This is a genomic window from Butyricimonas paravirosa (genome assembly GCF_032878955.1).
Classification (GTDB): domain Bacteria; phylum Bacteroidota; class Bacteroidia; order Bacteroidales; family Marinifilaceae; genus Butyricimonas; species Butyricimonas paravirosa.
The window spans coordinates 1,038,088-1,268,773 of the sequence record NZ_CP043839.1 but is presented as its reverse complement, the minus strand read 5'-3'; the positions used below and the strand labels follow the sequence as shown (position 1 = coordinate 1,268,773).

At 45.3% G+C, this 230,686-nt stretch carries 179 protein-coding genes, 2 tRNA genes, 3 rRNA genes, 2 pseudogenes and 1 riboswitch (2 of these 187 running past the window's edge); of the genes and pseudogenes, 95 read left to right on the top strand and 91 right to left on the bottom strand.

Going from position 1 to position 230,686, the window contains the following annotated elements; translation table 11 throughout:
• Positions 1-725: the 5' portion of a helix-turn-helix domain-containing protein gene (locus tag F1644_RS05400; protein ID WP_087422232.1), read on the bottom strand. Its footprint begins 169 nt before the window's first position; 725 of the gene's 894 nt are visible here — the first part of the coding sequence; the start codon lies at positions 723-725; the stop codon falls past the left edge of the window.
• Positions 726-977: 252 nt separating this feature from the next.
• Here F1644_RS05400 and lpxB point away from each other — a divergent pair, with 252 nt between their 5' ends.
• Positions 978-2,114 carry a lipid-A-disaccharide synthase gene (gene lpxB / locus F1644_RS05395; protein ID WP_118305481.1) on the top strand — a complete coding sequence of 379 codons (1,137 nt, stop codon included), beginning with the start codon at positions 978-980 and terminating at the stop codon, positions 2,112-2,114.
• Between the two features lie 7 nt (positions 2,115-2,121).
• On the opposite strand, the gene F1644_RS05390 is transcribed toward lpxB, so the two are convergent.
• The gene (locus F1644_RS05390) at positions 2,122-2,772 is read right to left on the bottom strand and encodes an AlbA family DNA-binding domain-containing protein (protein ID WP_087422014.1); all 651 of its coding nucleotides are present in this window, start codon (positions 2,770-2,772) and stop codon (positions 2,122-2,124) included.
• A gap of 100 nt (positions 2,773-2,872) precedes the next feature.
• Between F1644_RS05390 and F1644_RS05385 the strand changes: the two genes are divergently transcribed.
• The 8 genes from F1644_RS05385 (at position 2,873) to F1644_RS05350 (ending at position 15,018) form a co-directional block, all read left to right on the top strand.
• Positions 2,873-3,436 carry a sigma-70 family RNA polymerase sigma factor gene (locus tag F1644_RS05385; protein WP_087422015.1) on the top strand — a complete coding sequence of 188 codons (564 nt, stop codon included), beginning with the start codon at positions 2,873-2,875 and terminating at the stop codon, positions 3,434-3,436.
• Positions 3,437-3,590: 154 nt separating this feature from the next.
• On the top strand, positions 3,591-4,766 hold the full coding sequence (locus tag F1644_RS05380) for a FecR family protein (RefSeq protein WP_158572043.1): 1,176 nt from the start codon (positions 3,591-3,593) through the stop codon (positions 4,764-4,766).
• A 14-nt stretch (positions 4,767-4,780) separates the two neighbouring features.
• Positions 4,781-8,095, top strand: coding sequence for a SusC/RagA family TonB-linked outer membrane protein (locus tag F1644_RS05375; protein ID WP_168044561.1), 3,315 nt, complete (start codon positions 4,781-4,783; stop codon positions 8,093-8,095).
• A gap of 10 nt (positions 8,096-8,105) precedes the next feature.
• On the top strand, positions 8,106-9,485 hold the full coding sequence (locus F1644_RS05370; RefSeq protein WP_118305479.1) for a RagB/SusD family nutrient uptake outer membrane protein: 1,380 nt from the start codon (positions 8,106-8,108) through the stop codon (positions 9,483-9,485).
• A gap of 30 nt (positions 9,486-9,515) precedes the next feature.
• Positions 9,516-10,739, top strand: coding sequence for a DUF4929 family protein (locus tag F1644_RS05365; protein WP_118305478.1), 1,224 nt, complete (start codon positions 9,516-9,518; stop codon positions 10,737-10,739).
• A 4-nt stretch (positions 10,740-10,743) separates the two neighbouring features.
• Positions 10,744-13,575 (top strand): M16 family metallopeptidase, encoded by a 2,832-nt coding sequence (locus F1644_RS05360; RefSeq protein WP_118305477.1) that lies wholly within the window; start codon positions 10,744-10,746, stop codon positions 13,573-13,575.
• Between the two features lie 36 nt (positions 13,576-13,611).
• The gene (locus tag F1644_RS05355) at positions 13,612-14,484 is read left to right on the top strand and encodes a ChaN family lipoprotein (protein ID WP_118305476.1); all 873 of its coding nucleotides are present in this window, start codon (positions 13,612-13,614) and stop codon (positions 14,482-14,484) included.
• 129 nt (positions 14,485-14,613) lie between these two features.
• Positions 14,614-15,018 carry a hypothetical protein gene (locus F1644_RS05350; protein ID WP_087422022.1) on the top strand — a complete coding sequence of 135 codons (405 nt, stop codon included), beginning with the start codon at positions 14,614-14,616 and terminating at the stop codon, positions 15,016-15,018.
• A gap of 182 nt (positions 15,019-15,200) precedes the next feature.
• Here the strand turns inward: F1644_RS05350 and hcp are convergent, their stop codons facing one another.
• Positions 15,201-16,844, bottom strand: a complete 1,644-nt coding sequence (gene hcp, locus F1644_RS05345) for a hydroxylamine reductase (RefSeq protein WP_087422233.1) — start codon at positions 16,842-16,844, stop codon at positions 15,201-15,203.
• Between the two features lie 212 nt (positions 16,845-17,056).
• On the opposite strand from hcp, the gene F1644_RS05340 reads away from it, so the two are divergent.
• The 3 genes from F1644_RS05340 to F1644_RS05330 all read left to right on the top strand — a co-directional run bounded on the left by F1644_RS05340 (position 17,057) and on the right by F1644_RS05330 (position 20,367).
• Positions 17,057-17,725 carry a Crp/Fnr family transcriptional regulator gene (locus F1644_RS05340; protein WP_118305475.1) on the top strand — a complete coding sequence of 223 codons (669 nt, stop codon included), beginning with the start codon at positions 17,057-17,059 and terminating at the stop codon, positions 17,723-17,725.
• 168 nt (positions 17,726-17,893) lie between these two features.
• Positions 17,894-18,931 (top strand): AI-2E family transporter, encoded by a 1,038-nt coding sequence (locus F1644_RS05335; protein ID WP_118305474.1) that lies wholly within the window; start codon positions 17,894-17,896, stop codon positions 18,929-18,931.
• Positions 18,932-19,305: 374 nt separating this feature from the next.
• Complete coding sequence (locus tag F1644_RS05330) at positions 19,306-20,367, top strand: MBL fold metallo-hydrolase (protein ID WP_118305473.1); 1,062 nt, start codon at positions 19,306-19,308, stop codon at positions 20,365-20,367.
• A gap of 4 nt (positions 20,368-20,371) precedes the next feature.
• Here F1644_RS05330 and F1644_RS05325 read toward each other — a convergent pair whose 3' ends face one another.
• Together F1644_RS05325 and F1644_RS05320 are read right to left on the bottom strand one after the other, a co-directional pair.
• Entirely contained in the window at positions 20,372-20,653 is a 282-nt protein-coding gene (locus F1644_RS05325) for a winged helix-turn-helix domain-containing protein (RefSeq protein ID WP_087422026.1), read from the bottom strand.
• Positions 20,650-21,264, bottom strand: a complete 615-nt coding sequence (locus tag F1644_RS05320) for a hypothetical protein (RefSeq protein ID WP_087422027.1) — start codon at positions 21,262-21,264, stop codon at positions 20,650-20,652. Before F1644_RS05320 ends, F1644_RS05325 begins: the two co-directional genes overlap by 4 nt.
• Before the next feature lie 191 nt (positions 21,265-21,455).
• On the opposite strand from F1644_RS05320, the gene F1644_RS05315 reads away from it, so the two are divergent.
• The 8 genes and pseudogenes from F1644_RS05315 (at position 21,456) to F1644_RS05295 (ending at position 24,766) form a co-directional block, all read left to right on the top strand.
• A complete protein-coding gene (locus F1644_RS05315; protein ID WP_118305494.1) occupies positions 21,456-21,848 on the top strand; it encodes a hypothetical protein in 393 nt (130 codons plus the stop codon).
• 120 nt (positions 21,849-21,968) lie between these two features.
• Complete coding sequence (locus F1644_RS05310; RefSeq protein WP_118305472.1) at positions 21,969-22,478, top strand: methylated-DNA--[protein]-cysteine S-methyltransferase; 510 nt, start codon at positions 21,969-21,971, stop codon at positions 22,476-22,478.
• Positions 22,479-22,934: 456 nt separating this feature from the next.
• Positions 22,935-23,108, top strand: coding sequence for a SufE family protein (locus F1644_RS22725; protein WP_118305471.1), 174 nt, complete (start codon positions 22,935-22,937; stop codon positions 23,106-23,108).
• Complete coding sequence (locus F1644_RS22720; protein WP_368660531.1) at positions 23,084-23,287, top strand: SufE family protein; 204 nt, start codon at positions 23,084-23,086, stop codon at positions 23,285-23,287. Before F1644_RS22725 ends, F1644_RS22720 begins: the two co-directional genes overlap by 25 nt.
• Before the next feature lie 71 nt (positions 23,288-23,358).
• On the top strand, positions 23,359-23,529 hold the full coding sequence (locus F1644_RS05305; RefSeq protein ID WP_117722722.1) for a diguanylate cyclase: 171 nt from the start codon (positions 23,359-23,361) through the stop codon (positions 23,527-23,529).
• Between the two features lie 59 nt (positions 23,530-23,588).
• Positions 23,589-24,026 (top strand): DUF5053 domain-containing protein, encoded by a 438-nt coding sequence (locus F1644_RS05300; RefSeq protein WP_027200946.1) that lies wholly within the window; start codon positions 23,589-23,591, stop codon positions 24,024-24,026.
• Positions 24,027-24,230: 204 nt separating this feature from the next.
• Positions 24,231-24,329: pseudogene (locus F1644_RS22715) on the top strand (type II toxin-antitoxin system HicA family toxin); the annotation flags it as partial.
• A 29-nt stretch (positions 24,330-24,358) separates the two neighbouring features.
• The gene (locus tag F1644_RS05295) at positions 24,359-24,766 is read left to right on the top strand and encodes a helix-turn-helix domain-containing protein (RefSeq protein ID WP_117722721.1); all 408 of its coding nucleotides are present in this window, start codon (positions 24,359-24,361) and stop codon (positions 24,764-24,766) included.
• Positions 24,767-24,858: 92 nt separating this feature from the next.
• Here F1644_RS05295 and F1644_RS05290 read toward each other — a convergent pair whose 3' ends face one another.
• Together F1644_RS05290 and F1644_RS05285 are read right to left on the bottom strand one after the other, a co-directional pair.
• Entirely contained in the window at positions 24,859-26,037 is a 1,179-nt protein-coding gene (locus tag F1644_RS05290; RefSeq protein WP_027200948.1) for a tyrosine-type recombinase/integrase, read from the bottom strand.
• A 135-nt stretch (positions 26,038-26,172) separates the two neighbouring features.
• A tRNA-Pro gene (locus tag F1644_RS05285) sits at positions 26,173-26,246 on the bottom strand.
• A 225-nt stretch (positions 26,247-26,471) separates the two neighbouring features.
• On the opposite strand from F1644_RS05285, the gene trxB reads away from it, so the two are divergent.
• Together trxB and F1644_RS05275 are read left to right on the top strand one after the other, a co-directional pair.
• The gene (gene trxB / locus F1644_RS05280) at positions 26,472-27,431 is read left to right on the top strand and encodes a thioredoxin-disulfide reductase (RefSeq protein ID WP_087422032.1); all 960 of its coding nucleotides are present in this window, start codon (positions 26,472-26,474) and stop codon (positions 27,429-27,431) included.
• A 91-nt stretch (positions 27,432-27,522) separates the two neighbouring features.
• A complete protein-coding gene (locus F1644_RS05275; RefSeq protein WP_118305470.1) occupies positions 27,523-28,134 on the top strand; it encodes a hypothetical protein in 612 nt (203 codons plus the stop codon).
• On the opposite strand, the gene F1644_RS05270 is transcribed toward F1644_RS05275, so the two are convergent.
• On the bottom strand, positions 28,135-29,136 hold the full coding sequence (locus F1644_RS05270; protein ID WP_118305493.1) for a DUF2027 domain-containing protein: 1,002 nt from the start codon (positions 29,134-29,136) through the stop codon (positions 28,135-28,137).
• Between the two features lie 189 nt (positions 29,137-29,325).
• Between F1644_RS05270 and F1644_RS05265 the strand changes: the two genes are divergently transcribed.
• Positions 29,326-31,335 carry a urocanate hydratase gene (locus F1644_RS05265; protein ID WP_118305469.1) on the top strand — a complete coding sequence of 670 codons (2,010 nt, stop codon included), beginning with the start codon at positions 29,326-29,328 and terminating at the stop codon, positions 31,333-31,335.
• Between the two features lie 242 nt (positions 31,336-31,577).
• Here F1644_RS05265 and F1644_RS05260 read toward each other — a convergent pair whose 3' ends face one another.
• On the bottom strand, positions 31,578-32,477 hold the full coding sequence (locus F1644_RS05260) for an RluA family pseudouridine synthase (RefSeq protein ID WP_118305468.1): 900 nt from the start codon (positions 32,475-32,477) through the stop codon (positions 31,578-31,580).
• Between the two features lie 195 nt (positions 32,478-32,672).
• Here F1644_RS05260 and F1644_RS05255 point away from each other — a divergent pair, with 195 nt between their 5' ends.
• Together F1644_RS05255 and F1644_RS05250 are read left to right on the top strand one after the other, a co-directional pair.
• Entirely contained in the window at positions 32,673-33,626 is a 954-nt protein-coding gene (locus tag F1644_RS05255) for a DUF4925 domain-containing protein (protein WP_118305467.1), read from the top strand.
• A gap of 134 nt (positions 33,627-33,760) precedes the next feature.
• Positions 33,761-34,837, top strand: coding sequence for a DUF4925 domain-containing protein (locus F1644_RS05250; protein ID WP_118305466.1), 1,077 nt, complete (start codon positions 33,761-33,763; stop codon positions 34,835-34,837).
• A gap of 81 nt (positions 34,838-34,918) precedes the next feature.
• Here the strand turns inward: F1644_RS05250 and F1644_RS05245 are convergent, their stop codons facing one another.
• A complete protein-coding gene (locus F1644_RS05245) occupies positions 34,919-36,814 on the bottom strand; it encodes a PCMD domain-containing protein (RefSeq protein ID WP_118305465.1) in 1,896 nt (631 codons plus the stop codon).
• Between the two features lie 344 nt (positions 36,815-37,158).
• Between F1644_RS05245 and F1644_RS05240 the strand changes: the two genes are divergently transcribed.
• From F1644_RS05240 to hisIE, 9 genes are all read left to right on the top strand, one after another.
• The gene (locus F1644_RS05240; protein WP_118305464.1) at positions 37,159-38,307 is read left to right on the top strand and encodes a DUF4925 domain-containing protein; all 1,149 of its coding nucleotides are present in this window, start codon (positions 37,159-37,161) and stop codon (positions 38,305-38,307) included.
• A gap of 838 nt (positions 38,308-39,145) precedes the next feature.
• Positions 39,146-40,003, top strand: coding sequence for an ATP phosphoribosyltransferase (gene hisG / locus F1644_RS05235; RefSeq protein ID WP_118305462.1), 858 nt, complete (start codon positions 39,146-39,148; stop codon positions 40,001-40,003).
• A gap of 70 nt (positions 40,004-40,073) precedes the next feature.
• On the top strand, positions 40,074-41,360 hold the full coding sequence (gene hisD, locus F1644_RS05230; RefSeq protein ID WP_168044559.1) for a histidinol dehydrogenase: 1,287 nt from the start codon (positions 40,074-40,076) through the stop codon (positions 41,358-41,360).
• A gap of 8 nt (positions 41,361-41,368) precedes the next feature.
• The gene (hisC, locus tag F1644_RS05225) at positions 41,369-42,409 is read left to right on the top strand and encodes a histidinol-phosphate transaminase (protein WP_118305461.1); all 1,041 of its coding nucleotides are present in this window, start codon (positions 41,369-41,371) and stop codon (positions 42,407-42,409) included.
• The gene (gene hisB, locus F1644_RS05220; RefSeq protein ID WP_118305460.1) at positions 42,406-43,506 is read left to right on the top strand and encodes a bifunctional histidinol-phosphatase/imidazoleglycerol-phosphate dehydratase HisB; all 1,101 of its coding nucleotides are present in this window, start codon (positions 42,406-42,408) and stop codon (positions 43,504-43,506) included. Before hisC ends, hisB begins: the two co-directional genes overlap by 4 nt.
• Positions 43,507-43,753: 247 nt before the next feature.
• A complete protein-coding gene (hisH, locus tag F1644_RS05215) occupies positions 43,754-44,338 on the top strand; it encodes an imidazole glycerol phosphate synthase subunit HisH (RefSeq protein WP_087422043.1) in 585 nt (194 codons plus the stop codon).
• A 5-nt stretch (positions 44,339-44,343) separates the two neighbouring features.
• A complete protein-coding gene (hisA, locus tag F1644_RS05210) occupies positions 44,344-45,039 on the top strand; it encodes a 1-(5-phosphoribosyl)-5-[(5-phosphoribosylamino)methylideneamino]imidazole-4-carboxamide isomerase (protein ID WP_118305459.1) in 696 nt (231 codons plus the stop codon).
• 104 nt (positions 45,040-45,143) lie between these two features.
• Entirely contained in the window at positions 45,144-45,899 is a 756-nt protein-coding gene (gene hisF / locus F1644_RS05205; protein WP_118305458.1) for an imidazole glycerol phosphate synthase subunit HisF, read from the top strand.
• A 13-nt stretch (positions 45,900-45,912) separates the two neighbouring features.
• Positions 45,913-46,524 carry a bifunctional phosphoribosyl-AMP cyclohydrolase/phosphoribosyl-ATP diphosphatase HisIE gene (gene hisIE, locus F1644_RS05200; protein WP_118305457.1) on the top strand — a complete coding sequence of 204 codons (612 nt, stop codon included), beginning with the start codon at positions 45,913-45,915 and terminating at the stop codon, positions 46,522-46,524.
• A 147-nt stretch (positions 46,525-46,671) separates the two neighbouring features.
• Here hisIE and F1644_RS05195 read toward each other — a convergent pair whose 3' ends face one another.
• From F1644_RS05195 to F1644_RS05175, 5 genes are all read right to left on the bottom strand, one after another.
• On the bottom strand, positions 46,672-48,732 hold the full coding sequence (locus F1644_RS05195; RefSeq protein ID WP_118305456.1) for a helix-hairpin-helix domain-containing protein: 2,061 nt from the start codon (positions 48,730-48,732) through the stop codon (positions 46,672-46,674).
• Between the two features lie 108 nt (positions 48,733-48,840).
• Positions 48,841-50,049, bottom strand: coding sequence for an ATP-binding protein (locus tag F1644_RS05190; protein ID WP_118305455.1), 1,209 nt, complete (start codon positions 50,047-50,049; stop codon positions 48,841-48,843).
• 257 nt (positions 50,050-50,306) lie between these two features.
• Positions 50,307-51,956 (bottom strand): AMP-binding protein, encoded by a 1,650-nt coding sequence (locus tag F1644_RS05185; protein WP_118305454.1) that lies wholly within the window; start codon positions 51,954-51,956, stop codon positions 50,307-50,309.
• A gap of 267 nt (positions 51,957-52,223) precedes the next feature.
• The gene (locus tag F1644_RS05180) at positions 52,224-52,805 is read right to left on the bottom strand and encodes a DUF4251 domain-containing protein (RefSeq protein WP_118305453.1); all 582 of its coding nucleotides are present in this window, start codon (positions 52,803-52,805) and stop codon (positions 52,224-52,226) included.
• Positions 52,806-52,935: 130 nt separating this feature from the next.
• Positions 52,936-54,582 (bottom strand): AMP-binding protein, encoded by a 1,647-nt coding sequence (locus F1644_RS05175; RefSeq protein WP_118305452.1) that lies wholly within the window; start codon positions 54,580-54,582, stop codon positions 52,936-52,938.
• Positions 54,583-54,708: 126 nt separating this feature from the next.
• Here F1644_RS05175 and F1644_RS05170 point away from each other — a divergent pair, with 126 nt between their 5' ends.
• The 4 genes from F1644_RS05170 (at position 54,709) to F1644_RS05155 (ending at position 58,072) form a co-directional block, all read left to right on the top strand.
• Positions 54,709-55,368, top strand: a complete 660-nt coding sequence (locus tag F1644_RS05170; protein WP_118305451.1) for a pentapeptide repeat-containing protein — start codon at positions 54,709-54,711, stop codon at positions 55,366-55,368.
• Positions 55,369-55,505: 137 nt separating this feature from the next.
• Positions 55,506-56,903, top strand: coding sequence for a glutamate decarboxylase (locus tag F1644_RS05165; protein WP_118305450.1), 1,398 nt, complete (start codon positions 55,506-55,508; stop codon positions 56,901-56,903).
• A gap of 496 nt (positions 56,904-57,399) precedes the next feature.
• Positions 57,400-57,855: a cold-shock protein gene (locus F1644_RS05160; protein ID WP_087422054.1), complete on the top strand. Its 456-nt coding sequence runs from the start codon at positions 57,400-57,402 to the stop codon at positions 57,853-57,855.
• Between the two features lie 10 nt (positions 57,856-57,865).
• Positions 57,866-58,072, top strand: coding sequence for a hypothetical protein (locus F1644_RS05155; RefSeq protein ID WP_087422055.1), 207 nt, complete (start codon positions 57,866-57,868; stop codon positions 58,070-58,072).
• Here the strand turns inward: F1644_RS05155 and F1644_RS05150 are convergent.
• The 6 genes from F1644_RS05150 to F1644_RS05125 all read right to left on the bottom strand — a co-directional run bounded on the left by F1644_RS05150 (position 58,069) and on the right by F1644_RS05125 (position 67,176).
• Positions 58,069-58,764: an ion transporter gene (locus F1644_RS05150; RefSeq protein WP_087422056.1), complete on the bottom strand. Its 696-nt coding sequence runs from the start codon at positions 58,762-58,764 to the stop codon at positions 58,069-58,071. The two genes, F1644_RS05155 and F1644_RS05150, sit on opposite strands and share 4 nt — an antisense overlap.
• A gap of 166 nt (positions 58,765-58,930) precedes the next feature.
• A complete protein-coding gene (gene glsA, locus F1644_RS05145; protein WP_118305449.1) occupies positions 58,931-59,896 on the bottom strand; it encodes a glutaminase A in 966 nt (321 codons plus the stop codon).
• A gap of 326 nt (positions 59,897-60,222) precedes the next feature.
• On the bottom strand, positions 60,223-61,752 hold the full coding sequence (gene gadC, locus F1644_RS05140) for a putative glutamine/gamma-aminobutyrate antiporter GadC (protein WP_118305448.1): 1,530 nt from the start codon (positions 61,750-61,752) through the stop codon (positions 60,223-60,225).
• Positions 61,753-61,868: 116 nt separating this feature from the next.
• Positions 61,869-63,068 carry an MFS transporter gene (locus tag F1644_RS05135; protein ID WP_118305447.1) on the bottom strand — a complete coding sequence of 400 codons (1,200 nt, stop codon included), beginning with the start codon at positions 63,066-63,068 and terminating at the stop codon, positions 61,869-61,871.
• A 62-nt stretch (positions 63,069-63,130) separates the two neighbouring features.
• Positions 63,131-64,306, bottom strand: coding sequence for a THUMP-like domain-containing protein (locus F1644_RS05130; protein ID WP_118305446.1), 1,176 nt, complete (start codon positions 64,304-64,306; stop codon positions 63,131-63,133).
• 23 nt (positions 64,307-64,329) lie between these two features.
• Positions 64,330-67,176 (bottom strand): sensor histidine kinase, encoded by a 2,847-nt coding sequence (locus F1644_RS05125; RefSeq protein ID WP_118305445.1) that lies wholly within the window; start codon positions 67,174-67,176, stop codon positions 64,330-64,332.
• 218 nt (positions 67,177-67,394) lie between these two features.
• On the opposite strand from F1644_RS05125, the gene F1644_RS05120 reads away from it, so the two are divergent.
• The 3 genes from F1644_RS05120 (at position 67,395) to F1644_RS05110 (ending at position 69,160) form a co-directional block, all read left to right on the top strand.
• Positions 67,395-68,294 carry a transporter gene (locus tag F1644_RS05120; RefSeq protein WP_118305491.1) on the top strand — a complete coding sequence of 300 codons (900 nt, stop codon included), beginning with the start codon at positions 67,395-67,397 and terminating at the stop codon, positions 68,292-68,294.
• Positions 68,295-68,435: 141 nt separating this feature from the next.
• Positions 68,436-68,888, top strand: a complete 453-nt coding sequence (locus F1644_RS05115) for a putative signal transducing protein (RefSeq protein WP_118305444.1) — start codon at positions 68,436-68,438, stop codon at positions 68,886-68,888.
• Complete coding sequence (locus F1644_RS05110; protein WP_087422062.1) at positions 68,885-69,160, top strand: hypothetical protein; 276 nt, start codon at positions 68,885-68,887, stop codon at positions 69,158-69,160. The genes F1644_RS05115 and F1644_RS05110 overlap by 4 nt, the downstream gene beginning before the upstream one ends.
• Before the next feature lie 7 nt (positions 69,161-69,167).
• Here the strand turns inward: F1644_RS05110 and F1644_RS05105 are convergent, their stop codons facing one another.
• The 3 genes from F1644_RS05105 to F1644_RS05095 form a co-directional block, all read right to left on the bottom strand.
• Positions 69,168-70,103, bottom strand: a complete 936-nt coding sequence (locus tag F1644_RS05105) for a DMT family transporter (RefSeq protein ID WP_118305443.1) — start codon at positions 70,101-70,103, stop codon at positions 69,168-69,170.
• A gap of 107 nt (positions 70,104-70,210) precedes the next feature.
• Entirely contained in the window at positions 70,211-71,473 is a 1,263-nt protein-coding gene (locus tag F1644_RS05100) for a sensor histidine kinase (RefSeq protein WP_118305442.1), read from the bottom strand.
• A gap of 175 nt (positions 71,474-71,648) precedes the next feature.
• Positions 71,649-71,915: a GNAT family N-acetyltransferase gene (locus F1644_RS05095; protein ID WP_118305441.1), complete on the bottom strand. Its 267-nt coding sequence runs from the start codon at positions 71,913-71,915 to the stop codon at positions 71,649-71,651.
• 333 nt (positions 71,916-72,248) lie between these two features.
• Between F1644_RS05095 and F1644_RS05090 the strand changes: the two genes are divergently transcribed.
• The 4 genes from F1644_RS05090 (at position 72,249) to F1644_RS05075 (ending at position 76,266) form a co-directional block, all read left to right on the top strand.
• Positions 72,249-73,613: a type III secretion system chaperone family protein gene (locus tag F1644_RS05090; RefSeq protein WP_118305440.1), complete on the top strand. Its 1,365-nt coding sequence runs from the start codon at positions 72,249-72,251 to the stop codon at positions 73,611-73,613.
• Between the two features lie 15 nt (positions 73,614-73,628).
• Complete coding sequence (locus F1644_RS05085) at positions 73,629-74,708, top strand: trypsin-like peptidase domain-containing protein (protein ID WP_087422067.1); 1,080 nt, start codon at positions 73,629-73,631, stop codon at positions 74,706-74,708.
• 199 nt (positions 74,709-74,907) lie between these two features.
• Complete coding sequence (locus tag F1644_RS05080) at positions 74,908-75,468, top strand: sugar O-acetyltransferase (RefSeq protein ID WP_118305490.1); 561 nt, start codon at positions 74,908-74,910, stop codon at positions 75,466-75,468.
• Between the two features lie 48 nt (positions 75,469-75,516).
• A complete protein-coding gene (locus F1644_RS05075; RefSeq protein ID WP_118305439.1) occupies positions 75,517-76,266 on the top strand; it encodes a GNAT family N-acetyltransferase in 750 nt (249 codons plus the stop codon).
• Between the two features lie 24 nt (positions 76,267-76,290).
• Here F1644_RS05075 and F1644_RS05070 read toward each other — a convergent pair whose 3' ends face one another.
• Positions 76,291-77,154 (bottom strand): nitroreductase family protein, encoded by an 864-nt coding sequence (locus F1644_RS05070; protein WP_118305438.1) that lies wholly within the window; start codon positions 77,152-77,154, stop codon positions 76,291-76,293.
• Between the two features lie 104 nt (positions 77,155-77,258).
• Here F1644_RS05070 and F1644_RS05065 point away from each other — a divergent pair, with 104 nt between their 5' ends.
• On the top strand, positions 77,259-77,756 hold the full coding sequence (locus F1644_RS05065; RefSeq protein WP_118305437.1) for a YdcF family protein: 498 nt from the start codon (positions 77,259-77,261) through the stop codon (positions 77,754-77,756).
• A 79-nt stretch (positions 77,757-77,835) separates the two neighbouring features.
• A tRNA-Ser gene (locus F1644_RS05060) sits at positions 77,836-77,920 on the top strand.
• A 366-nt stretch (positions 77,921-78,286) separates the two neighbouring features.
• Here the strand turns inward: F1644_RS05060 and F1644_RS05055 are convergent.
• Genes F1644_RS05055 through F1644_RS05030 form a run of 6 tightly spaced genes read right to left on the bottom strand, consistent with a single transcriptional unit; the run spans position 78,287 to position 84,279 of the window.
• Positions 78,287-80,260 (bottom strand): carbohydrate-binding domain-containing protein, encoded by a 1,974-nt coding sequence (locus F1644_RS05055; RefSeq protein ID WP_118305821.1) that lies wholly within the window; start codon positions 80,258-80,260, stop codon positions 78,287-78,289.
• Positions 80,261-80,266: 6 nt separating this feature from the next.
• Positions 80,267-80,995: a LytR/AlgR family response regulator transcription factor gene (locus F1644_RS05050; protein WP_118305822.1), complete on the bottom strand. Its 729-nt coding sequence runs from the start codon at positions 80,993-80,995 to the stop codon at positions 80,267-80,269.
• A complete protein-coding gene (locus F1644_RS05045; RefSeq protein WP_118305823.1) occupies positions 80,992-82,164 on the bottom strand; it encodes a sensor histidine kinase in 1,173 nt (390 codons plus the stop codon). The genes F1644_RS05050 and F1644_RS05045 overlap by 4 nt, the downstream gene beginning before the upstream one ends.
• A 4-nt stretch (positions 82,165-82,168) precedes the next feature.
• Positions 82,169-82,834, bottom strand: a complete 666-nt coding sequence (locus F1644_RS05040; RefSeq protein ID WP_118305824.1) for a DUF2490 domain-containing protein — start codon at positions 82,832-82,834, stop codon at positions 82,169-82,171.
• 4 nt (positions 82,835-82,838) lie between these two features.
• Positions 82,839-83,519: a DUF4956 domain-containing protein gene (locus F1644_RS05035; protein WP_118305825.1), complete on the bottom strand. Its 681-nt coding sequence runs from the start codon at positions 83,517-83,519 to the stop codon at positions 82,839-82,841.
• Positions 83,503-84,279, bottom strand: coding sequence for a polyphosphate polymerase domain-containing protein (locus F1644_RS05030; RefSeq protein WP_118305826.1), 777 nt, complete (start codon positions 84,277-84,279; stop codon positions 83,503-83,505). Before F1644_RS05030 ends, F1644_RS05035 begins: the two co-directional genes overlap by 17 nt.
• 195 nt (positions 84,280-84,474) lie before the next feature.
• Here F1644_RS05030 and F1644_RS05025 point away from each other — a divergent pair, with 195 nt between their 5' ends.
• From F1644_RS05025 to F1644_RS05005, 5 genes are all read left to right on the top strand, one after another.
• Complete coding sequence (locus F1644_RS05025; RefSeq protein ID WP_118305827.1) at positions 84,475-85,827, top strand: sigma-54-dependent transcriptional regulator; 1,353 nt, start codon at positions 84,475-84,477, stop codon at positions 85,825-85,827.
• A 402-nt stretch (positions 85,828-86,229) separates the two neighbouring features.
• On the top strand, positions 86,230-87,927 hold the full coding sequence (kdpA, locus tag F1644_RS05020; protein WP_118305828.1) for a potassium-transporting ATPase subunit KdpA: 1,698 nt from the start codon (positions 86,230-86,232) through the stop codon (positions 87,925-87,927).
• Positions 87,928-87,954: 27 nt separating this feature from the next.
• On the top strand, positions 87,955-89,994 hold the full coding sequence (gene kdpB, locus F1644_RS05015) for a potassium-transporting ATPase subunit KdpB (protein WP_087422240.1): 2,040 nt from the start codon (positions 87,955-87,957) through the stop codon (positions 89,992-89,994).
• A 27-nt stretch (positions 89,995-90,021) separates the two neighbouring features.
• Complete coding sequence (locus tag F1644_RS05010; RefSeq protein ID WP_118305831.1) at positions 90,022-90,597, top strand: K(+)-transporting ATPase subunit C; 576 nt, start codon at positions 90,022-90,024, stop codon at positions 90,595-90,597.
• Between the two features lie 335 nt (positions 90,598-90,932).
• Positions 90,933-91,727, top strand: coding sequence for a hypothetical protein (locus tag F1644_RS05005; RefSeq protein ID WP_229782482.1), 795 nt, complete (start codon positions 90,933-90,935; stop codon positions 91,725-91,727).
• 364 nt (positions 91,728-92,091) lie between these two features.
• Here the strand turns inward: F1644_RS05005 and F1644_RS05000 are convergent, their stop codons facing one another.
• The 6 genes from F1644_RS05000 to F1644_RS04975 all read right to left on the bottom strand — a co-directional run bounded on the left by F1644_RS05000 (position 92,092) and on the right by F1644_RS04975 (position 101,541).
• Positions 92,092-93,450 carry an efflux transporter outer membrane subunit gene (locus F1644_RS05000; RefSeq protein ID WP_118305829.1) on the bottom strand — a complete coding sequence of 453 codons (1,359 nt, stop codon included), beginning with the start codon at positions 93,448-93,450 and terminating at the stop codon, positions 92,092-92,094.
• 175 nt (positions 93,451-93,625) lie between these two features.
• Positions 93,626-96,724 (bottom strand): efflux RND transporter permease subunit, encoded by a 3,099-nt coding sequence (locus tag F1644_RS04995; protein WP_118305830.1) that lies wholly within the window; start codon positions 96,722-96,724, stop codon positions 93,626-93,628.
• Entirely contained in the window at positions 96,721-97,860 is a 1,140-nt protein-coding gene (locus F1644_RS04990) for an efflux RND transporter periplasmic adaptor subunit (protein ID WP_034502406.1), read from the bottom strand. The genes F1644_RS04995 and F1644_RS04990 overlap by 4 nt, the downstream gene beginning before the upstream one ends.
• Before the next feature lie 235 nt (positions 97,861-98,095).
• Positions 98,096-98,473 (bottom strand): fluoride efflux transporter CrcB, encoded by a 378-nt coding sequence (gene crcB, locus F1644_RS04985; protein ID WP_087422084.1) that lies wholly within the window; start codon positions 98,471-98,473, stop codon positions 98,096-98,098.
• A gap of 29 nt (positions 98,474-98,502) precedes the next feature.
• Positions 98,503-98,565, bottom strand: a riboswitch (Fluoride riboswitch).
• 158 nt (positions 98,566-98,723) lie between these two features.
• The gene (locus F1644_RS04980; RefSeq protein WP_229128392.1) at positions 98,724-100,814 is read right to left on the bottom strand and encodes a M3 family metallopeptidase; all 2,091 of its coding nucleotides are present in this window, start codon (positions 100,812-100,814) and stop codon (positions 98,724-98,726) included.
• Between the two features lie 217 nt (positions 100,815-101,031).
• Positions 101,032-101,541, bottom strand: a complete 510-nt coding sequence (locus tag F1644_RS04975; RefSeq protein ID WP_087422085.1) for a calycin-like domain-containing protein — start codon at positions 101,539-101,541, stop codon at positions 101,032-101,034.
• A gap of 71 nt (positions 101,542-101,612) precedes the next feature.
• Here F1644_RS04975 and F1644_RS04970 point away from each other — a divergent pair, with 71 nt between their 5' ends.
• The gene (locus F1644_RS04970; protein ID WP_087422086.1) at positions 101,613-102,071 is read left to right on the top strand and encodes a hypothetical protein; all 459 of its coding nucleotides are present in this window, start codon (positions 101,613-101,615) and stop codon (positions 102,069-102,071) included.
• A gap of 242 nt (positions 102,072-102,313) precedes the next feature.
• Here F1644_RS04970 and F1644_RS04965 read toward each other — a convergent pair whose 3' ends face one another.
• Positions 102,314-102,949: a LolA family protein gene (locus tag F1644_RS04965; protein ID WP_087422087.1), complete on the bottom strand. Its 636-nt coding sequence runs from the start codon at positions 102,947-102,949 to the stop codon at positions 102,314-102,316.
• A gap of 120 nt (positions 102,950-103,069) precedes the next feature.
• Here F1644_RS04965 and F1644_RS04960 point away from each other — a divergent pair, with 120 nt between their 5' ends.
• The 7 genes from F1644_RS04960 to F1644_RS04930 all read left to right on the top strand — a co-directional run bounded on the left by F1644_RS04960 (position 103,070) and on the right by F1644_RS04930 (position 112,178).
• Positions 103,070-103,936, top strand: coding sequence for a DMT family transporter (locus tag F1644_RS04960; protein ID WP_087422088.1), 867 nt, complete (start codon positions 103,070-103,072; stop codon positions 103,934-103,936).
• 82 nt (positions 103,937-104,018) lie between these two features.
• On the top strand, positions 104,019-104,807 hold the full coding sequence (gene cdaA, locus F1644_RS04955; protein ID WP_027201344.1) for a diadenylate cyclase CdaA: 789 nt from the start codon (positions 104,019-104,021) through the stop codon (positions 104,805-104,807).
• Positions 104,808-105,632: 825 nt separating this feature from the next.
• A 16S ribosomal RNA gene (locus F1644_RS04950) occupies positions 105,633-107,157 on the top strand.
• A gap of 264 nt (positions 107,158-107,421) precedes the next feature.
• A 23S ribosomal RNA gene (locus tag F1644_RS04945) occupies positions 107,422-110,308 on the top strand.
• Positions 110,309-110,449: 141 nt separating this feature from the next.
• Positions 110,450-110,560, top strand: a 5S ribosomal RNA gene (gene rrf / locus F1644_RS04940).
• The 16S, 23S and 5S rRNA genes sit together here, the layout of an rRNA operon.
• Positions 110,561-110,680: 120 nt before the next feature.
• A complete protein-coding gene (gene ftsY / locus F1644_RS04935) occupies positions 110,681-111,631 on the top strand; it encodes a signal recognition particle-docking protein FtsY (protein ID WP_027203074.1) in 951 nt (316 codons plus the stop codon).
• A gap of 70 nt (positions 111,632-111,701) precedes the next feature.
• On the top strand, positions 111,702-112,178 hold the full coding sequence (locus F1644_RS04930; RefSeq protein ID WP_118301908.1) for a low molecular weight protein-tyrosine-phosphatase: 477 nt from the start codon (positions 111,702-111,704) through the stop codon (positions 112,176-112,178).
• A 48-nt stretch (positions 112,179-112,226) separates the two neighbouring features.
• Here the strand turns inward: F1644_RS04930 and F1644_RS04925 are convergent, their stop codons facing one another.
• Complete coding sequence (locus F1644_RS04925; RefSeq protein WP_118301909.1) at positions 112,227-113,174, bottom strand: phosphoribosylaminoimidazolesuccinocarboxamide synthase; 948 nt, start codon at positions 113,172-113,174, stop codon at positions 112,227-112,229.
• Positions 113,175-113,195: 21 nt separating this feature from the next.
• The gene (locus tag F1644_RS04920) at positions 113,196-114,143 is read right to left on the bottom strand and encodes a PhoH family protein (protein ID WP_118261013.1); all 948 of its coding nucleotides are present in this window, start codon (positions 114,141-114,143) and stop codon (positions 113,196-113,198) included.
• Between the two features lie 103 nt (positions 114,144-114,246).
• Here F1644_RS04920 and mazG point away from each other — a divergent pair, with 103 nt between their 5' ends.
• The 5 genes from mazG to menA all read left to right on the top strand — a co-directional run bounded on the left by mazG (position 114,247) and on the right by menA (position 120,887).
• Positions 114,247-115,038 (top strand): nucleoside triphosphate pyrophosphohydrolase, encoded by a 792-nt coding sequence (mazG, locus tag F1644_RS04915; RefSeq protein ID WP_118301910.1) that lies wholly within the window; start codon positions 114,247-114,249, stop codon positions 115,036-115,038.
• 99 nt (positions 115,039-115,137) lie between these two features.
• Positions 115,138-115,488, top strand: coding sequence for a hypothetical protein (locus tag F1644_RS04910; RefSeq protein WP_027203069.1), 351 nt, complete (start codon positions 115,138-115,140; stop codon positions 115,486-115,488).
• A 110-nt stretch (positions 115,489-115,598) separates the two neighbouring features.
• Positions 115,599-118,829 (top strand): FAD-dependent oxidoreductase, encoded by a 3,231-nt coding sequence (locus F1644_RS04905; protein WP_118301911.1) that lies wholly within the window; start codon positions 115,599-115,601, stop codon positions 118,827-118,829.
• 135 nt (positions 118,830-118,964) lie between these two features.
• Positions 118,965-119,810, top strand: coding sequence for a CvfB family protein (locus F1644_RS04900; RefSeq protein ID WP_118301912.1), 846 nt, complete (start codon positions 118,965-118,967; stop codon positions 119,808-119,810).
• Positions 119,811-119,981: 171 nt separating this feature from the next.
• A complete protein-coding gene (gene menA, locus F1644_RS04895) occupies positions 119,982-120,887 on the top strand; it encodes a 1,4-dihydroxy-2-naphthoate octaprenyltransferase (protein WP_118301913.1) in 906 nt (301 codons plus the stop codon).
• Between the two features lie 61 nt (positions 120,888-120,948).
• Here the strand turns inward: menA and F1644_RS04890 are convergent, their stop codons facing one another.
• The 5 genes from F1644_RS04890 to F1644_RS04870 all read right to left on the bottom strand — a co-directional run bounded on the left by F1644_RS04890 (position 120,949) and on the right by F1644_RS04870 (position 124,079).
• A complete protein-coding gene (locus F1644_RS04890) occupies positions 120,949-121,326 on the bottom strand; it encodes a DUF3127 domain-containing protein (protein ID WP_087422097.1) in 378 nt (125 codons plus the stop codon).
• Between the two features lie 69 nt (positions 121,327-121,395).
• Positions 121,396-122,100: an FKBP-type peptidyl-prolyl cis-trans isomerase gene (locus F1644_RS04885; RefSeq protein ID WP_087422098.1), complete on the bottom strand. Its 705-nt coding sequence runs from the start codon at positions 122,098-122,100 to the stop codon at positions 121,396-121,398.
• Between the two features lie 18 nt (positions 122,101-122,118).
• Positions 122,119-122,721, bottom strand: a complete 603-nt coding sequence (locus tag F1644_RS04880) for an FKBP-type peptidyl-prolyl cis-trans isomerase (RefSeq protein WP_087422099.1) — start codon at positions 122,719-122,721, stop codon at positions 122,119-122,121.
• Between the two features lie 127 nt (positions 122,722-122,848).
• Positions 122,849-123,505, bottom strand: coding sequence for an ABC transporter ATP-binding protein (locus F1644_RS04875; RefSeq protein WP_118261008.1), 657 nt, complete (start codon positions 123,503-123,505; stop codon positions 122,849-122,851).
• A 232-nt stretch (positions 123,506-123,737) separates the two neighbouring features.
• Positions 123,738-124,079, bottom strand: coding sequence for a DUF3795 domain-containing protein (locus F1644_RS04870; RefSeq protein ID WP_118301915.1), 342 nt, complete (start codon positions 124,077-124,079; stop codon positions 123,738-123,740).
• A 153-nt stretch (positions 124,080-124,232) separates the two neighbouring features.
• Here F1644_RS04870 and F1644_RS04865 point away from each other — a divergent pair, with 153 nt between their 5' ends.
• Together F1644_RS04865 and F1644_RS04860 are read left to right on the top strand one after the other, a co-directional pair.
• Entirely contained in the window at positions 124,233-126,365 is a 2,133-nt protein-coding gene (locus F1644_RS04865; RefSeq protein WP_189021506.1) for a Tex family protein, read from the top strand.
• A 132-nt stretch (positions 126,366-126,497) separates the two neighbouring features.
• Complete coding sequence (locus F1644_RS04860) at positions 126,498-126,731, top strand: hypothetical protein (protein WP_118301916.1); 234 nt, start codon at positions 126,498-126,500, stop codon at positions 126,729-126,731.
• Between the two features lie 7 nt (positions 126,732-126,738).
• Here the strand turns inward: F1644_RS04860 and F1644_RS04855 are convergent, their stop codons facing one another.
• From F1644_RS04855 to F1644_RS04825, 7 genes are all read right to left on the bottom strand, one after another.
• Positions 126,739-129,069 (bottom strand): ABC transporter permease, encoded by a 2,331-nt coding sequence (locus F1644_RS04855; protein ID WP_118301917.1) that lies wholly within the window; start codon positions 129,067-129,069, stop codon positions 126,739-126,741.
• 2 nt (positions 129,070-129,071) lie between these two features.
• On the bottom strand, positions 129,072-131,450 hold the full coding sequence (locus tag F1644_RS04850) for an FtsX-like permease family protein (protein WP_118301918.1): 2,379 nt from the start codon (positions 131,448-131,450) through the stop codon (positions 129,072-129,074).
• Between the two features lie 2 nt (positions 131,451-131,452).
• Positions 131,453-133,861 (bottom strand): ABC transporter permease, encoded by a 2,409-nt coding sequence (locus tag F1644_RS04845; protein WP_118301919.1) that lies wholly within the window; start codon positions 133,859-133,861, stop codon positions 131,453-131,455.
• Between the two features lie 2 nt (positions 133,862-133,863).
• Positions 133,864-136,206, bottom strand: a complete 2,343-nt coding sequence (locus F1644_RS04840; RefSeq protein WP_158571868.1) for an FtsX-like permease family protein — start codon at positions 136,204-136,206, stop codon at positions 133,864-133,866.
• 2 nt (positions 136,207-136,208) lie between these two features.
• The gene (locus F1644_RS04835) at positions 136,209-138,596 is read right to left on the bottom strand and encodes an ABC transporter permease (protein ID WP_118301921.1); all 2,388 of its coding nucleotides are present in this window, start codon (positions 138,594-138,596) and stop codon (positions 136,209-136,211) included.
• Between the two features lie 38 nt (positions 138,597-138,634).
• Complete coding sequence (locus tag F1644_RS04830) at positions 138,635-139,885, bottom strand: efflux RND transporter periplasmic adaptor subunit (protein ID WP_118301922.1); 1,251 nt, start codon at positions 139,883-139,885, stop codon at positions 138,635-138,637.
• A 190-nt stretch (positions 139,886-140,075) separates the two neighbouring features.
• Complete coding sequence (locus tag F1644_RS04825) at positions 140,076-141,425, bottom strand: TolC family protein (RefSeq protein WP_158571867.1); 1,350 nt, start codon at positions 141,423-141,425, stop codon at positions 140,076-140,078.
• Positions 141,426-141,670: 245 nt separating this feature from the next.
• Between F1644_RS04825 and F1644_RS04820 the strand changes: the two genes are divergently transcribed.
• The 4 genes from F1644_RS04820 to F1644_RS04805 all read left to right on the top strand — a co-directional run bounded on the left by F1644_RS04820 (position 141,671) and on the right by F1644_RS04805 (position 146,816).
• A complete protein-coding gene (locus F1644_RS04820; protein WP_087422109.1) occupies positions 141,671-142,357 on the top strand; it encodes an ABC transporter ATP-binding protein in 687 nt (228 codons plus the stop codon).
• 75 nt (positions 142,358-142,432) lie between these two features.
• A complete protein-coding gene (locus F1644_RS04815) occupies positions 142,433-144,103 on the top strand; it encodes a TlpA disulfide reductase family protein (protein WP_118301924.1) in 1,671 nt (556 codons plus the stop codon).
• Between the two features lie 13 nt (positions 144,104-144,116).
• Complete coding sequence (locus F1644_RS04810) at positions 144,117-145,478, top strand: sigma-54-dependent transcriptional regulator (protein WP_118301925.1); 1,362 nt, start codon at positions 144,117-144,119, stop codon at positions 145,476-145,478.
• Positions 145,479-145,487: 9 nt separating this feature from the next.
• On the top strand, positions 145,488-146,816 hold the full coding sequence (locus F1644_RS04805) for a sensor histidine kinase (RefSeq protein WP_118301926.1): 1,329 nt from the start codon (positions 145,488-145,490) through the stop codon (positions 146,814-146,816).
• A 631-nt stretch (positions 146,817-147,447) separates the two neighbouring features.
• Here F1644_RS04805 and F1644_RS04800 read toward each other — a convergent pair.
• Together F1644_RS04800 and F1644_RS04795 are read right to left on the bottom strand one after the other, a co-directional pair.
• A complete protein-coding gene (locus tag F1644_RS04800; protein WP_118301927.1) occupies positions 147,448-148,860 on the bottom strand; it encodes an alpha/beta hydrolase family protein in 1,413 nt (470 codons plus the stop codon).
• A 93-nt stretch (positions 148,861-148,953) separates the two neighbouring features.
• A complete protein-coding gene (locus F1644_RS04795) occupies positions 148,954-150,132 on the bottom strand; it encodes a metallophosphoesterase (protein ID WP_118301928.1) in 1,179 nt (392 codons plus the stop codon).
• 463 nt (positions 150,133-150,595) lie between these two features.
• Here F1644_RS04795 and F1644_RS04790 point away from each other — a divergent pair, with 463 nt between their 5' ends.
• The 9 genes from F1644_RS04790 (at position 150,596) to F1644_RS04750 (ending at position 166,816) form a co-directional block, all read left to right on the top strand.
• Positions 150,596-151,165, top strand: coding sequence for an RNA polymerase sigma-70 factor (locus F1644_RS04790; protein WP_087422115.1), 570 nt, complete (start codon positions 150,596-150,598; stop codon positions 151,163-151,165).
• 66 nt (positions 151,166-151,231) lie between these two features.
• Complete coding sequence (locus F1644_RS04785; protein WP_087422116.1) at positions 151,232-152,371, top strand: FecR family protein; 1,140 nt, start codon at positions 151,232-151,234, stop codon at positions 152,369-152,371.
• 142 nt (positions 152,372-152,513) lie between these two features.
• Positions 152,514-156,071: a SusC/RagA family TonB-linked outer membrane protein gene (locus F1644_RS04780; protein ID WP_229782462.1), complete on the top strand. Its 3,558-nt coding sequence runs from the start codon at positions 152,514-152,516 to the stop codon at positions 156,069-156,071.
• A gap of 11 nt (positions 156,072-156,082) precedes the next feature.
• The gene (locus F1644_RS04775) at positions 156,083-157,651 is read left to right on the top strand and encodes a RagB/SusD family nutrient uptake outer membrane protein (protein WP_158571866.1); all 1,569 of its coding nucleotides are present in this window, start codon (positions 156,083-156,085) and stop codon (positions 157,649-157,651) included.
• Between the two features lie 11 nt (positions 157,652-157,662).
• Positions 157,663-158,574, top strand: coding sequence for a hypothetical protein (locus tag F1644_RS04770; protein WP_087422119.1), 912 nt, complete (start codon positions 157,663-157,665; stop codon positions 158,572-158,574).
• Positions 158,575-158,591: 17 nt separating this feature from the next.
• A complete protein-coding gene (locus F1644_RS04765) occupies positions 158,592-159,272 on the top strand; it encodes an FISUMP domain-containing protein (RefSeq protein ID WP_087422120.1) in 681 nt (226 codons plus the stop codon).
• Between the two features lie 730 nt (positions 159,273-160,002).
• Positions 160,003-161,706, top strand: a complete 1,704-nt coding sequence (locus F1644_RS04760; protein WP_118301930.1) for a TldD/PmbA family protein — start codon at positions 160,003-160,005, stop codon at positions 161,704-161,706.
• 27 nt (positions 161,707-161,733) lie between these two features.
• Positions 161,734-163,380 (top strand): metallopeptidase TldD-related protein, encoded by a 1,647-nt coding sequence (locus F1644_RS04755; RefSeq protein WP_209279551.1) that lies wholly within the window; start codon positions 161,734-161,736, stop codon positions 163,378-163,380.
• Between the two features lie 139 nt (positions 163,381-163,519).
• The gene (locus tag F1644_RS04750; protein WP_118301931.1) at positions 163,520-166,816 is read left to right on the top strand and encodes a golvesin C-terminal-like domain-containing protein; all 3,297 of its coding nucleotides are present in this window, start codon (positions 163,520-163,522) and stop codon (positions 166,814-166,816) included.
• Here F1644_RS04750 and F1644_RS04745 read toward each other — a convergent pair.
• A complete protein-coding gene (locus F1644_RS04745) occupies positions 166,806-167,201 on the bottom strand; it encodes a response regulator (protein WP_118301932.1) in 396 nt (131 codons plus the stop codon). The genes F1644_RS04750 and F1644_RS04745 overlap by 11 nt on opposite strands.
• 274 nt (positions 167,202-167,475) lie before the next feature.
• Between F1644_RS04745 and ybaK the strand changes: the two genes are divergently transcribed.
• Positions 167,476-167,949, top strand: a complete 474-nt coding sequence (gene ybaK, locus F1644_RS04740; protein WP_027199809.1) for a Cys-tRNA(Pro) deacylase — start codon at positions 167,476-167,478, stop codon at positions 167,947-167,949.
• Between the two features lie 72 nt (positions 167,950-168,021).
• Here the strand turns inward: ybaK and F1644_RS04735 are convergent, their stop codons facing one another.
• Complete coding sequence (locus F1644_RS04735; protein WP_118301933.1) at positions 168,022-169,737, bottom strand: sensor histidine kinase; 1,716 nt, start codon at positions 169,735-169,737, stop codon at positions 168,022-168,024.
• Between the two features lie 50 nt (positions 169,738-169,787).
• Positions 169,788-170,912, bottom strand: coding sequence for a histidine kinase (locus F1644_RS04730; protein WP_087422125.1), 1,125 nt, complete (start codon positions 170,910-170,912; stop codon positions 169,788-169,790).
• 225 nt (positions 170,913-171,137) lie between these two features.
• Here F1644_RS04730 and F1644_RS04725 point away from each other — a divergent pair, with 225 nt between their 5' ends.
• The 4 genes from F1644_RS04725 (at position 171,138) to F1644_RS04710 (ending at position 176,583) form a co-directional block, all read left to right on the top strand.
• The gene (locus F1644_RS04725; RefSeq protein ID WP_087422126.1) at positions 171,138-171,932 is read left to right on the top strand and encodes a metallophosphoesterase family protein; all 795 of its coding nucleotides are present in this window, start codon (positions 171,138-171,140) and stop codon (positions 171,930-171,932) included.
• On the top strand, positions 171,913-172,572 hold the full coding sequence (locus tag F1644_RS04720; protein ID WP_118301934.1) for a hypothetical protein: 660 nt from the start codon (positions 171,913-171,915) through the stop codon (positions 172,570-172,572). Before F1644_RS04725 ends, F1644_RS04720 begins: the two co-directional genes overlap by 20 nt.
• A gap of 43 nt (positions 172,573-172,615) precedes the next feature.
• The gene (locus F1644_RS04715) at positions 172,616-173,995 is read left to right on the top strand and encodes an alpha/beta hydrolase family protein (RefSeq protein ID WP_118301935.1); all 1,380 of its coding nucleotides are present in this window, start codon (positions 172,616-172,618) and stop codon (positions 173,993-173,995) included.
• 362 nt (positions 173,996-174,357) lie between these two features.
• Complete coding sequence (locus tag F1644_RS04710; protein ID WP_229782463.1) at positions 174,358-176,583, top strand: patatin-like phospholipase family protein; 2,226 nt, start codon at positions 174,358-174,360, stop codon at positions 176,581-176,583.
• 249 nt (positions 176,584-176,832) lie between these two features.
• Here the strand turns inward: F1644_RS04710 and F1644_RS04705 are convergent, their stop codons facing one another.
• Positions 176,833-177,624: a hypothetical protein gene (locus F1644_RS04705; RefSeq protein WP_147344464.1), complete on the bottom strand. Its 792-nt coding sequence runs from the start codon at positions 177,622-177,624 to the stop codon at positions 176,833-176,835.
• Between the two features lie 385 nt (positions 177,625-178,009).
• Between F1644_RS04705 and F1644_RS04700 the strand changes: the two genes are divergently transcribed.
• Complete coding sequence (locus tag F1644_RS04700; RefSeq protein ID WP_118301937.1) at positions 178,010-178,741, top strand: hypothetical protein; 732 nt, start codon at positions 178,010-178,012, stop codon at positions 178,739-178,741.
• A 212-nt stretch (positions 178,742-178,953) separates the two neighbouring features.
• Here the strand turns inward: F1644_RS04700 and F1644_RS04695 are convergent, their stop codons facing one another.
• From F1644_RS04695 to F1644_RS04645, 11 genes and pseudogenes are all read right to left on the bottom strand, one after another.
• Positions 178,954-180,375 carry an NADH-quinone oxidoreductase subunit N gene (locus F1644_RS04695; protein WP_087422133.1) on the bottom strand — a complete coding sequence of 474 codons (1,422 nt, stop codon included), beginning with the start codon at positions 180,373-180,375 and terminating at the stop codon, positions 178,954-178,956.
• 257 nt (positions 180,376-180,632) lie between these two features.
• Positions 180,633-182,123: a complex I subunit 4 family protein gene (locus F1644_RS04690; RefSeq protein WP_118301938.1), complete on the bottom strand. Its 1,491-nt coding sequence runs from the start codon at positions 182,121-182,123 to the stop codon at positions 180,633-180,635.
• A 178-nt stretch (positions 182,124-182,301) separates the two neighbouring features.
• Positions 182,302-184,206, bottom strand: coding sequence for an NADH-quinone oxidoreductase subunit L (gene nuoL / locus F1644_RS04685; protein WP_118301939.1), 1,905 nt, complete (start codon positions 184,204-184,206; stop codon positions 182,302-182,304).
• Positions 184,207-184,472: 266 nt separating this feature from the next.
• On the bottom strand, positions 184,473-184,808 hold the full coding sequence (gene nuoK, locus F1644_RS04680) for an NADH-quinone oxidoreductase subunit NuoK (protein ID WP_118301940.1): 336 nt from the start codon (positions 184,806-184,808) through the stop codon (positions 184,473-184,475).
• Between the two features lie 147 nt (positions 184,809-184,955).
• Positions 184,956-185,468 carry an NADH-quinone oxidoreductase subunit J family protein gene (locus F1644_RS04675; RefSeq protein ID WP_027199796.1) on the bottom strand — a complete coding sequence of 171 codons (513 nt, stop codon included), beginning with the start codon at positions 185,466-185,468 and terminating at the stop codon, positions 184,956-184,958.
• A gap of 161 nt (positions 185,469-185,629) precedes the next feature.
• Positions 185,630-186,096, bottom strand: a pseudogene (locus tag F1644_RS04670) (4Fe-4S dicluster domain-containing protein).
• Between the two features lie 10 nt (positions 186,097-186,106).
• The gene (gene nuoH / locus F1644_RS04665) at positions 186,107-187,183 is read right to left on the bottom strand and encodes an NADH-quinone oxidoreductase subunit NuoH (RefSeq protein ID WP_118301942.1); all 1,077 of its coding nucleotides are present in this window, start codon (positions 187,181-187,183) and stop codon (positions 186,107-186,109) included.
• A 116-nt stretch (positions 187,184-187,299) separates the two neighbouring features.
• Positions 187,300-188,925, bottom strand: coding sequence for an NADH-quinone oxidoreductase subunit D-related protein (locus tag F1644_RS04660; protein ID WP_118301943.1), 1,626 nt, complete (start codon positions 188,923-188,925; stop codon positions 187,300-187,302).
• A gap of 129 nt (positions 188,926-189,054) precedes the next feature.
• Positions 189,055-189,618, bottom strand: a complete 564-nt coding sequence (locus tag F1644_RS04655) for an NADH-quinone oxidoreductase subunit B (protein ID WP_027199792.1) — start codon at positions 189,616-189,618, stop codon at positions 189,055-189,057.
• Complete coding sequence (locus tag F1644_RS04650; protein ID WP_087422139.1) at positions 189,609-189,959, bottom strand: NADH-quinone oxidoreductase subunit A; 351 nt, start codon at positions 189,957-189,959, stop codon at positions 189,609-189,611. Before F1644_RS04650 ends, F1644_RS04655 begins: the two co-directional genes overlap by 10 nt.
• A 133-nt stretch (positions 189,960-190,092) precedes the next feature.
• Positions 190,093-190,467 (bottom strand): hypothetical protein, encoded by a 375-nt coding sequence (locus tag F1644_RS04645; RefSeq protein WP_118301944.1) that lies wholly within the window; start codon positions 190,465-190,467, stop codon positions 190,093-190,095.
• A gap of 192 nt (positions 190,468-190,659) precedes the next feature.
• On the opposite strand from F1644_RS04645, the gene F1644_RS04640 reads away from it, so the two are divergent.
• The gene (locus F1644_RS04640) at positions 190,660-192,546 is read left to right on the top strand and encodes an amidophosphoribosyltransferase (protein ID WP_118302788.1); all 1,887 of its coding nucleotides are present in this window, start codon (positions 190,660-190,662) and stop codon (positions 192,544-192,546) included.
• A gap of 324 nt (positions 192,547-192,870) precedes the next feature.
• Entirely contained in the window at positions 192,871-195,642 is a 2,772-nt protein-coding gene (locus F1644_RS04635) for a leucine-rich repeat domain-containing protein (RefSeq protein WP_118301945.1), read from the top strand.
• Between the two features lie 165 nt (positions 195,643-195,807).
• Here F1644_RS04635 and F1644_RS04630 read toward each other — a convergent pair whose 3' ends face one another.
• Genes F1644_RS04630 through F1644_RS04615 form a run of 4 tightly spaced genes read right to left on the bottom strand, consistent with a single transcriptional unit; the run spans position 195,808 to position 198,080 of the window.
• Positions 195,808-196,752 (bottom strand): zinc-dependent metalloproteinase lipoprotein, encoded by a 945-nt coding sequence (locus F1644_RS04630; protein ID WP_118301946.1) that lies wholly within the window; start codon positions 196,750-196,752, stop codon positions 195,808-195,810.
• Positions 196,753-196,791: 39 nt separating this feature from the next.
• Positions 196,792-197,028 carry a hypothetical protein gene (locus F1644_RS04625; protein WP_118301947.1) on the bottom strand — a complete coding sequence of 79 codons (237 nt, stop codon included), beginning with the start codon at positions 197,026-197,028 and terminating at the stop codon, positions 196,792-196,794.
• An 11-nt stretch (positions 197,029-197,039) separates the two neighbouring features.
• The gene (gene smpB, locus F1644_RS04620) at positions 197,040-197,489 is read right to left on the bottom strand and encodes an SsrA-binding protein SmpB (protein ID WP_027199788.1); all 450 of its coding nucleotides are present in this window, start codon (positions 197,487-197,489) and stop codon (positions 197,040-197,042) included.
• A 12-nt stretch (positions 197,490-197,501) separates the two neighbouring features.
• Positions 197,502-198,080 (bottom strand): hypothetical protein, encoded by a 579-nt coding sequence (locus tag F1644_RS04615; RefSeq protein WP_118301948.1) that lies wholly within the window; start codon positions 198,078-198,080, stop codon positions 197,502-197,504.
• A 228-nt stretch (positions 198,081-198,308) separates the two neighbouring features.
• Here F1644_RS04615 and F1644_RS04610 point away from each other — a divergent pair, with 228 nt between their 5' ends.
• The 4 genes from F1644_RS04610 (at position 198,309) to F1644_RS04595 (ending at position 202,766) form a co-directional block, all read left to right on the top strand.
• Positions 198,309-199,808 carry an L-lactate permease gene (locus tag F1644_RS04610; protein ID WP_118301949.1) on the top strand — a complete coding sequence of 500 codons (1,500 nt, stop codon included), beginning with the start codon at positions 198,309-198,311 and terminating at the stop codon, positions 199,806-199,808.
• Between the two features lie 78 nt (positions 199,809-199,886).
• Positions 199,887-200,624 carry a (Fe-S)-binding protein gene (locus F1644_RS04605; RefSeq protein WP_118301950.1) on the top strand — a complete coding sequence of 246 codons (738 nt, stop codon included), beginning with the start codon at positions 199,887-199,889 and terminating at the stop codon, positions 200,622-200,624.
• Positions 200,625-200,666: 42 nt separating this feature from the next.
• Positions 200,667-202,034 (top strand): lactate utilization protein B, encoded by a 1,368-nt coding sequence (locus tag F1644_RS04600; protein WP_118301951.1) that lies wholly within the window; start codon positions 200,667-200,669, stop codon positions 202,032-202,034.
• Positions 202,035-202,187: 153 nt separating this feature from the next.
• Positions 202,188-202,766: a LutC/YkgG family protein gene (locus F1644_RS04595; protein WP_087422147.1), complete on the top strand. Its 579-nt coding sequence runs from the start codon at positions 202,188-202,190 to the stop codon at positions 202,764-202,766.
• A gap of 30 nt (positions 202,767-202,796) precedes the next feature.
• On the opposite strand, the gene F1644_RS04590 is transcribed toward F1644_RS04595, so the two are convergent.
• The 18 genes from F1644_RS04590 to F1644_RS04505 form a co-directional block, all read right to left on the bottom strand.
• A complete protein-coding gene (locus F1644_RS04590) occupies positions 202,797-203,039 on the bottom strand; it encodes a hypothetical protein (protein WP_118301952.1) in 243 nt (80 codons plus the stop codon).
• Between the two features lie 106 nt (positions 203,040-203,145).
• Complete coding sequence (locus F1644_RS04585) at positions 203,146-204,417, bottom strand: sugar MFS transporter (protein ID WP_229128289.1); 1,272 nt, start codon at positions 204,415-204,417, stop codon at positions 203,146-203,148.
• Between the two features lie 235 nt (positions 204,418-204,652).
• Positions 204,653-205,900, bottom strand: a complete 1,248-nt coding sequence (locus F1644_RS04580) for a thioredoxin family protein (protein WP_118301953.1) — start codon at positions 205,898-205,900, stop codon at positions 204,653-204,655.
• 13 nt (positions 205,901-205,913) lie between these two features.
• Positions 205,914-207,086: a TlpA disulfide reductase family protein gene (locus tag F1644_RS04575; protein ID WP_118301954.1), complete on the bottom strand. Its 1,173-nt coding sequence runs from the start codon at positions 207,084-207,086 to the stop codon at positions 205,914-205,916.
• A gap of 80 nt (positions 207,087-207,166) precedes the next feature.
• The gene (locus F1644_RS04570; RefSeq protein WP_087422153.1) at positions 207,167-207,892 is read right to left on the bottom strand and encodes a fibrobacter succinogenes major paralogous domain-containing protein; all 726 of its coding nucleotides are present in this window, start codon (positions 207,890-207,892) and stop codon (positions 207,167-207,169) included.
• Between the two features lie 6 nt (positions 207,893-207,898).
• Positions 207,899-208,825, bottom strand: coding sequence for a hypothetical protein (locus tag F1644_RS04565; RefSeq protein WP_087422154.1), 927 nt, complete (start codon positions 208,823-208,825; stop codon positions 207,899-207,901).
• A 31-nt stretch (positions 208,826-208,856) separates the two neighbouring features.
• The gene (locus F1644_RS04560) at positions 208,857-210,473 is read right to left on the bottom strand and encodes a RagB/SusD family nutrient uptake outer membrane protein (protein WP_118301955.1); all 1,617 of its coding nucleotides are present in this window, start codon (positions 210,471-210,473) and stop codon (positions 208,857-208,859) included.
• Between the two features lie 12 nt (positions 210,474-210,485).
• Positions 210,486-214,166 (bottom strand): SusC/RagA family TonB-linked outer membrane protein, encoded by a 3,681-nt coding sequence (locus tag F1644_RS04555; RefSeq protein WP_229782464.1) that lies wholly within the window; start codon positions 214,164-214,166, stop codon positions 210,486-210,488.
• Positions 214,167-214,262: 96 nt separating this feature from the next.
• The gene (locus tag F1644_RS04550) at positions 214,263-215,333 is read right to left on the bottom strand and encodes a FecR family protein (RefSeq protein WP_118301956.1); all 1,071 of its coding nucleotides are present in this window, start codon (positions 215,331-215,333) and stop codon (positions 214,263-214,265) included.
• 70 nt (positions 215,334-215,403) lie between these two features.
• On the bottom strand, positions 215,404-215,991 hold the full coding sequence (locus F1644_RS04545; RefSeq protein WP_118301957.1) for an RNA polymerase sigma-70 factor: 588 nt from the start codon (positions 215,989-215,991) through the stop codon (positions 215,404-215,406).
• A gap of 246 nt (positions 215,992-216,237) precedes the next feature.
• Positions 216,238-217,401: a TlpA disulfide reductase family protein gene (locus F1644_RS04540; protein WP_118301958.1), complete on the bottom strand. Its 1,164-nt coding sequence runs from the start codon at positions 217,399-217,401 to the stop codon at positions 216,238-216,240.
• 40 nt (positions 217,402-217,441) lie between these two features.
• Complete coding sequence (locus tag F1644_RS04535) at positions 217,442-218,677, bottom strand: thioredoxin domain-containing protein (RefSeq protein ID WP_118301959.1); 1,236 nt, start codon at positions 218,675-218,677, stop codon at positions 217,442-217,444.
• A gap of 45 nt (positions 218,678-218,722) precedes the next feature.
• Entirely contained in the window at positions 218,723-219,928 is a 1,206-nt protein-coding gene (locus F1644_RS04530; RefSeq protein ID WP_118301960.1) for a TlpA disulfide reductase family protein, read from the bottom strand.
• Between the two features lie 68 nt (positions 219,929-219,996).
• On the bottom strand, positions 219,997-220,731 hold the full coding sequence (locus F1644_RS04525) for a fibrobacter succinogenes major paralogous domain-containing protein (RefSeq protein ID WP_118301961.1): 735 nt from the start codon (positions 220,729-220,731) through the stop codon (positions 219,997-219,999).
• 12 nt (positions 220,732-220,743) lie between these two features.
• The gene (locus F1644_RS04520; RefSeq protein ID WP_140402617.1) at positions 220,744-221,616 is read right to left on the bottom strand and encodes a hypothetical protein; all 873 of its coding nucleotides are present in this window, start codon (positions 221,614-221,616) and stop codon (positions 220,744-220,746) included.
• An 11-nt stretch (positions 221,617-221,627) separates the two neighbouring features.
• On the bottom strand, positions 221,628-223,190 hold the full coding sequence (locus tag F1644_RS04515) for a RagB/SusD family nutrient uptake outer membrane protein (RefSeq protein WP_118301962.1): 1,563 nt from the start codon (positions 223,188-223,190) through the stop codon (positions 221,628-221,630).
• A 12-nt stretch (positions 223,191-223,202) separates the two neighbouring features.
• Positions 223,203-226,736 carry a SusC/RagA family TonB-linked outer membrane protein gene (locus tag F1644_RS04510; RefSeq protein ID WP_087422164.1) on the bottom strand — a complete coding sequence of 1,178 codons (3,534 nt, stop codon included), beginning with the start codon at positions 226,734-226,736 and terminating at the stop codon, positions 223,203-223,205.
• A 170-nt stretch (positions 226,737-226,906) separates the two neighbouring features.
• Positions 226,907-228,064, bottom strand: a complete 1,158-nt coding sequence (locus F1644_RS04505; RefSeq protein ID WP_118301963.1) for a FecR family protein — start codon at positions 228,062-228,064, stop codon at positions 226,907-226,909.
• A gap of 628 nt (positions 228,065-228,692) precedes the next feature.
• Here F1644_RS04505 and F1644_RS04500 point away from each other — a divergent pair.
• From F1644_RS04500 to F1644_RS04490, 3 genes are all read left to right on the top strand, one after another.
• Entirely contained in the window at positions 228,693-229,253 is a 561-nt protein-coding gene (locus F1644_RS04500; RefSeq protein WP_118301964.1) for an RNA polymerase sigma factor, read from the top strand.
• Positions 229,254-229,363: 110 nt separating this feature from the next.
• Positions 229,364-230,581, top strand: a complete 1,218-nt coding sequence (locus tag F1644_RS04495; protein WP_147344463.1) for a FecR family protein — start codon at positions 229,364-229,366, stop codon at positions 230,579-230,581.
• A gap of 56 nt (positions 230,582-230,637) precedes the next feature.
• Positions 230,638-230,686, top strand: the beginning of a protein-coding gene (locus F1644_RS04490; protein ID WP_229782465.1) for a SusC/RagA family TonB-linked outer membrane protein. The gene runs 3,428 nt beyond the window's last position; 49 of the gene's 3,477 nt are visible here — the first part of the coding sequence; the start codon lies at positions 230,638-230,640; the stop codon falls past the right edge of the window.

Below are 230,686 nucleotides of genomic sequence, written 5' to 3'. Positions count from 1 at the left end.
TCTTTTGCCGATTTTCCCGTTTCTTTTTTTACCAGATCACCGAAATAATTGGGAGACAGGCAAATCTTGTCGGCGAAATATTGTACGGAGGGAACACCGTTTTTTTCCACAAGATCAGAATCGAGGTAGTCATCAATCAATCTTTCGAATCGGCTTAGTACATCCAGATTCATGTTTTGCCGGGTGATGAACTGCCGTTCGTAAAAACGCATACAATAGTCCAAAAGTAGCTCGATGTTCGTGCAGATCAGTCCTTTCGTGTGTTTATCGATGGCGTGTTGTAATTCCGAACGTACGATAGACAGGCAATTGGTTACGACCAAGCGCTCCTCTACTGAAAGGTGGAGAGCCTCGTTTGCCTCGTAAGAAAAAAACGTGTATTTCTTGATTTTTTGCCCTAATGACGTACCACGTATGAAATCCGGGTGGAACAGCAAACCGATGGATTTAGGAGGAACTCCTTCAATCCGGGTAAAACCTACTGTCTGTCCGGGGGCAAAACTGACGACAGTTTCGTCGTCGTAATCGTAGTTGCTTTTCCCGTAGTTGATCACGCAGCCCTTGGTTTCTTTTAGGAAAATACCATAGAAACCGATGGTCATCCGGTAGTTTTCTTGGCGTTCGGGAGCGTCGAAGTCAACCAAACTCACTAGTGGGTGTAGTGTTTGAAAACCAAACAAGTTATTATATTGTTCGATCGTGTCTATTTTCAGTATTTCGTCCATGTTTTTCATTTGATTGATTCTACAACAAAAATACATCTTTTTTCGTGATCCCGTGTACTTCCCGTGAGTGAAACCGTGATCGGGGTAAGTATTCGGGTAAATTCAGTGATTCAGGTAATATCGTTGCTTGTCAATGAGGTAAGTGATATTCGTGGGCGATCTGAATTTCCCCTCGATTTCAGTACATGCCGGTTGGGAGGTATAAAATGAAAAATCTTTTTCTATCTTTGCCCAAAGAATAGAAAAAAGCCAATGAAATACTACGTTATTGCGGGAGAGGCATCGGGCGATTTGCACGCCTCTAATCTGATTAAGGGATTGAGAAAGTTTGACCTGGATGCAAAGGTCCGCGGGTGGGGAGGTGATTTGATGCGGGAGGCCGGATGTGAGATTGTTCGTCATTACAAGGACACGGCCATCATGGGTTTCCTGACAGTCTTGAAAAATCTGGACAAGATTAAGGCAAATATCGACGCTTGTCACCAGGATATTCTGGTATGGCAGCCGGATGTCGTGATTCTTGTGGATTACGGTGGTTTTAATCTCCGGGTGGCTAAATTTATCAAGGATGCGAATATTCCCGTGTTCTATTATATTTCCCCGAAAATCTGGGCTTGGAACACGGGACGGGTGAAGAAGATCAAGCGGTTGGTGGATCGTATGTTCGTGATTTTCCCGTTTGAAGTAGATTTTTATGCCCGGTATGATTATCCCGTGCAGTATGCCGGAAATCCGTTGGTGGATGCTATTCACGACCGTCCTTTCAAGAACGAAACATTTAATGAGTTCGTGCAGGTAAATGGCTTGTCCGGTAAACCGATCATCGCTTTGGTGGCAGGCAGTCGTTCGCAGGAATTGAAACACGTGTTGCCGAAGATGCTGACTATGGTAAAACATTTTCCCGATCATGAGTTCGTGATAGCGGGAGCCCCGTCAATGAGTGACGAGGATTATGCACCTTATTTGCAAGACGTGAAGGTTCGGATAATTTACGGGCAGACCTACCGGTTGGTACGACAGGCTCGTGCAGCTTTGGTCACGTCAGGAACGGCCACGCTGGAAACTGCGATCTTGCGGACACCTCAAGTGGTTTGTTACAGCGGGGAAGGGGGGGCGTTGAGTTATTTCCTGTTTAAGACCTTTGTTAAAGTGAAATATATTTCGTTGGTCAACCTGATTGCCGGGCGAGAAGTGGTGACCGAATTATTGATGCAGAAATTGAACGAGAAGAACCTGTTGCGGGAACTCTCGGCAATCCTTCCGGAAGGAGGGAAACGACATCAGATGTTGGACGGGTATGATGAGGTGAACGAGAAATTGGGTGATGCCGGGGCATCCGAACGATTTGCCCGAATGATGATTGACGAGTTATCCCAGTTCCGTGAGTGAGTTGAAATCATGAACTCTTTTCGTTTTGTCTGAAAAGGAAACGCTGCCCGTCAAAATACGGTTCGACGAGTTCAAACCGGATGAATTTGGCTAGCGTGTTTTCTGCCTTGGGACGGGATATTTTTGCCATACGGCAGTACTGGTTCAGGGTGATTGAGTCGTGTGAAGAAAGGTAATCCAGTAACATTTGTTCTGTTTCCGTGTAATGTACGAATACTCCTTTCGGGGTTCCGGCTTGTTGCCATACTTTGATATGTACGGGGGTGGCAAGTATGTTTTCATCCCGAACCCGGATGTAGGCCCACCAGCGGTTATCGTGATCCTTGGCACAATAGGGTTTCTGTTCTCCCGGTGGAACAATGACTTCGAGAACAGTACGTCCTTCCACGGTGTGGACGTGCATTTCACAATCTATTTGCGGTTTGCAGTAAAGTTTTGCGGCAGCCTCGATCATGTAAATCTCCTCTTCCGAGCGAACCCCGGCAATCTTGCCGTTATCCTTTACTCCTACGAGTAATCGTCCCCCGTCGGTGTTGGAGAATGCGGAAAGGGATTTAGCGATCTTGCGGGCATCGGAAATCTCGAATTTGAAATCCTGTTGCTGGTGTTCTCCCTCTGCAATTCGGGCGTGTATGTAGTCGGCTTTTGTTTGAATCATAGTCTGGTTGTTTTTCTCCGATTGCAAAGATATTGCAATCGGATTGTATGTTCTTTGTTTAAAGAAATTTTAAGTTATCTTTGTCAAATAATTTTAAGTTATGGATCAGCGTGACCTGTTATTGGATTATTTGCACCAAGGGAAAGAGAAGGCGTACGAGTTACTCTATCACTATTATTATGTTCCATTGGTTTTGTTTGCGGGGAAGTATGTGGGGAATGAAGAGGTTGCAAAAGATATTGTGCAGGAGTTCTTTATATCGCTGCTTGATAAAGAGATGGCGTTTGATAATCGGATTGCGCTGAAAGTATATTTATATACGGGAGTGAGAAACAAATCCTTGAATTATTTACGTCATTTAAAGATCAGAAGACAATATGAAATGAAAATGTTGGAAGAGGGGGAGAATCAAGAGGTGTTTTTAGAGCGAATGATGGAAGAGGATGTGTTTGCACGAATTTTAACTACCATAGAACAGTTGCCACCGCAATGCGGAAAAGTTATGTCGTTGACGTTAAAAGGGTATAAAATCTCAGAAGTGGCGGAGTTAATGGGAATTTCTCTGGAAACGGCAAAAGAGTATAAAAAGGACGGTAAAAAGAGATTGTATAATAAATTAAAAGGTGGCATATACTCAATATTTATAGGTATTCTTTTCTCGTAAATACCCGGTTTAAGGTATTTCTGCGACCAAACATTTGTAATACGTTTGTGATCGAATTTTAATTTTTTTTAATTCTTATCCCCCCGTTTTGTTTTCTGAAGTGTTTCTGGGCAAATGAATGTTAGAAACGGAAGAAAAGAAAATTTATTTGTTTATGGATAAGGAAGAAAATGCACTTAGAATATCAGAGTTTATTTCCAAGTCTTTAGGTGATTGTTTGGAAGAAGGGGAATTGCAGGAGTTGGAAAAATGGTTGACGGAGGACGAGCGCCATCGGGAGTTGTTTGCTCTGTGGAGTTCGACCGAGCTGATGGAGCGTAAGGCGGAAGTATACGAGCGTTTGGATTATATGAGGGCATGGGAAAAATTTAGAAAAGTGAGACAGGATAAACTATCTGCAAGGCGTAGAAGGATAAAGATTACATGGATGAAGTACGCGGCTATGTTTATCGTTCCATTGGGAATTGCGGTTGCGTTACTTTCCAAGGAGGACATAAAAGAAGAGAAGACGGAGGAACCGATAACGGTGAAAGCTGGGAAATCTCAAGCCGTATTAGTCTTGTCGTCGGGAGAAAGGCAGGTCCTGGATTGGGGAGAAAGAAGTATAGAGGACGGGGGAATGAAGATTAGTGCGGATTCCGGGCGGATCAGTTATGATGGCAAATCGCTGTCGGGTGCGGGCGTGCAAGATGCATTTCATATGTTGGAGGTTCCGCGGGGAGGAGAGTATTTTATGACTTTAGAGGATGGGACCAAAGTGTGGTTGAATGCAGCGACACGATTGAAATATCCGGTGGTATTTGCAAGCGGGATTCGTAAGGTGATTTTGGAAGGAGAGGCTTATTTCGAGGTCGCTCGTGATATAAGTCGTCCTTTTGTGGTAGAAACCGTGCAGGCTAAAGTGAGCGTGTTGGGAACTTCTTTTGATGTGTGTGCTTACGCGGAAGAGGGCAAAACGTGGACAACTTTGGAGGAAGGTGTGGTAGAGGTAGAATCTATGGATAAAGGAGAAAAGGTGAGAATGGTGCCGGGCGAACAGGTTTGTTTGACCGGGGGGAAAGGAATGGAAAAATACAAGGTGGAGACAGCATTGTTTACTGCTTGGAGATCGGGACGTTTGGTCTTTAAAGATATGCGTCTGGAGGATCTGATGCGTAATCTGGCACGGTGGTATGATGTGAAAGTCGAATTCTACCGAGAAGAGGCGAAAGATATTGTATTTACCGGTGATGTAAAGAAATATGAAGATTTGAACGAGGTGTTGGAGATCATCGAGCTTACGAGTGACGTGCATTTCACGATAGAAGGACAAAGTATTATTGTACATTGAAAAAATTAGGAACTATGAAAGGTAAGTATGTTTTCAGGCGTATTTTATGGGGCTTGTTGTTCGTGTTTATGTTTTGGGGGAGTGTGTTTGCCCAACAGAAAAAACTAACAATTAATTTGAAGAATGGTTCATTTGCCCAGTTGACAGACCAAATCAAGAAACAGTCAGATTACACCTTTTTCTTTAACAATGCAATGGTTATGAACTTGAAGAAAATGACTATTCAGGTGAAAGAAGTTACGTTGGATTCTGTGTTGAATATTGCCTTGAAGGGTTCAGATCTTACCTATAAAATAAAGGACAAGACAGTTATATTATATGCAAAAGGAACTCCGGAGGCGGCTTCCAAAACGGTCAAGATCCAAGGACAGGTGAATGATGAAGAGGGGGCAGCATTACCGGGAGTAAATGTTTTTATCAAAGGAACAACGGTGGGTACCGTGACAGGAATAGACGGGAATTATTCATTGGTCGTACCTGACGTGATGGGTATGGAGGTCGTGTTTACCTTTATCGGTAAAAAGACAAAAGAGATTAAATATACGGGCGATCGTTTTATGAATGTCGTGTTGAAGGATAGTTATAACGAGATGGACGAAGTACAGGTAAGGGCCCGGGCAAATATTAACGAGATTGATGTGCGGGCTAAAACGGGGGTGGTGAATGAAGTGGATGTCCGGCGCATGAACAATAAACCCGTGTTGGATATAGCGCTTGCCCTACAAGGTATGGCTCCGGGATTAATTGTGACCAACAAAGGAGATTTGGGTAGTAAACCGGAAATTCGTATTCGCGGAACGTCTTCTTTGCGGGCGGGAGATGCGGCAAACGAACCTTTGTATGTTCTGGATGGTCAAGTGATTTCATCAGATGCTTTTTTAACTTTGAATCCCAATGATATAAAGGAGATTAAAGTGTTGAAAGATGCTGCGGCTTGTGCGCTGTATGGAATCAAGGCGGCAAACGGGGTGCTGGAAATCACCTCCCAACGAGGTACGGCCGGGAAAATGGTATATAATTATAGTTTCAGTGGGGGTGTGACTTTTCGGGGACGTCGGGGGGTAGATATGATGGATTCGAGAGAAAAGCTGGAATTAGAACGTCGACTGGAAAATACAGCAACTCCGGGGTATCGATACAGTGAAGATTACTATCGGAAATATCATGCGAATGATCCGAATTTGCAGAGTTTAATTGCCAGAGGGCAGCAAATACTGGATTCCTTGTCACGTATTAATACGGACTGGTTCAAAGAGTTATTGCGTAATAATTTCTATCAGGAACATAATTTGAGTGCGAGAGGGGGAACGGAACAAACCAGTTTTTATGCCTCTTTGAATTATTCGCAACAGGGAGGGCGTATTCCCGGAAACGATATTAAGCGGGTAACGGCACGGTTGAGCGTGGATCAGGAGATAACCCCAAAGTTGTATGCATCTTTGAGTGTCAATGGCGGGTATTCCCTCACGAACACGCCGAATGGTACGAGTTATTCTCCGACGGATTTAGTGTATCAGTTGAATCCTTATGAAACGAAAGATGTGAACTCGGAGTTGGTTTCCTTTCCGGGAAGAACGTACGCAGATTTGTTCAACCAATATAGTGAAGAATCATCAGATAAACGGGCCGGTGTTTCAGGAAGTATAAACTTTCGGGGAATCGAAGGGTTGGAGATTGCTGCCGTCGCAGGTATTGATTACGTGTTGTCGGAGAAACTGGGAATTACGCCTCCGACTGCGTATTCTGAAATTACAAGCGGTATTCCGGAGCGGGAACGGGGAAAATTGACAAAAGATAAAAATACTACTATGAATCTGTCTTCGAATGTACGTGTGACTTATAATCGGGCATTTGGAAAACATGATTTGACTTTGGGAGCGAATTTTGACTTTTATTCCGATCGCTATGATAATTTGGGAATTACAGGTTATGGATTGACTAAGAAGATGCAGTCCGCATCAGGTGTAAATCAATCAATAGAGGGTAACCGGAAACCATCATTCACTTCAAAGAATGAGAAGACGGCTCAGCTCGGTATAGGAGTTTTAGCCGGATATTCCTGGAATAATATCTATGATTTGTTCGGAACATATAAGAGTGATGCATCTTCCATATTACCTAGTGATAAACGTTGGAATTCCGCTTGGGCAGTCGGAGCCGGATGGTCGTTGAAGAATTATCCTTTTTTGCAGGATAATGGGGTATTGACTGAGTTGAAATTAAGAGCATCCTACGGTTGCACGGCAAGTTTACAGGGCGTCTCTCCTTCGTCGGCAGTGGCTACGTTTCAATATTCCGAGGATTCGTATGGGGACGATCAGTTGTTGTCATTGATGGGGTTGTATAATGCCGATTTAAAACCGGAACAGACCATTGATATTGATGCGGGAATTTCCCTGGGATTATGGAATCGGGTGACGCTGAATGCCGGATGGTATCGCCGTCGTACAAAAGATGCTTTGCTGGATGTACCTATCCCGGCCTCGAACGGGTTTACTACGTTGAAACGGAATATCGGTATTCTGGAAAATAGCGGTGTCGAGGGTGAATTGTATGTAAAAGTAGTGGACCGGAACAACTGGCGGATGTCCGGGCGTTTGAATCTTGCCTACAATCAGAATAAGGTCGTGGATTTGTATCACACGGACTGCCTGTACACGTCAGAGTATGATATGGTTCCTAGTTTTGAGGTTGGAAAATCGTATGATATGATATATGGTCCCGTGTCATTAGGGATTAATCCGATGACGGGGCTTCCGGTATTTCGGGGAGCTGATGGACAAGAGATTGCCGCGACGGAAAAACTGACACGAGAGGATATGGTTGCCTTGGGACATTCCACCCCGCCTTATTCCGGTAGCTTTTTTTACTCGGTGTCCTATGGTAACTTTGATCTGGATGTGGATTTTTACTTCGTGTTCGGAGGCAAGAAGGCGTACAGTTTTTCATACGTGCGAGAGGTAAGCGATGCTAATTATAATGCGATCAAAGGGCAGGTAGAGAATATGTGGTTTCAAGAAGGAGATGAAAATAAGATTTACCATCGTCCCTATTATTCCTCGGCAGCCGTGGATAATCTGAAATTGTATGCTAACAGCCGTACCGTGGGAAGTAGTGATTATTTGCGAATGTCTTCCTTGTCATTGAGATATAGATTGCCTTATTGGTTGATCGAGAAGACAAAGAATGTGATTCAATACGCGTCGGTTGCTTTTCAGGCATCCAATCTATTTACCTTGACCCGTTACAAGGAGTCAGACCCAGAATCCGGTTCGTTAGTGGGGACGCAACAACCGGTATTTACGTTGAATTTGAGTGTAAGTTTTTAATATATAAGATATGAATTGGAGGATAATAATTTGTGTGGTTGGCTTCCTGATGGGAGGTTGCTCACTTAATATACCGTTGGAAGATCAGTTTTCCGATCCGGATGCAATAACGGATGTTTTGTCGGCTCGTTCGTTGCTGGCATCTGCTTACGAGGGATTGCCTCAACACTTGTTCGAGTACTCGGTTCTATCGGATGATTTTTGTCCCACCCAACATTTAGACCGGGATGCCACGTTGAAAAATCTGTATGACTGGAGGGAGGTTGAAATGACGGATTTGGCGGGAACGTTATGGACCGAATATTACATGGTGGTGGCTGAGGTGAATGCTTTGTTGGCCCGGATGGATGGGGTGATCACGTTGAATGATACCGAAGTGGAGGAAAAGGAGAGGATTATTTGTGAGGCCAAGGGGTTGAAGGCATGGTGTTACTTTGATTTGTTACGCCTGTTTGCTCCTCGTTATGAGGGGAATGAGTCGAAGGACGGGATTATTTTGAAAGACCGGGTGGAGCTTGACTTTTTGCCTCGTTCATCCATGAAAGCTTGCGTGGAGGAAATTCGGAAATTACTTAAAGAGGCTAAAAGTGAGAAAAATACAATGAAGAATGTACATTGGCTATCCGATAAGAGTATTGCTTATTTACAGGTCGAATTAGAGTTGTATGCGGGTAATTATTCCGCCGTATTGGAACAGACGGAAGATTTGGAAACCGTGTATCCGGAAACGATGTTAGGAGCCGGAGCGTACGAGGCACTTTGGAGTGGCAATGGCTCGGTGGCTCGGATTTTCGCAAAATATCAATTGTCCCAGATTTATGAAGAGATTCGTTTTGAAACCTTCGACAAGGGGGATTATTTGGTACTGACGGATGAGGTACTATTTGAGGATGGGGACATTCGGAAAGAATGGTCGGAGGTGGAGTTTGTGATGCCGGATGCTCGTGAAGTTCGTTTACTGGGGAAATATAATAAAATGAACCGGGACGAGATTGCGAGTAAATACGTGAACATGGCACGGGTTGCCGGAATGTGGCTGATGCGTGCGGAGGCTTTAGCTCGTTCAGACCGAAGTGGTGATGCCGTGAGTCTGATGAACCGGATGATGGAACAACGGGGTGCTACTGCGTGGAATACGGAATTATCGGGTAATGAGTTAATAAATAAAATTCTGGAGGAACGTAAAAAAGAATTTGTGGGTGAAGGAGTCCGTTTTTTTGATATGAAACGGTGTGCTATTCCGGCCAAACGCTACGGTGTGTATGGTAAACAAGTGTCGGCTACGATTAAGTCAGACGACTATCGTTGGACCTTACCGATTCCGGCAAGTGAATATAGGTATAACACGTTGGTCAAACAGAATGAAGGATGGCCGGTTTTGGCTGTGTGAAGTATAGGTATAAATTATAAAAGTTTAGTTATGAGTACCATGGGAAAATTGCAAATCATGCTTTTATTGTTGATCGCCGCTTTTTCCGGTTGTTCGGAATCGGACGAGAGAGAATATATGGGGAAGAATTCGATATATATCAGAACAGAGGGAGATCCGGTAATATTGGCAATGGACAATGAGCCTTTGAAGGCGACGTTAATGTTGATACGTGCCTATGATAAAGACGTGTCTCTGGAAATTGACGTGAAATACCTAACGGAAGGGGTGGAAAACTTGGTGACCGTGAATCCTGCCGTTGTGACCATTCCGGCGGGAGAAAAGAGTGTGGATTTTGAAATTATCTCAAATGATAAGGAGGGTGTGGAGGATAAGGTATATTTGGAAATAGGAGTAAAATATCCATTGCCGGAAGCGGATATGGGGAAAGTGGAGGAGGTGTTGCGTGTTGTCGTGAAACCTTATATGGAGGCCGAGGATTTAACCGAAGAACAACAGGCATTGCTGGAAGGGTACAAGGCGAAAGGGTTGGATTTGAGTAAGTGGATAGGAGTGATCCCGGTAAGGGTGAGCGTGGAGGTACCACCTACGGATGGCTTGGAATCTTTAATTAACGGGATGAAGAAGGTGTATACCGGAAAGACCGTGATTACGTTGAGTGAAGACGCAACGGCTGAACAACCGATACTTAAAATGACGAATAATCCGATGGGTTTGACCGAGTTTATGTATGATATGTTGCGTAAGGAGACGGTTGAAAATGATATGTTTTGGTATTATGATCCTGGAGAGGGGATGGTAAATCCTTATATGGCAATGATGGAATTAATCGGGCTTTCTAAAACAACTTTGGAAACTTTTGAGATGACGTTGGATAATATCCGTGTTGATTTTCCCCAAAGTGGTGTATCAAATGTGGCGTTTCTGGGGGAAAGACCTGATATATGGGATGAAACAGAATTGATAACCATTGTTCCTTTTGCTTATGATTATTCTGCATGGAATCGTTTGAAAGAGATTCTGGATGCTGGAGATAATGAACTTGCACAAGAATATGTGGAGTATGGAGCCACTCTCGATCCTACCCAATATCTGTTCTATTCGGGAATAGATGAAGATTACTGGGAAGATGGTAATTGGATCGAACCCCAGGGAATATTGACAGGTAATAAGTTGACGTTCCAGTTTAATTTTGATCATTATAATGCCGGAGGATACAGCATTATTAGAGTAGAATACACTTTATCTGAGTAGTCGTATGAATATATTGAAATGCCTATTTACCGTATGTTTGCTAGGAATGTTTTTTTCGATAGTGGAAGGACAGAAACGTGTTCCTGCAAATGAATTGATTGCGTTACCGGAAGGTACCGTGTACAAACAGTTACCGAATGGATTGCATTATGTTATTAAACAAAATGATATGCCGGGGCATAAGGTTGAATTCCGTTTGATCCTGCGTGCCGGCTCGATCTTGCAGACCGAGAAGGAAGGTGGTGTGGCACACTTCCTTGAGCACATGGCTTTCAACGGGACTGAACATTTCCCGAATAAGGGAATCGTTGAATTTCTTGAGTCGTTGGGAGTGAAGTATGGATTTGGGATTAATGCTTTTACCGGATTTGACCGTACAATTTATATGTTTTCCATTCCGACAGACCGACCGGAAGATCTGGATCGGGGATTGTTGATATTGAAAGATTGGTTGACGGGCATTCAAATACGTCCGGAACAAGTTGAAAGGGAAAAAGGGGTGATATTGGAAGAGGCCCGCGGGTATGATACGGGTGATCCTTTTTACGATGTGAAAGTCGGGGGAACCCGTTATAGTGAACGAATGCCTTTGGGAACCCCGGAAGAGATAAAGAGTATGACCGCGGAGAAGCTGGAAAACTTCTATCGGAAATGGTATGTGCCCGAGCTGGCCACGATTGTCGTGGTTGGAGATTTGAATGTCGGGGAGATGGAGGAAAAGATCAAAGAATTGTTTGAAGGGATTCCTGCGGTAAAAACAACCGGGTACAAGGAATATCCTTTGGGGTACAAAGAGAAGGTGGCTTACCAGGAAATGCAGGATACGTTGATTAGTCGTTCGACATTAGAGTTAATATTACCAAAAGTTACTACCGTGCAATCAACTTACGGTGACCGTCTGAAAAAGATAAAAGAGAGTGTGTTGGTGTCGGCTGTCAATGCCCGCTTTAAGGCACAAGATTTACGGGTTTCGTTGTCCGACAACTGGTATCTGAGTGACAAAGACCATCTGGTGTTTTCCATCGACGGGGAGCATGGAACCGAGATAAAGGAAAAAATCGTGGAGGTCGTGAGTACCTTGAAACAAATTCGCGAACAAGGATTTTGTGAACCGGAATTGGCTCGGTTAAAAGAAAATGCCATAAAGCAATTAGGAAAGCTCTATACCGTTAAGAGTTCCGAACAATGGTGTGAGGATTTTGCAGACTTGGCAATTTCGGGCGAGCGTTACGTGACGGATACCTTACATAATGGTTGGCTCGCCACTCAAATACGCGCAATTGAAAGTAAGGAATTACAGACCTTGGCGGGTAAGTGGTTTGGGTGTTTATCTCACGTGCGTGCAGCCTATCATTATAACCCGTTGAAAGGAGAAAAGTTGACGGAAAAAGAAATTCAGGACTCTTGGGAGGAGGGAGAAAAAGTCTCTCGTGGCGTGTACGAGTATGTGGTGGTGGAAGAGGAAGAACAGGAGGAAGTGGATGTGCCTGAATTTTTAGTACGTAAGTTTACGCCTTCCCGGCAGTTGATTGTTTCGGAACGCATGATTGATGGGCTGGACGTGAAAGAAATTTGTCTGATGAATGGCGCACGGATTATTTTGAAACGGACGAAAGATGAGGATCGACAAATCACGTTAACCGCTTTTGCTAGGGGAGGAGCCTCGATACTGACTCCCGAGAATTACCCCTTGTTGGAAGGCGTGGCAGGTTATATGGAGATGGGGGGAATCGAGAAGATGGATTATGACTCGTATTGTGAAATGTTGGCACAGGAGGAAATGGCTTTTTCCGTAACGTTCGAACCTTATTGGCATGGGTGGATTGCCATGGCTCCGGCAGACAAGGTTACTGAATTATGCCATCTGGTGTATGAAAAGTGTTTTTATCCGGAAAAGCGGTATGAAGATTTTGAAGATGCCAAACAAGATATGTTGGCAAATGTGGGACAGGAAACGATGTTGTCGAAGATGTTGAAAAGTGCGCCGGACAGACAGATGGCGGCACGAATAGATCAGTTAATGGGTAATTCCTTGGCAACTGGAAAAATGGCCGAGAGTCGGGAAGAAATAGAGGCGCTGAATCTGGACGACATTGCTGACTTTTACAGGCAGTTGTACACAAATCCCAATGGATTAGTGTGTGTCGTTTGCGGGAATTTTGATATGAACGAGGTGGAACGTGATTTGGTCGCTGTTCTCGGTATGTTTCCTGCGCAAGAAAAAGTTAATAACTGGGTATTGCCGGAGTTTGATTACCCGAAAGGAGGTTTCCGGGAGATATTCCCGAATGAGAATGAAGGACAGACTATTTTTGATTATCTCTATTATGGGAACTACGAGGCAGGATTACGCAATTCTTTGATGCTGAAATTAGTGAGGGATGTTGTTCGCAATCGCTTGCTGAGCGTGTTACGGGAACAAGAGTCTTTGCTGTATTCTCCATATATGCTTTTATATTACAAAGGATTACCGCAGGCCGGATATTATTTTGATATTAATGCCTCGGTGGATACTAAAAATATGGAGAAGGTGGATCAGCTGTTGAAGGAAATTATCCGGGATGTACAGGAGAATGAAGTGGAAGAGAGTGAATTAGCTGCATTGCAACGCTCCTTTGTCGTGACTCGGCGTGAGGTGGTAAATGATTACGCTACCGCAGAGTGGAAGAAGTATTTGATGGGTGCTTTGCGGGATGGAGAGACGTTGGACGATCTGGCACGTTACGAGGAGATTCTGTATTCGATCACCCCGGCAGATCTGAAAGATGCCTGTCGGAAGTATCTGAATATGGAGAGATGTGGTGTTTTGTTAATGCAGGGCAAAGAATCGAAATAAAATATTTTCAAGTAGTAACGGAATAAATGATATAATATGAGGAGTTGTTTGACTATTTTACTAGTAATGTTGTTGGGTTTAACCAACTATGGTAAAGGACAGGAAAAGAAAGCTTACCGTTTGTTTGATGCGAAGGGAAAGGAAATCGAATATAAAGAGATGATGAAAGTGCTGAAGGCGCAGGATGTCGTGTTTATCGGTGAGGTTCATAATTGTGCCATAGCCCACTGGTTGGAATACGAGATGGTGAAGGACTTGCACGCTGCCCATAAAGACAAATTGACAATCGGGTTGGAAATGCTGGAGGCGGATAACCAGTTGATTGTAGATGAATATATTGAACGGTTGATTTCTTCCGATCGTTTTGAAGAGGAGGCCCGGTTGTGGCCCAATTATCTGACAGATTATGCACCTGTTGTCGGGTTAGGACGTGAACACGGGTTACGGGTGGTTGCGACGAACGTACCCCGGCGATATGCTAATATGGTGAAAAACGGGGGATTTGAGGCTTTGGAGAAATTATCGGGAGAGGCTAAAAAATATATCGCACCCCTGCCGATTGATTACGAGCCAGATGAAGAGGCCGCCGGGATGTTTGGTTTGATGATGATGACTTCGGGAAAACATACCGATCCGGAGAATGTAGCTAAAGCTCAAGCATTGAAAGATGCCACGATGGGATGGTTTATTGCCCAGAATTTGAAGTCCAAATTTGTACATCTGAATGGGAACTATCATTCGGATTTTAAGAAAGGCATCATCACCTATCTGAATAAATATCGTCCCGGTTTGAAGATTGCAACCGTATGCTCTGTGCGGCAGGATGATATAAAAAAATTAGGGGAAGAAAATGAAGGACGTGCGGATTTTTATATCTGTGTTCCAACTGATATGACCATGACATATTAGGATATTTCGAAAATTCTTCCTATCTTTGTACTAGAAAGTGAGACATGAATCCATATACATCCGGGAGGGATGCTGGTTTGTGTCTCTTTTTTTATGGGTGTGAGAGTGTCTAATCAAAGTAATTGGTGCATGGGAAGAATAAAAGAAAAAAGGCGAGTGGCGGCGGCGAGTCGGGGGCAGGTTCATCTGAATCCCTTGGGTATTGATGCGGCAATCAAGGCTTACAAGACGGCGGTTCTTGATAGCGAACGGATGCAGGAAAAGATCCGGGAATTGATCCGTATGGGTGATTTTTGCCGGGAGGTTTGCCGGGACGAGGAGGCTCTTGATGCTTACGAGCGTGCCCTCACGTGTTGTCGGGAGAACGAGAATAAGCGCTCCCCCCGTTTCTGGGAGGTGGCTTGTTATTGCGCATCCCGTGTGGATGAGTTATCGGCTCATCAGCGAAAAGATTGTTCGACAATGGTCAGTCTGGTTGACTTTTATGCAGATAATTTTGAGGGCGTGTCAAAAGCCTTTTGGCACACCCTCTAGTTTATAAAGTTTGTAAAGTTGAACCTTTGGTTCTGAAAGTTCATAAAGTCCGTTGAGCCTAGCGGGCATTTTCTCTACGGTAGCTTTGCTACCGATGAACCCGATCCGAAGGACTTCCGTTACCTTATGAACTTTATAAACCTTATAAACTTTTGATACTTCTTTAAATCAGGTCGTGTGGATTAATTTTCCAAAAAGAATTTCAAATCATCATCTGCGGTTGTGATCCCGGCAATACCGAATTTTTCCACGAGTACTTTCGCCACGTTTGGAGAAAGGAATCCGGGTAAGGTCGGTCCGAGGTGAATGTTCTTCACTCCGAGATAGAGCAAGGCTAACAACACGATGACAGCTTTCTGCTCGTACCAAGCGATGTTGTAAACGATAGGTAATTCATTAATGTCTTTTACCCCGAAAATTTCCTTCAGTTTCAAGGCAATAACTGCCAGCGAGTAGCTATCGTTACATTGTCCGGCGTCCAGTACTCTCGGAATACCGTTAATATCCCCAAGGGGTAGTTTGTTGTAACGGTACTTGGCACATCCCGCGGTAAGGATCACCGTGTCTTTCGGGAGTTTCTGGGCGAACTCGGTGTAATATTCCCGACCTTTCATCCGGCCGTCGCATCCTGCCATAACGAAGAATTTGCGGATAGCCCCGGACTTCACGGCTTCCACGACTTTGTCTGCCAGTGCGAACACTTGGTTGTGGGCGAATCCTCCAATGATACTTCCGGTTTCGATGGCCTCCGGTGCCGGGCATCTTTTAGCGTGTTCGATGATTTCACTGAAATCTTTCGGTTGTCCGGGCTTGCGCTCGATATGCTTGAACCCGGGGAAACCTGCCGATCCGGTCGTGTACACCCGGTCCTTGTAATTTGCGTCCGGATGCGGGGGAACGATGCAGTTCGTGGTAAATAGCATCGGGCCGTTGAAATGTTGGAATTCATACACTTGTCTCCACCACGAGTTACCGTAGTTTCCGGCGAAGTGTTTGTATTTCTTGAATGCCGGGTAGTAGTGTGCGGGTAGCATCTCGCTGTGGGTGTAGACGTCCACACCCGTACCTTCCGTCTGTTCCAAAAGTTCGTACAGGTCTCGCAGGTCGTGACCGCTGATTAGGATACCGGGATTTTTCCGCACGCCGATGTCCACTTTCGTGATTTCCGGGTTACCGTAAGTGTCCGTGTTGGCTTTATCAAGCAAGGCCATGGCATCAACGCCATTTTTACCACATTCAAGAACCATCTGCACGAGTTGGTCGGCAGAGAGAGGGAGCGTGGTGGCTACTAGTCCCCGGTCAATGAATTCGTAGATGGACGGGTTCTCGTGTCCGAGATTATAGGCGTGTTCCGTGTAAGCAGCCATTCCCTTCATCCCGTAGGTGAGCATCTCTCTCAAAGAACGGATGTCCTCGTTTTCGGTGGAGAGAACTCCCACGAATCCGGCTTTCGATTCCATTTCTTCCAACGTGTTGGCTGTCCAGAAGGCTCCCTCGAACGTGATCTTTTCGGGTTTCCCGCCTTTGTCGAGAAAGGCCTGTTTCAGTTGTTCCCGTAATTTGATAGCCTCTTTGATTTTTTCCACGAAACGTTGCTTGTCGAAGTTTGCGTTCGTGATGGTCATGAACAAGCCATCGAGAATAAAGCGATCTGCCGAGTGGTCAACGGCATCGAGGGCTCGGAGTTGTACCCGGTAGTGTGCGATTCCCTTTAGGATAAATAGTAGTAAGTCCTGTAAATTGGCTACATCCGATGTCTTTCCGCATACGCCGCGGACCGTGCATCCGGTTCCTTTTGCTGTTTCTTGGCATTGATAACAAAACATTTTTTCCATGGTCTAGTGTGTTTGATAAATAATTTCTTTAATTGTTTGTCGCGAATGTACGGGTGCGATAAAACAATAGTTGTAATATAAATTACAAACGTGAATTTAATTTTCAATAATTTATACGAGAGTGAATGAAAAAGGTTAAAAGTAAGATAAGGTGTTAAAGAAGAAAGTGATACATTTGTGTATCATTTAAAAGATAACAGAGCATGGATATAGCACGACTTTTCGATTGCCCTTTATGCACGGGAATTCCCGAACGGGAGAGGGAGCAGTTTATAGAAGGATTTGATTATAGCGTGAAGAGCTATATGAAAGGGGAAGTGGTTTTCTGGCAGGGAGACGTGTGCCGGTTCCTTTATATCTTGCTGGAGGGGGAAGTCGAGGCGGAAATGACGGATGATTCGGGGGCCATGTTGCGAATCGAGACGATCCGGGCGCCGAGAGCGCTTGCCCCGGCGTTCCTTTTTGCCGAGGACAATCATTTCCCGGTGACGGCCACCGTTTCGGAGAAGGCCGACGTGTTTATCGCCACGAAAGAATCCGTGTTCCGTCAGATGGGACGTTATGAAAGTTTCCTGCGTAATTTTCTGTCCGTGAATGCGAACCGGACAACTTTCCTTACCGGGCGTTTGCAGTTCCTGTCATTCAAGACGATCCGGGGAAAATTGATTCATTATATTCTGGAACTGGCCTTCCCCGATAAGAAAAAGGTGTTGTTGGGAAAGTCTCAGCAGGAATTGGCCGAATATTTCGGGGTGACCCGTCCGGCATTGGCCAAGGTGTTGTACGAGCTGGCTGACGAGGGGATGATTTCCGTGAATCGCCGGGAGATTATCATTTTGGATCGGGAGAAGATGCGGAGGGCCTTGAATTAGCCTGTCGTGCCGTCTTACCGGGGATGAAGGGGGAAGAGTTTGTCGGTTATTGTAAAAGGGTAATGTAAAATTAAACATTTTTTCGTCGTTTTCGTTAACACGATAACCGGGAGGATGATCATTCGGACATCTGTCTGGGGACATATCGTGAACTTAAATTGTGATAAAATGAGTCTTAAAGAACAATACTGGAGATATTCCCTCGTGGCAATTATTCTGTTGCTGGGAATTCTTATATTTTTTCAAATTCTGCCGTTTTTCAGTGGGATTCTGGGTGCCATGACGATTTATATTCTTTTGCGTAACCAGATGTTGTATTTGACGGAAAAGAAACGGATGAAACGTAGTATCATGGCTATTCTTCTGTTATGCGAGACGATTCTTTGTTTTCTTATCCCCCTGTCGATTGTCGTGTGGGTATTCGTGAACAAGTTACAGGCCATAAACCTGGACCCGCATAGCTTGATTGCCCCGGTGGAACATGTGGCAGAGCTGATCCGGGAAAAAGTAGGGTATGATCTTTTGAGCAAAGGGAATATAGATACGATATTGGCTGCCTTGCCAAAAATCGGTCAGTTTTTGATGGGAAGCATCAGTAGTTTTACCATTAACGTGGTGGTGCTGCTTTTCGTACTTTATTTCATGCTGATTGGTGGGCGGGATATGGAGGAGTACGTGAGCGAGATCCTTCCGTTTAATCAGCGGAATAAAAAGAATATATTACATGAGTTCAACATGATCGTGAAGTCGAATGCGATCGGGATTCCCCTGCTTGCCGTGATTCAAGGGGCTGTTGCCATGCTGGGATATTTTGTATTCGGGGCTCCGAGTCCCGTGTTGTGGGGATTCTTGTCCTGTTTTGCCACGATTATCCCAATTGTCGGGACTGCATTGATCTGGGCCCCGTTGGCGTTGTATATGGGAATGACGGGGCATTGGGGAATGGCGATCGGGTTGGCGGTCTACGCACTAGTCGTGATCTCGAATGTCGATAATCTGGTTCGGTTCATGTTGCAGAAGAAGATGGCGGACACTCACCCGTTGATTACGATTTTCGGGGTGGTCATCGGACTTTCCTTGTTTGGTTTCATGGGGGTGATCTTCGGACCTTTGCTCCTGTCGATATTTGTCTTTTGCGTGAACATTTTTAAAGTGGAATACTTGGAAGGGGAGGGACGGACGAGACCCAAGATATACAAGCCTTGATTCGTTTTGTTTACAGATGGTAATGAATGGAGTGTGCTATCCTTTTTTCGAGGTATTACAATCACAATCTCGTTTCTACTCTCGGCCAATAGCGTTACCCTGTTATCTCGTGGTGGGGGAATTGTGGGTGTGAAAGGGGGATATCTTCGATAACAATGGGTGTTGGGTGTTCTCCGTTTACTTCCGGAATGTCATTTCGTGATTGCGGGAGGATGTTTAGGGAAAGTTCGGGAATCACGGGGAAGCGTAAACCGTAATTTAGGTATGAATACCAGTAATTCGTGTACACGCAGGTTGGGAGTATTTGCTTATTTTTGCGATAGATTTAATTTTGAGTTGTATTTATGAGATTAATAAAAAGTTCAAGAAAGCGTATGGTACTATGGATTGTTCTGTCGATCGTGGTGGTTATGGCCATTGTCGGGATTGTTTTCGTGAATCAGCCAAGTTTCGGGAGAATTCCCCGGGGAGAACGGCTGGCAAGGATTGAACGTTCTCCGAATTACCGGGACGGGGCTTTCCGCAATATACATGAAACTCCTTTAATGACCTCGGACAAGGGGCGTTTACAGGGATTACTGGATTTCGTTTTTAAGGATAAGACCGGACTGCAACCGGACACGGCGTTGACTGTGGTGAAAACGGATTTACGGCAGATCAACCCGGAAGAGGACGTGCTGGTGTGGTTCGGACATTCATCTTATCTGGTTCAAGTGGATGGGAAACGGGTACTCGTGGACCCAGTGTTCTGCATGGCTTCCCCGGTTTCTTTTATTAACAAGCCGTTCAAGGGAACGGACGTTTATCATCCGGAGGATATGCCGGATATTGATTACCTTGTTATTTCCCATGATCATTGGGATCACCTGGATTATCATACCGTGCGGGCGTTGAAAGACCGGGTCGGGAAGGTGATTTGCGGTTTGGGTGTCGGCGAGCATTTCGAGTACTGGGGATTCGATAAGGAGCGTATTATCGAGTTGGACTGGGAGGATGAGGTTCGTTTAGATTCCGGCTTTGTCATGCATTGTCTGCCTGCCCGGCATTTTTCGGGGCGGGGACTTTCCGCCAATAAAACGCTGTGGGCCTCGTTCTTGCTTGAAACTCCTTCCCGGAAGATATATTTGGCAGGTGACGGCGGTTACGACACGCATTTTGCCCGGATCGGGGATTGCTTTCCGGGTATAGATTTGGCTATTCTTGAAAACGGACAGTATAACGAGGGGTGGAAGTATATCCACTTGATGCCTGATTACTTGACCCGGGCAGCCCTGGACCTGAAAGCGAAGAAGGTGATGACCGTGCATCATTCCAAGTACGCATTGGCCTATCATCGTTGGGACGAGCCGTTACGTAACGAGATGAACATGGCAAAGAACGACTCGTTACACGTGTTGATTCCTGTCATTGGCGAGGTCGTGAGGTGGGGGGAATAGTTCTTTACAAGTTAAGGTATTCTCTAAGAGCGTCTATATAGTCTTCCAAAGCCTTCCTGCCCGTGTCGGTCAGTTGGCATGAAGTGCGGGTCTTTTTCCCGACGAACTCTTTTTTCACTTGGATATACCCGGCAGTTTCGAGTTTTTCTAGTTGCACGCTTAGGTTCCCGGCAGTCGCATTCGTTTTCTCTTTCAAGTACACGAAATCCGCTGTCTCTACCGACAAGAGCAGGGAGACTATTGCCAGACGTAATTGAGAATGTAATAGCGGATCTAATTCTCTCATAGTTTTTCGGATTTATTGTTCAGAATATGTCCCGGTATGATCATCATGACAACAAATGACAGGCCAAAGTAGAGATTCCAGAGTATGGTGGCACTGTTATTTATCGTGTAACTCATCAGCATATATATGGCGAACACGAAACCCACAAACGGGAGGTAGAGCAAGCACTTCTCCCTGATGACCAATCCCGTGATTGCAGTCCCGATGCTTGCGTACAGGAGGCATAACGGGAGCATGAGCGTGAAATCACATCTTCCGACAATGAATGATAGAGCCAGCATGACCAGCACGGTTAACGAGAACAAGGTGCCTACTACTTGCCAGACTTTATTGACCATGCTGTCTGTGTAAGTGACGACGGTCGGGGTGTTCCTTTTTTCCTTGAACGCAAGGATAATTACCGGCAGGAACATGAGGAACCAGCCTGCCCACCACCAAGGGGCGTGGGTCATGCAGAGTGACGTGTAGATAATGATCGACAAGATGGCTGCCGTGTAGCCGTAGATGATGAAGTAATTTCCTTGATCTTTTGCGAGGTTCTTTCTGGTTGCTTGTATCATTTGAGAAATAAGTTCTAAACTTTCTTTCTCTGTAAACTTTTTTTCTTCCATGTTTGTTGCGTTTGGCGTTTGTAAAGTGGTTTGTTTTATAAACTATATTCTCAAAAAAGATAGCACTATTCTTTTTGTTGATGCAAATATAAATCAGTTTATTTTATAAACCAAATGATTTAGTGAATTTTATTCCTTCACGTGGATATTATTTTTTATTTTTGCTTGTAAATATATTGGAGGACGGTATTATGGTAAAACAGGATTATCTCGTGCGCATGATTCAAGAAATTATTTCTGCAATCGCTAGGGCTATATTGAATAAGAAGAAGATTCGCCAGCAGGATCGGGACGAGTATGACTTGTTGACGCAGCAAATGTTGGGATTTCCCGTGAAGGAGCTGACCACGATGGATGTACAGGAACTGATTGACCGATATGCCAACGAGGAAGACAGGATTGGTAAGATTGAACTTGCGTCCGTGTACCTGTTGAGATTTTCGGAGGAAGTGGAGGATGATATTTTGTTGAAGTCGAAACTGCGTCAGGATGGGATTCGTTTGCTTAAATATGTTCAGCAGGAAGATACAAACTTTTCAATACAACGGGATTGTCTGATCCGGATGTTGGAAACGAATCAGTAAAATTTGGGGTGTCGTTTGGGAATATCGGGATAATGTTCTACTTTTATAACTTGTCATTTGGATTGATTGTATAGAAAAGGTCGTGGTTGAAGGAAAGTACAAAAATAAAAAGTAGAAGAAATGATACAAATTCAACATTATGAATCTCCTTGTGGAGAGCTGATTCTTGGCTCTTTCGAAGGTAAGCTTTGTTTGTGTGACTGGATGTTTGAAAAACGCAGGGCATCTATTGATAAACGGATTCAGAAAGCGCTAGGGGCCGATTACGAAGAGGGTGTTTCTGACGTGATCCGGGAAACAATCATCCAGCTTGACGAATATTTTGCTCGTCAGAGGAAAACGTTTGATATTCCGCTCGTCTTTACGGGAACGGAGTTCCAGAATTCGGTGTGGCAGGAGTTGCTGGATATACCATACGGCAAAACGGTGTCTTATGGCGAGTTGGCTAAAAAGTTGGGAAACCCGAAAGCTGTTCGTGCCGTGGCTGCAGCTAATGGTGCGAATCCTATTTCGATTTTTGTTCCTTGTCATCGGGTGATTGGGGGTAACCATAAATTGGTCGGTTACGGGGGAGGCTTGGAGGCTAAAAAGGGATTGCTGGATTTGGAGATGGGGTGCAAAGTTTGTTGAATGGTATGCGGTAAAATCGTGCATAATAGCTATATTTGTGAAAATAAAGCTAGGGCATGGTGAAACAAAATGCAATTAAATTTTAATATCAGGAATAGAATATTTAGCGGTGATTCTTCGGAGTTACCGTTATTTTTATGTTCAGATGTTTATAGGTAATTAATTACCTATATTTGTAATATGATCAATATATGAGTTGAACGAGGCAAACAACGATATGTTGAATGAGGCGATGAAAATGCAACGGTGACTCGAATTAATGCAGTTGATCCTGACGGATATGCGGGAAGAGAGTAAAAATTGTGGGGTGTTGGAGTTTGTCACGTCACCAGTACAAGTAATGCCATTGGAGCCGTCATTGTTTTTGGTCATGGCGGTTGGGCGGCTTCATTTGTTCGTAAACAGGCTGTAATATGAAAGAGAAAATTGATGCGTTGAAAGAGACTTTTTTTATTACTGCCGAAATGGGCGGATCGCTATAATTATTTTGTTGAGCTGGGGGAATCTTTACCTGCAATGCCCGTGGCATTTCAAGTACCGGAGAACCGGATTGCTTGCAATTCGATGTTGTATTTCTACGTGTGCCATACTAAGACCTTTGCTATATATTTGTTTCTGCCAATGCCGTGATACTTGCTGGGTTGGCCGCTATGCTTTTTAACCTCTGCAACGGGGTATCACGGAAGGACATCCGGGATAATATGCCGTATCTACTTGCTACCTTAAAAGAATTGGGGTTGATTGATAATCTCACGCTGTCGAGGCGTGTGGCACTATTGACAATGGTTGAGAAAATAACGAATTCATAAAAAATGATTCAACGAATATTTTGTAATAAACAAATGTTTATCTATATTTGTAGTGTAAAAGTTTCTTTGAAATGTTTTCCTATGAAGAGCTAAAGGCTCGGATAGAACATGAGAAAAATAGTCTTAGGTTCTATGTTCTTTACTGGCATATTTTGAAAAAAGATATGTCGGAAGAGGAACTGGAGAGAATGATTGACTTTCATTTAGATCGTTTGATCGAACTACTCCGGTTGAAAGGTTAACAGGAAGCTCTCGAAAGAGGGCTTCCCAAAGAAACTTTACAATTTTAAATATTTTAGATATGGCAAGTTACAAAGAATTAAACGAGGAATTGGAACAAATGAAAGCGGAATTCTTGACTCTTCATTCCGAGGAAGAAGAGCGGGAATTTGGTGAGAAAATGGAACGATTTGTAGCTTCCAAAAGCCCGGAAGATCGTAAAATTCTCGCTCAAGCGTTTGTGAATGGTGCGAAGGAATCTTGTGAACGTGCGGAGAAATTATACGATGAAACGTTACGTGTTTATCTGGAAGGGATATATGAATCAATTTCGTGGTCTTATGTTGCTCGACACTATTTTGGAAAGAGTCGATCATGGTTGTGCCAGCGTATAAATGGGTTGAAGATTAGAAATAAAGAAGTACAATTTACCGAGAATGAAAAGAAGATATTATTAGATGCGTTACTTGATTTAAGTAATAACATTAAACGTACAGCTCTTGTTATAGGGCATCTCTGAAACTTTTACAACTTTAGAGGAAACCCGCCATTCTCGTGGCGGGTTTTTTAATAGTAAAGTTGCTACGATTTGTTTTGTAGATAATAGTAATTTTACTATCTTGGTATTGTTGGATAAATAAAACAGAGTTCTGTGAAAGTATTAGAGATATTGAGGAAACTCTATGAGGACGGTTGGCGGCTTGTACACTAGAGAGGCAGTCACCGACAATACAAGCACCCGACCAAACCGGGGAAGGTCACGGTAAACGGTAGATCGTCAGATGATATTACTGGAACGTTATTGAAAAGCAATCCGGGTTAGTTTTCTAACCCGAGTAAAAGAGAAAAGTTATGGAGAAAGTGAGAGTACAAGTAGCAAAAACACCGGAAGGTTATTGTGCGACGGTCGATATTCTTCCAGGTTTTATTGTTGCCGTCACGGGTGACTTTAGTGAACTAAAAAAAGAGTTATTTGAAAGTGTTGATTTTTACGTGGAATGTGCCAAAGCTGATGGAGATGTATATCCGGAAGTCTTGAATCAAGAATACGAATTTGAATACAAATTTGACGTGGAGAGTCTTTTGTTCTTCTACGAGAAAATATTGAGTAAGGCGGCATTGGAACGTTTAACCGGAATAAATCAAAAGCAACTTAGTCATTACGCTTGTGGACGTTCTAAGCCACGGCCGGCTCAAGCTCAAAAAATAGTGAATGCCCTGCATACATTGGGGCGGGATTTATTAGCTATCTCTGTCTAAGTTATCCAACTGAAGTGCATCCCAAAAGTTTTATGTCTAACTTTTGGGGTGCACTTCACTTTTTGGACAGCCCTTTGGTTGTAGGTTGTAAGCTAAAATACATCTTCGTGTGTTTCAATTAATGCATTTGCTTCTTGGATGTCATGAGGAGTGTAGATATCTGTTATGAGAATATTAGAATGACGTGCTTGGTCTCGCACGCTTAATTTATCAATATTTCTATCGCGTAATAAACTTGTTATTCCAGAATCTTTCAAACTGTAAAATTTGTATGAGTCTGGAAAATGAAGTTTTTTCCTGATTTCCCGGATCCAGTAGTCTCTAAATTTTTTTTCATTCACATATTCGAATCCGGGCATAAAATCAGTTGAAAATAGATAGGAGTCACTTGGGTTATTAAAAATATTTAGATCAACCATTAGAAGTAAAACCTTCTTGGGGAGGGTTACGACTCCAGCCTCCCTGTTTTTGGCAATGTCTGCTGGAACAAAAATGGTCCGATTCTTTATAGAAATGTGTTCTAATTTTATTTTTGCCATTTCTTTAGGTCGAATAAAGCAATAATACAATATATAACAAGCTAGTAGATAATATTTATTTTGTGTTTTAAGATAATCACTTAGGCGGATTAGATCATTTTTCTCGATTATAGTACGCTTTTTCTTGTGTGCTTTTTTACCTAGTACCGGGATTCCTTCTGTCGGTTTGACATTAACATACTGTTGTTGTAGCAAGAAGGTTGAGAACTGTCGTAACCATGATAAATAATTATCACGAGTTTGGGCTGTATTCTCTCTGTCGATATAAATATGATCTAAAAAAGCAACAACATAAGCAGAATTCAACTGATAAATATATGTGATAGGTATATCTCGTTGCTCGTTATATTGGCGTAGATTTCGTAAAAATGAAGAGTAGGCAACAAATGTCTCTTCTCTGAACACATCATCTTTATATAATTTGGTGATGTATCGTTTGTAGTGTTCGCATACCTCTTCAAATTTGTTATAAGATTTGCCGTACTCGGCTTCAATCCAAGGATTCCAGCCTTGAGATAATTGTTCGTTTAGTCTCTTAAGAAGATCTTGAGCGTATTTTCGTTTTGCGCATACCCCTCCATGCACGTGATTAATTTTTATCCGTTTCCGGTGAAGTTTCCCTAGTGCTGGATCAAAAGCCATGAACCCGATATACCATTCTTTTCCCGTGTAAAGTTGTGGGGGTGTGTAGGAAACGATCTCGTCAATTCGTGTTTTTTCGTGATTTGTCATTTTTTTTTGCTTACTCACATCTGTTGTGACTATGCAAAGATATATATGTATCAATACTTGTCCCGTTTTTGTCCCGGTATAAAAATGGGGAAGCGGTCTAATAAATTGTTATTCAATTTACTAAACCGCTTTCTGTCGGGATGACAGGATTTGAACCTGCGACAACACGCCCCCCAGACGTGGACTCTACCGGGCTGAGCTACATCCCGAAATGCGGATGCAAATGTAGTAAAAAATTTTGGAATGAAACAAGGAGTTGAAAGAAAAATCTGATGATTGTTTGTGCTTTTTGACTTAGATTGCAGGTTTTCATGGGTTTGGGGAATGAGAATACGGGGATATGGAGTAAAAAAAATTGGATAAACCATTTTTTTAGGTAACTTTGCAATCCATTACGTGAAATTGTATTGTAAATTAAAAGAAAGGAATTGTCTATGTCAACAGAAAATGCTATAGAAAGAGTTAAATGCTTGATTATAGGGTCAGGGCCTGCTGGGTATACGGCAGCGATATACGCATCGAGAGCTAATTTGAATCCGGTGTTGTACACGGGAATGCAAATGGGTGGTCAGTTGACCACGACCACGGAAGTGGAAAACTTCCCGGGATACCCGGAAGGCGTGACCGGTCCGGTGATGATGGAAGATATGAGAAAACAAGCGGAACGTTTCGGAACGGATATTCGTTTCGGGATCGCGACGGATGTTGACTTTTCCGGTCATCCTCACAAGGTTACGATCGACGGGGAGAAGGTGATCGAGGCGGATGCCGTGATTATTGCAACGGGTGCAACTGCCAAGTACTTGGGTCTGCCTTCAGAAGAGGCATTCCGCGGGGCTGGTGTTAGTGCTTGTGCAACTTGCGACGGATTCTTCTATCGCGGAAAAGACGTGGCTGTTGTAGGTGGTGGAGATACCGCTTGCGAGGAGGCTACTTATTTGGCCGGGTTGTGTCGTAAAGTATATTTGATTGTTCGTAAGAACTATTTGAGAGCATCGAAGGCTATGCAGGAACGTGTGTTCAGAACGGAAAACATTGAAGTATTGTTCGAGCATAACACGTTGGAATTGTTTGGGTCAGACATGGGAGTTGAGGGCGCTCGTTTGGTGTACAAGAAGGGAACCCCGGAAGAGGCAACCAAGGAGATTAAGATTGACGGGTTCTTCCTGGCTATCGGGCATACTCCGAATACAGAAGTGTTCAAAAAATATATCGAAGTCGACGAGCAAGGGTATATCATTACCGAAGGTAAGTCTTGCAAGACGAATGTACCGGGTGTGTTTGCCGCAGGAGACGTGATGGACCCGACTTATCGTCAGGGAATTGCTGCTGCCGGAACCGGTTGCCGTGCTGCTATTGATGCGGAACGTTACATCGGAGAATTACACGCGTAAGTGATTTTCTCTCGAAGAAAACTTTTTTGAAATAAAATAAAAGCTGTTTGAAGGTGTCTTTGAACAGCTTTTTCCATTAAAATGATGAATGATGATGAGATACTGCTTTGTTTGTTTGCTGTTGGTAATCGTTTCTTTCGGGCGAGTGAATGCACAGGAAAATCGTAATGGTTTTCGATTGGACACGATCTATAAATCCGGGGCAAAACGCCAAGTGGTGAGAGCTCCCGTGAAAAAGAGTGTCCCCTTGAAATCGTCCGTGTCCCGGAAAGCGGGAAAATGGACATTAAGCGGCTCTTGTGGGATGTCCTTCGGGGATTATACCAGTATTGATGTTTCTCCCCAGATCGGGTATCGCTGGAACGAGTTCTTCTCGGCGGGAGGAGGGGTAAGTTACAATTATCACCATTCTTCCAATCGTTATGATATGAATTATCTCGGGATAAACGTGTTCGGGCGGGTGAACCCGGTGCGGTATATTGCTCTCCAAATCCAGCCGGAACTGAAGGGAAGTTGGGGAAAATCGTATGAGAAGAAGATTGACTTCCGTTATGTCCCCACGATGCTAGTGGGGGGAGGTGGAGTTATTCCCACCGGAACAGGCTCTATTTCCGTGATGTTTTATTATGACGTGATACAGGATAAGTATTCACCTTACGGGAAAAATTGGGTCTGTTCCGTGGGGTATTCCTTTAATCTTTGATTATTTTATCGTGACCATCGTGGCCCCGTAACCATATTGCTTGAAAGAGGCGTCCTGATGGTTGAAACGTTTGTATTTGGTTTGAAGTTCCCAAAGGATACGTTGCCTTAATACTCCGTCTCCTTTGCCGTGTATGAACACGATCTTTTGGCCCCGGCGGAGTTTGTATTGTTCCAGTGTTTTGTGGAACACGTCCATCTGGTAGTCCAGCATATCCTTGTTTTCCATGCCTGTCGTGTCGTCGAGTAGCTTGTCAATGTGCAAGTCGATCTCGATGATGTTGCTACTGGATTGTTTGGGAGTTTCCTTGTGGGGCGTGTCTTCCGTTTTATGAGGTGTTTTTTGTAAAAATTGTTCCGGAATGGTTTCCAAGCCTTCTTCTTTGACGATGGATTCTTTGTCCAGCGGTCGGAGTAGTGAGGTGGAATTAAACCAGCGGGTATGTTTGTAAGCTCCCGCTTTACACAAGTTTACCGGGGTGACCTTGATTTGCGTGTCGATGGCGTTTTTCAGTACGTGAACGCCTTTCTGGTAGAACACTGATTGCACGTGTATCGATTTAATCGTGTCGATTTCTTTGAGCGAGTAATTGCCGATCAGGTATGTCGTATTCGGGTTGCAGTTACCTGCCGTAATCCCGGTGTACTTTTCCCCGTCATGAAACGAGATGGAATAAAGACTGGTTTGAGTGGTATCGTTCACGAAATAAATATCGAACCGACTTTCTGTCAGGTTGTTGAAATTTTCGGGGACGAACGCGATGTAAAGGGTATCGGCCGATTCCATGACCACGTTTTTCTGTCCGGATGCGGACGTGGCGGAAACCATTTTTGTCGTGTTGCTGTCGGAATGAATGACCACCAGGTTATTCACGGATGCAGGAATTTCGAACCCGTATTCGTCACAATACACGTTCACGGTGTTGTTGTCAATGATGCCGGTAACTTTACCCTCTAGCTTGTCTGATATAAATCGTACAATGTCGCCTATTCTTATATTCATGTCGTCTTCTGTTTTATTGTTAGGCAAAAATAGTGTTTTTTTCATTTGAAAATATTAATTTAGCCAGCCGATTGGTGAGCTAAAAACTAAAAGTTAAAAACTAAAAGAGGAGAAAGTAGAGACTAAATTGATGATTATTAGTTGATTCGTGGGGAATGGCAATAATAAAATGAAGTAAAAGATAATATAATGACATTACAAGAATTTCAACAATCAATTAGGGAAGGGATTCCGGCAGAATTGCCGGCTCCGAAGGCTTACGAGCCGGAGATTAACCATGCCCCTAAAAGGAAAGACATCCTGACGAAAGAAGAAAAGAAACTGGCGATACGTAACGCTTTACGTTATTTTGACCCGAAACACCATGCCGTGTTGGCCCCGGAGTTTGCCGAGGAGTTGGAGAAATACGGGCGTATTTACATGTATCGTTTCCGTCCGGATTACAAGATGTATGCTCATAATATCAATGATTATCCTCACAAGAGCCTGCAAGCGGCGGGTATCATGCTGATGATGAATAATAATCTGGATTATGCCGTGGCTCAACATCCTCACGAGTTGATTACTTACGGGGGCAACGGGGCGGTGTTCCAGAACTGGGCTCAGTATCGTCTGGCAATGAAGTATTTGTCGGAAATGACCGACGAGCAGACGTTGGTATTATATTCCGGTCACCCGATGGGATTGTTCCCGTCGCATAAGGATGCTCCGCGTGTAGTGGTTACGAACGGTATGGTAATCCCGAATTATTCCAAACCGGATGATTGGGAACGTTTTAACGCTTTGGGTGTTTCCCAGTACGGGCAGATGACTGCAGGCTCGTTCATGTATATCGGTCCGCAGGGAATTGTTCACGGAACCACGATTACCGTGTTGAATGCCGGGCGTAAGATTTCCAAACATGGAGAAGGATTAGCCGGAAAATTGTTTATCACCGCGGGATTAGGTGGTATGTCGGGTGCGCAGCCGAAAGCCGGGAATATTGCCGGATGTATCAGTATTACAGCCGAGATTAACCCGAAAGCCACGCATACCCGTCACTCTCAAGGATGGGTGGATGAGGTGATTGATGATTTGGATAAACTGGTGGAACGGGTGAAAGTGGCTCGTGAGAAGAAAGAGACTGTTTCCATTGCTTACCAGGGGAACGTGGTGGACGTGTGGGAACGTTTCGCGGAGGGTGATGTGCCTGTTGAACTGGGATCAGACCAGACTTCATTGCATAACCCGTGGGCCGGTGGTTACTATCCCGTGGGCGTGAGTTTCGAGGAGTCCAAGCGGATGATGGCCGAAGAACCGGAGTTATTCAAGCAAAAGGTACAAGAATCTTTGCGTCGTCACGTGGCTGCTATTAACAAGTGCGTGGCACGTTTCAATACTTATTTCTTTGATTACGGTAACGCATTCCTGTTGGAGTCTTCCCGTGCGGGTGCTGACATCATGAAACCGAACGGTGATTTCAAATACCCGTCATACGTGCAGGACATTATGGGACCGATGTGTTTTGACTACGGTTTTGGTCCGTTCCGTTGGGTATGTTCCAGTGGTGACCCGAAGGATTTGGCGAAGACGGATGAGATTGCAGCTCGTGTGTTAGAGGAAATCAAGACACATTCTCCGAAAGAGATTCAACAACAGATGGATGATAATATCCGTTGGATCAAGGCTGCTATGGAGAATCATTTGGTCGTTGGGTCGCAAGCCCGGATCTTGTATGCCGATGCTGAAGGTCGTGTTAAGATTGCCGAGGCGTTTAACAAGGCTATCGCTGCCGGGGAAATTTCTGCTCCCGTGATTTTAGGACGTGATCATCATGACGTTTCCGGTACGGATTCTCCTTATCGAGAGACTTCAAATATATATGACGGATCTCGTTTCACGGCCGACATGGCTATCCAGAACGTGATCGGGGATTCTTTCCGCGGTGCGACTTGGGTATCTATCCACAATGGTGGTGGCGTAGGTTGGGGAGAAGTTATTAACGGTGGTTTCGGAATGATGCTTGACGGTTCTGCCGATAGCGACAGACGTTTGAAGAATATGTTATTCTGGGACGTGAATAATGGAATCTCCCGTCGTAGCTGGGCTCGTAACGAGGGGGCTGTTTTTGCCATTAAACGTGCCATGGAAGCAAACCCGAATTTGAAGGTGACGTTACCGAATTTTGCCGATGACCAGTTGATCGAGTCATTGTTTTAAATAAAATATTTTTGATGTGCGGGGAGTGCTTTTAGGAGTGTTCCCCGTTTTTTATTCCTCTTCTTCTAGGGTAAAGAGTATTACTTGCATTGTAGTTGTGCCGTGGTCTCGTTAGTAAGTCAACGGTAAGTCAACGGAAAGTTGACGTGCCGGAGGTGTGAATATGTACTTGATTTTATTTTGAAATAGAATCAATATATTAACGAGACACGCTTACGATTCCGGTGAGTGTACGGAGCGAGTTACTTGAACAGGGTCGTGAATTTCGTGGGAACGGGGGTCTCGAATTTCATTTCTTTTCCCGTGACGGGATGGATAAAAGTGAGCTTGAAAGCGTGTAAGGCCAAGCGGTGCAAGGGGTTTTTCGTGGCCCCGTATTTGGGGTCTCCGGTAACGGGGTGTCCGATTTCCTGCATATGTACCCTAATTTGGTTTTTGCGTCCGGTTTCCAATTCAAGTTCCACGAGTGAGAATTGCCGGTTCGATTTTAAGGTCGTGTAGTTCGTGATGGCCAATTTCCCGTCTTGTGAAGAAGTGGAGTGGACGATCAGAGCTTTGTTCTCGCTGATGTAGGATTTCACCTGTCCTTGTTTCGGTTGCGGGCATCCCTCGATGACGGCGACATATTTCCGTTCCCGGATCATTTCGTTCCAGTTTTTTTGTAGGATTTCTTGAACTTTTTTGTTTTTGGCAAACATCATGACACCAGAGGTTTCTTTGTCTAGGCGATGCAGGATAAAGATATGGTTCCGGGGATCTTTATTTTTCACGTAGTTGTTCAGGATGTAATAGGCTGTTTTGGTTTTATCCCGCTCTGTTCCCATGGAGAGTAACCCGCTTGCCTTTTCCACGACAATCAGGTGTTCGTCCTCATGCAGGATGTTGAGCATGGGGTGATGGAAAGGAGCCGCATTTTTGTTCATCCCGACGGTTACCGTGTCCCCGGGTTTGAGTGGCGTGTCGAATTGTGTGGTGACACGGTTGTTCACCTGCACGAGTTTGTGGGCGAGGAATGATTTCACGGCTGTCCTGCTTTGGTCATGTAAAGCTTGTAACAGGAAAGGCATTAACGTGTTTTCTTCTTGTACTTCGAAACTACGGCTACGCGGGGCTTTGGCACGGGGTGAATTCTGGGGTCTCATGGGTTTATTTGTTTAATTGGGGACAAAGGTAATAAAAGTAAGGACGTAATTCGCGGGTTTATGCGAAAATAGACACTTGTTATTGGGGTGTGTTGCGGAATTAGAGGCGATTTATTGGAACTTGGGCTTACACTTTGCTGTAAATTAATATTTAGGAATTTATTCCAAATATTATTAACCAACAAATGATCGATTATGAGTAACAAATTATTATTACTGTTGATTTTAGGAGTCGTGTTTTTTTCCGCTTGCAGCGATGATGACAAGGACCCGAATTATGACGGGACATATAAAGATTCTGGATTGGAGTTGTCAAGGGACGGGATGGCATTGAGTGGAAAGAGTGTCGCTTTATCAGGTAACACGCTAACCTTGGGTAACGTGATTCCGGGAGAACCGGCATTGGCGATTCCCGTGACGATCACGGGAAATGTAGTGGAAGGTACGAGCAGTAATGATTTCCGGGAAGTGAAGGTTTCCGGGAAAATTGAAGGAGGAAAAATGAACCTGACTCTTGCGGTAAAGAATAAGGCCACGGATATTGAGGGAACTTGGGCGGTAGGAAATCTGGATGCAGGCATTATGGCCACACATTTTACTTTCACGACAGATAAGGAAAAGGTGAAATACGGTGAGACCGAGGTCGCTCCGGAGAACGTGATAGGGTTTGTGAATGGTATATTTGGATGGATGTTACCCACTTTTCTAAGGGATATAACATTCACGAGTGATGGCAATATCACGGCTTCTTACAATAGTGATATGAATAATCCGCAATATGCAACGTCTCCTAAAGGTATGGCCTTTTATAATTTGGTGGGAGGAAAGTTGTATATCTCTGCAAATATTGCAGGTATCGTGGAGGATATCGGGCGTAGTACTTCTGACCCGTTGACAGAGATCATGGTCGTGCTGGAACAGGGCCTTCCTTTTGAGATCACGAAAGATACGGAAAAAGAGACAATGGATGTCTATATGACCCGGGAGACGTTATTACCATTTATGTCTTTGCTTCCTATGTTGGGAGAGGTTATGCCTGAAGAATTCCAGAGTTACGCTGGATTTATCACGGATTTGGGACCGATTATCCAAGAAGGGAAAACGGCGGAACTGGGATTGGTGTTGACGCAAAAGAAAACCGCTGAATAGTAATATTGTACAAGACGATTTAGAGAGTTATGTTGCATATGGTGATGTGACTCTCTTTTTGTGGAAAATGATTTATATGGAATATTCTTTATATAGGTAGAGTGGAGTTATTATAAATAGTTAAATGAAATGTTATGAAGAACAAGTTTTTATTATTAATGGTTTTAGGAATTGTATTTTTTGCTAGTTGTAGCGATAGTGACAATAAAGACACGCCGAAAGATTTTAACGGGATTTATTCTACAACGAGTACGGATCGGGTGTTAGATTTGAAGTATAGTAACGCTGTATTTATCGGGAAATCTGTTGATTTTAATTCTGCGGATGGAAAGAGTGCAACCTTGAAGTTGCAAGGGGTTGTCCCGGGAGAGAGTGAAACAGTATTCTCTAGTGTTCCATTGGAGTCCGGCAGTTCGGTTTATACGTTCTCTGCCGAGAATAAAAATGATTCCCGAACAGTGACTTTGGAAGGTTCTATCGTGAAAGGGAAGTTGACGGTGAACGTGAACGTGAAGTTTGCCCAAAATGAGTTGATGAAGACATGGGATTTTTCATCAGTAAAAATGGCATGGACTCCTCACGATTATCCTTTGACAGAGGTCGATTTGGGATTTACTAAAATGAAGATCACTACAGGATTGCTGGCGACTATGGCTCCCACGATGTTGGCAAAAGAGCTAAAGAATTATTTACAAAACGTGACTTTCAGGGAAGATGGAAATATCGTGGCGACTTATAATACAGCTACTGTAACAGAAGAAAATCCGGAACCGGAGGCTGATTGGCAGAGTTCACCGTTGAATCTGGCACAGTATTGCGTGAAAGATGGTGTTTGTTACGTGTTTTTGAGCTTGGATATGATTATGCGACAGGTTGATATGGATCAAGAGGGACGTTCAACGGGAACGGATCCGATTCTTGGTGCTGTTGAGCAATTGTTGGCTAATGGGATTCCTGTGCATTTTGAAAAGACTGTGGGAGCGGATGGTAAAGATGCGTTGTACGTTTATTTGGATGAGGTGCTGCTGAAACAATTGGGCCCTCTGTTACCGATGGTTGAGAGTTTGATCCCGGAGGATATGGCATTCGAGGCTAGTATTCTCGGGAAAACTATATCTGTTCCTATTGGACCGATTCTGGAAAATCTGCCGGGTGCGTTGGAAGTAACGACTGCTATGCAGGTGGGATTGCAATTCAAAGGAGCCGAGTAGTGTTAGGAAAAGAAATTTCTAGATATGTGAAGCATTTAAAAATTGTCCGGGTATATTTAATATGTACCCGGACAATGTGTATTAATAGGTTATTTCCAAAGATTTTACCCATAACGTGCTGTTAGGAGCTCCTTTGTAGGAATCTCCTTCTTTACTTGGGGTGCAGACAATGGCAAGCTTGTACTTTTTGTTGGCAGGGTCAAATGAACCATTTCCCGTGGGTTCGAAATTGACCGTTTTTTCTATAAAGTTGTCTTGAGATCCGCCACTGAAAGCAGCTTTTAGGATTACTTTCTTGGATTCGTTGATATTTGTTCCGTCTAGGTGGTCATTGTAAGAATCGACTTCGTATAAGTAGGCGATTAAAGAACACTCGTCTATTTTGTCCGGAATTTCTTCTGCGGTAACTGTCGTGGTGGAACCCTCTGTTTTAACTACCGTGTTGAAGTACGTTGTTCCAGGCGTGTATTTGTATGTGAATTTGAAGGCTACGGGAGCTGCTGTTCCCCGGTAAGCTTCCCCGAAGTGGGTACTTTTCAAGGGTGCGGTGGCATCTAAATCGAATGTTCCGTTGAATAATGTTCCGGCAGTAACTTTAGGTAGCACGACAGCCATGAATGCGATATAACCACCGTACGTGTCTCTTGTTATGATTTTCGCTGCATCTCCGTCTTGTGTAACGGGATAGGGTGTTGCTGTTAATTCGGGGTGACCGATCATCATTCCTGATAAAGGAAAGAAATCTGCAGCCATATTGGAACTGGCCATGTTCACCGGTTCTTGATACTCTTTCCCTTCTGGAGTAATCCAGCTATTCATTTGGTAGATGGATTTGAATTCCGGCATTTTCTCTAAGCGGAGAGTTTTGGTGCTGGGATAGCGTACGTCTTCGGGTGTAATGTGATATTTTACGTCGTATTTTTCTCCTTCAATTTTGGAGAAATCAATGGATTCACCTTCTTTGAGTATGGATTTCGTCCCGTCTGAATATCGAACGACAATGGAATCCAATGTGGCGCCTTTCGGGAGTTCAATCTTAGGTGTTAGCTTTAGTTGGCTGGCAGTAGCTGTTTCCCAGATTTTGAAAATGTAAATAGAGGATGTTTTTGAATTATCCGGTTGTGTGGCTACGGCATCCCCTTCAATTATTAAGTTGATTTTAGTGTCAGCGCTTTCCGTGATTGTGTCTCCCGTAAAAGTAACATTAACAGTCAAGGGGGAGGCATCCACCACGAGATTCAGTTTCATGATGTGATCTTCGACGATGGCTCCGCGAGCAGTTAGTTTTACCCCTGTTACACCGGGAATTTCCAAGTCTGTAAGTTCCCGGTCTTTTGCCGTGAATCCGTATACTTCTCCTCTTTTTACGAAAGAGACGGTGTCTAGTTGTATAGTCCCTAGATTGATGCCTTGGAATGAGAAGTTCTCGATTCTCAAGCGGAGTTTGTTCGGGTCTTTATCTGATGGCTTGTTCACGTACACGCGTTGAGTCATGGTTATGGGGGCTAGTCCCAGATCGATGGCCATTTCTCCTTTAAACGTTTTGTTGTAGAAACTTTCCGCACTTGCTGGTTCTCCTTCAATTTCCGTGATCGAGATGTTAATTTCCATGATCTCGTCCTCAATATTAGCGTTGGCCTGAACGGTATATCCACTGACATTGTCGGTTATGGAGCCTTTTAATTGACTGTAATAAGTGCGACTGAGAGCTTCGAACGTGACATTGGGAATTTCGAATTCGGGATAGCCGGGAACTATGTTGATTAACTTGAAAGAAGTCGTGTTGTCATCTTTTTGAATAATTTGTACAGAAGTTCCTTCCGGTGCAGAGATTCCGTCAATAGTGGCTTTTAAATTTTCTCCGGAATACTGCCCGACAATTTTGTCTATCGTGGGTGGTTCTGGATCATCATCATCTTTACAACCTGTAAAAAATGCAATACTTAAAGCTAATAACAATAGTAATTTGTTTTTCATACTTCATTGAATATTAATTAGACATCTTTTTATAATCAAGTTAGACTATCAATAAACCTTCGTTTTTTGATAGCAGGCATAAAATCGTTTTCAGGATCAATTTGAAGGAATGGAATATAGCTAGATCGCTATAAAGTAGAAAAATGTATGATCAATAAATATCAGATAATTAAATAGATATGACAGTATAAATGTTAAAATTGAATTCCTGTTGTAATATTTGATTAAATTTGCACGTTTTTTGCTAATGATAAGGCTGCATGGCTCAAAAAACGAAGGTTTATTGTGTGTGTATTTTAAGGAGAGGACGGACATATCAATGTTTAATTAATATTTAATGAAGTATGAAAAACAAGTTTTTATTGTTATTAATTTTAGGTGTCGCATTTTTTGCGAGTTGTAGTGATGATGATAAGGATCCCTTTAAAAATTATTCGGCAGATTATAGTGGAGATAAATTAGCATTAAAATTGAATGGAAAAGAATTTTCCGGAACATCGGTTTCTTTTAATTCGGAAAATAAGAAAAATGCAACACTTACATTGAATAAACTGATTCCCGGAGAGCCTGCTTTAGAAGTGAAAAATTTAATTGTTGAAGAGTTGGCAGGTGATGACTACACCTTTGCAGGAGAAAATAAGAATGATGATCGGATTGTATTGGTGGAAGGGGCTGTAAAATCAGGGGTGTTGAGTCTGAATACTAGTTTTAAGGTGATTTCTAAGGTTGTTGGAGAATGGATGTTGGCAAAACCTGAGATGGATGATAGCTATAATATGGTTTCTAGTTGTATCCATTTGGAAATTGTAACAGATGTTGATTCTATTGCTTTCCCTATATGGGGAAAATTGCCTATTAATCCAAATCCAGAAATAGAAGGAGATTTGGGATTGACAACATTGTTACAAACCTTAGGTGGTGGTATATTGCCTGGACTTTTGAAAAAAATGAATTTGAAAGAAGATGGAAATCTAATAGCTTCCTATCATCAAATAACGGGTATTCAAGATTTATTTCAGCCAGATGCAACTCCATTGGTTGATTCTGAAGAGGGGTTGGTAAGATATAATGTGAAGGATGGACAAATATATATATTGGTGGATATTGAATCTTTGTTAGGGCGGAGTACTGAAAACAATCCAACATCAATGCTTATGACAATGCTTGAAACGGGTATTCCGTTGAAGGTACAGTTGGATGGAGAGAAGATGAGAGCTTATGTTGATCGGGAAATGATGCTTCCTTTTATGAGTGTCTTAGAACTTTTGTTACCTATGATAGATGATTTGGAGTTGGATCCAACTTTTGCGGCAATGGGAATTACAAATGAAAGTTTGAAACAATTAGTGAATGATATTATAAATCTGGTAACAAAAAGTAGTAAAGTTGAGTTAGGGTTGAATTTAACTTCTTTCGTTGAAGATGAGGAAACTCAGGCATCGTTAGCCCTCCCTAAAGTTATAGAGGAAACAGTTTTTCAATTGGCAAAATAATTATATTGTTATTCTGTAATTTGAAATAGAAAATATCAACGAGCTTGCCTAGATTCTGGCGGGCTCGTTTTGTTTTGGATACGCTTTCTTTGAAATTATCTATTCTTTCCTTGTAAAAAGGAAAGTTTTTCGTGAATTTGTCCTTATGAAAAGGAAAGACGTGATAAATTAAGGTGAGTTCGATATAATAAAGCATATTTGCCCCATCCGTTAGGAAAAAGATCGTGTAAAAATGGGAATATATCGGTGTTTTTTAGTTTCTTGCACGAGATGATGTGATTATTTCGAAGAGATGGATTCCGCCGTCTTGGAAGTGCCGGAATAGGTGATGTGTCATCTTTTAACTTTGGGTTTTTATCTTTCCTGCTACCCCCTCTAACTCCCCCTTGCACGGGGGGAGGACACGCTACATTGAAACATTGGAGTGCGTTCTCGCAACGGTTTCTTCTTTCGTGTAATGTTATGTTTCTATTATTCAGAGATATAAATTTGTTTTTATATCGAACTCACGTTAAATTAGCTAAGTTGCAGTAATATTAAGTAAGTGCAAATTTTGTACTTACTGGTTGACTTTGTATTAGTAAAAATTGTACAAAGTATTTGGATAATCAAATTCCTTTTATACATTTGCAGAACGAAAAAGACAAAATATGAATAGTACATTACATCATATGCATCATCATTGCCATCACTGTATTCAGGTGAGATGATGCTGTTGTGCTGTAATTTGAAATAAAAAGTATAAACGAGCTCGCCTGGATTCAGGCGGGCTCGTTTTGTTTTTTTCGATACCATAGATGCCTTCCCGGATTCAGAGCGACGATAAAATCAGATAGAAATGGTGAAATTAAAAGTCGCGATTCAAAAATCAGGTCGATTGAACGAGGACACGCTCGAATTGTTGAAAGAGTGTGGGATTTGTATTAATAACGGGAAAGATCAGTTAATGGCACAAGCCTCTAATTTTCCGTTGGAGGTGTTGTATTTACGAAATTCGGATATTCCTCATTACGTGGAGGATGGAATTGTTGACGTGGCGATTATCGGGGAGAATACGGTGATCGAGAAAAGGGCAAATGTATTGAATTTGTTGGATTTAGGTTTTTCGGGTTGCCGGGTTTCTATTGCTATTCCTAAATCGGAGGAATTTACCGGGTTAGATTGGTTGCAGGGAAAACGGATTGCTACTTCCTATCCCAACACGTTGAATGATTTTTTAGTACAAAATAAGATTCAGGCAGAGACGCACGTGATCACGGGGTCGGTGGAGATCGCTCCCGGTATCGGATTAGCTGATGCGATTTGTGACATCGTGAGTTCCGGGAGTACACTTTTTAAGAACGGGTTGACGGAGGTCTACACGTTGTTTAAGTCTACGGCTGTTTTAGTGGCTAACCCAAAGTTGGATGAAGAGAAACTACAGTTGGTGAAACAATTGATATTCAGAATGAAGGCGGTATTGGCAGCCAAGTGTAACAAGTATATCCTGTTGAATGCTCCCGAAGAGAAATTGCAAGAGATTTGCGATATACTTCCGGGAGTGAAAAGCCCGACAATTATGCCGTTGGAAATGAAAGGATGGTTTTCTCTACATTCGGTGGTGAACGAGAATAAGTTTTGGGAGTCTATCGGGGCGTTGAAAGCGGCGGGTGCGGAAGGGATTTTGGTGGTACCCATTGAAAAGATGATAGAGTGATTTCCTGCGGCAAGTTGCAAGTTACAGGTTGACAGGTTACAGGTTTTATGAATAGATTAAATTTATGATTATGAATAAGATATTATATCCTGGAAAGGAAAAATGGATGAAAATATTGAAGCGTCCGGAGAATCGTGGAGAAGATTTGGACAAAGTGTGTAAAGCGGTGTTTGATGAAGTGAAGAGGGATGGAGACGAGGCATTGAAGAAGTACACGTGGTATTTTGATCGGGTAAAGCTAGAATGTTTCGAGGTGACGGAGAATGAGTTTCAAGAGGCAGAGAGGGAAGTGGATGCGGAGTTGAAGGAGGCAATACAAGTTGCAAAAGGGAATATCGAGGAGTTTCACAAGGTACAGATTCCCGGAAAGTGTGAATACGTGAATGAACGGGGATTCCGATGCTGGCAGGAAGGTCGGGCGATAGATCGGGTGGGATTGTATGTTCCGGGTGGGAGCGCTCCCCTGTTTTCAACCGTATTGATGTTGGCGGTTCCAGCGAAGTTGGCCGGGTGCCGGGAGGTGGTGATCTGTACACCACCGGGAAGGGATGGACGGGTGAATCCGGCTATTTTGTGGACGGCCCGGTTATGTGGAGTAACCCGTGTTTTTAAAGTGGGAGGGATTCAAGCGATTGCTGCATTGGCGTTAGGGACGAAGAGCGTGGGGCGGGTGGATAAGATTTTTGGACCGGGAAATCGTTTCGTGACGGCGGCAAAACAATGGGTCGGGCGTTATGGTGTGGCAATAGATATGCCTGCGGGACCTTCGGAGTTGATGGTGGTGGCAGATGAATCGGCACGGGCGACATTCGTGGCGGCAGATTTGTTGTCGCAAGCGGAACACGGGCCGGATAGTCAGGTGTTTCTGGTGACTTGCGATGAATCATTGATTGATCGTGTAGAAGAAGAGTTGAACAAACAATTGAATCGGATTCCTCGGAAGGCAATTGCAGAGGTGGCACTGAGAAATTCTAAATATATTGTTTTGCGTTCCCGGGAAGAGTGCGTGGAGCTGGTGAATTGCTATGCCCCGGAGCATTTGATGTTGTGCGTGAAGGATTATCTGGATTGGGTGCCGGAAATTCGGAATGCGGGTTCTGTCTTCTTGGGACACTATTCCCCGGAAAGTGCGGGAGATTATGCGTCGGGGACGAATCACACCTTACCCACGAACGGGTATGCCCGTGCGTATAGCGGGGTGAACATGGATGCCTTTATGAAAAAGATAACTTTCCAAGAGATCATGCCGGAAGGTTTGGCCTATTTGGGAAAAACGATCGAGATAATGGCGGATAACGAGAAGTTGGAGGCACACGGGAATGCGGTAAGGGTTAGGAATGTAGAATCTAAAATTTAGAATTTAGGATGAAGGAATTTGGAGATATAGTAAGGGAGAATGTAAAGGGGTTACAGGCGTATTCCTGCGCTCGTGCGGAATTCGAGGGGACGAATGTGACATTGCTGGATGCGAACGAGAACCCGTTCGCGTCGGAATATAATCGTTATCCAGATCCGTTTCAGAGGGAATTGAAGCGAGAGATCGGTAGATTGAAGGGGGTGGAGGTTTCCCGGTTGGTACTGGGAAATGGGAGTGACGAGTTGATCGATATGTTGATCCGGACGGTTTGTACGCCCCGACGGGATAATATGCTCGTTTTTTCACCGGGCTATTCGATGTACGAGGTAAGTGGACGAGTGAATGACGTGGAGGTGAGGTGTTTGGAGTTGGATGGGGAGTTCCAGCCGGAGTGGAACACGTTGTTTGATAGTGTGGATCGGTTTACGAAAATGATTTTCTTTTGTACGCCGAATAATCCGGTGGGGAACGTAATTCCTTTAGAACGTATTCGGGAAGTGGCGTCTCGTTTTGATGGAATTGTCGTGGTAGATGAGGCGTATATCGATTTTACCGATATGCCGTCGGCTGTTGTTTTGCAGGAGGATTGCCGGAATGTTGTCGTGTTGCAAACTCTGTCCAAGGCTTGGGGGCTTGCCGGGTTACGGGTAGGAATTTGTATGGCGGACCCGGAACTGGTGATTTATTTAAACAAAGTGAAACCGCCTTATAATATCGGTTCATTGACTCAACGGCGAGCTTTGGATGCTTTGCGGAATGAGGCTGATTTTTTGGAGAAGGTGGAGGCGATCAAGCGGGAAAGAAAAAGGGTTATCGGTTTCTTGCGGAATTTATCTTGGTTGGAGATTGTCTGTGATTCGGAGGCCAACTTCGTGTTGATTCGTTGTGAGCGTTTTCGGGAGTTGTATGAATATTTGGTGGAAGGTGGCGTTATTGTTCGGGTGCGGCATATTCCGCCCCGGTTGAGTTGCGGGTTACGGATAACCATCGGGACACGGGAAGAGAATGATTTGTTGATCGAGCGATTAAAGAAATTCGGTGATTTATGAAGAAGATATTATTTATAGATCGTGACGGTACGATTATACAGGAACCACAGGTTGATTACCAAGTGGATAGTATGGAGAAACTGGCCTTTGTTCCGGGGGTTATTGGAGCCTTACGGGAGATTGTTCGGGAGACGGATTATCGGTTGGTTATGGTGAGTAATCAGGATGGTTTGGGGACTGAACGGTTTCCGATGGATACTTTTTTGCCGCCACATGAATTTATGTTGAAGACGTTGGCAGGCGAGGGAATTGTTTTTGACGAGATACTGATTGATGGGAGTATGCCGGGGGATGGTTCTCCCCGGAGGAAACCGGGGATCGGTATGGTCGAAAAGTATTTGAATGAATTGTTGGATCGGGAGAACTCTTACGTGATTGGCGATCGGTTGACGGATATGCAGTTGGCGGCTAATATGGGGATTCGGGGGATATTGTTGGGAAAAGAGGAGATGGAGTGTTTACCTATTGTTTTAACCACGGATTCTTGGAGAAAGGTCGTGCGTTTTCTGAAACAGGGAAGTCGACAGGCGATGCAAGTGAGGAAAACGGCAGAAACGGCGGTTCGGATTGCGTTAGATTTGAATGGAACGGGGCAGGGCGAGGTGAAGACGGGAATTGCTTTTTTTGATCACATGCTGGAACAGATTGTCCGGCACGGGGAAATGGATTTGGTGGTTTCCGTGGAGGGGGATTTACAGGTGGATGAACATCACACGATCGAAGACACGGCTATCGTATTGGGACAATGTTTCTCGGAGGCATTAGGAGGTAAGAAAGGGATCGGACGATATGGTTTTGCTTTGCCGATGGATGAGGCGAGGGCAGAGGTGTTGCTGGATTTGGGAGGGCGGAGTTGGTTGGAGTGGAATGTCGTGTTTAACCGGGAGTACGTGGGAGATTTTCCCACGGAGATGACCAAGCATTTTTTTGCCTCGTTTTGTCAAGGGGCTAAATGTAATTTGCACGTGGCTGCGAAAGGTGAGAACACGCATCACGTGATAGAAGCTATTTTTAAAGCGTTTGCCCGTAGTTTGAGGATGGCCGTCCGACAAGAGGCCGGAGGAAGGATCCCATCGACGAAGGGGAGAATGGATTAATTTTAGATTTGGTGATTTTAGATTGAAGGGGGTGTCCCAAAAGTCATTTTATTAGAATAAACTCCTCCGTCACTTCGTGCCACCTCCTCTATAAACAGAGGAGGTGCTGGTGACTCTTCCCGAAGACAGGGAGTATTTCAACTCTCCCTCTGTTTATAGAGGGAGTACCCCGAAGGGGGGAGGGAGTTTGAAAAATGACTTTGGGAATAGCCCCGGAAGAATTGGATTATGATATTTTTTTATTGAAATGAGTAAAATAGTAATTATAGAATACGGGGCGGGAAATTTGTTTTCGGTGAGGGTTGCGATAGAGAGGTTGGGGTATGAGGTGGTTTGTAGTGCTGATCCACGGGTGGTACGGGAGGCTGATAAGGTGATTTTTCCGGGAGTAGGGCAAGCTGCCGCGGCCATGAGACAATTGAAAGAAAGCGGGATGGATCGGGTGATTCCGGAATTGAAGGTTCCCGTGTTGGGGATATGTTTGGGGATGCAGTTGATGTGCGCCTATTCGGAAGAGGGGGGGACGGAGGGTTTGGGAATATTCCCGATGCGGGTGGAAGAATTCGGGAGATGTGGTAAGGTTCCTCATATGGGATGGAATGAGATTCGGGGGCTGAAATCCGGGTTGTTCGATGGGGTTGTCGAGGGGGAGATGGTGTATTTCGTACATTCGTATTGCGTGCCTGTTGGAGAGTATTCCATTGCCACGTGTGATTATCAGATAGCTTTTTCCGCGGCGATTCGGAAAGGAAATTTCTGGGGATGTCAGTTCCACCCGGAGAAGTCGGCCGGGGTTGGGGAAAAGATAATTGAAAACTTTTTAAAAATGTAAGAGAAATGAAGATAACGGTTATTCCGGCAATAGATGTTATAGGAGGAAAATGCGTGAGACTTACCCGGGGCAATTACGATGAGTGTAAAACGTATTATAATGATCCGGTGGAGGCTGCCCGATATTTCGAGGATATGGGAATGAGGCGTTTACACCTTGTCGATTTGGATGGGGCTAGGGAGTCCCGGGTAATTAATTGGCGGGTTCTGGAACGAATTTGTGAGGCGACTCGTTTGGAGGTTGATTTTAGCGGGGGTATCAAGAGTGACGAGGATATTTGTCGGGTGTTTGATGCGGGGGCCTCGTTTGTCTGTATCGGGAGTATGGCCCAGCAAAATAGAGAAAAGACACGGGAGTGGCTGGAAAGATATGGGGCTGAACGGATCATTATCGGGGCAGATGTAAGAGGCGGGCATGTGTGTATTCAGGGGTGGAAGGTGGAGACGAAGACAACGATACACGAGTTAATAGAAACTTATTTACCCGGGGTGAAGAATGTGATGTGTACGGATATTGCCCGGGATGGGATGTTGGGAGGAGTTTCTTTAGAGCTGTATCGGGAGCTGGTAGCTCGTTATCCGGATATTACGCTTATCGCATCCGGGGGAGTAGGTTCGTTGGTGGATATTCAGGCGCTGGAAGAGATGGGTGTTTCTGCCGTGATCGTGGGGAAGGCTTTTTATGAAAAGTTTAAAATGTAGAGTTTAGAATGCAAAAGATTCCGTGATTGCCGATTCGATGATTAAAATCACTTAATCGAAAATCATTAAAATCACTTAATCGATAGGATCTAAAATTAATAAGTATGTTTTTAGCAAAAAGAATTATTCCATGTTTGGATGTAAAGGCGGGGAGGACGGTGAAGGGGGTGAATTTTGAGAATTTGAGGGATGCAGGGGATATTGTGGAGTTGGCTGGTCGATATTCAGATGAGGGGGCGGATGAGTTGGTGTTTTTGGACATCACGGCAAGCTCTGATCACCGGGGTACACGGTTGGAGTGGGTGGAACGGGTGGCCCGACAAGTGCGAATACCTTTTACCGTGGGTGGGGGAATTTCATCGGAGCGGGATGTTGAGGCTCTTTTGAAAAAGGGGGCAGATAAGGTGTCTGTAAATTCCAGTGTTTTGAAAGACCCGGGTTTGATAGATCGGTTGGCGGCGGCATTTGGAAAACAGTGTATTGTTGTGGCGGTGGATGCTTGTCGGGATGGTGAGAAGTGGAGAGTATACAGTCATGGGGGACGGGTGGCTACCGATCGGGAGCTTTTTTCGTGGGTAAAGGAGGCGGAAGGACGGGGAGCCGGGGAGATTTTGTTTACCTCGATGGATCATGACGGGACACATCAAGGATTTGCCTGTGAGGTAACGGGACGAGTGGCGGATTTGGTTAATATCCCGGTTATTGCATCTGGAGGGGCGGGTTGTCCGGAAGATTTTCATGAGGCTTTGACTCGGGGAAAAGCGGATGCCGTACTAGCGGCCGGAGTTTTTCATTTCGGGCAGGTCCGGATTCCGGAGTTGAAATGTTTTTTGAAAGAAAAAGGTATTGTTGTTCGATAAAATATTTAATGAAATGGTAAACGTTACAGAATTAAAATTTGATGTGGCCGGGTTAATTCCGGCAATCGTGCAGGATGCAGATACGCGGGTGGTGTTGATGCAAGGGTATATGAACCGGGAGTCTCTTGCCGAGACGGAGCGTTCCGGTAAGGTGTGTTTTTTTAGTCGCTCCCGGCAGCGTTTGTGGACAAAAGGAGAGGAAAGCGGACACTTTTTACTGGTGAAGGAGATTTTGGCTGATTGTGATCGGGATTCATTATTGGTGAAGGTGAACCCCGTGGGACCGACTTGCCACACGGGACAAGATACGTGCTGGGGAGAAGAGAACGTGGATCAGGATTTTTTGTTTTACTTGCAACGGTATTTGGAAAAACGAAAAGATGAGTCTCCGGAAATATCCTATACGGCTCGCCTGATCGAGAAGGGAATCAATAAGGTGGCTCAGAAGGTGGGAGAAGAGGCCGTGGAGTTGGTTATCGAGGCGAAGGATGATAACGAGGATTTATTTTTGAACGAGGCTGCCGATCTGATGTATCACTATATCGTATTGTTGATAGCGAAGGGGTACGGGTTGGAGGATGTGGTGAGGGTGCTGGAGGGAAGACATGGGAAAGATAAAAGATAAAAACTAAAAGATAAAAGTTAAAAGATAAAAGATAAAAGGAGGCTGTGATTGCTGATTTAATGATTAAGTGATTAATGAAGAGAGTATAGTTGTGGGGGTGGAATCACTTAATCGGCAATCGTAAATCACAAAATTAATTGGGTCATGCTAGAGTTTTATACGAATTTGGAAGGAAAGGTCGAATAGTTTGTTGTCGTTGACTTGGGTTAGGGAGGAGCTGATGGTTGATTTGTCGGGATAGTAGGTGAGGCCGGCTTTTAGGTAGAGGGTGATGAGAGTGAAGGGTTTCCAGTTAAGATTGAGGTAGGAACGAAAACCCCGGTCGTACAGGGCGGGAAAGGAGTAACCGTAGAGAACGTTGTTTTCGTAGGCGTATATTCTGGTGTTGTAGCTGTCCGTGTCAAAGTAAGCGAAACGGAATTGGGCTTTTAGGTTGTTTTGGAGGGAGGAATACATAAGGTCTTGATAGAACAGGTAACCACCTTCGTGTTTTTCTTTTTTCACGTAACGTGTATAACTGGTACGGGTTCGGGATTTTAATTGCTCGCAGATAGAATAGGTAAATTGGAACCTGTATTCTTGTTTTACACGGGAGACGGATTGGAGGTTTTCTCCGGTTTTATCGTCTTCCGGTTTCTCCTCGTGTTTGAAACGGAATGAACAATCCCAGCGAGAGCGGTTGAACGTGACATCTCCCACGATTTCTTGGCCATTACCGGGGATGGTTGCCTGATAACGGGGAGAGAAAAAGCGGAACCTATCATAATAGGCATTGATTTTCAGACTGCGAAAAGGGGTACTTTCGAGACCTAGGTATAGTCCTTCCTCGTTTGTTGTGTTGGAGTATTCTGCAAAACCGCTGTTGTAGTGAGAGTGATAGCCTTTGTCATAGTGGCGGTAAAGGGCGCATAAGGCGAATCGGGGAATCCCACTGTAACGTAGCCCGTTGACGGTTGCCCATGTTCCGTTGTCACTACGTGCTGTTTCCCCGAATAGGTAGAAATGGTAACCTCCGGTTTTGTAGTCTACACTTACGAGTGTACGTTGGTGGCCCGTTTCATTGTTTTGTTGGTAGGCGGCTTTGCCGATGGTAAGGGCGGGTGAAAAGTTGTAGTGTAATAATTGGACGCCGATGCGGAAATACCGATGATTGAGGTGGGTGGATAAGCCGGTTGTGAATTCTTTTAGGATGTGTTTCTTTTTACATTCTGAAAAGTTCCGGTGATAACCTGTTTCGTAAAGGGTGGCCGTTTGTACAGTTTTGGGGGAGAGGGTGTCGAGATCAGCGAGATTACCGTCTGTTTTTTTATAAGATACGAAGATTTCGGTGGTAATCGTGCGTGTCGGGTGCAGGCTGACGGCCATACCTCGCAAGTATCGATTTTCATCGGTAGAAGTGTAGGGAGCAATACCATTGCCGGATTTCTCGTTACTAAGGGTAGATGTCGATTTCCCGGAAGAGTAACCGCTCCATGCCAGTAGTCCCTGTCCCCATTGTAATTTATAGTCCCCAACAATGACTCGGTGGATGATTTTTTCCGGGGTGTAGCATGCGTGGACGGAAAGAAAGTCAAATCCTGTTTTTTGGTTTTTCGAGAAATAATTTTCTCCCGGGTCGTTTTCTAACGTGAGGCCCCCTTGCCAGTGTTGCTGGTTTGATATTTTGTATTTTAGTAATGTACCTACGGGTGGTCCTTGAAAGCGGCTTTGCTTTTTGGCGAGATAGTCCTTTTCATACAAAAAGGCTTTCCGGCTGTACTTTTTGTAACCGGCTTGTTTTGGGCGGGTCATTTTTAAGCGGGCGAGAATTTCTTGCGATAGGTGATAACGGGATTGCTTTTCGGGGGTGTACGTTCCGATGCGTATAAATGGTTTGATGTTGGATAAATCCTGTTGACTGATTCCGGTGACGAGTAGAAGTTCGTTCGGGTGAGTAAACGGCCCGTGTTTTTTACGGAAGTCCAGTAAATTGTCTATCTGCGCATCGGAAAGGAAAAATAACATTTTCAAGCTATCGAATCCGGCTGAATTGAGGTTTATCGGTTGTGCGGAGAGGCGGATCAGGGAATTGATCATGTCTTCATAATAATCTTCCGATGACTCGATGTCGTTTGTTTCCAAGAGTTTTTCAATATCCGGAATGCTCTGTGAGTACACGGAGTAGGGAATAATGAAAAGTAAGATAACGACATATGTAATTTGTCGCATGGTATAAATATTCAGATTAAAATTCGTGTTGACGGGAATTTAATCATATGAGTGAACACACCTAAATAGCCGATGTTTCAAAGGTATAAAATGTTTTGGATAATCTTTCTAAAAATCTTGTTTTTTTAGAAAGTCTGCCAAGTGTAGATGTTGAATGCCTTCAATGTTACTTCCTGTGTTTAAGGGATTAAGGCTGACCACGTATTTGGGGTAATTATCGGGGATTGCTAATAGATTGCCAAATTCCCGTTCTTTTGTTTTCTCGTCAACAATGAGATAAGTCGCTTGTACGTAGATTTTCTTACCTTGTTTTAAAGCTACGAAATCAATTTCAAGACCATCCTGTTGACCCACGTAGATTTCATATTGTAGGATTGAGAGATGTAAATATATGGCATTTTCGATAAGTTTATGAATATCACGTTGTAGGTCAAAGCCTATTTGACTGTTACGTAACCCGATGTCTTCGAAATAATACTTTTCTCCAATTTCAAATTTTTTCAAGCCATTAATCTCTATTCGTCCCACTTTATGAATTAAGAAGGCGTTACTTAAAGCCTTCAGGTAATTGATAACTTGAAGTGTTGAAATATCTACTCGTTGCGATTTCAGGTATTTGCTAATATTGTTTGCGGAAAAAAGATTCCCGATATTGTCGGCCGTGTATATGGCTAATGTTTCGAGAAAATCGATGTTACGAATACCTTCTCGCTTAACAACGTCTTTTAATAAAATGGTTGAATACACGTTACGCAAATATTCAAATGCCATTTCATCATTCAGTTCCAAGCGTGAAAGATAAGGCAATCCTCCGTAAGTAAGGTATTTCGTCAAACTTTGCTGGTCGTCTGGGAGCTGGTGAAAAAGTAAAAATTCCGGGTAGCTTAGACTATGGATGTGAAATTCTATATATCGGCCGGATAAATAGGTGGCTAGTTCTCCCGATAACATTTTGGCATTGCTACCCGTGCAGAAAATATCACAGGAGTCTTTGGCTTGAAGGTCACGAAGGGTATGTTCGAAATGATCAATATCCTGAATCTCGTCAATGAATAAATAGTTGTCCTTTGCCGGGTTGATTTGTGTCTTCAAATATTGGGAAAGATCTTGATCGTTATGAATCATTCGAAATTCTTCATATTCCATATTTATATATATGACATTAGCATCCGGGTGTTCGGTTTTGATTTCTTCCATGAGTTGTAGCATGATGTAACTCTTGCCAACACGCCTTTGACCGGTAAGTACTTTTATGATACCTTTTCCGATAAAAGGTTTTATCCTTTTGCTGTATAATGGACGATCAATAATCTTCATTTTATATGGTATGATTTATATGTACGGCAAATATAGGAAATTTATAAGTTATAACTTATAAAAATGGGGGATTTGTTTTGTTTGTAAGTTATGATTTATAGTTTTTGATCGTGAGGTTAGGGATTGCTTTTGCACAATAAATAGAAATGGGGCTGTCCAAAAAGTCCTGTTCATAGAGGAGGTGGCACGAAGTGACGGAGGAGTTTTTTGAGGATAAAATACCTTTTGACACAGCCTCATTTTCGCTTCCAGCGAAACTATTGATACAAAAAGCGCTTAATACTCTTCTTTGGTGTTTTTTCAAACTCTTCATTGTATATCGTGACTTTTGCGATCTGGCTGTATGCCGGGAGAGTTTCGTTAATTTGTTTCCGGTTTTCCTCCATGATGGCAGCGATAGCCTCGTCCGAGTTCTTGTTGTCGGCATTGATAGCCTCGAAGTCGGGATAGATGAGGGCGGTGAGTTTGCCTTCTTTCTCGACCACGATAGATTCGCTCACGTAAGGAAGGTTATTCAGATGATCTTCAATTTCTTCCGGGTAGATATTTTGACCACTGGGGCCGAGAATCATGTTTTTACTACGCCCCTTGATGAAAAGGTTGCCTTCTTCGTCAATCAGTCCAAGGTCTCCTGTGCGGAGCCAGCCGTCGGGTGTGAAAGCGGCATGTGTGGCCGCCTCGTTCTTGTAGTACCCGATCATGAGATTATCACCTTTGGCAAGGATTTCCCCGACGATATGTGCCGGATCGGGCGAGTCTATTTTCAGTTGCATACGGGGTGCAGCTCTTCCGCAGGAGCCTTTTTTGAAAGTTTCCCATCCGGCATACGAGAGGATCGGTCCGCATTCCGTCATACCATAACCAACGGTATAGGGAAAGTTTATCGAGTGTAAAAATTCTTCTACCTCTTTATTCAGAGCGGCCCCACCGACAATGAGTTCTTTGAAATTCCCGCCGAAGGCATCAATGACTTTCTGACGGATGGAGTTCTTCACCTTCTTGTCGAGTAACGGCAGGTTAAGCATGAGTTTAATCAATGGTTTTTCCAGTGCCGGGAATACTTTTTTCCGGATGATCTTTTCGATAATCAAGGGTACGGAAATAATCAAGTTGGGTCTTACCGTGGAGAATGCGTCCGCGATGATCTTCGGGGACGGGGTTCTCGTTAGGAAAAATACATGAGCCCCGCTGGCAAACTCGTAGATGAACTCGAAAGCCAACCCGTACATGTGTGCCATGGGGAGCATGGATATAACCTGTTCTCCGGGTAATTTCCCGAATACCCCGAAGGCAAACGTGAGGTTCGACCAGAGGCTGCGATAGGGGAGCATAACCCCTTTCGAGAAACTAGTGGTTCCCGACGTGTAGTTAATAATGGCGAGTTCTTCCGGCTTGTCATACGTGTAACTCACGTTTTCCGGGCGGAAACGGTCGGGATATTTCTTCCCGAACAGTTCGTTCAGTCGCTCCCGTGCGTGTGATAGTGTTTGACTACGCGACACGAGTATTGAATTATCTTCCAAGCTTAAAATACCTTCCAGAGCTTCCATCGAGGCCTCGTTCAATCCTTCCCACACGACGCTACCCACGAAAAGTAGGCGAGACTCGGAATGATTCACGATATTGTGTATGTTATCCGGTTTAAATTCGTTTAGGATGGGGACTACGACAGCCCCGTAGGTTAGTGTGGCGAGAAATGCAATTCCCCAATTTGTGGAATTTCTCCCGCATAATGCGATTTTATCTCCTTTTTTAATGCCTGCGTGTTCGAAAAGAATATGTAATTTTTCTATTTTTCGGGCCACGTCCTTGTAGTTACAATTTATTCCGTGATAGTCGGTCAGTGCCGGACGATCCCAGTTTTCCTTGATACTACTCTCTATATAATATATAAAACTTTCTTCCATCTGTAAGTATACTGTCAAACAAATGTCAAAGTTACGAATATTTTTCGAGATTTCGAGGGGAGGGTGAAAAGTCGTAAGGGGGCTGTTCCCCAAAAGTCAATTTTAAACAACTACCCCCACTAACTCCCCCTTGCACAGGGGGAGAAACCGCTTGGTAATCAACTCTCCCCCTGTGTAAGGGGGAGTTGGAGGGGGTAGTTGGCAAATATAGGCAAGGCTTTCTGGACGGCCTCTTTCAGAACCGAAGGTTTGGTTTTATAAACTTATTTATATTCCCAGAGCTTTTCTTTTATCATCCGGAATAGGAGTAAGATCACCGCTGTATGAGATACTTGCCCGGTTGTTGCTGGTCACGTTGACACTGCATTTCCCGTTACCGTAAACTTCCACGTAGAAGTTAAAGACATCGTTGCGATTTCTCACGTTGAATTTGTATTCGATGTAATGTTTTTTGCGTTTGTTAATCACCTTGAATGATTCGTTTTCAATCTTTGCTTTCTCGAATTCAATCCCGCCGCCTTGTCCGTATTCCGTGGAGTAGGCCCGTCCGAAGAATGGCAGGCGTCCCGTGGCTATGGTGTCGAGCATAAAGAGTTGTCCCTCGTTGGTCGCCAGCGAAACGTAGCCTTCGCCACCAATGCGTTTCTGTCCGTATTTGGAGTCGATGGTGATGCTGCTGTTACCTGTCGGGAAAGCTTGATCTACCTCGATGTAGAATTCACGGCTTTTCATGAGTTGTTCGATCTTGGCGATACCCGCGGTGTCGCTTTTCTGTTTCTTTTCACCCATCGCGAAGAGGCAGGTAAAAAGGAGTATTCCTATTGGAATGATTGTTTTCAGTGTTTTCATGTTCTTGTTGTTTTTTCGTGAATATAAATGTCATTTTAATATATAGCAAATCATGTACCACGAGCCATAATTCGCTGAATGGATTCACAATATAGTAAAAATAAGGGATATTTGCAAATTTACACCCTCACTACTGGTACAAGAACCGCTTTATACTTCGTTTCGGGGTCTTCTCGAATTCCTCGTCGTGAATCTCTATCCGGGCAATCTGGCTGTATGCTGGGATCTGCTGGTTGATCTGTTTGCGGGTCTCGTGAATGATTTTGAGAAGTGCCTCGCGGGATATTTTGTTTTGTTTCATGGCCTCGGCATCTGGATAGACAAGGGCCACGAGTTTACCTTCCCGTTCAATCACTAGCGATTCCGCGATATAAGGTTGGGCGTTGAGTAGGTCCTCGATCTCTTCGGGGTAAATGTTCTGCCCGCTGGGGCCGAGAATGAGACTTTTGCTACGACCTTTGATGTAGAGATACCCGTCCGGATCCAGCACGCCGAGATCCCCCGTGTGGAGCCATCCGTCGGGGGAAAGCACGGTGTTGGATGCTTCCGGGTTGTTGTAGTACCCGTCCATGACATTCATGCCTTTGGTGAGAATTTCTCCAACTTGTTTGAACGGATCGGGCGAGTCGATGCGGATTTCCATGCGGTCCACGGCTCTCCCGCAGGAGGTGGGACGGAACGTTTGCCAGTGGTCGAATGCAATGGCAGGTCCGCACTCGGTCATGCCGTAGCCCACGGTGTAGGGGAATTTCACGGAATGGAGGAATGCCTCGACTTCTTTATTGAGGGCGGCTCCCCCGACTGCGAGTAGCTTGAATCGTCCCCCGAAAGCATCAAGAATCTGCCGCTTGATCTTGTGGCGGATTTTTCCCCCGATGACGGGCATTTTTAGCATCAGCTTGATATGAAACTTTTCCAGTTGCGGGAGTACTCGACTTTTGATGATCTTCTCGATAATTAAAGGCACGGCGACGATCAGGTGCGGGCGGATGTCGGCAAAGACTTCCCCCAGTATCTTGGGCGAGGGCATTTTTTGTAGGAAGTAGATATGTATTCCGCTGGCGAAGGGGTAAATGAACTCGAAGGCCAGCCCGTACATGTGGGCCATGGTAAGGATGGATACAAGTTTTTCGCCCGGCGTGTAACCCATCTGGTCAAGGGCGTAGCGGAGGTTGGACCACATACTGCGGTAAGGGAGCATCACGCCTTTGGGCGAGCTGGTGGTGCCGGACGTGTAGTTGATCATGGCCAGTTCCTCCGGTTTCTCCGTGCGGTAGTGTATATCCTCGATTCGTAGTTCCCCGGGGTGCCGGGCGGAAAACAGGGTCTCCAGCCGGGTGGCGGTTTCCGAGAGAACCGGGTTGCGGGAGGAGATCACGGAATAATCAGCCATGGCGATGATCCCGTCCAGCGCGGGCATACTCTCGTGGTCTATGTTATCCCACACGGATTTTCCCACGAACAGGAGCCGGGCCCCGGAGTGGTTGATAATGTGGTGAATCGTGTCGGGTTTAAACTCGTTAAGGATGGGAACGGCCACCGCCCCGTAAGTGAGCGTGGCGAGAAAGGCTATTCCCCAGTTGGACGTGTTGCGGCTGCATAGCGCCACTTTATCTCCCGGTCGGATACCGCCTTCCTCGAAAAGGATATGTAATTTTTCAATCCACCGTGCCACGTCTTTATAGTTATGTTCCGCACCCTCGTAGTCCGTCAGGGAGGGAAGGTGCCAGTGTTCTTTTATGCTGTGTTCTATAAGTTTCAAGAAACTCGTTTCCATGATGTTATATAATTAATATTCTCTTCTTATACTGAAAATTAACTTGAAATGTTTTTCTTGCGGGTTTATTTTTATCCGGGGAGAGGTTTGTGTATATTTGCGTGAAACAAGAAAAAATCAGGTCACGTGAAAAGAAATAATAACGAGGTAAAGGTGGTTCCACCCGTGTTGCAGGGGGTAGAGACTGGGAACGAGTTGTTCAGCGAGTTGTTGGTGAACGATGACGAGGTGGATCGTCGCTCGTTCAGTCGGGAGGTGGTTGACGGGGTGGATTTGTCGGAGGTGAACGTGTCGTCCTGCGTGTTTGATCATGTCTCGTTTCCCGGTTGCCGTTTCCGGGAGTCCCGGCTCACGGACGTGTTGTTCGAGAATTGTGACCTGTCGAACGTGGACTTGTCGGGGAGCGTGTTGTTCCGGGTGGAATTCCGTTCGTGCAAGTTGATGGGGACGAACCTATCGGACGGTGTGTTGAATAACGTGTTGTTCCGGCATTGTAACGCCCGTTACATGAATCTCTCGATGGGGCGTTTGAAACAAGTACTTTTCGCCCACGGTGATATGCAGGGAAGTGCCTTGGAGAGTTGCCGGCTGGAGGCGGTGGCGTTCGACACGTGTAGCCTCGTGGAGGCTGAGTTTTCTCGTACTTCATTGAAGGGGATAGACTTGACATCCTCACGGTTGGAAGGCCTGCGGCTGGGTGTGGGGGATTTACGTGGCGTGATCGTGTCGCCCGTGCAGGCGTTGGATTTAACCCGCTATCTAGGACTGGTTGTCAAGGATGTGTAAGTGATGTCAGCAAAGTACAAGGGTTGTTAAATGTGGCGGGAGGTTGAAACTTTCGTCCCGCGGCATCGTAATTATTCACGAGTGTCTTGACAGACACGCCCTTTAAAAATTTTCTAAATAAACTAAACTAATTAATTATGAAGACAGAAAATCCTATCACACCGGTTTTTGGGACGGATGAAGAGGCCCGGGTGGCACCGAAATACGAGATGCCAGAGGGTATGATGCCGGGCGAAGTTGCCTATCAAATCGTGCATGACGAGGCCATGTTGGATGGTAATTCACGTTTGAATCTGGCGACTTTCGTGACTACATGGATGGATGATTACGCTAGAAAAGTGATGACCGAGAACATGGATAAGAACATGATCGACAAGACGGAGTACCCGCAAACGGCGGAGATCGAGCGTCGATGCGTGAATATCCTTGCCAAGTTGTGGAATTCACCGGAGAAACCGTATTGCACGGGTACGAGTACCGTGGGTTCTTCCGAGGCTTGTATGCTGGGTGGTATTGCCGCCTTGAAACGCTGGCAGAAGAGACGTAAGGCAAAAGGTCTTCCTATCGATAAACCGAATTTCATCATCTCGACCTGTATGCAGGTGGTTTGGGAGAAATTCGCTATCTACTGGGATGTCGAGATGCGTATGATTCCCGTGACGGCGGAGAAGATCACGCTTGACCCGCAGGACGTGATTAAGGCTTGCGACGAGAACACCATTTGCGTGGTGCCGATTCAAGGAGTGACGATTACCGGGTTGAATGATAACGTGAAGGAGATTAACGACGCGCTCGACAAGTTGAACACCGAGAAAGGCTGGGAGATTTGTATCCACGTGGACGCCGCTACCGGTGGGTTTATCCACCCGTTCATCGATCCTGAAACGATCTGGGATTTCCGTTTGAAATGGGTACTTTCCATCAGTACTTCAGGTCACAAGTTCGGTCTGGTATATCCCGGTGTGGGCTGGGTGGTTTGGAAAGACAAGCAATATTTGCCCGAGGAAATGAACTTTGCCGTGAATTATCTGGGAGCTAATATCCCGAGTATTTCCATCAACTTCTCTCGTCCGGGTAACCAGGTATTGGCCCAGTATTACCAATTCATGCGCTTGGGTAAGGAAGGGTACAAGAAAGTACAGCAAAATTGCCTGAACGTTTGTCTCTACCTGAAAGAGCAATTGAAAAAGATGGGTATTTTCGAGTTCTTCAGTAATGATATGCCGAACCCGTTGTTCATCTGGAAATTGAAAGATGATCCAAACCGGAAATGGACTTTGTACGACTTGTCGGATGCGCTGCACGTGGAAGGATGGCAAGTGCCTGCTTACACGATGCCGAAAGCGATGGAGGGCGTGATAATCATGCGTGTTGTTGTTCGACAGGGCACCGGGTTTGATTTGGCCGATCTGTTGATGGAGGACATCAAACGTTGCGTGAACCAGTTGGATGCTCTGAAAGAGCCGACAAATAGCGCTCTGATGTGGGCGAAGAAAGAACCACAGAAACCGAGAGGTTTTAATCATTCCAGATAAACATACTGTTTGTCAACTATTTACTATATAGAGGATCGCCTTGGCGGTCCTCTTTTTCTGTTGCTTGATGATTCTTTTATGTTAACAGTTTTAAAGGTGTTAACAGGCTGTCTCTCAACACGTGTACACAGGTGAAGAAGTGGTGGAGAAGGAAAACTGTTAAGGAGACGGTTTGCGGGGGAAGGGCAACACGGGGCTGTTTGCTCGATGTCTAAAGTGATGGCAGGGCGATAATCGGGAAATAAAGCTTGTTTTTCCGGTAAATTGTGTTATCTTTGTTTCAATTAGAATTTCGAATATTATTGATCGGAACGTTTTTACAAGTTAATCAGGTTTCTCCTTTAATTCTCCCTATCTCTAATTTGTCATTTTAAAACGAATGAATTGAATTTCTGTGTCCCGTTTTTTTAATCATGGCCGGAAGTTTGACTATTTATACCCATCCTATCTGTAAGGACACTAGAAGTAAATGATATTATTAATTAAAATAAATTGCATGGCAAAACCTACTACATTTGGTAAAAAAGAAAACGAGAAGAAAAAACAAGCCCGAAGACAGGCAAAACAAAACCGGAAGGAAGAGAGAAAACAATCCGGTAAAGCGACCAGTTTCGATGACATGATCGCTTATGTTGATGAACATGGCATGATTACCTCGACACCGCCCGAAGAGCGGCATGATGAGGAAAAAATCGTGCAAGAGGATATACAAATTTCAATCCCCAGGCAGGAAGCTCCCGCCATTTTGAAAGGTCGGGTGGAGTATTTTGACACGCAGAAAGGGTATGGCTTTATCAAGAATCTGGTAGGGACGGATAAATACTTTTTTCATGTCAATAATGTCCTTGTTGATATCGTGGAGAATGATATAGTGACGTTTGATTTGGAACGAGGGAAACGGGGAATGAATGCCGTAAATATTTGTACAATAAATAATCAATTGGCAGTATAAATCAATTCACATGAAAAAGAACACGAACCATTTTGAAAGATTATCGCAGGCTCAACAGGCGGAGAACGCGTTGAAAGAACATAGAAAAAGAGTTGGTGAGGTTGAGTATGTCACTATTAGCGGGCGCACGACTTTCGAATTCCCGGTCAGTTTATCTGAAGAAGAAAGAGAGATCCGCATCGAAAATTATAAAAAACGGCACAAGCCGTTAGTCTAAAGAGCCGTTTGTTCATCGGCCGTGCCGTTCGTTTCTTTTCTTTTTCGCTGGAATATTGTCGTGACGTAAGCGGTGAATATCGGGAAGAAAATCATACCCGCGGCGGCGAGAATGACGGCAAGGATTTGCCCGATCTTCGTGACCCCGAAAATATTCGACCCGACCGTGGTGACGTTCATTAGCGCCCAGTCGAAAGCGTCCCAGTATGTTTTCACGGGAGGGTTAACACCGTGTTCCATGTAGTAGAAAATGATGCTGCAAAAATAGATCGTCGTGAAAAGAATCGTCAGGTACGTGGCAAACAAATTGGTGATCCGGCTGCGTGTCATCCAACTCACGATGAGTGATACCCCGTAAATGCCTCGTGCCAGCGGGATTAACCGCAGGATTAGCCACGTGGAATGGGATATGGTGGTTGATAAACCGTACACGATATTAAGGTAAGGAATCGAGACCAGCAGGAAAAACAAGTTATGGTTGAAAAAACGCCCGGTCCATCCATCCGTGTACCACCGAACGAAAAAGTCTGCCAGAAAAAGCCCGCACACCCAGAGATGGAATTTCAATATGAAAGCCTCGCTGAGAGCGTTATTCCCGTCCAGTAACTCGATAGAGGCAACAATAATAATTGCCAAACTACCCAACAATACAAGCCCGTTGAGTATTTGCTCGAAAACTTTACTTCTTTTCATAGAAAATGGGTTTATAAGTTTATAAAGTTCATAAGGTTTATAAGGTTCATAAAGTGACGGGTGTCCTTCGGACCGTGTTTTAACGGCAGCACAAGCTGCCGTTGACAAAACGCCCCGCAGGGATCCACTACTTTATAAACTTTATGAACCTTATAAACTTTATAAACTAATTGATTACTTCCACGTGATCTCCCCCGAAGACATTCACGTTTAATTTCTGTGCGATATACTTGATGGCAGCCTGTGCTTTCACCGAGTTTCCGGCCTCGTCCAGTGGGGGGGCGAAAGCGGCGATACCGAACAGTCCGGGAACAACCCCGAGTACACCGCCACCAACTCCCGATTTAGCGGGAACGCCACTGGTGTACAACCAGTCTCCCGTGTGTTCGTAGAATCCCACGGTTGCGATCAGGGAGGTGATTTTAGGAGATAACGACGGGTCGAATACCTGTTGTTTTGTCACGGGATTCAAACCGTTATTGGCAATCGTGCAGGCGGCGATGGATAATTGTTTTGCCGTTACACCCATCGAGCATTGCCGGGTGTATAGGTCCAGCGACATATCCGGGTCATCGTAAATCCGGTTGAAATTTTTCAATAACCACGCGATAGAACGGTTATTGAAGTTCGTTTCGGATTCCGATTTATAGAGTTCATCCAGTAACTTCAGATCGCTACCGCTTAATTCCCGCATGTTGTCGGTGATTGCCTTCCATTTGGCCTCACTGTTACCCACGGGTTTCACCATACTGTCGGCACTGATGGCCCCGGCGTTCACGAGCGGAGTACTCGGGTGATCATTTTCCAGTAGAATTGCCATGATCGAGTTAAACGGCAATCCCGTGGCATCCGCCCCGATTTTGTCCAATACGGCTTGCGCCCCGTACTGGCGTAAGACTAGAATTGCGGTGTACACTTTGGAGACGGATTCGATACCGAAAACGTAATTCGTGTCTCCGGCCTCGATAACTTCTCCCGACGGGAGACAAACGGATATACCGAATAAATTAGAATCAATTTTGTCCAGGAATGGAATATAATTTGCGTTTTTCCCACCCTTCAAATCCTTCACTTGTGCATGAGCCTCGTTCACTAAATTCTTGAGGTCATTGCTTGTAATTGTTTTTTTCATACCTGTGATTATAGTTTGGAATTTAAAATTTAGAGTTTAGAATGGAAGGGGCTGTTCAAAAAGTCATTTCTCAAACTCCCTCCCCCCTTCGGGGTATTGAGCCTGCAAGCAGTCTCGAATCGGCTCTCGCTCGACAGACAACGAGTAAACTCTCTGTCTGTTCTCGCTTACTCGCCGATTTCCCTCTATAAACAGAGGGAGAGTTGAAATACTCCCTGTCTTCGGGAAGAGTCACCAGCTCCTCCTCTGTTTATAGAGGAGGTGGCACGAAGTGACGGAGGAGTTTTTTGAAATAAAATGACTTTTTGGACACCCTCTTTACGTATTTATTTTTTAGCATCCGGAGTGGCCGGGCTAGTTGAAGTCGTAGAAGTAGCCGGGGCAACCGGTTGTTCTTCCCAGTGGAACGGGGCGATTTCAGCTTTCGGGTCTTTCCATGACGGTTTACGCAAGGAGTAGATGATGAACGGAGTGGCAACAACCACGACGCACCCGATAATCAGCACGGCAAACCAGACGGTATTACTACCCACGTTGATCTGTGAAGGCGGGATGAAACTCAACACGAAAGCCAGCAAGGCTCCGCAGAATCCCAGTCCGGCGATGATCCATATCCCGATGTTACTTTTTCGGCCGATAGCGAACGGTCGATTTGCTTTCTTCATCTTGTAGCGCAACACGATAGCACCGGAGAACATCAACAGGTACATAATCAAGTACAACAAGACGGTCAACTGCGACAAGATCTGGTAGAACGACTGCACGGAAGGCATAACCACGAACAATAATGCCAGGATCGTAACAACTCCTCCTTGTACGAACAGGATGTTCTTTTGAACACCGATCTTGTTTGTTTTCTGGAAGAATGGGGGCAAGTAACCGGCTTTACCCACGGTGAAAATACCTTTTGACGGACCCGCAACCCAAGTAAGCACTCCGGCAAGCACACCGAACATCAAGGCGATGGCTATTACCGGGGAGGCCCAGCTGATATGCAGGTATTTGAGATACCCGTCGAACCCGACAAGCAAACTTTGTGTCAGGTTAATGTCTTTTGCAGGAATAATCAAACCCAGTGCGAACGTACCCAGCACGAAGATAACCACGGTAATCCCGGCACCGATAAAGATCGCTTTCGGGTAGTTCTTCGATGCAGGTTCCTTCACGTCCATCACGTGAATACCCATCATCTCCATTCCGGCGTAGAAAAGGAAGATCCCCGAGGCTAGCACGAGGTTGTCAAACTTGGTCAAGTCGGGGAAGAAACCTTGGCTCATGTCCATGTTATTATGCCCGCCCGTGGAAATGTAAATAATACCGAAAACGATCAGAAGCCCGGCGGGAATAATCGTCCCGACCATGGCCCCGATCTTGGAAACTTTACCTACCCATCCCAGTCCTTTCAGCGAGATAAAGGTTGCTACCCAGTAAATAGCCAGTACGGTAACCAGCGTGAAGATTTTGTTGGATGCCAGCAGGGCATCTTCGGAGGTGTTCAAGCCGATGTACGCGATGGATACGGCCCCGAATGTCAGAACCGTCGGGTACCAGATCGTACTCTCGATCCATTGCAGGAATATTGCTAGGAAACCGAAACGTTTTCCGTACGCCTCACCTACCCAACGGAAAACTCCACCCTCTTTCTGGGCGAACATGGCGGCTAATTCGGCTGCCACGAGAGCCGTGGGAACCAGGAATACAATGGCCGCGAATAAATAGTAGAATGCAGAACTCAACCCATAAACGGCTTCTGCCGGTAGGCCACGAAGACTCACAACCGCCGCGACATTCATAATCGCGAGGGTTATCACGCCGAGTTTCATCGCGGTCCCTTTTGTGTTTGAATTTGTTGTCATCTTGAATTAATTTAGTTTAGAATTTATAATCTAGAAATTTTGGTTAGTTATATCTGTCTTGTTTGCATGGGGTAAATACGGGAGAAAAGGCGAGAAGGTTCTTTCTCGCGCCATATTTAACGTTGAATTTGTATTCCCAAAGTACTCGTATTTCGTTTAAAATAGGTGAACACGGCAAATATCCCGGCCAGTATCGTGCTGAGTAAAAACGGGAAATAGGAGGCATCCGTGGAGAATATTCCCTGTAAAATTTCGAGAATAAAAGGGTAGGTGATAATTGCCATATAATTCATGGCCATTACCAGTGCCAGTGCGAATGTCGCGTGTGATTCGGCCGTACTCGTGGATGTTTTGTCGTATATGATGGGTTGCATACACCCGTACCCCAACCCGATAAGGATGACACCGATGGTTAGCAGTACCGGCCCGCCTTTCACGAGGAAAAGCACGAAACCGAGGGCGATGGCCGCGGAGGAGCACACGTTCGTGTAACCGCGCAACCATCCGATGATGTTGTTGATAAAAAGTCCGGGAATTGTCATGGCGAGGAAAAAGACGGAAATATACGAGCCGGAAATGTCTGGGTCCTTGAATTTCAACGTTTCCATGTAGATCGACAGGTTAAAGGGGACTGTCAGCACGATAAACGTGATAAAGTAATAGAGAAACATGAGCGCTACCGGCCAGTTGTGGCTTGCCGATACGGGAGTATCATTTGTAGGTTGGGCTTTTTGCGGTGTTGCCGGAGGGGCAGAGTTCAGTTTAAAAGCGAACAACAGCGAGATCCCCGACAGGCAGTACACGAGGAATGCGTAATGCCAGTTGATGTCGGCGAGAACGCCAGCAAGAAAGGTGGCGAGAACCAGCGTGATGTTGGTGATCGACGAGGCGATACCTAATTGGCGGGTCCTGTAACGTTTCGTGAAGTTGTCAGCGATAAGTCCCGTGGAAAACGGGATGATCATCCCGGCCCCGACGCCCAAGAGGGCGCTGACTACCAGTAGCAGCCACAGGGAATTACTGAAAGGGTAAATCACGCTGCACCCGAAGAATATTGATAACCCGATGATAAGGATTCTTTTTTTGTTAATCCTTAAAGATAATCGTCCTGCCAGCAAGATGAAGGGGACAATGATAAACGACGGGAGCGATTCGAGCATTTGCAGTTCCAAGTCGCTAGCATCCTTGAAAATGTTCTTGAGATCACCGAGAATCGGCGAGATGGCCAAGCCGGGTAATGAAGTTACCATCGATATGGAATAGATGGCAAGGAGTGCCGTGAGCGTGATCATGCCATGGCCGGTTTGTATTTTCATGTTGGTCCTGTTTAGTTTTCTGCACTATACGGGAGAAACAAGCGAAAAGATTCATACTAACTTCATTTTTCTGTCCTCACGATTACGGCTCGCCCGTCATTGAGGGTGGTGGCAAAAAGGTAGGTGGTGCCGCCGTCTTTTATCTTGCTTCGGGTGCGGAGTTCGTTGACAGATAGTTTAAAGTTGCGGGTAGTGATGTTTGCTTTGGGGATGGTGCGGGAAATCTGTTTAAGCAGTTTACTTGAAAAGTCCAGTATTTCTTTAACTTGAAATGCACGACCGGGGAAATCTGCAACAAGATGATCCGAGGTGTAGAGGTGGCTGTGAGGGTGGAGTTTCTCCAGCCCGTAACGGTTGGCAACGAGTTTAAAGGCTCCGCTTTTGAGGACGGAACTATTCGGTTCATAAAGGTAGGAGCCGATATGACTCGTGTAGCGAGGTTGTGCGTCCTTCTCCTCTTCCAAGAGAAAGGAAAAGTATTGCTCCGTGTCGGTAGCAAAATTCACGGTGTGAATGTTCACCGCTTGATTTGTCGGGGTTTTAGCCAGCACGAATAAAAGTTCCTTGCATTCGTTGCGGACGGAAACCACATGCACATCGGTGGTTTCGGGTAGGAGTTGCAGGACTGCGGAAAGGTCGGCCATGGGGGAGATTTTGATGATCAGGCGTTGACCTTGTTGTAAAAGTGTTTCCTTGATTTCCAGTACGTTCGGGGCATAATCGGTCAGGGCGAACACTCGCTTGTTATCGGTCGTCCGGCGGGCGGGATCAACGTAGTACGTGTCGGCAATAACTTGGTTGACCACGGTTGTCGCATCAGCGTGAATGACCTCGATGTTGGTCGCTCCCAGTGCTAGGAAATTGGAACGAGCAGCCTCGCAGTACGATTCATAGCGCTCCACGTATGTCACTTTATCTATTTGCCGGGAAAAGAAGTACGTGTCGACGCCCAAGCCACCCGTGAGGTCGCAGAGGGAGTTACCCGTGGCGAGTCGAGCCTTGTAGGGAGCAGTTGTCTCGGATGAGCATTGTTCGGTGGATAGTCTGGACGGGTAGAAGATGTCCCGGCAGGCATACCACGAGGGAAGTTTCTCCTTGATATTCTCCCGGGCCTGAATTTGTTCCACGGCCAACACGACACGATCATCCGGGTACTCGTTTTTCTTCCATAGTAACTGATCCGGATTGTCGTCCAGATGCTCCCGGATGAAACGGGATATTTCGGGATTTAGTGGCATGTTCGATCGTGTTAAGCAAATTATCAATGGCCGGTAGTGCCTGACTTTGCTTTATACAAGGGATCATAGGGGAGCGAGAACCAGAACGTGGAGCCGCATCCCAGTGTGGATTTAACCCCGATTTCCCCGCCCAGTTTTTCAACGATACTCTTGCAGATGGACAAACCCAAGCCTGTACCTCTCGCGAAGGTATTTAATTTTATAAAACGATCGAAGATTTGTTCTTGATTCTTTGTCGAGATCCCGATACCCGAGTCTTGCACGTGGAATCGGATGTACTTTTCCGAGAGAGTATAACCCACGTGAATGTAACCGGATTCCGTGAATTTAATCGCGTTGTTGATGAAGTTTGAAAGAATCTGCGTGATGCGGTTTCTGTCACTGCAAATGAAACAATGAGGCTCGTGTTCCTCGAATGATAACGTCACGCCCTGAGGGACTTTCATGGCATGAGAACAGATGATTTCTTCGCATAGGTCATTCACGTCCACTTCGGCAAACGTGACCTCGTAGGTTCCCGCCTCGATTTTGGAGAGGTCAAGAATATCAGAGATGAGTTGCAATAAAAGTTCGTTGTTTTTCTGTATCACGGAGATGTATTGTTCCCTTTCCTCGATGTCGCTCGTGTCAGCCAACAAGTTGGAGAAACCTACTATCGCGTTGAGAGGGGTACGGATTTCATGGCTCATGTTAGCCAAGAAGGCCGATTTCAAGCGATCAGCCTCTTCGGCTTTCAGCTTGGCGGCAATGAGTTTACTTTCTGTTTCTTTTAGTTCCGTGATGTCAAGATTTAGCCCGATGAGTTCAATAATGCCTTTCTGCGGATTGTATTCTTTCACTTTGAAACGTACGCGCATCCAGCGCCAGCTATCCTCGAATTGGATACGTACTTGCCCGGAGAATGACTGTTCTTCCCCGTCCATGACGTTTTGGAAAAACGTGGAGAGACATTGGAGATCATCGGGGTGAGCATACTCGTAGGCTTCCACGATATTGTTGATTGGGCGGGGTGTCTGGTTGAGATTATGAAACCAAACGTCCGAACCCAGAAAGTTGTTACTTAGCGGATTCCAGCGGCAAATACCTACCTTGGAGAATTCTGCGATGTCATTGAACAGGGTTTCAAAGTCTTCAATTTTGCGGTAAGCCTTGATGGCTTCCGTGTTGTCGATGACGATGAGCAGGTAGTTTTCTATGTTATTGTCGGAATCATAGAGACAATTTCCTTTTACCGTCAAGTTTCTCGTTCCCTCGTATTTCGTGTTGTAGTAAGTTTTATTCACGTTCGTGAATTTGTATGTCAGCGGGAATATGATTTCCTTGCCCTGCCGTAACATTTCGAGGTGTTGCTGGGGAAGGTTCGGGTTTTTAAATAGATTAACTCCCAGTACGTCTTCTTTGTGTTCGAATCCGAAGATTTCGCTTTCAACATCATTTAGGGCAATCAAGGCTCCGTCTTTATCATAGATTTCAATACCAACGGGTATGTTTTTGTATATGTTGTGTAGGGTTTCTTCGCTACGGCGAAGGGCCTCGATCGTTTTCATCCGTTCCGAGATGTCCGTGAACAAAGCGACGACTTCTTGTTGACCTTGTAAGTAGATCAAGATATGATACTGGCGTCCTGTATTTGCTATTAGTCGATTGGTTTCAAGGACTTTGCCGCTTGAAACGACTTGCTGCAACACTTCCAGTTCTTCGGGTTTGTTCGCGTTGAAGTCTTTAGCGGTATGACCGATATACGAACCGATTGGCGATGCTGTTATATTGTAAAAGGCGGGATTCGCATCCAAGTATTTGTAATCAGTTACTTTGCCGGAATTATTATATAAGATTTGCATCCGTAGGTAACCGATCGGCATATGGTCGTAAAGGCTCTTGAAATACTCTCTTTCCTGTTGGGCTTTTTTCTCGGATGCTCGTAATTCGATACAGATGTTGATGATGTTGGAGATGGCTGAAAACCATTCCTTGTCGATCATACTCCAAAGGCGGGGGGTGTTTACAATGTCTATCCCCATATACCCCCAAATACCTTGTGCGGATAGAAGTGGGAATACCATGAGGGAGGCAATATTCTGACGGGCCAAAGTTTGCTTGTCGTTTACGGCTTCCGGTGGCATCTCATCGAGGTTGTTGATGATGATAGGCACGTTGTTGAACATTTGTTTACTCCACCACTGGTTATAGTTAATGTCCATATCCTGCAAAGTGTCGATCTCCGGGGAAACTTCTTCCCGGGTAGCTTCGTAGATACAACTTTGTGTACCTTTGGTCTTGTCGTATTGGAATATGTAGGTGCGGTCCCCGTTAAATTGCTGTAATAAATCTTTCAGCGTGTCCGTGATGACTTTTTGGGTGTCTGCGCTTTTCAAAAAGTTTGATAGGGATTGAGACAGGGCGAATTGCCGGACCAGTAATTCCTTTAAACGGGAGTCTTCCTTGTCTTTATAAAGGGATGTATTCGTTTCTTCATCAAGTATCTGGGAAAATCCGATGGCGATAACCGTGTTGTCTTCCCGCACGATTTTGTTGCCCAGCTTGGAATGAATCCATAATTCTCCATACTTTGTTTGTATCGGGAATATTTCGTCGTAGAAATTCTGTGTTCGGATGTGGATGAACGAGGAGGAGATACGTTGCCTGTGTTCCACGTTGATGATGTTTAGGAACTCTTCCACGGTCATGGTGTTTTTAGATAGATCGAGTATATCCATGATGTAGTCTGAACAAATGATTTCGTGAGTGTTGAAGTTTACCTTCCACCAGCCGATTTTTGCTGATTTTTGTAGCTCGTGGAGTATAAACTCTTTCTCTTGTAAATCTTCTAATTCATTTACCGGAATTGCGGTATTCTTGTTTTCCGACATGATCGAATCTATTTAGTAGTGATAGTTACGCTTTTGTGACGTTTTCCTGTTCCACGGGCAAAAGTAGGCAAATTTTGCATAATAGCCATGATTTAGAGATAAAAACGAAAGATTATAACTGGTATTTTACAAGTTTTGACAAAAGGGGGATCTTCTGTTTTTTTATTTGGATTATTAGCGAATTCAATGTTCCTTTGCGATGGAAAAATAATGAAGATGTGTTAGAGCGATTAAAAACATGGATGTTGCCTTTGGCGATGTTAAGCGGGGGTATATTTTACTCTTTTTTCAGCTTGTTTTCTTTCTTGACTCCTTACTTGATTTCTGTGATGCTATTAATCACGTGTTGTCGTTTGTCGATCAAGGAAATGCGTTTTACCCGGTTACACGCGTGGATGCTTGTGGTTCAGGTCGTGGGTAGCGTGTGCGTGTACGCCGTGTTATGCCCTTTTGATGCCTTGTTGGGAGAGGCTATGATGATTTGTGTGCTGGCCCCGACGGCCGTGGCCGCGACGGTTGTCACGGGGATGCTGGGCGGGAGTGTGTCATGTTTGGCCGCTTACACGTTAGCGAGTAATTTGTGCGTGGCAATCGTGTCACCCGTGATTTTCTCCCTCGTGGGGACCCAAGGGGAAATGTCTTTCGGTGCGTCTTTATGGTACGTTTGCCGGCAGGTTGGGCCGTTGTTACTTTTGCCTTTGGCTGGGGCATGGATCTTGGAATATTTTATTCCTTCAGCGCATAAGGTGTTGAAAAGTCATCAAAGTATTTCTTTCTATTTGTGGTCGTTCAGCCTGACAATCGTGGTCGGGAAAACGGTGTCTTTCATCATGCAGCAGGATAGTAAAAACTACGGGGAAGAGTTTTTAATCGCTTTTGCCGCGTTGTTATTGTGTATCGGACAATTTGCGATCGGGCGTTGGATCGGTCGCCGACATGGTGAGACCATTGCAGGGGGGCAAGGATTGGGACAGAAAAACACGATTCTAGCTATATGGATGGCGCAAGTGTATCTTTCGCCTCTTTCTTCAATAGGACCTGCCGCTTATGTCTTGTGGCAGAATAGTATCAATAGTTGGCAGTTGTGGAAGAAGAGAAAGAGGGAGGGAAAAGTGTGACAATATTGCATTGATTGGTCTTGTTATTGGAATAAAATGGAATGTTATTGCAGCATATTTGGAAATATAGCGAAAATATGCTAACTTGTGTCCGGGTATTTGTGGGGAAAGTGAGAATACAAAATATAATGAGAATGGAGTATGAGTAAATGGAGTGTAGTGCATACAGTTACGTTTTTGCAGGATGCTTACATGATCAAGTCTTACTTGGAATCGGCTGGAATCGAGACTTTGATACCGGATGAGTTTACCGCACAGGTGAATAATTTCTATACCACGGCGATTGGTGGTGTGAGACTGATGGTACGCACGGAGGATTTGGAATCGGGGGTGGCTTTGTTAAAAGAGGGCGGGTACATTAATCCCGAAAATTCGGTAACGGATGAGGAGATTTTGATCGTGGGAGCAGATAATTCCACGGATATGACTTGTTGTCCGTTCTGTGGTTCCGAGAATATCGGTAAAAGAAACACGCCGGGAATGGCGATGGTAATTCTTTATTTCTTGTTGTCGGCGTTATTTCCGATATTCCGGTCGGCAAACAAGTGTTTTGATTGTGGTAAGATCTGGAAATTTAAAAAGATAAGACAATGATGAGTGAGGTTAAATTGGCGAATATTGATGGTGAGGAATTACGGAGAGAGCTCGAAATTTTGTTCGAGGATAAGGAGAAAAGAGTGTTTTTCATGCAGATGTTGGCAACAAGTGTCAAGGAGACAAACGAGTTGCTAAATGTGGTGACTTTGATGCTGGAATCCCCGGAAATATTACAGAATCCCGAGTCCAAGATGAAGATATGTGAATTTCTGAAGAAACACAAGGGTATTATTGCCGATTTATCAGAGAGTATGAAAGTGTTTTTATAGTTTGATTTCAAGATTTGTTTATAACAGCTTTCACTTTTTTCTTTTTGTTTATCAATGCGAATCCTGCAATGATTAATACGAGGGCGATTGGGTCGTGCCATGAGAATTTCTGGAGGCCGAGCGATATTGACACGATGGCTCCGGTGATGGGGAGGAGGTAAATATACACGCTTTCCACGAAGGGCGAAATGTATAGCAGGGCTTTCAAGTTTAGGAAGTAAGCTATCATCGTGGCGAAAATAAGCACGAAACCGAGTTCCAACCAGATATGTACGGGAGCCTCTGACGTGAATAGCGGGGCTTCGAGGGTTTGATGCAAACCGAAGGGAAGTACGAGGATAAAGGCTGCCAAGCTCATCCAGCGCATCACGATAACCGAATTGAATTTCTGGGTGTAGGGTTTGATTAATATGAGATAGAGCGCATTGAAAACCGAGGCGACGAAGATCAGAACGTCTCCTGTGAATGAGTCTTTCACAGCTCCGGCGTGCGGGGTGATTGAAACGTAAAGAGTTCCCGCGAGTCCCAAAACGATACCGATGGCTTTGTAGCGATTGAAGTCTGCGTGAAGAATCAGTACGGCGAGTGCAATTACGATAATAGGTTGCACGGTACGGATAACAAAAGCATCCACGGGACCCGTGATATTCAAGCCGTTGATGTATAGTAGTAAGTTACCCCCGATGCCGAGCAGACCGCCCAGCATCATCATGAGGATGTCTTTTCTTTTGGGTTTTGCCTGTTGTTTATTTGCCGGGATGAAAAGGGAGATGATCCAGAAACCGAAAGCCATGACCGTGCAACGAATTAACACGAGGCCATGAGGACCGATCCATTCCGGCATGAGGATCTTCATGAAATTCGTGTTAAAGCTATATATGACAATTGTTGACAAGACCATGAGATGCCCGATGATCTCTTTTGGCTTTTGAGTTGTTTCCATTCGTGTCGTTTTTTCGTGATAAACGGAAACTTCCCGGATAAGGTTTGAGCCGGTCTTGTAAATTATATTAAAAACTCAAATACTCGGTCGTGGTGGTGGATAATGTATTACTTGTGCATATCCAGAGCGACATCACCTGCCGGAATCGGTTCTTTTCTTATCGAAAAATGGAAACGAGTTCCACGTCCTTCAGAAGAGGTAAATTGAATGGTTCCGCCCATCGCCTCAATGTATGCCTTACAAATAGATAGGCCTAGTCCAGGGCCGTCGGTAAAGGTGTTTGCCTTGTAGAATCTCTCGAAGAGGTACGTGTGTATTCTGGGCGGCATTCCTAAGCCGGTGTCTTCCACGATGAAGTTAATCATATTTTGTTCTTCATCCACGGAATAAGCGAGTTTGATGTGTCCTTTGTTTGTGAATTTCTGGGCGTTGGACAGGAGATTGAGAATTACCTGATATAATTTTTGTTGATCTGTGTACACCAAGAGATTCGGGGAGTCTCCTTCCAAATACAATTCCACGTTCGGGTGGGTGTTGTTCATTCGAAGAAGGATAATATCCTGGCAAAACTCGTGCAGACAGAAGGTTGCCATCTGTAAATCGATCTTGTGCGCATCGATCCGGGCCAGCCGCAACACGTCATTTGCCAGATGCGAGAGTTGGTCGGAGTGTTCGTATATAAGATTCATGTACTCGTTTTGCTGGTTAGGTGTCAGCGTTTTATCCGTACTTACCAGGTTGGTCCAGCCTAAGATGCAGTTTAACTGGTCGTTAATTTCGTTACTCAGTTTTTCGAGAAACGTGAATTTTGACTTTTCAATCCGTTCTGTTTTGGCCAAAGCATCTTGTAAGCGAATTTGAGCCTGTTTGAGTTCCGTGATGTCATGAATGGTAATTAACATTTCTGGACGGTTGTGAATGTTCATGTATGAACCGGAAACGGCAACATTGCATTTGAAGGTTTTCTTGTCTGATAGACGCAGGCTTACAGTGGTTTCCAAGTTAGAAAAGTCCTTTTTCGTTTTAAAGGCTTCCGTTATTGCCTGTCTGATGGGACAAGTCTTGCAAAGTTCTCCATTGCCGCAACCTTTATTTAGGGAATTGACACAATTAAGTAGTTCCCCGACTCTTTTAGGTTGTCCGGAGTCCTCGGTGTCTGTAATTGCGTAATAGTTCGTTTTCTCCACGATAAAGTTCCTGTCAATGACAAGGATGTAGGACTTTATGTGTTGTAAAATAAAATTGAATAGTGCCTCAGAAGTTTTGATTTCTCCTTTTTTGTCGCTAATAATTTGTTTCGCCTGTATATACTTGTATAAAATAAACAGGATTACACATATTAGTATCGCGATAATGATGTTATATTTCATGCTACACACTTCTTGTAATTCACCACAAAGTTGTTAAATTTTACCGATGTTCCAAAGGATAGAATTATAAATTTCTATATTTTTTGGAAAATTATTCTGTCGCAAACACTCCTTTTTTGCAATATTTTTGTTTTTCGTTCTGATGTGTAGGTGTTTGCCAGTAGGGAAGATGGCATTAAAGTAGATCTTCGTATTCTTTATGACGGGCCACGTATACGCGGGCAAAAGGACAGGTGATGATAACCTTCAAGTGATTTTCCCGTGCATAATCCAACGTTTCTTTCACAAGTTTGGCCCCGTAGCCTTTATTTTGCAAAGGTTTGGGAACGAATGTGTGTAAGATGTTGATTCCCCCGTCAAAGGGTTTGTATTCTACGACGGCCGAATTCCCGTTTTCGGTGAATTCGAACATATGTCTGGTTTTATCATGTGTAATTTCCATGTTTTGAGTGTTTTTGAGTTTATAAATTTCCTGTATATACGATAAAAGAGCAGGTGCAGTTTCAAACTTTTTATTAAAAATTATTTGTTGGGGAAAGGAGGTTGGTTAGGGTATGGTGTATACTAGCGGTGCGGCCTTGATTGCTTATGATAAATTATATGTTTTGAGATGTTGATTATGAGAAATTTGATGATTATTTTTTGGTTTATAACCTATTTTTACAAGCCTAGGAGTGGATTTCTCGGATAATTGTATAATTTTATAGCGCTCCCGTGTGGATGTGGCACGAGTGAGCGCGTGAATCATAATTATTTATTTAATACATTATAAGTCATGAAACAAACATTGACATTTAACCTTTCCACGATCGCTTCTACGGAAAGTAAAATTAAGGTCGATTATTTCGACACGAGCGTAGAGGCGTTCGATAATGGAGAATATTTGCAGTCGTTCTATGCTTTATTGGACTATGTGAACGACGAATTCCGTGAGAAATACGGGAATGCGCAAGGAACGGAATTTAATATTCCTCATGGTTCGATCGTGGTGAATATAAAGATCGAGGATGATCGGTTGTTGATTCACGCACCGTTTCTCTCTTTGCCGGAGAAGAATCGTATTCCCTTGTTACGGCAGGTTGCAGGCTTGAATTTTAATGCTATGGACTTGGCTCAAGTTGAGTTGAAAAAGGATCGATTGGCATTCGAGTACACTTGCCCGCTGGCACTGGCAAATCCTTACAAGATTTATTATATTCTTCAGGAGATTTGTAACACGGGAGACAAGTATGATGACGAGTTCGAGACCAAGTTCGGGGCTCAACGGATATATGAACCGAAAGTAACTCCTTTTGATGATGAGACGCTGAACACGGTTTACGAGGTGGTACAATTGAGTTGTAAGGAGTGTATGGATGCCGTGAAGGATTTCGAGGCGGACCGGAAATACGGGTTCGCGTGGAACGTGCTGGACACGACGATATTGAAGATATTGTATTACGCTCACCCGCAGGGACAGTTGTTGAACGACTTGAATAAGGCCGTTTCCGAGATGGATCGGGAAGATATTCCGCTGCCGGAAGTGGTGAATTACGGGAAGTCTGTCATTGCCCGCTTGCAGGGAATGACAAAAGAGCAATGGGCTGAGGATTTGTACTACGTGGAGACCTTTATTTCGGATAAACGTCGTTCTAATTTGAAGAATATTCAGGAGAATTTCGAGAATTCATACAATCGTGCCACCCAAGCGTTTGAAACGGGTGATTACATGACGTGCTGTTTGATGATTGTTTACAAGTTCTACGAGATGTACTATTATAATAACGTGCAGGATGACGTGAATGCGGTTGTGGTTCGTGCCTTGGAAAAAGCTTCCGCTAAACCTTGGGATGAGGCTGCCCCGATCTTACATGCTGCCATGGATAATATCATGGAGGGAGAGTTGGAACCGGATGATGACGACGACGAGGAAGGTGAATTTGATATGTCCCAAATGATGCAGGGTATGCAGCAAATGATGCAGCAAGGAATGCAACAAGCGGCACAAGCCATGCAACAGGGCGGTGGAATGATGGAGTATGTGCAGAAGGTGCAGGAGTTGCAGCAACAGCTAGCTGCCGGACAGGTGAGTATGGAAGATTATATGTTGAAAGTACAACAGTTAGCCGCCACTTATATGGGAAACGGTCAGCAACAATAATGAAATTTAATGATTATGGAACAGAATATTTTTAACGCTGTATATAAGGTCAATCATGCCGGTGGGTCAGGCAGTTGTTTTTACTTGAAAAATTATGACCTGTTCGTGACGAATTACCACGTGGTGGACGGTTTCCGCGAGGTTGCCCTGCAAGATAACGACAAAAATCGTTTTTACGCTAGAGTCGTGTTGGTGAACCCGGCAAAGGATATAGCCTTTTTAAAGGCTGAGGGGGATTTCTCCGCCCTACCGGAAATCGCTTTGTCTGCGTTAGATAGCGTGTCTATCGGACAGAAGATCAACGTGGCAGGTTACCCGTTCGGGATGCCGTTCACGGTAACCGAGGGAACCGTGTCGTCCCCAAGGCAGTTGATTAACGATAGTTATTATATCCAGACGGATGCCGCCGTGAATCCGGGAAACAGCGGGGGACCGATGTTCAATGACCGGGATGAACTGGTAGCAATCACGGCAAGCAAGATCACGGATGCAGATAACATGGGATTCGGTATTCCGGTGACGGCTTTACGTGAGTTATTGGAACAGATCGGTGATCTGGATACAAGTGTATATAACGTGCAATGTAACAGTTGTGACGAGTTTATTTCCGATGAAGAGGAATATTGCCCGTCATGCGGGGATAAGTTGCCATCGAATGTTTTCCAGGAACGTTCATTGACCGACTTGGCAGTTTTCTGCGAGGAAGCTATTCAGGCTATGGGAATTAATCCCGTGTTGGCCCGTGTCGGTTACGAGAGTTGGGTGTTCCACAAGGGAAGTTCAGAGATCCGTATGTTCGTGTACCAGCGTTCTTACCTGTTCTGTACTTCACCGATCAACGTGTTACCGAAGAAGAATCTCGAACCCGTGTTGACGTACTTGTTGAATGCAGAGGTGAAACCTTATCAATTGGGATTGGACGGTAATCAGATTTACCTGTCTTACCGGATTCACATCTCCGACATCTTCTCTGATTTTGCAGACGAGGTACAGAAAAATATCACGAATATGGCGTTCAAGGCAGATGAGCTGGATAATTACCTGATGGATACTTTCGGGTGTGAATTGTCCGAGTATGCCAAGAAAGACGCTTGATAGAGGAAAATATATTTAGTCAAAGGGGCTGTTCGAAAAGTCATTTTTTCAACAACTACCCCCACTAACTCCCCTTGCACAGGGGGAGAAACCGCTTGGTAATCAGCTCTCCCCCTGTGTAAGGGGGAGTTGGAGGGGGTAGCTTGTAGATACTGGATAAGACTTTCCGAACAGCCTTTTTGTATAAAGTAAAAAAATGATGAAGACAGAGAAAGAGAAGATGCTTGACGGGGAGCTGTATAACGCCATGGACCCCGTACTATACGCGGAGAGGATTCGGGCCAAAGAGTTGTTGTACGATTATAATCATACCCGGCCTTCCGAGAAAGAGATCAGGGAACGTATCTTGCGGGAATTATTAGGAAGTACAGGGGATAATTTTCTGATTGAACAGCCGTTTAATTGTGATTACGGGTATAATATCCGCGTCGGGGAGAATTTTTATGCGAACGTGGGGTGTACGATTCTCGACGTGGCTCCCGTGACGATTGGTGATAACGTGATGCTTGCCCCGAATGTGAACATATACACGGCAGGTCACCCGTTGGATGCGGAGATTCGTAATTCGGGGTTGGAATACGCTTATCCGGTAAATATCGGGAACAATGTCTGGATTGGGGGAAACGTGACGATTGTACCGGGAGTAACTATTGGTGCTAATACGGTGATCGGTGCGGGGAGTGTTGTGACGAAGGATATTCCGGCTAACGTGGTTGCCGTGGGAAATCCTTGTCGGGTTGTTCGGAAAATTACGAAATAGGGATTATTGTGTATATAATTGTTGTATCTTTATCTGCAAAATGAGAATATGGATAAAGTGATTTTAACCCAAGAGAATATAGGACAGGAACATATTTGTTGTGCCATGTCCGACAAGAAAAGTGCTGAGGGAGTGGAGGCCAAGAAAGAGTGGTTGGCGTGTCGTATGGAGGAGGGATTGAAGTTTGTCAAACTGAATGTCCGGGGAAAAGTTTTCATCGAGTATTTACCGGCTGAATATGCTTGGGTGCCTATCGAGGCGGACGGCTACACCTTCATCAATTGCCTGTGGGTGGCCGGATCGTTTAAAGGACACGGATACGGTCGGGAGTTGTTGAAAACGTGTGAGGAAGATGTTGCGGGTACAAACGGTGTGGCCGTGATGGTAGGGAAGAAGAAGTTACCGTATCTTTCGGACAAGGCTTTTTTCATCAGGCACGGGTACGAGGTGTGTGATTCGTGTGTTCCGAACATCGAATTATTGGTAAAACGGTTCAGACCGGATGCTCCGTTTCCTCGTTTTAAATCGTGTGCCTCTGTCGGTTTGGGCGATGATGTTAAGGGAATAGATATATTTTACACGGCACAATGTCCTTTTACGGTGCCCTATATCAAACTACTAGATCCGGTTATTCAATCTTCAAGTGTTCCCGTGCGGGTACACCCGATAATGACTCGTGAAATGGCACGGGATCATCGGGCGCCGCTCACCACGTATAGCGTGTTCGTGGATGGGAAATTTTATACCCGAGAAGTTCTTACTCCGGCAAAGTTACAGAAACTACTCGAGGAACAGTAAGTTCCGGTTTGGAGGCGTGGTAAATTACAGGTCTGTTTCTACCGTGTCTTTTTTGTCAATGTAATTGGAGAAACGGAATTCCGGCATACCGAGGGCCATGGCGGCATGAATCGTACCGTTTATTCCCAGCATATTAGCGAGAGTTCCCTTGTTTTCCTGATGGATGGCGGTGCAGACGAATCCCATGTAGAATTGGTTTACCCCGAGACATTCCGCCATGAGTGACCCGTTCTGATAAGCCAGATTTGCGTCTGCACTCCCGAAACGACTGGTTTTTGGCGTGTGGATAAACAGGGCGGCCGTGGCTCCCCGCAGAATCATGTCGTGTCCGTTGGCATACTCCCGGTTCAGGCGGTCAAACACGGGTAGGTAACGGTAGGCGTCCGGCATAATTCGTTTCAAGATGGGTTTTAGTATCGGGTTTTTCAATTTCTTGGCGGCCGAGTTAAATACGTCTAGCGTGAAACGACTGATTGCGTTCAGTTGTTTGGGATCGGTTACCAGTGTGAAGTGTACTTGTTGCATATTACTTGCCGTTGGGGCACGATGGGCGGCCTCGATGATTTGTTCCAGCATCTCTCTGGGAATCGGTCTGGTCGAAAATGCCCTGTTCGAACGGCGGGCTTTGCACACGAGCATCATTTGTTCGGGGGTGGGGTAGTCACTGTATTTGAATGCGTGTACCTTTTCAGGCGGGAATTCGGAATGAAGTACCGAGCTGGTAGGACACACTGCCACGCAATGCCCGCACGCGATGCAATTTTCTACGTTTTGTACTTTTACTGTGGAGCCTTTTGTTTCCTGTGTGATGATTTGTGAAGGGCATACTCGTGCGCACTTGCCGCATTTAATGCAGGTACCCGTGTTGATACTTAATTTTCCGTCCATGATTCTGTCATTTTGCCTGTGTTAATAATACGTTGTATTGTTTACAAAAATAATGAATATTCTTTAACTTTGGAATCGTAAATTTGAACTAACCGGGGTATTATATGAAACAGATCGTTTTAACATTGGGGGCACCGAATGATGAACAGGGAAATTTAAGCCCGATGGCGGTGGATCGGCTAGAGTGTACATTAGGGCTTTATCTTCATAATGATGGTGTGAAGATTCTTTGTACCGGGGGATTTGGTGAATCCTTCAACACGACCAATCATCCTCATGCTTATTATTCAAAACGTTTTTTGATCGAGCGAGGGGTAAGGGAAAGTGATTTCTTGGAATTCGCGCTGACCACGAATACGGTGGAGGACTTCCGGATGTCAAAGCCGATAATCGAGCGGGAGAGGCCGGATTTGTTGTTCATTGTTACTTCTGATTTTCACATGGAGCGGGTGAAATTACTACATGGTCTTATTTTGAACTATCCTCACGTGGTTTTTATCCCGGCAAAATCAAGTCTGTCGGGAGAAGAGTTAGCTCCTTTGGTTTTACACGAGAAACTTGCCGTCAAGAGTTTACGGGATCGGGATTTTAAACTGTATTAATTGGGATGGATATTTTTGAGAAAAAACAAATTCTTTCTTTTGTGGATTTAAATTTTCCTTTATCTTTGCATCCGCATTTGGAGAGGTGGCAGAGTGGTCGATTGCGGCGGTCTTGAAAACCGTTGTACTGCGAGGTACCGGGGGTTCGAATCCCTCCCTCTCCGCGAAAAACAATCAAATAATGAGAGAGTTAGCACACAAAAGCTGACTCTCTTTTTGTATTTTAAAGGATTCGAACGAAGGGATGGTGGGTTCGTAACGCGTTCATGAGAAGTCTGAAGGACTTCGAGTCATCCCTCCCTCTCCGCGAAAAACAACCAAATAATGAGAGAGTTAGCACACAAAAGCTGACTCTCTTTTTGTATTTTAAAGGATTCGAACGAAGGGGTGGTGGGTTCGTAACGCGTTCATGAGAAGTCCGAAGGACTTCGAGTCATCCCACCCTCTCTGCGAAAAACAATCAAATAATGAGAGAGTTAGCACACAATGGCAGACTCTCTCCCCATCTTTTCCTAAGGTAATAACCTCCCCTAGTCTCCACCGAAGCTGCCCGGTCCGTTTGGCCGTCCTCCTCCGCCACTTGTGGAACCAACAGAGGTTACCATGGAATTTGTGGTAAAGGTTGTTACCGAACTACCGCCCGTGTAGGTTGCGTTCGTGTGTAACCCGTGGAATTCAGTGCCACCTGCCACGCTACCGCCCGTGCTTACGGTGTAAGTCGTGTTCGCAGCGAGGGAGGGGCTACTGAATAGGAAGGTTAATTGTGTGTATGATCTCGGTAATTGGTAGGTTAATATACTCGTTCCATCCGGAGATTGGATGTTTATAATTTGTCCTTCGGTTCCGGAGGTCCCGTAAACGAGAGAGTGTTGGGTGCAGGTCTTTGTGGTCGGGGTACTGGTACTCCCGCCTGTTCCGATGATGATTCCCCCGGTGATTGTAAAAGTGTTCTGGTCGCAATCGAATCCTTCTTCCGGCATGGTTGTGCCGGAGGCAATCACGGTACCTCCCGTAATGGTGAGGGTTCCATTGGAGTCAATGCCATCATTGTTGGAGCTGTAACAGTAGATCATTCCGCCATTGATCACGATAGCATTCGCCGCGTTAATACAATCGTCGTAGGCGATAACTTCTATCGTTCCGCTTTCAATTGTGAGGGTGGCTTTGCTTTCTATACCTTCGCTATTCTCGCCCCCGGTTGTTTTAACAGTGACGTTACTACCTTTAATCGTGAGATTTCCATCGCTTTTAATACCTTTGGCCGAGGCGTCCAGACGACCGTATATATAAGGTTTACCCGTGGTTGTCACATTTACCGTGCAATTCTCAATCGTGAGAGTTCCGTCACAGTTAATGCCTTTACCCGCGGAGCCGCTACTGGTGACCGTTAGAGTGGTTCCGGGATTGGTTATTTTAAAACTGCCGTCACATTTTATGCCTGCCGCCGAGGATATGTCATTACTCTCGTAGAAGGCGTTGCCCGTGGTGGTAATGTCTAATGTACCCCCGGTAATCACGACGTGTCCCCCGGATTTGATTCCCTTGGAGGCCTCGCCCGAGACGGCGAGACGGAGGTCCCCGCCGTTAATGGTGGTGTTACTTTCGCTTTTTATTGCCATACCTTTTTGCCCACTCGTCGTGATCGTTAGGTTACCCCCGTTAATCTTGATGAAAGGGGAGATCGTGTAATCATTGTCCTCGCAGGATGCGACAATCCCGTCGTCCGTGCTGTTTATTGTGATCTCTCCCCCGTTGATTTCGATACAGCCTTTCTCACATTCAATCCCGTCACCGGAGGCGTTGATGTGGAGTGTACCTCCATCTATCAGCACGTAATCATTAGCATGGATGCCGTCTTTCACGGCTTGCTGTATGGAGAGAGTAACGCCTGCCCGGATGCGCACGTAGTCATCGCTACAAATGCCATGTTTGTAGTTGGCGGTGATGTTCAGCGAACCGGTACCGCTAAAGACCAATTGTCCTTCACTGAAGAAACAGGCTTTCATGTCCTCGCTGCCGGAAGAGGTGTAGGAAGTTCCGTCCGTGAGGGTGTTCGTCGTGTTGTCGGGTAGTACGACGTAAGCTCGTTTACCCGATTGTATGTTGATGGCGGGACCGTCAGGGTTAGTCAGATTTACGGTGTTTAGTGTCAGTTTGAATTTTTTATCGCTGTATAGTTTGAACATTCCGTCGGGAGAGGTTCCCGACAAGATATATTCTACTTGATCAATAGAAGAGGTGATTGTCACGTCGGCCCCGTTACATGATACACTTACTCCCGTGGGGAGGGAGGAAACCGTGGCATTATTCCCGGAGTACTTGATCGTGACGGTAGAGGTAAACGTGGCGTTTTCCACGAAGTCTTCCGGATCAGATTCCAGTACGTCGTTGATGGTAATCTCTTCCGGATCATCAACAAGATCCGGAAGGTCTGTATCCGATTTGCTACATGCCCAAGCGATGTCAATAGCAATGAATAGGGCAAGGTACACGTATTTTTTCATGGTAGTTTATTTTTTGATTAACGAATTTGTATCAAGAAATCGGTTAAAGTTATCCTTGTACTGGTCGCCCACGGGGATATAGGTGTCCGGGGCGAAAATGATCCGGTTGCGAGCAACTTCCTTCACTTTGTCGAGATGTACGATATAGGAGCGATGCACTCGCATGAAACGGTTGGTGGGTAGCCGTTCCTCGATTGCTTTCAGGCTGAGAAGTGTCATGACGGGTGGTTGGTTTTCCCGAAAAATCCGGGCGTATTCGCTTTGTCCCTCGATGTAGAGAATGTCCCGGAAATCTATCCGGATCATCTTGTAATCGGCTTTCACGAAGAGACTATCGGGGGTTTCGCCTTCCTCGCTGCGGTTGAGAGGACGTGAGAATAACTCGTGTTGCAACCTCGCTTTGTCGGCGGCATGGAGAAAGTCCTGATAATTGAATGGTTTTAACAGATAATCGGTTGCATCGACTTTGAACCCCTCAAGCGCGAATTCCGAGTAGGCCGTGGTAAAAATGATCATCGGTTTTCGGACCAGAGATTTCACGAAATCCATACCGCTGAGATCGGGCATATTGATGTCGATAAACATCAGGTCTATTTCCTTTTCCGAGAGAACCCGCATGGCTTCCAGTGCGCTGGAACATGAACTTTCCAGTTCAAGAAATGGGGTTCTCTTGATATAGTCACCCAGTTTTCGCAGGGCGAGGGGTTCATCGTCGATAGCAATACAACTGATCATGATTCTATTGGAATAATAAGGTTTACACTAAACGAGTTTTCTTCGGCACGGGTTTCCAAGATGTATTTGTCACCATAGAGTAGTTGGAGCCGTTTGGTCACGTTTTCCAGCCCGATACCGGAAGGGTTATGGGTATCACTGAAGTTACTGTTCACGATGTAGAATGAGAGTTCTTTTTCCCGTGTTTCCAGCATGATATGAACGAATGAGGGATGCTGGTAGCTGATCCCGTGTTTGAATGCGTTCTCTATGAACGAGATAAAAAGAAGTGGCGGGATCTGCACGTCCGGCAGGTTGTCCGCTATATTTACGCTGATGTCGATGGAGTCCGTGTAGCGAATCCGCATCAAGGCGATGTAGTTGTTCAGTAACGTGATTTCTTTTTGGAGAGAAATTATCGGTTGACTTGAATCATAGAGGATGTATCTCATGATTTTAGAGAGTTCGATCACCGATTCTTTGGCTTTTTCCGTGTCAACGTCAATCAGGGCGTGAATGTTGTTCAGCGTGTTCATGAAGAAATGCGGGTTGATCTGGTGTTTCAGATATTCCAGTTCGGTTTGCAGGTTTTGTTTTTCCAGTTCTTTCAAGTGGCGATCGTCCCGGATGGATTTGAACAGAAGTTTGATTGCTACGTTGAATCCGACCATGAGAATAGCCAGCAGGAGTTGGTTGAAAAACGGATTGCGAGGGAATGGGGCCTTGAATTTGAACGGGGCCTTTTTCGCTTGTTGAGGTTGCATTTGTTCCTTCTTTTCCGGTAGGGGCATTTGTTCACCGGACGGGGGGGTGAAACGTTCACCGCCGGGGCCTCTTTCTCCGGGGCGTGGAGCGTTTTCAAACGGACGTTCGGTAAATGGCCGGGGATGGGGGATTGTTTGACGGGTTTCAAACGGGTTATATATGAAAATCACAAGGATAACTCCCAGCGTGACAATGAGGTATTGCCACGGTTTCTTATCCAGCAGGAAAAAGGGTAACAGGAGGTAGTTGTGAACGCAGAAGAGCATGAAGAAAGGGAGAATAATCATCCATTCCCGTGAAATGTCGTCCCAGTTAAGGCCTGTTTCCCGGTCGAAGTGTAATACGGGAACGGCGAATACGATGATCCATGCCAGCGCATAAACTAAGTTTTCCAGTATTCTTTGTCGTTGTTCGGTGTTTTTCATGGTGTTAAAACTTATGCGTGTAACCTAATCCTAGCATCTGTTTCCCGTTTGATTCGTCGTCATCCGTGAAGTTCACGTAACGGTAATACAGTTGAAGGGCGTTCTTTTTATTGAGTTTATAGCAGCTGCCGATGATGTATTTCAGGCGATCCATGCTGTTGCCTTGCGGGTTATTCAGCGTGTTGTACCATTCGATGGAGGCGAACGGTTCGAAGGCTGACCGGCGTATGTCGTATTCTACTTTCAGACGGCTACGGAGGTAAAGTTTTGGATTTGCCCGTTTTGCCGTTTCTTTCACGTGTACCCGGTAGGTACTCTGAAACCGTTCCCGCAGGGAGAACGTGAAACGACGTAATTTGTAGGAACCCGTGAAATAGAAATAGTAGCGGTGGCGCGTTTCCCAATCTTTGGAGGGATGATTGTAGTTAATTAGATTGTACGCGCCGCCCGCTTTCAGGTGGTTGCAGACCCGATAAGAAATTTCTAGCGTGGTTGAAAAACGATCTATTTCTTGGAAGTTGTCACGGAGGCGGAAATCTTCTTCCAGCGTGATCGTGAACTTTGGGAATATCTTTTTGGAGAGTTCAATGCTAAATGAATTCTCTAGGTTGTCTTGTGCCGTCAGGGGCAGGACTGAAAGTAATAATATTATGATCGTGATGTAGCGCATGGTGTTATTCTCCTTCTTTTGGGAATTTGGTTAAATGATCCACGGTGTTTGTTTCCCGGCTGTCCGATTCGTAGTAAACTTTGATGAACGCGGCATCCCGAAGGAAGTCGATATGTCCGATCTCGATCTTTTGTATGTGTAGCCCCGTGCGGGCGGAGAGGTCTGCGATGAGTTCTTCCCGTTTGTCGGGCGTGATAAGTTGAATCCGGTCGTAAAGGATCAGTTTGCTACTCGTGTGTTTCAGCCATCTCTCGCTTTCCAACAGGCAGGTCACGAGCAGGAAGATGGCGTTTGTCACGAGCATCTCGGTGAGGCCCACTTGGATGGACAGGGCGTTGATAACGGACAAAGCCGTGATCGTGAACAAGTAGGTCATTTCCCGGATAGGCACGGATTCTGTACGGTAGCGGATGATCCCGAAGATGGCGAAAATACCGAGAGCGAAACCGATTTTCAGTTTCACGCTGCCGAGCAGGAAGATAAGGAAGAACACGCTGATACTGATTAGGGTGAACGTGAAGTAGTAGTCCCGGCGTTTGCTTTTCGGGTAGTAGAAGAAATGAATGATGATTCCGACCACGATAAAGTTGAAGACGAACCGGAACAAGAGTTGCCAGAGGTCTGCCATGTCTATCAAGGGAGTTTCGGATAGCAGGTCTTCCGTGAGGTCAAGAAAAGAGTTCATAATTCAAGGTTTTATTAATTTGTATGAGGATAGGTTTGAATCGGTTTTGTTTTAATGCCGGATCGGTCAGCACGGAGCCGATACAGAATTTACTGAACCCGCCTGGGTGGATATGGTGATCGACAAGTAGCTGACGGGCAAGTGACGGGCGGTTGCCGTCCTGTTTCAGCTCGATAATCACGAGATCGGGAAGGGATTGCTCCCTACCCGTGTGAAGATTACGGAACCGGATGTTCGTGTCGATCGTTAGGCGTTCCGTTTTATCCCGGTTGACGAGAGTCACTCGTTCGAAATAGTTTTCCAGGCAGGGCCGTAGTTCGTCAGTCCCGAAAAGGGTATGACGGCTCAGAAAGTCGTTGTCCGCGGGGCAAATAACTTGTCGTGTTTCCGGTAACAGGATCCTCTTTTTGTCTGTACGGCCTTTATTACTCTTGTCTTTGATCTCTAAAAAGGTTTGCCGGGTGTCGGCATATTCCCGTATTCTGATTTTCTCCCGGCTCTTTTTCCCGTTATGGTGGGCGAGGTACATCGCGTTGTGGGGTGTATCATAATAAATGGTATGGTAGGATGCGATGCGCCTGCCCATGACTTCCTGCACGAGGTAGTCTTTTCCAAAACACGGAAGAAGGTGTAACCAATTTGTCGAATTTGTAATAAATTTTGTATCTATCCGGTTCATCAAGCGTACCTTTCCCATTTCATCCAGCGTGATGGGGGTGAAACGAGAAAGTTGGGGTTCTATTTGTAAGTTGATGAACATGATGTTTTTTCTTGCTTGTTGAGTAAAAGTAAGATAGATCGTGATAATTCTGAAAAATAATCAATAAAGAGCCGTTTTTTATCTACGAATAGGCGAATGTTATCTATTGGTTTTTAGGTGAAAGTCGTTTTTGAAAACCCGTGTTCTTTTTAATGTAATAAAATGATTGTATCTTCGTACCCATATTGGCGTTTTATGAATAAAGTACTGATTATAGACGATGAAGATCAATTAAGGGGATTATTATCCCGGATTATAGGGCTGGAGGGGTACGAGGTCTTCCAGGCGGATTCCTGCAAGAACGGGTTAAAGCAATTGGCTTTGCACGATCCGGATGTGGTGTTGTGTGACGTGCGTTTGCCGGACGGGAACGGGGTGGAGTTGATTGCGGAGATCAAGCGGGTAAAGCCGCTGGTGGAGGTGATCATGCTGACGGCCCACGGGAATATTCCCGACGGGGTGCAGGCGATCAAAAACGGGGCATTTGATTATCTCACGAAAGGGGATGATAATAACCGGATTATCCCGTTGATCAGTCGGGCTATGGATCAGGTGGCAAAGGCCAAGCAGGAGAGTCAGGCGGAGATTCCGATGGATCGGGAATACTCGTTTGACACGATTCTGGGGAGTTCAATGGCAATCCGGGAGGCCATTGCGCTGGCAAAGAAGGTTTCCGTGACGGATGTCCCCGTGCTATTAACGGGGGAAACCGGAACGGGGAAAGAGGTGTTCGCGCAGGCGATTCACCGGAATAGCGAACGGGCCAAGAAGTCTTTCGTGGCGGTGAATTGTGCGGCTTTCAGCAAGGAATTGCTGGAAAGCGAGATGTTTGGACATAAAGCGGGTTCTTTCACGGGCGCTTTGAAGGACAAAAAGGGATTGTTCGAAGAGGCGAATCACGGCACGATATTCTTGGATGAGATCGGGGAAATGGCGTTTGATTTGCAGGCGAAGTTGCTGCGTATTCTGGAGGCTGGTGAATTTATTAAAATAGGAGATACGAAACCCACGAAGGTGGACGTGCGGGTGATCGCAGCCACGAACCGGGATTTGACAAAAGAGATCGGGAACGGGCATTTCCGGGAGGATTTATATTACCGGCTTTCCGTCTTCTGTATTCCGTTACCGCCATTGCGGGAACGGGTGGAGGATATAGAAGTGTACGCGCGGGCTTTCGTGCAATATTTCGGGGCGAAGATGAAGAAGAAGGGGTTGGAGATTCATCCGGATTACATGGAATGTTTGAAACGTTACGGCTGGCATGGAAATGTCCGGGAATTGCGTAACGTGGTGGAACGGAGTATCGTGATCGCGGGAGAGGGGCAGTTGACGGTGGATGATCTGCCGCTTGAATTGCGACGTCCGGTCCCGGCTGCGGGAGAAACGGGAGGATTTTCCGATTTCGACATGGCGAATATCGAGAAGAATCATATCCGGAGGGTTCTTCAACACACGGGGGGCAACAAGACGGAGGCTGCCCGGTTGATGCGTATCGGGTTAACTACTTTGTACCGTAAAATCGAGGAATACGGGTTGGGAGACAAATAACAAGTATCGTTCGTTTGTTTTCCGTTTTGCTATACCGAAATGAAAGGATGACCTTTTCATTTTGGTAGGGTTTCTTGTCTTTTATTCTTTCCTATAAGGATGTTTATATTCTTGTTTCATAGATGGTTATAATAATTGTTCCTTCGTGTGGCATACCATTGGTATCACAAGAGCAAAGATTATTGAATTAATATATGAAATTATGGAACAGGTATTATCATTTATTTTCTTGTGTCTGACAGGCGTCGTCTGTTACTGGTTTTTCTTTAAGTGTATTGATTGGTTTGAGAAGATTTAAAGGAGGAAAAGATGTTTACGGTATTATTTATTTTTAGTGTGGTGATGTTCGGGTACATGATGTATGTACTGGTTCGGCCCGAGAAATTTTAGATAAAATAAGAAATGAATACAGAGATTCTAGGTAGTGTATTGCAAGTCGTCCTGTTGGTGGTACTGGCTTATCCGTTGGGGCGTTACATTGCAAAAGTGTACAAAGGGGAGCGTGTATGGACGGATTTTATGGCTCCCGTGGAGAGATGGATGTTTAAATTAGGCGGTATAAACCCGGAAGAGTCAATGAACTGGAAGAAATTCTTGGTGGCATTGTTGACGATCAACCTGTTTTGGTTCTTCTGGGGAATGTTCCTTCTGGTCTTCCAGGGGCATCTGCCGTTGAACCCGGATGGGAATGTGGGACAAACACCCGATCAGGCGTTCAACACCTGTATCAGTTTCATGGTAAACTGTAATTTGCAGCATTATAGCGGTGAATCGGGATTGACTTATTTCACCCAGTTGTTCGTGATCATGTTGTTTCAGTTTATCACTGCCGCCACGGGTATGGCCGCGTTGGCCGGGATATTCCGGGCGATGGCTGCCAAAACGACACGGGATTTCGGTAACTTCTGGGCGTTGCTCGTGAAGAGTTGTACCCGAATCTTGTTACCGTTAGCTTTGGTTGTTGGTTTTATCTTGATCATAGAAGGTGTTCCGATGGGCTTTGACGGGAGAATGGAAGTGACCACGTTGGAGGGACAGACCCAGATGATTTCACAGGGACCGACGGCTGCCATCGTGCCGATCAAGCAGTTAGGGACCAATGGCGGTGGTTATTTCGGGGTGAATTCTTCCCATCCTTTGGAAAATCCGACTTTCCTGACGAACATGACGGAATGTTGGTCGATATTAATTATCCCGATGGCGATGGTGTTCGCGCTGGGATTCTACTTGAAACGCAAAAAGTTAGCATACACGATCTTCGGAGTGATGTTATTTGCCTTCCTTGTGGGTGTTTTTGCCGCTCATTATTTTGAAATGCGAGGCAGTGAGCAGATCAACGAGCTGGGAGTAGCCCAAGAGCTGGGAAGCATGGAAGGTAAAGAAATCCGTATCGGTTCCGCGGGTACGGCCCTGTGGAGCCAGGTGACTACGGTAACATCCAATGGTTCCGTGAACGGTATGCACGATAGCCTGACTCCCATCACGGGAATGTTCACGATGTTGAACATGATGATAAACTGTTGGTTCGGCGGTGTCGGAGTGGGATTCATGAATTACTACGTGTTTATCATCATAGCCGTGTTTATCAGTGGATTGATGGTCGGGCGTACCCCGGAGTTCCTAGGGAAGAAGGTGGAGGCGAGAGAGATGAAGATCGCCATGATCGTGGCATTGGCTCACCCGTTCTTTATCTTGTTGTTCACGGCGATAGCTAGTTTTTTGGCGGCTCACAATCCCGAACTGGCGGGAGCTTGGCTGAATAACCCTTCGTTCCACGGTTTAAGCGAGATGCTATACGAGTACACCTCTTCGGCTGCCAATAACGGTTCCGGTTTCGAGGGATTGAGCGATAACACCTATTTTTGGAACTACACGTGCGGTATCGTGCTGATCATGGGACGTTACCTCCCGATTGTCGGTCAGGTGGCCATTGCCGGGTTGCTGGCAAGTAAGAAGTTTATCCCGGAGAGCGCGGGTACGCTAAAGACGGACACGACGACTTTTGCCGTCATGACTTTCCTCGTAATCTTTATCGTGGCAGCCTTGTCGTTCTTCCCGGCATTGACGTTAGGGCCTATCGCTGATTATTTATCATTTTAGAATTTGAATTATAAATCGTGTATGAATATGAAATCCAATAAATCAACTTCACTTTTCCCGCGGGAATTGGTGCTGGAGAGCTTGAAGCAGTCGTTCGTGAAGTTAAACCCGCGGCTGATGGTAAAGAATCCCGTGATGTTCACGGTGGAGATTTGTACGGTGTTGATGATTGTTGCCACGTTGTATTTTCTTTTTGCCGGGATCACGGATCAAGGGTCATTCGGTTATAACGTGGCTGTTTCCATCATATTATTTATCACCTTGTTGTTTGCCAATTTCGCCGAGGCTATCGCCGAAGCGAGAGGGAAGGCACAGGCTGATAGTTTACGAAAAACGAGAGAGGAGACTCCGGCGAAGATGATCGTGAACGGTAAAGTACAGGTGATCAGTAGCTCTCAATTGAAGAAAGGAGATGTCTTCGAGTGTGAGGCCGGGGACGTGATTCCTTCCGACGGGGAAATTATCGAGGGATTAGCCTCTATTGACGAGAGTGCCATCACGGGTGAGAGCGCCCCGGTGATCCGCGAGGCGGGAGGGGACAAGAGTTCCGTGACCGGGGGAACCAAGGTCCTTTCCGATAAGATCCGTGTACAGGTGACGACCCAGCCGGGTGAGAGCTTTTTGGATAAGATGATCGCTCTGGTGGAAGGTGCATCTCGCCAGAAGACCCCGAACGAGATCGCGCTGACCATCCTGTTGGCCGGGTTCACGCTGGTGTTCGTGATTGTCTGCGCGACGCTGAAACCTTTTGGTGATTACGTGGGAACCAATATCACGGTGGCAGCTTTTATATCTCTGTTCGTGTGCTTGATCCCGACGACAATCGGGGGATTGCTTTCGGCGATCGGTATCGCCGGGATGGACCGGGCGTTACGTGCCAACGTGATTACAAAATCGGGTAAGGCGGTCGAAACGGCGGGTGACGTAGATACGTTGTTGTTGGATAAAACAGGTACGATCACGATCGGTAACCGGAAGGCCACTCGTTTTTATCCTTCTGCCGGGGTGGATGAACAGCATTTCGTGAGAGCTTGTATGTTGTCTTCGCTTTCCGACGAGACACCGGAAGGAAAGTCTATCGTGGAACTAGGGCGGGAGAGTCATCTCCGGATGAGGGATATTGACACGGCCGTGACTCGGATGATCAAGTTTACTGCCGAAACCCGTTGTTCCGGGGTGGACTTGGCAGACGGTACCCGGATTCGGAAAGGGGCTTTCGATTCCATTCGTGCGATCGCGGAGAGAGCCGGGAACGAATTTCCGCTGGAAACGGAACAAAGGATCCGCACGATTTCCGGTAACGGGGGAACCCCGCTGGTGGTTTGCGAGAACGAGAAGATTCTGGGTGTTATCGAGTTACAGGATATTATAAAGCCGGGTATCCGGGAACGTTTCGAGCGGTTGCGTAAAATGGGTGTGAAAACGGTGATGGTGACAGGGGATAACCCGTTGACTGCAAAGTATATTGCTCAGAAAGCCGGTGTGGATGATTTTATTGCCGAGGCAAAACCGGAAGACAAGATGGAGTACATCCGGAAGGAACAGCAAGAGGGAAAATTGGTGGCCATGATGGGAGACGGAACGAATGATGCCCCGGCCTTGGCACAGGCCGACGTGGGGGTTGCTATGAACAGTGGAACACAGGCAGCGAAAGAGGCGGGAAATATGGTCGATTTGGACAATGACCCGACGAAGTTAATCGAAATAGTAGAAATCGGGAAGCAGCTATTGATGACACGGGGTACGTTGACCACGTTCAGTATAGCGAACGATGTCGCCAAGTATTTCGCTATCGTTCCTGCCTTGTTCATGGCAACAATTCCCTCGCTGGGCGTGTTGAATATCATGGGATTACACAGCCCTGAAAGCGCGATTCTTTCTGCGGTGATCTTTAACGCTGTTATCATCCCGTTACTGATTCCGTTGGCGTTGAAGGGGGTGGCTTACAAACCGATCGGAGCCTCAGCCTTGTTACGTCGGAATATGCTGATCTACGGGTTGGGAGGTATTATTGCCCCGTTTATTGGGATTAAGTTGATCGATCTACTGATCGGTTGGTTATTATAAAATGGAAACTTGTAAATGAAGATAATCATGAAATCGAATTTATTGAAATCATTCAGATTGACCCTTGTATTTTGTGTCTTTTTTAGTGTTTTCTACATACTTGTCCTTTGGTTGTTTGCCAAGGTGGCAGGACCGAACGGTGGAAACGCCGAGGTGGCAGTGCTTGGCGAAAAAGTGGTCGGGGGTGCTAACGTGGGACAGAATTTCACGAAGGATATTTATTTCTGGGGACGGCCTTCCTGTGCCGGTGACGGGTACGATGCAACCAGTTCGGCCGGAAGTAATAAGGCAACGACGAACCCGGAGTATCTGAAAGAGGTGGAGAGTCGTATCGATACTTTTCTCGTGAAACATCCCTACCTGAAACGGGAGGAAGTTCCTGCCGATATTGTGACGGCCAGCGGCAGCGGTTTGGACCCGGATATTTCCGTGGCTTCGGCTTACGTGCAGGTGAAACGGGTTGCCGAAGCTCGGGGAATGTCGGAAGAGGCGGTGAAAGCGATTGTTGAAAAGGTGAAACAAGGCCCCTTGTTGGGGATGTTCGGCCCGTCGAAAGTGAATGTTCTAAAACTAAATATGGCCTTGGACGAGAAAGCCGATTAGTTTGATTTAGTTAGGTGTTTATTTTGCATCGGGGGATGCGTCCATCCCCCGATTTCAAAAAAACTCCTCCGTCACTTCGTGCCACCTCTTTCTTCCCCTGCCTGAGGGGAAGTACCCCGAAGGGGGGATGGGGAGGGAGAACAGAGGAGGAGCTGGTGACTCTTCCCGAAGAAAGGGAGTATTTCAACTCTCCCTCTGTTTATAGAGGGAGTACCCCGAAGGGGGAGGGAGTTTAAAAAATGACTTTTTGGGACACCCCCGATTTCTTAAAAATGGAGGAAACGGTCGGGTGATCGCAAGGGATGTTATTACCCTTTAATTAAATAAGTTTTAATATGCAATTAGTAAAGAAAACAATGATGATGGCAGGGGCTTTGCTCCTTGCTTTAAATGTGTGTGGACAAGAGAATGTTCCCGCGGAGAAGAAGGTTGAAAAGAAGGTAACGAGTGAGAATCATGATGTCGGCAAGGTGAATTTTAAAGTGAGTGCCGACGTGGTGAGTTCTTACGTATGGCGTGGAGCTTACAATGCCGGAGCCAGTATCCAACCAACTCTAGGAATGAGTGCGGGTAACTTCTCGCTTACGGTTTGGGGATCGAAAGAGATCAGCGATTTACACAAGGAAATTGATATTACGGCTGCCTACAGTTTCGGACGTGTATCCGTGTCTGTTGCCGACTACTGGTGGGAAGGTGACAAGTTCTGGGAAAAAGAGGATAATTCTTCTGCCAAGTATTTTAATTTGGACAATCATGACACGAAACATCGTCTGGAGGCCGGGATTTCGTGGACAATTTCCGAAAGGTTTCCCTTGTCCGTGGCTTGGAACACGATGTTTTGGGGAGCTGATAAGGATGCCCGGGACGGGAAACAGAATTATTCTTCTTACGTGGAATTGAATTACCCGTTCACGGTTCGGCAGATCAACCTGACTGCAACACTGGGTTTTACTCCTTACGAGAGCCGGAATATGTATGGAACCGGAGGTTTTGATGTGTGTAATATCGCGTTATCCGCCGCGAAAGAGATTCGGATTTCAAAGAGGTTTTCCTTGCCTGTTTTTAGCCGAGTGATATTGAATCCTGCCGCGCAGGATGCACATGTTGTTTTCGGGTTCACTTTACAATAATCCTGTGCGTTTAAGGGGAAAAATCCTGTTTTTAATCGTTCAAATTAACTTACTTTGTTTCTTGTAACTTTGTGATTTGTAGTGTGTTATAAGTGATGTTACCGTATATTAGCCCTATTTCTACAACTTGGGGTACTCTTTTACGGTTCTTGATAGGTCATTGTAACATTCTGGTTACCTTAAGTTTATATGCGAAAAAGCAAGTAAAAATCAGTGATAAGTTATTTGATAGTTACCGACATTTATCGGTAACTTTACGGTAACTTTACGGTGACTTACCGGTAACTTACCGAACAAGGAGTTAAGGATTCTAAAATCTACAGTTACTAAATCTAAGATCAGTGGGAAAAATTGGGGGGATGTTTTATTGCCATCCCCCACCTAATGCCTTGTAAAGATTAACGACGGAAAGCAGTTCGTCCCGCACGGCATTGTTCAGGCCGATCTGGGCATCGAAGTAACCTCTTTGGGCATCAAGCACGTCTAGGTAACTGATCACCCCGTTAATATATTGCAAGTTGGCTAGTTCCATGTACGAGCGGGCGGCCTCTTCCAACCGGGCTCTTGATTCCCGCATATCCCGTATTTTCGAGAACGTGGTCAAGGCATTATCAACTTCCTTGAATGCGGATAGAACGGTCTGTTGATAGCTGTACGTCTCGGCCTCCAGCGCGGCACGGGCGGCTTTAAGACGAGCCCGGTTGCTCCCGGCATTGAACACGGGGGCAAGTAGTTTACCTCCCAAGTAAAAGTAAGGTGCTTTCAGGAAGTCACTGAGTTCGCTATCTTCCCGTCCGTATCTGGCCGTCAGCGTGATTTGCGGGAAAAGGCTGGTATAGGCAACCCCTACTTTCGCGTTTGCCGCTTTTAGTTTATATTCCGCTTGCCGGATGTCGGGACGGCGTTCAAGCAGGGAAGAGGGTAATCCTACCGGAAGATCGGTCAACAGCGTTTGCCGATCGATGTTTTCCCCGCGGGGGATGTCCCCGGGATAATGGCCCGTGAGCAAGGATATTTCGTTTTCTTTCAACCGGATCTGTCTTTCAAGGTCAGGAACAAGTGTCGTGGTCTTCGCTAGTTCCACTTGTGCCTGACGATAGGCTGTTTCGGAAGTCAACCCGCCTTCGAAACGTAATTTTGCCAGACGAACACTCTCTACACGAGCCTCGTAGGTCTGTTTGACAATACTTAATTCCATGTCAAGAGCCCGTAGCTCGAAATAGGCTTGTGCCACTTGTGAAACTAACGTCATGTGTAGGGCTCTTTGTCCTTCCACGGTTTGGAGATAGGCAGCCAAACTGGCCTGTGAACTCCAGCGGAGTTTTCCCCAAAGGTCAAGTTCCCAAGAGAGGGTGGCCTTCACGTTGAACGTGTTACCGGGAGAACGGTCATATTCTCTTTCAGCGAGCGCGTCTGCACCGACTTTGGGGAAGAGGTTCGCTTTCTCCATGCGGTGGGCGTAACGACTTTCTTTCACCCGGGCCGCGGCAGCCAGCAGATCCTTGTTGTAAGTGAGTGCCGTGTTGACGAGACGCTGTAACACGGTGTCCGTGTAGATCGTCGGCCATTGGATGTCAGCCACGGTCGTCGTGTCTGAACTGTTCGTGTCGGCAATTGTTGTCGGTAAATCCAGTTCCGGACGAGTATATTTTTTACCAATCTTGCAGGAAGTCGCTAGACCTCCGACAAGCACGGCAACGAGTATGATGTGATAGTGTTTCATGACTGTGATATTTGGGGGGTTATAAAGTTTGTAAAGTTCATAAGGTTTATAAAGTTTATAAGGTTTATGGACCCCTGCGGGGCGCTTTGTTGACGGCAGCTCGGGCTGCCGTTAAACGCTGTCCGAAGGACACCCGTCACTTTATAAACCTTATGAACTTTATGAACCTTATAAACTATTTCTTTCTCCACATTTTTACCTTATAAATTTGCACGAAGAAGAAGGGTACAAGGACGATCCCGACGGTGATGGCAACGATCATACCGAAGAAAATTCCGGTACCGATGGAATGACGGCTGGCCGATCCGGGACCCGTGGCAAGTACCATGGGCAACATACCGAGTACGAAGGCCAGAGAGGTCATCAAGATCGGGCGGAACCGGGCTCGGGCAGCGGTGATGGCTGCGTGTACGGCATCAACACCTTTATCCACTTCTACCTTGGCGAATTCCACGATCAAAATGGCGTTCTTGGCTGCCAGTCCGATCAGCGTTACCAAACCGATCTGGAAGTACACGTCGTTCTCCAAACCGAATACCCATACGCCGAGATAGGCCCCGAGAGCGGCAATTGGCAAGGATAACAACACGGCAATCGGCACGAACCAGCTCTCGTACAAGGCGGCAAGGAAGAGGAACACGAAGATGAAGACGAGCGACATCACCATCCCGGTTTGTCCTTCCGCTTTCTTCTCTTGGAAGGAAAGACCGCTCCATTCCGTACCGATGTTGTCGGGCAGGTGTTCACGTGCTAGTTTCTCGATGGCTTTCATGGCTTCTCCCGAACTGTGACCCGGTGCGGCCTCGCCGTTGATGATGGCTGTCGTGAACATGTTGAATCGCTTGATCGATCCGGGACCCGTGGTATTTTCCGCTTTACCGAGAGCCGTCAGGGGAACCATGTTTCCCTTGGATGTCTTCACGAAGAACATATTGAGGTTCTCTTTTTGCATCCGGTAGGGGGCTTCCGCTTGCATATATACCTTGTAAACCCGGTTGAACATGTTGAAGTCATTGACATACACCGAACCCGTGTACGCTTTCATCGTGGAGAATATATCGGCTAGGGGTATTCCTAGGAATTGGGCCCGGTCACGGTCCACGTCAAAGTACAACTGGGGAATCTCGGCTTGCAACGAGGAAGATACCCCGGAAAGGGCCTTGTCATTTGCAGCGTATTTCACCAGCGTGTCGACAGCATCTACCAGATTCTCGAAGGTGGCCCCGTTACGAGCTTCCACTTGTAGTTCGAATCCTCCCGACGTTCCCAATCCGGGGATAACGGGCGGGGTGGAGAGGAATACAAGGGCCTCCGGGTATTGTTTGAACTCGGTGCGGACATCATTCATCACTTCTTTCAGGGACATTCCGCCTTTCTTGCGCTCTTCCCACGGTTTGAGGATAACGGTCAATTCCGAGCGGGATTGGTTTGTCCCGACACGGGGACTACTTCCCGCCACGCTCTGCACGTATGCCACGGCAGGGTGTTCCTTCAGGTAATCGACGGCACGTTCCGTCACCTTGCGGGTGCGTTCCAGCGTGGCTCCCTCGGGTAACGCCAGTTCTACTTTGAAATATCCTTGGTCTTCCTCCGGCAGGAAACTACTGGGGATTACCCGGTTTAACACGATGATGAAGACGATTGCCATTCCGAACCCGGCGATGATTCGTCGGGGGTTGGCAAGAGCCCGTTGCAGAAAATGAACGTATTTATTATTCCCGCGGGCGAGCCACTCGTTGATTTTACGGAATACGAAGTTCTTCTTCCCGTTAGACGGGCGTAACAGGATGGCACACATGGCGGGGCTTAGCGTCAGGGCCACAACCAGCGAGATCAACACGGACACCACGATCGTGATGGCAAACTGACGGTAAAGCATACCGGTGATTCCCGGCAGGAAACTCACGGGTACAAACACGGCACCCAGCACGAGCGAGGTGGCAACCAGCGCTCCCGTCAGCTCTTTCATGGCTTTACGGGTGGCCTTGTAGGGCGACAATCCCTCTTCTTCCATGATACGTTCAACACCCTCGACGACCACGATGGCATCATCGACGACAATACCGATAGCAAGTACCAGTCCCAACAGGGTCAGCATATTCAGCGAGAACCCGAAGGCCAGCATGAACCCGAAAGTTCCGATCAGGGACACGGGAACGGCAACGAGGGGAATCAGGGAGGCCCGCCAGCTTTGGAGGGAGAGGAACACGACGAAGATCACGAGGAAAAGCGCCTCGAACAGGGTTTTATATACCTCGTGGATGGATTCCGAGATGTAAGTCGTGATATCGAAAGGGATGTTATAACTTACTCCTTCCGGAAAATCTTTACTGATTTCTTCCATGGCTTTCACCACGTTCTTGGCCACTTCCATGGCATTTGCACCGGGGAGCATATAGATGCCGAGTACGGCAGCATTCTCGCCGTTCAATCCACTCTCCGTGTTGTACGAGCTGGCCTCCAGCGATACTCTCGCCACGTCGCGCAAACGGATGATGGAACCGTCGGGATTTGCCCGGACGACAATCTCTTCAAACTCGTTTACGGAGGAAAGACGGCCCGGAGCCGTGATGGGGATGGTGATGTCCGTCCCGCTCATCGGTTGCTGGCCGAGTACCCCGGCCGCGGATTCCCGGTTCTGATCTTTCAATACATTTTGTAAGTCTTTGATCGTTAATCCGAAATTGGCCATACGGTCGGGGAGAATCCAGATTTGCATGGCGTAGTAACGGCTACCGATGTTGGAAACACGTCCCACGCCGGGAACACGTTTCAGCACGTCAAGCACGTTGATGGTGGCGAAGTTACTGAGGTATATCTCGTCAAAACGAGGGTCGGATGAGGTCAGCGTGAGAGTCATCAACTGACTGGAAGATTGTTTCTCCACCTTGATCCCGTTCTGCACGACTTCTGCCGGGAGACGGGATTCTGCCAGTTTCACGCGGTTCTGAATATCGACGGCGGCCAGTTCGGCATCCGTGGATATGTCGAAAGTCACGGTAATTGATAGACCTCCCGAGTTGGAGCTACTCGATTCCATGTATAACATTCCCGGTGTTCCGTTCAATTCCTGTTCGATGGGAGTGGCCACCGCCTGTGAAACGGTAACGGCACTGGCTCCCGGGTAGGACGCGGATATTTTCACGACGGGAGGGGTGATTTGCGGGTACTGGTCCACGGGAAGTAGGAACAACCCGATGAATCCTACCAGCACGATGACGATAGATAGCACAGCCGAGAATATCGGTCTGTCAATAAAGAAACCGGGTTTCATAATGCAACCTCCTCCTCTTTAATCATTTCGGGGCTCACGGGTTTCACAAGCGCACCCGGGGTTAGTTTGTGGTAGCCTTCAACGACAACCAGCTCGTCGGGTCCAAGCCCGCGTTCTACCACGGTATGATTATTCACTTCGGGGCCGGTTTCGATGAAACGTTTCTCGGCTGTACTGTCGCGGCGGACAACGTATATGTAGGCGCCGCCTTTTTCAATGGCGACCGCCTTGCTGGGAACGACGATGGCGTTTTCACGCACGTCGAGTAACAACTTTACTTTCGTGAATTGTCCCGGCAATAGTTTCCTGTCGGGATTGGGGAGTTCGGCACGCACGCCGAATGTACCCGTTTGGGGATTTACCTGCGGGTCGGCGAAGTCCACGATTCCGGTTAGGGGATAAACCGAGTTATCCGCCAGCGTGATGGTCACGCTGGGTTGCCATGACCGGTTGGCGTCTTTTTCCCCGAGGGTTACATTCCGTTGCTGGCTACGCAGGTAGTCGAGGGCGGTAAGACTGAAATCCACGAGTACCTCGTCACTCTCCACGATGGTGGCCAGTTGGGATTTTCCCCCGGGACCGACCAGTGTACCGATGTCAGCGTACCGTTCACTAATATATCCATCAATCGGGGAACGCACGGTTGTGTAGCTTAATTCGAGTTCAGCTTGTGCTAGGTCGGCTTTACTCATGGCGACGTTCGCTTTGGCACTCTCGTAGGCAGCCACGGCGTTGTCAAGGTCAAGCTGGCTGGCAGCCTTTTGCTCGTAAAGGGGGCGCAGACGTTCCACGTCACGCTCGGCTTTTGCCTCTTGGGCTTGATCTTTTGCCAGTTGAGCCTTTGCTTTATCGACACGTGCTTGGTAAAGATCACTGTTTATTTTGAAAAGGGGCTGGTTCCGTTTCACGCGCTTCCCTTCCTCGAAAAGCATCTGTTCCAAGTAACCTTCCACGCGGGCTCTCACCTCAACGAATCCTTTCGCCCGGATCTGCCCGACGTATTCCCCGTATATTTCCACGTTATCTACTCCTACTTTTTCTACAGCCACTACTTGCCGTTCCGGTTCGGTCTTGTCTTTACAACCGGACAAGAGGATGAATGACACGAGTGTAATTGCTATTCCTAATTCTTTCATATTAATTGATTTTATACATTTTCGTCGTAATTCTTCTTATGCTATGAAAATAACATGCTACATTTTTACGTGATATTGTAAAAATAAGTTATCTTGTTGAGATACAATATTATTTATGAATTCTGTTCGTTTGTCCATTTCAAAAACGGCGTGTTCCCGTGTAGAATAATACCACAAGTTGTGGAGGGGGCAAGTTGATTTCATGCTCGCTACGGTTTTCATTACTTGGATAGGGTTATAACGCTTTTACAATGAGGTGTCCCACGTAAACGGCCGTTAGTCCCAGTACAATGCTGAGGACCGTGTAGGACATAAAATATAGATAGTTTTGTTCTCTCAATAACACGAAGTTCTCGTTCATAAAAGTGGAGAACGTGGTGAATCCCCCGCATAAACCCACGGTTAAGAACAGACGTAGGTCTGTGTTAAGTAGATTGCCTCGCTCGAACAACCCGTAGAAAATCCCGATCAACAGGCAGCCTGTGATGTTCACGATCATCGTGCCAAAAGGGAACGCGGCAAGGAAATGATTTTGTACGAAACGAGTGAGGAGAAATCGAAATATCCCCCCGCAGAAGCTTCCGAGACCGATGATAAATAGTGTTTTAAACATATACTACGCCTACTTAATGGTTTAACATTTTACATGTAGGCATCATCAGCTTTTTCAAGCGGTTCGAGGTAGATACCATTACCATAAGTTGGGCGCAAAGGTATGATTTTTTATTGCCTTTGGCAAGTTGCAGGTTAGAAGTTTACAAGTTACAAGTTCTTTTTCCCGACAATCTTTTCCAATTCTTCCTTGTGCGGGAGTCGAGAACTTGTAACTTGCTAACCTGTAACCTGCAAGCGGCAATCTAGGCTTATTTCAACCCACTTCTTTCCAGTAAAGCGTCAACGGTCGGTTCTTGGCCCCGGAAGCGCTTGTAGAGTGTCATCGGGTTTTCTGATGCGCCCTTTTCCAGCACGTTGCGGCGGAACGATTCGGCGGTAGTCTTGTCGAAAATACCGTTTTGCTTGAATAACGAGAAGGCATCGGCATCCAGTACTTCTGCCCACTTGTAGCCATAATATCCGGCAGCGTATCCCCCGGCAAAGATGTGTCCGAAAGCGGGAGAAAAGGCACTACCTTTCACAAGAGGCATGATCTCCGTTTTGCCCATAGCCCGTTGCTCGAAGTCCACGAGAGGTTCGGTGACAGGTTCGGTGATCGTGTGCCATGCCATATCGACCATGCCAAAACTTAACTGACGGTCGCTCGCGTACCCGGCTTGGAAATTGGATGATTTCTTGATTTTGTCAATATATTCCTGCGGAATTTTCTCTCCGGTCTGGTAGTGTACGGCCCATGTGTCAAGCCACTCTTTTTCGAGTGCGAAGTTTTCCATGAATTGCGAGGGCAGTTCCACGAAGTCGCGGGACACACCGTCCATGGACGTGGAACCGTAAGTACATTTACTGAACATTCCATGAAGAGCATGGCCGAATTCATGCAAGAAGGTTGTTACCTCGTTGAACGTCAGTAAGGATGGTTTCGTGTCGGTTGGTTTCGTGAAGTTCATCACGAGCGATACCAACGGGCGCTGATCTTTACCGTGAACCATTTTCTGACCGCGGAACTGGGTCATCCATGCTCCGCCTCCCTTGCTTTCCCGCGGGAAAAAGTCCGTGTAGAGAACGGCAAGGAACGATCCGTCATTGTCATATACCTCGTAGGTTTTTACCTCGGGGTGATATAACGGGATGTTGTTCACTTCCTTGAAGGTAATACCGTAGAGACGGGTTGCCAAGTCAAAGACACCCTTCTGCACGTTTTCGAGTTTGAAGTAGGGCTTCAGCATCTCGTCGTCAAGGGCGTATTTCTCCTGCATCAATTTGTTGGAGTAATAGGACCAGTCCCAGCGTTGCAATTCTCCCTTTAAGCCAGCTTTGTGGGCGAAATCCTCCACCTCTTTTTTATCTTTGAGTGCATAGGGGTAGGACGCCTCGTGCAATTCGGCGATGAAGTTATTCACGATCTCCGGGGTGTTAGCCATGCGATCGGTTAATGCATAATTCGCGTAGGTCGGGTAACCCATGAGTTTCGCTTTTTCCAGACGCAGGGCGGTGATCTTCTTGACCACTTCCTCGTTGTTATACTCGTTGTCTTTGTATGCCCGTGTCGAGTTGGCACGATACATTTTTTCTCTCAATGTCCGGTTGTCAGCGTATTTCATAAGAGGACCCATGCTCGGGTAGTGGAGGGTGAAAATCCATCCTTCCTTGCCTCGTTGTTTGGCCGTCATGGCAGCCATTTCCTTGGCTCCTTCGGGGAGACCGGAAAGGTCTTTCTCGTCGGTCACGTGCAACTCGAACGCGTTAGTCTCGGCCAGTTCGTTTTTATCGAAGGTCAGGCTTAGCTTGCCCAGTTCGATGGAAATCTCTTTGAAACGCTCGCGGTCGGCACCTTCTAGGTTTGCTCCCCCGTCGATGAAGGCTTTCCACGTGTTTTCGAGTAACATGGTCTGTTCCGGATTCAGGTTCAAAGTCGCTTTTTGCTCGTGAACTTGTTTTACCCGTTCGAAAAGTTGCGGGTTCATATAGATAGCGTGGCTGAATGAAGTCAGTTTCGGGGACACGTTTTGAGCTATGTCCTGCATCAGACTGTCGGTGAGACAAGCATTCAGGTTGAAGAATATGCCGGAAATGGCATTCATTTTTTCACCGATGTTATCCAGTGCCACGATCGTGTTTTCAAATGTCGGGTTTTCTTTCGAAGAGGCAATTTGCTCTACCTCTTTCTTGGCTTCCTCGATAGCCGCATCAAAAGCCGGTTCGTAATGCTCGGCTTTGATTTTATCGAAAGGGGGCGTCTGGTGGGGAGTGTCAAAACTCGATAAAAGCGGGTTTTGTTCCGTCTTTCCGCAAGATGCCACAAGAAGAATAATTGCAGCCATAAAAGTCGTTTTTCTCATTGTTTTTATAGATTTTGTATTCGAAATTTCGGTCACGAAGTTACAAATAAGTTTGGAAACTTTATAGAGTTTATAAAGTTCATAAAGTTTGTAAGGTTCATAAGGTCTGTGGACCCTTGCGGGGCGCTTTGTCCACGGCAGCTTGTGCTACCGTTAAACACAGTCCGAAGGACTCCTGTGACCTTTTGACTTTATGAACCTTATGGACTTTATAAACTCATTTCTTTTTCCCCTTGAACACGATCTTGGGTTCCACGATCATCGGGATCACGGTTACCGTGATGTCAAGGTTAAGTTGATTCTCAGTTACTTTCCCCTTGTGAGTGTAGGAAATGGTCTGTTGACCGACAGATACTTTACCGCCACCTTCCAGGTTAAGAGTGGAATCGGTTTCGGTTACTTTGCTCAATGCCGGGTTAACCGTGATGCCTTTCACGGGCATGGTGAAGTCCACGAGATTCAGCGTGACGTTCTTGCTGGTATCCGCCGTGATGCTGATTTTGCAGGGAATCGGACCTTCGGGAATAAGCGTGTTGCCGTTAGCGTCGGGTTTGAGCATGGCCTTCACGTGGTCGGGCAGGATGATCGTGGCCTCGCCCTCGTATAGGCCGGGTAGAGATGAAACGTCGTGTGCCCGACGGTCGCTGCAACTATTGCAAGATGTTAATAATGATGTTGTTGAAATAATAACTAATAATATCCCGATAAAGAAAATATTCCGTTTCATGAACTATTGATTTATTTTTGTATTTTCGACGGCTAAAAATATAAACTTTTATCAATTAAACCATCAGGATTATGAAATTTGTAGGATTACTTCTTCTTTTATGTTTCGCGGTCGGGGGATCGATGAACGCCACGCCGGTGAATAACACGAATAAGAAAGACCATGCGGCAGCTGTTGCCGGGACGTATAACGGGGAGGCTTTTATCGAAATCATGCAACAGAAGATGAAGTTAAAGCTCGAATTGCAACGGACTCACCGGGATAGTGTGATCGTGGTGGTGAAGGATTTTATGTTGCCCAACGGGCAGAAGTTTAACTATCGTTCGAACGGGGTTTCCGTGAAACCGGAAGTGAAAGACGGGAAAACCGTGTACAAGCTGAATATCTCGTTTACTTACACGTATAATGGAATGCCGATGAAAGTGACCGCCACGGGAACGGTGAAGGACGGGGAACTCGATTCGCTGGTGAAAGCCACGATCATGGATGCGATGGAGACGAAAGTGACGTACAAGGCGAAAAAGGCCTAGTAAAATCTAGTAACTCCGCTTAAAAAACAAGAGGTGTGGCAAAAGTCATTTTATTTCCAAAAACTCCTCCGTCACTTCGTGCCACCTCCTCTATAAACAGAGGAGGAGCTGGTGACTCTTCCCGAAGAAAGGGAGTATTTTCAACTCTCCCTCTGTTTATAGAGGGAGTACGGCGAAGCCGGGAGGGAGTTCGAGAAATGACTTTTGCCTCTCCTTGTTTTTATGTTACTTTAGTAAATATGCTACCTCAAATCGATAACGTCCACTTCCGGATGGGCATCCTTGTCAAAACGGAAGAAGGTGACGTCTAGTTCTTTCTCCGGTTTCTTTAAACTTTTAATCGTGATCACCACGTCGTTCCCGTCTTTGCCGAAGGACGTGACTTTTTCCACCATGTTTGTTTTCGTGTTGATCCATACCCCAATCTTGGAGATCTGTTTGTGAGTTTGTTTCGGGGTTAACTCGATGTAGGCTTTGCCATCCTTGTCTTCCACCAACTTCTGGGTGAACTTCTGGTTGTGAATATCGAACAGGATAGAAGGATTCAACATCTCATCTTCGTTCTCGTCCGGGTTTTTGATATTTACCTCTTCTTGATCCGGCATGTACGTGTAGATAACTTCCCCGTCGAAATAGTTGACCACGTCCATCACATCAATGCGGTACATCTTGTCTTTCATGTATGCTTTCCCGTGATGTGTTTCATTAATATCTTCTGCCTTGTTGATCATGGAAAGGTCAAAAACGATTTCCACGGCAGGGTAGGACTTGATATGTTCGACTGTTTTATCCAGAATTGCCTTTGCTTTTGCGTCTGTCTGGGCGATAGCGAGAGAACCGCATAATGCCAGAACCATGAATGTCAGAATGTACTTCATACAGTGTGTTATTTTATATTGTCTTTTTCTTAAAATCAAAAGCAAATATAGGGATTATCCCGTAGATGCAAAAACTTATGGGAAAATTTGCTACTTTCGCACCGTTTTTTGAAAAAGGAAATGGACAAATTTAAAGGGATTCTATTTGCGGCATTGTCGGCGGCTACCTTCGGGTTGATTCCGCTGTATGCAAACCAGGCAATACTGGACGGGGTTAATAATGAAACAATATTAGTGTACCGTTACGGGATAGCGGGAATCGTGTATGCTATTTATTTATTGCTCCGGAGAATGAATATGAGACTGACCCGACGGGAGGTGAAGGAAGTTACGCTTGCCGGGGTCGGGGGATATGGAATCACGGCTTTCTTCCTGATGTGGTCGTATCATTATATGCCCACGGGCGTGGCGACAGCGATTCATTTCTTTTATCCCGTGGTCGTCGCGTTGCTGATGGCTATCTTCTACAAAGAACGGCTACCCTTGGAGGTGAAAGCGGGGATCGTGCTGGCGATATGCGGGGTGTACCTGTTGTCGTGGACACCCGGGGAGGTAAAATGGCTAGGATTATTCTTTGTATTAATGTCCACGGTGACTTATGGGTGTTATATTACCGCACTGAACCGTCCCGTGTTAAAGCGGATGAATCCGGACGTGCTGACTTGCTACGTGTTACTATTCACCGCACTGTTCTACTTGATCTTGGCCGTGGCACAGGGAAAGATGGAAATCATCACGAGACCCCGGTTCTTGCTGGATATGGTGCAGTTGGCCATATTGAGTACGATCGTTTCTGCCCGGTTGCTGGTGGCAGCCGTGAAATTGATCGGTTCCGTACCGAGTTCCGTGTTGGGAACGTTGGAACCGATAACGGCAATCGTCGTGGGAGTGCTTTATTTCAATGAACAATTGACTTACGCGAATTACCTTGGGTTATTGATCGTGATCGTTGCCGTTCTTGTCGTGATTTGCAAGATGAAAAAATAAGGGGGAAAACTTCCGTTATTATGATGTAACCTATTTATTTTTGGCTATTTTTGCGGGTGAAATTGACTTTTAAGAATATCGTATGCTGTTGTTTATAACTATAAACTTTTACACTATAACTGATATATTGCTAGCCGCTTTTATATTTTATCAGGTTTATAAACTGGTGAAAGGGACGGTTGCGATAAATATATTTGCCGGAATTTTTACATTCTACGTGGCATGGTTGCTGGTGAAAGCTCTGAATCTGGAGTTGGTTTCTGGTATCTTGGGACAGTTTATCGGTATGGGAGTGATTGCCTTGCTGATCGTGTTCCAGCAAGAAGTTCGTCGCTTTCTATTATTATTAGGTAGTAAATATAACCTGCAAAACATATTTAACTTGGAGCGGCTTTTTACCAAGACTTCTATAAAAGATGAGGTCGCCGCCGCTATCGTGCAAGCCTGTGATTACTTTTCGAAAACAAAAACGGGTGCTTTGATCGTGTTGTCCCAGAATTCGGAGTTGTACAATTACGCGCAAACGGGTGTGTTGATCCGTTCGATCGTGTCGGAGGAGTTGCTTGAAAATATCTTCTTTAAGAATTCCCCGCTACATGACGGTGCGGTAATTATCGCGGATAACAAGATTTTGGCGGCGCGGTGTATTTTGCCGGTTTCCGATAACACGAATATTCCCGGGAGTTTGGGGTTGAGACATCGTGCGGCGATTGGAATGAGTGCCGTGACCGATGCTCACATCATCGTGGTCAGTGAAGAAACCGGAAATATTTCTTTTGTGAAGGATGGGCATTTCAAGGTGCGGATCACCCCGCAAGAATTGAATAGTTTCTTGCACAATGATTTCACGGGTTTCGTCGTGAATAAGTAATCCAGTTTTCGTTTCTCTTTTATCATATTGGTAAATGATTCGTTCGTGTACCTTGGTTCGCTTGTGGTCTATGGATAGAAGGGGACATGAACATTGCATCTTCATAGCATGAACATAGCATGAACACTGACGGGTGTTGTTGATGAGTTAGAGGAGGGTATCTGTCTAGTTTATTTCCTAGTTTATCCCATGATATTCCATAGAACAAACGCTGGTCACAGGTGGAAGATAGGGTATAAAGACGTATCATTTTCGAATCAAAGACGAATCAAAGACGTTCACGAACGGCTTTGTACCGAGGTTGATTCCTGTCTTTAACCTTATTTCAATAGTATTATCCTGAAAAAAGTTCCCATTCTAACGTTTTGCCAATCATGCTTTTGGTGTGTATTGATGAAAATAATTGAAAAATAATTGTGAAAATATTTGGAGAAGGGGAAAAGTTTGCCTTATCTTTGCACCCGCAAAACAAGAAACAGTGCAAGCATGAACGAGGCTAGAAAGGTGGTTTCTTGTAAAGTTCTTGAAATGTTGAAATGGAAATAAGACAATCCTTCTTTTGCTTGAGTAATTCAAAATATCGAATTACGAGGCTCTTAAAAAAAGTTTGAAAAAACTTTGAAAAAGATTTGGAAGGTAACGAAAAAAGGTCTTATCTTTGCATCCGCTTTCGCTCTTAAAATGAGCAAGGCTAAAACAAGAAAGAAAGAGTTCTTTAAGATATTGAAATGAACAAAACGTAGCGAGCGTGAATCGAAATCGACGGTAGTCGAGATTCATGAAACACATGACCCGGCCAGAATAAAATTTCTGTAAATAACTTTTACCATGAAGAGTTTGATCCTGGCTCAGGATGAACGCTAGCGACAGGCTTAACACATGCAAGTCGAGGGGCAGCGGGGAGTAGCAATACTTCGCCGGCGACCGGCGCACGGGTGAGTAACACGTGTGCAACCAACCCCGTACCGGGAGATAACCCGCGGAAACGTGGACTAACATCCCATAACACTGTATCATCGCATGGTGATGCATTTAAAATTCCGGTGGTACGGGACGGGCACGCGCGACATTAGGTAGTTGGCGGGGTAACGGCCCACCAAGCCGACGATGTCTAGGGGTTCTGAGAGGAAGGTCCCCCACACTGGAACTGAGACACGGTCCAGACTCCTACGGGAGGCAGCAGTGAGGAATATTGGTCAATGGGCGAGAGCCTGAACCAGCCAAGTCGCGTGAGGGAAGAATGGTCTATGGCCTGTAAACCTCTTTTGCCAGGGAAGAATAAAAGGTACGTGTACCTTCTTGCCAGTACCTGACGAATAAGCATCGGCTAACTCCGTGCCAGCAGCCGCGGTAATACGGGGGATGCGAGCGTTATCCGGATTTATTGGGTTTAAAGGGCGCGTAGGCGGGACGCCAAGTCAGCGGTAAAAGACTGCAGCTAAACTGTAGCACGCCGTTGAAACTGGCGACCTGGAGACGAGACGAGGGAGGCGGAACAAGTGAAGTAGCGGTGAAATGCTTAGATATCACTTGGAACCCCGATAGCGAAGGCAGCTTCCCAGGCTCGATCTGACGCTGATGCGCGAGAGCGTGGGTAGCGAACAGGATTAGATACCCTGGTAGTCCACGCCGTAAACGATGCTCACTGGATCTTGGCGATACACCGCCAGGGTTCAAGCGAAAGTATTAAGTGAGCCACCTGGGGAGTACGTCGGCAACGATGAAACTCAAAGGAATTGACGGGGGCCCGCACAAGCGGAGGAACATGTGGTTTAATTCGATGATACGCGAGGAACCTTACCCGGGTTTAAATGTATTTTGCATGAGGTGGAAACACTTCTTCCCTTCGGGGCTAGATACAAGGTGCTGCATGGTTGTCGTCAGCTCGTGCCGTGAGGTGTCGGGTTAAGTCCCATAACGAGCGCAACCCCTATCGCCAGTTGCCATCGGTTCAAGCCGGGCACTCTGTCGAGACTGCCACCGTAAGGTGCGAGGAAGGCGGGGATGACGTCAAATCAGCACGGCCCTTACACCCGGGGCGACACACGTGTTACAATGGCCGGTACAGAGGGCAGCCACGGGGTGACCCGGAGCGAATCTCTAAAGCCGGTCGTAGTTCGGACTGGAGTCTGCAACCCGACTCCACGAAGTTGGATTCGCTAGTAATCGCGCATCAGCCATGGCGCGGTGAATACGTTCCCGGGCCTTGTACACACCGCCCGTCAAGCCATGGAAGCCGGGAGTACCTGAAGATCGTGACCGCGAGGAACGGGCTAGGGTAATACCGGTAACTGGGGCTAAGTCGTAACAAGGTAGCCGTACCGGAAGGTGCGGCTGGAACACCTCCTTTCTGGAGCATGAGCTCATGTGGCTCGCTACCGGCAGTTCATTATCAACGGGATTCCCTCGAGGGATCTTTAGAGACGAGGCTCGTTGCCTTGGTCCCGCCATCATCAACCTCGACAGTTGTCGAGGTTGATAAAGTTCTTTGACATGCTGGAACGTTAATGGATCATTTGATCCACGAAGTAACAATGTAGTAGAATAACACAGAGCCGTCCCTGTAGTGATACACGGGACAAGGTAAAATTATTTAAAAACACGACGCTAACGAACGTGAACAACCAAGGGCGCGCGGTGGATGCCTAGGCTCTCGGAGGCGATGAAGGACGCGATAAGCCGCGATAGGCCACGGCGAGGTGCAAGTAACCCTTGACCCGTGGATTTCCGAATGGGGCAACCCGGCCGTCTAGATGACGGTCATACCGTAAGGTAAGCGAACGCGGGGAACTGAAACATCTCATTACCCGCAGGAGAAGAAAACAAATAGTGATTCCCCCAGTAGTGGCGAGCGAACGGGGAAGAGCCCAAACCGCTGCCGTTTCGGCGACAGCGGGGTCATGGGACCGCGACATTCGACGTGAGACGAAGTGCAATTACCTGGAAAGGTAAGCCGTGGAGGGTGACAGCCCCGTGCACGACACCTCTCACGAAGATAGCGGGATCCCGAGTAGGGCGGGACACGAGAAATCCTGCCTGAATTCGCCAGGACCGCCTGGCAAGGCTAAATACTCCCGAGAGACCGATAGTGAACCAGTACCGCGAGGGAAAGGTGAAAAGTACCCCGAGCAGGGGGGTGAAATAGACCCTGAACCCGCGCGCCTACAAGCGGTCGGAGCCATGAAATATGGTGACGGCGTGCCTTTTGCATAATGAGCCTACGAGTTAGTCGTCACCAGCGAGGTTAAGGGCTTCAGGCCCGTTAGCCGAAGTGAAAGCGAGCCTTAACAGGGCGTCGAGTTGGTGGCGCTAGACGCGAAACCTTGTGATCTACCCACGAGCAGGTTGAAGTCGCGGTAACACGTGATGGAGGACCGAACCGGTAAACGTTGAAAAGTTTTCGGATGACTCGCGGGTAGGGGTGAAAGGCCAATCAAACTGGGAAATAGCTCGTACTCTCCGAAATGCATTTCGGTGCAGCCTGTGATGTTCTGTTCCAGAGGTAGAGCTACTGGTTGGACGCGAGGGCTTCACCGCCTATCAAATCCGGATAAACTCCGAATGCTGGAACACGAAATCATGGAGTGAGCCCGCGGGTGCTAAGGTCCGCGGACGAGAGGGAAAGAACCCGGACCACCGGCTAAGGTCCCGGATGGACAGTTAAGTTGATCAAACGAGGTGGGATCGCGGAGACAGCTAGGATGTTGGCTTGGAAGCAGCCATTCATTTAAAGAGTGCGTAACAGCTCACTAGTCGAGCGATCCCGCGTGGATAATACACGGGCATCAAACTGTCAACCGAAGCCGTGGGGTTAGTTAATGACTGACCGGTAGGAGAGCATTCCTGCCAGCTTAGAAGGTCACCCGCGAGAGTGACTGGAGCGGCATGAAAAGCAAATGTAGGCATAAGTAACGATAATGGGGGCGAGAACCCCCCACGCCGCAAGACCAAGGATTCCCCGGCAATGTCAATCAGCCGGGGGTCAGCCGGCCTCTAAGGCTAACCCGAACGGGGACGCCGACGAGAAACGGGTTAACATTCCCGTGCTTCTCGTCACCGTGACGCGGTGACGGGGTGATGAATGGACCGCGCGCTGACGGAATAGCGCGTTGAAGGCCGTACCCTGTGACGGTGGTAGTCAAGCACGCCACCGGAGGCGAAAGTCGATAGTACCTCGAGGCCTCGGCCGAGGGGATAGCGTCCAGGCAATTTACCCCCTAGAAAACCCGCTAAACTTCAAGTGACGAGGAACCGTACTGTAAACGGACACACGTGGTCGGGTAGAACATACCAAGGCGCTCGAGTGATTCATGGTCAAGGAACTAGGCAAAATAGTCCTGTAACTTCGGGAAAAAGGACGCTCTAGTGATAGAGCCGCAGAGTAATGGCCCAGGCGACTGTTTACCAAAAACACATGGCTATGCCAAATCGAAAGATGACGTATATGGCCTGACACCTGCCCGGTGCCGGAAGGTTAAGAGGAGAGCTCATCCGCGAGGAGAAGGTTTGAATTGAAGCCCCGGTAAACGGCGGCCGTAACTATAACGGTCCTAAGGTAGCGAAATTCCTTGTCGGGTAAGTTCCGACCTGCACGAATGGTGTAACGATCTGGGCACTGTCTCGACCATGAGCTCGGTGAAATTGTAGTTCCGGTGAAGATGCCGGGTACCCGCGACGGGACGGAAAGACCCCGTGAACCTTTACTGCAGCTTCGCGTTGTTCCCGGGCACGGGACGTGTAGGATAGGTCGGAGGCTTTGAAGCGGATTCGCCAGGATTCGTGGAGCCATCGTTGAAATACGACCCTTCTCTTGTCTGGGATCTAACCCTAAGTATAGGGGACACCGCGTGGTGGGTAGTTTGACTGGGGTGGTCGCCTCCAAAAGCGTAACGGAGGCTTCCAAAGGTACCCTCGGGTTGGTTGGTAATCAACCGTAGAGTGCAATGGCACAAGGGTGCTTGACCGGGAGACCAACGAGTCGATCGGGTGCGAAAGCAGGGCATAGTGATCCGGTGATCCCGCGTGGAAGGGTCATCGCTCAAAGGATAAAAGGTACTCCGGGGATAACAGGCTGATCGCCCCCAAGAGCTCATATCGACGGGGCGGTTTGGCACCTCGATGTCGGCTCGTCACATCCTGGGGCTGGAGAAGGTCCCAAGGGTTCGGCTGTTCGCCGATTAAAGTGGCACGCGAGCTGGGTTCAGAACGTCGTGAGACAGTTCGGTCCCTATCTGTCGTGGGCGTTGGAGATTCGAGAGGTCCTGACTCTAGTACGAGAGGACCGGGTTGGACGCGCCGCTAGTGAACCTGTTATGACGCCAGTCGTACGGCAGGGTAGCCACGCGCGGACGGGATAAGCGCTGAAAGCATCTAAGCGCGAAGCCTGCCTCGAGATGAGATCTCCTTACAGGGTCGTCGTAGACGACGACGTTGATAGGCCACAGGTGTAAAGCCGGTGACGGCAAAGCCGAGTGGTACTAATCACCCGAAAGTTGACGTTCGGTGGGTGAGATGATTCAGTTAACGTTCCAAGCGATTGTCAATCAAGGTGATTGGCGGTCGATAGAAAGCATGAATAAATGAACTTTAAAGATATTGTCACGAGTAGCCGGAGGGCTCGATGAAGTGACTGGAAAACATTAAAAGGTGTCTATAGCGACGGTGATCCACCTCTTCCCATCCCGAACAGAGAAGTTAAGCCCGTTAGCGCCGATGGTACTGCCCCCGGGTGGGAGAGTAGGTCGATGCCGAATTTAGAAGAGAGGGCGAGTTCAAGAGACTCGCCCTTTTTTATTTTATCTCATTTTCAATTCTTCATTTTCAATTTTCAATTGTTTTACCTACCTTAGCGTTCTGAATCAATTTATGTGGAAATGGCATTATTCGGTCTATTTAATAAAAAGAAAAAGGAAAGCCTTGATAAAGGTTTAGAAAAGACGAAAGAAAGTGTATTCAAGAAACTCTCTCGGGCAATTGTTGGTAAATCCAAGGTTGATGACGAGGTTCTGGATAACTTGGAAGAAGTGTTGATTTCTTCGGATGTGGGAGTTGATACAACTCTTCGTATCATTGAACGAATCGAAGAAAGAGTACAGCGGGATAAATATGTGGGTACGGATGAATTAAACCGGGTATTGAAAGAAGAGATTGTTGATTTGTTGAAAGAGAATAATTCAACGGATTACGATGCTTTGAGTTTACCGGAAGGACATGGTCCTTATGTGATCATGGTCGTCGGTGTGAATGGAGTGGGTAAGACAACGACAATTGGTAAATTGGCTCACAAATTTAAAGATGCTGGAAAATCTGTTGTTTTAGGGGCTGCAGATACCTTTAGAGCTGCCGCGGTAGATCAGTTGGTAATCTGGGCGGAACGAGTAGGGGTACCGATCGTAAAACAGGGTATGGGGGCAGATCCGGCTTCTGTGGCTTTTGATACGCTGAGTAAAGCGAAAGCTGAGAATGCAGATGTGGTGCTTATTGACACGGCGGGACGTTTACACAATAAGATAAACTTGATGAACGAATTGACGAAAATCAAGAAGGTCATGCAAAAAGTGATTCCGGATGCCCCACATGAAATTTTGTTAGTACTTGACGGTTCTACCGGGCAAAATGCTTACGAACAAGCAAAACAATTTACCTTGGCCACGGAAGTAAATGCTTTGGCGATTACAAAACTGGACGGAACGGCAAAAGGTGGCGTTGTAATTGGTATCTCTGATCAATTCAAAATTCCCGTGAAATACATTGGTATCGGTGAAAAAATTGATGATTTGCAAGTATTCAATCGTGAAGAGTTTGTAGACTCTTTATTTAATTAATAGAACATAATTTTTGAGAGCGGTTATTATGGCAAACAAGGTCATGATAACCGTTTTTTAATGTTTAGTTATGAAGAAAAGAATTCTATTTATATGTCTCGGTAATATATGCCGCTCCCCGAGTGCAGAGGCAATTATGAAATATTACGTGAAAGATCGGGGATTGGAGGAACAATATTATATTGATTCTGCCGGGATTAGTGGTTATCATTCCGGTGATCCGGCGGATCGTCGGATGCAAAGTCATGCGATAAGAAGAGGATATGATCTGACCAGTTTATCCCGAAAATTTTATCCGGATGCAGATTTTTCTGATTTTGACATGATTATCGGTATGGATGACCAGAATATCCGTGATCTGCAAAGAATGGCTACATCCGAGGAAGAAAAGAATAAAATATTCAAGATGACTGATTTCTGCCAGCGTTTTTCCTACCGGGATAGCGTTCCCGATCCTTATTATGGCGGGGATTCCGGGTTCGAATTAGTGTTGGACTTACTGGAAGATGCTGTTGAAGGTCTGTTGGATCAGCTAGAAAATGAATAAAGCTCATAGGAAAATTCCTTATGAGCTTTATTGGAAAGTTTTGACTATTTATTTCAGGCTAGCCAAACATTCATTTACATTGTTCTCGATGCGGGCAAGAATGTTCGTGCTGTCGGCTTTTTCGAACTTCGTTCCTGTGATATGTTCGTATAATTCGATATAACGATTCGTGATATTGGCTACCACTTCCGGAGTCATTTCCGGAACGGTTTGTCCGGCTTTCCCTTGGAAGTTATTTTCCATTAACCATTCGCGAACGAATTCTTTGGATAGTTGACGCTGTCTTTCTCCTTTTGCTAGGCGTTCTTCGTAACCGTCGGCATAGAAATAACGGGAAGAATCCGGGGTGTGGATTTCATCGATCAAATAGATCTTTCCATCTTTTTTACCGAATTCGTATTTCGTGTCTACTAGAATTAATCCCATTTTGGCTGCAATCTCTGTTCCTCTTTGGAATAGGGCAAGAGTGTATTTTTCGATGGCCTCGTAATCTTCTTTACTAACTAGTCCGGACGAGATGATTTCTTCTTTAGAGATATTTTCATCGTGTCCTTCCATAGCTTTGGTGGTAGGAGTTACAAGAGGTGTCGGGAATTTCTGGTTTTCAACCATTCCTTCCGGTAATGGTAAACCGCAAAGGGTTCTCTTTCCTGATTTGTATTCTCTCCATGCACTTCCGGCCAAGTAACCGCGAATAACCATTTCTACTTTGAACGGTTCGCACTTGTGACCAACGGTCACCATCGGATCGGGTGTTGCTATTTTCCAGTTCGGAACGATGTCTGACGTCGCATCCAGAAATTTAGCGGCAATTTGATTCAATATTTGTCCTTTGTAAGGTATTCCTTTCGGGAGTACCACGTCGAAAGCGGAAATTCTGTCGGATACCAACATAACGAGGTATTCGTCATTGATGTTATACACGTCACGTACTTTACCGATGTATTCATCTTTCTGTCCCGGGAATTTAAAATTTGTTTTTACAATCGCTTCCATGTTATTTGCTTTAAAGATCCGTTATTTAGTTTTTTCTTCGTTGTTGTAAGCGTTAACAATCTCTTTCACCAGCCTGTGGCGAACGATGTCACTATTGTCGAATTCGACGAATGCAATACCTTTTATATGGTGCAGTAATTTGAAGGCATGAATTAATCCTGAATCACTTTGTTTTGGGAGGTCTATCTGGCTCATATCCCCGGTGATCACGAATTTAGCGTTGACACCCATACGGGTTAGGAACATTTTTAACTGATTTTTTGTCGTGTTCTGTGCTTCATCGAGAATCACGAATGCATCATTGAGTGTACGTCCCCTCATGTATGCTAAAGGGGCAATCTGAATGATTTCCGTTTCGAGATATTCGCTTAATTTTTTCGAGGGAATCATGTCAGAAAGAGCATCGTACAAGGGTTGCAAATAGGGATCAACTTTCTCTTTCATGTCCCCGGGTAGGAATCCAAGACTTTCACCTGCCTCTACCGCCGGACGGCTGAGAATGATCCGTTTGACTTCTTTATTGCGTAATGCTTTTACCGCAAGAGCGATTGCCGTGTAGGTTTTACCGGAGCCGGCCGGACCCGTGGCAAAAAGCAAGTCGTTTGTTTTGGCCAGATCAACGAGTTTACGTTGATTTGTCGTTCTGGCTCGTATAATTTTCCCGTTATTCCCGAAAACAATAATTGAGGCCGGGTCCTCGGGGTCTTCCACGATCTCGTCTTCCAGAATAATTCTTTTCAGATTGGCGATCGTGAGCATGTTATATTTATTGTAATGTTCCAAAAGGGCATTAATTTTGGCAACAAGGACATCAATGTCGCTTTCTTCTCCCTGAATAATGATTTCATCGCCCCTGGCGGTGATCTTCAATTTCGGGAAAAATTCTTTTAAAGTAATGAATTTTGCGTTGTTAATGCCGTAAAAGTCAATAGGATCAATGTTTCCAATACTTATTCTTCTCTCTATCATGAAACTTAAAATAAAAGCCTTATTTTTGCAGGTGCAAAGTAGGGAAAACAATTGAAAATTGAAAGTTGGAAATTGAAAATTTTTCACGAGAGTAGAGTTTGTTATGGAGAAAGATTTTACGAAACAGAAAGAAGCTTTTGCCGAGCTGTTGGATATAATGGAAACCTTGAGGGAAAAGTGTCCCTGGGATCATAAACAGACGATGGAGTCTTTGCGGACGTTATCGGTGGAGGAGGTTTATGAGCTGGGAGATGCAATTCTGAAAAATGATATGCAGGAGGTGAAAAAGGAGTTGGGAGATTTGCTTATGCATATCGTGTTTTATGCTTTGATCGGGAAGGAACAGGAGCAATTTGACATGACGGATGTTTTGAACGAGATCTGTGCCAAATTGCGCTATCGTCACCCGCATATTTACGGGGAGGTGAAGGTCGAGGATGAGAATGACGTGTTGCGTAACTGGGAGCAATTGAAGTTGAAAGAGAAGGGCCGTCATAATAAAGTTTTGGAAGGTGTCCCGGATGCTCTTCCGGCTTTAGTGAAAGCATACCGGATTCAAGATAAGGTGAGGGGAGTCGGGTTCGACTGGAAACAGAAAGAGGACGTGTGGCAAAAAGTACGGGAGGAGTTGGGTGAATTGGAAGTCGAGGTTGCCCGGAAGGATCAGGAGCGGATGGAAGAAGAATTCGGTGATTTCATGTTTGCCATGATTAACGCGGCGCGACTATACGGTATAAATCCGGAAGATGCTTTGGAGAAATCCAACAAGAAATTTATTCGTCGTTTTTCGTACGTGGAAAAGAAAGCTCACGAAACGGAGCGCAACCTTTCGGATATGACCTTGGAGGAAATGGACGAGTATTGGAACGAGGCAAAAGCGATGGAAAAAGCTTGAGAAGATTCCGTGATAGTCGATTTGATAACTGGAAGATTCTATAATCACTTAATTGGAAATCACTAAATCACAAAATTAATCGGATTTAAAATTAGCAAGGTGGATTTAACAGGTAAATGGAAATATAAAGAGGATTATGGCTACGGGGTAGCCGAGGGCGAGTTGTTCCTGAAACAAGAGGGGAATGATTTGTCCGGGCGGATTATTTTTACGGATAAGCTTGAGGGAGAGGAAGGATATATGTTGCAGGAATTTTTAGTGGGGAGGCTTGAAGAACATAAGGTAAAATTGGATGCCGAAGAGTTTGATATTATTCATTCCGAACACGAGATCGAGTACGAGTTGGATAGTTGGTTTGGTATCTTGGTTGATGCCGATACGATCGTTGGGGTGAGTAAGGATGGACAGGGAATCGAGGGAAAATTCACATTCACGAGAGAAAAGAATTAAATGTTAAAAAATAGATAAATTTGAAAAGCTGACTTTTGTCAGCTTTTTTTTGTCTCGGATCGGTTATATTGCAAAAGAATCTAATAACCTAACTAATAAAACAATAACTTATGTCGAAGATTAATTCGCATCCGATTCTGGATGTTCCGAAACGAGATAAAGTGGTGTTCACTTTTAACGGTAAGAAAATCGAAGGAGAAAAGGGTTTTACCATCGCGGCTGCCTTGCATCAGGCCGGGTACCCCGTGCATAGTCACAGTCTGGATGGCCGGGGACGTTCCCTCGCCTGTGGCATCGGGAAATGTGGGGCTTGTGAGATGTTGGTGGATGGTAAAGTCCGGCGTATTTGCGTGACAAAAGTGGATGGAGTGAAAGAGGTACGGGAGTTCGCCCAGGGGGAAATGGCCGAACAACATGCCGAACACCGGATTGATACACGGAAAGTACTTCGTACCACGGTGGTGATCGTGGGGGCCGGGCCAGCCGGATTAGCCGTGCGGGAGGAGTTTGAAAAGTATGGTATAGATAATATCGTGATTGATAATAACGATAAGATTGGCGGTCAGTTTAATATGCAAACCCACCAGTTCTTCTTTTTCGAGAAAGAAAAGCGTTTCGGGGGAATGCGCGGATTTGATATTGCCAAAACATTGGCGGGGGAGAATATGGAAGGTATTTACCTGAACTCTACGGTTTGGGATATATTGGAGGGGAAACGGGTGGCCGTGAAGAACTTGGAAACGGATACCGTGTTCTTCGTGGATGCAGACTATTTAGTCGTGGCCACGGGGGCTGTTCCGTTTATGCCGGCTTTCGAAAACGATGATCTACCCGGGGTATATACGGCAGCTGTCGTTCAGAAAATGATGAATAACGAACTTACGCTGTTGGGGAAGAATGTACTGACCGTGGGAGCCGGAAATATTGGTTACTTGACTTCTTACCAGTTGATGCAAGCGGGGGCCCACGTGAAGGCGATTATTGAGGGGATGCCCAAAGAAGGTGGTTTCCCCGTGCAAGCAAACCGGGTACGCCGTTTGGCGATACCGATCATGACGTCTCACGTACTGTTGAAAGCGATCCCGAATGCTGATCACACGGGAATCACGGGGGCTGTTATTGCTGAATGTGAGAATTTCAAACCGATTCCGGGTACGGAAAGAATATTGAATGGCATAGATGTCATAAATATATGTACGGGGTTGATACCGGACAATCAATTGTTGATGAAAGGAAAGGCCGTCTTTGGAGAGCATTGTTATGCCGCGGGAGATGCCGTGAGAATTGGAGAAGGGACGAGTGCCGTATTGCGGGGGAAGCAAACGGCAATTGAGATATTGATGGACTTGGGGGCTAGGGTGAGTTATGATGATTATTTGGTGGTTTCCAAAGAGTATATTGATTCACAACAACATCCGGTTCGGATTCTGGAAACTCCCTGTTTGCCGGAGGCGGAACGTATGCACAAACGGGGATTCGTGCAAATGGATTGTTTGTATGGTTTTGCGTGTAATCCTTGTTCTTTTGCCTGTCCTCACGGGGCGATAACGAAAAGTTCGACTTCTACCGTACCTCACGTAGATTACGATAAATGTATCGGGTGTATGGAGTGTGTCTATCAATGTCCGGGATTGGCCATTTTCGGTTATGATTTACGAAAAGATAACTTGTTTCTGCCGATAGAATACGAAGTAAAGGAGAAAGAAGTGGTTTACCTAGTGAATAATTACGGTGAAAGATTGGGAGAGGGGATTATCGAGAAAGTTCTGCACAAGCCGAATAAAACGAATATAGCCCGGGTGAAAGCCTTGGATGTTCACGGGGAAGATTTGGTGAAGGTAAGAGGTTTCGTGGTGAAGGAGAATTACCCGCAACCGCTGGATTTGGAACCGTTGTTGAAGGATCAACCGGGAGCCACGTTTATTTGCCATTGTGATGATGTTACTTTGGACGATGTTTTGAAAGTCGTGGGTGATCGTACCTTTATTTCGATAGACGAGATAAAACATACCACTCGCTTGGGAATGGGGCCTTGCCGGGGAAAACGTTGTATTCCTCGGTTGAAAACAGCTTTACGGGCGAAAGGGATCGAGATCGTGGGGGATGCTACACCGAGAGCGCCCCTGTCTAACCAGTTGAATCTAGGTGAATTGTACCCGCCAAAACGAGGTGACGAGCATCGTGTGGCTAATCGATCGGATTTCAAGAAGATAGAGGTCGGGGCGTTGATTGCTGGAGGTGGTATTGCCGGAAGTGCGTTGTTCCGCTATATGGCAGATTCCGGCTTGAATCCCGTGCTGGTGAATGCGGATAGAGGTTCTTCCTGGAGAAATATCGGGGGAGGGCGTACGGCATTCTCTTTACCGGAGCTGGCCGAGATCGCGGAGCATAATCATGCTATATTTAAAGAGTTACAGAAAATATCGAATATTGATTACAAGACGACGCGCTATATTAATTTGGCTCATGATGAGCCCACGTTCAATGCCTTGGATGCGAGTCGTGCATGGTCGGATGCCTATATGGTTGACCCGAAGAATTTTCAGAAAGAGATTTCTCCTTATTTCAGCACGAAATCCAAGCGTTACTTGGGGGCTTTGATTACCAATGATTGCTGGCAGGCGACACCCGGTAAAGTGGTCGATTTGATTCGTAACATGGGTATTTCGGCCGGGGGGCGGATCGTGGAAGATTGCAAGGTGTTGGAAGTGATGAAAGAGGGATCAACATATAGTATTTTAGTGTTGACTCATGATAAGAAATACGTGGAATTCCGCACGGAGATATTCGTGAATGCCTTGGGAGCCGGGGCTGGAAAGATTTGCGAGGGATTGGGGATTCACGCGGGATTGTACCCGGTACGCCATCAGGCATTTATCACTCGTCGTTTACCCATGCTAGGGAAGAACGGGGATAGTCTGGATATGCTGATCGATCGGCAGGAATATAAAGGATTTTCCGCTGTCTATGGGCAACAATTAGTCCACACGGGGCAAATTATCGGTTGTGCATCCCCGCGGGTGGATGCGTTGCGGACGGATAAAAATCTGATTTTGAACACGAAGGAGTTTATGGAGATTATTAGTGAATTCTTCGTGGATTGGATGCCGGAACTGGCTGGCGTGAGTATACAGGCCACGTGGTCCGGGTATTACACGGAACCTCGCTATATCGTTGATCCCGAATTAGGTCTGTTTGTCGGTATGCGGGGGCATGGTTTCATGTTATCGCAATACTTGGCTAAAATGTATGTTGATAAATTAATGGGCCGTCCGGTACCGGAGTATTTCGATCAATTGAAGTTGGATGGACCGGGATTGTCGGAAAAAGCCTTTAAGTGATTTCGAGATTTACGATTAGATGATTTTGTGATTCCCACCTTCCTGCATTCTTGTAGGTGGTGGGAATGATTTAATCACCGAATCATAAATCATAAATCACTTAATTTCTCTATCTTTGTCACAAAATTACAGAATATGATAAAGTTAGGAGAATATAATATATTGAAGGTCGTTAAGATCGTGGATTTTGGTGTTTATTTGGATGGAGGGGAATATTGGGGAGAGATTTTGCTACCGAAAGAAACGGCTCCGGCTGAATGTAAGGAAGGTGATGAATTAAAAGTTTTCATTTATTTTGACTCGGAAGACCGGGTGATAGCCACGATGACAATACCTAAAGCCGTCGTGGGTGATTTTGCCTTGATGAAGGTGGTGGGTACGAGTCGAGTAGGGGCTTTTCTAGACTGGGGATTACGTAAGGATTTGCTGGTTCCTTTTCGGGAACAGCGGGAAGAAATGATTGTGGGGCGTGAGTACTTGGTTTATGTTTACGTGGATAAAACGACGGATCGTATTGTTGCTTCCACGAGGTTAAGTCGTTTCTTGGATAAGACTCCGGCAGAGTATGAATTGGGGCAGGAAGTCGAATTAATCGTCGCTCGTCGTACAGATTTAGGGTATAATGTTATTGTCAATAATAGCCATGAGGCGATTATCTATCGTAACGAGATATTCCAACCTATAACCATTGGGCAGCACCTGACCGGTTATATTAAGACCATCCGGGAAGACGGGAAAATCGATTGTATCCTGCAAAAAAATGATGGTCATGAACAAATTGACCGTTTGGCAGCCTTGATACTGAAAAAGCTGGAAGAGAATGGAGGTGCCTTAGCTGTATCGGATAAGAGCGATCCGGACGAGATATATCGCCTTTTCGGTTGCAGCAAAAAGAACTACAAAAAGACGGTTGGCGGTTTATTCAAACAGCATAAGGTTATTATCGGGGAGAAGGAGTTGAAGTTGAAAATGGAGAATTAAAAGTTGAAAATAAAAAATGAACTCCCTCCCCCTTCGGGTGCTCCCTCTATAAACAGAGGGAGAGTTGAATTACTTTTCGACTTTGGGAAGAGTTACCAGCTCCTCCTCTGTTTATAGAGGAGGTGGCAGCGAAGCTGACGGAGGAGTTTAATTTAAAATCTGAATGAATACATGTCTAAAGTTCGGGCATATATCACGAGTTTTCGGTTAAGAACATTACCTTTATCCTTATCGGGTGTATTACTAGGTTCTTTGTTGGCTGCAAGCGATGGGTATTTTAAAACGACGACCTTCGTGTGGGCCATGCTCACCACGGTTGCCTTACAAATATTGTCTAATCTGGCGAATGAGGTGGGGGATTTAACCAAGGGAACGGATAATGAACATCGTTTAGGGCCTATTCGGAGCGCTCAAAGTGGAGCTTTGAGTATGCGGGAAATGGTACAGGCCATGATTGTTTTCGGAGTAATAGCGATCATCACCGGAAGTCTATTAATCTATGAGGCATTCCGGGATTTGTTGAATTGGAAAAGTATTTCTCTGTTTATTGCCGGGGGTGCATCTATCGTGGCCGCCGTGAAATACACGGTCGGGAAGAGTGCTTATGGTTACCGGGGACTGGGTGATCTTTTCGTGTTTATCTTTTTCGGGTTAGTGAGCGTGATGGGAAGTTATTTCGCCATGTCCGGTGTTTTGCCTTGGATATGTGTGTTACCGGCCGCGGCCATCGGTTTTCTCTCTTCCGGTGTTTTAAACATGAATAATATCCGCGACATCGAGAATGACTCGGTTTGTGGCAAGCGTACCATCCCGGTTATCTTGGGAATACGGGGAGCAAAGATATATCATTTCGTGATCACGCTATTGGCTGTGATTTGTCTCGTGTTGTATTCCGTGCTGCATCCTGCCGGATGGACGGGCTATCTCTTTTTGTTAACGCTACCGTTGCTGGCAATGCATCTGAAGTCTGTCTATTGGGGAGAAGGAAGAGCCTTGGATTCTCAATTGAAATTTCTTTCGATAACGACGTTGCTGATAGCGCTTTTATTAGGTTTTGGTCAATTACTAAGTTGTTAGATTATGGTATTAAAAAAGGTCTGTAATATTTGCAGACCTTTTTTAATACTGTATTTTCCGTTTAGAAAGGAAGATCGTCGGCTTCCGGCATGGGAGGAATGTCTTCCACCTTGTATTCCGGTACCGGGGCGCCCATCATCGGGGCTTCCGCTTGAACTTTCTCAATTCTCCAACCTTCGAGGTTCGTGAAATAAGAAACCTGTCCGTTGTTCTCCCATTTGCGGCCACGCAAATTGAAATACACTTTAATATTCTCGTTCAATTGAATAGTCTCTAATAGATCACACCGGTCTTGGATCAATTGAACTTTTACGAAGTCGTTCCATTGTGGATTCTTCTCGTTTTCAACTTCTATCACGAATTCTCTCTTTTGGAAACGATCACTGATTTTTTGTGTAGCTTCTTTGTAAATTAATTTTCCGGTAACTTCGTAATTCATTGTTTTTCTGATTAGAAACAAGCCCAAGAGTCCTTGGGCTTGCTAGCTGTTTAAATATCAAATAATAAATTATTTTTGAGCGTTCGGGTCAACGATGTCGATTAATTCAACTTCGAAAATCAACGTTTCGTTCGGTCCGATAGCACCTCTGGCTCCTTGAGGTCCGTATGCCAAGTTTGACGGGATGTAAAGCGTCCATTTAGAACCAACAGGCATTAATTGTAATGCTTCCGTCCAACCTTTGATCACGCGGTTTACAGGAAATTCGGTAGGCTCGCCTCTCTTGTATGAAGAGTCGAACTCGGTTCCGTCAATCAAAGTTCCTTTGTAGTGGACTCTAACAACACTGGTATCTGCCGGGATAGCTCCGGTTCCTTCTTTTTCAATTTTGTATTGAAGTCCGCTTTCGGTAGTTTTGATACCATCTTTCTTAGCGTTTGCTGCCAAGAATTCTTCTCCGGCTTTCAATGCTTTTTCAGCTTTAGCCATCATGGCTTTTTGAGTATATTTCTGTAAAAACATATTCATTTGCATCATGTCGGCAGGAGCATCTTTTTTCTGTAAGGCACTGTTCATTCCGGCGATGATAGCGTCCATGTTGATGTCTTCAATACCGTTTCCAGTGATGTTAGAACCGTACATGTAACCAATATAGAAACTTGCTGTATCGGCCTCGTTTTTCAGCGATACATTCGTTTTTGTAGAAGTGTTGCAGCAGCTAGATAAACCGATTGCAGCAACAGATAAACCTAAAATTAGATTTTTTGCGTTCATAGTTTTTCGTAAATTAAATTATACTATATCTAATAATTCGATATCAAAAATCAAGGTCTCGTTCGGTCCGATAGCCTGTCCTGCACCGTGAGGGCCGTAAGCTAGATCAGAAGGAATGTATAGTTGCCATTTTGAACCCACGGGCATTAATTGAAGAGCTTCAACCCAACCGGCAATAACTCCGTTAACTGGGAATTCAGCCGGTTCACCACGGCGAATGGAAGAGTCGAACACGGCACCATTAATCAGGCGTCCTTCATAGTGACATTTTACAGTATCGCTACTTTTCGGAATAGCCCCGTTTCCGGTGGAAATTACTTTATATTGTAATCCGCTTTCCAGGGTAACCACGCCTTCTTTGCTCTTGTTATCGTTTAAAAATTGTTCTCCGGCTTCCTTGGCAGCTTTACCTCTTTCATTTTGCAGTTTGTTAAAATAGTCCTGCAAAATCTGGTTAGCCTCTTCCGGTTTGATTTCCGGCATCTGGCCTGCATAGACTGTTCTGATAGCGTCAACAAAAGCTTCTGTATTAATGGTGTTCACACCTGAAGAAAGGAGATTACTTGCAATACTTAGACCGAAACAATAACTCACTTTGTCTAACTCTTCTGTATATTTCATTGAAAGGTTTAATTAATAAATAAATATTTTGTTCATTAAGATGCAAATGTAAGAACATTGTGCGAAAACACAAACAGGTTTTCGTGTTTTATTCGCGATACGAGAAAATCGTGCCGGAAGGTTCATTTTATTCATTCATTAGCATTCCGTCATTTAATTTTATTTGTCTGTCTGACATACGGGCTAGTTCCGTGTCATGCGTGACGATTACGAATGTTTGTCCGAGTTCTTCCCGTAAAGTGAAGAATAACTGGTGTAATTCATTTTTGGTACGGGTGTCCAGATTACCGGAGGGTTCATCGGCCAGCACCACCCGGGGATGATTGACGAGAGCCCTTGCCACGGAAACTCGTTGTTGTTCCCCGCCGGATAGTTGATTGGGTTTGTGGCTCACCCGGTCTGCCAAACCGAGAAGGGTCAGTAGTTCCATGGCCCGCAGCTCCGCTTCTTTTTTCCCGGTTCCCTTGATCCATGCCGGGATGCAAACATTTTCCAACGCGGTGAATTCCGGTAATAAGTGATGGAATTGGAATACAAACCCGATGTTGTTATTTCGGAATTCCGATAGTTTGTTGGAGGATAACCGGGCAATGTTCACGGAATCATACAATAGTTCACCCTCGTCCGGGGTATCGAGTGTTCCCAAAATATGCAATAACGTACTTTTCCCGGCACCGCTAGCCCCGACGATCGTTACGATCTCTTTTTCTTTTATCGTGAGATCAATTCCTTTCAGCACTTTTAGTTCGCCGTAGCTTTTGACTATATTTTTAATTTCTATCACCTGATTAATTTCTTGATTTATGATTTCCGATTTAGTGATTCCAACCCGCTAACCAACATTTATTATTTGATGGTAAAGATAATAATTTTCAATATCGGGTAATCCTGTTGATCATTTTTATTTCAATGATAGATGTAAATATGCTTATTGGCATAATAAAGTTATGCCGTTGTAATAAATCCAAGGCAAGAATCGCTCATTTTTGTAATGAATCCAAGGCAAGAAGGTGATTTTAGATTGACGATAAAAGATTTCCTTTTGCACTGGGGTTATGCTGGAAAATAAGATCGATGGTCGGGCAATGATCCAGTTCTTTACAATCGCCACAGGTATTGAATCCTTTTGTTTGAACACATTTCCGGATTTCACAATAATTGCTGCAATAAGCGAATTTAGAGCCATCGACACGGCAACCCGTGCAATTAATAGTTTCCGGTGTGATCTCCGACGTGTTGTTCATGACACTCCATTTTTGAGCGGTTTCTTCTCTTAACTTGTCATCGTTATTGATTGTGGCGATACGGGCGTCGCAGTTTTCGCAATCTAATCCACAACAGGCGATTAATTGTTTCATAATAGGGTATGTTTGATTTAAGCTTTAGACAAAGATAAGAAATATTAGATTGCTACCTAGGATTACTTCATAAGATTCGATGAATTTATTTACTGAATGGAGATAGCGATTAAATAAAGAGTGTGTATCTTAGCAATCTAAAATCAATTACGTATGGAATATTATATAGATCCGGTCACCTTCGTGACGCAAAAGAGTGGTTTTGAGAGTAGATATATTAAAAATTTGTTGGGGTTACTGGATGAAGGGGCCACGATACCTTTCATTTCCCGTTATCGGAAAGAGATGACCGGGAGTATGGATGAGGTGCAGGTGGGACAGGTACGGGAGATTTACGAGCAGTTCAAGGAGCTGGAAAAGCGGAAAAAGACGGTGTTGGAGAGTATCGAGCAGCAGGAAAAGTTGACTCAGGAATTACGGAAACAGATAGAGCATTGTACCGATTTACGAGAACTGGAAGATATTTACCTGCCTTATAAACCGAAGAAACAGACACGGGCGTCAAAGGCAAAAGCGAAGGGATTGGAACCTTTGGCAGCCATGTTGATGAAACAGGATAACGGGGATGTGTGGGACAAAGCGGCCCGTTTCGTGAAGAATGACGTGGAGAATGAAGAAGAGGCTTTGCAGGGTGCTAGGGATATTATTGCTGAATGGGTCAGCGAGAATGACCGGGCAAGAAACACCGTGCGTCGCTCTTTTGACCGGGTGGCCGTGGTAAAAGCGAAAGTCGTGAAGGGGAAAGAGGAAGAAGGGGAGAAGTTCACGGATTATTTCGATTATTCCGAGCCTTTGCGGAGGATTCCTTCCCACCGGATGTTAGCGATTCGTCGGGGGGAGGCTGAAGGTATTCTGAAAGTGGCGATTGAAATCCCGGAAGAGGAAACGATAGAGTCTTTGGAAAGAATATTCGTGAAAGGTCGTAACGAGAGTGCCGAGCAGGTGACCATGGCGGTGAAAGACGGGTATAAACGTTTGTTGCTTTCGTCTATCGAGACAGAGTACCTGCAAAGCGGTAAGCAGAAAGCGGATGAAGAAGCGATTAAGGTGTTTGCTGAAAATCTGCGTCAATTGCTTTTGGCTCCGCCTCTTGGGAATAGGCGAGTGTTAGGTATAGACCCGGGATTCCGCACGGGATGTAAGGTTGTTTGTCTGGATGAAACGGGAAATCTGGTGCATAATGAAACCATTTATCCTCATCCGCCACAAAATGAGGTGAAACAGGCAGCGAATAAGATTACCAATCTGGTTAACTCTTACCGGATCGAGGCAATCGCTATCGGTAATGGTACGGCTGGACGTGAAACCGAACGATTTATCCAGAGTTTGCGTTATGACCGGGATATACAAGTGTTTGTCGTGAGTGAAAGCGGGGCATCGATTTATTCGGCCTCTAAGATAGCTCGGGACGAGTTCCCGCAGTATGATGTTACGGTTCGCGGAGCAGTGTCGATAGGGCGTCGGCTGATGGACCCATTGGCCGAGTTGGTAAAGATTGACCCGAAGTCTATCGGGGTAGGGCAATACCAGCATGATGTCGATCAATCCAAATTGAAAGAGAGCTTGGATCGGGTGGTCGAGTCGTGTGTGAACCGGGTTGGGGTGAACGTGAACACGGCGAGCAAGTACTTGTTGACTTACGTCTCCGGGTTGGGGCCGACTTTGGCAGAAAATGTGGTTACTTATATCAAGGAGAACGGGGCATTCCGTAGTCGCGGCGAATTGAAAAAAGTGAAACGCATGGGAGAGAAGGCATTCGAACAGTGTGCCGGATTTCTTCGTATCGAGGGGGCCGAAAATCCCTTGGATAATTCATCCGTGCATCCGGAATCATACGCAGTGGCAGAACGGATGGCAAAAGACTTGGGCATCCCGTTGAAGTCGTTGATTGGTAACGAGGAGGCTTGTAATAAGATTGAACTATCCCGTTACGTGAATGACCGGATTGGGCTACCCACGTTGAAAGACATCGTGGATGAACTCAAGAAACCGGGGCGTGATCCCCGTTCTGTGGCTAAAGTATTCAGTTTCGCTGACAACATTCATACGATTGACGATCTGGAGATCGGGATGGTTGTTCCGGGTATCGTGACTAATCTGACGAACTTCGGAGCCTTCGTGGATATTGGCGTGAAACAGGACGGGCTGGTACACATATCCGAGATTGCCGATAAATATATTTCGAACCCGGCGGATGTACTTTCTTTGAATCAGCATGTTTCAGTGAAAATCGTGCAGGTTGATAAGGTGCGGAAACGTATCGGTCTTTCGATCAAGCAGGCGTGAAATGGAAACTTGATAACCGAACAACTACCGAACAACCTACCGAACAACTGGCGAAATTAAGATGTATTCTTGATACTCGAACTTTTTTCCTTTTCTTTCGTTTCACGTGTATAAATTCAAACGAACACGGTTATGAAAGAGAAGGAAAAGAAACAAGAGAATATGGATGTGAAAAAGCATCTGACACCCGAAGATGATGAGAAATTACACGAGGCATATATAAACGCTTTAGGTGAAATTCTGGAGAATGACGATGATGATGCCCGGGATAATTTGGCTAATTACATGGACGAGGTAAAAGAAGAGTCCGATGCCTTGGGTACGGAACCGGACGAGAATGATTTGGATAGGGGAAAGAACGCTTGACTTTCCCCTATTTTATAGTATCTACCGGATTCATCCGGGAGGCTTTAAATGCTTGCCATGCGACGGTCAGCGTGCCAATAACGACTGCCGCTATACCGATAAAGATAAATGATACCGGAGAAATCTCGTTTTTATAAACGAACTGTGTGAGCCACTGTGCTGAGCAGTAATAGGCAATTGGCGCCCCGATGCAAAAAGCAATCAGAATCCATTTGATAAAACGGGCGCATAATAACACGGCGATTTGGTTTTCACTGGCCCCGTTGATTTTACGCAGGCTAATTTCTTTCCGCCTGTTCTCCACGGAGAACCATGCCAACCCGAATAATCCTAAGCCGGCTAGCAAAATGCTGATATAGGAAAATATTGAAAGAATTTTCATGACTTGTAACTCTTCTTCGTGAAACTCCATGTAGCGTTCAGACAGACTACAAGTTTTTATTTCGATTGCTCCCGGAGCAACTTGTTTCCAAAGTGCATTAATCTTTTCTTCAACTATTTTTCGGGTACCGGGTTGAATACGGATAATATGACGATCGGACCCGGTATCACTGAATCGAATAAATAATGGCGTGATTTCTCGGGTGAGTTTATCTCTTGGATAATCGGCAACGACCCCGACGGTCGTGTAGGTTTCATCCCATATTTGGAAGGTTTTACCTAAAGGCTCTGCTATCCCTTGTTTCTTTAGAAAAGTCTCGTTCACGATGGCTTCATGTAATCCTTGTTTTCCCGGAGAGAAAAGTCTTCCTTCCAAAAGTTGTATATCATAAAAATCAAAGAACGAGAGGTCGGCTTCCGTGCAATCCACGGACATGTTATCTAGTCCGTAAGTGCAATTTTGAGTGATAGCGCTCATCGTTCGGTGCGTGATCTCCGGGATGGAAGAGAGTTGGTCATAGAAAGCTTTCGTTGTTTCATCTTCTACCGTGTAAAGTCCCCATCCTAATATCAAAATTTCATTGGCGTGTGGACGGCAATGTGTTGCGAAGTCCATCTGGTGGTGAATGTTTACCACTGTTGTCGTCAGGATAATGGATATGGTAAACTGGGTAATCACAATATTGCGAATAAGAATGGTTTTTTGTTTGTTTTCATTCTTTAGGATTTCAGATAGAGAATTTTTGTTGATTTTTAGGATCACGTATAAAGGAGGTATGATGATAATTGTACCGAGTAAAAGAATCAGCGCCAGTGGGGTATATCCGGCATATAAATCCGATAGACATAAATCGGAAGTAATGAATGTGTTGAAATAAGGAATAAGAATATGGATAATACCAATAGATACGATAAAGGAAAACATAACGAGTAATCCGGTTTCCATGATTAACTGTTTACGTATTCCTTGTTTTGATTCTCCCGAAATAAGTTGAATCCCGGTTGTTTTTAATTGTTGTATGGTGCGAGTCAGACAAATGTTGATGTGGTTGAAACAAGCGATGATAAATATGAGTATGGCAACTCCCATGCCTAAATAAACGAAAGAAGGATCACGTTTAAAGATTAATCCGTCCTCGTATAAATATTTTGCTTTTGAAAAATAAAGTTGTTCAACAGGTTTTAGATAGATCGTTCTATCCTTAAATACTTCTTCGTTCCGATCATTTATTTTTGTTAGAAAATTTGGAGCTGTAACTTTAGATGAAAGCTCGATAAAAATGTAAAAAGAGAATCCGGTAACTTTTGATATTTCTTCGTCCGGTAATCCTCGTAATATCCCAAAATGGAGAAAATTCTTTTGCGAATCGTCAATAACAGTTGTGATTGTGTAAGGTTCGAATATCTTTTTGTAGATATTTTTCTCCCCGTCAAAATGAACAATATAGCGCCCTAACGTGAGAGATTTTCCAATAGGGTTAGCGATTCCGAATTGTTGGCGGGCAAAAGACCGGGTAACGGCAATTTCATTGGGAGATGAGAGTGTTTTGCGTAAATCTCCCGATAAAAGGGGAAGTTTAAAAAAGTCGGTGAAGTTGGGTGTAACAGAATAAGCATCCATGTAGTCCGGTTCTTCCGCTTTTTCACTGAAAAGAAGATGTTCATTCCGGAATACACAATAGGCTTTCACTTCTGGATAAATGTTTTTTAGTTGAACCCCGCTTTCCCCGGAAATGAAAGCATCATTGGGATGGACGTCTTGTTTCCTTTGCTCCTGAACAAGATAACAGTTTTTACTATTCAAGATAGAATGAGCGATATTATATTCGTGTATCACGAAAGTAACGAGCAGCGTGCAACACGTGATCCCCGTGATCAGGCTGATCAAAGAAATCAGCGTGTAGGTCTTGTTTTTTATCCAACCTCGAAATATGATTTTGAATTGAACGTTTTGCATGATTATTCGATTTTAAGGGTATCTATTGGGTTATTTCTTGATGCTTGCCGGATCTGCCAGTTGGTCACGAGCAGAACAATACAAAGGGATATAACGATGGTAAGTACGAAAATCCAAGGTTGTATTTCTATCCTGTAAGCGTAATTTTCCAGCCATTTCCGGGAGGCGTAGTACGCTATCGGCAGACCGATCACGCAGGCCACGAGAACTTTTGTCATGAATTGTCGGTTAAACAGTAACATGATTTGTCGCTCCGATGCCCCGTTTACTTTTCGAAGAGCGATCTCCCTCGTTTTGCTTTCCACCATGAATATGGCAAAAGCGAATATCCCCATACCACCGATTAGAATGGCGATCAGTGAAAACAGGATCACGAGTTCCATAAAGGCCATGTCTTTTTGGTATAGGTCTGAGTAATTATATTCTTGATATTCAAAAATACCTTCCGGGTTTCGGGATCGATGCAGTTCTTGCAGGTATTCCAGTACCTCTTGTCGTTTTCCTGGCTGGTAACGAATCAATAACCAGTAAGTCGAGGGCGGTAGAATCATCGTGGGGCGTATCGGGTAATGGAGTGATTGCGTGTGATAATCTTCCGTAACCCCTGTAATACGGTAGTGAACAGAACGTTGCTGGTTTAGGATCGTTCCTAGTGGGTGATCTAGTTTAAACGTTTCCACGAATTTTTTATTTACCCACACGTCAGTTGTCGATGAGTAATTATTTTCAGGTGTGGGATTAAATTCAATGGGAGTAAACTCTTGATTTTTAATAATCGGTATGTTATAAATATTTGTGAAATCTTCATCACCGTACATACATACAACATCGACATATTTTTCCGATTCCGATGGGAAATGGATTCTTTCTGTTAATGGTGTGCCAGGGTCTGGGATATTGATTCCATTACATACATACAAAATATCAGGGTGTTTTAGTAATTCTTCTTTTAGTGCTTGATAATTGGAAGAATTATCAAGCCAACTGATGCGTAACACCTGATCTGTTATGATTCCTAGCGGTTTATCTTTGATGAAATGAATCTGTGATATAATAATCGAACAATAAAAGAGTAATGCCGTGAAAATACCGATTTGTAAGATGGTCAGGATTTGTGAAAGATTTATCTGTCGGGGGCTCGGTTGAAGTATATTTTTCACACCCAATCGATTTATTCGTTGTTTGAAATGAAAATAGAGGAAATAACAAATACTCCCCATGATACAGCAGGTAAACACGACAAACAATAAATTGGAAAAACTAAAAAACAGGAATGGGTACACGTGATCCGGTGATAAAACCTGAATAATGTAAGGGTGTAACAAGCTGGTCAGGATGAACGCAAGCACAAGAATAACTCCCGTCAGTAATCCGATCTCGCTAATCAGTTGATAAAGTAGATGTGTATTACTCGCCCCGTAGCACTTGTGAATGGCAAAACGAGAAGAATCCCGGTTTTGTTGGGCTATCCGGATTAACAGGAAGTTCCCGGCCGCAAGGAGTAATATTAAAAGAGTGATTCCCCACAACAGATAAGTCAGGGATAGGGAGCCACGCAGCAATTCGTCTTGTTCGATATGGTCCGAGTGAAAATAAGTATCTTTCAATGGTTGAAGTCTGTACGAACAATGAGTTGCCGTTTCCGTTCTTTGTAGGGTAATTTCCTGTAAAGCTTTTTCCACTCTTTCTAGATCGGTTCTCGGAGAAAGTCGGAAATAAGTATATACTGAACGAGAATAGCGTTCATTACTGAAATATGGGTGCCCTAGACGGCAATCGATAAAAATATCGGTTTGGAGAGTAGAGTTTGCCGGAAAATCTTTTATGATTGCAATTACTTGACATTTAACCTCTTTCTTCCTGTTATAGATGGGATCTTTGATCGTTATTGTTTTCCCGATCGGGTTTTCCTTATCGAAAAATCGTTTGGCACTTGTCTCTGTGAGTACAATCCACGAAAAATCGGAGGAATCGATATTACCTTGAATGACGGGTCGCTCAAATAAATCAAAAAAAGAAAGGTCAACAAGAGCGCATCGAGATTCGATCATAAAATCAGTATTGTTATCTGTTTTTATTTGATAGTCTTTTAAGAAAAAACGGGCAATCCGGTCTATTTCCGGTAATGCTTGTTGTGCGTCTAATCCGAAAAATGAATTATTCCTACAATTCCAATTTGGTTCATTGAAGTTTCGATTAATCACCCGGTAAATATGATCACCATTTTTCAAGTATCCGTCCATATTCCATTCGTTTGATGTGTGACTGTATATCAGCCAAGCGGCAGAAAAGGCAATGGACAACCCGACAATATTGATCACCGTGTAAACCCTGTTGCGGGAAAGCTTGCGTACTATGAATTTAAAATATTGCTTAAACATGGCTATTCGGTTTTAAGGGTATCTATCGGGTTTTGACGGGCGGCCTTTCGTGTCTGCCAAGTTGTGATGGCGAGGACTACAAAGACGGAAGTGAGGAAAACAAATATGAATAATCCCGCATGGATTTCTACTTTGTAAGCGAATCCTTTTAACCATTCTTTCGAGGCATAGTAAGCAACGGGCAGACCTATAAAACAAGCTAGGAGAACTCTTGCGAAGAATTGTTGATTAAAGAGTTGCATGATCTGCCATTCGGTAGCCCCGTTTACTTTACGTAGGGCGACTTCCCGAGTTTTACTTTCAACCATGAAAGTCGAGAATGCGAAAATACCCATGCCACCAATGAGGATAGTTATGAGGGCGAACAAGATGATGAGTTTTACAACGGCAATATCTTTGCCATATAATTCTGAAAAATTATATTCTTCACATTTAAAAACGGTATTGGGGAATTTCTCTTGGAACATTGTCCGGATGTAACGATATACGTTTTGGAATTCTCCCGTTTGGTAGTGAACGATCATCGTGGAGGATATTTGAGGGAATTCGTACATGATGATTGCAGGTTCCGTGTATTTGTATAGCGGGAAATACTGGAAATCGTCCACGACCCCCACTATTTTGAGAGGGCACTCATGATCCCATAAGTTGAGAATGGTTTCCAACGGGTGTTCTAGTTGAAGAGCTTTCACGAGAGACCGGTTGACGATAGCTTCTCGGATATGGTTGGGACGGATTCTTGCAAATTCTTTCAGATCAATAGGATAGTTATACTTTTTTAGGCATCGGCCTTCTTGAAGTTGAATTTGGTATGTATCGATATAGTCAGCATCGCCGAGAATGATACGAGCTTTAATGGTTTTCTCCGGTTGGTTAGGTATTGAGATCGGCTCGGCTCTTTCGTAGCATGGGAGGGGGTACCCATTACTGGCGTTAAGTATGGCAGGGTGATGTCGCAGTTCTTGTTTTAAGGTTTCGTATCGAAATTCATTGTCCGGCCAGTAGAAATATAAGATGTTTTCTTGATTGAATCCCAAATCCATGTGTTGCATGTAGTTCATTTGCCTTGATACCACGAGGGCACTGAAAAGGAGGGCGCTGAAAATTGTAATTTGTACAATTGTAAGTATTTTTTTTATATCCTTGTACCCGGGAGTAGGTTGGATGGCCTGTTTGAGTCCGTTATGGTTTAATCTTCTATGAGTGTATAAGTGTAATACAAATCCGGTTAAGAACATGGCGAAGAAGACAAGTAAGAGGAATCCCGCGAATTTTTGAAAGGATAGATGAAACCTATACGGGTGTTCCGGAGAGAGAATTTCTATGATGTACGGGTGCAACACGTAAGCGAGTGCGAAAGATAAAAGTAAGGCACATAGAGTGTGAATACCAATTTCCAGCGATAACTGGTGTCGTATTGTCCGGTTGTCGGCTCCGAAACATTTTTGTATGCCCATTCTGGTAATATTTTTATTTATTTGGGCCGTTTTGATCATGATGTAGTTGCCTAGTGCCAAAAATAGGATCAGTAAAATAATTCCATAGAGAAGGAGAGACAAGGATATTTGGCCTCGTAAAATGGCCTCGGGATGAAAGTGGTTTGAATGAAAATAGATGTCTGTTAAGGGTTGTAATTGGCATCTGTATTCATTGGCTTTCAAGTAAGAGTTGTTTTTTTCGATCATTTGAGGTATCATTCGCTCGATGACGGAGATGTCTGCCGTTGATGCAAGTTGAAGATAGGTATAGGAGGAACAACATCCCCAATAGAGTATATCCCTATTTTTTGAGATGACTCGACTGTCAATAAAAATGTCGGATTGAATGGAAGAATTTGCCGGTAAATCTTCGATCACAGCTACAATCCGGGCTACACATCCGTGATCTTTTTCGGAATCCAAGTCTTTGATGAATACAGTTTTATCGATAGGATTTTGGCTGCCGAAGTGCTGTTTTGCGTAGTTTTGGGTGACGACGATCCAATTTAATACTGTGCTGTCGATTTTTCCTTGTATAATTGGAAAATCAAACATTTGGAAGAAATTTTCATCTATAAAAAGACTTTTGGGAATGGGGATATACTCTTCCGTCTCGTTGTTTTTTATTCCGTAAGAGTTGCTGGGCATGATTCTGGTGTAATTGACAATGCCGGGGATTTCCTGTTTGGCATAAGGACCGATTAGGTAGGCAGTGAGACTTTCCCACTCCTTGGATTCTAGGTATTGGTTAGTAACCCGATAAATGTTTCCTGCATTAGAATGAAACTTGTCCATTGTCCATTCCGTGATCACGTGATTCGAGATCAATAACGTGATGGAGAAGGCTATGGCCAACCCCACGATATTGATGACGGTGTATATCTTGTTCTTTTTCCAGTTACGGAGGATAATTTTGAAATATTGTTTAAACATGACTATTCGGTTTTAAGGGAATCTATCGGGTTTAGCGTTGCGGCATACCAAGATTGACGAATCACGGTAATAATGCCTATCATAATTACGAGCAATATACTCGTGATAAAAATCCACGGGGATAACTCGGCCCTGTACACGAATTGCGAAATCCATGCGTTAGCCAAATACCAAGCGATTGGAATACCGAGAAGTGAGGCCCAGATCATCCATTTCACAAAACGTCCGCACACGAGCAGTACGATTTGCTTTTCGGTTGCCCCGTTAACTTTCCGCAGGCAAATTTCTTTCGTCCGACATTCCACCGAATACCACGCTAACCCGAACAATCCCATGCAAGAGAGTAGCATACTGATCCATGTGAATACGGAAACGATTCGTGCCGTCCGAAACTCTTCCTTGTGTATATCCCTGTAAATCTCGGTCAAAGAGGTAAAAACCAACGGTGATTCATCAGGAGCGATCGTTTTCCACAAGCTCTGCATCCGGGCAATCGTGGCCTCAACCTCTCCTGGTCGGGTTTTAATCACCGAGCCTCTGGCGTTTACCCAGTCATCTGTCTCCCGGATGATAATTAACGGTTCGACCTCGTTCGTGACGTGAGCAATAGCGTAATCCTTGATGACTCCGCAAATTACGAAGTCCATCCCGTCATGTGAAAAAGATTGTCCGACTGGGTTTTCGATCTGTTTCTTTCTGATCAGCGATTCATTCACCAGCACCTTGTGGATCGAAACATCGGTAGCATGACACAAGGAATCCCCTGCCACGAGTTCGGCGTGATAAAAACGGAAAAAGCGTTGATCCATTTTTAGCGTGTTGGCATTAAACTCCCGGTTAGCGATGGCCCCATTCATGAGCGGGAGGGTAGAGGTATAGTCAACAACTTCCGGCAACGTGATCACTTGTTCCTTGAATATCTTCCACGAATGTTCGTCGGGAATATATTCGTGTTCTATGGAAACAATCGATTCCGCGTCCGGGCGAATGTGTGTGATATATTCGGTCTGCCCTTTTATCGTGAGGAAAAGGGCCAGTAAAATGATCGAAATCGTGAATTGGACAACAATAATTCCGGCAATCAGCGAGCGATGAAACGTGTAATTTTTCCTTAAAATATCAGCCAGTGCCACCCGTTCCGCTTTGTACAGGATATAAATTGACGGGAACAGGATCACGGCGACAAGGGTATAGAAAATGATCGGTAGCGTTTCTCCCCGGAATAGATCGACAAAAGCCAGCTTGGAATCCATAAAGGCATTAAACGTCGGTAACACCGTGTAAATCAATACCAGTGAAATAACGAAAGCAAAGCCTACTTGGAGTGCTGTTTCTTGAATCACCTGCCACCGAATTTCGTTCCGGGAAGCCCCGTGTATCAGTTGCTGGCCGGAATAAAGCAAACGCTGGAACGACCGGGTCATGTTGATATTCACGTGATTAAAACAAGCGATAATCAGAATAAGTAGTGCGATATACAGGCTGGTTTGCAACTGTTTATAATCTCGGTACCTGAAAAGTCGGTTCTCAGAATAATCTTTCGTGTAGTACGCCTGTTCGATGGGGAGCAGGAAAAGCGGGGTGGCGTTTTCATCCTTTTCTTGTAGGGTGGATAGATCACTTCCCGCTTGCACTTGCACCACGTTATGATACCACGAAGTACTGAAAGGTTGTCGGGCAATCTCTTCCGGGGATAACCCGAAAAGAAGCTCGTAATACAGGACACTTGGTTGGCGATCGTCAATGACTGAGGTGATCGTGTAGTCTTGATTGACTTGTTGTTGTGAAACCCCGTAACCGTCCCCGTTCTTCACGAATACATCTTTGTAGGTTTCGAGCGTGAGAACCTCTCCCGCCGGGTTTTCCTTCCCGAACGTGCGGAGGGCAAAACTCCGGGTTATCGCGATCTCCAAGGGATGCGATAGAGTTTGTTTTAAATTCCCGCTAATCATTTCCGGTCGGAAAAGCGTGTCGAAACCGGGAGTTACTTTATAAGCGTTATCAATCTCCAGTTTGTGCTTTCCTCGGTGCATGACGACAAATTCTTGTCGAAAAGTGCAGTACCCCGTCACCTGCGGGTATTTCTCGTGTAGTTTTTGGGCAGCCCCGACCGGGGTATCGTATGTTTTCAGTTCCGAGTTGTGGTAAAAATTATCTTTCGTTTGCACCACGTAAAGCTGATCCTCTCCGGGTGTGGAATGTGCCGTTCGCCGTTCGTGCATGGCAAACCCAATCAGTAGCGTGCTGCACGTGAGACCGATAACCAAACTGAATGTCGAGATACAGGGATATATTTTGTTTTTATCCCAATGCCGGAATAATATTTTATATTGGAACATCCGCATGATCATTCGGTTTTAAGGGTATCAATCGGGTTTCGGCGTGTGGCCCGGCGTATTTGCCAGCCGGTGACGAGAACCACCAGTAGCAAAGAAACCCCGATCACGCAAACGGTAATCCAAGGGCTTATCGTGACTTTGTATGCGAAACCTTGCAACCATTGTCGGCAAATCAGATAGGAACAGGGAATCCCCACGACACAGGCGACCGCTACTTGCCTCGTGAAAATACGGTTCAGGTAAATCATAATTTGCCCTTCCGAGGCCCCGTTCACCTTGCGGAGAGCGATCTCTTTGGTCTTACTCTCGGCGATGAAAACGGAAAAGGCAATTACTCCCATGCCCCCGATCAATAGGGCGATGCCCGTGAATATATACACGAGATGTCCCAGCATGATTTCCCGCTCGTATAGTTCGGAATAGGGATATTCTTGATAGCTCATCAGCGTTTCCGGGTGACGGGTTTCGTGTAATTGTTGCAGGTAATGGATCATCTCGCTTCGTTTCCCTTCCCGGTACCGGACGATGAGGGTGAACGATACTCCCGGAAGGTCACTACCGATCATGACGGGTTGAATCGGTTCATAGAGTGAACGGTAGTGGAAGTCCTGCACGATCCCCACGATTTGCATTTTGGCGGTTCCGTCACTCAGTAGCGTTCCGATCGGGTGACTCAATTCCATTTGCCGCACGAACTTCTGGTTCACGACAATCTCCACGACGTCCACGGGTTTACGGGAATAAATTCCCGGTGTCGTGACCTTCGTTTTGGCATCCCGTCCTTCCACGAGTTTTAACTGGTAGGTACGGAGGAAATCTTCGTCACACAAAAGCGAGTAGGATTGTATGCTTTTTTCCGGTTGCTCGGCCAAATGAATATCCCAGTGCGACCAGTTCCCGATTGGGAGTAAGGCCCCGCAACTCACGGCCAGCACGTCCGGGTGTCGCGACAACTCTTCCTTCAGAGACGTGATCTCGTAAGGATTCGGCCAATCGAAAGAAATCGTGTTCCGGTTATTGTAACCCAGCGGTTTATTTTGGAGATAATCTATTTGTCGGAGAAACACGATGGAGAAAAAAAGCAACCCGCAGAAGATCGTTAGCTGGGCAACCATCAGAATTTTCTTCAAATCCAGCGATGAGCGGGAAGAGGCAAACGTGTTTTTTAGTCCGGAAGAGTTGAGTTTTCGGCTGATATGTCCGTAAGTAATTCCCCCAACACATCCGGCAAATAGCAGGAAGATGAGCAGGAAACCGATGACTTCCGTTCCGCTCAAATAAAATGGGAAGGGATGCTTGGGCGAAATGATTTGTGCGAAATAGGGATAAAAAATAAAGGTCAGCACGACCGTCAGGGCGAAGGCCGTCACGGTATATATGCCTATTTCCTGCAATACCTGCGCGAAAATATTTCGATTACTACTCCCGAAATATTTTTGTATGGCAAACCGTTCTGCGTTTTTATCCGCTAGAGCCAGTTTGATGATGAGGTAATTACAAAATGCCAGCGACAGGATGAGTAAGAGGATTCCGAACAGAATCCAGTTAAAAGTTCCCGACCCTTGGGCAAAGGAGAGGTCAAAATCTTGTATGTGATCCGAGTGCAGGTACATTTCCCGTAACGGTTGCAACTGCAATAGCTCTTTTTGTTCTCGGATATAATCAGACTCCCGGTATTCAATTTGAAGTAATTGCTCTTCTACCTTTTGGACATCCGCCCCGTCGGTTAATTGAATAAACGTCTGCACGGCGTTTCCCATGTTGTACCGGAACGAATGTTCTATCACGGAAAAATCCAGAATCACGTCGGCTTGAATGGATGAACGGGGTGGCATATCCTTCATGACCCCGGCAATCCGGAATGTTGAAATACTTCCACTCGTGTACAGGTTTTCCAGATATACCAGTTTCCCTATGGGATTTGCATCCTTAAAGTGACGTCGGGCAATACTTTCCGAAATCACCACCCAGCCGGGGTGTTCGAAGGCTTGAATACTCCCCGTCACGAGCGGGAACGTGAACATACTGAACAATTGTCGATCCGCGTACCCGCAGGAAATCCCGGTTTGATAATGATCGTCATTCTCCCAACGAATTTTCATCTCCCGTGCCGTGATGATCCGGGTATAGTCAGCCACTTCCGGCAGTTCCGCTTTGGCAATCTCTCCCAGCGAGCTGCAAACCTCTGCCCCCCAGTGGGTATTCCCGTCGGTTTGAACCGTGATCCGGTAAATGTGGTCAACATTCTCGTGGAACGTGTTTGTCTGCCACTCTTTTACCAGAAAAGTATAAATAAATACGGAGGCGGTGAGAGCCACGGCCAGCCCGATCGTGTTGATCACGAAATAGCCTTTCCGTTGAAAAATCTGACGTCCTACCAGTTTGAGATGATACATATCGTGTTATTTTTAGCCGTGTTGCAAAGTACAAAAAATCACTTGAAAATAAGTCGTTCATTGTCGCCAAACATTTCGTATCCCGACGTGATGATCTTTTCACCCGGTTGAAGTCCTTCCGTCACTTGATAATAACGGGGATTCTGTTTGCCGATTTTTATTTTTCGCCGGAAAGCCTCTGTCCCGTCGGGCGACAACACGTATATCCATTGTCCCCCGGTGCTTTGGTAAAAAGTACCTCTGGGAATCAGTATCGATTCGTCCGCTGCGCCGAGTTGCAGGTTCAGATGGTACGTCTGTCCCGTCCGGATATTGGGAGGGACGGTAGTCGTGAACTCCAAGTCGGTCTTGAATTGCCCGTCCTTCACGTCGGGGTACACCTTGATCACCCCCATCTGGTAATCCTTCCCTTGTCGCTCCAACGTGGCAGTCAGCCCCTTGCGTACCCGGTCGATATAATGTTCATCGATTTGTGCCATCACCTTGTAATCGTTCAACACGTTGATCTTCCCGATCTGGCTGCCGGCCCCTACCACCTGACCGATCTCCACGTTCAGGTCGCTCAACTGCCCGTCGATCGGGGCGCACACGTTAAGCCGGGCATGGCGTTCCTGTGTCAGTCGCAGGTTACGCCGGGCATTCTCCATTTTTTGCTTGAGCATAATGACCTGCGAGTGGCGGCGAATGGAATCTTTCGTTTGTTTCTCCGTGATCAGCTCCCGGTTGTGGATGGCGTACTCGTAATCTTCCTTGGCCACGAGATACTCTTCCTTGGCGATCAAGTCTTCCTCGAAAAGTTGCTTGTTTTGCAAGTATTTTCGTTTCTTCCGTTCCACGTCAAGCTCCAGCGTCAACCGCTCCTGTTGCAGGTTCAGCTCTTCCCGTTCCAAGTCCAGCAAGCTATTCTGCACGGAGTTCTCTTCCTCGGCAAACCGATCCTTGCTATTCAGTATCTCCGTTTCCAGATTCTTACTTTCGAGCCGGATAATAACCTCGCCTGCCTTCACCATTTCTCCCTCTTCCACGAGAATCTCTTTCACGCTTCCCCCTTCTTGCACGGTTAATTGCGAGAACGTCAACGGTTCCACGTTCCCCATGATCCGGATATAATCATGGAATATCCCTTGACTCACGTCTTCGATAGTCACTTTCTCCTTGTCCACCCGCAAAGCCGATTCGTGATTGCCGAACACGGCCCACCCGGCAAACCAAAGAATAAATATTCCCCCGATGAGGTAAGGTATATGTTTCCTCTTAATTCCTCTTTTTTGTTCTATTAGTCGATCCACGGTTTAATTTTAAATTTAATTATTTTAGATTTTAGATTGAACTCCTCCGTCAGCTTCGCTGCCACCTCCTCTATAAACAGAGGAGGAGCTGGTGACTCTTCCTGAAGACAGGGAGTATTTCAACTCTCCCTCTGTTTATAGAGGGAGCACCCCGAAGGGGGGAGGGAGTTCGTTTTTTCATTTTCAATTTTCAATTCTCAATTTTCAATTGTAACGGTTTTCCTTGATAAAAATCAATCATCCTTTTCTGCATCACGTAGTCCAAGCGGGCTCGCAGCACGTCGTACTTTGCTTCGAGGAGGCTGTTGGAAGTCGTGTTCAGGTCGATGATGGTGATTAGTCCTTGCTCGTAACGTTTGCGGGCGGCGTTGTAGGAGAGAGTGCTGAAATTCTCTCGCTGCACGGCAATCCGGTAGCGCTGGGTGCAGGACTTTAAATCCTGCAGGGCTTGTTGTATCTCGTTATATAATGCTCGTTCCGTCTGTTGGTATTGTATCTTCGATGATTGATAATTGTGTTTGGCTCTTTGGAGGCTGGAACGGCGGCTCAGACCGGAGTAGAAGGGAATACTCATGCCGATGCTGAACCCTTTCCCGATCTGGTTGCGGTCCGTGATTTGCGAGAAGAAATCACCCGAACGCTGGTCACTGTAATTTCCGAAAGAGATACTTCCGCTAATACTGATCGAGGGATATAACCCGGCTCTTGCCGAGTACACACCGAGTTGTGCGGAACGAATTTGGTAAGCGGCCAATTTGATTTCCGGCAGCGTCTGGAGTGCTTGCGTGAAAACCTCTTTGGTCTTCAACTCGTGGAGTTCCGGGTGAACTTCGGAAACCGACCGGGCATCAATCTTTAACTCCTCTTCCGCGTTATAATTCATAATATATTTAAGATTAGCCTGTGCGTTGAGACAATTATTTTGTGCCGTGATCAGCCGGAACTCCACGGAGGCTTGCTGCGCCTGCATCTCGAAAAGATCGCTTTTCGGCTTTTTCCCTAACTCGTATTCCCGTTCGATCTTTTTGAGACGCAACCGGGAGTTTTCCACCTGTTCCTGCGTGATCCGAACCTCTTCCTCGGCGTATAATAACGTGAAGAAAGCATTCATCACCTGTATGGCGATCTGGTTGGCTTGGTTCTCGGTTTCTTCCCATCCCATCAGGCGGCTTAACTTGGCAGCTCGCAGGCGATTGATATTACTGAACCCGGCAAACACGGTCAGGCTACTGCCTACGCCGAATCCCCCGACCGACATATAGCGGGTATTCGTGTACGTGTTGGTTTCCGGGTCAATTCCCCGACCGAAACTGTAATTGACGCCGGGAGAAATCCCACTAACGGAGGGTAGGAGCGAGAGCGTGGCATCCCGCACGTCCAGTTTATCGTTTTTATTTTGTAGCTCCCGTTGTTGCATGGAAAGACTTTTCTCCACGCCGTAATCAATACACTCCTGAAGGCTCCATTCCCGGTTTTGCCCGTTGACAAGCAAGCCGGATGTTAAAATGCTCAATAGAATGGAATATCGCTTTAATATCATCATTTTTTGTTTTATCTTGCATCCAGAGGAACGAATGTCGTGCCAAAGTCGGAAAGTGTTTGTTTTCAGCTGTATAGAGGAAAATAGGGAAGAACGGGATGTCAAAAAATAAGACACGATTGTCTAATTATTTGACACGTGGTATAAAGTATATTTTGGTAATGTGTTGATAATTAGTGTAAAATGCCTTTTGGCATGATAATGGTATGTTCAACGTGAAGTTTTACTCGTAAATAGATTGAATCATGATAAGAATTGAGCATTTAAGTAAAGTATTTCGCACCGAAGAGGTCGAAACAACAGCGTTGAACGATGTGTCCCTTCACGTGAAACAGGGAGAATTTGTGGCCATTATGGGACCTTCCGGTTGTGGTAAGTCAACCTTATTAAATATCATCGGTTTGTTGGATAACCCGACCTCCGGGAATTATTATTTCAACGGGCAGGAAGTCGGGCATTTAAAAGAGAAACAGCGGACGCAGGTTCGCAAGGGGAACATCGGTTTCGTGTTCCAGAGTTTTAACCTGATTGACGAGTTGAATGTCTATGAGAACGTGGAATTACCCTTGATCTACCTGAAGAAAAAGGCGTCGGAGAAAAAAGAACTGGTCACGTCGATTCTCGACCGGATGAACATTAGTCACCGGGTCAAGCACTTCCCGCAGCAACTTTCCGGGGGACAACAGCAGCGGGTTGCCATTGCCCGTGCCGTCGTGGCAGGTCCCAAGCTGATTCTTGCCGACGAGCCGACCGGAAACCTCGATTCCAAAAACGGGGCGGAAGTCATGAACTTGTTGACCGAGCTGAACCAAGAGGGAACCACCATTGTCATGGTGACCCATTCCCAGCACGACGCCTCGTATGCCCATCGGGTAGTTCATCTCTTTGACGGACAAATCGTGACCGAGCTGGAAAATCGGGAAATTCTCTGATTTAAAATAGAACGATTACCCACCGGAAAATTTTGGACGAGACGGGAAGAATTAAAAACCAAAAAATAACAACTTATGAAAGGTAAAAGCTTGCTCTTCGGATTGTGCTTGTGTCTCTGGACATCGTTGGGATGGGGACAACGAGTGATTGAAGTCCCGTGGTACGAGACCACCAACACGTATATGTTTGATATTATAAAAATGGAACTGACCGATGAGGCGACGATTATCACGGGACAAGTGAAATATTTCCCTAACGAGTGGTTTCGGGTTGTGGGACGCACGGTATTAAGAGGGGAAAGTGGTAAAGAGTACAAGCTCTTAAAAGCTGAGGGAATCAAACTGAATGAACAGGTATTTTTACCGGAATCCGGGCAGATGACTTTTCAACTTTATTTCGAACCTGTGGATGCCGGGGAGAAAAAGGTGGATTACGTGGAGGGAAACCACGAAACGGACTGGCGGATTGGGGGAATCGTGTTGGATGAGAAACCGCAAAAACTGGAAAAGGAGAGCGATTGCCTGATCCGGGGGAAGGTGCTGGGACACCCGTCGAGCTATCGGTTGGTGCTGATGGGTTATTATGACGATAATCGGATTCAAGAACCATACGCCATTATACCTGTTCGAAACGGGAAGTTCGAATACCTGTGCAAATTAGGAGAGAGCAAAATGTACTGGCTTGTGTTTACCGACGAACTGGCAAAATCTTCTTATCGTCCGGTAAGTTTTTTTATTGAACCGGGGGAAGTCGAGATTACGATTCAGCCGGAAGATGCCTATACGGATTCGGAAACTCGTGGAAAAGAGGTCAACGAGCAGTATCAACGTTATCAGCAATTGAGAGAAGAACAATTTCATTTTAGCACGATATATCGTCAATATGATTCGTTGAGTGAGCCTGCGCTTTATTATACGCCTAGGGCCTTGGAATTGCATGAGTTGATGTCTCAAAATTACGAGAATAAGCAAAAGTCTGATAGTTTGGATGCTATTTACCAGCAGTTAAAGAAGGAGAACAAAGAGTGTACCCCGCAAGCAATAGCGTTGAACGAAAAATATAAAAATCTAAGGAAAGAAGAGCAGAAATGGAAAGAGGGATACATGGAAAAGTATCCGTCGGTGGCGACCTATTTCCTGTTAATGGATGATTTAAGACATTGGGTGGATTACCGGGTACATGGCTTTCCCGAAGAACTTGAGATTTTGTCTTTTAAAGACTTGCCGCGTCTGGAAAATATGTATTACACCATCTATAAACCCATGTTCCCCAAACATTCATACACGGAGTTAATTGCTACCATGCTCCAGTCATTAAAACAGATAGAAGTGGGTGGACATTACATCGACTTTACTGCCCCGGACTTCGAGGGAAATCCCGTGACGTTATCCGAGCAGATAAAAGGAAAGGTGGCTTTGATAGACCTGTGGGCTTCTTGGTGTGGACCGTGTCGACGGTCGTCGAAAAGTATGATTCCCGTATATGAGAAATACAAATCCAAGGGTTTCACGATCGTCGGGGTTGCCCGTGAAAAGACGGTGCAAACAGCGAAAGCTGCGGCCCTTCAAGATGGCTACCCGTGGTTGAACCTCGTGGAACTCAACGATGCCGGGAACATTTGGTTTAAATATTGTGTCGGTAATTCCGGAGGAGGAACTTTTTTGGTGGACCAAGAGGGGAAAATTTTAACCATCAGTCCGACAGCCGAGGACGTGGAGCGTATTTTAGAAAAGATGTTGAAGTAGAAAAACAAGATATATGGCGAAACAGGGAACCATACTGGTAGTGGACGATAACAAGGCCGTGCTGAACGCTTTGGAGATGCTGTTGGCAGGAGTGTTCCGGGAGGTAATTACGATCCGAACCCCGAATCAGATTGAGGCAATCCTCGAATCCGGTCGGGTGGACGTGGTATTGTTAGATATGAATTTCTCGGCGGGAATCAATACCGGGAACGAAGGACTTTATTGGTTGTCGAGGATCAAAGGATATGCCGCGGAAATCCCCGTGGTCCTGTTCACGGCTTACGCGGACATTGATCTGGCGGTGCGAGCCGTGAAGGAAGGAGCGACAGACTTTGTCGTCAAGCCGTGGGATAATGCCAAGCTCGTGGCAACCCTGTTGGCGGCGTATCGTCTGCATGAATCCCGACGAGAGGTAAAACAACTTAAAGCAAAGGAAGAGGTACTGAAAGGGCAGCTTTCCCCGGAACGAACCGTCGTGTGGGGAGAGTCGGATGTCATGCGCCGGGTACGTCAATTGATTGAAAAAGTGGCGGTCACCGATGCGAACGTATTGATTACCGGGGAAAACGGTACGGGAAAAGAGATCGTGGCAAGGGAAATTCACTCCTTGTCGGGGCGGAAAGGGGAGGTGATGATTTCGGTGGATATGGGAGCAATCACGGAAACCCTTTTCGAAAGTGAGTTGTTCGGTCACGTGAAAGGGGCTTTCACCGATGCACGGGAAGATCGTGTCGGGAAATTCGAGGCGGCAAACAAGGGTACGTTATTTTTGGATGAAATTGGAAACTTGTCATACGCCCTGCAATCCAAGCTACTGGCAACCCTGCAAAGCCGGAAAGTGATCCGCGTGGGATCGAATAAACCGATCGACGTCAACATCCGTCTGATCTGTGCCACGAATAGCGACTTACCCCGGATGGTCAAAGAAGGTACTTTCCGGGAAGATTTACTTTATCGCATCAACACGATCCACGTGGAAGTCCCCCCGTTACGGGAAAGAGGGAATGATATTCTGTTACTGGCAGAGGCCTTTTTACGGGACTACGGCAGGAAATACCGGAAACCCGATTTGTCCTTTTCCAGTGAGACCCGGCAACGGCTGTTAGGATATTCATGGCCGGGAAACGTGCGGGAATTACAGCACACCGTGGAAAAAGCCGTGATCATGTGCGATCGGCAGGTACTCACCCCCGAAGATTTCCTGTTCAAAAGCGAGCCGGGCGAGATGGCTCCCTTGGAAACCCTCGAAGATATGGAACGGGAGATGATCCGCAAGGCTTTGGAACGGCACGAGGGCAATTTGTCGGCTGTCGCGTCCCGGCTAGGAATCACCCGGCAAACCCTGTATAACAAGATGAAAAAATTCAATCTGTAAGAATAAGATATGGTAAGAAACATCACCTTGCGGGTATTGGCGTATTTGTTACTTCTGATCGTTTTGGTCGTGGCGACCTGTTATTTTTTGTCGGAAGATGAGTATATTCCGGGTGTTGCCACGGCAATACTTGCCGTGGGGTGTTGTTTCCGTGTCGTGTGGAACGTCCGGTCCGTGAACCGGAAATTGGCTTACTTCTTTCAAGCCTTGGAGAACGATGATTATTCCATTCATTTCCCGGAACACGGCGGTAGTCATTCCGAGCGTTTCCTGAACGGGGTACTGAACCGGATCAAGGATATTTTGCAGAACACCCGCTTGGAGATACAGCAACGGGAGCAATTTTACGAGTTGATCATAAACAGCGTGAGTTCCGGTATCGTGGCATTGGATGAACGGGGATTCGTGACGCAGAATAATCAGGTCGCCTTAAAATTGCTAGGCTTGGAGATATTTACACATGTCAACCAGTTGGAACGAGTATCCCCGGCCTTAAAATTGTTGGTGACGGAAATCCGTCCCGGAGAGAGTCGGCGGGTGACTTTCACAAACGAGCGGGGTTCCGTGCAATTATTGGTCAGTGCCTCTCGCATCCTGTTAAGAGACAAGCCCATCACCCTGTTAGTAATGAATGACATCGAGAACGAACTCGACGAGAAAGAAATTGATTCTTGGGTACGTCTGATCCGGGTGTTATCGCACGAGATCATGAACTCGATCGCTCCGGTAACCTCTTTGAGCGACACGTTACTTTCCATGCACTCTGACCCGGAAATCACTCCCGATGACTTGAAACGCAACACGGAAAACGGGTTGAAGGTGATTAGTGAAACGGGCAAAGGGTTGATCTCTTTCGTAGAATCCTATCGTAAGTTTACCCGCATTCCTCGACCTGAACGGGAATTGATCAATTTGAACGAATTTATCCAGCGGGCGGTGATCCTGAGCAGCACGGAACCGAATTTTCCGGAAGTCACGATCGACATTTGCATTGAGCCGGAAGACCTGAAAGTGTTTGCCGATCCGAACCTCATGGGACAAGTCCTTTTGAACTTGATGAAAAATGCGTTTTACGCTTTGCGGGGTAGGGAAGATGCCCACATCATCCTCTCGGCCGAACACGGGCCGACGGGAAAGGTGTTGATCCGGGTACGGGACAACGGTCCCGGTATTCCTCCCGAAATCATGAACGAGATATTCGTCCCCTTCTTTACCACGAAAGAAGAGGGTTCGGGCATCGGGCTAAGTGTCTCCCGCCAGATCATGCGAATGCACGGCGGTAATCTAAAAGCTTCATCCATAGAAGGTAAAGAGACGGTATTCACGATTATTATCTGAAAATGATGATTTGTTTTCGTTTGAAACCTTGTCGAGAATCAATGTATATCCGTTGAATTCGACCGGAAGAACATATCGTAGGAAAAATCTTCTGATTTAAGTTTGGATTCAGAAAAATTTTAACGCTTGTTTCTCTTACAATAATTAACAAAATTTGTATTAGATAGCGATTATCTAGTTATCATATTGTAAGCCGCTCCCATTCCCCTCCCATTCCGCTCCTATTCCTGTCCAATTAAAATAGAAATGGAATAGTAAATATTTAGTAGATGTAAATGAATTTTTACATAGTTAATAACAAGTATATCGATAGAAGATAGTTTGTAGAGGTAAAAAATGGGTTGTTCAAAAAGTCTAATCCGGCATTTTCGGTTTAGTTTTTTCAAAAAGAGTTTGAAAAGTCTTGTTTGGTGCTGTTACATTAAGAGCATAGGACGGTGACACGCGCGAGGGAAAGATTATTTTTCTTTTCGAAAGTCTCTCGCGAATCACGAGATTTTTGAAAAGAAAAAGAAGCTGTGGGGGGGAAGAAAATCGCAATAAAAATACATTTTACCACGATTTTCTTCATTAAATAGTTGCAAGAGACTTAGAATTCAACCCCTTTTATCCTGTCTATAGTCTGATTATTTTACTTTCGGTCTTTTTGTACATTTTCTCGTAACCAATCCCCCATGATTTGTAGGGCCTCTTCTGAAAACACGTCTTCTAGGTCGGGAATTTCTTCCCGGGTACACTCTTTACAGCGCTGGAACATGTGGTTTAGGCCGGGGAGTTCCACTATTTTGTATTGTGTGTTTCCACCTTTATCTAGTAATTGCTTGATGGATTCCAAGTTCTCTTTGGCGGGAACCATGATGTCTTTGTCCCCGTTTAATGCCAGAACGGGTTTATGGATGCGGGGGATATAATTTTCCGGATCATAATTGATCATTTCCCTGTACCAACGTCCTTGTGCCTGATGCAGGTAACGACTGAAAAACATTTCGTCTCTCCCGTCATTAAAATTGACGGCTTTCAGCGTGGCCTCATCTTGTTGGGCTACCCATTGGTCGAAGGCTTGTCGTAAGGGTATGTCTAAGGGTTGTTCCAAGGGGACGGAGTGTACTTTGTCGAATAGCGTGTTGAAAAGGCTCATAAACTGATCCACCCGTTCCGGGGTCATTCCGGGAGTAGTACGCAAGATCGCGTCATTTTGTAATTTCAATATTTGTAAGCCATCAACACCCACTCCTGCCAGAGAAATAACAAATGACACGTCCGGGGAGTCAGCTCCCAGCATGAGTGCTACTTGTCCACCTTCGCTATGTCCGATGACCCCGATGTGCTTGGTGTCTGTTTCCGGGCGTTGTTTCAAGTAATTGATTCCGGCTTGGGCATCCCGTGCAAAATCACTCGTCGTGGCCTCTTCGTATATCCCGTTGGTTTTTCCGATTCCCCGGTCATCGGCTCGTAGTACGATAAAGCCTTGTCGGGTGAGGTAGTCCGCTATTTTGAAAAAGGGCTTGTGGCCGGAAAAGGTTCCGTCCCGGTCTTGTTTCCCAGTTCCAGATATAATAATGGCAGCTGGAAAAGGGCCTTTACCTTGTGGAATCGTCAGTGTGCCTGCAACTTGTATCGAATCACATGACTCGTAGGTGACTTCTTCGGAACGGTAAGGATAAGGTGGGCGTGGATTTTGTGCAAAATAGACCGGTTGGAGGCTATCGACTTTACCGAGAGCGAATTCCCGAGTCTTTCCGTAGGTGGTTACTTCGGCTTGAATGGAGTCTTTGCCGGAATGGAAGGAACCTTCAAAGCGGATGTTCTCCCGGTTGAAGATGGCAAGGATACTTTCATCTGAAAGTACGAGCGTGTCGGCTTTTGCTTTGTCAATCCATTGTTCCGGAAGTGACAGGAAGGCTTGAGATGTTCCTTCCGGTGTGGTCTCTAACTCGATGAAAACTCGTTTACTACCGGATTGTCCTTGCCAAGCATGAGGCGAAGAGGTACATCCGATCAGCGTGACGGAGGATAATAGCGCGATTGTTTTAAAGTGTAACATACAGTTTTAATTTTAGTTTTCCCTCAAAACATCCAACCGCCTGAAAAGTGTCACTTATTTTCGAATTTCTTACTGAATTTTCATTTTCAATTTTTAATTCTCCATTTTCAATTGTTTCAGCGTGATGACCGTGATCTCCGGCCATGCACCGAAACGCAAGGGCATCAGTCCGATATATCCTAATCCAACGTTGACATACAAACCTTGTTTGCCTTCCATGTAAAGCCCACTCCATTCCGGGTACATGAATCGGGACGGGGAAAGTCGTCCGACGGCAAATTGCATGGCGTGTGTGTGGCCTGCCAGCATGAGGTCGATGTCCGTGTCGAGTACTTCCCGGCGCCAGTGCGTGGGATTGTGGCTTAACAATAGTTTGAAAGCGCATTGTTCCGTGCCTTTCATGGCTTTGGGGAGGTCACTGTATTGAGAGAATGGAGGTTCCCCGTTATTTTCCACGCCGATTAAGGCGATGCTGTCCGCGGCACGTTTCAAAATCACGTGATCATTGTTTAATAATTGCCAACCCATGACGGCCTGCTTGTCTTGTATATCCCGGATATTCTGATCCCGGGCCTCGGTGGTAGGCCAGTTGTGGTAAGGACCGTAGTCGTGATTCCCGAGAATGGAGAATACTCCATCCGGGGCTTTCAGTTGTGCCAGAATGTTTTCGAATGGTTCCAGTTCCGTGGCTTTTGTGTTGACGATGTCACCCGTGAAAACAATTAAATCGGTTTGCTGGGCGTTGATCCGGTCCACGGCTTTTTGTAAGGCTGCCCGGTCTCCGTTCCAACTACCCGTGTGTATGTCGGAAATCTGGGCGATACGATACCCGTCGAAAGCGGCGGGGAGGTCCGGGGAGGCGAAAGTGACCTGTTTCACGTCAAATCGTGTTTTACCCCATATAGCCCCGTAGAGAACCATGATCATCATGCAAGCTCCCAGTACGATTCCCAGCCAGCTAAAAGGCTGGATTTGCCATTTGAGTAAGTATTTTAACGGTAAATCGAGCAGCGAGCAAACCATGAAGATCGTTTTCGGCAGGACGATGGCCATGTAGGCGATTGTGAACGTACCGATGAGGCCTTGTATGGCCAGCGCATCCTTGGAGGATAGTAGAATCCAGACGAGAGTGAACACTAGGATCACGGAAGGGAGAAACCACAGCCAACCGAACGGGCTACCGCCTGTTGATCTGGTGATATACAATTTGTAGATATAGATGTCCGGAATAATGAGTAACAAAAAGAGATAGATGGATAGTTTTCCAAGCATATATTTTCTATTTTTTATGTAAGTGATATTGACGTGTCGTTTGTTTCTTTATTTAACAAAGTTATCATTTCTTTTCACGTGGTTCTCACGTACAAGATTTTTTATCTTTCTTTGGGAAATCTTTGAGATATTGTTTGTTGCGAAAAAAAGGATTCATCAATTTATTGAGGTGTGATTAAAGGATTGTCAGTTTGTTATTCTGTTTTTATTATTTGGAGGGTGTGTTACTTTGGGGGTTACTTTTGTTTTGGGTTTGTATCTGTTATGGTATTAGGTATGTTCTGCAATCGAAATCTTTTTTGGATGGAATCCGGCAGAAAAAGTATTGAAACTGAATCCGATAAATACGATGCGGTATGAATATTTACATTGCCTGCTTAATGGCAAGTAATGTTATAAATGTGCCATTATTTTTGTGTTACCAGATATTTTTTATAGGTTTGTCTTGACCAAATGAAGATATATGAGCGATTATCTTGGTGGCGTGATAAATGGTATAAATGATAAAACGGAGGAGGCATTCAAGTATTTATATAATACTTTTTATGCATCGTTGTGTCGTTATGCTAATCGTTTTGTGGGAGAGTTTATGGATGAAGAGGATGTGGTGCAGGAGATTTTCGTGAAATTGTGGGAGAGAGAAGGAAAGTTTGAAAATATGCGGGCCGTGTCGGCTTATCTTTATCGCTCCGTACATAATGCTTGTCTGGTATATATTCGGGATCAAAAGGAAAAACGGCAGGAAGAACTTATTCAGCATTTGGGAGAAGTGATGACATTTGATTCCACGGATAACGAGCAATTATTAATTGAAGAAGAGTACTATCGTCAGATATTTACCGTGTTGAATTCCCTATCGGATCAGAGACGTGTTATTGTAGAAATGACCATGAAAGGTATGAGGAATGAAGAGATTGCTCAATCTTTGCATGTTTCGGTAAATACAGTTAAAACATTGAAAAAGAAGGCTTACGTTTATTTGCGTGAGAATCTTTCCCGGGAAGGTTGGATGTTTTTATTTACTTTTTTGTAATTTTTTCTCAAAACTATCACCCTGTTTTGTAAATCTGTGTTTCTATAGTAGAAACATAATTTAGTTATGAGCGATTTTTACAGGATAGCAAGTTTATTTCGAAAATTCCGAACGCACGCAATTCAAGAAGATGAGGTCCGGGAATTGTGGGAATGGATGAAGGCAGAAGAGAATCGAGAGTTTTTCAAGCAGATGATGGACGGTGAGAGGGAAGTGAACGTGATACAGGAGTTAAAGAAATATGATCGGGAGGCAGCATTTCGGAAATTTGCCGGTCGAACGCATTTAAGAAAACGACGTTTGATGTATTACATGCGAGTGGCAGCCGCAATCGTATTACCAATTATTTTGGGGGTGTTGCTTTATTGGTGGGTAGATACTCCCATACAGGAAAATATATCGGAGACCTTGTCTCCCGGGCAGAAAAAAGCAATTCTTACTTTGGATGATGGAACAAAAATGGCTTTGGGGAACGTTGTAAATGAGGAAATTATTGGGCGTGAAGGTGGCGGATTGAAGATTGATTCCACGGGGTTAAGGTATGATGGAGAAAAACGGGAGGAAACGATGCGGATGAATGAATTGTATGTTCCGCGGAAAGGTGAGTATGCTTTAACTTTATCCGATGGAACACGAGTATTCTTGAATTCTGATTCCAAATTAGTGTATCCGGTGACATTTGGGAATGAATGTAGGGAGGTCATTTTACAGGGTGAGGCTTATTTCGAGGTAGCGAAAGATGAAAAGCGTCCATTTATTGTGAAGACTTCAGATCTTTCCGTACAAGTGTTGGGAACAGCTTTTAATTTATCATGTTATCCGGATGACTTGCGGGTTGAAACAACATTAGTAAGGGGGAGTGTTAAAGTCGAGGAAAGCAAAAACGAGATATTATTGGAACCTGGGGAACAAGCTTGTTTTGATCGGGGAAGTGGTAAAATGGATAAATTGAAAGTGAACCCGGCCTTGTTTATTTCGTGGAAAGACGGTCTGTTTGTTTTTGAACGGGAGCGTTTGGAAGATATGTTGACTATTTTATCTCGTTGGTATGATGTCGTGGTATTTTATAAACGTACGGATGTAAAAGATGAATTGTTTACGGGTGATTTAAAAAAGTATAATAGTATTGAGGAACATTTAAAGATGTTGGAAATGACAACTGATGTACAATTTGAAATACGTGGAAACACGATTATTGTGAAATAAAAAGAGAAGGGTGTTCCCGCACCCGTTCTCTTGGTTATTCAAAATGTAATATTAACATTTTAAGCAAAACAAATGTATGAAAAAAAATCGTAATGAACGAATTCCACGGCGGGGAATTCGTTTTAGAAAAATCGTGCAAGTTATGAAATGGAGTTTTGTGTTGTTGTTTGTAAGTTGTATGCAACTTTCAGCGACAGTCTATTCCCAGCAAGAGAAAATGAGTATCTCTGTAAGGGATGTTTCTATCGAGGATTTGATTAAAACGATCAAATCTCAGGTTCCAGTGGATTTCCTGTATAATTTGAAGGAGATAGAACGTAATGGTACCGTTAGTGTAAATATGAGGAATGCGACCGTGGAGGACATATTACAAGCAGCATTTCGAGGGAAATCTTTAACTTATACTTACGTGAATGGTGTTTTTGTTATTCGTCCGATGTATGTGTCTGGAAAAGATTCTGTAAAAAGAATGTATAATGTAACAGGTTTGGTATTGGATCCCAAAAAACAACCATTACCAGGTGTGACTATTCGTTTAGATGGGACGGTTGTGGGAACTGCCTCGAATTCTTTGGGAGAATTTATTATGACAGTTCCTCAAGATACGGGAAGGCTAATATTTACTTTCGTCGGTTTTAAGCAGAAAAGAGTTGCTTTTAAAGCGGGCCAACGTCTAGTCGTAACTTTAGAAGAAGAAGTGGAGGATTTGGATGAGGTTGTCGTGACGGGTTATCAGGTTATTAACCGTAAGAAATTGACCAGTGCCATTACTTCGGTAAAAATGGAAGATATTATGATACCGGGGGCCACGTCTATAGATCAGATGCTTGAGGGGCGAATCCAGGATTTGATGTTGACAACGAACTCCGGTGAGGTTGGTGTTGTGCCACGTTTAAGGATTCGCGGAACTTCCACTTTAATCGGGAACCGGGAACCTTTGTGGGTGGTGGATGGCATTGTCGTGAATGACCCAGTTCCTTTGGATTCGGATGTTTTGAATGATCCTGACTACGTGAACCGGATAGGAAATGCAATTGCCGGATTGAATCCACAGGATATTGAACGTTTAGATGTGTTAAAGGATGCAGCCGCAACGACACTTTACGGGACTCGTGCTGCGAATGGGGTAATCGTGATAACGACAAAAAAGGGACATATCGGGAAACCTTTAGTTCGGTATAATGTTACAGCTACTTATAAACGTCGTCCCCGGTATAGTGATCGGCAAATAGATTTAATGAGTTCAAAGGAGAGGGTAGATCTGTCTCGGGAGCTGGTCGCTCAATCCTATGTTTACCCGTCGGATATGAGTGTAGTTGGGTATGAGTATTTGCTCCAACAACTTTATTCGGGAGTGCTTGATGATGAGGCGTTTGCTCGCGAAGTGAAGAAAATAGAGAATAATAATACGGATTGGTTTGCAATTTTAACGAGGGACGTGATTTCACATAACCACACGTTGAGTATTTCTGGGGGAACGGAGAGTTTACGCTACTATTCTTCTATTGGCTACTCGCGGGACAATGATGTGATTAGGGATCAAGAAATTTCCCGATACACGGGGAACTTGAGTTTGGATGCAAATCTTTATAAATGGTTGACGGCTGCAGTTGATTTTAACGCCAGCATCGGCAAACGAGCCTACGAACAGAGTGATATTGGGTCGATTAATTATGCTTATATGGCTAGCCGGACAATTTCTCCTTATGGCGAGAATGGTGAATTGAGTTATTACAAGAAGAATATAAATTCCAGTTATGGTTATGATTTTAATATTTTAAATGAGAAAAAGGAGAGTTACACGTCTCAAGATAATAATAATTTTAATTTGAGTACGCAGTTAAATTTCTTGTTTACAGATTATTTAAATGCGAATATACTTTTTAATTATGCTGTATCAAACGTGAATGCAGAAGGTTATTGGGGAGAGAAAACATGGCATGCGGCGACCCTTCGAATGTCTAACTACGGAGAAACGGCTCCAGCTAGAAGTTTAATGCCATACGGGGGAGAGCTGACAGCACAAAATACGAGAAACACCACTTATACTCTTCGTTTCCAAATAAACTTGAATAAATATTTTGGTCGGGATGATAAGCACAATCTGAACGGAACTCTTGGTTATGAGATGTCATCATCCCGTTATGAAGGGTATCAAAATGTAACCCGGGGATACTATGCAGATAGAGGTAAAAAGTTTACCAGTGATATTTCGTCTTCTGATTACGCGACTTATGCTAATTGGGTAATGTCGAATGTTCCGACAATCACGGATAATCTGACAAATTTGATCGGGGCTTATATCACGTTGACGTATAGTTATCAGAATTTGTTCAGTATCAATGCAAACACCCGTTATGATGGTTCTAATAAATTTGGTAGTCGGAGTAACGAGAAACTATTACCTGTATGGGCTATATCCGGGGCATTTAACGTGTCGGAATTACCGGGGATAGAGAATGAGTGGCTGAATTTTTTGTCATTGAAAATGTCTTATGGTTACCAAGGTAATATGTTAGACGGGCAGAGTCCTGAATTGTTGCTGATCAACAACCCGAAAGATTCCTATTATAATAAGTTCACGTCATCGGTGTCATCCTATCCGAACCCTGATTTGAAGTGGGAAAGAACCGGATCATTCAATGTTGGCTTGGAGTTGTCTATGCTTGATAATCGGATACAGATTAGTGGGGATTATTATCGGAAACGAACGAAAGATGCTTTTATGAATAAACCGATTTCTAGTGTGAACGGTCAGAATTCGTATGTTATAAATTCCGGTGAGATTTTGAATATTGGGTATAACGTTTCCTTGAATTTAGTTCCGGTGAAAACGAATAATTTTAAGTGGTCGTTTTCCACGATGATCTCTAAGACAAAAAACAAGTTGAATACGCAGCCGAATGCGGATGTTCACGAGTTGTCCGATTTCTTGACTGGAACTGCTTTGGTGAAAGGAAAAGCGGTCAGTACTTTTTATTCGTATCGTTTTGTCGGATTGAATCCTCTGGATGGAGGGCCTCTGTTTGACGATTACTCGGATCGCATTGATTTGTTGAAAAACATGGATAAGTATGACACGTACACGACGGTATTAAAGGCAACTGGTAAACGTGATCCTTCTATATCCGGAAATTTGTATAATAATTTCAGTTATAAGCGTATTCGGGCTAGCGTGGTTTTTGCGTACAGCTTGGGAGCTAGTTTACGTTTATCAAGAGTATTTTCTCAAGCGATAAAAGATTCAGATAATCGAAATATTTATTCGGAATATAATGTTGGCCGGGCGTTACTAAATCGTTGGAAAGTGCCAGGAGATGAAAAGAAAACTATAATACCTGCGATTCTTAGCGTTTCAGATCCAGGATATGGTGTGTATGGACGACATTGGTCCGTAAATAGTTCATATGAGGGCGTATTCATTGCAGATAATTATTGGGATATGTATGATTATTGCGATGCCAGGGTTGTGAGTGCCGATTATTTAAAGTGTAGTAATGTTAGTTTGTCATACGTGTTCCCGGAAAAATGGCTAAAGAAGGCTGGAATTTCTCGTTTGGAGTCGACACTTTCTGCAACGAATTTATTCACGATATGTTCTAAAAAACTGAAAGGACAGACTCCGACACAAAGTGTGTTCTCTCAGATTCAATTGTCCGAGCGTCCTACAATTTCTCTCGGATTAAATGTTTCATTTTAATGTTGACAATTATGAAATATATTATTATATATAGTATAATACTTTTCTTCCTAGGAAGTTGTAGCTTTTTGGAGGAATATTCGCAAGATACCGTCCAAGTTCGTGGTTATGAAGATTTAGAAGAGTTGTTAATCGGTGAGGGATATATGAAAGTGAATGGTTCTTATTCGTTAGAACAGGTAGCTAGTTATTACCCATATCTTCACTATATGTCGGATGAAACAGAAGAATGTGAGAAAAGTGATTTCGGTTCCAGTGGTTTTAATCGAAGAGATGCTATTTTCGGATATTATACTTGGCAAGATCGTTGTGGCGTGAATGAATACGGTTCTTCTTTTGCAGATGAAAGCGGTGATTGGACGAAACTATATTACCATGTTAATATTGTAAATAGTGTCATTGACCTTATTGATGAATATATCAAGGGAGGTGATAATGAAGTAGCAGAGGCAAACCGGGTGAAAGGGGAGGCTTATTTCCTACGAGGGGCTTATTATTTTACGTTAATAAATTTGTATGGGAAACCCTATGAAATTTCCACTGCGGAGAACGATTTAGGGGTACCTTTAAAACTTACGGGGGAGATTCAAGATGTAATTTTTCAGCGCGAGAGCGTGGCCCGGGTTTATGAACAAATAGAATCGGATTTGAAGATTGCAGAAGATTGTTTGGGAAAAGCGAATTTACTTGGTACGATATATCAGGCTGATAGTACGGCTGTACATCTGCTGATGAGTCGTTTCTACCTGTACAAACAAGATTGGAAACAAGCTTTGAAGTATGCCCGAAAAGTGATTGCTGTTAAACCTGATCTCTTGGATCTGAATGGATTTTCCGGGGGATTCCTATCCAAAAGTTCTGTGGAGACAATTTTTTCAATGGGTGGTCATGCCATTACTCATAACACAGTCAATCAGTACAAGAGTTTTCAAGTATCACGTGAAATGTATGATACTTATGATATAACAGATTTAAGGAAGTCTGTTTTCTTCTGGACGTATAATGATTTTGTTGGATATGCTAAAATTGCTGAGAGTTCTTCGTTTGCGAATGATGATCCGGCTGCTGATTATTATTATAATTACACGTTAGCTTACGAGGGACGGAAAATAGAGGTATCGGATAATTTCTTGTTTCGGAATGCAGAAGCCTATTTGAACGGGGCGGAGGCAGCGGCTTATTTGGGTGATGAGGCGACGGCTCTGGATTTGTTGGAACAATTGCGAGTAAAACGTTTTAAAAATGAAAGTTATGCGACACTTCAGAAAAGCGGAGAAGAGTTAGTGACGGAAATTCGGGAAGAACGTCGGCGGGAGTTATGTCTGGAAGGACATCGTTGGTTTGATTTGAGACGGTATATGGTATGTGAAAAATATCCTTATTCCAAAGAAATTGAAAAAGTATACTATGTTTATAAAGATGATTCTTCCGATGAAAAGATCGAGAAACGGGTCTATAAATTAGAGAAGAATGATCCGGCTTATGTTTTACCGATACCCCATGAAGTATTGGAATTTCACACGGGAATGCAAAATAATCCTCATCCGGTGAGGAGTTATAGAATAGAATCATTGAATTAATAATTTGAACTATGAATATGAAACTTGAGTATTTATATATTTTGGGGTGGCTGTGTGTATGCTTGTTGTCGAGTTGTTCGGAGAAAGAAGATGTACAGCCATTGGATCTAAAAGATAATTATTACGAGATCTCTGAAGATGCCAGTGATCCGGAGTCTTTGTTACGTAAAGAATTTGAAGAAACATTGGGAATTCATTTGCTCTTCAATGACACGTTGAGAAAGGAATATCGGGGAACCGATCGATATGGTAACGATGTTTATTTCGTACAGAAAGTAGATTTCTCTTATTATTTAACATCCATGTCGAAACAAAGGTATCTTTTTGAATATCTTGATGATATTGAATCTCAACGGGCAGCTGTAGAATTTATGAAAGAGAGAATATTAAATATGTTTAGCTCGAAACTTTATCCCTATTCGTTATTGTTGGTGAAACGGATTAATGCTTATCAGGCTAGTTTAGATGGGGATCAGTACGAATTAGTTGATGAGGATATGGATTATATCGCTGGATGGAATAGTATGGCGGTAGCTTTTAGGGATATTCTAAATATGAGTGGAGAGGAAAAAGAAGAATATGCGGCTGTTGTTTTGAGACAAATTGTTTCTAATAGTATTTCTAAAGTGGAAGATTCCGAATTTGAGGAGTTTTTCTCGTTTGCGGAAGGTTATTATGAACAATGGTCTATTTTTGCTCCGTTGAATGATATTAAAACGGTGGGATTTTTGGGGTCTAATCCACTTATGGGAACCGTGAGAGTATGGTATTCGAAAGAGGAAGATTTGGCTAGTTATGTAAATGTTTTGTTAACGATGACGGAAGAAGAATTCATGACTGAAAATGGAAGTTATCCGGCTTGTGTAACGAAATGGAATGAGATGAAGAGAGTATTGATTGATCTGGGATTAAAGTTCGATTAATGATTAAATAAAGAATTATGAATAAAGGGATATTATATGTTTTCCTTGGGTTGATTTCGATCTGGGGATGTGATAATGATAATGAGGTGATACCCGTTGTTAAACCGGATGCATCGGGAACTTATGTGGATGAACGTGATGGGAATGAATATGGTTGGGTAAGATTTGGAGACTTGGAATGGATGACCAGTAATATGCGGTACGCTCCCGAATCCGGGTTGTATGGGAAATATGAAAGCGATGGGGAGTTGGGAGGTGGATCAATGAAAGAGGAGATGTACGAGAAATATGGGTATTGGTATGATTACAATGCCGCTATTTTAGTTGCTCCGGAAGGATGGCGCTTGCCAACAGACGAGGACTGGCAGAAATTGGAAATAGCTTTGGGAATGAGTGTGAAGGATGCCGCTTGTGAAGGTTTCAGGGGATATTATGAGGGTGAACTGCTACAACAAGGCGATGAGGGTACAGGAATGCAACTAACTGCTGGAGGATTTTATTCCGAGCATACGGTGGCGTATACGGAGAACTGGCGTTTCCATGGTGTGTACGGTTTTTTCTGGACTGCAACCGAAGATCCGGATAATAGTGGTTTTATTTTTTATCGTAAAATCGCTTATAATTCGACTCAGGTTTTTCGAGCAAGTACAATGAAAACCAATTGGTTGAATGTGCGATGTTGTCGGGATGTCCGTTAGGGATATAAGATATGAAATTGTTTTGTGGAATGAAAATTCCTAATAGGTTCCATGAGCCTGTTAGGAATTTATTTTTGAGTTCTATTTTCAATGAGGATTAAGGAAGGAAAAGAGGAATGGATGAAATTCGGGTGAAAAATATAAAATATTGGAGAAATAGATATTTTCGTGGAAAATTGAAAAGACACAAATGATGTATGTAAATATAATTACTGCGTTATGATTAAAAGTGTTATGATATAATTTCAACGAAATATGGTTGAAGATTTTCGTAAAGAGGCGGAGGTTGGAATGTTAAATGCTGGCGGTATAGAATAAATAATTTTGTTCTTTTGTGGTTTATATTAAAGAAATATTTACCTTTGTCTTGTCAATTCGAGAAATAATAAGAAAGTGTATAGCACATGAAGGAATAAGCCTCCGGAAGTGTGTATACACTTTTTTTATTAAATCCGAGTTGACATTCCATTTAATGATCCGGAGGCTTTTTTGGAAAACGTTTTTTGAAAAGATATAGTTACATATAAATGTAATATTTTGAATTCTAATTTGTCGACGAGGGTGAGAGTACCGTGATGGGAAATCATCCTTTTTTGCATTTCTTCACTTTAAGAAAAATTTAAAACGTTTGAGTATTGTTACACAAAAGATTCGTCTTATATTTGTTAACGAAAATAGTGCGTGATTTTTCAATGATCTTTTATTATTCACATGATTAAAACAATTACACATGAGAAAAACAGTATTGGTTATTTTTAGTTGCTTTCTCTCCCTGTTGTTTGTACCCAAGACTTACGGGCAAGGACAGGATAAGTTGCTAGGACTTCTGAAAGAAGAGTTGGCACAACAGATGAAAGAACTAAAGGGTGAAGAATTTCCCCCGTATCACATGAATTACAGGGTGATTGATGTGACTTCTTCCGTGGTATCGGCTTCTTTCGGGGCGCTGATGAACAGTCAGCAGTATCGTTCCCGGACGTTAGTTCCGCAGATTCGGTTAGGGGATGAGAAACTCGATAATTTTAGATTTAATCAAATGGGATCGGCCATGTCCCGTTTCCAAGGACCTTCCGTGGCTCGTTTACCATTGGATGAAGAAAATAATGAAGATGCCGTTCGTCAGGCTATCTGGGACGAGGTGAACAATCGTTACAAGTTTGCCGTGGATATGTACCAGAAAACGAAGGCAGAAAGCTCTGTAAACGTGGAAGAGGAGGATAAGGCTCCTTATTTTTCGGAGGCGAAAGTGGAAAAATATTACGAGGCTCCGCTTCCTGCTGAAAAAATGACGATTGATATGGATCAGTGGGCAGCCCGGATGAAAGAGATTTCAGCCGTGTTCAAAAATCAACCCGGTATTATGAAAGGGGATGCGATCATGATCTACACGGTGGAAAGACGTTATTTCGTGAACAACGAGGGAACGGAAGTCGTGCAGAATCTACCGTATACCCGTATTATGGTGTTTGGGGAGACAAAAGCCGATGACGGAATGGAATTGCCGTTGAATTTGTCTTATTTTGCTTATGATCCGGCAGATCTTCCCGCCAATGATAAGATTATTGCAGATGCTAAAGAGATGGTGAAAACATTGGAGGCTTTGCGTGTGGCTCCGGTGGTTGATCCCTACACGGGACCGGCCTTGCTATCCGGCCCTGCCAGTGGTGTGTTCTTCCACGAGATTTTCGGTCACCGGATCGAGGGACAACGTATGAAGAGCGAGAGTGACGGGCAGACGTTCAAGAAAATGATCGGTCAATTCGTGTTGCCGGAGGGTATGCACGTGTATGATGACCCGACACTTCGGAAGTATGCAGGAGAGGATTTGAACGGATTTTATAAGTATGATGATCAGGGTGTAAAAGCCGAACGGGTGGATGTTGTGGTGAACGGTAAGTTGAATGACTTCCTGATGACTCGTACCCCGATCGACGGCCATCCTCGCACGAACGGACACGCCCGTGCCAGCGACGGGTTTGACCCTGTTTCCCGCCAGTCTAATTTGGTGATCGAGACTTCTAACCCGAAGACTCCCGAAGAATTACGTCAGTTATTGATTGAAGAGGTAAAGAAACAAGGTAAAGAATACGGTTATTTCTTCAAAGAGGTGACGAGTGGATTTACATTCACGGGTAAAGGTGGTACCAATTCCTTCAACGTGACCCCGCTGGAGGTGTACAAAGTGTTTGCTGACGGTCGTCCGGACCAGTTGGTTCGTGGCGTGGATTTGATCGGAACCCCGCTTTCCATGTTCTCTAATATTATATATGCCGGAAATGATGCCCGCGTGTTCACGGGAATGTGTGGTGCTGAATCGGGTTCAATTCCTGTAACGGCTATTTCCCCGACTATCTTGGTGAATAAGGTAGAGACGCAAAGAAAAGCGAAATCACAAGATATTTTACCGATTTTACCGGCTCCGGGAACGAAATAAAGATGTGGAAATTATAAAACTAGAAAGATGAGATATATATTATCACTATTAATATTTTTCCTGCTGGTAGGGCCAGTGGTGGCACAGAATGAGCAAGATCAAGTGATCTTCAAGGCGATGCAGGATGAATTACAAAGAAATAAAGCTGAATTGGCATTGCCGGGAATGGATAAACCGTTTTATTTGTCTTTTTCTTTAGGTAGATTCCGCCAGTTTGAAGTTGTCGGGGAGCTGGGAGCGATCACGAATTCACTGGAATTGCCGTGGAGAGGGGTAGGCTCGTCTCAGTTGTTGCTGGGTGATTATAATAACACGAACGATACTCGTTTCGTGGGACAATTCATGAAGGTAGGGATGCCGGCCGAGGCGGATTATGACATGATTCGTCGTAATTTTTGGTTGGTATCCGATGCGGCTTACAAGATGGCGTTGCGTGAAGCTGCTGCCAAAGAAGCGGCCTTGAAGTCAAACCCGCAAACTCCGGAGGAGGCTCAATTGCCGGACTTGGTGAAGGCAGAACCGATCACGAAGATCGTGGAAAGTAAGGTTCCCTATGAAATTGATATAAAGAAATGGGAAAACACGATTCGTGAACTTTCCGCGATATTCAAGAATTACAAGGAAATTTACAACTCATCCGTGGGTATTAGCGGTTTGGATATGGAAGTTTACAAACAGACGAGCGAGGACGTGACCATGAAACAACCGGTTACTTATGCGAATCTGTTTGCACAAGGATATGTAACCACGGAAGACGGGGTACGGATCGGGGATGCGCTTTCTATTTTGGTTGCTCGCCCGCAGGATATGCCTTCTTTGGAAGATTTGAAAAAGAAAGTAACTGCTTTTGCTGAAAATCTGATGAAGTTGAGAAATGCCCCAGTGGTTGAAGAATTCTATTCCGGGCCGGTTCTTTTTGAAGACGGGGCTTCTTCCAGTATCTTCGTGAACAACCTGTTGAATCAAGGGGGATTATTTGCTTATCGTAAGCCGATTGGTCAGGCGGGAGGCAGAACGTTGGAAGGTCGTATCGGGAGAAAGATTATTGACAACCGTTTGACCGTGAAAAATTACACTAGCTTGGAGAAATACGATGGGACCCCGTTGTTAGGTGCTTACGAGATCGATGCGGAGGGTGTTATTCCGGAAAAGGAGATGACGCTGGTTGACAAGGGGATCTTGCGCCAAATGTTGAATGGTCGGGTACCTTCTTTGAAAACTCAGCACTCCACGGGTAGCTCTCGTTTCGTGATGACCGGAAGTGATATAGTTTATGCCACGGCTCCGGGAACTATTCATATCCAAGTAGATAAGGGAACGAAACAGGACAAGATGAAAAAAGCATTAATCAAGGCTGCCAAGGATGAAGGGTTGGATTATGCTTACATCGTGCGCAGTATTGCTGGACCGGCATCCCGTATTTACAAGGTTGACGTGAAAGATGGTAGTGAAACGCAGGTTCGTTTCGGTGATGTTTCTGCCATTAATTTGGCGAAGATCAAACGGGTACTGGACATTTCAAGTAAAGAAAACGTGTCTAACTACATCCTGAATCGTCAAGTGCTTTCTTCTTTGATTTATCCGGCCTCGGTTTTGATTGAGGACGTGGAAATCAACAAGTCTGAACCGAAGAAAGAGAAAGAACCGGTGTTGAAATTCCCGTTGCAGAGATAATGTAGCCGAGTGGCTAATTTTATAAACTTTACAAACTAGGGGTATGTCGAGAAAGACGTACCCCTTTTTATTGTAATGTTCACTGGGAATGAATACCTTTGTTCAGTAGGTTGGTTGTTACTTTTTTAAGATAATAGGTATGACATTTGAAAATATACGTCTGGTGGCCCGTTACGAGCGAAACCTGATCATAAGAAATAAGTTGTTTTGGATATTCGCTTGTTGTGTAGTTGCGGGAATCTCTCTTTCGCACTGGCTATGGCAAAGCGATTCATTAGGTGGGCTCAGGTGGTTAAACAGGGCTTTGCCTTCGTTTATTCCTTTTTGGAATGCCTGGTTTTATAATTTGGTGCAAGGGATTATCGTGATTTTTATCGGTATTGATTTCGTGTGGCGGGATCGGCGTTTGGAGACGAATGCCGTGTTCTCTGCCCGTCCGGTGACTAATTTGGCTTATCAAACGGGAAAGGTGTTGGGGATCGTAGAGGTTTGCCTCGTGCTGAACTTGATAACGATGGGATTAGGGATGATTTTCCATATCTTGTTCGGGGAACCGGGAACTTTCCAGTTGAAGATTTATTTTGTTTACCTGTTCGTGATGACCTTGCCCACGCTGTTTTTCGTGTTGGGAGTCGCTTTAATCGTGGCTAACCGGGTAAAGAATCATGCCTTGGCAGTATTGGTATTGTTGGCTGTATTTGCTGCCTTTTATTTCGGGACCACGGATTTATTGTGGGGTACCGTTGACCCGTGGGGGCGTGCATTGCCGCTTCTGTTCTCGGATGTGACGGGAATGACCCGTCCGGAGTGGGTTGTTTTACAACGGGGAATGTTTGTTTTTCTGGGATTGGGGCTTGTTGTGCTGGCTATGGGAATGATGCCGCGTTTGTCGGAACGGGCAGGTGTTACGTGGAAAGTGAGGGCCGGGGGATGGACATTCTTGCTGATCGGTATCTTGTTCGGGGGGGCTTATTACGGTATATTTCACGAGCTAAATAATCGAAGAGACTTGTACCGGGAGGTATTCGAAAAGTACGCCGAAGTGAAAGGGGGACACGTTAAGGCGCATAATATCTATTTTCGTCAGGAAGGGGATAAAATAACGGGGGAGAGTGATCTGGTGGTGGCAAACGTGGGAGGACAGCCCTTAGTTCGCCCCGTGCTTTACTTGAATCCGGGATTAGAGGTAACGGCCTTGACAAGCGGGCAAGGGGAGAACTTGTCTTATACCCGGGAATCCCAAGCCATCCTTTTGGAGAGAGCGTTACAACCCAGTGAAGAAATCCTTTTACACGTGGTTTACGAGGGAAAGATTGATGAGGCAATTTGTTTCCTGGATTTCACGGACGAGGAGTTTCATGATACCCGCTTGATGAGCTTTTTCCGGACGTATCATTCGATGTTCCGTCATGGAAGGTGTTTTGCTCGTGTCGGGGATGATTACACGTTGCTTTTCCCTGAATGTTTGTGGTATCCGGTTGCCGTTCCCCCGGTAAACGTGAATGCCCCGTTGGCTAGTCAGTATGATTTTACCCGTTACCGGTTGAAAGTCGGGAAAGTCGGGAAACGAGTGGCTATCTCGCAAGGAGAGATGGAGATGAGTGGGGATACTACAGTCTTTAGAAACCGGGAGCCATTACCTTCTCTAAGTCTGACTATCGGGGAGTACGAACGGAGGAGTATCGTGTTAGACTCGTTGACGTTCGAGTTGTATCATTTCCCCGGGCATGACTTCTTCATGCGGGATTACACGAGTCTGAAGGATTCCGCCGAGTTCCTTGTGGAAGAGCCGATAAGTATGATGCGGGAAGTAAAGGGGGGGGATTATCCTTTTTGCAAGTTTACTTTGGTCGAGACTCCGGTGAATTTTATTCCACACCAACGGAAAGGGGTTACGGGAAGTCAATTTGTACAGCCGGAGATACTATTTTATCCGGAGAGAATGTACTTGGGTTATTATGCGCACGTGGGCTTTTGGCCGGGAGATGAGGATGAAAGGACTCGTTTCGAGTTGGAGGTGGAGGCGTTTCGTAATTTGTTAGCCGTGAATTTACTTGCGGGTGTTTTTGATTGTTCAGTTCTGTTTGGTGATTTCGGGGGTGTTCTACAATCGGATGAATATCCGGGTTTTGGAGGTATCGTGAACGATTTAGCCAAAGTTGACTTTTCTAACGGGCCGATGGTGTACGTGGGAGAAGAGATCAGTTATTCTGAGATTGTCACTTATTGGAAGGGGAAATCCATGCGGGAGGCTTTCGTGGATCAAGAGGTGAAGGGGGAGCAATTACAGAAATTATTGAGGAAGAAATACGAGTTGATTCAAAAACATTTGCAGGCGCTTGTCGGGGAGCGGGAATTATTCAATTTTATGAAACAATTTAAGCAAAGTCATTTGTTTATGCGACCTGATTTCGAAGAGCTAGAACGGGAGTTTAATGCTCGTTTTCATGTGAATCTTCGGGAGATTTTGAATTATTATTACGAGGGGAAGGAGTTACCGGCTCTATTTATCCGGGATTTGAAAGTGGAATTGTATGAAGAGGACGAGGAGACTAAAAATATAGGTAGCTGTAAAATATATAATCCTACTTCAGTTCCGGCAGTTGTGACACTGAGCGTGGCAACGTATTCCATGGGGGATAACGAGAACGGGTCCGGGCTACGTAACTATTTAATTCCGGGACATAGTTGTAAAGAGATTCGGGCCGATTTAGGTATGCGTGATGTTTTCGCGTTAGGAATGAATCTCAGTCAGAATCTTCCTGGGGAGAATGTCTTGGAATGGACTTCATCCAAAGATTTGTCAAAAACGAAAGATGGGAAAACGGGTATTTGGACTGTGGATAGTGCTATTTTTACTCGGAAGGTTCCGGGAATGATTGTGAATGCCGAGGACCCCGGTTTTGTGATTCACGAGAAAAAGCGGAAAGGGAAACTGGCCGCTTATTTCTCAACAGGTGAGAACGGGAAAAAGTATAGTTACGTGTATGACCACGAGCATTGGACTTTGACTATGGATAGCCATTGTTACGGGGATATCGTGAAGAGTGCTTATTATAAAATTGCCGGAACCGGGAAATCTAAGGTGGAGTGGAAAGTGAACGTGGAAAATCCCGGGAAGTACGAGGTTTTTGTTTATGTCCCGGACGTGGAGGCGACTTCAGCCCGTAAGGTTTTTATCGGGGGAGCGAGACTTTTTTATCAGGTGACATCCGCGGATGACGTCACGGACGTGGAAGTGTTGTTGGATAACGAGGAACCGGGATGGATCTCTTTGGGGAAATATTATTTTGATCGTGGTGAGTATAGCGTGTTTTTGAGTGACCGGGGTGGTGATTCTTTAACGTGGGAGAATGATGGCACTTACGCGTGGGAACGGGATGCCGTGCAGTTGATTTTTGCCAATGCCGTGAAATGGATTCCCGTTAGTGAATAGAAATGTGATGTTCTTTAATAGATAGCAAGAGGGAAATGGTGCTTGTCAACTTTTTAGCATCCACGGGTTTCATGATATAGGCATTACACCCGCACGAGTAAGCTGTTTGTTTGTCTTGTTCGAAGGCGTATGCGCTGACAACAATGATCGGAATGTCATGATCTATTTCCCGAATAGCTTGCATGGCTGTAAAACCGTCCATGTGGGGCATTTTTATATCCATTAAGATTGCATCGGGAGGAAAATTCTTGAATAGTTGGATGGCTTCAATTCCATCATGTGCATGAATGATCTGGTAATCTCTTTTTAATAAAGCGAATAAAAGCAAGTAGTTACTTTCATCATCTTCTGCAATAAGAATTATAGGGCGTTTCTCTGGTTCCATAAGGTGTTTAACGCTATTCGTGTTGTAATTTTGTACATTCAATAAATGAACGTTTATTATGTCTCATTTATTGACTCCAATAAATCGGATTGTTATTTTTATTTCTCATTGATCATGAGAAATAAAAATAAGCAACCGCTGATATGAAGTAAAATAATATGTACATTAATAAACGTTCGTTTAATGATATGATTTCCATGTCAGAAATTGCACCTATTTTACTCCAATTTTCCGGTGATTCATTATTTTTGTATAGAAGTAAAATTGTGTAGATATGAAGGCCAAGATAAATAAGACGAATGCTGTTCGTTTGCTGGATAAAGCGAAGATTGACTACGAGTTAATTCCTTACGAGGTGGATGAAAATGATCTGGCTGCGGCTCACGTGGCGGCACAGTTGGGGGAGAATATCGAACAGGTGTTCAAAACGTTAGTACTGCATGGGGATCGGGGTGGTTACTTTGTTTGTGTTATTCCGGGTGATCATGAACTGGATTTAAAAGTGGCGGCTAAAGCGTCCGGGAACAAGAAAGCGGATTTGATTCCGATGAAGGAATTATTGCCTATTACCGGGTACATCCGGGGAGGTTGCTCGCCTATCGGGATGAAAAAAGAGTTCCCCACGTTTATTCATGAAAGTTGTTTAAAGTTCGAATACATTTATATCAGTGCGGGTGTTCGGGGATTACAAATCCGGCTAAACCCGAAAGATTTAATCACTTATACCCGGGCGACGTTGATAAGTTAAAAGTTAAAAGATAAAAACTAAAAGTTGAAGGAGAGCCAACTTTTAGCTTTTAGTTTTTACTTTTTAGTTCTTTTATCGGACTGGAAATGCGATTGTGAACTTACTTCCTTTTCCGATCTCGCTTTCAACCCAGATTTTTCCATCATGAGCTTCCACGAAATCTTTAGAAATGGCTAGTCCTAGCCCGCTACCTTGTACTTTGGTCCCCGGAACCCGGAAATAGCGGTCGAATATGCTTTGGTGGTATCTGGGGTCGATTCCTTTTCCGAAATCCTGCACGAATATTTGTATGGTCTGGTCCACTTCCTTGGCTCCCACGATGATCCGGGAGTTCTCTTTCGAATAATGGATAGCATTGGAGAGGAGATTCGTGATCACCCAAGCTATTTTTTCACTATCTACAAATAGTTTATGAATCTTTTCGGGGTACTCCACTTCAATATTGCATCCGAAACGTTCGGCAAGTACCCGGGTAGCTGCCACGGCATAGTTGATCAATTCGATCGGTTTCGTGATCTTCGGGCTTAAAATCAGCTTTCCGGTTTCCACTTGTGTCAATTTGAGTAGTTCTCCTGTGATATTTAACAGTCGGTCGCTATTTTCTTTTATGCTACTCGCGAGAGATTGTTGCTCGTCGTTCAAGCTGCCAATCCGTTGATCTTCCAGTAATTTCAAGCTCATCATGATAGCTGAAATCGGGGTTTTAAGCTCGTGCGAGATCGTGGAGATAAAAGTTGTTTTGGCCGAATCTAGTTCTTTGAATTCCGTGATATTCTTTAACAAGATCACGTTGCCGACCTGTTTTTCTCCCTCGGTTTCGGTCTCCGTCAATTTAATCGGCACGTAAACGGCTTGGAAAAAACTCTCCTTGTCGTCGGCGTATATCTTTAGCGGCTCGTGCTTTTCGTTTGGATGTACCAGTTCGCGAATAAGGCGGCGTAACAAGTCGTTCTTCAACGATAACTCGTCGGCAGATTGATGAATCATCTGTTCCCGTTTGAGGTTTAACACGGTCAAAGCCTCATTGTTCACGAAAAGAATTTGTCGATCATGATCCAGACCGATAATCGGTTCATGAATACTGTTGACGATAGCCTCCAAGTATTTTTTGCTGGATAACAGGGTCGCCAGTGAACTTTGCTGGTACTCTTCCAGACGTTCGGCCATATCGTTGAAAGAAGTTGCCACTTCATTAAATTCCCGTGTAGAGTCGAAATGCAGGCGTTTACTGTAATTGCGGTGGGCAATCTCCACGATCCCGCGTGTCAACTCGCTGATCGGGCGGGTAATTTGCGAGGGGAACAACAGGAGCAGGGCAAGGGCAATCCCGACACTGCATATCCCGATAATGGAAATCCATAACGTGGCTTGCCGGGCCGTGTCTTCGGCAATCACGCTATTGCGTTGAATCGAGGCCATGTTCAGGCTCATGATCTGGTTCAGATCCAGCCGGAGTTGCCGGATGTTCTGTTCGCTAGGATTCTCGTCCAGCAATTTGAAATGGCGGGCCAAGCGGTCGGTGGCTTCCGACTCGTTGATTTCCGTGATATTCAGTCTCTGTTTTTCGAGGTTTTCCATGAATATATTCAACGCTTCCCGGTCCGTTTCAAGATTATCGAGGGCATAAAGCATTCCTTTCGCATAATCGAGCGAATTGTAGTTATCGGACAGGATATTTTTCGTGTCGTCGGCCAGTTTATCAATGTAACTGATCGCCAGAACACCGAGTAGCACGATGATCATGAAAAGGAGACCGATTCCCGATGTTAATTTCGTTTTTATTTTCATACCCCTAAACTTAATTCGATTTAATGATATTTTCAAGAATTCTTCCGTGTTTATGAACCGAGAATGATTAAATCTACATTTAATATCGCCAGATTATTCAATAACCTCTTGTATCGAAGGGCAGAACGCACGTACGAGAACAACTGGATGTTGGGTTTTCCCACGCAAACCGTGCTAATCTGCCTTTCCCGGCAAACATTGATGATGGTTCCGATAATGTCGTCCGATTGTATTTGAAGTACCTCTCCGCCCAGTTCTGATGCCAGCTTGAAATGATTGATCAGGTAACGTTGCTTGGCCAGTGGGATGCGGTCAGCGCTTTCGTGGCGGGTTTGCACGTGGAGGACCACGAATTTGCTATTGTAATGGGTGGCTAGGCGTGCCACTTTCCGGATGAGTTTGCGCGGTGTTTTTTCCTGACTACTGATACAGGCTAAGAAGCGTTCATGGCGCAGGCCGATATTTTCCACCACCTCGTTTTCCACCTTTTTCTCCACCCGTAGGGCGACCTCTTTCAAGGCTAGTTCCCGGAGTTGAAGGATGTTTTCCGATTTGAAGAAGTTACGCAGGGCCAGTTCAATTTTATCCGGTTTGTAAATCTTTCCGGCTTTTAACCGGGAGATCAATTCTTCAGCGGTCAAGTCGATGTTCACCACCTCGTCGGCCTGTCCTAACACGCTATCGGGGACACGTTCTTTTACCTCGATTCCGGAAATGTCCTGTACCTCCCCGTTCAGGCTTTCGATGTGCTGGATATTCACGGCCGTGATAACATTAATCCCCGCGTCCAGCAAGTCAAGCACGTCCTGCCAGCGTTTCTCGTTCACGCAACCCTCGATATTCGTGTGGGCCAGTTCATCGACAATCACCACTTCCGGGTGTATTTGTAAAATTGCCTGTAAATCCATCTCTTCGACTTCCTTGCCCTTGTAAAATAGTTTTTTACGGGGAATAACGGGAAGACCTTCCAGTTTGGCTGCCGTGTCGACACGACCGTGTGTTTCCGCGTAACCTACTTGTACATCAACTCCCGCGGTAAGCAAATCATGTGCTTCCCGTAACATCCGATAAGTTTTTCCAACCCCGGCAATCATGCCGATATATATCTTTAAATGACCTCTCTTAGCCTTTCTTATAAGACTGAGGAAGTGTTCAACGTTCTGTTCCTTGTCCATAACGACCAACAAGATAGCAAAAAATATGCAAGATGATTGTTGTCTGGTTTATTTGCTTGTTAATCAGTGTTTTGTTGTGATTTTGTCGGATTGGTAAATGATAAAACCTTTTCATTTTGGTAGGGTATCTTTCCAAAATGGTAACCGTGTCGGTTTTATATTAATAATCATTCTAAATAATTTGGTCTGCTTTTTGCATTATCGGGACTATAAACTGGTATTGCAATGAAAAGAGTAATTTTATATGGAATAGTGCTACTTCTATGCGGGTGTGATTTAATCGAGTATCATCCGTACGATGTTCGTTTACATGGAGAAACGGGTATAAATGCGAAGAATATAGCTCGTATAGAAGAAATCTGCGAGGGGAAAGACACCTTGCGGTTCGTGTTAATGGGTGATAGTCAGCGTTGGTATGATGAAACGGAAGATTTCGTGAAAGCGCTCAACAAGCGGGACGACGTGGACTTCGTGATTCACGGGGGAGATATATCCGATTTCGGCTTGACGAAGGAGTTCCTGTGGGTGCGGGATATTATGGGAAAGCTGAAGGTGCCTTACGTGGCCTTGTTGGGGAATCACGATATTCTCGGAAACGGGATGGATGTTTTCCTGAAGGTATACGGGGATGAGAATTTCTCCTTCCGGGCGGGGAATACTAAATTTGTTTGCATGAACACGAATGCCTTGGAATTCGACTACTCACACCCGGTGCCGGACTTTACCTTCATGTACAATGAATTGCAGGACACGGTGGGATGTCCCCGGACGGTTCCGGTGATGCACGTGCAACCTTTCAACGTGGAGTTCAACAATAACGTGGCCCGTGGTTTTCATGCCTTGTTGCTGGAATTTCCGGGGGTGGAGTTCTGTTTGCACGCACACAGTCACACGCTACTTCATGAAGAGTTGTTCGAGGACGGGATTCCGTATATCGGTTGTGCCGCGATGAAAGATAAGAATTATTTGTTATTCACCTTAACGCCGGGAGGGTACGAGTATGAAGTGGTCTATTATTAGAGTCGGCATCGTGGCCATGTTCATGAGTATGGCTACAATCGTGTTGGGTATGACGGATGATGACCGGGAGCAACGCCGGGCAGAACGGCATCAGCGTAAGTTGCAGCAATATAAATCCGGGTGGAACCGTCTGATCCCGAAGTACCAGAACGTGCAATATGCCGGTTCTATGGGATTGCTCTCCCTTGGCGTAGGTTGGGATTACGGGCGAAAGAAACAGTGGGAAACGGAGATCATGTTCGGCTTGATTCCTCGTTTTTCTTCCAACAAGGCAAAAGTAACGTTCACGTTGAAACAAAATTACGCACCGTGGGAGGTTAGTCTCGGTGGCAAGTGGTGGTTGGAACCACTGGTGACGGGACTGTACATGAACACGGTGTTATCCGATGATTTCTGGGTGAAGGAACCGGAAAAATACCCGAATAACTATTATAAGTTTTCCACCCGTGTACGCTTTCATATCTTTACCGGGCAGCGAATTGCTTTTGATCTGGGGCCTCATTCTCCCTTTCGTCGAATCACGGCATTTTACGAGTTGAGTACCTGTGATCTTTACATCATCAGTAGTGCTACGAATAAATACGTGAGAACATGGGATATACTGAGTCTCTCGTTTGGTGTGAAATTGCATATCTTGTAATTATTTCTCGTATATTTGTTGAATAATGTAAACAAGAAATAGCATGAAAAGAGTATTTGTATCCGTATTTTTTGTCCTCGTGGCGATGATCGTGAACGCGCAGGATATTGCCGGACATTGGGGTGGAACCTTGAATATTCAGGGCGTGAAATTAAGGCTTGTTTTTCATGTTTCCCGTTCCGGGGATTCATGGACGACGACGATGGATAGCCCTGATCAGGGGGCAAAGGGAATTCCCACGGGGAAAACGGAGTACGCAGATAGCGTGTTGACCATCACGGCTCCGGCCCTTGGAATGAAATTCTCCGGGAAATGGCAGGGATCCGATAGGATACAAGGAACTTTCGTGCAGGGCGGGTTGACGCTGCCGTTGGAATTAATGCGGGGCAACGAGGAAAAGCCTCTCTCGCGTCCACAGGAACCCAAGCCACCCTATCCATACCGGGTAGAGGAAGTGACCTTTGAAAACACGAAAGCGGGCGTGACCTTGGCGGGTACGCTGACTTTACCGGAAAAGGGCGATTATTACCCGGTTGTCGTGTTGATTTCCGGTAGCGGGCCGCAAAACCGGGATGAAGAGGTGTTGGGACATAAACCTTTTCTCGTGCTTGCCGACTATCTCACCCGGCAGGGGATCGGGGTGCTACGTTTCGATGATCGGGGAGTGGGACAATCAACCGGGAATTTCGAGACGGCAACCACGCTTGATTTCGCCGATGACGTGGAGGCTGCTGTAAACTTTTTGAAGAATGATCGAAAGATACGAAATATAGGACTTGTCGGGCATAGTGAAGGCGGGATGATCGCCCCCCTCGTGGCCAGTCGTTCCGGGGACGTGGCTTTTATCGTCCTGTTGGCAGGGCCCGGGCTACGGGGTGATCATATATTACTGGAACAGCAAAAAGAGATGGGACGGGTGACGGGAGCGACTGCCGGGGAGCTGGATTACTCGGCTGCCGTGAATCGCCGATGTTTTGACATCGTGCTGGCGAGCGCGTCGAGTCGGGAGGCCGAACCGCTTTTGAAAGCGTACATGGATAGTTTGAACCAAGCGGGGAAATTGCCGATAAACCTGAAGGACGAGCGAGGTGCCGAACTTTGGCGTCGTCAAGTGCTATCCCCGTGGATGTATTTCTTCGTGAAATACGACCCTGTTCCCGTTTTGAGGGACGTGAAATGTCCGGTACTGGCTTTGAACGGGAGTCGTGACCTGCAAGTCTTGCCAGGAAACTTGGGGATCATCAAGAAAGGTTTGGAGGCTGGGAGAAACCGGAGCGTGACCGTGAAGGAACTACCCGGGTTAAATCATCTTTTCCAGACTTGCGAATCGGGTTCACCCGCTTTATACGGCACGATAGAGGAAACTTTTTCGCCCGTGGCCTTGAAAGAGATCGGGGATTGGATCAAGGGGAAAGGATTTTAGATTTTAAATTTTAGATTTATGATTTCCACCAACGGGACTAACGCTTTAACTACCCCCTCCGGCTCCCCCTTACACAGGGGGAGAGACGGACGCAAGAAGGCACAACAATGTAACAATGCAGCCTGTCGGGGCTTTCCCAAAAAGTCATTTAATTTCAAAAAACTCCTCCGTCACTTCGTGCCACCTCCTCTATAAACAGAGGAGGAGCTGGTGACTCTTCCCGAAGACAGAGGGTATTTCAACTCTCCCTCTGTTTATAGAGGGAGTACCCCGAAGGGGGGAGGGAGTTTGAAAATGACTTTTGAACAGCCCCTTCGAGGGGGGCATTCTAAACTCTAAATTCTAAATTAAAAATATATACCATGCAATACCCGCAACTTTCCCGATACCCGAAATTCCATGCCCCGGTTGCCCGACGCCTGTTCGTGATCGGCTTGTTATTGCTGTTGATGCTCCCGACCGTGGAGGCACAACGGAAAAAGGTGGGCGTCGTGTTAAGCGGAGGGGGAGCGAAGGGCGTGGCACACATCGGCGTGTTGAAAGTGTTGGAAAAAGCGGGAATCCCCGTGGATGTCATCGTGGGAACCAGCATGGGCTCCATCGTGGGCGGTCTGTATGCCATCGGTTATTCGGCCGATCAACTGGATAGCCTCGTGCGGGTGCAGGATTGGATGTTCCTTCTAAGTGATAAAGTGAACCGCTATGACCTGCCTTTCGGGGAGAAGGAACAGGATGGCAAGTACCTGCTTTCCGTCCCTTTTGACCGGGGGAAAAAGCGTCCGTCAGGTTTTATCAGCGGGCAGAACGTGTATAATCTCTTTTCCGATCTCACGATTGGTTATCATGATTCCCTTGATTTCCTGCAATTACCGATCCCGTTTGCCTGCGTGGCGGCGGATATGTTCCACCGGGAAGAGATCGTGATGAAGGGAGGGAATCTCGTGCAGGCGATGCGGGCGAGCATGGCCATTCCGGGCGTGTTTACCCCGGTGAGGACGGGTGACCGGGTACTGGTTGACGGGGGAATATTGAATAATTTCCCGACAGACGTGGCTCGTGAGTTGGGCGCGGAGATCGTGATCGGGGTTGACGTGCAGGCCGATTTGATGAAGGAGGATAAGTTGGAGTCTGTTTCCGGCGTGATCCCGCAGATCATCAACCTTCTCTGCATGAACAAGCACGAGGCGAACGTGAAGCTTGCCGATCTGGTGATTCGTCCCGATATGAAAGGATACACGGCCGCCAGTTTCAGCGCCCGCGCGATCGATTCGCTACTGGCCCGGGGAAAGGTGGCGGCACTGCAACAATGGTCCGAGATCATGCGGGTAAAAGAATTGATCGGGGAGTCCGAGAACGTGGACAACGAAATCCCGAAAGCCCGTCAACCGGAAAAAATAGCCATCCGGAATGTTATTATCCGGGGACTCTCCTTACGGGAGGAAGGATGGGTGCGTCGGAAAATGCGGATAGAGGAAAATAGTGAGATCACGTTGAATGATATTCATCGTGAAATAGCGATTTTATACGGCACGAAAGCATTCGTGGCGGTGAATTACCGGTTGCTGGGGACAGCTCCCTACGATTTGGAGTTAAGCCTGAAATCCAATCCCATGAGTACGCTGAATATCGGTTTCCGGTTTGATTCGGAGGATATGGCGGCCATCTTGTTGAACACGACTTTAAACAACAGGAGTCTGCGAGGGTCACAACTGGCGTTAACCGGGCGTTTGAGCAAGAATCCTTGCGTGAAACTGGAATATTCACTGGAAAATACTTTCTTGCGAGGGTTTAACCTCGCTTACATGTTCCGCTACAATGACGTGGATTATTACCGGAAGGGGAAGAAAACGAATAACGTGACTTATCGTTACCACGCGGGGGAACTTGGGCTGTCCAGCCTGTACCTGCGTAATTTTAAGTTCAAGGTGGGGTTACGCTACGAGTATTTTGATTACAATTCCTTGCTTTTCTCCAACGAGGACGAGGTGATGAGCGTTCGTCCCGAGGGCTTTTTCAGTTATTACGGGGTGGCGGAACTGGACACGTACGATCGTCGGTTCTACCCCTCCCGGGGCGTTTCCTTAGAGGCCGCTTACTCGTTGTACACGGATAACTTGGCGACGTATGACGGGGGATCGCCGTTTTCCGCCCTGTCGGTTCGTTTCTGCCCGGTTGTTTCCCTTTCCGACCGTTTGAAATTACTACCTTCTGCGTTCGGGCGAGTGTTGATCGGGCATGATCCTGCCTATTCTTACTTTAATAATCTCGGGGGAACGGAGTTCGGACGTTACAACACGCAGCAGATGCCTTTCGTGGGAATTAACCACGTGGAGGTATTCGAGAATGCCGTGATCGTGGGGAAATTGGAATTTCGCCAACGCATGGGGCGAAAGCACTATCTTTCCGTTATCGGGAACTATGCCTTGCAAGACGATAACTTCTTTGACCTCTTCGGTCGTAAAGGTATATGGGGCGGGGGAATCGGTTATTCCCGGGATTCTATGCTGGGACCGATTGATCTGGTCTTTACTTTCTCCGACTGGTCGGAAAAGTTAGGGTGTTACTTTAATCTGGGATTTTATTTTTGAGGGGAAAGACAAGGCAATTGAAAATGAGAGGACTACCCCCTCCGGCTCCCCCCTGCATAGGGGAAGAGACGGAAAGGTGTCACGATGTAACAATGCAGCGTGTCCTCCCCCTGTGTAAGGGGGAGTTAGAGGGGGTAGTTGGAAAGTTAAAAGCTAAAAACTAAAAGTTGAAAATCAAGAAGCATCGGCCTTGTGCGGCTGGGATTTAAAATTTAAAATTAACGGCAGCGTGAGCTGCCGTTATAAACCTTACGCTCCTAAGGTAGAGTGAATGGAGTTAGAAGTAATTTTCCCGTCGGCGGTCATGGCGAGACTGTAGACGTGGATGTTCTCGGGCTTGACGAAAGAGGGGACGACGATGGTGGTCACGCCGTTCTCACCCCTGTCGCGCAGTTGCTGGACAAGGGCGAAATGGTCTTCGGGACTGTAGATGACGCCGTAAACGCGGTCGTTCGTCCAGCAGTAGGCCCCCTCGTAAACGGTGGCTTCCTGCGCGAAGGTGATGCTATACATCTCGCCCTCCTCGGCGGTCACGACGGGAGTTTCCGCGTCGGCGAGGGGCGTGACACGGGAACGGAGCCTTGTTTTCTCGGCGATGATCTGTTCGAGGTTCAAGTTGGCTTTGTTGACGGTCACGGAAGGAACGAGCAACGGACCGGCGGCGAAAAGGACTTTCGTCCAGTCGATCTTGCTGGTGTACTCCTCGTTGGCTTTTTTCTTCGGGTCAACGGGGGTATCAGGATGAATCTTCGTGGTTGTCAACACGCCCTCGCGTTTCTTGTTGACGCTCGTGAAACGATTGGCCCACTTGGTGCCGTTCGTGTCACGGGGAAAGGTCACGTGGAGTACCGGGTTCAGGTACCGTACCTCGGCGTTAAGGGCCGAGAAGCCCGACGCGTTGATTTTTTGCTCCTCGTTCAGGGGCGCTTGCTTGCTGTTCTTGGCGCGGCAGCCGACCTCGCCGTTGCCTAGATTGGAAAATACCTCGTTAGCGACTTTCCCGCTCTTCTGGTAAAAGTTGGTTGATTTTATTCGTGCCATACTTTCGAGTATTAGATGAGTATTTCAAAACGCCTTTCCCCACGCTTCGAGGAAAGCACATGGTAAAGGTATGACCCTTTTTCGACTTGAACAAGAAAAAACAAATTTATTTTTAATAAAAATTAACATATTTTGAGTATCTCCACTCTCTTTCCCGTTTGGTAACGGGCGATATGCGTGCAAGATGCTATCTATCTTCGAGATAAGTTAACTGCACCTTTTGTAAGTTACCGGTAAGTCACCGGAAAGTTACCGGAAAGTTACCGGAGTAACCCGGTGACTTGACATTCACGATTTGGTAATTTCCCTAAAAAAATGTAAACTTGACATTAAGGTGTGTTTAAGCATTATTGGAGGTTTATCGAATCATTTAAGAGGAGGCATCATGAGCAAGAAAAAGAAGAAGAAAAAGAAAACCGCGCTACCGGTCAATCAACAAGCGACCACTCGTTCCGGCGGTATCACCACGTATTACCGGAAAGGCAAGGAATGCCATTGTGCCAGCAAGCGCCCCGCCGGATCGACAGAGGAACGTGATCGTCGCCGTGCGAAGCGATCGGAGAGGCAGCGACTGTTGACAAGTGTTTTCGCATTCGTTGACAGGCTCGTGAAAATCCTCCAGCGGAAACTTGTGGGAGCCAACTCGTGGGTCCCCTTTGCCAAGGACACCTCCATGACTGCTCCGAACCTGTGTCACAAGGTGAACGGCACAGCCTGCGACGAGCATGGTGTGGAGAACTTCCGGGCCTTCGTTTTCAGCGTTGGCTGGCTCGCCGTGCCGCTCTACACCCACGTCCGCCGTGACGGGTGGACCTTTACTCTCGAATGGCGTCACCACGGCATACTCGACGAGACGAGGGACAACGATACGCTCGTCGTGGGTTACTTCTACGACTGCTTGCCCGATGCGCCACGCGTGCTTCACCTTCCTGCGGTGACCCGTGCCGCCGGGACGGTCACTTTTACGCTACCCGATCCCGAGGGTCCCGGTAGAGAACCTCTCTCCCCGGAGACGGTCGTGCATATTTATCCTTATCTCGCCAGCCCGGACACGGACGAGTACACCCGTTCCGTTTACCTGCGCGTTCCGCCCGGTGCTGATGACACTCTTGGGTGAATTTTAGATTTTAACTTTTAGCTTTTAACTTTCTAACTACCCCCTCTAACTCCCCCTTACACAGGGGGAGAATACGCTACGTTGTTACATTGTGGCGCTTTCTTGCGTCCGTCTCTCCCCCTGTGTAAGGGGGAGTCGGTGGGGGTAGTTGGAAAGTTAAAAGTTAAAAGCTTAAAACTAAAAGTTGAACTCTAAATTCTAAACTCTAAATTCTACATTCCGAAACTGTACATCCCGATGTTCTCGTACACGACGCTAAGGATTCCCGCGAGCAGGATTCCGGCGCTGCATACAACGAGACTTATACGTGAATAATTGTCAGAGTTGAATCTGGCGATCGGTTGCTCGTTCTTGTTGATAAACATGGCCTTTACCACTCTCAGGTAATAGTAAAGAGAGATAATGGTGTTCAACAGGGCGATGAAAACCAGCACGTAATATCCTTGTTGTGCCGCGGCGGCAAATATGAAGAACTTGCTGAAGAACCCGGCAAATGGCGGGATTCCTGCCAGTGAGAACAAGGCGATCATCATCACGAAACTCAAGCGTGGATTCGTGGAGTACAACCCGTTGTAATCATCAATCGTGATCTTGCCGGAGCGATGTTCCACGACAGCGATAACCCCGAAGGCGGCTAGGTTGGATAGCATGTACACCAGCACGTAGTACACCAGTCCGGTCATACCCATGGCCGTCCCGCTAATCACTCCCAGCATGATGTACCCGGCTTGAGAGATGGAGGAATAGGCGAAGAATCGTTTCAGGTTCTGTTGCCGTATGGCGAAGATGTTGGCCAGCGTGATAGAGGCTATAATTACCCAGTAGAGGATGGCCTGCCATTCCTGAACGAGCGGGGCAAACACTTTATAGAGAATGACCATCAGCACGAATGCCGCGGAGCCTTTCGAGATCACCGACAAGTAGGCGGTGACGCTGGTCGGGGCGCCCTCGTACACGTCCGGGGTCCACTGGTGGAAAGGAACGAGTGATAACTTGAATCCCAGTCCCACGAAAAAGAACACGAAAGCCATCATCTGGAGCGGGCTACTGTTTAACCCGGCGGGGATGTCCTCGAAATACAGCGTTCCCGTGGTCCCGTAAATTAACGAGATCCCGTACAACGATAAGCCGGACGCGAACACGGCGGTAAGGATGTATTTGGCACCCGCCTCGGCCGATTGTTGCTTGTACTTGTCAAAAGCGGCAAGTGTTGCCATCGGTATGGATGCCGTTTCCAGCCCGATAAAGAACATCAGGAAGTTCCCGGCCGAAATCATGAAGTACATACCTAGCAGCGTGGCCAGCGTGATCATGTAGAATTCTCCCCGGCGGATAATCGTGCGCTCGCTGGAAAGCCAGTTGTTGGCTTGCATGAACACGAGCAGCGTCCCGATGCTCAGGATGGATTTCATGACCCCACCCATTGCCGTGCTGTGATACATCCCCCCGAAAGCCGTCACGTCCGGGGCGGGCCAGATATTCAGCAGGATATGAATACCCACGAGAATACAAGCTATCGGTTGAAAATACCTCAGGCTTTTCGGGGTGCCGAATATGTCGTAAATTAAGAGTATAACGATCACCGCTACCAGTGATATTTCCTCCTTCATTAATAAGAAATTAGCGTAACCCATTTTTATTTTAGATTTATGATTTTAGATTTATGATTTTCAACTACCCCCTCTAACTCCCCCTTACACAGGGGGAGGACACGCTGCATTGTTGCATTGTGGAGCTTTCTTGCATTCGTCTCTTCCTCTTGGAAAGGGGGAGGACACGCTCCATTGTTACATTGTAGCGCTTTCTCGCGTTCGTCTCTCCCCCTGTGTAAGGGGGAGGTGGAGGGGGTAGTCCTTTCATTTTCAATTCTCCATTTTCAATTTTCAATTGTTCATTGTAGGGCAGCAAGCACGGAGCCAAGCGATGCCCGGATCATGTCGGAGAGCCATAGAGGTGCCAGACCGATTCCGGCGATGGCAACAATCAGTATGATCGTGGAAAAACGTTCATACCAGTTGGCATCGGAGAGGGCATAGTGATGCTCGTTGACCACGCTCCCGTAGAGTAGTTTCCCGACCACTCGCAGAATGTACACGGCCGTGATCACGATGGACGTGCAAGCGATGATCGTGAATACCCGGTGGAAGGTGTCCGTCTCTTGGAACGCTCCCACGAACACGGTCATTTCTGCCACGAACCCGCTTAATCCCGGAAGACCGAGGGAGGCGAGACCGGCAATCACGTAACACACGCCGAGGTAAGGCATGATCTTCATCAAACCACCCATTTCCCGGATGTCACGAGTATGCGTGCGACCGTAGATCATTCCGATCAGGGCGAAGAACAAGGCTGTCATCAGACCGTGGGAAAGCATCTGCATCACGGCTCCCGTCATGGCCGTCTGGTTCAACATCAGGATGGCGAACAATACCAGCCCGCAGTGGCTCACGGACGAGTAAGCGTTGATGTATTTCAAGTCCGTTTGCACGATGGCCGAGTAAGCCCCGTAAACGACGCTGATACCCGTGAGGATGATGAATATCCATGAAAGCTCTTTAGCGGCCTCCGGCATCAGGTAGATGGCTACCCGGAAACACCCGTAACCACCCAGTTTCATCAATACCCCGGCATGGAGCATGGAGACTGCCGTGGGGGCAGAGGCGTGACCGTCGGGTGACCATGTATGGAACGGGAATAATGCTCCAAGGACCCCGAACCCGATGAATACCAACGGGAAGAACCAGCGTTGCAGGCTTTCGGGCATGGCGTGGGCCTGCGCTATTTCCTGCAAGTTCATCGTGAATGCTCCCGTCGTCGAGGAGTGGAAGTAGATGCCAAGAATCCCCACGAGCAGCAGGGCAGAGCCTCCCATCAACATCAACGTCAGTTTCATGGCAGCGTATTCCTTTTTCCCGCTACCCCAGACGCCGATCAGCAGGTACATGGGGATGAGGGCCACCTCGTAAAACATGAACATGGTGAAGAGGTCCACGGAGATAAAGAACCCGAATACCCCGATGGCCAGCAGGTTAAACCACAAGAAATACTCTTTTTGCAGGAAGTCCATTTTCCATGACGCGAATGTACCCGTGAAGACGATGACGGCGGAAAGCAGCAACATGGCTACCGAGATCCCGTCAACTCCCACGGAATAATGTATGTTCAAGGGTGCGTACCAAACCGTGCTGGCGGTAAACAGCATTTCTGCCGTGTTACCGGCTCCCCGTTCTCCTAAATATGCAAATACCAACCCGACGGCTAAGGCCAGCAACAGGGAAGCTCCCGTGGCCACCGCTACACGAATTTGTTGCAGGTTCTTTGAAAGAAATAACCCGCCCATCGTGAGTATTGGTATCAGAACGAATAATGATAAAAAGTTCATATCTATTTTAATTTATTAGTCTATAAAGTTCATAAGGTTCATAAAGTTCATAAGGTTCGTGGACCCCTGCGGGGCGCTTTGTCCACGGCAGCAGGAGCTGCCGATAAACACTGTCCGAAGGACACTCGTGATCTTATGGACCTTATAAACTTTATGAACTTTATAAACTCTTCCATTTTTACATTATTAATAAAACCACGACTAGTATTAATAGCGAGCCGAACAGGATCACGTAAGCGTATTGCTGTATTTGTCCGGATTGTAATCCCCGGATAGAGTAAGACAATCGTTGCGTGACGTTTGCCAGACCGTTCAGCGATCCGTCGATCACGTGGCGGTCGAACCAAGCGATGGGGCGGGATACGCAGTTGAAGATGATACGTTTCGTGATGAAGAGGTACAACTCGTCCATGTAGAACCGTCGGTAAGCGGCGCGATGCAACCCGCTGAACGTGGTGGCCAGACGATCCGGTACGGGGTTCGATCCTTTGTAGAACCACGTGGCAAGAGCGATGGAAGCCACGGCAACAACGATGCTGGTGCCGGCTACTGTCCAGTCTAGGTGGATGATATATTCCATCCCGTTGCTACTGACAAATTTCCCGAAAGGAATGAACCCGGCGAAAAGTGTTACCACGGCAAGGAATACGAGGGGAAGAGTCATGCTCTTCGGGGCCTCGTGTGGGGTGTGTTCATGCGCGCTTTCTTTACCCCAGAAGATGTTATAATAGAGGCGGAACATGTAGAATGCCGTCAGGGCCGCGATGAAGCTCATCACGACACCGAGTACCGGGCTGAACATGAACGTGGCGGCCAGTATTTCGTCTTTACTGAAGAACCCGGAGAACGGGGGGATACCTGAAATAGCGAGACAAGCCACGAGGAACGTGATGTGCGTCACGGGCAGGTATTTACGAAGACCACCCATGTGGCTCATCTCGTTGCTGTGAACGGCATGGATAATGGCTCCCGCGCCGAGGAATAGCAAGGCTTTAAACATGGCGTGCGTGAACAGGTGGAACATGGATGCCATGTAGCCCAAGCCTTCGTGGCCTTCCATCCCGGAGACACCGAGCGCCACCATCATAAAACCGATCTGCGAGATCGTGGAAAAGGCCAGCACTCGCTTGATGTCCGTCTGCACGCAGGCAACTACTGCCGCGTAGAGGGACGTGACCGCTCCCACGACCGCGATCAGCACGAGTACCTCGGGGGCCTCGAAGTAATACACGGGGAACAAGCGAGCCACGAGGTAAACCCCGGCAACCACCATCGTGGCCGCGTGGATCAGTGCCGACACGGGGGTAGGACCTTCCATAGCGTCCGGTAACCAGATATGTAACGGGAACATGGCCGACTTCCCGGCACCTCCCATGAAAATCAAGGCCATGGCCCAGCTCATCACGGAACATCCCATGAAGGTCGTCCCGGCAGCCCCGGCAAAGAGTGACGAGTCGCCTGAAGTTAACAGGTCGAAAGAGAATGTTTTCGTGTAGAACGAGAGCAACAGGATGCCGATCAGGAAACCGAGGTCGGCGAACCGGGTGACGATAAACGCTTTCTTGGACGCGGCGACAGCCTCCGGTTTCGTGTAGTAGAAACCGATCAACAGGTAGGAAGAAACACCCACCAGCTCCCAGAAAATGTACATCTGGAAGATGTTCGTGGCTACCACGAGACCCAGCATCGAGAAACTGAAAAGGGAAAGGAAGGCGTAGTAACGCTGGAAACCTTTTTCCCCGTGCATGTATCCCAAACTGTAAACGTGTACCATCAATGATACGGTCGTGATTACTACCAGCATCATGACGGAAATCGGGTCTAGCAAGATACCCAGATCAATATGCAGGTATTGCGTGAAACGCAGCCATTCGAAGTTGAACGGGATGACCGGGAGGCGTACGCCTTCTACCCGGGGCATCGAGAAATATTGCCATGCCGTCATGTAGGCTAGCAAGGCACATATCGCCAAAGATAACGTTCCTATGCTCCCGGCCGTGGTGGGTTTCAATTTCGTACCCAACAAGCCTAGCGCTAGAAATGTCAGCAATGGTAGAATCAATATTAAAACTGTGTATTCCATGTATTGATTTCTTGATTTTAGATTTTAGATTTTAGATTCCAGCCGCACGGGGCGGACGCTTTTTGATTTCTTACTTTTATCTTTTAGAGCAAGATGGTATTTTAGCTCCTCCTCTGTTCATAGAGGAGGTGGCTGCGAAGCAGACGGAGGAGTTTGTTGCCATGTAAACGCTTTATTTACAAGAACCCCCTCCCCCCTTCGGGGTACTCCCTCTATAAACAGAGGGAGAGCTAAAATACTCACTGTCTTCGGGAAACTTTTCATTTTCAATTCTCAATTTTCAATTGTCCATTCCTTTGCTCTTCTTCTTGCAGCTCGTTCAAGTTTTTCACCTGTATATTGCGGATGTTCCGGTATATATTGATGATGATGGCTATGGCAACGGCTGTTTCGCAAGCGGAAACCCCGATGGCGAACAGGGTGAAGAAAAAGCCTTCCATCTGTTCGGGGAAGAGATAACGGTTGAACACGGCAAAGTTGATGTCCACTGAATTCAGGATCAACTCGATTGAGATCAACACGGCAAGCAGGTTCCTCCGGGTGATGAACCCGTAAATTCCCGCGAAGAGCATGATCGTGCTGATCACCAAGTAATATTCCATGTGTAGTTCCATATACTTATTTTAGATTTATGATTTTATCGATTAAGTGATTTAGTGATTTCCGATGAAGTGATTTTAATCACTCAATCATCGAATCGGCAATCACGGAATCTTTTTCATTCTAAATTCTACATTTTAAACTATTCTTTATCTTTTTCTCGCTATCATGATTCCACCGATGATACAGGTCAATAGCAGGACACTGATTACCTCGAAGGGAAGCAGGTACTGGTATTTCTCCGTGCCCATCAAGGCGGTTCCGATGACTTTTTGGTTGATCTCCCCACCCACGAAGCGAGAGGGACCGAACGAGTGCATTAACGTGATGTAAACACATATTGCCGCCCCGGCGAGAGCCGTGATTAGCCCGGCAAACATCTTGCTGTTCTTCAACCTGCTCACCTTGCTTTTGTCTGCCGTGGTGAGCAATATCGAGAACACGTACAGGATAATGATACCCCCGGCGTAGATCGTTAATTGCACCGCCCCTAGGAATGAGTATTCCAACTGGAAATATATTCCGGCAGTGGCAAAAAGCACGAATAGCAGGTAGGTCGCCGATCTCAAGATTCGGTTGGTCGTCACGGTCAGGATCGAGCAGACAACGATAACCGTTGCCAGGATGAAAAAGACCGTTTCTTGTAATTCTGCTGTACTCATTATATTAATTTTAAATTTTAGATTTTAAATTTTAAATTCCCAACTACCCCCTCTAACTCCCCCTTACACAGGGGGAGGACACGCTTCATTGTTATGTTGAAACGCTTTCTTGCGTTCGTCTCTCCCCCTGTGTAAGGGGGAGCCGGTGGGGGTAGTCCTTTTCAATTTTGTCCATTTTCAATTGACTCGTCGTGCAGGTACTTCACCAGTTTGCTGCGCGTGTAGACGGCGTGTTCGAACGTGGGTTTGAACTCGATGGCTTGTTGAGGGCACATTTTCACGCAGAGCTGGCAGAACATACAGCTACCTAAATCGTACCGGTATTTTATCAACACCTTTTTCTTCTTGCCGGTTTCATCCGTGACAAATTCGGACGTGATCTTGATGGTCCCGTTCGGGCAGTTCATCTCGCAGATGCCGCAAGCGATACATTTGTGGTGATTGTTCTCGTCGTGAGGCATCACCAGTTCCCCCGGAAACGGTCAAACATTTTCAACGTGGCCCGGTTTTCCGGGTATTGCTCCGTCGTTTTCTTGGTGAAAAATTCCCGTAGCGTGACTTTCATCCCGGTCAGCAAAGAGAAAAGACCCTTGAAAAACGAGGTAATATATTTTATAATACTCTTCATAACTTCGTCTTTAAAAATGTAGTTTAAATACGACAATGATCACCATCAGGAAAAGGTTGATCAGGTTAATCGGCAACAGGTAGCGCCATTCCAAGCGGAGTAACTGGTCGATACGCAACCGCGGGAAGGTCCATTTAAACCACATGATGATGAATATAACCACGGCTGTTTTCCCGAAGAACCAGAAGATGGAAGGAATGTAATCCATGATTTGGTTGAAACTTTCCCAGCCGGGAACGTGTAACGGCATCCAACCGCCTAAGAATAGGGTGCTGGCCACGGATGCAACCACGAACATGTTCAAGTATTCGGCGAGGTAGAAGAACCCGAAGTGCATACCGGAATACTCCGTGTGGTACCCTGCGGTCAACTCCGAGTCGGCCTCCGGCAAGTCGAAGGGACCCCGGTTCGTCTCGGCTGTCCCGGCGATGATGTAAACGATAAACGCGATACAGGCCGGGATATGTCCTTTGAATAGCAACCACCCGTCTACCTGTCCTTCCACGATCGTGGAGAGCTGCATACTTCCGGTGAATACCACCACGGTAAGGATGGATAACCCGATGGATAACTCGTAACTGATCATCTGTGCGCCACTTCGCATGGCACCGATCAACGAGTATTTATTATTACTGGCCCACCCGGCAAGCAGGATTCCCACGATACCGATGGACGACACGGCGATCAGGAAGAAGATTCCCACGTTGAAGTCGATCACGTGTAGTCCTTTCGCGAAGGGAATACAACCAAAAGCCAGTACCGACGCGATAATCACGACGAAAGGGGCAAGGTTGAACAGGAATCGGTCGACGTGGTTGATGTCGATGATCTCCTTGGTTAACATTTTGATCATATCGGCCACACTCTGTATGGTCCCGTAAGGCCCCACCCGGTTCGGTCCGATACGACACTGGAAAAAGGCACACACTTTACGTTCCACGTAGATCAGCACGAGGGCAATCACGGCGTATCCCACGAGCAGGCAAAGCCCGATCAGGATAAACTCAACCAGCGTGGCAGCAGCGTGCGGGAGAAAACTCCTCAAGAGTTCATCTACCCATTGTGTTATAGTTGAGAAATCAAACATATACTAATTTTAGATTTAATGATTTTAGATTTTAGATTCCAGCCGCACAAGGCCGACGCTTCCTAATTTCCTACTTTCAACTTTTAGTTTTTATCTTTTAACTTTTATCTTCCAAGTTATCTGTCAATGTCCGGAACAACGTAGTCCAGCGTACCGCCGATAGCGATCAGGTCGGCGATTTTACCGCCTTTCGTGATCAGGTCGACGATGGATACCAGTGGCAGGCACGGGGAACGGAATTTTACCCGGTAAGGGTATTTGTCTCCCCGGCTTTCGAGGTAAACACCGAACTCACCCCGGCTGGCTTCCACGCTCTTGAAATAGTGACCTTCCGGCAATTTGATCAGCGGTTTGGTCTTCACGGCGTAGTCTCCCGCGGGGATGTTGTCTACCAGTTGTTCCAGTATATGTAATGATTCGAGAATCTCTTCCATGCGCACCATGTAACGGGCAAACGAGTCTCCTTCCGGGTAGAGGATTTCCTTGAAATCCACCTTGTCATATACCCCGTACGGCGTGTGTTTACGCACGTCACATGACCACCCGCAGGCGCGTCCCGTCGGGCCGGATGCCCCGTAACTGATGGCGTCCTCTTTCTTGAGAATGCCCACGCCTTTCAAACGTTGTTGGGCGATCACGTTGCCCGTGAACACGTCGTGATATTCCTTGATCATCGGGGGGAGGTATTTGATGAACTCTTTGATCCGGTTGATCAGGTTCGGGTGGATGTCTGCCATCACGCCACCGATCACGTTGTAGTTCTGAATCAGTCGTCCTCCCGTGGTTTCTTCCATGATGTCCAACACCTTTTCTCGGTCACGGAAACCGTAGAAGAAAGCGGTCAGCGCTCCCATATCCATGCAGAGGCATGACCAGAACAAGAGGTGAGAGGAAAGACGGTTCAGCTCGTCCATGATGGTACGGATGTATTTCACCCGTTCCGGGATTTCCAGCCCCATGGCTTCCTCGATGCACATACAAAGCGCATGGCGGTTCTGGTGCGCGGCAAGGTAATCCAGACGGTCTGTCAAAGCCAGCGTTTGCGGGTAGGTGAGGCTTTCACACAATTTCTCGATGCCTCGATGGATGTACCCGCAGTTGACATCCACCTTTTTCACGATCTCTCCTTCCAGTGATACCCGGAAACGGAGTACACCGTGAGTGGCGGGGTGTTGTGGCCCGATGTTCACCACGTACTCGTCTTCTTCAAACAAGATGTTCTCTTTCTCGCTGACTTCCCCGTCGTGGGAATCAGCCTCGAACGTGGGGGTTGCATCCAACGTTTCTTCACTTTCCAGTCGTACCGGGTTTATTTCAGGGTCTGCATTGTAGTCTTTACGTAACGGATAGCCGACCCAGTCGTTCCGCAGGAACAGACGTCGCATATCAGGATGGTTGATAAACCGGATACCGAGAAAGTCGTACACTTCACGTTCGTTCAGGTTGGCCGTGGCCCAGATGTCCGAAACAGTGGGCAGTTCCGGGTTTTCCCGGTTGGCAGTGAACGTCTTTAAAAATAATTTATGCTCGTGAGCCGTGGATTGTAACAGGCTGATCACGCCTAACGTGTCGCCCCAGTCCATTCCCGTCATGCAGATCATGAAGTCGAAAGAGAGATCCTGGTCCCCTTTTAGCCGGAGAGCCAGTTCCCTGTACTTGGCGGGCTCTACCGTCACGGTAAGGATATCGCTCTCGTCGATCTCTGCCTCGGGAACAATATTTTTTATTTTATCTACTAACATGTACTAATTTTAGATTTAATGATTTTAGATCCTATTGATTAAGTGATTTAATGATTTTCGATTAAGTGATTTTAATCACTCAATCATCGAATCGGCAATCACGGAATCTTTTTCATTCTAAATTCTACATTATTCTTTGTTCTCTTTTTCCTTGTGGTTTTTGCCACCGAGGAAACGTTCCACTTTTACCTTACGTTGCAGTTGGATCATCCCGTAGAGGAGGGCCTCCGGTCGCGGGGGACATCCGGGGATGTAAACGTCAACGGGGATGATGGAGTCAACCCCCTTCACCACGTGGTAAGAGTTTTTGAACGGTCCACCGGAAATGGCACATCCCCCCACGGCAATCACGTATTTGGGTTCGGCCATCTGGTCATAGAGGCGTTTCAGCACGGGGGCCATCTTGTGTACGATGGTTCCCGCCACCATGATAAAGTCGGCTTGGCGCGGGCTGGCTCGTGTTACCTCGAACCCGAAGCGGGAGAAATCGTAACGTGCCGCTCCCACTGCCATGAATTCAATACCACAACAGCTTGTCGCGAAGGTAAGCGGCCAAAGGGAATTCGAGCGTCCCCAGTTGATAACATCGTCAAGGCATCCCACGATAACATTGGTGCCGGATGCCCGAAGTTGTTCAAGATATTCGTTATCATTGAACTCTTCATATTTCATGGATTTAATTTTTACTTCCATTCCAATGCTCCTTTCTTCCACGCGTAAGCCAATCCGAGAATAAGGATCAGCATGAAAAATAATACATTCAGTAAACCGTTAATTCCGGCATCCTGAACGGTGACCGCCCAAGGATAGAGAAACACGGTTTCCACGTCGAACATCAAAAACAAGATGGCGAACAGGTAGTATCCTACCTTGAACTGCATCCATGATTTTCCTCGCGTAGGCACGCCACATTCATAGGCTTCCCCCTTCTGTTTGTTGAAGGTACGGGGAGAAATGGCCCGAGCAATGCTCATAGCGATAACCACCAGCAAAATGGCTGTAATCAACACAACCACGAATAAAGTAAGATTCATAATTATAAAAAGTTTCAGGTTTTCAAGTTTCAAGGTACAAGTTTAGTTACAGGGGAAAAATACGGCAAGTTGCAAACTTGTAACTGCAACTTGCTGGGCCACCAACCCGGCCTGTAACTTGTTTGATCTCCGGCTAAACAATGATTTCTCGCAGGGCAAAGACGTAGTATTTGGTCTTCCCGAGAGTCGAGTAAGGGTGGAAATACAAGTTGCGTTTGGAGTGTGCTACCGCGGTGTTGTTCTTGCTATTCCTTTGCAGGAAAGAGGGAACCAATTGTGATTTGGAGTCCGGGACAACATGGGAGTAACCCAGTGTGAGTTCGCAACTTTCGTGAAAAAAGAGTAATAGGGGAACCGTGGAGACTTCACAGATTTCGTTCCGGCAGAATTTACGTTCTAAACAGGTTTCTTTGAAGGACAGATTTTGTCCTTTTGCTAATATCCCGCTGGAACTTACCAACACGAATAACACGATCAATATACTATTCTTCAGCACGTTCAACATCATTCTTTTTACTTAAGGTTCGCAAAGATAACCTAATTTTGAATTTTGGTTGAAAAATGTGTGGTAAAGAATGTTAATCGTGAGATTAACATTCGGGGCCATAAGGTTTATAAACCATATTTTTTTCTTACTTTTGTAATCTCTCCGGGAAAGGAGAATATCTCGGGGGTAATATATGAAATTAGGGAAAAAAATATGAGTGACACCATTCATCACGAGTGTGGTTTCGCGTTGATTCGATTGCTGAAACCATTGGATTATTATCAGAAGAAATACGGTTCTTACCTTTACGGGCTAAACAGGTTGTACATATTAATGGAGAAACAGCGTAACCGCGGCCAAGACGGCGCGGGAGTCGTGGGGTTGAAACTCGACATGGAACCGGGGTACAAGTATATGGACCGCGTACGTTCCTGTGACGCGAACCCGATACAGGATGTGTTCGACCGGATTCACGAACCGTTTACACCGGAGATTCTCCGGGAGAAGAATGCTGTTTGGGCAAAGCAGAACCTTCCATTTGTTTCCGAGGTTTACTTGGGGCATTTACGTTACGCGACTTTCGGAAAGAATAATATAGATTACGTTCACCCACTGAAACGGGCAAGCAACTGGCGGGCGCACAATTTAGCGCTGGCGGCGAACTTTAACCTGACGAACGTGGACGAGTTGTTCGAGAGTTTGATTCGGGCGGGACAGTACCCGCGAAATTATTCCGATACGGTGACCCTGCTTGAGAAGGTAGGCTATTTTCTGGATAGCGAGATTCAGGATTTGTACCGTTTCTACAAAGAAAAGGGATTTTCGAAACAGGAGATTACCCCGTTGATTGAACGTACGGTTGATTTACCCAAGGTCCTTTCCCGGAGTAGCGAGGATTGGGACGGGGGATATGCCGTAGCAGGAGTGGTCGGGCATGGCGATGCTTTCGTGATGCGTGATCCGTGGGGGATACGTCCGGCTTATTACTACAAAGATGACGAGGTGGTCGTGGTGGCATCCGAGGCATCCGTGATCCAGACCGCTTTCCAAGGCATGAACATGGAAATTTCCGAGATCCGTCCGGGATACGCCCTGTTGATCAAGAAAGATGGAACCGTGACCGAGGAACTCGTGCGTGAACCACGACAACGTGCCAGTTGTTCGTTCGAGCGTATCTACTTCTCCCGCGGGAATGACAGGAATATATACCGGGAACGGAAAAAATTGGGCGAGTTATTGACACCTCGTTTGGTAAAGGCCGTGGATGGCGATCTCGATAACACGGTGTTTTCCTTTATCCCTAACACGGCGGAAACTTCCTTCTACGGGATGGTGAAAGGAATTCAGCAGTACATGGTGGAGGAGAAAAAACGTTTGATCCGGGAGGGAAAGGCAACGTGGAGCGAGGAAACGCTCGACGAGATCATTTGCCGCGAACCCCGTATCGAGAAAATAGTGATCAAGGATGCCAAGCTGCGCACGTTTATTACCTCGGATTCCGGACGTGACGGGCTGGTGGGACACGTGTACGACGTGACCTACGGGGCAGTGCAGCCCACGGATAACCTCGTGGTGATTGATGACTCGATCGTGCGGGGAACCACCTTGAAAAAGAGTATTCTGCGTATTCTCGATCGTCTTGGCCCGAAACGTATCGTGGTGGTGTCTTCCGCCCCGCAGATTCGTTACCCCGATTGCTACGGGATCGACATGACCCGGATGAACGAGTTTATAGCGTTCAATGCGGCCATCGAGTTGTTGAAGGAACGAGGCATGGAGGGATTGATTGACGAGGTGTACCGGAAGTGTAAAGCACAACAAGGACTGCCCAAAGAGCAGGTGGTGAACCACGTGAAAGAGATTTACGCTCCTTTTACCGAGGAAGAGATTTCCGACAAGATTGCCGAGATGGTGCGTGACGAGCATCTGAATGCCGAGGTAAAAGTGGTTTTCCAGTCTGTCGAAGATTTGCACGTGGCTTGCCCGAATGACACGGGTGACTGGTATTTTACCGGAAATTATCCCACTCCCGGTGGTAATAAGGTGGTCAACACCGCTTATATCAACTGGGTAGAAGGGAGGGATGAAAGATCTTATTAATTTTAGATTTTAGATTTTAAATTTTAGATTGAACCCCCTCTAGCTCCCCCTTTCCAAGGGGGAGAACTCGCTGCATTGCTACGTCGTGACTCCTTCTTGCGTCCGTCTCTCCCCCTGTGTAAGGGGGAGTTGGTGGGGGTAGTTGGAAAGTTAAAAGTTAAAAACTAAAAGTTGAAAATCAAGAAGCGTCGGCCTTGTGCGGCTGGAATCTAAAATCTAAAATTAGTAGGATCTAAAATTAATAAGTTTTTACTTTCCCGTTCAAAGTTATTGCAATTTGTTTGTAAATGTTTAAATTAGTAGCGGATATTAAAAAGATCGGCTATGAAACAAGTTGTGTCATTTATTCTGTTATTTGTATTTTCCATTTGTTACGGGAATGACCCGTTAGTTGCACAAACGCGTAAAGAGAGGCAAAAAGGGAAGGAAAAGAAGATCGTTCGGGAACAAGCGGTGGATTTGTTGCTGAAAGAGCAGCAAGTAGCTGCGGAACGAGCCGCTTTGAAAGAATTGTACTGGGTTCTGGGAGGGGAAGATTGGCGGGCGAAGGAGAACTGGTTAAGTGACCGGCCTGTTGAGGAGTGGTACGGGGTGAAGCGGAACTATGATAACGGGAAATTGAGTATATATCTGGGAGCAAACGGTTTGAAGGGAGTTCTGTCGGGAGCTATTTTCAGGCTGAAGACATTAGAGGTGCTTAACTTGTGTAATAACGAGATCACGGGGAGTATGCCAACGGATATTGGAGAGTGTACAGCGTTAAGGCAGTTGTCACTGAACGGCAATCGTTTGACTGGAGAAATACCTGTTGGGATCGGTAAACTGGAAAATCTGGTGACACTGGATCTTTCTCGTAACCAGTTGTCGGGGGAGATCCCGGAGGAAATCGGAGGGCTTAAGCAATTGAAATACCTTCGAATGGGTACGAATAGATTGACGGGGGACATTCCGGCTGCCATCGGGAACCTCTCGTTGTTAGAGTGTGCGGATATTTCTTCGAATTTGCTGACGGGGAAAATTCCGGACGAGCTTATGTTTCTGGAAAACTTGGAAGAGATAAATATGTTCGGTAATCGCCTGCGGGGAGAGTTGCCCGCAGATTGGAGCCGGCTGAAAAAGTTGAGAAATTTATCATTGGGACAAAACCGGATAGACGGGGAGATTCCCGCCTCGTTGGGGAGCGTGAAAACTTTGCGGAATATTTCACTGGACAATAATTTGTTGAGAGGGGTGATCCCCACTACTTTGGGGCATTTGAAGGAATTGTTGGCGTTGGTTTTGTCGAATAACCGACTGACGGGAGCGATCCCCGGCGTGTTATTCACTTTGCCGAAATTGTATCGTCTGGAATTGTCGGATAATGTTCTTTCAGGTTCGTTACCCGCTGAAATCAAGGAGGCCGTGTCGTTTACATCCCTTGATTTGAGTAATAATCGTTTGAGCGGGCCGTTGCTACCGGAGCTTTGTGAGCTGGCGCAATTGAATTACTTGAGTTTGAGGAATAACAGGTTCTCCGGGCCTTTACCCGCTGAAATCGGGAAAATGACGGGATTGAATTTACTAGATTTGACATCGAACAGGTTTTCGGGTCCTCTTCCGGAAGAGATGGGACGATTGATTCACTTGCGGTCGTTATTGCTCTCGGAAAATGAGTTTTCCGGGGAGTTGCCGGAGACGCTGGGAAATCTGGTAGACTTGAGAAATTTCTACCTGAAAACAAATCGTTTGTCCGGACCATTCCCGGTGGCGTTAACGAAGTTGGTCAAGCTGGAATACTTGAACTTGAGTTTTAATAATTTCTCGGGGACGATCCCCGCGGAAATCGGGAATTGGGAAGAACTAAAACATTTGTATTTATGGAAGAATCAGTTTAGCGGGAGTATTCCCCCGTCGATTGGTAAGTTGAGAAACTTGACTGAATTGAGTTTGGGAGAGAACCGTTTGTCGGGCGAGCTACCCAAGGAATTGGGGCAGTTGGAGAATTTGGTTAGGTTGTTCTTGAACAATAACACGTTCACCGGAAAGTTGCCCGCCGAGATGACACGTATGCGGAGTTTGAATTTCTTGAACTTGCAGAATAACCGTCTTGCTGGTAACTTACCGGACGAAATTGGTGATTGGGAGTCGCTGGTGGAGTTATACTTGGCGAATAACGAGATCACGGGGACACTGCCGGCCTCGATCGGTAGGATGAAACGGTTGAAGACCTTGGACGTGTTCGGGAACCGGATGAGTGGGGTGTTACCGCCGGAACTGGGAGATATGGAAGGTTTAGAGAGGTTGTACCTGACAAATAATCATTTTAACGGGGCCTTGCCTCCCGAGATCGGTAATTTGAGACGGTTGAGAATATTGGCTATGCCGAATAACGAGTTTTCCTCGCTCCCGGAGGAAATCGGGAATATAGAGTCGTTGGAGGAATTGAACGCTTCGAATGCTTTCACCGGAGGTGTTTTACCCGCGAGTATCGGGAATTTGCGGAATTTACGACTTTTGTTGTTGGGGAATAACAAGTTGTCGGGCGAGATTCCTGCCGGGATCGGGGAGTTAACCTTGTTGGAAAGGATGGATTTGTCAATGAATAAGTTGAGCGGTGAGATTCCTGCCGGGATCGGTTACTTGGATAAATTGACAGTTCTGGCTCTCCTAGGAAATAACTTGACCGGAACGATTCCGGCTGAAATTGGGAATATGCGAAGTTTGAACATCCTCTATCTTGGTAGAAATATGTTGGAAGGGGAACTACCTGCCGAGTTGGGGTGGCTTTCTGAGTTGGAGATGTTGGATGTTGGGGTGAATAAGTTGACAGGGACGTTACCCGCAGAATGGGGAGAATTGAGAAAACTAAAAAAAATGGCTCTCTTTGCGAATAAGTTTAGTGGGGAAATCCCAGATGAATGGGCGGGAATGAAACGGTTGGAAGATGTCCTTGTGCAGAATAACGAGTTGACGGGAAAGGTTCCGGATTTCTTGTTTCATTTACCCGCATTAAAACGGTTGTGGTTGGGAAATAATTTCTTGGAGTTGACCGAGGAACAAAAGGAGTTGACCGGTAAGGATAGGCGGTATCTTTTATTGCCACAGGGGGAAAAGTAGGGAATAGTCTCGTGAGTTTGAAAACAAGAGGCTGACTTAAGAGTCTTGTTTGTATTAACCAGCTACCCCCTCCAGCTCCCCCTTACACCGGGGGAGAGCTGATTACCAAATGGTATTCCCTCCTGTGTAAGGAAGGCTTAGATAAGGTCGTCGCTTCATGATGGGTTACTTGAGTATGAGTGGTTCCTCGATAATGATTTCAGCACGACTCGTGTTTTCTACCGCAATTTTCGGTCCCGGAATGAGGGGACTGTAATCAAGTACGTGTCTGATGCGGGTTCGTTGGTCGGGGGTAATACGATCACGATAGCCATAATAATAGTCCATTATGTTATATGACGTGAAGGTGGTTCCATTGCGATCTTGGCGCTGTGCTGCTTGGGCAAAAGTTAGTCGGGATACACTTGCTAGCCAAGTGTCGTAAGCCGGGCGATCGTAATCGGGAGTATCTTCACAGTAATCGGTTGTTTGCCCGTTGTCTCCACCGGAAAATACATGGAATAACCCGAGATAATGCCCCAGTTCATGGGCGAGTGTGGTGGGCCATACCGGTTGTGGGCCGTAAGCTCCGGTCTCTGCTTTATCTACAAATAGCTTGTTTATCATCACGGCTTGTACGGAGTTGGTGGGAAGACTGGTATAATATGTATCATTTCTTCTTAAACCCGGCAGGGATTTGCCTTGCGGGGTGTACGGGGTCATGGCGATTCCCGTCACGTTTTCTTCGGTAAAGGAGCAGATGATAACGTTGATATACTTGTTGGGGTCCCATATTATTTGTGTGCCGTTGTATGTGTTGTATCTTAAATAATTATCGACATTGAACGAGGTGGATGAACTTTGAACGGTATTTATCCCGGGTTCAACCAAGGGAGTTCCTTCGGGTGTGGTGGTGGCAAGGGTGAATTGCAGGTTGAGATTCTCGCTTTTCCCGTTGTTGCCTCGGTAGAAGTTATTCACGTAATCCATACATTCCTGAATGTAGGCGGCGGTGACTTTTGCATCATTTGCGGAACCGTCCGAGTACACGTGGAAAATGACCGGAAGTTCGAAGTAGATTTCTCCCTTTTGGGTCACGGTAAGGATTTTTTGTTGGTCTGAGTTGGAGATCGTGACGGTCCCCGTGCGTTCGGTTGTGGTCGTGTTGACTTACGTGTTGATCACAAGTGTATCTCCTTGCGGCGTACTGATTTTGCTTGCCCGGCACCAAGAGGTTGGGCTGGCAAATGACCAGTCTGAACCACTCCGAAGAGCAATGCGGATGGTTTGTTGCTCGCTGCTTACCTGTATTTCGTTGCCTGTTGATAATTCTATTCCCTCGAACTTGTCTTTCTCGCAAGAAGTGACAAGTAGGAACAGAAGGTAAATAAGAATGTATTTTTGCATGTTTGTAGGTTTTATTTTTTCATGTAGCGGTCCATTTCCCGTTTGGCGTCTTTTTGTTTGAGGGTTTCCCGCTTGTCGTACTCTTTCTTTCCCCGGGCGAGGGCGATGCGAAGTTTGGCAAAGCCTTTCTCGTTAAGAAAGAGACGGACGGGGACAATGGTAAGTCCCGATTCCTTGGTCTTGCGTTCGAGCTTGACAAGTTCTTTCTTTTGTAGTAAAAGTTTACGTTCGCGGCGTTCGATGTGGTTGTAGTAGGTACCTAGTTTGTATTCGGCAACGTACATACCCTTAATCCACAGTTCACCGTTGTGGAAGTAACAGTAGGAATCCACCAATCCGGCTTTCCCGGCCCGGATGGATTTGATTTCGGTACCGGTGAGCATGATACCGGCGGTGTATTCTTCCAAGAACTCGTAGTCGAAGGATGCTCTTCTATTTTTTATATTAATGTCGTTTTGCATAGGTCTTGATGTTTAAGCGTAAATAGTGGGTATTCTGAACATAATCATCAATAGTTGCTGGATGATGATCGGGGACACGATCACGAGTAAGCCGATGATGACGATGGCGCTTTTGCGGTATTGTACGTCGAGGGCTGTCAATTGGTTCAACCCGACGTAAAGGGTACGCAGGCACAGCAGGCTACATATTGCCATGAGTTGGGATATAAATCCTTCCGAGAATCCACTGGAAAGGCAGTGGAACGGGATGAAGACGGCCGAGCTGTACACGGCAAGGCGAAGGGCCATCCGGTTGGCTTCAGCCACTTTATTAGAAAGATATTCCCGGGTCACCCGGTAGGCGATGTAGCTCCCCACGACGGAGGCCATGAACAGGATGATGCCGGTTCCAATGGCGTAGAGAGGTGAGGTCGACAATAAACGTAACAATATTGCACATACAGAAGAAAGCATGGATAAAGGCACGAGGAAATTCTTGAAAAGTTCGATTCCCTCGATGTTCTCCCGGCCGATCACCTGCCATTCCGTTTCGGGGTGAAGTAGTAGTTTCCGGGGCCTTGTGAATATGCCTTTGATGTCCAATTTCTTCATAGTAACGCGAAAATACTGTTTTTTATCGAGATTAATTCATAAGGTTCGTAAAGTTTGTAAAGTTTATAAGGTCCATGGATCTTATAAACTTTACAAACTTTTACATGAAAACGTAACCATCCTGTAACAAATCTTTCATATTTTCGTTAAAATTACGTGGAACAGAGAGCCGAGTATTTGGCTGGTGAGGTGAATGAAAAGAAGTTTAATGTTTAAAACAAAAGGTGTATGGAAACTTTTTTTGCTTCAATTCCCATTCTGGTGTTAATCGTTTTGATGGGGGTATTCAAGGTGGCGGGGGATAAGAGTAGTATTATTACTTTGTTGATCACGGCTTTTTTGGCCATTTTAGCGTTTCATAGTCCGCTTCCGGACACGGTGAATTCTTTTCTTTACGGGATGTTGAAGGCGTTGGTGCCTATTCTGTTTATTATTCTGATGGCGATATACAGTTATAACGTTCTGTTACAGACGAAGAAAATCGAGGTGTTGAAACAACAGTTTTCTTCAATTTCGACGGACAAGAGTGTACAAGTGTTGTTGATCACGTGGGGATTCGGTGGATTGTTGGAAGGTATGGCGGGATTTGGGACGGCGGTAGCTATCCCGGCGGCAATTTTGATCAGTCTCGGGTTCCGGCCCGTGTTTTCAGCGTTGGTGAGTTTGATTGCCAATAGTGTACCGACGGCTTTCGGGGCGGTGGGAGTTCCGGTGATCGTGCTGGCACAGGAAACGGGGTTACCCGTGATCCCGTTAAGTACGGCGGTGGTGTTACAGTTGTCGGTGTTGATGTTGCTCGTACCTCTGGTGATCACTTTTCTGGCTGACCCAAGAATGAAAGCATTGCCGAAAAACCTGTTGTTGAGTTTGCTGGTAGGTGGGGTATCGCTTGCGACACAATATCTTGCAGCACGTTATATCGGGGCGGAGACTCCCGCAATCGTGGGGGCGATTGCTTCTATTATCGTGATTGTTGTTATTGGTAAGTTGACGGGAAAAGGTGGGGAGAAACCGATACCGATGACGTATTCGGGAGGGGAAGTGTTCCGGGCCTGGGCGGTGTACGTGTTGATCATGGTATTGATCCTGTTCACGAGTCCATTGTTTCCGGCGGTGCGGGAAATGCTGTCGGGGGTTTGTAGTTCCACGATGAGTTTCATGATTGGCGGGGAGGAACGGAAGTACACGATTCAGTGGCTCACGCAGGGCGGGGTGTTGTTGTTTATCGGTTCGTTCGCGGGTGGATTGATACAAGGAGGCCGGGTAAAGGATTTGCTGGTGTTGTTGTGGAGGTCTGTGGTGCAGTTGCGGAAGACGATAGTGACGGTAATTTGCCTGGTCGGTTTTTCGTCGATCATGGAGACTTCGGGGATGATCAACCAGTTGGCGGTAGCCTTATCGGCAGCCACGGGTGCCTTGTACCCGCTGTTCGCACCCACGATTGGGGCCTTGGGTACATTCCTGACGGGAAGCGACACTTCGGCGAACATCTTGTTCGGTAAGTTGCAGGCAGGGGTGGCCGGACATATCGGGGTGGACCCGAACTGGCTGTCGGCAGCAAACACGGCGGGAGCGACAGGAGGTAAGATTATCTCACCGCAAAGTATAGCGATAGCCACGTCCGCTTGTGACGAGCAGGGAAAAGAGGGGAGTATTCTGAAAGCAGCCTTGCCATACGCTTTGGTTTACGTGGTGATTACCGGGGTGGTGGTTTATGTTTTTGCCTGATGAGATGTATTTCTGATTGATTTTTTGGATAGAAACTTGTAATTTTATAAGCTGTAACTTGTAACTAATTAATATAGTATGAAAATAGGATTATTTATTCCCTGTTATATTAACGCGATTTACCCGAGTGTGGGGGTGGCCTCATACAAGTTGCTGACCTCGCTGGGATTGGATGTCGATTACCCGCTGGATCAGACTTGCTGCGGGCAACCAATGGCGAATGGTGGATTCGAGAAGGATTCGACCGAGCTGGCCAAGCGGATGGAGGGATTGTTCGAGAAGTATGATTACGTGGTGGGACCATCGGCCAGTTGCGTGGTTTTCGTGAAGGAGCATTACCCGCGGTTGTTGAACCGGGAGGAACATGCTTGTATCAGTAGTCGTATTTACGAGATTTGCGAATTCCTGCATGATGTGGTGAAGGTAGATAAGCTGAATGCCTCTTTCCCACACAAGGTAAGTATTCATAATAGTTGCCACGGGGAGAGGTTATTGCATCTTTCTTCCCCGAGCGAGTTGATGATTCCCCGTTATTCCAAGTTGCGGGATTTGTTGTCGCTGGTGAAGGACGTGGAAGTGTTCGAGCCTAAGCGGGTGGACGAGTGTTGCGGTTTCGGGGGAATGTTCTCGGTGGAGGAACCGGCGACGTCCGTGTGCATGGGACAGGATAAGGTGCATGATCATATGTCAACCGGGGCGGAATACATCACGGGAGCGGATAGTTCTTGCCTGATGCACATGGAAGGGATTATTCGCCGGGAGAAATTGCCGATAAAGACAATACACGTGGTGGAGATATTAAGTCAAGGGTTATAAACTTTATGAACTAATTTTGAAAATAACGTAAATCAAATAAATATGAGTTCACACGCTAAAGCTGCCAAGAAATTTATAGCTGACCGGGAGAGAACAGCATGGCATGATCAAGCGCTGTTTTTCGTGCGGGAGAAGCGAGACCGGATGGCCCATGATGTTCCCGAATGGGAGGCGTTGCGGGAGATGGCAAGTAATATGAAACGACACACGATTGCCAATTTACCCTATTATCTTGAAATGTTCGAGAAGAACGCCACGGCAAACGGGATTCATGTTCACTGGGCGAAAAATGCCGAGGAACATAACCGGATTGTTTACGAGATTATCCAGAAACATGGGGGAAAGAATCTCGTGAAGAGTAAGTCGATGCTGTCGGAAGAGTGCGGGTTGAGTCCTTATCTGGAGGCTAGGGGAATTGATGCCGTGGAGTCGGATTTGGGTGAACGGATCATGCAGTTCATGGGTACACCGCCAAGTCATATTGTGTTGCCTGCCATTCACGTGAAACGGGAAGAGGTGGGGAAGGTGTTTGAGAAAGAGTTGCACACGGAACCGGGGAATAGCGATCCGACTTACCTGACTCATGCGGCCCGGGCTGCCTTGCGAGAGAAGTTCCTGCACGCGGATATTGCCATGACGGGTGTTAATTTTGCCGTGGCCTCGTCAGGGGCTTTTGTGGTCTGTACGAACGAGGGAAATGCTGATATGGGAACTTCTTTTCCAAAAGTACATATCGCGATCATGGGGCTTGAGAAAGTAGTGCCGGATTATGATGCGCTGGCCCTGTACGTGCGCTTGTTGGCCCGCTCTGCCACGGGACAGCCTTCAACGACGTATACGTCCCATTACAAGAAACCGGTGGAAGGGCAGGAGATGCATATCGTGATCGTGGATAACGGGCGAAGTGATATTCTGGCCTGTACGGAACACGTGAATATGTTGAAGTGTATTCGTTGCGGGTCATGTATTAACACTTGTCCCGTGTATCGCCGGACGGGGGGATATTCTTACTCGTATTTTATACCGGGTCCCGTGGGGATTAACTTGGGTATGTTGAAGTCGCCGGAGAAGTATTCGGGGAACGTGTCGGCCTGTTCGCTTTGTTATTCCTGTTCGAATGTTTGTCCGGTGAAGATCGATCTGGCGGAACAGATTTACAAGTGGCGGCAGAATCTGGCGCCCTTGCATTTGGCTGATCCGTCGAAGAAGTTGATGGTGAAGGGAATGAAGTTTATCATGAATCATCCCGATTTGTTCTATCATGCTATTGCTGCCGGACGTGTTGCCGAGCGTATGCCTCGATTCGTGTTGTATAATTCTCTCGATGCGTGGGGTATCGGACGGGAACTTCCGGAGTTTGCGAAGGAGACGTTTAACGAGATGTGGAAAAAGGGATTGAAAGCCGATTAATTTACGATTTATGAATGACGATTTACGATTGAAAAAGTGTTGGCCTTGTGCGGCTGGAACTAGAAAGTTAAAAGTTAAAAGATAAAAACTAAAAGTTGAAAGTCAAAAAGTGTCGGCTTTGTGCGGCTGGAATTTAAAATTAAAAATTAGAACATGGGTAGTAAAGAAGATATTTTAGCAAGGCTGAAAAAGCATGCGGTGGATCAAGTGGAACGACCGGAGATGACGTTCGAGCCGTTGACGTTTTCTGATCCGCTGGTACAGTTCGAGAAGATCATGAAGGCTGTGGGAGGAAATTGCGTGGTGTTGGAGAAAGGGCAGGACGTGAACGAGGTAATCCGGAACGTGTTCCCCGATGCCAGGTCGATCGCATCGAATTTACCGGAAGTTACATGTGCTACGGTGAATCCCGATATGTTGGATGATCCGCGGGAATTGAACGGTACGGATGTCGGGGTGATCCGGGGTGATTTCGGAATTCTGGAAAATGGGATGGTATGGATTAACCAGCGTACCCGTTACAAGGCTCTCTTTTTTATTTCCGAGGCCTTGGTGATCCTACTTGACCGGAATCGTCTGGTGAATAATATGCATGAGGCATACAAGCAACCCGCTTTTGATGATTTTGGGTACGGTTGTTTCATTTCCGGTCCCTCGAAGACGGCCGATATTGAACAGGCGCTAGTCATCGGGGCGCACGGGGCAAGAGCGGTGACGGTGATATTGGAATAAAATAATAAAGGCCATTTTTTATGGTCTTTATTATTCTTCGTTTTTTTTCTTTAATTCTTTTGAGAAGAAGAAATAGGCAACGATACACACGATTAATGGGAAAACGTAAACCAATCCCGGAGAAAAGATAGCGAAATACCACGGCATTCCCCATTCTTCATGGGCTGATATTTCTAAGGCTTTATAGCCCACGTGTACAATTCCGATCGAGAGGAATGCAACGGCGGCAATCCCGAATAATTTTTGATTTTTAGCAGCTTTTGTTTTGTCCATAGCTTGATTCGCCTACGGCGAGTTACAGGTTAATAAGTTGCAAGTTACAAAATACAAGTTTGCAGGTTAGTGATAAACTTGTAACCTGCAAACCTGAAATTTGTAACTATTTTTTATAAAGGTGTTTGATTCCAACCCGGTGTCCGGCTACCGCAAAGTACAAAATGAATAGGTAGCAAGGCAACATCATCCAGTAGGCTCCTTGGTGTCCCATAGAAGCGGTTAGCGAACCGTATAACATTGGAAGTAAGGCTCCTCCGGCGATAGCCATGATAAGCAGGGCCGATCCGGTCTTCGTGTGACGTCCCAACCCGAAGATGGCAAGCGGGAAGATGGCGGGCCACATGAGTGAGTTTGCCAGACTTAACAGCGTCAGGCACCAGATGGAGATCTCTCCCGGCAACATGACGGTACAGATTCCGAGGATAACTCCTAGGGCAGCACAGCAAGCAAGGGCTTTTTCCTGACTGATGTATTTCGGAATGGCGATGATTCCGATGATGTAACCGACAATCATGGCGATCATACCGTAAGTCGGGAATATCCGGGCGGTATCCATGTCCATTTTCATGGATTGGGCATAACCAATGATCGTGTCAATAGCAATCACTTCAACTCCCACGTACAGGAACAGGGTCACAATTCCGATCCAGAGGTGGGGAAAACTGAATATGCTTGATTTCCCGCTGTGTTGCAGGCTACCTTCTTCTTCTTCCGGATCCTCGATTTGGGGAAGCGGGGAGAAACGAACGAATAGTGCTAGTACAACGAGCGATACCATGATCACGACGTAGGGTACGATGGATTTGGAGGCCAAGATGTTGAGTTCCGCGGCTTTTTGAATGGCATCCATTGTTTGTAATTTTGCCTCAAGTAAGTCGATGTCTTTCAGCATGATTGATCCGAGGATCAGCGGGCTGATAGCTCCGGCCACCTTGTTACAGATACCCATGATGCTCACGCGCTGGGCGGCACTCTCGGCGGGGCCAAGCTCGATTACGTAAGGGTTAGAAGCTGTCTGAAGTACGGATAGTCCCGTACCCATGATGAATAACCCAAGCAGGAATAACCCGTAGGTGCGAGTCATGGCGGCCGGGATGAACAGTAATGCACCGACGGCCATTACGAGAAGGCCAAGCATCATACCGTTCTTGTATCCTGTTTTCCGCAGTACCCAGGATGAGGGCAGTGCCATGACAAAGTAGGCAATGTAGAACGCGAAGGTCACAAGGTACCCTTGCCATTCATGTTGCAGCTCGCAGGCGATTTTAAGATAAGGGATCAAGGTGGCGTTCAACCACGTGACGAACCCGAAGATAAAGAAGAGGATACCGATAATGATAATCCCCATACTGTAAGAATTTTTCTTTTGTTCCATCATCTTTTCGTTAAAATATACATAAACACGTAAACACTTTCAAGAATCTACAAAGTTATTAATTTTTGATAATGATGAATGAAATTGGGAAAAATTATTCGTGCGGCCGCAGGGAAGGTGTATATAGAAACCGGAGTACAGTGATAAGTTCCTGTACCCCGGTCATTCAAACTAGAAATAGTAATCAATAATCAACTTATTATTAGAAATGTTTTATCTGGCTTTACGTTTCGTGTTAAGGTTTTTTGAGAGAGAGTTTCCGGTATTTGTCGAATGTACTCTGGATGTACTTCTTTTCCTGACTGTCGGGTAAATTCGGGATGACTTTTTCCCCGATGGCGGCTAGACGGGAATAGTTGTCCTTACTCATGGTGTCTTGCAGGGACATCAAGATAATCGGGTATTCCTGTAAATCACTCGCTGTGAGAGAGGCTTGCCTGTTTTCCATGGAGGCGATAACTAAGTCGGTTAATTTACGGCCTGTTTCCTGAAATTGGGGTTGAGCATCAGCGTCTTTTGTTTGCCAGCGTATTGCCCTGTAAGCGAAAATGTACATTTTTAGTTCTTGTGTGCCGGCTGTTGGTATCTTTGATTCGATAACGGAGGCCAGTGTTTTAACATTGCGGTCCGATACCATCTCGGCGAGAGGTAACATCGTGTTTAATGATTGCTGTTGTTTGATGTTTAGTCCCGGGATTTGTTGTTTTAACAGGCTTACCGGAACAGCATCTTTTTTTTGATAACCAAGGATATAATCCTCCAGTATTTTGCTGTATTTACGGAATAGGTAATTGTCAACTTTTTCCGTTCCCACGTTTTCCCGGATGGAGGGTAGATTTGCCAACAGGAAGTCGAATACCGGGGAACCGATTTGGCAACTTTCATCTTCATAGATCGGCCAGAATTCTTTTTTTACCTTGTCTTTGTCTGTCAGGCGGGAGAGTAGTTTGTTATATACTTTTCCGGCTTTTTCATCCTCTCCGGCTTCGGACAAGATTTCCTTGTAGGTCATTAATTCCTGTTTGTTCATCTTGCCTCTTTCATACCGTTCGCTCAGGTAGGGGAGGGATGTTTTTTCATTTAGTCCTCTCTCTATCCGTTGAATGAAAGTTTCCAGCTCATCACCACCAACTACCCTGTGCTGTATGGTTCCGTCAGGCCGGAAGATGATGAAAGTCGGGTAAGCGTGTACCTCGAATTTGTTGGCCAACTCTTTGCCTTCTCCTTTTTCCATGTCATATTTCACGCAGACAAAACGGGGATTGAAGTAGTCGCCGGCCGTTTTTTGTGGGAACACGTTGTTGGTCATGTTTTTGCATGGTCCGCACCAAGAGGTGTAGCAATCCATGAATACCATCTTTTTCTCGGCTTTGGCTTGTGCTAATGCCTCGTTAAATGTTAGGTCCCGAAAATTGACACCATCTTGTGCGAACGCTACATATTGCACTAAAATGCAGGTAATAAATAGGTATATTGTTTTCATTCTGATACTTGTTTTAGATGTTACATTTTGTTTCCAGTGTTGTTTCCAGTTCCCCGCTGTTGTGTCCAGAGAATATGATTTTGCCTTCCGGGTCAATGACCAAGAAAGTAGGAATACTTGTTAAATTATAGGCATCACGGGTATTTTTACTTAGTTCCGGGGTAGCGAGGTATTGATTCCAGGGTAATTTCTCTTCCCCAAGGGCCTTTTGCCAGTCCTTTTCATTTTTATCTACCGACAGGCTGATAAAGGTCACTTTTTCCCCGTATGTTTTGTACATTTCCCGCAAGTGGGGAAAGCTGGCACGACATGGCCCACACCAAGATGCCCAGAAATCGATTACCGTGTAGCGATCTTTTTTTAGTTGGGAAAGAAGCGATTCCTTTTTCCCGTCCGGAGTAATTATTTCTCCTTCTTGTAACGCTTTACCTTGCACGAATACTTTGGCTTTTTGCAGGTCTTGACGGAATTGTTTCAGCGCGGCACAGGTGTCCTGATAAGAGACGAATAGCTCTGCCAATTCATCCAAATAGGTTTGGTCGTAAGTAAACGGTTCTTTTTTCAGTTGTCCCGCGAGGTGAAGGTTTACGGCTAGATTCCGGTTGTTTTTAATGAATTCCTTGGTTAAGTTTTCCAATTTTATTTGTTGTTCCTGTAACGTCTTAAAATCTTCTATACGTGAGTTCTCCATGTAAGCCCGGTCAAGTGTCCGGATATTGTGGCGTAGGGGAATAGTTTGTTGCTGATACCGGGAAAAAATGTCTTGTGTGGTGGAACCTTTCAGCATGTAGTTCTTTTCTTTACGGATGTCATAGCGCCAGAAAGATTCCGGTAAGCTGTCGATGTGAGGAGTTTGAAATGTTAGTTCCCCGTTTTCCACGAAAAAGTCGATTTCCGCATATTTCGTCAGATTCTCGTTTCGTAACCCTTTCCGGTCGATGATATCCTGATTGTTCATGCTCAAACGACAATATACGGGTTCATGGGCCTTCCCTTGGAGTTCAAATTTCCCGTTAATAACATATCCCGTGGCAATTCTGTTATTATATCTCCCGTTAGGGGCTAAAATAATTTCCGTGCTATCCATGGCTCCCGGAATCGTTCCGCGAATCACGAAATGATCCATCGGCTTATTGTTACAGGCTACGATGGTCGCGAGTAATATAAATAGTGATAAATATCTCATAACTTGTGATTTAAAATGTAATACGACGTTTTTTTTGAAAATGGAGAAATCCCTTTTTTGTCATTCTCCATTTTCTATTTTCAATTATTTTGTGCGTCCCGTACGCAGCGAATTCGCATGAGTTTATCCAAAGGTGTCGTTCCCCGGTAAACGGTAGAATAAGAATAAAATAATTTGCGGAAATAAACGGTTGTTTCTTCCAGGCCGTTGTTTTTCTTTTCGGTTGCCGTCCAGTAATATCCGGATTCTTCCACGCTATTTAGATATAAAGACGGGGAATAGGGACCTGTTAAGCAGGCACACCCGCAGATTTGTAATGCCATACCCAAACCTTCTGTTCCTTGACGGAGTAAGGTTGCTTGGTGATTTCCTCGCCATCCTTCCTCGCCGACTTCTTTTGTTGACATACCTAATGCGATTTCAAGATTCTGCCAATCTTCGTCGGTAGGCAGTCGCCATCCTTCCGGACAGACTTCTAATGCTTCTTCCCAAGTATACAGGTTACCGTATTTTTTATAATCGGATTCGAAATCAAAATCGGCATACCATGAAACAACACTCCGGGGATTTCCATAATTATCCATCAGGGGACCTCCATATTCATTTTCATAATACGGGCTACCGTATTTTAAATTTGAGGTCATCCAATCTAAATTTCCCAGACGAATCCATCCGTAAGTAGTGTTATCTCGACTATCGGTCCATTCACCGGAATCTTTGGGCGAGATTTTGGGTAAGTTATCATCATCATTACAAGAAATGACTATACCCCACAGCATACATATATAAATCAAGTATTTTTTCATAACATCTTAGAATTGAATGTTGGTTGCGTCAACCAATGGTTTGATTATTTCATACTTTTTCATCACTGCCTCGTAACTGCCATAGCGACTGCGGAATTCTTCATCTGTTATGGTCAAACAGGCTTTGATGTAGGAAATTGCGTCTTCTTCTGTTGTCGGAGTCTTGGTTTCATTGGTATTCTCCAAGAATCCGACTTCGTAGAATAATTCAATATCCTCATCCCCTAAACCATACGGGAAATCATAATACGCTTTGTCATCATTGTAATATACCCAGTAGGGACGTTTTCTTGTTACATTGAAGAATTCTTCAGCTAGACCACCGTAATAATAGTAACTCGGGTCGCCTCCCCAACTGGCAAGAATGATGTTGTAACAGATGGATTGAGCGTATGTTGTTTTATCAATACCTTCTTTCCATAGAGAGCTGACATTTAAGGCCAGACAACGCATGTTCGAATAGCTTGACGGGGAAGATTGATATTGATAGACGCCTGATTTTTCGTCATATTGATCAATTTTGTTCACGGCAAGAATAGAATAGGGTAAAATATTTTGCACGTAAGGAATCAGATAAGTTTGTAAAAAGTCTGCTGTTTGTTGTTTTTGGTTTTGTGTCTCTAAATAATCGAAAATAAATCGTGAACCCTGCACGCTTGTCATCGACCATTCCAGACCGATTAATTCTGTTTCGTAATAGGGGTTACCGTAGGCGTCCAGTCCCTTGTATTCATGTCTTAGTGTATCGTTGAACAGGAGATAGCATCCGGTGTTTTCATAAAAACTCCGTCGCAAAACAGATTCTTCGTCCGTGGCTTTGGGGTCCGGGGCAAAAGGATCACGGGTTCCACTAAGTGTTAAGTTATCTTCTTTCTGACAAGCTGTTATGCTTAGTAGGATGGCAAATAGCCATAAATATATTTTGTTCTTCATATTCGTCTGTTTTATACATACTTTTTTATATCTATTCTTGAACGGGTGGAGTTACATCATCCGGTTCTTCGGGTGTGTAATCTGTGCTTGTTCGAGTGGGACGATGATTTGTTCCCAAGTTATTTTGGAAGTCCAGAACTTCTTTGGGTAAGGCTAACGTGTAAGCCGGATCATTGGTTTCAAGCATGTAACGTTTCGTGTACAGCGGACCGTTGTAATCAAAGCTCGTGTAATAGTGGGTAATCGTTTTCGAGTAAGGATATTTTTCACATACCAGATAGCGACGCAGATCGTACCAGCGATGTCCTTCCAGGCAAAGCTCACATTGGCGCTCTTCCCGGATCAGGGTTACCAATGATTCCCCGCTTTCTGTGGGCATTGTACTGTTTATTAGTCGTTTATCCCGTAATGCTTTCAACAGGGTTCTGGCTGTTCCCTCTTCTCCCATGTAGGCCGCGGCCTCGGCGGCATTTAAATACGCTTCTGCAGTTCTGAACAAGAACTGATCGGAAACTTCTTTGTAGCCTAAATTTTCCCATCCGGCAACTTTTTTGAATACCCAGGCGTTCATGTAACCTGTGAAATCCCATCCGCCACCGATGATGTCTTTCATGATATAGTATTGCATCCTCAAATCATTTTCCCCTTCCCTGAAAGCGGAGGCAAGATCGTCAGAGATCGTGTATACCGGGCAAGCCACCCATTTGCCGTAACTGAATCTGCGTTGTTGGTAGATGGAAGAGGCTAACAGGTGTCCACCCATGGAAAATATGGTTTCCGGGGAAGATTTGGTTAACACGTCTCCGCTCTCGGAAGATAAGGTGTTTAAATCTAGTAGATTATCATTTTTTGCCAGTACTTTTTGAGCATATTCATAAGCTTTTTTCCAATTTTGCATGTACAGGTATGTCCGACTTTTCAACAAATATACGGCGGTAATGTCGGCTCGGTAGGGACGATTTTTAATTGTAGTATTGATCAAACACGTGTCGGCTTCATCCAGATCTTTTAAAATTTGATTGTATGTTTCGCCCACGGTGTTTGTCGTGTATTCTTTGTCTTCCACGACGGGGCTTAGTTTTATGGGAATACTTGGTGCTGATAGATTTTCCGGGGAATAAGGTTTCCCGTACATATTTACCAGCGTGAAGTAGTATAAGGCTCTTAAAAAATGGGCCTCTCCCTTGATTCTGCTTTTTTCCAGTTTCTGTTCTTCGTTTGCAGCGTGTTGTTCGTCAATGGCGTCTATGACCATGTTGCAGATGTTTATACAGTGATAAGCTTTGTTCCAGTCTTCATCTTCTGCGTTACGAGAACTGCCTTCTGCATTTAAACCGACGTCCTGTTGCCACGTGTGCCAGCCGAACATTTCGTCTTGAACACCGTTAATATCTCCCCGGTCATCCCAGCTGAATACGGTTAACTCGTCAGACATATAATGAGCAGTTTGGAAATATTTATTTTCAACTTGTAGCATACTGTTGGCACTCCAGATTCTTCCCACCGGCAGGTAAGCCTCTCCTAACAGGACTTCATCCAAATCAGTGTAACTTTCCACCTTGGAAAGATCCTGAGAATATTCCTCCAAGAAACTGGAACAGGAGCCAAGTAATAAAGTTATACAAAATATACCTAATATCTTTTTCATATCTCAATAGCTTTAAAATGAAACGGTTAATCCAAATGAATAATTGGGTCGGTCACTTAATTGTATGGTGGCAAAACCGCTTTGGGTTGGTGTTTGGCCTTTTAACTTGGAAGAGCAAATCGTGAATAGGTTGGCTCCCGATAAAGTTAAGGCAAGACGAGATAGATTTAATTTCTTCAAGATAGGGTCTGCAAATTCATACGTGACGCTTAGATTGGAACATTTCAAGTAATTCCCGCTTACAACCCGGTGATCCCCGTAATCATACATATTCCACACGGAATTGGCAATGGTTTGTATATCTGAATAATCAGATTTGTCGCTCCAATGACGATTGTATTTCCAGTACGCATCACTTCCTTGGCTAATAATTGCCGGTATGTCTGTATGAAGTTCATCCCCGGACTTTTTCCAGCGTTTTAGGTAATCTTTGCTGACGTTATTTTCTGCCCGGATTTCGTTGGCACTCATTGTCGCATCGGCCTTGGGGGAATACATGGCGAATAAACGGATTTTATTACCCATGCTGTAAGCAAAAGAACCGCTCAGACGAATATTTTTCCAGCGAACACTTGTGTTCAAACTACCGGAAATTGTCGGTTCTCGATTGCCGGATGCTTTCAGGACACGAGTATAAGTGTCGTATTTACTTAACCCGCGAAGTTCTTCTTTGTTGTCTTCTCCGTCATCGAAAATGGGGCCTCCGTCAACAGGGCTTAATCCCATGAATTTGTAAGAGTAGAATGTTCCGATGGCTTTTCCCTTTACCAGTGCGGTTCCTTCCAGAAAATTGTTAAGTTCGTATTGGTTGGCATCCGGATCACTTTCCATTTTATTGAACGTCTTGGAGAATGAAGTGGATAATGTCCAGCGAAAATCCTTCGTGTTGATCGGTGATACGGTTAAAGCCACGCTATAACCGCTGTTGTCCACGTCACCCCCGTTTACGACGTAGGAGTTTCCATCCACCCCGTTCATGGATGCAATCTTTTTGGTCATGAAGGCATCTTCCGTGTGTTTCCAGTAATAGGAACCCTCGATTTGTAATTTATTTTTAAATAAAGAGAATTCCAATCCTAAGTTATATGATCGGGTGGTTTCCCATTTTAAGTCTGGGTTCGGGTAACGTTCCACGGTGGCAACATTCTCGTTATAATATGCGTTTGTCGGTTTTTTGGAAATAATCATTAGCGGAGTCTGGTCACTCAACATATTTCCTTGATACCCGAAAGAGGCTTTTACCCGTAGAAAGTCGATCCATGAAAATTGTTGAATCCATTCATGTTCTGATAAATTCCACATGGCAGAGGCAGACCAGATGGGCAATAATTTGTCATTACTTTGATCCCCGAAACCGTTAGAACCGTCAACACGTGCATTTGCATTTACCGTGAAGAAGTTGAAATAACTATAAGATACGGATGCATAGAACGAAATCGTGTTACTTATCTCGTTTGTGATTGTCGGGACATTACCGGCTAACCAAGTTCCGTAATCCGGGTAGTCGCTCAGACTGATATTGTCCACGAAACTCATTCCCCGGTCTTTGAAATACCCGCGGGTGACATTGCTATATCCTTTGTAATGTGAAGAACTCATTTCGAAACCGACAGAGCCATTAATATTGTGTTTGTCATTAGCACCAAAATATTTGTTGGCATTTAATTGCAGGCGGATCGTGTAAGAGTTATTATTTGATTCTTTCCGGCTGAGTTCGCCCCCGTATGGTAGTTCGCTACTACCTCCTTCACTAACATATTCCTCGTAATAATCATCCCAGACTTCGGTGTAAGGCTTGGGTAAAATCCCGTATTCTGTTCCTCTCAATAATGCCGCATGAAAGGTTTTCTCTCCCCACCAGCCCTCGATTGTCGTGTGGGAGGTTGAGTAAGAGGCGATGGCATTGGCATTTAGCCAGCTGTTGAATTTGAATTGTAAATTCGCGTTCACCGTCAGCCCGGCTCCTTCTTGTCCGTAAGAACTGTTATCCAGTTCGTTCAGTATGTTGTAATTGTAATATTCCCAGTTACTATATTTTCTCTCGTAATAGGCGTATTCTCCGTTATCCTCGAAGGCGGGGATTGCCCGACTTGTTTTGTAGGCGTATTGCATGGGGGCGATTTCTTCCTGATAATAATCACGAGAGGATACGTTTCCATTCATGCTTAACGAGGCTGTTAACCACGGGGTTAGATTTGCATCAAGGTTTAAGGCTGCCGTGTAGCGTTCGTTGTGGTCTTTCCAGATCACGTCATTATCCCGGTTGTAGCCGATAGAGGCATAATACCGGGCCTCTTCCGAACCTCCGGAAATACTGATTGTGTGTTGGTGGGATAAACTGTTGCGCATCAGCAAGTCAAACCAATCCGTGTTGACGGTTTCCAAACGGGCCACTTCCTTGTCAAATTCCGGTATCGTCAGTTCATGGTTGTATAATTTATTTATAAGTCCCTCGTAGCCTACCATGGACATATCACTGGGAAATTGGTAGTGATTGGCAACTAATTCTCTGGAAAACTGGATACGTTCTTTTGAGTTCATGACATTGATTTGGCGATCGGAATAGCTTGGGCGTTGTCGTAGGGTCATAGTCGTGGAGTAAGTAACAATCGGGCGACCGATACGTCCTTTTTTAGTTGTGATTACGATAACTCCGTTTGCCGCTTTCGTACCGTAGAGAGCCGTTGCCGCGGCGTCTTTTAATACGTCTATACGCTCAATATCTTGTGGGTTAATCCCCGCGATGGCATTCCCGATACGGTTGATGTAGTCCGGGTCATTTAATTCTTCGGGGGAGATCGGAACAGGATCTTGTACGACAATCCCGTCCACCACCCATAGCGGTTCACGGTTTCCGATCAAGGTAGATGTTCCGCGGATTCGTAGCTTTGGAACAACACCGACTTCACCGGAATTACTCATGACCATCATGTCTGGTACTCGTCCTTGCAGCATCTGGTCTATGGATGAAGTTCCGGGGATCATTAGTTCATCCATGTTGAATGAGTTGACCGCACTTGTATTTTTCCGGCGGTCAACTACTTGATAACCGGTGACAACCACCTCGTCCATTTCTTGGGAATCTTCTTCCATGACGATAATTAAATCTTTTTCTCCTTTGTAGGAAATGGTTCGAGTCTTCATTCCAACGAAAGAGACAATCAGTTCAATGTCGGCATCTTTAGACGGAGCGATAATAAAACGTCCGTCTTTATCCGTGGCGACTCCTATTGTTGTCCCTTTGATGAGAACGGTAACCCCGGGGAGTGGCATCTTATTTTTATCTGTAACAGTGCCTCGGATTTGAAGAGGATTACTCGTGTCGGTTTGTTTCGCCGGACGGATGATGATCGTGTTATTGTCAAATCGATACGTGAATTCTTTCTGTAACATCTGGTTCAGAACATCGGTAAGTTTCATTTTTAATTGAGGCATCTGTACCATTTTTCGGATGTTCAGTTCATTTTCACTGTAAAAAATATCATATTTCAGTTGTTGCGTGATGAGGTCAAATACTTGTTCCATCATCATTTGTCGTGTTGTAAATGTAACACTGTCTCCTTGGGTCAATGGGTCTGCTTTACAGGTCTGGTAACCTGTAAACAAACTTAGTGCAATGAATGTGACAAGCATGACCCCTTTTTTTAACTTTTCTTGTAGATAAAAAAATGTGATCTGACTCTTTTTTTCCATAATTTTGTAATTAAATTAATATTAGCCTTTTATTTTGCCGACTGCAAAATGGAAAATAAAAGGTGGTATTGATAAGGGAATGGGTTATTTCGGAACTCATTCCTTTTGTTTTTCTATTTTCTTTACGGTGATCGTTCTGCCATCAATGTCAAATGTAATATTTGTTGTTTCTTCCAGATATTTTAATGTTTTTTCCAACGGGTAATGTTTATTAATAACTCCCCGGAAATGCATATTCCTGATTTCTTCTTGTTGGTAATGCATCTGGAAATCGTACCATCGTTCCAATTTTCTCACGATGTCTTCAAAACGGTAACCTTTAAAGTAGAATTTCCCGTCAAGCCATGAGGTGTAGAGTTCGGTTTCAACTGTTTTTATCTCGATCTCTCCCGTGTTGTTGTTTAGTGAATATTGTTCGGATGGTTGTAATATTTTTTCTTCATGATCAGCTATTTGTACGGCCACTTTCCCCTGTACTAAGGTTACTTGCCAGCTTGGATCTTCCGGGTAGGCTGAAACATTGAAACGGGTACCCAATACGGTAACTTTCTTGTCACCCGTGTGAACAATGAAAGGTGAATGTTCATTTTTTTTGATGTCGAAAAATGCCTCCCCTTCAAGATAAACTTCCCGACAGGCGGCGGTAAATTGAACCGGGAATTTTAACGTGGATTCCGAGTTTAGCCATACGGTTGATCCGTCGGCCAGCTTTAAAGAGAATTCTCCACCTTTCGGAATAATCAGTTGATTGTATTCGGTGGGGAGGTTTTCTTCCCCGAGAGAATCAATATTATAATATAGGGCATTACTTACAGAATCTTTCGAGATTTTTACTCCTAGATCTTTTATAGAGATATTTTGTTCCATATTTTCAAGGTAGAAATGTTCCCCCGTTGCCAGTATTAATTTTGCTTTAGGTGGAACGGACCGAATGTCTGTGTGATCGGTATCAGATGTATCGGATTGTTGAAAATACCATAAGTAAGAACCCAAGGATAATGCCAGCATGAAAACAGCTGCGTATTTAAAAATACGAAACTTTAATGATGGCTTGGAATACCCTTTACATCTTGATTGTACGTTTTTCCATGCGGAATTAACCTCGTCATTTTCATTCTGCAAGGAATAAAAAGCTCTTCTGATCAGAAAGTATATTTGTTTATTCATGTTTTTCCAGTTTCATTTCGTTTAAGGGGAACGAAACCGGAAAATGGGTGACCCTAAAATGAAATATTTTTCATCTTTTTTTCAAGTAGCTATTAATCAATAATAAAAGGTAAGCTCTGTCGTCTAATTTTTCTCTGAATTTACGGTAAGCTTTTGATAAATGAGTTTTTACCGTGTTAACGGATATATTCAGTTCCTCTGCGATGTCTTTATACTTTTTACCATCAATGCAATTCATGACAAAAACAATTCTACATTGTTCGGGAAGTTCTTGCAGGATCTTTTTCGCTTTTTCTAATTTCACGACCTCTTCTTCTGAATATTCCGATTCTTGTAGATAAGTGATGAATTCGGCAAGACGGGGAAAATGAGTGCGTTCCATCAATTGTTTTTTCAGGTAATGTAGCGCTCCGTGTCGCACGGTAGAATAGAGGTAAGTCTGGATTGTTGTTTTGATTTCTAATGTTTTACGATTATTCCATAAATATACGAAAGCATCTTGGACAATATCTTCACTGATTTGTTTATCTATCACGATTCCTTGGCAGTAACCACGCAACGGGGCATAGTAATTTTTAAAGAGTTGCTCGAAAGCTCTTGTATTTCCTTTAAAAATTTCACCATAATCCATTGTACTCGTGTCTTTTTTTGCCTCCATATCAGTTTATTCTCATTCAGTTCACGTCTTTTTATATTCTTCGGGCATAAATTTATATCGACTTGGAGGGTAAATTTATGAAACAAATTTTGTAATTTGAAATATATTCCGGTTAAATATTTTGTTTAGAAAGTATAGAAAAAAGAAACCGGAATACAGAAATAGTTCCTGTACTCCGGCCATCCAAACTAGAATGATCATCAACTTATGATCAGAATTGATTTTTATATTTTGGTTTTATGAACGTTAAATTTTCTCCAGCATAATTTCCAATTCCCCACTGTTACTCCCGGAATAGATGATTTTACCTCTCGGATCGATGACTAAAAATGTCGGAATACTATTTAGGTTGTAGTTCGTTCGGGTGTCTTTACTCAATTCCGGGGTGGCGAGATACTGATTCCAAGGGAGTTTTTCTTCTTCCAGCGCTTTCTGCCAATCTTTTTCACTTTTATCCACGGACAAGCTGATAAAAGTTACTTTTTCTCCGTATGTCTTGTGCATTTCCCGCAGGTGAGGGAAACTTGCCCGACAAGGTCCGCACCATGAAGCCCAGAAATCAATCACCGTGTGATGATCTTTTTTGAGCTGGGAGAGTAGGGTGGCTTTTTTCCCGTCAGGAGTTGTCATTTCTCCGTCTCGTAACGCTTTACCTTGTACGAAAGTACGGGCTGTTTGCAGGTATTGTCGAAACTGTTGTAATGCGAGGCATGTGTCTTGATAGGGAGCGAAAAATTCGGTTAGTTCATCCAGGTACGCCTGGTCATAAGTGAAAGGCTTTTTCTTCAATTGTTCTGCGAGATAGAGATTTACAGCCAAGTTTTGATGACTCCTTATAAATTCTTTCGTTTGGTTTTCGAGCTTGATTTGTTTGGCGTACGAGGTTTTGAAGTTTTCAACATTCCCGTTTTCCATGTAGGCTTTGTTGAGGGATTCGATTTCATGGCGCAGGGATATGGTTTGTTGTTGGTATTGATAGAATATATCCTGTGCAACAGAACCTTTCAACGTGTAATTCTTCTCTTTGCGAATATCATACAGCCAAAAAGATTGTGGCAGGCTATCGATATGGGGAGTTTGAAAGGTCAGGTTACCGTTCTCAACAAAAAAGCCGATCTCCACATATTTATTGGGGCTTTTGTCTTTTGATTCTTTGTTTGTATTTGCGTGCTGATCGCTCATGCTTAATCGGCAATACACGGGGGCATTTACTTTTCCTTGAAGTTCAAATCTTCCATTGATGACATATCCTGAGGCAATTTTCTTATGGTATTCCTTGTAAGATGCCAAGGTCACTTCGGTACTATCAATGGCTCCGGGAACCGTACCGCGTAACACGAAATGATCTGTCGGTTTTTCGATACAGGCAGCCATCGAACCGAGAAATAAAAGTGATAATAGATATTTCATGATGATCTATATTTAAATGATTAAGAAATAAATAAGTATGTTAGCGGGAACGTTCTTTGTAAGTTTTGAATGTAGTCTCCACGAACATTTTGTATTGACTCTCCGGTAATTGGGGAATCACTTTTTCTCCGATTGCGGCAAGCCGGGCGTAGTTGGATTTGCTAATGTGTTTTTCCAGAGTCAGAAATACAAACGAGTAATCGTACAGTTCCTCAACTGTTAAGGAGGACGCTTTATTTTCTATTACGGGAATGATTTTTTTGACCAGTCTTGTACCAAGTTTGGCGAGATGCGTTGTGTCCGGTTCTTTCATTTGCCACGTGATCGCCCGGTAGCCCATGACATACAGGATGATTTCTTTGACATCGTTTTTGGTTACATTTGTCTCGATTATTTTGGCGATCTTGTCTATTTTTTGTTGATCGACTAGTGTTGCCAGATTGGCCATTTCTGTCAATATCTCCTGTTGATTTATATTTAAAGTCGAGACTTGTCTTTTTAATTCGGAAACGGGAAGGGAATTTTCTTGCTGGAACCCGCGGATATAGTCGTTTAGAGCTTTTTGATATTTGGGGAATAAATAGTTGTCTACTTTTTCCACTCCGACATTTTCCCGGATAGAAGTTAGATTTGACAACAGGTAATTGAAGAGAGGGGTACCGATCTGGCAGCTCCGGTCTTCGTAAATACCCCAAAATTCCTTTTGCATCTTGTCCGAGTCAGATAGTTGTTCTAGTAATTCGTTATATATTTGAGCCGCTTTTTCTTTGTCATTGGCTTCCGATAAACATTCTTTATAGGCGAGTAGCTGCTGTTTACTCATTTCTCCTTTTGCGTAAAGCTGGTGCTGGTAGGGAAGAGTATTTTCTTCTTCCAGCCCCTTTTGTACCCTTTCAATAAATCCTTCCAGATCGCTACTTCCGGTCAGTTTATGTTGTACCGTGCCATCCGTGCGAACAATTAAAAAGGTGGGATAAGCGTGAACATCAAATTTTTTACTTAATTCTTTGCCTTCCCCTTTTTCCATGTCAAACTTGACACTTACGAATCTGGGGTTGAAAAAGTCCCCGGCTGCTTTTTGAGGGAAAACCTCATTCATCATTTTTTTACATGGGCCGCACCATTCCGTGTAGCAATCAATAAACAAGAGTTTATTTTCCTGCTTCGCTTGCTCAAGTGCTTGTTCGTAGGAGAGATCCCTAAAATTTACCCCATGCTGTGCGAGTAGCGGGAACGTGAATAAAATACAAATGGCAAAAGATATTATTTTTTTCATACATGATTTTTTTGATTTAATACAATACGGTGATTATACGAGTTATTATTCCCTAACTAATTGTTTGAATGTTAATCGTAGGGCATCGGCATCGTTACCGCTAAAGACAACTTTACCCTCCGGGTCCACCAGCATCAGACGCGGAATGCTGAGTAAATTGTATTTAAACGACAATTCCATCATGCTTTCTCTTTGTGCGGCCCTTAATTGCGCCCACTCCATTTTTTCTTCTTTCAAGGCTTTTTGCCAGTCTGCATTTTTTTCATCTACCGATACACTGATCACATCCAGCATTTCCCGGCTGTACTCGTTGTAGAGTTTTTTTATAGAGGGAATGGCAGCCTTGCAAGGTCCGCACCAGGATGCCCAAAAGTCCAGAATCGTGTAACGTCCCGGTTGGATATGCTCCGATAATTTCACGTTTTCTCCTGTCGGGGTTTCCAGCGAGAGATCGGTGTATATTACTCCTTTATATTGAAATTGTGCAAGTTCCATCCTTTTCAAAAAACGTGGCTTGCGTACGGAATCTTCCACGTGGGCCGTGATACGTGACAATTCCTCCAACTCTTCCTTGGTGCGGGAAAATTCCGTGTTTATCAATGTTTCTGCAATGTATAGAGATAGGGGAGATGTCGGGTATTGGCGAATAAAATCCATGCGGGCTGCGTCGACTTTTGCCTGACGGGAGAGCAATAACGGGTATTGTTCCTCGTAAAGTTTACTGTATTCTTCCGGAGAATATTGGTGTTTGTAGAACCTTGCTTCCAGTAATTTAGACGAGGGAATGTCTGTGTCTGCCTCCAAAGGTTGTAACACTTCACGATAGTGATTGAATTCGGTTTGTAGCGGTCCGCCTGTTACCTTAGCTTTCCCTCGAGTAGAGAGAGGATGCATGAAGATAATGTAGGATAGACTATCGTAATGCTCTGCTTGTAACTCCATTTTTGAATTATCGAGAAACAAGAGTGTACCGTTATTTTTGATTTCTTTTTTATCGGTGACAAGGTCTTTGTTACTGATGGTTATTTTGCAGAACACGGGAGAGGGGGTAACACCTTTTAATTCAAATTGACCGTTACGTACCGTGTCTATACTTAGGTTGATTTCGTTGAACGGGTCCTCGATCTGGTTCAATTTAACGATCATCCCGTCCTTCAAACCGGGAAAACTTCCCCGGATGACATACCCTCCCTGTTTGTCGCAGGCACCACATAATAACAGTGCCACGACAATGTAATATAATTGTCTCATTTTGTGAATGGTATTTGTGAAAATGGAGAAAGTTTTGGTTTATCATTCTCCATTTTCAATTTTCATGTTTAATTGTTTTGTGCGTCTCTCACGTAACGTACGCTCATGAATCTTTTATATACATTCTGAACGTAATCTTTTTCCTCGATGGTGGTACTCGTTCGTTCTATCTGTGAAGAATTGAAACGAATTCTCCGGTAGTACACGGCGGTTGATTGCGTGTAGCTTTCGTCAACCGTGCTGCTCCAGTAATACCCGTATTCACGAACTTGACGTAGGTATTGAAAAAGAGGAGTTCCCGGTTGTAAACTGACATATCCGGCAAGGAGTAAATGTATGCCACTTCCCGTTTCATCCTGTTGTATGAGTTCACCCTCGACAGAACCTCGCCATCCTGTATCGTCGAGTTCACCGGGAGACATTCCTAAGGCTTTTTCCAGTTTTTTCCAATCCTCATCCGTGGGTAATCGCCATCCTTCTGGTGCGTTGGCAATGGCATCCTCGTACGTGTATAGATTCCCGTACATATCGTAATCGGCAATGGCTTGATCTTTATCACTGATACTGATTAGGTCACTCCATCCCCATGAATCTTTTAATTCGTAATACGGGGTTCCGGCTTTGAAATTAGAGGTCATCCAGTCCAGACCGTCATAGCGGACCCAAGTGTATTCGTTTCCCTCGTCATCCGTGAGGGTTCCGGTGCTTTCCGGTTTCACCTGTGGCAAATGATTATCGTCATCATCACACCCGATGCAGAAAGTCATCAGGGCAAGACATATTGTATAGATTATTTTTTTCATATCCTTCTCGTGTTAAAATTTAAATCCCATATCCATGACAATATTTTTAATGATATTGTATTTTTGAATGATGACCGGGAAATTGGCATATTTTTCCTTGAATTCCTGTTCTTTGGTATTGAATAAAGCTTGCGTGAAGGCCGTCACGTCATTGCTTCTTGACGGGAAACTGGAATAGTAGGAGGATATGAAACCGTAGGCATACAAGTCATCCCCCGTGGGCCTGCTTATTCCTAGATCCGAGTAATATTCCCCGTAATATTCACTGCAGAATGAATAAAATTCAGTGAAAACACTTGATTCCAAATTTTTTATTTTATTGCTTGCAATATCCAGAAGAATACTTTGCCGGAAAGTGTAAATTTCATCCTCGCTCATCGTGGGGATTTTGTCGCAACTAATGGCCAAACAACGCATTCCGTTATAAAAATCGTAGTATTTGTACGTGTTTTGATCCCGGTTGTACGTGTAGATTTGCCCGGCAAGTAAGATGGAGTAGGGGCGTATCTGGCTCCCTAAATGGGAAAGTATCTGATTTTCCGCAAAATCAATACCCGTTTCCTTGATCGTTTGGCCTTGCAGGTAGTTGAACTTCAGTCCACTGGTAAGGCTTGTCATGGAGTATCCCAAGTCGATGATTTCCGTGAACCAGTAAGGTGTTCCGTCTGCATTTGTACCTCTTTGTTCGTGGCGTAAAGTATCGTTGAAGAGTAGATGCACCCCGTTAGTTTCGTAAAAATTTCTACGTAATACAGATTCGGGATCGGTGGCATCGGGTGAAATGGTAAAATAATCATCACGTGCCCCCGTTGGCGCCAATGTATCTTCTTTACCGCAAGAAATAATGAATATACAAAGGGTTATAATATAATATATTTTGTTCATGGCTTTCATGTTTAATGATTAATGGTTTCCACCGGAATACGATCCGGACGTTCGTTTTTACTTAAATTGTTTTGGAAATCCAGAACTTCTTTCGGGAATGATAATGTATATGCCTTATCGTTTGCCTCTAACTCGAAAACCCGGGTGCGTATGGCAACATAGTCATAAACAGATAAACTCAGTTCATAATCCGTAAAGACGTGTTGAAAGCTTTTTGACCAAGGATATTTTTCGCATACGGTGTAACGGCGTAAATCATACCAGCGGTGGCCTTCCAAACACAATTCTCTTTGACGTTCATGACGGATTAAATCAATCAAGGCGTTACCGCTTTCGGTGATTGCCGGGGGCGTGCTGAAACGTTTCGCCTGTAATAAACCGAGAATCCGGCGAGCGGTGGGTTCGTCATCGTCGAACGCGGCAGCCTCGGCCAAATTCAGATAAGCCTCGGATGTTCGGAACATGAAATTGTCCGACACGCTACAAGCTTCGTTATAATGACTTCTTCCCCAGTATATTTTTTTGTAATAATAACCGAATGTTCCTTCCGTGATGTAAAGGGATTTTCGCAAATCATTGTCATTATCAAATGCTTTAATCAAGTCCTCTGACACGTAAAACGGGTATTGTTCCTCGTTACTATCACTCCCGTAGATGTAGGAGGATAGTAAATGTCCCCCCATGGAGAATAGTACTTCGCTTGATTGCGAGGTGAATACATTGTCCTGTCCGGCGAACGATTTCAGATCGGTCAGGTTATCGTTTCTGTCAAGTACGTATTGTGCGTATGTCCGGGCATTTTTGTAATCTTGCATATAAAGATACACGCGACTCATTAATAAGTAGGTAGCTGTCAGGTCTGCCCGGTAGACGGACTTACGACTGGTTTGGGCAAGACATTCTTCCGCTTTTTTCAAATCCCGTATAATTTGTTCGTAAATCTCGGACACTCTGCTACACGTGTAATCCTTATCCTCAATATAGGAGGTGAGTTTTAATGGGATCCCCTGTGTTTGGGCTGCTTTTGACGGGGCATAAGGTTCTGCATACAGGTTTACCAGCGAGAAATAATACAGGGCTCGCAGGAAACGAGCCTCTCCTTCTATCCGGATCTTATTTAATTCTTCCTCGTTTCCTTTTGCACTGACATTTTCCAGTTCATCCAGAATCATGTTAGTTGCATTGATGTATTGGTAGGTCGATTTCCAGAATGAATTTTCCATTCCGATCATGGTTCCTTTAATATCAATGCCGACATTTCGTTGCCAAGTGTAATACCCGAATATACTACTGCTCATCGGGTCGAAAGCGGAACGATCTACTTGCGATCCGTTTTGCTGTAATTCGTCGGACATGAAATGAATGAAATAACTGTACGGGTCGCCGTTCATGGAACTTCCTCCGGAGCTGGTACTGCTGATCTTGCCGGCGGGGAGATAAGCGCTTCCCAGTAATAGTTCGTCAAGGTCGGTAATGTTTTCAACTCTTGCCAGATCCTGGGAGTATTCTTCCAAGAAACTCGAACAGGCACTCATGGAGAGTAATAGTAATCCGATAAATAATATATTTTTCATGGAATCCTGTTTTTAAAATGAGACACTTAAACCGAATGAATAAGTCGGACGTTCGGATAATTGTATTTCGCTGAATCCTCCTTGTGTGGGTGTTTGACCTTTTAATTTGCTGGAACAAAGCGTGAACAGGTTCGTGCCTGATAACGTCAGGGCCAACCGTGACATCCCTATTTTCGGCAAGATACGCTCCCCGAACTCGTACGTGAAACTAAGACTGGAGCATTTCAGATAGTTGGCACTGACCACTCGTGCATCCGAATAATCATACATTGTCCAAGCGTCCGAGGCAAAGGGTTGTATATCATCAAAAAGATTGGAGTAATGGGTATAGTATCTATAATACGCAGCACTTCCGTAAGACATCAAAGAGGGGATATTTGTGCTTTTCTCGTCCCCCGGCTTCTGCCAGCGTTTTAGAAAATCACGGTGAACATTGAATTCCGGTTTTATATTGTCATTAAACATTCGGAACAAACGGGTTTTGGCACCTAAGCTATACGAGAACATGGCGCTCATACGCAAGTTCTTGTATCGTAGCGTGGTACTTAATCCACCGGACATATAAGGCTCCCTGCGTCCGGATGCTTTTAACACGCGGGTGAAGGTTTCATATTTGCTTAACCCGCTTAACTCGTGTTTGTTGTTTTCCATATCGTCAAACATCGGTCCTCCATCCACGGGACTGATCCCGATAAACTTGTAAGAGTAGAATGTGTTCACGGCCTTATCCTTCACGACCACGGTCCCGTTTAGAAAATCCGAGTAATTATAGGTTTGTGCGTCCGGATCGTTCTTCACTTTGTTGAAGTTTTTGGAAAATGAGGTCGATAATGTCCAGCGTACATTCTGTCTGGAAATGGGAGAAACGGTAATATCGACGCTGTAACCCTTGTTTTCCACGTCTCCACCGTTAATTACGTAAGAATCCACGCCGTTCATGTTTGCCACTTCTTTTGTCATAAAGGCATCCTTCGTGCGTTTGTAATAATACTGTCCTTCTACTTGTACACGATTGCGTAAGAGGGAAAACATTAATCCGGTATTGAATGAGCTGGTTTTTTCCCATTTCAAGTTCGGATTCGGATTCCGTGTAATTTTGGAGGTCATTTCATTATAATAAGGGTCCATTGGGTTTTTTTGGATCAACATGACCGGGGATTGATCTTCCAACATGTTTCCTTGGTAACCGAAAGAAACTTTCAGGGTAATATAGTCGATCCACTCCTTTTGCAGCATGTCATGTTCCGAGATGTTATACGCCCCGGATGCAGACCAGATAGGTAAGAATTTATTATTACTCTGGTCTCCGAACTTGTTGGAACCGTCCACGCGGGCATTCACGTTTACTGTGAAATAGTTTTGATAACTATAAGAGAGAGTAGCATACCCGGATAGCATATTCGTCAGATTATCCGTCACGCTCGGGACATTGCTTGCCAACCACGAACCGTAAGTCGGGTAATCTGAAATACTGATGTTACTGACGAACATTTTACCCCGGTCGGGATAATACCCGCGATCCACGCTTTTGAAACCGTTGTATCGAGAGGAACTTAATTCGAACCCGGCACTGGCATTGATATTATGCTGTTCGTCGGCTCCGAAATATTTATTGGCATTAACCTGTAAACGAGCCGTGTAAGAGTTACTACGGGTTTCATTTCGAGTCAATTCACCCCCGAAAGGTAACACGCTATTACTGTCTTCGCCGGGGGTGGGAATTGTTCCGAATTCCGTTCCCCGAAGAGAGGCGGCATAGTAGGTCTCTTCTCCCCAGTAACCTTCGATCTCGGCGTTGGAATTAGTGTAAGAAATGATGGCATTTGCGTTCAGCCAGTTTGTAAAATTGAATTTAAGGTTGGCATTTACGGTAATTCCGGACGTGTGTTGATCGGTATAACTGTTTTCCAGTTCGTTCAAAATGTTATAATTCCGACGTGAACTGTTGCCTGTCATTTTCTTGTAGTAAGCGTAATTCCCGTTTTCATCGTAGGCAGGGATTGCCCGGCTGGCATTGTACGCGTAATCCATCGGGTTTATGGCATCTTGATTGTATTCCCGGTGGCTGACATTCCCTTGCATCTGGAAAGAGGCTGTAAACCATTTGGTCAGTGTGGTTTCCACGTTTAATGAGGCCGTGTAACGTTGATTGTAATTCCCTTTGATAACATCGTTATCTCTGGAAAAGCCGATAGAGGAATAATAGCGGGTTTTCTCGGAGCCTCCTGAAATACTAACGGTATGTTGATGGGAAAAGGTATCTTCAGTCAAAAGCTTGAACCAATCGGTATTCATGGTTTCAAGTTTGGCAACCTCTTGGGAAAATTGCGTATCCGTGAGTTTTCCGTTGTACAGGTCATTCAAAAGTCCCTCGTAACCTACCGGGTTTACACTCCCGTTGTACACGTAGTGCTGGTCAAATAATTCACGGGAAAGTTGGATTCTTTCTCTTGAATTCATCACGTTAATTTTCCGATCCGTGTAGCGCGGGCGTTGCCGGAAAGTGGTGGTCATGTTGTAGCTGATAATCGGGTCTCCGACACGTCCTTTTTTCGTTGTGATCACGATTACCCCGTTGGCCGCTTTCGTCCCGTACAAGGCGGTAGCGGCGGCATCTTTCAGAATATCGAGACGTTCAATGTCTTGCGGGTTTAGTCCGGCAATGGCATTACCGATCCGGTTGATATAATCGGGGTCATTTAGTTCCTCTGACGAGATGGGTACAGGGTCCTGCACGATGATTCCATCCACGACCCACAACGGTTCCCGGTTCCCGACCAATGTCGATGTTCCCCGGATTCTGATTTTGGGGGCAACACCCACTTCTCCGGAATTCGTCATTAAGATCATGTCTGAAACTCGTCCTTCCAGCATCTGGTCGATGGAGGTGGCACCCGGAATCATAATATCATCCATTTTTACTGAAGTGATGGCACTCGTGGATTTTTTCTTATTAATGACTTGATAACCGGTGACAACCACTTCTTCCATTTCCTGTGAATCTTCTTCCATCACGATGGTCAGGTCCTGTCCCTTGTAAGGAATGGTCTGGGTTTTCATTCCGATAAAAGAAACGAGTAACACGATGTTGGAATCTTTCGGCTGAACCATTTCGAATTTCCCGTTCATATCCGTGGAGACTCCTGTGGTGGTTCCCTTGATTAGCACGGTCACGCCGGGTAGGGGAACTTTCTTTTTATCCGTGATGGTACCTCGTATTTTCTTGATCTGTTCCTGTTGTTGAGGTTCTGCCTTACGAATGACGATCACTTTGTCGAGAATGGAGTAGGTGTACCCGCTATTTTTCAGGCAAGCATCGAGAATGGTTCTCACATCGGAATCCTTCACGTTCATGGTGATTGATCCGATATGATCCAATTCCTCCACGTTATAAACGAACGTGTAGTCGCTCTGCTGTTTTATGATCCGGATGATTTCCCGGATGTTACTATTTTCGACTGAGACCGACAATCTGGCCTCTTGGGCGTAAATCCCAGCCGACAAATTCATGCAGAATAATAGCATCAACAAGCTGCTTAATTTCATAACTAACAATAGTTTTTTTAATTTTTCACGCACACAAGCGTGAATAAAACAATCTTTTTTCATAATTTTGTTTTACTGATTTGTACTAACACTCGCTTTGACCGGGGAGTGTGGTTTACGAATTATAGCGATGGGACGTGCTGCCAACATGTCCCGTTTCTATTTTCAGATTACTGGATGTATATGGTTTTTCCCTCCTTTCTGCACGTGACCACGTGCGTCTCTTCAATCAATTTCAGAACCTTGTCAATATCTTCGTAACGAGATGTCTCGATGGTGAATTTCCGTTGTTTCAGGCTTTCTTTTTCGAAAATAACTTTGAATTCGTACCAGCGGGATAATTCCTGCATGATTTCTCCCAGTGGTTTTTCGTCAAAATAGAACATATCCCGTACCCATGCTGTCACGACGTTCGTGTCAACCTCTTTTACTTCGATGCGGGCGTTTCCCGATGTGGTGATGGCTTGCTGGCCGGGGGAAATGATTGTCGTTGTTAGGCCATTGCCTACTTCCACTTTCCCGTTCACGAGGGTAGTTGCTACATTTCCGTCGGGAGCGGAGGTGTTCACGTTGAACGTGGTTCCCAACACGGTGACCGTGGTGCCTGCGGCCTCAACGATGAAACGGCGGGTGGTGTCGGGTGTCACCTCCAGATAAGCCTCTCCCGTTAAGCGGATTTTTCGCTCCTTCCCCTTGAATTGAACGGGATAGGTCAGTGTACTTTCTGAATTGAGTTTCACGGTTGTATTGTCGGAAAGACGGACGGTGTATTCCCCGTATTTGGGAACGATAATCGTGTGATAGATTTCATCAATTTCAACCGTCTTTTTTTCTGCGGTAGCATAGTCGATTTCTTGTTTTTCCGCGTGTAAGGCAGCATTGTTATTTAAAGCCAGCACGGAAGATTGCGGGTCATCCAGCGTGATTTTATTTCCGTTTTCCAGTACAAGTTGCACGGCAGAAACAGGTTGGGGAGAGGAGATTATTTCTTCGTTCGGTTGTGTAAGATAGTAGTATGTCCCTGTTATGGCAAGAACTAACACGGCGACGCTTGCCACCAGACGGTAGAGGGTACGTCGGAATGGCCGGGAGCCTTTTTCCCCGGTACGATATTTTTTCTCGAATAAATTCCAACCTTCTGCCGTGGATGGTGAAGTCGCGTTTCCATCGAATGATTTTTGGCGTAATTGTTCATAAAAAGCCTTGTTTTTTTCGTCTCTTTCCACCCACGCAGAAAGTCTCCGTTCTTCTGATTCGGGCAGGATTCCCAAACGCTGGAGAGCGATGAGGCGAGCAACTTCTAGTTTCGATAAAATATCTTTTTCCATCTTTTCGTTCCGTTTATTTTTTATGGAATATCCAATTTTCACTTTGAATACGGATGAGGGTGAAAACCGGGTGAGTCGATTTTTAATTTTTTTTGGAGAAATATTTCTTATGCCTTTGTAAACCCTTGAACTATGCTTGCAAAGCCTTGTATCGTTAGCCGGGTATATTTTTCCAGTTAACCAATATATGGCATGATATACCTTATTTGCAAGTATAATCTAATCAAAAATCAATTTAATCGAACGAGAATGCAAGGGAAATGCAGGATGAATGCACGATGGTCTAAATGAACTATTAATAAGTAATCAAGAGAATGGTAGATAAACATAGCCTAAAGCTAGGGTAATACCGGCCTAAAGCTAGGGTAATAATCTCCTAGGGGCCTTTCATCGCCCTTTCATCGCCCTTTCATCACCCTTTGCCAATATAGCGAGAAGGCGGAAGATTGGCCACGGGATGGAGAACGGGAGATTATTAGGGATATAAAACGATGAGATAACTGTTGTGTTACTTTGGGGACAGTCCCGAGTTGACACTACCTAATTATATTATCGAGTAGAATATTTGTGAATATACATTTTTTTGATTAATATTGAAAAATTGATGGACTAACGAAAATAATTTCTTGTGACAGCCGATTTATTACATGGATTGAAAAATGGGGATGAGCAGGCGTATAAGCACCTGTTTTATTTGTATTATGCCAATTTGGTCGTCTATGCGAATACATTCTTGAAGAATGGTGGTGCGGCTGAGGATGTGATACAGGAATTTTTTATTGCTTTCTGGTACGAAAAGAAACATAATCATGTGACGAGTGATTTGGAGGGTTATCTTTATCGTTCGGTTCGTAATCTATGTTTAAATTATTTGAGGGATGATAAACGGCGCATGGCTAAGTTTTCGGACTATGTTGTGGAGGAGACAGAGGATTTCAGGTTCAGTCTTGAAGAAATGGAGGAACGCGAAGAGATACAGAAAGCTATAAATCTTTTACCCGAGCAATGTCGTTTGATCTTTACACTTTGTTGTTTGGAAAATATGAAATATCAGGAAGTAGCTGATAAGTTGGGTATTTCTATCAATACGGTACGTACGCAGATGACGCGGGCTTTCAAATCTCTGCGGGATACTTTAAGTGGTAAGACGTTTACTTCTATTCTATTTGTAATGATGTCAATTCGTTGATATGTTGTTGTTTACATGCCGATGTACTTTTTCTTTTAAAAAAAGCGGAATCTTTGTCACATTAAAATTACATTTTGGTGTCATGTAAGTGTAAACAAGATGAGACCGAAATGGAAAATCAAATTTGGGAAATAATTTCTGCTGCTATAAATGGGGAAATTCTCGGTATTGCCGAGGAAGAGAGATTGTTACGGTGGATGAATGAATCACCTGAACATCGGGCAATTTATCTGAAATTAAAGAAACACTACAGGGCTTATCGAAACGAGAGTAAAATAGACATCGATATGGCTTACGAAAAGTATCTGGATGGAGTGGCAAAAAGAAGGCGTAAACGCCAATTACGTGTTTATCGGTACATTGGGTATGCCGCTTGTATCATGTTCGTGTTATTTGCTGCATCAATTGGATTTTATCGAGATGTTTTATTCCCTTCCGACAATATCGTTCAGAACTCGGAAATACGGATGGGAGAGGCCAAGGCGCTGTTAACATTGGCATCGGGTGAACAAGTTCCCTTGTACGCGGGAAAGAATGTAAGATTAAGGGAAACCGGAGGTTTGATAAGTAACGAGGATAAGGTGTTGGCGTACATGGTTGGAGATACTCTTCCCGTGGCGGAAAAAATAAAATATAATACTTTGGAAATACCTCGTGGGGGAGAATACAAACTGATTCTTGGCGATGGTTCCGCCGTTTGGCTTAATTCGGATTCCCGGTTGGTATATCCTGTGGCTTTCGGGGCGGAAGAGCGACGGGTTGTTTTAGAAGGGGAGGGATATTTTGAAGTGGCGAAAGATGCCAAACGTCCTTTCATCGTGGTCACGAAAAAAGGATTGGATGTACGGGTTTTAGGAACTTCGTTCAACGTGACAGCTTATGAAGACACGGGAGAGGTGATCGCCACGCTCGTAGAAGGTAGCGTGGAAGTCGGCGGGGGTGCTTGTCCGACGGAGATGTTGAAACCGGGTGAGCAGGCCGTGTATGATTGGCAATCCGGGGTATTGGATAGGCGAGAAGTAGATGTTCGTTTGTATACCTCGTGGAAGGATGGGTACTACATGTTCGAGATGGAGCGGTTGGATGATATGATGAACACGCTGGCTCGTTGGTATAATATGGATGTTCTGTTTGAGGATGATGCACTCCGGGAAGTGCGATACTCCGGACGGGTGAAACGTTACGGGAATATCCAGGAGTTTCTGGATGCATTGAAATTAACGCATGATGTGGATTTTAAAATAAAGGAAAGAACTGTTACTGTTATGAACAAAAAAACTGGAAATAATAGCCTTTATTCCCAGTTTGTAGTTTGTCTCTCGTGCTAAGGCCTTGCAAGAATTAGCATGAGGAAGATGTTTAATTATCTAAACGTTACAAATTTATGAAAAAAAAGTGGATCTATGCTACTTTTCGTAGGAAAATGTGGTTAC

Excerpts from the sequence above, each read along its gene's own strand:
- lpxB (WP_118305481.1), top strand. The coding sequence starts at position 978 with ATGAAATACTACGTTATTGCGGGAGAGGCATCGGGCGATTTGCACGCC.
- F1644_RS05390 (WP_087422014.1), bottom strand. The coding sequence starts at position 2,772 with ATGATTCAAACAAAAGCCGACTACATACACGCCCGAATTGCAGAGGGA.
- F1644_RS05385 (WP_087422015.1), top strand. The coding sequence starts at position 2,873 with ATGGATCAGCGTGACCTGTTATTGGATTATTTGCACCAAGGGAAAGAG.
- F1644_RS05380 (WP_158572043.1), top strand. The coding sequence starts at position 3,591 with ATGGATAAGGAAGAAAATGCACTTAGAATATCAGAGTTTATTTCCAAG.
- F1644_RS05375 (WP_168044561.1), top strand. The coding sequence starts at position 4,781 with ATGAAAGGTAAGTATGTTTTCAGGCGTATTTTATGGGGCTTGTTGTTC.
- F1644_RS05370 (WP_118305479.1), top strand. The coding sequence starts at position 8,106 with ATGAATTGGAGGATAATAATTTGTGTGGTTGGCTTCCTGATGGGAGGT.
- F1644_RS05365 (WP_118305478.1), top strand. The coding sequence starts at position 9,516 with ATGAGTACCATGGGAAAATTGCAAATCATGCTTTTATTGTTGATCGCC.
- F1644_RS05360 (WP_118305477.1), top strand. The coding sequence starts at position 10,744 with ATGAATATATTGAAATGCCTATTTACCGTATGTTTGCTAGGAATGTTT.
- F1644_RS05355 (WP_118305476.1), top strand. The coding sequence starts at position 13,612 with ATGAGGAGTTGTTTGACTATTTTACTAGTAATGTTGTTGGGTTTAACC.
- F1644_RS05350 (WP_087422022.1), top strand. The coding sequence starts at position 14,614 with ATGGGAAGAATAAAAGAAAAAAGGCGAGTGGCGGCGGCGAGTCGGGGG.
- hcp (WP_087422233.1), bottom strand. The coding sequence starts at position 16,844 with ATGTTTTGTTATCAATGCCAAGAAACAGCAAAAGGAACCGGATGCACG.
- F1644_RS05340 (WP_118305475.1), top strand. The coding sequence starts at position 17,057 with ATGGATATAGCACGACTTTTCGATTGCCCTTTATGCACGGGAATTCCC.
- F1644_RS05335 (WP_118305474.1), top strand. The coding sequence starts at position 17,894 with ATGAGTCTTAAAGAACAATACTGGAGATATTCCCTCGTGGCAATTATT.
- F1644_RS05330 (WP_118305473.1), top strand. The coding sequence starts at position 19,306 with ATGGTACTATGGATTGTTCTGTCGATCGTGGTGGTTATGGCCATTGTC.
- F1644_RS05325 (WP_087422026.1), bottom strand. The coding sequence starts at position 20,653 with ATGAGAGAATTAGATCCGCTATTACATTCTCAATTACGTCTGGCAATA.
- F1644_RS05320 (WP_087422027.1), bottom strand. The coding sequence starts at position 21,264 with ATGGAAGAAAAAAAGTTTACAGAGAAAGAAAGTTTAGAACTTATTTCT.
- F1644_RS05315 (WP_118305494.1), top strand. The coding sequence starts at position 21,456 with ATGGTAAAACAGGATTATCTCGTGCGCATGATTCAAGAAATTATTTCT.
- F1644_RS05310 (WP_118305472.1), top strand. The coding sequence starts at position 21,969 with ATGATACAAATTCAACATTATGAATCTCCTTGTGGAGAGCTGATTCTT.
- F1644_RS05305 (WP_117722722.1), top strand. The coding sequence starts at position 23,359 with ATGTTTTCCTATGAAGAGCTAAAGGCTCGGATAGAACATGAGAAAAAT.
- F1644_RS05300 (WP_027200946.1), top strand. The coding sequence starts at position 23,589 with ATGGCAAGTTACAAAGAATTAAACGAGGAATTGGAACAAATGAAAGCG.
- F1644_RS05295 (WP_117722721.1), top strand. The coding sequence starts at position 24,359 with ATGGAGAAAGTGAGAGTACAAGTAGCAAAAACACCGGAAGGTTATTGT.
- F1644_RS05290 (WP_027200948.1), bottom strand. The coding sequence starts at position 26,037 with ATGACAAATCACGAAAAAACACGAATTGACGAGATCGTTTCCTACACA.
- trxB (WP_087422032.1), top strand. The coding sequence starts at position 26,472 with ATGTCAACAGAAAATGCTATAGAAAGAGTTAAATGCTTGATTATAGGG.
- F1644_RS05275 (WP_118305470.1), top strand. The coding sequence starts at position 27,523 with ATGATGAGATACTGCTTTGTTTGTTTGCTGTTGGTAATCGTTTCTTTC.
- F1644_RS05270 (WP_118305493.1), bottom strand. The coding sequence starts at position 29,136 with ATGAATATAAGAATAGGCGACATTGTACGATTTATATCAGACAAGCTA.
- F1644_RS05265 (WP_118305469.1), top strand. The coding sequence starts at position 29,326 with ATGACATTACAAGAATTTCAACAATCAATTAGGGAAGGGATTCCGGCA.
- F1644_RS05260 (WP_118305468.1), bottom strand. The coding sequence starts at position 32,477 with ATGAGACCCCAGAATTCACCCCGTGCCAAAGCCCCGCGTAGCCGTAGT.
- F1644_RS05255 (WP_118305467.1), top strand. The coding sequence starts at position 32,673 with ATGAGTAACAAATTATTATTACTGTTGATTTTAGGAGTCGTGTTTTTT.
- F1644_RS05250 (WP_118305466.1), top strand. The coding sequence starts at position 33,761 with ATGAAGAACAAGTTTTTATTATTAATGGTTTTAGGAATTGTATTTTTT.
- F1644_RS05245 (WP_118305465.1), bottom strand. The coding sequence starts at position 36,814 with ATGAAAAACAAATTACTATTGTTATTAGCTTTAAGTATTGCATTTTTT.
- F1644_RS05240 (WP_118305464.1), top strand. The coding sequence starts at position 37,159 with ATGAAAAACAAGTTTTTATTGTTATTAATTTTAGGTGTCGCATTTTTT.
- hisG (WP_118305462.1), top strand. The coding sequence starts at position 39,146 with ATGGTGAAATTAAAAGTCGCGATTCAAAAATCAGGTCGATTGAACGAG.
- hisD (WP_168044559.1), top strand. The coding sequence starts at position 40,074 with ATGAATAAGATATTATATCCTGGAAAGGAAAAATGGATGAAAATATTG.
- hisC (WP_118305461.1), top strand. The coding sequence starts at position 41,369 with ATGAAGGAATTTGGAGATATAGTAAGGGAGAATGTAAAGGGGTTACAG.
- hisB (WP_118305460.1), top strand. The coding sequence starts at position 42,406 with ATGAAGAAGATATTATTTATAGATCGTGACGGTACGATTATACAGGAA.
- hisH (WP_087422043.1), top strand. The coding sequence starts at position 43,754 with ATGAGTAAAATAGTAATTATAGAATACGGGGCGGGAAATTTGTTTTCG.
- hisA (WP_118305459.1), top strand. The coding sequence starts at position 44,344 with ATGAAGATAACGGTTATTCCGGCAATAGATGTTATAGGAGGAAAATGC.
- hisF (WP_118305458.1), top strand. The coding sequence starts at position 45,144 with ATGTTTTTAGCAAAAAGAATTATTCCATGTTTGGATGTAAAGGCGGGG.
- hisIE (WP_118305457.1), top strand. The coding sequence starts at position 45,913 with ATGGTAAACGTTACAGAATTAAAATTTGATGTGGCCGGGTTAATTCCG.
- F1644_RS05195 (WP_118305456.1), bottom strand. The coding sequence starts at position 48,732 with ATGCGACAAATTACATATGTCGTTATCTTACTTTTCATTATTCCCTAC.
- F1644_RS05190 (WP_118305455.1), bottom strand. The coding sequence starts at position 50,049 with ATGAAGATTATTGATCGTCCATTATACAGCAAAAGGATAAAACCTTTT.
- F1644_RS05185 (WP_118305454.1), bottom strand. The coding sequence starts at position 51,956 with ATGGAAGAAAGTTTTATATATTATATAGAGAGTAGTATCAAGGAAAAC.
- F1644_RS05180 (WP_118305453.1), bottom strand. The coding sequence starts at position 52,805 with ATGAAAACACTGAAAACAATCATTCCAATAGGAATACTCCTTTTTACC.
- F1644_RS05175 (WP_118305452.1), bottom strand. The coding sequence starts at position 54,582 with ATGGAAACGAGTTTCTTGAAACTTATAGAACACAGCATAAAAGAACAC.
- F1644_RS05165 (WP_118305450.1), top strand. The coding sequence starts at position 55,506 with ATGAAGACAGAAAATCCTATCACACCGGTTTTTGGGACGGATGAAGAG.
- F1644_RS05160 (WP_087422054.1), top strand. The coding sequence starts at position 57,400 with ATGGCAAAACCTACTACATTTGGTAAAAAAGAAAACGAGAAGAAAAAA.
- F1644_RS05155 (WP_087422055.1), top strand. The coding sequence starts at position 57,866 with ATGAAAAAGAACACGAACCATTTTGAAAGATTATCGCAGGCTCAACAG.
- F1644_RS05150 (WP_087422056.1), bottom strand. The coding sequence starts at position 58,764 with ATGAAAAGAAGTAAAGTTTTCGAGCAAATACTCAACGGGCTTGTATTG.
- glsA (WP_118305449.1), bottom strand. The coding sequence starts at position 59,896 with ATGAAAAAAACAATTACAAGCAATGACCTCAAGAATTTAGTGAACGAG.
- gadC (WP_118305448.1), bottom strand. The coding sequence starts at position 61,752 with ATGACAACAAATTCAAACACAAAAGGGACCGCGATGAAACTCGGCGTG.
- F1644_RS05135 (WP_118305447.1), bottom strand. The coding sequence starts at position 63,068 with ATGAAAATACAAACCGGCCATGGCATGATCACGCTCACGGCACTCCTT.
- F1644_RS05130 (WP_118305446.1), bottom strand. The coding sequence starts at position 64,306 with ATGCCACTAAATCCCGAAATATCCCGTTTCATCCGGGAGCATCTGGAC.
- F1644_RS05125 (WP_118305445.1), bottom strand. The coding sequence starts at position 67,176 with ATGTCGGAAAACAAGAATACCGCAATTCCGGTAAATGAATTAGAAGAT.
- F1644_RS05115 (WP_118305444.1), top strand. The coding sequence starts at position 68,436 with ATGAGTAAATGGAGTGTAGTGCATACAGTTACGTTTTTGCAGGATGCT.
- F1644_RS05110 (WP_087422062.1), top strand. The coding sequence starts at position 68,885 with ATGATGAGTGAGGTTAAATTGGCGAATATTGATGGTGAGGAATTACGG.
- F1644_RS05105 (WP_118305443.1), bottom strand. The coding sequence starts at position 70,103 with ATGGAAACAACTCAAAAGCCAAAAGAGATCATCGGGCATCTCATGGTC.
- F1644_RS05100 (WP_118305442.1), bottom strand. The coding sequence starts at position 71,473 with ATGAAATATAACATCATTATCGCGATACTAATATGTGTAATCCTGTTT.
- F1644_RS05095 (WP_118305441.1), bottom strand. The coding sequence starts at position 71,915 with ATGGAAATTACACATGATAAAACCAGACATATGTTCGAATTCACCGAA.
- F1644_RS05090 (WP_118305440.1), top strand. The coding sequence starts at position 72,249 with ATGAAACAAACATTGACATTTAACCTTTCCACGATCGCTTCTACGGAA.
- F1644_RS05085 (WP_087422067.1), top strand. The coding sequence starts at position 73,629 with ATGGAACAGAATATTTTTAACGCTGTATATAAGGTCAATCATGCCGGT.
- F1644_RS05080 (WP_118305490.1), top strand. The coding sequence starts at position 74,908 with ATGAAGACAGAGAAAGAGAAGATGCTTGACGGGGAGCTGTATAACGCC.
- F1644_RS05075 (WP_118305439.1), top strand. The coding sequence starts at position 75,517 with ATGGATAAAGTGATTTTAACCCAAGAGAATATAGGACAGGAACATATT.
- F1644_RS05070 (WP_118305438.1), bottom strand. The coding sequence starts at position 77,154 with ATGGACGGAAAATTAAGTATCAACACGGGTACCTGCATTAAATGCGGC.
- F1644_RS05065 (WP_118305437.1), top strand. The coding sequence starts at position 77,259 with ATGAAACAGATCGTTTTAACATTGGGGGCACCGAATGATGAACAGGGA.
- F1644_RS05055 (WP_118305821.1), bottom strand. The coding sequence starts at position 80,260 with ATGAAAAAATACGTGTACCTTGCCCTATTCATTGCTATTGACATCGCT.
- F1644_RS05050 (WP_118305822.1), bottom strand. The coding sequence starts at position 80,995 with ATGATCAGTTGTATTGCTATCGACGATGAACCCCTCGCCCTGCGAAAA.
- F1644_RS05045 (WP_118305823.1), bottom strand. The coding sequence starts at position 82,164 with ATGAAAAACACCGAACAACGACAAAGAATACTGGAAAACTTAGTTTAT.
- F1644_RS05040 (WP_118305824.1), bottom strand. The coding sequence starts at position 82,834 with ATGCGCTACATCACGATCATAATATTATTACTTTCAGTCCTGCCCCTG.
- F1644_RS05035 (WP_118305825.1), bottom strand. The coding sequence starts at position 83,519 with ATGAACTCTTTTCTTGACCTCACGGAAGACCTGCTATCCGAAACTCCC.
- F1644_RS05030 (WP_118305826.1), bottom strand. The coding sequence starts at position 84,279 with ATGTTCATCAACTTACAAATAGAACCCCAACTTTCTCGTTTCACCCCC.
- F1644_RS05025 (WP_118305827.1), top strand. The coding sequence starts at position 84,475 with ATGAATAAAGTACTGATTATAGACGATGAAGATCAATTAAGGGGATTA.
- kdpA (WP_118305828.1), top strand. The coding sequence starts at position 86,230 with ATGAATACAGAGATTCTAGGTAGTGTATTGCAAGTCGTCCTGTTGGTG.
- kdpB (WP_087422240.1), top strand. The coding sequence starts at position 87,955 with ATGAAATCCAATAAATCAACTTCACTTTTCCCGCGGGAATTGGTGCTG.
- F1644_RS05010 (WP_118305831.1), top strand. The coding sequence starts at position 90,022 with ATGAAATCGAATTTATTGAAATCATTCAGATTGACCCTTGTATTTTGT.
- F1644_RS05005 (WP_229782482.1), top strand. The coding sequence starts at position 90,933 with ATGCAATTAGTAAAGAAAACAATGATGATGGCAGGGGCTTTGCTCCTT.
- F1644_RS05000 (WP_118305829.1), bottom strand. The coding sequence starts at position 93,450 with ATGAAACACTATCACATCATACTCGTTGCCGTGCTTGTCGGAGGTCTA.
- F1644_RS04995 (WP_118305830.1), bottom strand. The coding sequence starts at position 96,724 with ATGAAACCCGGTTTCTTTATTGACAGACCGATATTCTCGGCTGTGCTA.
- F1644_RS04990 (WP_034502406.1), bottom strand. The coding sequence starts at position 97,860 with ATGAAAGAATTAGGAATAGCAATTACACTCGTGTCATTCATCCTCTTG.
- crcB (WP_087422084.1), bottom strand. The coding sequence starts at position 98,473 with ATGTTTAAAACACTATTTATCATCGGTCTCGGAAGCTTCTGCGGGGGG.
- F1644_RS04980 (WP_229128392.1), bottom strand. The coding sequence starts at position 100,814 with ATGAGAAAAACGACTTTTATGGCTGCAATTATTCTTCTTGTGGCATCT.
- F1644_RS04975 (WP_087422085.1), bottom strand. The coding sequence starts at position 101,541 with ATGAAACGGAATATTTTCTTTATCGGGATATTATTAGTTATTATTTCA.
- F1644_RS04970 (WP_087422086.1), top strand. The coding sequence starts at position 101,613 with ATGAAATTTGTAGGATTACTTCTTCTTTTATGTTTCGCGGTCGGGGGA.
- F1644_RS04965 (WP_087422087.1), bottom strand. The coding sequence starts at position 102,949 with ATGAAGTACATTCTGACATTCATGGTTCTGGCATTATGCGGTTCTCTC.
- F1644_RS04960 (WP_087422088.1), top strand. The coding sequence starts at position 103,070 with ATGGACAAATTTAAAGGGATTCTATTTGCGGCATTGTCGGCGGCTACC.
- cdaA (WP_027201344.1), top strand. The coding sequence starts at position 104,019 with ATGCTGTTGTTTATAACTATAAACTTTTACACTATAACTGATATATTG.
- ftsY (WP_027203074.1), top strand. The coding sequence starts at position 110,681 with ATGGCATTATTCGGTCTATTTAATAAAAAGAAAAAGGAAAGCCTTGAT.
- F1644_RS04930 (WP_118301908.1), top strand. The coding sequence starts at position 111,702 with ATGAAGAAAAGAATTCTATTTATATGTCTCGGTAATATATGCCGCTCC.
- F1644_RS04925 (WP_118301909.1), bottom strand. The coding sequence starts at position 113,174 with ATGGAAGCGATTGTAAAAACAAATTTTAAATTCCCGGGACAGAAAGAT.
- F1644_RS04920 (WP_118261013.1), bottom strand. The coding sequence starts at position 114,143 with ATGATAGAGAGAAGAATAAGTATTGGAAACATTGATCCTATTGACTTT.
- mazG (WP_118301910.1), top strand. The coding sequence starts at position 114,247 with ATGGAGAAAGATTTTACGAAACAGAAAGAAGCTTTTGCCGAGCTGTTG.
- F1644_RS04905 (WP_118301911.1), top strand. The coding sequence starts at position 115,599 with ATGTCGAAGATTAATTCGCATCCGATTCTGGATGTTCCGAAACGAGAT.
- F1644_RS04900 (WP_118301912.1), top strand. The coding sequence starts at position 118,965 with ATGATAAAGTTAGGAGAATATAATATATTGAAGGTCGTTAAGATCGTG.
- menA (WP_118301913.1), top strand. The coding sequence starts at position 119,982 with ATGTCTAAAGTTCGGGCATATATCACGAGTTTTCGGTTAAGAACATTA.
- F1644_RS04890 (WP_087422097.1), bottom strand. The coding sequence starts at position 121,326 with ATGAATTACGAAGTTACCGGAAAATTAATTTACAAAGAAGCTACACAA.
- F1644_RS04885 (WP_087422098.1), bottom strand. The coding sequence starts at position 122,100 with ATGAACGCAAAAAATCTAATTTTAGGTTTATCTGTTGCTGCAATCGGT.
- F1644_RS04880 (WP_087422099.1), bottom strand. The coding sequence starts at position 122,721 with ATGAAATATACAGAAGAGTTAGACAAAGTGAGTTATTGTTTCGGTCTA.
- F1644_RS04870 (WP_118301915.1), bottom strand. The coding sequence starts at position 124,079 with ATGAAACAATTAATCGCCTGTTGTGGATTAGATTGCGAAAACTGCGAC.
- F1644_RS04865 (WP_189021506.1), top strand. The coding sequence starts at position 124,233 with ATGGAATATTATATAGATCCGGTCACCTTCGTGACGCAAAAGAGTGGT.
- F1644_RS04860 (WP_118301916.1), top strand. The coding sequence starts at position 126,498 with ATGAAAGAGAAGGAAAAGAAACAAGAGAATATGGATGTGAAAAAGCAT.
- F1644_RS04855 (WP_118301917.1), bottom strand. The coding sequence starts at position 129,069 with ATGCAAAACGTTCAATTCAAAATCATATTTCGAGGTTGGATAAAAAAC.
- F1644_RS04850 (WP_118301918.1), bottom strand. The coding sequence starts at position 131,450 with ATGTTTAAGCAATATTTTAAATTCATAGTACGCAAGCTTTCCCGCAAC.
- F1644_RS04845 (WP_118301919.1), bottom strand. The coding sequence starts at position 133,861 with ATGTTTAAACAATATTTCAAAATTATCCTCCGTAACTGGAAAAAGAAC.
- F1644_RS04840 (WP_158571868.1), bottom strand. The coding sequence starts at position 136,206 with ATGCGGATGTTCCAATATAAAATATTATTCCGGCATTGGGATAAAAAC.
- F1644_RS04835 (WP_118301921.1), bottom strand. The coding sequence starts at position 138,596 with ATGTATCATCTCAAACTGGTAGGACGTCAGATTTTTCAACGGAAAGGC.
- F1644_RS04825 (WP_158571867.1), bottom strand. The coding sequence starts at position 141,425 with ATGATATTAAAGCGATATTCCATTCTATTGAGCATTTTAACATCCGGC.
- F1644_RS04820 (WP_087422109.1), top strand. The coding sequence starts at position 141,671 with ATGATAAGAATTGAGCATTTAAGTAAAGTATTTCGCACCGAAGAGGTC.
- F1644_RS04815 (WP_118301924.1), top strand. The coding sequence starts at position 142,433 with ATGAAAGGTAAAAGCTTGCTCTTCGGATTGTGCTTGTGTCTCTGGACA.
- F1644_RS04810 (WP_118301925.1), top strand. The coding sequence starts at position 144,117 with ATGGCGAAACAGGGAACCATACTGGTAGTGGACGATAACAAGGCCGTG.
- F1644_RS04805 (WP_118301926.1), top strand. The coding sequence starts at position 145,488 with ATGGTAAGAAACATCACCTTGCGGGTATTGGCGTATTTGTTACTTCTG.
- F1644_RS04800 (WP_118301927.1), bottom strand. The coding sequence starts at position 148,860 with ATGTTACACTTTAAAACAATCGCGCTATTATCCTCCGTCACGCTGATC.
- F1644_RS04795 (WP_118301928.1), bottom strand. The coding sequence starts at position 150,132 with ATGCTTGGAAAACTATCCATCTATCTCTTTTTGTTACTCATTATTCCG.
- F1644_RS04790 (WP_087422115.1), top strand. The coding sequence starts at position 150,596 with ATGAGCGATTATCTTGGTGGCGTGATAAATGGTATAAATGATAAAACG.
- F1644_RS04785 (WP_087422116.1), top strand. The coding sequence starts at position 151,232 with ATGAGCGATTTTTACAGGATAGCAAGTTTATTTCGAAAATTCCGAACG.
- F1644_RS04780 (WP_229782462.1), top strand. The coding sequence starts at position 152,514 with ATGAAATGGAGTTTTGTGTTGTTGTTTGTAAGTTGTATGCAACTTTCA.
- F1644_RS04775 (WP_158571866.1), top strand. The coding sequence starts at position 156,083 with ATGAAATATATTATTATATATAGTATAATACTTTTCTTCCTAGGAAGT.
- F1644_RS04770 (WP_087422119.1), top strand. The coding sequence starts at position 157,663 with ATGAATATGAAACTTGAGTATTTATATATTTTGGGGTGGCTGTGTGTA.
- F1644_RS04765 (WP_087422120.1), top strand. The coding sequence starts at position 158,592 with ATGAATAAAGGGATATTATATGTTTTCCTTGGGTTGATTTCGATCTGG.
- F1644_RS04760 (WP_118301930.1), top strand. The coding sequence starts at position 160,003 with ATGAGAAAAACAGTATTGGTTATTTTTAGTTGCTTTCTCTCCCTGTTG.
- F1644_RS04755 (WP_209279551.1), top strand. The coding sequence starts at position 161,734 with ATGAGATATATATTATCACTATTAATATTTTTCCTGCTGGTAGGGCCA.
- F1644_RS04750 (WP_118301931.1), top strand. The coding sequence starts at position 163,520 with ATGACATTTGAAAATATACGTCTGGTGGCCCGTTACGAGCGAAACCTG.
- F1644_RS04745 (WP_118301932.1), bottom strand. The coding sequence starts at position 167,201 with ATGGAACCAGAGAAACGCCCTATAATTCTTATTGCAGAAGATGATGAA.
- ybaK (WP_027199809.1), top strand. The coding sequence starts at position 167,476 with ATGAAGGCCAAGATAAATAAGACGAATGCTGTTCGTTTGCTGGATAAA.
- F1644_RS04735 (WP_118301933.1), bottom strand. The coding sequence starts at position 169,737 with ATGAAAATAAAAACGAAATTAACATCGGGAATCGGTCTCCTTTTCATG.
- F1644_RS04730 (WP_087422125.1), bottom strand. The coding sequence starts at position 170,912 with ATGGACAAGGAACAGAACGTTGAACACTTCCTCAGTCTTATAAGAAAG.
- F1644_RS04725 (WP_087422126.1), top strand. The coding sequence starts at position 171,138 with ATGAAAAGAGTAATTTTATATGGAATAGTGCTACTTCTATGCGGGTGT.
- F1644_RS04720 (WP_118301934.1), top strand. The coding sequence starts at position 171,913 with ATGAAGTGGTCTATTATTAGAGTCGGCATCGTGGCCATGTTCATGAGT.
- F1644_RS04715 (WP_118301935.1), top strand. The coding sequence starts at position 172,616 with ATGAAAAGAGTATTTGTATCCGTATTTTTTGTCCTCGTGGCGATGATC.
- F1644_RS04710 (WP_229782463.1), top strand. The coding sequence starts at position 174,358 with ATGCAATACCCGCAACTTTCCCGATACCCGAAATTCCATGCCCCGGTT.
- F1644_RS04705 (WP_147344464.1), bottom strand. The coding sequence starts at position 177,624 with ATGGCACGAATAAAATCAACCAACTTTTACCAGAAGAGCGGGAAAGTC.
- F1644_RS04700 (WP_118301937.1), top strand. The coding sequence starts at position 178,010 with ATGAGCAAGAAAAAGAAGAAGAAAAAGAAAACCGCGCTACCGGTCAAT.
- F1644_RS04695 (WP_087422133.1), bottom strand. The coding sequence starts at position 180,375 with ATGGGTTACGCTAATTTCTTATTAATGAAGGAGGAAATATCACTGGTA.
- F1644_RS04690 (WP_118301938.1), bottom strand. The coding sequence starts at position 182,123 with ATGAACTTTTTATCATTATTCGTTCTGATACCAATACTCACGATGGGC.
- nuoL (WP_118301939.1), bottom strand. The coding sequence starts at position 184,206 with ATGGAATACACAGTTTTAATATTGATTCTACCATTGCTGACATTTCTA.
- nuoK (WP_118301940.1), bottom strand. The coding sequence starts at position 184,808 with ATGGAATATTACTTGGTGATCAGCACGATCATGCTCTTCGCGGGAATT.
- F1644_RS04675 (WP_027199796.1), bottom strand. The coding sequence starts at position 185,468 with ATGAGTACAGCAGAATTACAAGAAACGGTCTTTTTCATCCTGGCAACG.
- nuoH (WP_118301942.1), bottom strand. The coding sequence starts at position 187,183 with ATGTTTGATTTCTCAACTATAACACAATGGGTAGATGAACTCTTGAGG.
- F1644_RS04660 (WP_118301943.1), bottom strand. The coding sequence starts at position 188,925 with ATGTTAGTAGATAAAATAAAAAATATTGTTCCCGAGGCAGAGATCGAC.
- F1644_RS04655 (WP_027199792.1), bottom strand. The coding sequence starts at position 189,618 with ATGGAAGTAAAAATTAAATCCATGAAATATGAAGAGTTCAATGATAAC.
- F1644_RS04650 (WP_087422139.1), bottom strand. The coding sequence starts at position 189,959 with ATGAATCTTACTTTATTCGTGGTTGTGTTGATTACAGCCATTTTGCTG.
- F1644_RS04645 (WP_118301944.1), bottom strand. The coding sequence starts at position 190,467 with ATGATGTTGAACGTGCTGAAGAATAGTATATTGATCGTGTTATTCGTG.
- F1644_RS04640 (WP_118302788.1), top strand. The coding sequence starts at position 190,660 with ATGAGTGACACCATTCATCACGAGTGTGGTTTCGCGTTGATTCGATTG.
- F1644_RS04635 (WP_118301945.1), top strand. The coding sequence starts at position 192,871 with ATGAAACAAGTTGTGTCATTTATTCTGTTATTTGTATTTTCCATTTGT.
- F1644_RS04625 (WP_118301947.1), bottom strand. The coding sequence starts at position 197,028 with ATGCAAAAATACATTCTTATTTACCTTCTGTTCCTACTTGTCACTTCT.
- smpB (WP_027199788.1), bottom strand. The coding sequence starts at position 197,489 with ATGCAAAACGACATTAATATAAAAAATAGAAGAGCATCCTTCGACTAC.
- F1644_RS04615 (WP_118301948.1), bottom strand. The coding sequence starts at position 198,080 with ATGAAGAAATTGGACATCAAAGGCATATTCACAAGGCCCCGGAAACTA.
- F1644_RS04610 (WP_118301949.1), top strand. The coding sequence starts at position 198,309 with ATGGAAACTTTTTTTGCTTCAATTCCCATTCTGGTGTTAATCGTTTTG.
- F1644_RS04605 (WP_118301950.1), top strand. The coding sequence starts at position 199,887 with ATGAAAATAGGATTATTTATTCCCTGTTATATTAACGCGATTTACCCG.
- F1644_RS04600 (WP_118301951.1), top strand. The coding sequence starts at position 200,667 with ATGAGTTCACACGCTAAAGCTGCCAAGAAATTTATAGCTGACCGGGAG.
- F1644_RS04595 (WP_087422147.1), top strand. The coding sequence starts at position 202,188 with ATGGGTAGTAAAGAAGATATTTTAGCAAGGCTGAAAAAGCATGCGGTG.
- F1644_RS04590 (WP_118301952.1), bottom strand. The coding sequence starts at position 203,039 with ATGGACAAAACAAAAGCTGCTAAAAATCAAAAATTATTCGGGATTGCC.
- F1644_RS04585 (WP_229128289.1), bottom strand. The coding sequence starts at position 204,417 with ATGGAACAAAAGAAAAATTCTTACAGTATGGGGATTATCATTATCGGT.
- F1644_RS04580 (WP_118301953.1), bottom strand. The coding sequence starts at position 205,900 with ATGAAAACAATATACCTATTTATTACCTGCATTTTAGTGCAATATGTA.
- F1644_RS04575 (WP_118301954.1), bottom strand. The coding sequence starts at position 207,086 with ATGAGATATTTATCACTATTTATATTACTCGCGACCATCGTAGCCTGT.
- F1644_RS04570 (WP_087422153.1), bottom strand. The coding sequence starts at position 207,892 with ATGAAAAAATACTTGATTTATATATGTATGCTGTGGGGTATAGTCATT.
- F1644_RS04565 (WP_087422154.1), bottom strand. The coding sequence starts at position 208,825 with ATGAAGAACAAAATATATTTATGGCTATTTGCCATCCTACTAAGCATA.
- F1644_RS04560 (WP_118301955.1), bottom strand. The coding sequence starts at position 210,473 with ATGAAAAAGATATTAGGTATATTTTGTATAACTTTATTACTTGGCTCC.
- F1644_RS04555 (WP_229782464.1), bottom strand. The coding sequence starts at position 214,166 with ATGGAAAAAAAGAGTCAGATCACATTTTTTTATCTACAAGAAAAGTTA.
- F1644_RS04550 (WP_118301956.1), bottom strand. The coding sequence starts at position 215,333 with ATGAATAAACAAATATACTTTCTGATCAGAAGAGCTTTTTATTCCTTG.
- F1644_RS04545 (WP_118301957.1), bottom strand. The coding sequence starts at position 215,991 with ATGGAGGCAAAAAAAGACACGAGTACAATGGATTATGGTGAAATTTTT.
- F1644_RS04540 (WP_118301958.1), bottom strand. The coding sequence starts at position 217,401 with ATGAAATATCTATTATCACTTTTATTTCTCGGTTCGATGGCTGCCTGT.
- F1644_RS04535 (WP_118301959.1), bottom strand. The coding sequence starts at position 218,677 with ATGAAAAAAATAATATCTTTTGCCATTTGTATTTTATTCACGTTCCCG.
- F1644_RS04530 (WP_118301960.1), bottom strand. The coding sequence starts at position 219,928 with ATGAGACAATTATATTACATTGTCGTGGCACTGTTATTATGTGGTGCC.
- F1644_RS04525 (WP_118301961.1), bottom strand. The coding sequence starts at position 220,731 with ATGAAAAAAATAATCTATACAATATGTCTTGCCCTGATGACTTTCTGC.
- F1644_RS04520 (WP_140402617.1), bottom strand. The coding sequence starts at position 221,616 with ATGAACAAAATATATTATATTATAACCCTTTGTATATTCATTATTTCT.
- F1644_RS04515 (WP_118301962.1), bottom strand. The coding sequence starts at position 223,190 with ATGAAAAATATATTATTTATCGGATTACTATTACTCTCCATGAGTGCC.
- F1644_RS04510 (WP_087422164.1), bottom strand. The coding sequence starts at position 226,736 with ATGAAATTAAGCAGCTTGTTGATGCTATTATTCTGCATGAATTTGTCG.
- F1644_RS04505 (WP_118301963.1), bottom strand. The coding sequence starts at position 228,064 with ATGGAAAAAGATATTTTATCGAAACTAGAAGTTGCTCGCCTCATCGCT.
- F1644_RS04495 (WP_147344463.1), top strand. The coding sequence starts at position 229,364 with ATGGAAAATCAAATTTGGGAAATAATTTCTGCTGCTATAAATGGGGAA.